Consider the following 206,444-nt stretch of genomic DNA (forward strand, 5'->3'; position numbering starts at 1 on the left):
CGTCTGGAGCCTCAGTTCAAGGTCATTCATCACGATCCCTGCGAGGTTCTCCAGGGTCCTGGTGTCGTCCTCACTGAAGTGCCTCGGCTCGGTGTCCAGCACGCACAGGGTTCCGAGGTTGTACCCGTCTGGCGTGCGCAACGGAACACCGGCATAAAACTGCATCCCGGCTTCGCCGGCAACCAACGGGTTGGCCAACGTGCGGGGATCGGTGGCGGCGTCCTCCACAATCCAGGCATCCTCCTGAAGGATCGCGGAGGCACACAGCCCCGGGTCCCTGCCGATCTGTTCAACATCCGTGCCGTACCGGGCCTTAAACCAGATTCGGTCGTGGTCCACAATGCTCACGATGGCTACCGGGACAGCAAACATCCGCGCCGCGACCGCCACGACACGGTCAAACGTCCCGTCAGGGAGGGTATCGAGGATCCGGTACCGGTGCACGGCCCGCATTCTGGCTTCTTCGGCGTCGACCGTTTCCTGGGACCCGTCGCGGTGCCTGGCGGCACCCGTTGCGATCTCCTGCCGCAAGGACAGGGACACGTCCTTGGCGTCAGGGCGTACAGCCGGATCCCGGGCGAGCATGAAGGTGAGCAGGTTTGCCCATTTGGGCGCGACCTCCTCCGGAATGTGCGGATCGCGTAGAAGCCTTGCCAGAGCCGACTGGATGGGAGCGCCCGGATAGGCAACGCGTCCCGTCAGGGCCTCCAGGAGCACCAGCCCCAGCGAATAAACATCGCCGGGTGTCCCGGACGGCTCACCGGCCGCCTGTTCCGGGCTCAGGTAATGCGGCGTCCCTGACGAGCCGCCCTTGAAGGTGTCCAGGCCTGCGTCCAGCAGCGTCGCGACGCCGAAGTCGCTGAGCTTGGCGCGTGGCCTGCTGTCCCCGCTCCCGTCGTCAACGAGCAGGACGTTCGCCGGTTTGACGTCCCGGTGGACAATGCCGTGATGGTGGATGTAGGCAAGACCGTCCGCAAGGTCATGCCCGATGTGGGCGACGTGGGCCGCGGACAGCGACCCATGACTACCCCGTTCGCGCAGATCCGGACCGCGGACCAGTTCCATCACCAGGTAGCTGTGCGGGTCTTCGGGATCGCTCAGATCCGCTCCGGCGTCGAACAGCGTCACCAGCGCAGGATGGCTCATCCCCGCCAGGATACGCACCTCGGCCTCCTGCCTGCGGATCTGCTCGACGTCGGCACGGTTCCGGCGGAACAGCTTAAGCGCCACATCCCTCTGAAGCAGCTCGTCAACGGCACGGTAGACAGTCGATTGCGCACCCGAGCCGATCAGCTCAGCTATCCTGTAGCGCCCGCTTAAGAGATCCCCGCGCCGCATCATACCCACACCCGTGATCCTTAAAATTATCCAGGGCCTGCGCCGCGGGCCCGCACCGACAGGCGATACCGGGCTTGGCGCAAACCAAGACATGCGGCCGTCCGGTTCCTGGCAGGAGTCGGGGTAACAACAGGCCCGCCCTACATCTTAAGCGAGATCCGGCGTTTTGGAGGCGGCTATCCTGAAACCCCCCGGAAACCTGGGCGGCTTAGTCTGGTTAAACTCCGGCGAGGCGATGGAAGGGAACCCAGTGCATCTCATGCCCCGAGAGCAGGAAAAGCTCATGATTGTGGTGGCGGCCGACCTTGCCCGTCGCCGCCAGGCACGCGGCCTGAAGCTGAACTTTCCCGAGGCAGTGGCAATCATCAGCTACGAACTCATCGAGGGTGCGCGTGACGGCCGGACGGTAGCTGACCTGATGAGCTACGGCACCACCGTCCTCACGCGGGAAGACGTGATGGAAGGCGTCCCGGAGATGGTCCACGACGTCCAGATCGAGGCCACCTTCCCGGACGGCACCAAACTGGTCACTGTCCATGATCCGATCCGATAGGGCAGGCCAATGATCCCAGGTGAGTACATCCTCAGGTCCGGGCCCGTGACCGTGAACGCCGGGCGCCAGGCGATCGACGTCGTCGTCACCAACACCGGCGACCGCCCCGTGCAGGTTGGTTCGCACTTCCACTTCGCCGAGGCGAACAGCGCGCTCACATTCGACCGCGGGGCCGCCCATGGCCGCAGGCTGGACATCCCCGCAGGCACGGCCGCGAGGTTCGAACCGGGTGACAGCAAGACTGTCCGGCTGATTGAACTGACCGGCCGCCGGGAAGTCTACGGCCTGAGCAACGCCGTGAACGGCCCCCTCGATGCCGGCAAGGGAGCAGCCACATGAGCTTCGACCTCCCCCGCCGGCAGTATGCCGACCTCTACGGCCCCACGACGGGCGATGCCATCCGGCTGGCTGACACCGAGCTCTTCCTCGAGATCGAGAAGGACCTCACCGTCTACGGCGAGGAAGTCGTCTTCGGCGGCGGCAAAGTGATCCGCGACGGCATGGGCCAGAACGGCCAGGCCACGAGGGACGGCGGTCCTGATGGCGACGTCCCGGACACCGTCATCACCAACGCCGTCATTCTTGACTACACCGGCATCTACAAAGCCGACGTGGCGCTCAGGGACGGCCATATCTTCAAGATCGGGAAGGCCGGCAACCCGCAGATCAGCGACGGCGTGGACATCGTCATCGGCGCCAGCACCGAAATCATCGCGGGCGAGCGGAAGATTCTTACCGCAGGCGGAGTGGACAGCCACATCCACTTCATTTCCCCGGACCAGGTCTCCACCGCCCTCACCAGTGGCGTGACCACCATGGTGGGAGGCGGCACCGGCCCCGCCGAAGGCACCAAGGCCACGACAGTCACCCCCGGGAAATGGCATATCCAGCGCATGCTGCAGGCCGCCGAGGGGCTGCCCATCAACATCGGCCTGCTGGGCAAGGGCCACGCCTCCGCCGTCGAGCCGCTTGCGGAGCAGATCCGCGCCGGCGCCATCGGGCTCAAGGTCCACGAGGACTGGGGTTCCACCACCTCCTCCATCGACACCTCCCTGAAGGTGGCCGACGAGTACGACGTCCAAGTGGCCATCCACACCGATACGCTCAATGAGTGCGGTTTTGTGGAGGACACCATCCGCGCCATCAACGGCCGGGTCATCCACACCTTCCACACCGAGGGTGCCGGCGGCGGGCACGCGCCGGACATCATCAGGATCGCCGGGCTGCCCAACGTCCTGCCGGCGTCGACCAACCCCACCCTGCCTTACACGCGGAACACCATCGAAGAGCACCTGGACATGCTGATGGTCTGCCACCACCTCAACCCGGACATCCCGGAGGACGTGGCGTTCGCCGATTCCCGCATCCGGGCCGAGACCATCGCCGCCGAGGACGTCCTGCAGGACCTGGGCATCTTCTCCATCACCTCCTCCGACTCCCAGGCCATGGGCCGTGTGGGCGAGGTGATCACCCGCACCTGGCAGGTGGCGGACAAGATGAAGAAGCAGCGCGGCGTCCTGGAAGATCCCGACGGCGGCACTCACGGTTCTGCGGACGGTCTGGGTCCGCAGAGCGATAACTTCCGCCTCAAGCGCTACGTGGCGAAGTACACCATCAACCCCGCCATCGCGCAGGGCATGGCGGACTCCATCGGGTCCATCGAGGAAGGAAAATTCGCCGATCTGGTCCTCTGGGATCCTGCGTTCTTCGGCGTCAAACCTGAGCTGGTACTCAAGGGCGGGCAGATCGCGTATGCGCTGATGGGTGACGCCAACGCCTCCATCCCCACCCCGCAGCCGCGGACCATGCGGCCCATGTTCGCCACATTCGGCAAGGCGGTGCAGCAGTCCTCCATCACCTTCCTGTCCCAGGCGGCAATCGACGCGGGTGTCCCCCAGGAACTTGGCCTCGAGAAGGTCATCCGGCCCGTCTCCGGCATCCGGACACTGACCAAGGCGGACCTGAAATACAACAACACCACCCCGGACATCCAGGTGGACCCGGAAACGTACCAGGTGAGCGTGGACGGCGAGGAAGTCACCTGCGAGCCCTCCGACATCCTGCCCATGGCCCAGCGCTACTTCCTCTTCTGACCCGACCACCCGGAGCCTGACGTGATCATCGAAAAAGTCCTCGGCAACCTGCACGAGCTGCCCGCAACAGAACTCGCCGTCTACACCGGGCTGCATCGCGAGAAGGTGGTGCTTCCCAGCGCCCAGCTGGTCAAGCGCATCCAGCGGGTCATCACCGACCACGGCAAAGTGATCGGAATCCGGCTTCCCTCCGGCTCCGGCGACCTGCGCGACGGCGACATCCTGCACGTCGAGGAGACCAATATGATTGTCGTTTCCGTGCTCCCCACCGACGTCCTGGTGGTGGCACCGCGGTCCGTCTACGAGATGGGCGTCGTGGCACACTCGCTCGGCAACCGGCACCTGCAGGCCCAGTTCTTCGACTCGTCCTCGGAGTATGGGGCCGACGTCATGGTGTGCGCCTACGACCACACCGTCGAGGACTATCTTCGCCATGTTGGAGTGCCCTATACCCGCCAGGAACGCGTCATGCCTGTGCCTTTCCGCCATGCCGAACACAGCCACTAGTTCCGTCGATGACTTATCAGCTTGCGCTGCAGCAGCTTTGTGACTCAGCGCTACCTACCGGGGCTTTTGCTCACTCCTTTGGATTCGAGACGTACGTCGACGCCGGGGTCATTTTTGATGAGGGGTCTTTTGGCGTGTGGCTCGGGGCGTTCATCGGGCAGCAGCTTTCCTACTCTGATGGGCTGGCGATCCGGTTCCTTTACGAGGGGTGGGATGTTGGGGAGCTGGATGAGCACTTGTCTGCTTCTTTGTTGCCTCGGGAGGTGCGGGAGGCGAGTGTGAAGATGGGCGGGCGGCTGCTGGAGATCGGGACTGAGGTTTTTCCGTCAGGGCAGCTGGGACTGTACCGGGACCTGGTGACCAGTGGCCGTGCCGCCGGGCACCAGCCGCTGGCGTTCGCCGTCGTCGCCCGTTCCCTGGGCGTGCCGCTCAACGAAGCGCTGGCCGCCTACCTTTTCGCCTCCGTCACGTCACTGACACAGAACGCGGTCCGCGCCATCCCGCTCGGCCAGAACGCCGGGCAGCGGCTGCTGCGGACAGCGGCCGACGGCGTTGCTGCCGCCGTCGAGCGCATCGGCCACCTGACGCCGGACGACTTCGGGGCCGTCAGCCCCGGACTGGAAATTTCGCTGATGAGGCACGAGCGCCAGCGTGCCCGGATGTTCATGAGCTAACAGGAGGACTAAATGACTGAACCCATCAAGATCGGCATCGGCGGGCCGGTAGGCGCCGGCAAAACCCAGCTCGTGGAGCGGCTCACCCGCCACATGAGCCGCGACATTTCCATGGCCGCCATCACCAACGACATCTACACTATCGAAGACGCCAAAATCCTCGCCGCCAACGGCATCCTCCCCGAAGACCGGATCATCGGCGTAGAAACCGGCGGCTGCCCGCACACCGCCATCCGCGAAGACACCTCCATGAACACCGCCGCCATCGAGGAACTCAAAGCCCGGCACCCGGACCTTCAGGTGATCTTCGTCGAATCCGGCGGCGACAACCTCTCCGCCACCTTCAGCCCCGAACTCGTGGACTTCTCCATCTACATCATCGACGTGGCCCAAGGCGAAAAGATCCCCCGTAAAGCCGGCCAGGGCATGATCAAGTCCGATCTCTTCATCATCAACAAAACCGACCTCGCACCCCACGTCGGCGCAGACCTCTCAGTCATGGAACGGGACTCCCGCGAATTCCGAGGCACCAAACCGTTCTGCTTCACCAACCTCAAAACCGACGAAGGCCTCGACGCCGTCATCGACTGGATGCGGCGCGACGTCCTGATGCTCGATCTGGCCTCATGAGCACGACGGCGGGAGCGCCACCGGCGGCTTCACCGGATGCAAGGGGCCGTGCCCGCTTCGCGGTGCCCACCACGCCGCGGCCCCTTACATCCGGCTCCGCCGCCTCAGCGGGTACGTCACCTATGGGGCGGCTTGAGCTGGGCGTCGAGGTGCGCGGGGGGAGGTCGGTTGCCTCACATCAGTTCCATGAGGGGGCCCTTCGGGTACTGCGGCCTCACTATCTTGATGACTCCGGGCAGGTTTGTTATGTGCTCGTTAATCCTGGCGGGGCTTATCTGGGCGCGGATCTTTTTGTTTTGGATATCGAGGTGCAAGCGGGCGCTGGTTTGTTGTTGACTACGCAGTCTGCGACGAAGATTTACCGGACTCCGGGGTCATTTGCTGAGCAGCGGATGACCCTGCGGCTTGGGGCGGGGGCGCGGCTGGAGCTGGTCCCGGACCAATTGATTGCCTATCGGGAGGCCAGTTACCGGCAGAACACTTACATCACGGTGCGGCCGTCGTCGAGCCTGGTCATGGCTGAGGTGGTCACTCCTGGCTGGTCGCCTGACGGCGCGTCGTTCCGGTACGAGGAGCTTCGGCTCCGGAATGAGATCGTGGTGGAAACCGACCAAGACGGGGGTCGGCTGCTGGCCCTCGATAACCTGCTGATCCGGCCGCCGGCCGGCGATGTCACCGGCTTGGGCTACATGGAGGGGTTCAGCCATTTGGGCTCGCTGGTAGTGGTGGACGCACGCGTGAACCAGGCGCTGGCGGACGAACTTCACGCCCTCACGGCGGACCGCAACGCACACACCGGCATTTCACTGACCCGCTCCCTGGCCGGAACCACGGGACTGGTGCTCCGCTCGCTCTCCCACAGCACGGAAGAACTGAACCGGCTGCTCGGCGCGTGCACGGCCCTGCTCCGAAACCGCTGGCAGGGGCAGCAACCCCTGAACCTCAGAAAGTACTGAGCGGTCACCGTGGCGCGAGATTAACGTCCTCGCCCCGGAGGTTGGCATGGAAGCCGTCGCCCTGCACGGTGACGCCCTGGAGTACGAGGCCCTCGGGCAGGCCCTTGATGTCGTGCTCGATGGTCACGAACCTGCGAACTATCGCAGCAGTGGCGTCGGAGAGGAAGTCCGGCCCACCAAAGTCGATCGAGCGTGGCTCGACAACCAGCCTGCCGGACTTCACCTCGACAGTGCCGGTCGCGATGACGCGGACTTCGCGCCCCAGGACCTGGACGGTGCGAACCACCGTGGCCTGGCCGTCGTCGGCGGCGCGGACTACGGTCCCGTTACCAAGCTCGCCGGCGATGACGTCGAACGGCACGGTCGCGTCCACGACGAGCCGGGCAGCCACCAGCCCCTCCGGCCCCGTGACCACGTCCTGCCCGACGGCCCGGACGTCGCGGAGCGTCGAGCCCGCGGCCACCACAGTCCCGGCGTCCAGCGCCAGGTCTGCGAGCCACACTTCGTCCCCGCCCAGGCCGCCGGGAGGCACTGCCCCCGGCGGCCTCCCGGCACTCGCCGACGGAGAAGGCGCAGCAGCCCCTGGCTCTCCCCCACCGGCCGGATCGCTCACTGCCCACCAGAGGATCGAAAGCGCTACCCCCAGGACGAGGACCATCCCCAAAGCACCGATCAGCCAGTCCCTCGCACGCATCCACATCATGAGGACAGTCTGGTGGCTCGACGAGCAGGGCGCGAAACCGGATCGTCACGCTGCCAAGCCACGTCCTGCGCAGAAGGGGCTTTGATTACCTCACGCGACACTCTCCAGCAGGCTGGCCCGGACATCGGCTCCTCCCAGGTAGCTGCCCTTGAAGAAGAGCAGCGGCTCAGCGCCGTCGCGTGCCCCAAGGGCCCGGACAGCACCGACCACGATGGTGTGGTCGCCGCCGTCGTATTCATCCTTGAGCTCGCAATCCACCCAGGCGAGGGCCCTGTCCAGCACCGGGTTGCCCAGCGGCGACGCGGAGTGGGTTACGCCGGCGAACTTGTCGGTGCCTGAACGGGCGAACCGGGCAGCCAGATGCTGGTGCTCGGCGGGCAGGATATTGACCGTGAAGCGGCCCGCCTGGCGCAACCGGGGCCACGTCCTCGAACTGCGTGCGGGACTGAATGTCACCAGGGCCGGGTCGAGGGACAGTGACGAGAAGGACTGGCAGGTGAAGCCGGCGGGACCGTTGTCAGTGGCGGCTGTGATCACAGTCAGCCCGGAGGCGAAGTGGCCCAGGACGTGTCGCAAACGCTGGGGGGGCGAGATCAAAATGTTCCGTCATGTTCGTTCCTTTCGAAGCCGGTCATCCAAACCAACCACCCAGGTGCGCCCGGTTCAACCGGTCATGAAACGCACTGACGCCGCAGGACATGCGAGGTCATGGCCCGAAGCGCGGGGTAACGAAAACGGCCGCTGCCGCAAAGTGCCGCGGCAGTGTACGGGGTCAGCCGTTCTTGAGGAGGGCTACGTCGGAGACCATCTCGATGTGCTCCAGCATTGCTGCCGAGGCAGCCGCGGAGTCCTGTGCCCTGATGGCGTCGGCGATCTTGCGGTGGGACGCGAGGGACTGCTCCGGACGCCCGGGCTGGCCCAGTGACTCCAGGCGCGTTTCCAGGACCATCCCGGCGATGAACGTCATCAGCTGGGCCAACACGGCAGAATGAGCGGCAGCGGTCACGGCCTGGTGGAACAATTCGTCACCGTGCGCGCCTTTGGCTCCCGACGCCACCTCGTCAGCCATCGCCTCAAGCGCTGCGTCAATGGCTTTCATGTCCCCGGCGCTGCGCCTGGCGGCCGCGAGCTCGGCAAGCTTCACCTCCAGGGTGCTCCGCGCCTCCACGATTTCGGGCAGGCGGCTGCGGTGCTCGCGGAGGCCCTTAATCACGGACGGGACATTGGGACGGTACACCAGCACGGCTCCGGTACCGTGCTGGACATCAATCACGCCGAGCACCTCCAGCGCCACCAGGGCCTGGGCCAGCGTGGCACGCGAAACGCCAAGCCGTTCGGCAAGCTCACGCTCAGCCGGCAGCGTATCCCCCGGAGCCAGCTGGGCAGCCTCGATGTAGTCCATGATCTGTTCGACGAGCTGCTCGTAGAGCCGGGGCCGCGCAACACGGGAGATCTGTTGCGTCGCTGTCTGCTTTGGCATGCGCATCCTTTCGGGGCTCTGTTCCTTAACTGTACCGGACTATTGACAAAGACACCCAGTGTCTAGGAGGCTAGGCCAGTGATCCACTTCACAGCCCATTTCGATCCGGAGGCACAAAGATGTCCGCTCCCGTCCTGTCCATCATCATCCTGGCGGCGATGTTCCTGCTGGCCACGGTGCTGCCCCTCAACATGGGGGCCCTGGCCTTCGTAGGAGCGTTCCTGCTGGGGTCGGTGGTTCTCGGCATGTCCACCAACGACATCCTTTCCAACTTCCCCGGCGGCCTGTTCCTGACCATCGTCGGCGTCACCTACCTCTTCGCCATCGCACAGAACAACGGCACCATTGATCTGCTGGTCCGCGGTGCTGTCCGGCTCGTGGGCAATAAGGTGGCGCTCATCCCCTGGGTCATGTTCGCCATCACCGCGCTCATCACGGCGGTCGGGGCACTGTCCCCCGCCGCCGTCGCCATCATCGCCCCCATCGCCCTGAGCTTTGCGGCCAAACACAAAATCAATCCGCTCATGATGGGCATGATGGTCATCCACGGGGCCCAGGCCGGCGGCTTCTCCCCCATCGCCGTCTATGGCGTGACCGTCAACGGCATCATCGCCAAGACCGATCTGGAAGCCAGCCCCATGGCCATCTTCCTGGCCAGCTTCCTTTTCAACCTGGCCATCGCGGTTGTTCTCTCCCTCGTCCTCGGCGGCAACAGGTTCCGCTCCACGAAGGCAGGACGGGTTGTGGAACGCGCGGCTGAAACCCGTATGTCCGCGAGCGTAGGCGCACGCGCAGCCGGCGTCACCCTGCAGGGTTCCGGTTCCGACATTTCCTCCGCCGGCGTTGCGGCAAAGGGCACCTCGGGCGGCGCGGGCACATCGGCTGCGCACGAAGCAGGCGCTTCTGCCACTCAAGCACGCGCCAACATCCCCCAGCTCGTGACGATCCTGGGCCTGATCGCGCTCGCCGTCATCTCGCTCGGCTTCAAGGTGGACGTGGGTTTCGTCTCCATCACGATCGCCATCATTCTTGCCCTGGTCTCCCCCGCTGCCCAAAAGGGCGCGGTGAACAAGATCAGCTGGTCCACCGTCCTGCTCATCTGCGGCATGCTCACCTTCGTGGGCGTCCTCGAAGAAGCCGGCACCATCAAGTTTGTCTCCGACGGTGTAGCCCACCTGGGCATGCCGCTGCTGGCAGCCCTGCTGATCTGCTACATCGGCGGCATCGTGTCGGCCTTCGCCTCCTCCACCGCCATCCTCGCAGCCCTCATTCCGCTGGCTGTTCCGTTCCTTGCCACGGGCGAGATCGGCGCGGTGGGCGTCATCGCCGCCCTCGCCGTAGCCTCCACGATCGTTGACGTGTCTCCCTTCTCCACCAACGGCGCCCTGGTCCTGGCGAATGCACCCGAGGACGTGGACAAGGAGAAGTTCTACAAGCAGATCCTGGCCTACAGCGGCATCGTGGTTGCTGCCGGACCCGCGATCGCCTGGCTGGTCATGGTGGTCCCGGGCTGGATGTAGCCCACCCCATCCAGCCCGCGCCCTACACTCCGAAACAGAGGACTACCACCATGAGCACCGAACCGACTATCCATACCGAAGGCCCGCTGTCGGGCTACCTTGTGGTGGACCTGAGCCGGGCCCTGGCCGGTCCGCATGCCGGAATGATGCTGGCTGATCTCGGCGCCCGGGTGATCAAGGTCGAAAACCCCGGCACCGGCGACGACACCCGCGGCTGGGGGCCGCCGTTCGTCGGCCCCGAGGACGACCCGCAGGCAACGTACTTCCTGTCCTGCAACCGCAACAAGGAATCCATCGCCCTGGACCTGAAGAGCGACGACGGCCGGAGAGTATTGCGCGAACTGCTGGAACGTGCCGACGTCGTGATCGAGAACTTCCGTCCCGGAGTCCTGGACCGGCTCGGCTTCTCTACCGCGGAAATGCATGCGCTCAACCCGGCACTGGTCATCCTGTCAATCACCGGATTCGGGCATGACGGGCCCGAATCCCGGCGCAGCGGCTACGACCAGATCCTGCAGGGCGAGGCGGGCCTCATGTCCCTGACCGGGTCCGGGCCGGACGACCCGCAGCGGGTGGGCGTCCCCATCGCCGACCTGCTGTCCGGGATGTACGGCGCGTTCGGAACATTGGCGGCCCTGCTTCAGCGCGAACGGACCGGGAAAGGCCAGATCGTCCGCACCTCGCTGCTCGCAGCCCTCATCGGGGTGCATGCCTTCCAGGGCACCAGGGCCACAGTCGCCGGCGAAGTCCCCCAGGCGCAGGGCAACCACCACCCCTCCATCGCCCCCTACGGGCTGTTCCGCTGCCGGCAGGGCAGCGTACAGATCAGTGTCGGCAGCGAGAAGCTCTGGCGCACCTTCGCGTCCGCCTTTGGAATTGACGCCGGGCAGCCCGAATTCGCCACGAACGCGGACCGGGTCCGCAACCGGCAGAAAGTCATCGACGTGGTGGAGCAGGCCTTCTCCGAATTCGAGGCCGAACCGCTGCTGGCCAGACTCAACGAGGCCGGCATCCCGGCAGGCAAAGTCCGCACCCTGGACGAGGTCTACGAGTGGGACCAGGTCCACTCCCAGGGGCTCATGATCGACGTCGACCACAAAATCCTCGGCACCGTAAGCCTGCCCGGACCGCCGCTGCGGTTCTTCAGCAACGCCGACACCACGGAAACCACACTCAAGACGCACACCGCACCGCCCCTGCTGGACCAGGACGGGGAGCACATCCGGCAGTGGCTTGGCCTGTCGCCGGCGGGAACCGTGCGAACAGCGACGGACGCCGTCACTCCCGCACCGGGGCAGGGAAGGGGCTGACCATGCTGACCGGGCAGAAGGTGCGGCATCTGGACGCCGCCGGACTCATCACCGCGGTGCTGGACCCGGGCACGTACCGGAGCTGGGATGCTCCCGTGACGGACCCCGATCCATGCCCCGAATACCGCGAGGAACTGGCGGCCGCCCGTGCAAAAACAGGCATCGACGAGTCGGTCCTGACCGGCGAAGGGCATATCCGCGGCCGGCGCGTGGCCGTCATCGTCAGCGAATTCCGCTTCCTTGCCGGCTCCATCGGGCTGGCGGCGGCTGAACGCATCGTCACCGCCGTCGAACGGGCAACCCGGGAAGGCCTGCCGCTCCTGGCCGGGCCGGCGTCGGGCGGCACCCGCATGCAGGAAGGAACCATCGCCTTCCTGTCTATGGTGAAAATCAGCGCGGCTGTCCGCGCCCACCGCCAGGCAGGGCTGCCCTACCTGGTCTACCTCCGTCACCCCACAACGGGCGGAGTCATGGCCTCCTGGGGGTCCCTGGGGCACATCACGGTCGCCGAACCCGGTGCCCTGCTCGGCTTCCTCGGCCCCCGCGTCTACGAGGCGATCAACGGCACACCGTTCCCGGAGAACGTCCAGGTCGCCGAAAACCTCTTCGACAAGGGCCTGATCGATGCCGTGGTCCCGCCCGGTCAGCTGTCCGACGTCGTCGACCGCGCCTTGAGCATCCTGGTCACCGGCCCGCACCGGGACCTGGCGCCGCCGAGGACCCTTTCGGTCAGGCCGTCCGACGCCAGCGCCTGGGAATCGATAGGCATCTCCCGTAATCCGCGGCGACCGGACCTGCGGCAGCTGCTCGCCTACGGCGCAAGGGACGTTCTGCCGCTCAACGGCACCGGGCAGGGCGAAAAAGACCCAGGCCTTCAGCTCGCCCTGGCGCGCTTCGGCCAGGAGTCCTGCGTCGTCATCGGCCACACCAGGCCCCGGCCTTCGGAACAGACAGCAATGGGACCTGCTTCCCTCCGTGAGGCCCGCCGCGGCATGCGCCTGGCCGAGGAACTGGGGCTTCCGCTGCTGACCGTCATCGACACCAGCGGCGCGGCTCTCTCCAAGGAGGCGGAAGAAGGAGGGCTCGCGGGTGAAATCGCCCGTTCCCTGCACGATCTCATCGGGCTGAACTCCCCCACGCTCTCTGTCCTGCTGGGCCAGGGCGCCGGCGGCGGGGCGCTGGCGCTCCTTCCCGCGGACCGCACCATCGCCGCCCACCACGCGTGGCTCTCACCGCTGCCCCCCGAAGGTGCAAGCGCCATCGTCCACCGGAACATTGACCACGCGCCGGCAATGTCCGAAACCCAGGGGGTCAACGTCGCATCCCTTTACGCCAACGGCCTTGTTGAGCACATCGTGGACGAACGCCCCGACGCGTCACAGGAGCCCAAAGCGTTCTGCCTGCGCATGGGACAGGCCATCGAATACGAACTCGCCACGCTGTCCAGTGCCGGGATCAACAGACTGCTGCCGCAACGGCTGGCCAAGTACAGGAGGCTGGGGGATCAGTACTCGCCCTTGATGACGAAGTAGGAGCCGCGGATGACGCCTGCCAGCTTTGACTTCTGGCGGGCGAACTTGAAGCGTGCTGCCAGTTCCTCCGGGATCTCCATTCCTTCGGACAGTTTGAATCCGACCGCCCGCTTCCCGCCGTCCTCGATGCTGTACATGACGTTGATCGCCAGGCCCGATTCGTAGAACACGTAATCCATGCGCAGACCGTCCACTTCGAAGGCGGTTGCCTCCAGCGGGCGGGAGCCGATGACGATGTCGCGCTCGTTCTTGAGGATGCGGGTTACGCGGTCCACCACCTCCGGAACCTCGGTGGCAGGGCGAACGGTAAAGGCGTGGCCGTACTTGGTGTGGTAATAGCGGCCCTCGTTGGCGCGTAGCCCAGCGAGGGCCTCGGCGACCGGCGACGATTCCAGCCCGACGGTAGAAACGTTTTTGAAGTCAACAACGTACGGCATGTGCGTGCTCCTGGTGAGATGTAGTGGACCAACGATAACGTGAGGGCACGCTGGCTAGAGGTAATCACCGGCCCGCTCACGGGCGATTTCAAGCAGCGTTGTGTGGAAGGCGACCTCTGCCGGGGCGTAGACCTTGTCCTGGCGCTGGGCCAGCAACACCCTTCGCAGCGGGGCGGCATCGCCGAGGCTCAACACCCTCACGTCAGGATGCTGAAGGGCCACGGCAGTTTTGGGCACCATGGCCACTCCCATTCCGACGCTGACCATGGCCTGCGCCTCTTGGTAGTCATTGGCCAGGAAGCCGATGGTCGGTTCGAAACCAGCGTCGTGGGCGGAGCGCTGCAGGACCTCCACCACCGGGTGCGCCTCCGCACGGACTATCCACGATTCCTTCCGCAGATCCTCCATCCTCACTTCATCACGGCCGGCGAGCGGGTGGCCCTTGGCCACCAGGATCACGGTGCTTTCCTGAAAGACTTCGGTGACCCGGATTGAGTCGTCGTGGAATCGGTTCCAGGGATAATCCCACAGCAGGCACAGGCCGGTGACTCCGGACTCGAGGTCCGAGACAAGTTCGTCAAAGCGTGCGCTGCGCAGCGAGAGGCCGATCGCCGGGTATCGCTTCTTGAACGCGCGGATCACGACAGGCAGGAACGACCCGGCAAGCGTAGGAAATGTACCCACGGTCAGAGATCCGCGCCTGAGACCGGCAATCTGGTCCAGGTCGGATTGGGCTGCGCGCATCTGGCCAATGATCTTGCGGGCGTGTCCCGCAAGCACCTGACCGGCCTCTGTTGGTACAACGCCGCGGGAGCGGCGGTTCAGCAGCGGCTGCCCCACCTCTTGCTCGAGCTTCCGCAACTGCTGGGAAACCGCCGACGGGGTGTACATCATCAGCTCCGCCGCCGCCGTGATCGATCCCTGCTCGACGACCTCAACCAACAGCGCCAACCGCCGGATGTCGAATAAATTTTGATCGTCATCCTTAAGCATCGCTTCACCCTTCTGTCTTTTTCATTCATTCTATGCAGCCTCGCGGCGCAACGGGGCCGATCCGGGCACTGAACGCCCCAAGATGCCCGCCAAGGACGGCAATTAAGGCTCTGACGGCGCTGAATTAAGCATCCCTACATCCCCCCACAGTAATTGAACATTGTCTTCATTTGTGATCCCGCTCATTCTTTTACCAGGCCCTGAAGAATCTGCATGGCCCTGGGAGATGTAGGGAACACGATGAAGATAGAAGCTGAATGGATGCGCGGAGGCACCAGCAAGTGCTGGGTCTTCGAAACGGAGCACCTGGATCAGGTCCGCACCAGCCTTGATGAGTTGCTCCCCCGGCTGTTCGGGAGCCCTGACTCCCGGCAGATTGATGGTGTCGGCGGTGCAACGTCGACAACCAGCAAGGCCATGATCCTTCGCCGGCCGGCCGAGGAGGGCGTCGACGTCGAGTTCACCTTCGCCCAGGTCGGCATCGAAGAGGCCGAAGTGGACTGGGGCAGCAACTGCGGGAACTGCTCTGCGGTTGTAGGGCTTTACGCGATCGAAAAAGGTTGGGTCGTCCCGCATGGAGACGTCACGAGGATCGTTACCCGCAACACGAACACCGGCCAGATCATCATCCAGCGGGTCTCCACCCCCGCCGGCGCCCTGCCCATCGTTCCTGATGCCCGGATGCCCGGGGTTGCGTTTCCCGGCTACCGGGTCGGCCTGGGCTTCCAGGATCCGGCCGGCAGGACCACCGGCAAGCTGCTGCCCACCGGCGCCGCAACCGACACGATACTTGCCGGCGGAACCCGCTGGACCGTGTCGATGGTCGACGCCGGAGCGCCGGTAGTCATCGTCCGCGCTGAGGAGTTGGGCCTGGACCCTTCCCGATATGACAGCTGGGCCTCCGGAGTGGAACTGCAGCTGGAAACCCTCGATCACATCCGCCGGCAGGCGGCCGTCCGGATGGGGCTGGCGCCCACCATCGCCTCAGCTGCCCGTGCCATCCCGAAGCTCGCGATAGTCGCCTCCCCCACACAGCTGGACCCGGACAGCGACGTCAACGTCATGATGCTTTCGATGGGCAAGCCCCACCCCGCGCTGGCCATCACCGGCAGCATCGCACTGACACTGGCCGCCCGGACGCCGGGCACGGTTCTCAACAGCATCACAGGCCCCAACCCGCGACCCACGCTCAGACTGCGCACACCGGCCGGGGTGATCGAGACCTGGGTTGAGCACCGCGACGGGTCACAGCTGGTCGGCGTCGACCGAACAGCCCGAACCATCGCCACCAGCATCATCCATATTCCGGAAGCTCTCGGCACAGCCGTCGAAGCCTCCCTGGCATCAGCCACTCAATGAGGAGCCAAGACCATGACTAAGACCATTTACCAGTCCGATCCGAAGGCCGGTAGCGAAACCGGCGAAGCCCCTGCCAGGCGTCCGGACCGTCGCCGCCGTATCCTGCTGATAACGGTAGCCGCGATCGCGATCCTGGGTCTGGCCGCCCTCGTGTTCGGGGGTGCCATCTTCAACCCGGCGGCCACCTCGGAATCGGAGCCGGCCATGACCGTTACACAGATCATCCCGCTGGTCATACTTGTCGTGATGTTCGTCGTCGCCACGAAATGGCCGCTGAACATCGGCGTGATGGGCCTGGTGGCGTCGTTCGGCGTCGGGTACTTCATGCTTGGAATGACCGACAAGGAGATCCTCAAGGAATTCCCCGCGAGCATCGTCCTGACGATCATTGGGGTCACCTACTTCTTCAGCATGGCGCAGCGGAACGGGACCATCGACATCATCGTCCAAACCTGCGTGCGCCTCGTCAGGGGTAAAACACTGCTGCTCCCCTGGGTCTTCTTCCTCATTGCCGCAGCGCTGACGTCCCTGGGCACCTTCTCCCCCGCCGCCGTCGCGCTCCTCGCACCCGCAGCCCTCGGTTTCGCCTACGAATCGCGCATCCATCCCGTACTCATGGGTGCGTTCATCATCAACGGAGCACACGCAGGAGGGTTCTCCCCCCTCTCCGTGGCCGGCGTCCTGGTTCACGACATCGCGCTCGAAAACGGCTTCCCCATCTCCCAGGGCGGACTGTTCGCAGCGAGCTTCGCCCTCAATCTCATCCTGTCGGCACTGACAGTGCTGTTGTTTGCGCTCCTGGGCAAGCTGAAGGACGGCCACGGCGGCCACCATACCGGCCTTGACGAGCCCCGCACGAGCCGCCCGCACGGCCAGCAAATCCTCACCCTCCTGCTGATCGCTGCAATGCTCGTGTGCACGCTGGGCTTCCACATGCCGATCGGCTTCGTTGCCCTCTCCGCCGGGCTCCTTCTGGCGCTGGTCAACATCAAGGAACACCGGACGTTCATCGGCGGTGTCTCCTGGTCCACCGTGCTTCTGGTGGCCGGCATGATCACGTACGTCTCCCTGCTCCAGCATGTCGGCGTCATCGACACCCTCGCCGAGCAGGCCCTTGCCCTGGGTGCGCCGCTGTTGATCGCGCTGGTCCTCTGCTACGTGATTGGTGTCGGCTCCGCATTCGCGTCGTCCACGGCTTTGCTGACCGCGTTCATCCCGCTTGCCGGTCCCCTGTTGGCTTCCAGTTCGCTCAGCGCCTCAGGAACCGTCGCGGCACTCGCCATTGCCGCAACGGTGGTGGACGTCTCCCCCTTCTCCACCGACGGCGCACTGGTTGTCGCCAACGCACGTGAAGACGACCGCCAGCGCGTCTACAAGCAACTGATGATGTACGCCGGCGGAGTGGTACTGGCAGCTCCCGCGCTGGCCTGGGCCCTGCTGGTACCCACCGGCATTATGTAGGGTTTGGCGTCCGACGGCGGCCCGGCAGACGGGCGCGCAACCTGACGTCGCTCCGCACCAAGGCAGGGCCCGCCGGAATGAACGGCGGCCCTGCCTTTGGCGTCTTCAGTTCTTCGCCGCCGCATTTTTAAAGCTGCCGGGAGCGGCTCTTGGCGCGCCGTCAGGGTCGGGCGAGCGGGCACCCGACGCCGCCCGACGACGTAATCCCCGTACCGCCGTCGGGCGCCCGGTTCCGTTGCCGCAGGCAAATATCAGCCAGGCTCTGGACTCCTGGGCGGGGCCCAATCAGACTGACTACAACAGCTGGCCCGGCAGGCCGGAGTTGCCCGTATTTCGACGGGTCGGGAATGGACAGCTGCATTTATTGGGGCTTTACCGAAATGCCTGTTCCAGACCGTTGAAAGGACCTGGTCATGCCGGACTTCTCAGCATTCTTTCCGCTGATTGCGATCATTCTGGGCGTACTTTTTGCCGTTGCTTTTATCTGGCTCGCAACAAAACTGATGTGGAAGGTCGCTGAACCCAACGAGGCCCTCATCATCTCCGGGCTGACCCGTGGAACCCTTGAAACCCGGGCCGGGATGGATTTCAAAATCGTCACGGGTAAGGGCGCACTGGTCTTTCCCGGCCTCCAGACGGTGCGGACCCTGTCGCTTACATTGAACGAAACCGAGCTCAAAGTTTCCTGTGTCACCTCGCAGGGCATCCAGGTGATCGTGGAGGGTGTGGTCATTTACAAGATCGGCGATGCCCCGCCTTTTATAGCCAATGCGGCCCGGCGTTTCCTGGGCCAGCAGCCCAAAATGGAAAGCCAGGTGTACAACGTCTTTGAGGGCCACCTGCGCTCCATCATCGGCAGCATGACTGTGGAGGAGATCATCCGCGAGCGGGACAAGCTCGGTTCGCAGGTCCGCAGTGCCAGCGGCGTGGAGATGGAAAAGCTGGGACTCGTGGTGGATTCGCTGCAGATCAAGGATCTGCAGGACCCTACGGGATACATCCAGAACATCGCAAAGCCGCACATCGCCAAGGTGAAGATGGAGGCCCGCATCGCCGAGGCCACCCGCAACCGTGAAGCGGCCGAGAAGGAAGCGGAGGCTGCAGCGCTGATCGCAGACGCGCAGAGCGTCTCAGCAATCAGGCAGTCGGTGGCGCAGGCCAACGCCGAGCGTGCCAAGGCCAACGCCGCCCAGGCCGGCCCCCTGGCCGACGCCACTGCGCGGCAGCAGGTGGTGGTCCAGGAAACCGAGGTCGCCAAGCTCGAGGCGGACAGGGAAGAACAGAAACTGCAGACCACCGTCCGGAAACCGGCAGACGCGAAAGCCTACGCCAAACGAACCGACGCCGAAGGCCAGAAAGCGGCGGACATCAGCGCCGCCGAGGCCCTGGCACGCCGCACCGAGCTTGAGGCCCAGGCCAACGCCCGCCGGACCGAACTGCAGGCCCAGGCAAATGCCACCGCCGCGGCTGCCGCCGCCGGAGCCACCAAGGTCACCGGCGAGGCCGAAGCTGCGGCCACCAAGGCCAAGGGTGATGCTGCGGCCTCTGCGATCAAGGCCAAAGCGCTGGCCGAGGCGGACGGCATCAAGGCCCGGGCCGAAGCCTTGGGGACCAACCAGGATGCAGTGATTTCCCAGCAGCTCGCCGAAAACATGCCCGCGATCATTGCCGCAGCGGCGGAGCCGTTCTCGCACGTGGGACAGATGACCGTCCTGAACGGCGGCGAAGGCGTCAACAAGATGCTCGGCGGAATCCTCGCTCAAGCCGGCGACTACCTCCCCGCTCTCGCGTCCGCGCTCAAGAAAGGCCCGCAGGCCAAGCCGCCGGCCAAGGCGCCCGGAGAATAGGGAACCGGATGCACAGGGAAGTTGACCGGAGCCTGACAGGAAAGATCGGGCGCGTGACCGGGCACATCGGGCCCGGCACCATCGGCGAAGTCATGTTGCCCTACCTTGGCGGCACCATGGCCTTTCACGCCCACCCGTTCGACAGGACAAGCAACTTCGCAGTGGGTGATGAGGTGCTGGTGATCTACTTCGAGCCGCCACAAACGGTGTTCGTGGACGAACTGCCGGATGTCTTGAGGCATCCCGAATGAGCAGGGCGCCGACCCTGGCCCGGGTAAACTGCCGCGGCTAGCCGGCAGGCGCCACGACGTCCTCCAGCACCGACCTGTCGAAAAAACGGACCTCGCCCGTCGCCTCAAAGAACACCGGAACCACGGATGTGCTCGGGTCCTTGGAGGTCTCGTAGATTTCAGCAGCGCTTCCATGCTTCCTGGCAATTGTTCCAACAAGCTCTGTACCGCGAACCCGGACGGTTCGAAATTTGTAGCTCATGTTGACCCCTTCGTCGACTACCGCAAACCCTACTCCTGAAAAGAATCTTCGAATCCTGCGGAGCATTCAACACTTCGGCATGGCATCGGAAAGTGGCAACATGGGGGGATGACACCCGTTCACGGCCTTTCCGGCTTCTTCCGGCGTCCCCGGCCCATCAAACCCGAGGCCGGCCAGGAATCGGTGTGGGACTAGCCGCGGCCGCCACGGGTCGAGCCGCGGGCCGAACGGATCATCGTGCGGGCTGGCGGGCAGGTGATTGCGGACACCACCGAGTCAGTGCGCGTCCTGGAGACAAGTCATCCGCCTGTTTACTACCTGCCGTTGGACTCATTCCCTTCCGGGGTACTTGTCCCTGTCGGGCGCACCACTTTCTGCGAGTTCAAGGGGCAGCGCACTACTTCGACGTCGTCGCCGGCGGAGTGGTCGTTCCCCGGGCCGGCTGGACCTACCCGGAACCCACCCCGGGTTTCGAGGCGCTTGGAACCCGGGTTGCCCTCTACCCGGGTCTCATGGACTCCTGCGAAGTCAACGGCGAGCAGGTGACCTCCCAGGACGGTGACTTCTACGGCGGCTGGATCACCAGGCAGATCGTTGGTCCGTTCAAGGGTGGCCCGGGCACTGCCGGGTGGTAGCACGGCCCACGTACGAAAAACTGACGGCCGCCCCGTCGTAGGGGCGGCCGCCGGATTCCGCGCGCTGCAGGTGTCAGTGCTCCGCTTCTGCGGCAGCCTTCTTGGCGTTTTTCTCGGCGTCCTTCGCGGCACGCAGGGCTTCGGTCTCGTGCTGCTCCTCGGCTTTTTCCTGGTGGATGACCTCTGCCAGGAGCTTCTCCATTTCCTTGGCCACCCCGGCGGCTGAGGCCGGGTTCTGGCCGGTCACCAGCCGTTCGTCCACCACCACCTTTTCCTCGAAGACACCGGCGGAGACGTGGGTGGCACCCTGCTCCTCAAGCCGGTCTGCCAGGAAGAACGGGATAACCTTGTCCTTCCCTGCAGCGACCTCCTCGTCGTTGGTGAAGGCAGCCACCTTCCGGCCCTCGACGAGGCGGAAGCCGTTGGCCAACTCAACGTTCAGCAGCCCGGCCGGCCCGTGGCAGACCGCGCCCACTACGCCGCCGGCGTTGTAAACGCTGGCCACGAGATTCTGCAGGCCTTCGCTGTCCGGGAAGTCCCACATGGTGCCGTGACCGCCTACGAGGAAGACGGCGTCGTACTGTTCGGGATCCACGACGTCCACGCGGGCAGTGTTGTAGAGGCCCGCACGCGTGGTCTCGTCCTCCGTGAAAGCGACCTGGATGGGATCTCCTGAGTCCACCTTGTCGCGCGGGGGCTGGCCGCCCTTGATGGACGCGAAGTCGACGAAATGCCCGGAATCCTTGAAGACCTTCCAGGGATGTGCAGCCTCGGCCACGTTGTAGCCGGTCTTCTCTCCGGTATCGCCGATCTCGGAAACGCTGGTCAGTACCATGAGGATTTTCTTCATGAAGTGTTCCTTTCGTCCAACTTCCACCCTACGCCCAGCACGTTTCAGGCCTTCCTCCCCGCCTTGGATGGTGGCAGTCGACCGGGCGGTTATGCATTCGCACTCATCGCCCTGCACCGCTGAACGCCCGCTCCGATCGCGCTCGCGGATATGCTGGTCGTCGCGGGGCATGCCGATGCGTACGTAATCCGATGAAAGCATCGGTGCAGCACTACATCGACTACCGCCGCAAAGGTTTCGCCGTCAGCGCACTGAGGTCCCCGCGGACACTTTCCGGTTCGGCTTCAGCGGGTCTTCGTATGGTCCCGTCCCCCGTCGAAGGACCCGGCCGGGTTCTTGTCCAAGGCTCCGAAGACAGGATCCAGGTCCTTTGGCTCCGGCCAGCGCTCTGCCACACCTTCGAACGTCAGGTGGTCGTCCTCGTTGTAGTCGAACCAGCCGGGCCGGATGATCGTGTGGGCCCGCCTCTGGCAACCCTGGCGTACTGCTTCCGCGACGACGTCGCGGCCGACGTTTCCGGCTGTGCCGGGAGGACCTGCCAGTACAGGGAACAGCAGGCACTCCCGCAGTTTCTTCCAAGGTGGTGGGCTTGGTAAAGCAGGCCAGCGGGAAGCTGCCTCCGATCCGCCACGTCAGAAGGACATCCGTGAACACCACCCCAGCCGTGCCTCCCACCTGGTTCCGTCCCAAGGCGGAGCTGGGCCTGTCCCTGGGCGTCGGCGTGCTGGTGGCGGTCTCAGCCAACGCCGGCTCACTCGCCGGGACCGTCGCGCTTCCCCTGGTGATCACCGGCGGATCGATCATGCCGGCAGCCGCGCTGCTCGTGGCCTTGGTCCTCATCGTTCCCGGCGAACGCGCGGTCCGGCGCAACTCCCGAAACAGGCCCTGACAGTACCTGTTCACGGGAACCTTTCTGCTGTTACCTAAGCAGTGGAACCTGGAACCTTTTCATAAACCACCGAACGGAGAGAATTCAGATGCGGGCAACCTTTATGTACGGCGCCGGTGATGTGCGGGTGGAGAACGTGCCCGACCCGATCCTGCAGGACCCCCCCGACGCACTGGTCCGGATTGTCAGGTCCTGCGTCTGCGGGTCTGACCTGCATCCCTACCACAGCATGCCTAAGTCCCATCAGGGCTCCCCGATGGGCCACGAGTTCATCGGCGTCGTCGAGGACACCGGCAAAGACGTCTCAACCCTGAAAAAGGGCGACTTTGTCATTGCCCCTTTCGCCTGGTCCGACGGCACCTGCGTCTTCTGCCGTGAAGGCCTGCAGACCTCCTGCCGGCACGGCGGGTTCTGGGCCTCAGGCGGGATCGGCGGCGCCCAGGCAGAAGCTGTCCGCGTCCCGTTCGCCGACGGCACCCTGGTCAAGGCCCCCGTGGGCGAGGACAGCGAACTGCTGCCCTCCCTGCTGACCCTGTCCGACGTCTACGGCACCGGCTACCACGCCGCCCTCAAGGCAGGCGTCAACAACCGCACCAGCGTCACGGTCATCGGCGACGGGGCCGTAGGGCTGATGGCCGTGCTCTCGGCCAGACTGCTCGGTGCCGGGCAGATCATCCTGATGGGACGGCACAAAGCACGCACCGACCTCGGCATCGAATACGGCGCAACCGACGTCGTGGCCGAACGCGGCGAGGCCGGCATCGAGAAGGTCCGGGAACTCACCGGCGGCGACGGCACCCACACCGTCCTCGAATGCGTCGGACACCGCCCCGCCTACGACCAGGCGCTCGGCGTGATCCGCCCCGGCGGGGTCATCAGCCGCGTCGGCGTGCCCCAGTACGAGGACGCCCCCATCGGCTTCGGCTCGATGTTCGGCCCCAACATCACCCTCACCGGCGGCCCCGCACCCGTCCGCGCCTACATTGAGACGCTGTTGCCCGGTGTCCTGGACGGCACAGTCAACCCGGGCAGGGTCTTCGACCGCACCATCAGCCTCGACGACGTTCACGAAGGCTACCGCGCCATGGACTCCCGCGAATCCCTCAAAGTCCTCGTCCGCCCGTAAGCGAACCACCCCCACGAAAGGAAACCGTTCATGGCTACATGGCTCATCACAGGATGCTCCACCGGACTCGGCCGGGCACTCGCCCAGGCAGTGCTCGCCCACGGGCACAACGCCGTCGTCACTGCCCGGAACCCGGCGACTCTGGAAGACATCGCCGCCGCCTACCCCGGCACGGCTCTGGCCCTGCCCCTCGACGTCACCGACCGGGCCCGGATCGGCACGGTGGTGCAGCAGGCACAGACGCGCTTCGGCGGCGTCGACGTGCTCGTCAACAACGCCGGGTACGGTTACCGCGCGGCAGTGGAAGAAGCGGACGACGGCGACATCCGGCAATTGTTCGACACTAACGTTTTCGGCGCTGTGGACATGATCAAAGCAGTCCTGCCGGGCATGCGTGCCAAAAGGTCCGGTGCCATCCTGAACATCTCCTCCATCGGAGCGCGCATCACACCGGCGGGATCAGGCTATTACTCGGCAACCAAAGCCGCCCTGGAAGGGCTCTCCGGTTCCCTTCACAAGGAGTTGAAGCCGCTGGGAATCAGCGTCACCGTTGTCGAGCCCGGTGCGTTCCGCACCGACTTCGCCGGGCGCTCACTCACCCAGTCGGCGACGCCCATTGGAGACTACGCGGACACGGCAGGCAAGCGGCGGAAAGAAAACGACACGATGCACGGCACCCAGCCCGGCGACCCTGCAAAAGCAGCCGAAGCCATCCTGGCGGTCGTCGAAAGTGCGGAGCCGCCGTCGTTATTGGTTCTCGGACAGGACGCGTTCAACGCGTTTGGTGCTGTTGCCGAGGCAGAACGCGCCGAGCTGGACCGTTGGCGGGACCTCAGCCTCAGCACTGGAATCGAGGACTAGGCCAATGGAATATACACGCCTCGGCCAGTCCGGCCTGAAAGTCAGCCGCATCGCCTTGGGCTGCATGAGTTTCGGTGACACGTCACAAGGCTTCAACGAGTGGGCCCTCGGCGATGACGATGCCGGGCCGGTCTTCCGCCAGGCCGTCGACCTGGGAACAGATCGATGCGTCGCTGTCCCGCCTCGGCACAGACTATGTTGACCTGTACCAGATCCACCGTTTCGATCCCGAGGTGCCGATCGAGGAAACGATGGAAGCCCTGCACGACGTGGTCAAGGCCGGGAAAGCCCGCTACATCGGCGCCTCATCCATGTGGGCGTGGCAGTTCGCAAAAATGCAGCACGCCGCCGATCTGCACGGCTGGACCAGATTCGTCTCCATGCAGAACCAGTACAGCCTCATGCAAAGGGAGGAGGAACGGGAAATGTTCCCGTTCCTGGCCGACCAGGGCCTGGGCAGCATCCCGTGGAGCCCCCTCGCCAAGGGGCGGCTCACCAGGCCGTGGGGCGAGCACACCAAACGCGCCGACACCGACCCCGTGCAGCGCCGCTTCTTCAGCGACGATGACCAGCCCATCGCCGACGCCGTCCAGCAGGTCGCCACGGAACTCGGGGTGCCGATGGCCCAGGTTGCGCTGGCCTGGGTTCTGCGCAACGCCACCGTGGCCGCCCCCATCGTAGGCGCCACCAAGACCCACCACCTCACCGACGCCGCCGCGGCCCTGGAGATCAAACTCACCGACGAGCAGGCACAACAGCTCGAAAAGCCTTACACCCTGCGGATGCCGACCGGCTACTGACTGCCAACTGTTCACCGAAGGCAAGAGTCAAGGGAAGCCCCATGAACCTCGAACCCGTTCCGCCGGCGACGAAGAACCCGGCGGCCCAGTTCGCCGGGGATGTCCGGCTCGACCCGATCGCACCGCCCCCTGAGAGCCACCCCGGCCAGGTGGATTCACTGAGGAACCAAGGAAGGCAGTAGTCATCGGCCTGGAACTCGCCAAGACTGGTGCGCGAACGGCTCAGCCACCGCTTCGATGAAAACCCCTGCCTGAACTACCAAGCAGGGTGACTAATGCACGTCCGAGTGGTAGACCTGAACTGTTCCGCTGAGGAACCCGGCGGGCTCGTTAGTCACAGCGAGGTGCACGATGACGTCAATGAATCCTGCTAATCAACTTGACGAGCTGGGCAAGCGGACGCTGCGCAAAGTCCGTAACCGCCTGATGCCCCTGATCGTCCTGCTCTACTTCATCGCTTATCTGGACCGGAACAATGTCGGCTTCGCAAAGCTGACCATGAGCGAGGACATCGGCCTGAGTGCGTCGGCCTACGGCCTCGGCGCCGGCATCTTTTTCCTCGGCTACGCCCTGCTGGAAATCCCCAGCAACGGCGGCATGTACAAGTTTGGCGCCCGTAAATGGATCGCCCGCATCCTCATCTCGTGGGGCATCTTTGCCACGGCCATGGCGCTGGTGAATGGCGAGACAACGTTCTACATCGTCCGGTTCCTGCTGGGCGCCGCGGAGGCGGGCTTCTTCCCGGCAATCCTGTTCTACCTGACGCTGTGGTTCCCTGCCGCACAGCGCGTGACCGTGCTGGGCATCTTTATTCTCGCCCAGCCCATCTCCAATGCCCTCGGAGCCCCGGTCTCGGGCCTGCTGCTGCAGATGGACGGCATCATGGGCCTGCAAGGCTGGCAGTGGCTTTACATCATTGAAGGCATCCCGGCCATCCTCCTCGGAATACTTACCCCGTTCCTGATGACCGACCGCCCCAGCCACGCGCACTTTCTGGCGGACGATGAGCGTGAATGGCTGACAAAGACGATGGACGAGGAACTGGCCCACAAGCAGAAGGGCCAGCCCCACCACTTCCTCGCAGGGCTCAAAGACCCGCGGACCATCGCCTACTCGGCCCTGTACTTCGGGCTGGTCTGCGGCATATACGGCCTCGGCCTGTGGATGCCGACGATCGTCGCTGCCCTGGGCAAGTTCACCACCACCCAGGTCGGCTTCATCGTGGCCATTCCGTACACGATTGCGGCTGTCTTTGTGTACTTCTGGGGCCGTCGCTCGGACCGCACAGGCAACCGCGTTTTGCATGCAAGTCTCAGCATGGTGATGGCCGCCGTCGGCCTCCTGGCGGCGGGCTTCCTGGTACAGGTCAACGCGGTCCTTGCCCTGACGGCCTTGACGCTGGCGGCCATGGGCATCTATTCCGCCATCGCACCGTTCCTGGCGATGCCCTCCACGGCCCTGGTCGGGGCCGCGGCAGCGGCCGGGCTGGCCATGGTGAACTCGCTTGGTAACCTTGGCGGCTTCGTGGCTCCCTACGCCGTCGGGCTGTTCAACGACGCCACAGGAGACAACCGTTCGGGCCTTGTGTTCCTCTCAGCCTGCCTGGGCATCACGGCCATCGCCACCTACCTCTACGCGCGCAAGCGCCCGGAGGGCCACGTGAAGCCCGGTACGCGGGCCACGGTCGGTGAGGAAGCTGTGGCTGCCGACGAGTTCGACATCAAGAACTGACAACTGCTAACGAGAGGCAGACTGACATGGGTCCTCGAGGTGCGTTCCCGGCCGAACGAACAGCGGTCCTGACCGGTGCCGCGTCTCCACGTGGCATCGGACGGGCAACCGCGGAAATGCTCGCCAGCCAAGGCTGGGCGGTGGCTGTTTTGGACATCGACGGCGATGCCGCACGGAAAGCCGCGGAGGAGATATCCAGCATTTACGGCGTCAAAGCGATCGGGGTCGGGGCGGACGTCTCCGCCCAGGCAACCGTCAATGCCGCCATAGACGACGTCGAATCCGCACTGCCGCCCATCGTGGGACTGGCCAACCTTGCGGGCATCAGCTCACCCACGGAGTTCATGGACGAGACCCTTGAGGCCTGGGAGCGGGTGTTCAAGATCAACATGACCGGCACGTTCCTGGTGACCCAGCGCGTGCTCCGGGGCATGATCGAGCGGAAACTCGGCAGGATCGTGAGTGTCTCGTCCATCTCCGCCCAGCGCGGGGGCGGCACGTACTCCAAAGTGGCTTACAGCGCCTCGAAGGCCGCCATCATCGGATTCACCAGGGCACTGGCCCGTGAAATGGGCCAGCATGGCGTCACCGTCAACTGTGTGGCTCCCGGTCCCGTGGACACGGACATCATGGGTGGGACGCTGACCGTGGAGCGCAAGGCGGCCATGGCTGCGGACATCCTGGTGGGCCGGGTGGGCACCGTGCGGGATATCGCGGCGCTGATCGTGTTCCTGCTGGGCGAGGACGCCGGGTTCATCACTGCCGCCACCTATGACATCAACGGGGGGCTGCAGATTTCCTGACCCCTGCGGGCCACCCCACTGCCCGGCGCTGGGTCCCCAACTTCGGGGGGCCCAGCGCCGCAGCTTCACGGGTCCAATTCCAGCCCGTGCCATCCCTGACCGTTGCCCACCACCTAAAGGATGCGTCCGGGGGGCCCGGGAGGTTGGGTTGTCCACTCGGTTTCGGTGGCCCGCATCCACGGATATGGCAGGAGATCCTCGATGCCCACCCTTCCCACTGTCCCCGCAGCATCCACCAGGACCGTTGAGCCTGCGCCGTAGGCGCGGAGCAGTTCCCGGCATACGCCGCAAGGGTTCGTGACCTGCGGTTGGCCGCTTTCGTCCATGCTCACGGCAACCATGGACCGGATGGCCGGCTCCTGTGCCATCCGGGCATTCGCCAGGGCACTGGACTCGGCGCACACGTTGATGCGTTTTGAGCCGATGTGAAGTCCGAGGTAGACAGCCCCTGACTCACCGCGCATGGCGGCGGCTACCCGGTGGTTGTCCGTGTGATGGGCCGCCAGCAACAGCTGCCTCGCTGCTTCGTACAGCTCCACGTCGGTGTCGCTGAGTTCAAAGGAAATCACGTCTCTGCCTACCGTCCGATGAAGATGCCGTTCTTCTGCTTGGCGAGCAAGTAGAAGACAATGCTGAGCAGCGAGAGGACGGCGACGTACACCGGGAAGATCCAGGAGGCATTCAGTGACTGCAGCCAGACCAGAAGGTAGGAAGCGGTGCCTCCGAACAGGGCCACGCCTATGCCGTATCCCAGGGCCGTTCCGGCGCCCCGGCAGGACTTCGGCATGAGCGAGCTGGTGACGACGTTGTAGAGCGTCATGTTCAGGACCAGGACCACTGAGCCGCCGAGCAGGACTGCCGCGAAGCCGCCGATGCCGGGGCGGACATACATCAGCATCAGGAAGACCGAAGGAATGGAAAGCGCACGGGTGATCAGGAACCATTTCGAGATGGACCTGCCGTCCGCGAACCTGCCGATGAGCAGGCTGCCGACGACGAGCACGACACCGAGGGCGGTGGTCAGTGCGAAGACGGCCGTGGCGTCCTCCTTGAAGCTGGAGCGGGCCGCGGTGGGCAGTCCGGTGTTCCACGCGTAGTTGTAGGCCTGGGCTGCTCCGACGACGAAGGTGATTGCCAGGACGCTGAGCCAGTGCTTGCGCACCCCGCCCCAGACTGCCTTTGTGGAGTTGTCCGCGAGCTCTTCGGGCTTCATGGTCTCCGGCAGCGTGCGGCGAAGGTAGACGACGACAAATCCGAAGGCTGCTCCGACGATGAAAGGTATCCGCCACCCCCAGTCAGCCATCACTGTGCCGCCGAGCATCAGCGACGACAGGTAGCTGACCAGCGAGGCGAGGAGGATGCCGGCGTTGACGAAGAAGGAGATGACGCCGGCAACGAAGCCTTCGCGTCCTTCGGGGACCAGTTCGACGGCGTGGGCGGTGGAAAGGGGCGCTTCAATGCCGGTGGACATGCCCTGGATGATCCGGCAGACGAGCAGGATGACGCCTGCGGCGGCACCGATCTGGTCATAGGTGGGGCACAGGGCAATGACCAGGGTGGTGACTGCCATCATCATGATGGACCAGAGCATCACCTTCCGGCGTCCGAGCTTGTCGGCCAGGGTGCCGAGCAGAATGCCGCCCAGGGGACGGAACGCGAAGCCGACGGCAAAGACGGCGAGTGCGCTCAGTGTTGCTGCGACGGGGTCCTGTGACGGGAAGAACTTCGGTCCGATGAACGCCGACAGGAGGCCAAAGACCATCCAGTCGTACCACTCCAACGTGTTTCCGAGCCCGAGGGCCAGCAGCCCGCGGCGGACTTCGGGAGAGAGCCGCGGCTTCCGGTCACTCGCGGCGCCAGTCTTGACGACAGTGTCAGTCATGATTCTTTCCTTCCCCTGCACCTTCGGGGTGCAGGAGGGTACGGATCACCGGCGGACACCCTGATGGGGGCCGGCGATCGAAACTATCGTTTGGCTTGGTCCGGTAGAACGGACCGGCTCACCACATGGGAGGTGAGTTAGCACAGATAGCTACGCATGCCTCTTCGTAGCGCTGGAATGCAGACCGGGGCCATGGACCTCCCGCCAGAAGGTATGCATGCCTGTTGCCCGCATTGCGTCGCTCACTCCAGTGATGCGACTCACATAACTATATTGAAGATCTTTACAGAGTCAATGCTTTCCGGAAACGGGATCTGCAGCCCGCCGGCAATGTTCCGGATTGAAAAGTTTTCACCCAGACCATTGATTCTCTAAAAGTTTTCACTATAGTGATGTAAGTCAGGTCATCGACAGAAAGTTGAACCATGGTCACCGAGAGCCTTGCAGGGAGTTCCCCTAACGGCACCAGCGTGCTTCTTGCCACCGTCGGCAACAAGGTCCGGAACATGCGCAAGGAAAAAGGCATGACCCTGGCTAAGCTATCGGAAATCACCGGCCTCAGCCCGGCGATTGTCAGCCAGATTGAACGCGGACTGGCCAACCCGTCCTTCACCACGCTCGCTCAGCTGGCCCATGGCCTGGACATCCCGGTGGGGAAATTTTTCATCGGCCAGGAAGAAACCAGATCGCCCGTGGTCCGCAAGGCCGACCGGCGCAATCTTAAGGGCGTCACCAAGAAGTCAGTGGGCGAGGCAGTGTACGAGCTGCTGACCCCGGACCTGAATGGTGCGCTGGAGGCGCAGTGGATCGTGAGCCCGCCAGGCCATGACACGAGCGCCACGCCCTTCCGGCACAGCGGCGAGGAGTTCGGCATCATCCTCTCCGGCCGGAAGGACATCTTCCTGGACGGCGTGTGCTATTCGCTCGAGGAAGGCGATTCGATCACGTTCTCCTCGGACACTCCCCACTGGTACAAAAACAGCTACGAAGAGGTCTGCGTAGCAATTTGGGTCAACGCCCCGCACGCGTGGTGACTATGCGGCTTTAGCCGCCATCAGCGTTTCCCGGTCCGCAGACACTGTCCACCGCAGAGCCTTCCGCGGACCCATCTGACGAATCCCGCACAAGGGCCCCCGGTCCTCGCTGCCCTGCGCCCTGCGCCGGGAAAATTCGTCCTGCGCCGCTGCGCTCTTCAGCCCAGCGACCGCTCTGCTCCCTCCGCCGTACCCTCGGCGTCCCAGCCGGAAAGTTAAGGATCCCCATGAACTCGCTCGAACTCAGCACCACCACAGCGGACCTCACCGCACCAGTTATCTCCCGTTCCAACGTCCTCGTGGTGGGCGGCGGCCCCGCAGGTGTTGCCGCCGCCGTCACCGCCGCCCGCTCCGGTGCACAGGTCACCTTGCTGGAACGGTATTCCTCTCTCGGCGGCCTGGCATCCGGCGGCATGGTCCTGGTCTTGGACGACATGATCAACGGCCAGGAAATCACCGTGACCGGCATCGTCTCCGAATACGTCGAGCGCCTGCAAAAACTTGGCCTCGCCGTCGTCCCGCCGGCCGATGACCGCAAGACCTCCGAGGAACTCTGGAACAAATGGGGCCGCTACGGCACCTTCGACTTCCACTCACACACCAACCCGAAGCCCATTTGCTACGCAGCGGCGTTCGATCCGGACGGCTGGAAGCGGGTCTCCAACGACCTGGTCCGCGAGGCCGGCGTTGACCTGCGCCTGCATTCCTGGTTCTCCCGCCCCATCGTGGACAACGGTGTGATCAAGGGCGTCATCTGCGAAACCAAGCTGGGGCCACAGGCCTTCCTGGCCGACATCGTCATCGACACCACCGGCGACATCGACGTCGCCTCCCGGGCCGGCGCCAGCTACGCCAAGGACAACTACCTCACCACCCTCGTCTTCCGCCTGGGCAACGTGAACACGGCCGCGGCTGAGGCCTTTGAACAGGCCAACCCCAAGGAAGCCCGTGCCATCAACCGCAAGATCAAGCGCCTCCTCGGCGGCGCCTGGGAACTGTGGTGGCTCAAGACCCCCATCGACGGCGTTGTCTGGTGCAACGCCCCGCACATGACCGGCTTCGACGGCACGGACCCGGCAGACATGACGGCCGCCGAGTTCGCCGCCCGCGACCGGATCTCCGAGGCAGTGGACTACGTCCGGGCCAACCTGCCCGGCTTCGAAAATTGCTACATGCTGGACGTCGCGTCCCAGATGGGCGTCCGCCAGACCCGCCTCCTGGAGGGCGAATACGTCATGACCAAGGACGACGTCACCCAGCGCCGGCACTTCGCCGACACCGTGGCCCGCGGCCGGGACTACTACTACCCGTACCGCTCGCTGCTGCCCAAGGAAGTGGACCAGCTGCTGGTTGCCGGCCGCCACTACTCGGCCACCCCCGAGGCGCAGAAGATGTCCCGCGAGATCCCGCCCTGCATGGCCATGGGCCAGGCCGTGGGCGTCGCAGCCGCACTCGCCGTCGAGAACGGCCTGCTGGTCCGCGACGTGTCCGCAGTGGATATCCAGCAGGGCATGCGCAGGCACGGCGCGGACCCCGGCGACGTCCCGTCAGCGAACGCCACCCTTGACCAGGATGCGGTGGTGGGGGCATGAGCACCATCATCGAAAAATTTGAAGGAACGACGGCGGCACCGGCCACCGCGGAGGAACGCACCACAGTGCCGCTCCCGCTGGACGGCATCAAGATCGTGGACTTCACCCAGGTCTTCATGGGCCCGTCCTGCACGCAGCTGCTGGGGGACTACGGCGCGGACATTGTCAAGGTGGAACGACCCGGCGCCGGGGACATTTCCCGCAACTCGTTCCCGGACAAGGACGGCCAGGACAACCCCATCTTCCTGTCCATCAACCGCAATAAACGCAGCATTTCAGTGGACACCCGGACAGAGGAAGGCCGGAACGTCCTGCACGTCCTCCTGGCCGACGCGGACGTGGTGGTCAGCAATTTCCGCTCCGGCGTGATGGAACGCATGGGCTTCGGCTACGAGGAACTCAAGAAGAACAATCCCGGCATCATCTGGGCTTCCGGCACGGGCTTCGGCCCGGTGGGCCCTTACTCCCACAAGGGCGGCCAGGACGCGATCGCCCAGGCCTACTCGGGTGTCATGTGGCGTCGCGAATCCGAAGATGCGAAACCCGGAATCTACCCCACCACCCTGTGCGACTACATCACGGGCATGCACCTCATGCAGGGCATCCTCCTTGCTCTGCGCACCCGGGAAACCGCCGGCGTCGGCCAGAAGGTGGAGGTGACCATGTACGACTCCATGCTGCACCTGCAGATGCAGGAGGCGTGCATGCAGCTCAACCGCGGCTACGAGGTCAACTGGGGCGCCATGCCGCTGAGCGGCGTGTTCGAAACCACCGACGGCGCGGTATGCATGGTGGGCGGTTTCACCCCCGACCCGCTCAAGCGGATCTCGGAGGCGCTTGGCCTGGACGAGGACCTCACTCTCCGGCCCGAATTCGCGGACCTCAAGCAGCAGTTCAAGCACAAGCCCGCGCTGCAGGCCATCTTCTGCGAGCGCATCGCCACCAACACCACCGAATACTGGACCTCCAGGCTGGAGGACCAGGGCCTGCTGAACGCCCCGGTCCATACCCTTGAGCAGGCCCTCGCCGACGCGCAGACCGAGGCCAACGGCATGGTCGTGGAAGCTGAACACCCCGGCGTGGGAACCGTGCGGATGCTCAACGCCCCCATCCGGCTCTCCGCCACCCCGCCCACCATCCGGCGCGTGGCGCCGCGGCTCGGCGAACACAACGTGGAAGTCCTCAGGGAAAACGGCTTCGACGACGAAACCATCGAACGCCTGCAGCAGCTGGGGGTGCTCAGGTGACCACGGTTTCAGAAGCGGAGAAGGCAGGCACAGCTGCGCAGGCAGTGGATGAAGTCACCCTGACCATCGAAAAGCACGTTGCCACTGTGGTGATTGACCGCCAGCACGTCCTGAACGCCGTTGACGGCACCGCGCAGGCCCGGCTGAACGAAATCTGGGCCCAGCTGGAACAGGACTCCAGTATCCGCGCCGTAGTGATCACGGGCGCCGGCACCCGCGCGTTCTGCGTGGGCGCGGACATGTCCGCCTCCGCCGTGGACAAAACCGGCCTGGAATACTGGGCCGGCCTGGACCCCAACGGCTTCGGCGGCCTCAGCCTGCGCACCAGCCTGGACATCCCGGTCATCGCCCGGGTCAACGGCTACGCGTTGGGCGGCGGCATGGAAATTGTGCTCGGCGCGGACATCGTCGTCGCATCGGAGGACGCCAGGTTCGGGCTGACGGAGCCCCGGGTGGGGCGTCTGGCGCTCGACGGCGGTATCCACCAGCTGGTGCGCCGCATCCCCCACACCCAGGCGATGGGCATGCTCCTCACCGGCCGCAAAGCAGATGCCACGGAGATGCAGTCCATGGGCCTGGTCAACGAAGTAGTTCCGGCAGACGAGCTCGACACCGCGGTGCAGCGCTGGGTGGAGCAGATCCTCGCCTGCGCCCCCACCTCGGTCCGGGCCGTGAAGCAGATGGTCACACAGACCGGCCATCTCACCGCCAAAGAGGCCCGCGGGCTTCGCCTGCCGGCCCTTATGGCCGCCCTGGACAGCGAAGACTCCGCCGAAGGGGTCCGCGCCTTCCAGGAAAAACGGCCGCCGGCCTGGCCCGGCCGCTGATGCCCACCAACATGCAGCAGGAAGAGAAGGAGAAACAGATGCAGGCAGCAAGTGCACCTGAGACGTCGGCCCGGGAATCCCTGGCGCCGGGGGTATGGGGCGTCGTCGCCACCCCGTTCCAGGGCAGCACCCTGGAAGTGGATCTGGACAGCCTGTCCGGGCTTGTGGAACACTACGAGGCCATCGGCACCACCGGGCTGACTGTCCTGGGAGTGTTTGGTGAAGCTGCCGCTCTGTCCGCAGAGGAACGCCGTCAGGTCCTGGAGATTGCGGTCGAATGCACTGACCTTCCACTCGTGGTGGGCATTACCGCCCTTGCCACCCGGCCCGCCATCGAGGAAACCAGGGCAGCTCAGGAAGCGGCCGGCGGGCGCCTGGCGGCCGTGATGGTGCAGGTCAATTCGGCCCGGCCGGAAGTGGTGGCCGCGCACCTGGATGCCATCCACCGGGCCACCGGAGCGAAGGTGGTCCTGCAGGATTATCCGCTGGCCAGCGGTGTCAGCATCAGCACCAAGGCCCTCATCTCAGTAGTGAACCTGTGCACCTTCGTCATCGCGGTGAAGGCCGAAGCACCACCCACCAGCGTCGCCATCGCGGAGCTGACGGCCGCCGTCGGGGTTTCCGTTTTCGGTGGCCTGGGCGGGCAGGGACTGCTGGATGAGCTGATGTCCGGCGCAGCGGGCGCCATGACGGGATTCTCTTACCCGGAAGCGCTGATCGCTTGCGTCCGCGCCTGGCGGCGCGACGGGTATGAGGCCGCACGCGACCAATTGCTGCCGTACCTGCCGCTGGTCAATTTTGAACAGCAGGCAGGAATCGCATTGGCCGTCCGCAAAGAATGCCTGCTGCAGCGCGGGCTCATCAAGGATCCCGGGGTCCGTCCACCCGGGGCGGCCTTCCCGGAGAAGCTGCGGCCAGGCATGCTGGCGCACCTGCGCGAAGCGGCCGAGGCGCTGGAAGCGCAGTCCACAACCATGTTTGCAGGGGGTTTCTGATGGACCTGGGAATCGCCGGCAAGACAGCGTTTGTCGCGGCCTCCACGGGTGGCCTGGGACTGGCAGTGGCACGCGCCCTCGCCGCCGAAGGTGCCCGCGTTGCCATCGTCGGCCGGCGGCGTGACAGGGGCAAGGAGATCGTCGCGGAACTCCATGCCGCCTACGGAACCACCGGTTTTGACGCGGTGGCCATCGAAGCGGACCTGACGACGGCCGAAGGAATCGCCTCCGCTGTCGAACAGACCGTGGCGGACCTGGGGCCCATTGACATCCTGGTCCTCAACGGCCCCGGCCCGAAGCCCGGCGCCGCTGCCACACTCAGTCCCGGGGACATCGCCGCTGCCTTCGAACTGCTGGTCAAGCCGCACCACGCGCTCATCTCCCACGTGCTTCCAGGCATGCGGGAACGGCGCTGGGGCCGGATCCTCGCCATTGGCTCCAGCGGGGTGGTGGCTCCCCTGCCCAACCTCGCGGTGTCCAACACCGGCCGGGCGGCCCTGGCAGGCTACCTCAAGACGCTCGCTGCCGAAGTGGCGCTGGACGCGGTGACTGTCAACATGCTCCTGCCCGGCAGGATCGGCACGGACCGGGTGGCCGAACTGGACCAGGCCGCCGCCAAGCGCCGGGGCACCACGCCGGAGGACATCCAGCTGGAATCCCGAAAGACCATTCCCGCCCGCCGCTACGGCGAGCCGGAGGAATTCGGCGCCGCCGCCGCATTCCTGTGCAGCGCCCCGGCGTCGTACATCACCGGTGTGGCACTCCGGTGCGACGGCGGCCTCATCCGCAGCCTCTAGACCTACATTTTCCCTCCCCCAAAGGAAACCCCATGACTTCCACAACGCCAGACCTGTCCACCCGGACGGACCGCGGACTTCTTACCGCCCGGCACCTCATCAACGGCGAATGGCTGGGCGATGCGGACACCGAACGGATGAACCCGGCCCGCCCGGACGAGCTTGCAGCCCTCTCCCCCAGCGGTACCGCGGCCGATGTCGACGCCGCCGTCACTGCGGCTGCCACGGCCCAGCCCGTCTGGGCAGCCATGCCAGCGCCGTCCCGCGGGGCTATCCTCATCACCGCCGGCAACCTGCTGATCGAACGCCAGAGCGCCATCGCCGAGGACCTGGTCCGGGAAGAAGGCAAAACGCTGGCAGAGGCCAAAGGCGAGGTCAAGCGTGCCTCGGACGTGCTCCGCTTCTTCGGCTCCCTGGGCTGGGCGGCCACCGGCGAGGTGCTGCCCAGCGGCCTCCCGGACACAACCATCACCACCCGCCGCGAGCCCCTCGGAGTGGTGGGGCTCATCACCCCGTGGAACTTCCCCATCGCCATCCCGGCATGGAAGGCCGCGCCCGCCCTGATCAGCGGCAACGCCGTGGTCATCAAGCCGGCTGAGCTGACCCCACTCTCCGCCACCCACCTTGCCCGCGCCCTGCAGGATGCCGGGCTGCCCGCAGGCGTCTTCAACGTGGTGCACGGCAAAGGACGCGTGGTGGGCGACGCCCTGGCCCGCGATTCCCGCATCGCCGGCCTGTCCTTCACGGGTTCCACCAAGGTGGGGCTTGGCCTGCAGGAGATCCTGAACGCCCGCCGCGCCCGGGTCCAGCTGGAAATGGGCGGGAAGAACGGCGTCCTGGTCGTGGACGACGCCGATGCCCGCAAGGCCGCAAAAGTGGTGGCCGCGGGGGCCTTCGGACTCACCGGCCAGGCCTGCACCGCCACGTCCCGCGTCTACGTCACACCGGGCATCCGCGACGCCTTCCTGGCGGCCCTCACCGAGGAAGCCGCCACCTACGCGCCCGGTGACGGCCAGGACCCGCCGATGGGGGCTGTGGTGAGCAGCGACCAGTTTTCACAGAACACCGCAGCGGTGCGTTCCGCCGTCGAACGCGGTGCCACGCTGCTCTCCGGCTCCGGGATCCTGGATGAAACCCACGACGGCGATCCCGGCCGGCCGCTGTACTTCCCGGCCGCCGTGCTCACCGGGCTGCCGTTCGACGACGCGGCAGTCACCGAGGAGATCTTCGGACCGGTGGTCGCCGTTCTTGAAGTGTCGGACTACGAGGCCGGACTCGCCGCAATCAACGACTCGCGCTACGGCCTCACCGCCGGCATCTGCACCGACTCCCTGGCCCGCGCCACGGACTTCGCGGCCCGCGCGCAGGCCGGCGTCATCAAGGTCAACCGTCCGACGGCCGGCCTGGACCTGAACGTGCCGTTCGGCGGCGTGAAGGACTCCTCCACCAACACGTTCCGCGAGCAGGGCAAGTCCGCCCTGGACTTCTTCACGTGGGGCAAAACCGTCTACACGGGCGTGTAGGCGCCATGACCTACGTGATCGCGCAGCCGTGCGTGGATGTGAAGGACAAGGCGTGCATAGAGGAATGCCCCGTGGACTGCATCTACGAAGGAAAGCGCATGCTTTACATCCACCCTTACGAGTGTGTCGACTGCGGAGCATGCGACCCTGTTTGCCCGGTGGAAGCAATCTACTACTCGGAGGACCTGCCGGAAGAATGGGCGGGTTATGGGGGCGCCAACGCCGGGTTCTTCGACGTTCTCGGATCTCCGCAGGCAGCGGCAGCGGTGGGCCGCACCGAACATGACCATCCTTTGATCGCCGCCGAGGAGCCGCAATGCCGCTGATGGTGGAAACCATAGGCTGGATCGGATCCGCACTGATCCTGGTGTCTCTGGCCCAGTCCCGGCCCCGACGCCTGCACCTGCTCAACCTCGGTGCCTGCATCGTCCTCATTGCCTACAACGCACTTATCGGCGCTGTTCCGGGCATAGGACTGAACGCGGGCCTGATACTCGTCAATCTGTGGCGGCTGCGGACCCTCCCCCCGGCCGGACTTTCTTCCTCACATCCGGCCCCGGAGGTCAGCAACGAGGACCCGCACCAAAGTGAGGTTCATCAGGCCCGGTGACGGATAGACTCGGCCATGTCGGGCGGTGCGGCCGACTTCATCATCGACACGGCCGGAGGGCCCGAATGACAATGGTTTTCAGTCACAGCGGGCGGGCCCTTCGGTTGGGTGGCGTAGGACGGGGCCGTACGTTGTCCGGGTCGATGTGATTCCCAGTGGACCCGCGGACCGCCCGGGGACCCTTCTGAGGGTGTTGGTCGCTGATGATGACCCGGGGTCCTTGCTGGTCGCACGGGCCGCCGTGGAGCAGTCCGGACACGAATGCATCACCGCTGCAGACGGCGATACCGCCTGGGAGCTGTACCGCACCCACCGGCCGCACGTCGTGGTGACAGACCTGAAAATGCCAGGCCTGGACGGACTAAGCCTCTGCCGCGCCATCCGCGCCGCCGACAAGGACGCCTACACCTACCTCGTCCTGGTCACCTCGCACGGATCCCGCGACGACGTCCTGGCCGGCATGGACGCCGGCGCCGATGACTACGTCACCAAGCCCCTGGACCCGTTCCACCTGCGGACCCGGCTCCTCGCCGCCCACCGCGTCACAACTCTCCACGCAGACCTGGCCGATGCCCTGGCTGAGTCCCGGACCAGCAACGAACGGCTCGCGGATTTCACCGGCAGGGTCAGCCACGACCTGCGGACCCCGTTGACCTCAATCCTCGGATATGTGGAACTTGCCTCCATGGAGCCGGATCCTGACCCGGCTGAACTCGCGGAATACCTGCACATCGTCGGTTCAAGTGCGCGCAGGATGCTGTCCATGGTCGAGGAACTGCTCTCATTCGCATCCCTCGGCGGCTCTCTGGAGTTGAAACAACTGTCTCTTGCGGACCTCGTCGGGGCGGTCACCGTCGACCTCAGTCTGGGCTTACGCGAGGCGGGGGCGGCCCTGACATGTGAGGACTTGATCTTTGAAGCAGATGAGGCGCAGATGCGAATGGCCCTGCAGAACCTGGTCCATAACGCCCTCGCTTACAGCCGGCCCGGAGTTCGGCCGGTGATCCGCGTTGAAGGTCAGCGCTCGGGGACCGGAGCCGTGGTGAGGGTTGTGGACAACGGCAAGGGAATCAGTGCCGGGGACCGCACCCGCGTGGTGGAACCGTTGGTGCGCCTGTACCGTGACGGGGATCCGGCCGGTTCGGGGCTGGGCCTTGCCACTTGCGCCCGGATCGCGGCCGCACACGGGGGCCGGCTCGAGATCTCCGGGAATCCCGATGAGGGCACCACCGTAAGCCTGCACCTTGCCGGGCCCGGCTAAACCGGACGGGAACGCAGCGGCCATCGGGCCGGGGACCGGGAACGCTCCGCGCCGAGGGGCCGAAGGAGCACGGCATTCAGGGTTCAGTCGGGAACCGAATAGTTTCAACGAAGGTCCGGAGTGCCCATGCTGTCAGCCGGGGAGTTCCCTGGCCGGACGGTTGCCGCCCTGACGCGGTTTTTCCCGGCGTTTTTCGCCGCATACATTGCGGCGTCGGCTTCCTGGAGCAATGCGTCGCTGCTGACGCGGTGTCCGGAGGAATAGGCCGAAAGCCCTGCACTGATGGTCAGCAGACCGGCCGTGGTGCCCGAGTGGTGGATACCCAGTGATGAAACCGCCGCCAGGCATCGATTCAGGGCGGTCAGTGCCGCAGGGAGGCTCTGACGGGGGAAGACCAACAGGAATTCCTCGCCCCCGTACCGATACACCCCATCGCTGTCCCGGGCCTGTCCAGTCAGGGACCGGGCGACAGCCTTAAGCGCGGAGTCCCCGGCCAGGTGGCCGTATGTGTCGTTGTAGGTTTTGAAGTCATCCACGTCGCAGAGGGCGATGCAGTAGTCCTCTATGTAGCGTGCGCTGCGCCTATGCAAGGCATCCAGGTCCTCGGAAAGTTTCAAACGGTTGTGGAGCCCCGTCAGGGGGTCGGTACGGGCCTGTCCGGAGAGCGCTGCCCGGGAGTCGGCCAGGTCTGCGTGGAGGGTTGTGACGCGGTGGGCGGCGAGGAGCCGGGTCCGCAGGTGGAACGGATCCAGGGGCTTGGTGACGTAGTCATCGGCGCCGGCGTCCATGCCGGCCAGGACGTCGTCGCGGGATCCGTGCGAGGTGACCAGGACGAGGTAGGTGTAGGCGTCCTTGTCGGCGGCGCGGATGGCGCGGCAGAGGCTTAGTCCGTCCAGGCCTGGCATTTTCAGGTCTGTCACCACGACGTGCGGCCGGTGGGTGCGGTACAGCTCCCAGGCGGTATCGCCGTCGGCAGCGGTGATGCATTCGTGTCCGGACTGCTCCACGGCGGCCCGTGCGACCAGCAAGGACCCCGGGTCATCATCAGCGACCAACACCCTCATAGGGCACCGTCTACCGCGGCCCTCAGAGCTGTGTCCACCAGCTCGAGTTCGTCTTCAAGCCGGGCGAGGAGCTCCGTGGCGTCGGATTCGACGTTCCGCGCCGCCCCGCGTTCCAGCTCGCCGCACATCGCTGCAGCCCTGATGGCGCCGATGTTCGCCGCCGCACCTTTGAGCTTGTGGGCGGCCTGTTCCAGGGCGTCACCGTCCCCGTCAGATAGCGCGCGCCGCAGGCTGATGAGGCTCACCTGAACGCCTACGCGGAAGACCTCAGCGGCGTCGGGCAACAATCCCTGGCCGTCGGAGGGCCCCAGGCCACGAAGCACTTCCAGCCGTTCCGGGTCCAAGGCGGGACCGCTGGCCGGGGATGAGACGCTGGGAACCCATTCGGCGAGAAGCTCTCCAAGCCGTTCCATGTCCACAGGCTTGGTGAGGAACGCGTCCATTCCTGCTGCCATGCATTTGTCGCGGTCTTCCTCCAGAGCTCCGGCGGTCATGGCGATGATCGGCAGGTGCCGGAAGCCTCCGTCCCGGCGGCGGATCGCGCGGGTGGCCTCGAAGCCGTCCATGACGGGCATATGGCAGTCCATCAGCACGGCGGCGTAGTTGAGCTCCGCGGTGGCGGTGACTGCCTGGGCGCCGTCGCTGACGACGTCGACGGCGTATCCGAGTCTCGCGGCCATGCTCCGGGCGACGAGCTGGTTGACCTCGTTGTCCTCGACGACGAGGATGCGTCCGCGCGTGGCCGGTACCGGTTGTGCCGGTGCCGGTGGCCCCGGCCGGAGCGACGGTGCCCTTTCAGGGGCCATGATGCGCATGAGCCGGTCATAGAAGTCGGAGCTTCGGACGGGTTTTGTCAGCCATTGCCCGATCCCCGCGGCCCGTAGCTCGGCGCTGGTGACCTGCATGCTTGAGGTGAGCATGACGAGCCGGACAGATCCCAGCTCCTGGTCCGTACTGATTTCGTGGGCGAGTTCCAGCCCGTTCGTGCCGGGCATGCACATGTCCAGGACGGCGATATCGTAGGGGCGCCCGGCAGCCGTTTCCTCCCGCAGCCGGGTAGCGGCCCTTTCCGCGCTGTCTACGGATTCCGGAATCATTCCCCAGCTGGCCAGCTGGGACTCCAGGACCAGCCGGTTCGTCGCGTTGTCGTCCACGACCAGGACGCGCAGTCCTGTCAGCGGGGCCGGGGCGTCCAGGGCGGAATCGTCGTCGGGGGCCGCGGCCGGCAACGGGACCGTGAACCAGAAGGTGCTCCCCTGTCCGGGTGCGCTGACCAGTCCAATCTGCCCCCGCATTGCCTCCGTGAGCCGCCGGCAGATGGCCAGCCCCAGGCCGGTGCCGCCGTACCGGCGGGTAGTGGAGGCGTCAGCCTGGGAAAAGGATTCAAAGAGCCGGCTGTGGTCGGCAGCATCAATGCCAATGCCGGTATCACGTACTTCGAAGCGCACAATACGTGTATCGGCCTCCCCGGAGATGCTCACCCGGATGGCTATTTCTCCGACGGAAGTGAATTTCACGGCATTGTTGGCCAGGTTGAGCAAGATCTGGCGGAGCCTGCCCGCGTCGCCGAGCAGCCGGACGGGGACATCAGGGCTGCAGTATGCGATGAGTTCCAGTCCCTTGGACTGCGCCGGTTCAGCCAGGAGGCCAGCGACTTCCTCCACGAGCCGACGGGGGTCGAACTCGATGAGCTCAAGATCTACTTTCCCGGCCTCCAGTTTGGAAAAATCCAGAATGTCATTGATCAGGTTCAGAAGGGCCTCAGCCGCCCCCTTGACACCCTCGGCGTAATGGCGCTGGGTTTGATCGAGCTCGGTCTCAAGCATCAGAGCCGTCAGACCCACGACACCGTTCATCGGCGTCCGTATCTCGTGGCTCATGGTCGCGAGGAACTCAGATTTCAGGCGGCTGGACTCCACCGCCGATTCCCGGGCCTCCCGAAGCTCCGTTTCGGTGGTGCGCCGTTCGGTGATGTCCTGGGCAATCGTCGCGACGCCATGGATGCCGTTGTCCCCGCGGATCGGGGACATGGTCACGGACACCGGCACCGTAGCCCCATCACCCCGCATACGCTCGGACTCATAAGTGTTTGTCTCCCCGCCCCGGCCTGCGGCGGTCAGAAAGGCGTTCTCCTGTTCGAGGAGATACCCGGGAATAAGGAAAGAGGAGGCGTGCCTGCCGATCGCGTCGTCGGCCCGGTATCCGTATATCCGCTCCGCGCCGGGGTTCCAGCTGGTGATAACGCCATCCGGGGTTTTACCCACGATCGCGTCGGCCGTGGAGTTGACGATCGCGGCCAGCCCCTCCAGCTGGGCGGTACGGTCGGCGACTTTCGATTCCAGGTCCCTGGTCAGGGTGATGTTCTGAAGGATGATGACAATCTGGCGTGCGATGACAAGAGCCAGGACCACCAGACCGGTGACGAGCAGGAAAGGGTCCGACTCGGTTCGCAAGCGTCCCGGGGACACAAGCGCTGCCCCCAGGACCGGGACGTACGGCAGCAGTTCCAGACCCAGCGTGTAAGCCCGGCGGTCCCGCCACCGGCGCCCGGCACTGGAAGCAAAAGGCGCGATCGCCATGAGCAGGAAAGCAGTGACCCAACCGGCCGCCAGGGGCGTTCCGGTCAGGCCGATGACCCCGTCAAAGCTCAGTTTCACGTACGTGCTGTCCGTGAACGCAAGGACCAGGAGGCCACCGCCGAGGCACAGCCACCGGAACCGGTCCTCCGGCGCGCTGCGCATCGTGAGGACCAGCACCAGGGACACCAGCACAACATCAACAATCGGATACGCCACGCCGGTGAGGTGACCAAGAAAATCCCGGTCCGCGACCTTGTACACCGGACCGAGAACGGTGGCCCAACTGACATACAGGACCGCGGCGGCAATGACGGAGGCATCCAGCAGGGTGCGCAGCAATGCCACTCCCGAGGACCGGAACCGTGGGAACAAGAAAAGGGCAACCGCGGCGGGGACCGCGTAGCCGACAAAACCGGCATCCGCCAGGGAAGGGAACGGATAAACGTGGTCCAGGGTCAGCCCGAAGAACGTCCACAGCCCCTGCGCCGCTGTCCAGATCAGGACCGCGGCGGCCATGACCCTCCATGCCCGGGCGTCCGGCCCTTGACCCCGTGCCGCCAGCGTGCAGCTCAGAAGCGCTGTGAGTGCGGCCAACAGGATGGAAAAATCGCCGATCACCTGCGACGAGGCGGTCCCGGGATCTGCCCCCAAAACGCTGCAAAGCCAGGCCACAGCAGCCCCTGAAGCGGCAACTAACCACAACACCCCAGGACGCCGCCCCCGGGTCCGGCGAATCGTGGACGACCTTATTAAACCCACGCGGAGTCCTTCCATTGCTGCTGCACTGAACTGAGACCCAGAGCACCGCTCATGCCATCCTACGGCGCCGGGGATGGCGTTTCATCGGGCATGATTCAGCGGCTGAAAGTCGTGACCGTTGTTGTCGCGGTTTTGTCGATGTCGGGATGGCATGGGAATCCCCACCCGGGCGGCGCCGTGTGCTCGCCGCTGCTGTGAAGCGGCGAGCACAGGCCCCGTCAATATTGGGGTTTGGACTACATTCCGGGGATGTGCTGGGCCTCGTGGACCTCGATTTCGCAGCCGGGCATGTTCAGGTGCGGGTGCTGCTTGGCCAGTTCGAGGGCCGCCTCGGCAGTCTCGGCCTCGATGAGGCTGTATCCGGCTACTTCGCGCTGGCTCGGTGCGGTGGCTCCGCCGGGAGATACGCGAACCCCGTTGGCCAACGGGGTGCCGAAGTCGATCAGCCCGTCACCGACCTTGGCGGCCCACGCGTTCCACTCCCCCATGGACGCTTCCATGTCTTCCGGTGCCGGCGGCGCGGCCTCGGCGGGCGTCATCGGGGCGTGGTAGATAAACAGAAACCTGGACATTTTCGTTCCTTCCTTCGTGATGGTTGTTTTGTTTGTTGCGGGGCGAACCGGTCAGGCCGTGACGGTCCGGCCGGTGAACGCGATGAGTCGTTCGAGGCTGCCTGCGGTCTCCGCGACGGGCTGCGCCGGGGCGAAGCTGCCGCCCGAGCGGACCTGGTCGGAGATCGTCGTCAGCGCCAGTCCCTCCACGTAGTCGGTGACGACGTCGGACACGGCCAGGTCCTGGCCGCTTGCCTTCGCGAAGTCCCACGCATGCACGAGCAGCTCGAGGTTCAGGATGCCGGCCACCATGGTGGCGGGGAGTTCGGCAAATCCCATGTCGATGGTGCCGTCCACGCCACGGCGGGCGAACGCCTCCAGCGCTGGCTGCGCGAGTTCGGCGATGCGGACCTCGGGTGCGGCGTCGGTGCGGTCTGTGACGTCGGCACCCAGGGCTGTGCCGATGTTCTTCAAGGAGCCAGCCAGGTGCTCCAGGAGTTCGTGGGCGGTGAAGTCCTCGCACGGCGTCGGCTTGTCACGGTCTGCCGGCGTCAGCTTCCGCAGCACGCCCAGGAGCACGGCGAGTGAAGCTTCCGCGGAGATGAGGTGGTCAATCGGATCAGGGGCAAATGCCCACTCGTCCGGGCCGGCGCCGGCAGCCGTCGATGCTTCGGTAACCAGCCGTCCCAGGTAGTGGTTCCAGCCTTCCGCGTGCGCCGTGGCCTGCTCGGGCGTGAGTCCCTCGTGCAGCAGCCGCACTGACGTGCCGCCTGCCTCAGGCTCCAGCGTGATGGTCACCGTGGACGCGCCAGGAGGCAGGTCCGTGCCGGATTCCCAGCCCCAGGTGAACACGATGCGCTTGCCCGGCTCGATCTCCTGGAACGTACCGGCGGCGTGGTGTCCCGGGAGGATTGTCCAGCGGTACTCGCCGCCGACGCGCAGATCCACCCGGGCGGCAACCGTCTTCCAGCGGCGCAAGCGTTCGGGCTGGGTGATCAGGGCGAATGCCTCGTCTGCATCGACGGGCAAGTGGATGGTTTTGTCGAAGCTCATGTGAGCGATCCTTTGTTTGAATGAGGTGTCTAACGGGGTGGTGCCGGGCTCTCTGGTCCGTGGCGGTTTTCGGCCAACGCCGCGGCGTCTGCGGCGAGCAGGTCCAGTTCGTCAGTCCAGAACTGCTCCACCAGCGCACGCAGCCGGCCCATCCCCTGAGGGTCAAGCCTGTAGTACCGGTTACGTCCCTCCTTGCGGGCGGCAACCAGGCCAGCCTGCTCAAGCAACAGCAGGTGCTGGGAGACCGCGGAACGGCTGACCGTGAAATGGGCGGCCAACTCCCCCACTGCCTGTTCCTGGCGTGCCAGAAGATGCAACAGCCGACGCCGGTTCGGCTCCGCTGCGATCTCCAAGGCATCCAACACACCTAATACGTTAGTGGACACTAACGCATTAGGCAAGAAGGGCCTCCGGTACTTCGGTTGCCATGTGGCCTCGAACACATCTTGTACCCATCCTTCGCCGGTGCCGCGGCGAAGTACCCTTGGTCCCTTCCCGGGACGCCAACATCACATGCGCGCGTATGAGGAGATCTTCCCGATGAATAAGACACTTCGCTTTATGGCAGTCCCCACTCTTGCCTTAGCCGCCCTTGCCCTGTCCGCATCACCCTCCCTTGCCCAGGACGGCTCGGACCACTACCAGTCCACCCTCGGCCAGATCAACGGCAGCGCAGGCAAAGGCACCATCACCCTCGATGTCACCGGCAACCAGGCCCACGTCGTCCTGAACGTTTCGGGCATGCCGGCGAAATTCATGGACGCGCCCTACCCGCACGTGCAGCACATCCATGGCGGAGCACAGGGTGTCTGCCCCTCGCCGGCTGCCGATAAGGACGGCGACGCGGTCATCTCCACCACCGAAGGCGCCCCCTCATACGGCGCAATTGTGACGACGCTCTCCACCACCGGCGACACCAGCCCCGCAGCAGGACTCGACCTGAAGGTCGCCGGCCAGGGTGCCGCATACACCGTCGACCGCACTTTCGAACTGAACGCCGAAACCAAGGCAGCCCTTGCCGCGGGCACCGCCGTCGTCGTCGTCCACGGGCTTGACCCAGCCACCCTGAGTGCTGCGGGCCAGGCCGCCAAGAGCGATCTTGCCCCCACCCTTCCGCTGGCCGCCACCTCCCCGGCCCTCTGCGGAACGCTGAGCGCCGGCATGGCAATGCCCGTTGGCGGCGCTGACACCGGCCTCCCGCAGGAAACGGGCGCCGACACCACAGGCCTCGCCCTTGGCGGCGGCCTCGCCCTGATCGCCCTCGCCGGCGGCGCCTACGCAGTACGCCGCAGCACCACCGCCGCGGCCTAAGCACGCCCAGGAATCAAGCCAATGACAGCCAGGAATCCCGGCCGCCGCAGAGGCCTCCCCGCCTCTTCGGCAGCCGGGGTCCTGCTCCTGCTGGCCTTGGCGGGCTGTGCCGCCGGAACCAGCGCACAGCCCGACGCCGGACCTGCACCGGCCGCCGCCGCCTCACCGTCGGTGCGGTCCAGTCCGCCCGTTACCTCTTCCGCTTTGCCCGCCGCCCCGGCGGCTCCCGGCCCGCAGCTGATGCCCGTCATGGGGGCTTCCAAACCGGTCACGCTGAGCATTTCCGCGATCGATGTCCGGACGGATCTCCTGCATCTGGGGCTGCGCGGAAACGGTTCGCTGGATGTGCCGCAGGACAGCGGGAGCGGCGCACCTGCGGGCTGGTACACCGGCTCCCCCACCCCCGGGGAGCGTGGCCCTTCGGTGATCCTGGGGCACGTCAACGCCTTGGGCGGCAGCAAGGGCGTCTTCGCAGACCTCCGCAAGCTGACCCCAGGGACCGAAATCAACGTCTCCCGAACCGACGGCAGCATCGCCGTGTTCACCGTTGACCGCGGCACCGTCTACAGCAAGGACGAGTTCCCCACGTTCGAGGTGTACGGCAACACCCCCGGAGCTGAGCTCCGGCTGATCACGTGTGACGGTTACGATCCGGCCACCGGGCTCTTCGACGACAACTACGTCATCTACGCGAAACTCAAAGCCTGACAATGGCCGCCTGCACTTCTGCAGGCGGCCGGACAACAGGCAAGGACGGACTGGAAATGAAAAACCCCAAACAGGCGATGGCTGCTGTGGCAGTTGCGTCCCTGCTGCTGTCCGGCTGCGGTGCTGCGGCCGGTACTGCGGGCAGCCTGTCCACCCCGGTCTCCGGCCCATCCACGCCGTCAACGGCATCGCCTGCGGCCGGCACCGCCGACGGTCACAGCGGAGGTCATCACGGCGGCGGGACCCCATCGGCGAAGGCCAGCGCTGACGGGCCCAGCGAAGCCGCCCTGATGGTGTGCGGAGACCAGCCGATGGACAGGCTGACGTCCATCCTGGATCTGGCCTCGGACCCGCACACGATCAGCAGTTGGGCCAACAACACCTTTACCTGCACCTACCATCTGCCGGAAGGCGCACTGAAAATCTCCGTGCAGGAGGCCACAGACCAGGCCTCCGCCCTGAAGTACTTCAATGCGATGCAGGCCTTGGCGGAGGGTGCGAAAACCATCGAAGGGCTCGCCAGCCTCGGCTTTCCGGCCTACGAAACCGACGACGGTTCAGCCGTGTTCCAAAAGGACAGCATGATCCTGCACGTGGATGCCTCTGGACTCCCCCCGACCCTCGGCCCGGAAAGCATCACCCGGAACGCACTGGCTTACCAGCTGTCCACGACCATCCTGGCCTGCTGGGTGGAACACCCCTGACACGTTCCTCCGGCACCAGCCACCCGGAGGTACGCATGGCCTCAGTTGGACGGGAAGTTGTACGATGCTCCGGAGGCGTGGCTTGCCTCGGGCCAGCGGGAGGTGACCACCTTGCCGCGGGTGTAGAAGGACACGCCCTCGGGGCCGTAGATGTGTTTGTCGCCGAACAGGGACGCCTTCCAGCCGCCGAAGGAGTAGTAGGCAACCGGCACCGGCAGCGGAACGTTGATGCCGATCATCCCGACGTCCACGGACCGTTGGAACTTTCTGGCAGCGGCGCCGGATGAGGTGAAGATCGCCGTGCCGTTGCCGTAGGGGTTGGCGTTGATGAGGGCGATTCCGGCGTCGAGGTCCTCGACGCGGACCACCACGAGGACCGGTCCGAAGATCTCCTCGGTGTAGGCGCTCATTTCGGTCTTGACGTGGTCGATGACGGTGGGACCCACCCAGAAGCCTTCCTCATGGCCGGGAACCACGAGGTCGCGGCCGTCCACCACCATCGCAGCTCCTGCGGCTTCCGCCTCGGCGATGGTCTTGACGATGAAGTTCCTGGAGTCCGCGCTGATGACCGGACCCATGTCCGCGTCCGGTTCGGTGCCGTTCTTGACCTTGACGGCGACGGCACGCTCCTCAACCTTTTTCACCAGCAGGTCGGCGGCGTCCCCGACCGCCACCGCAACGGAGATGGCCATGCAACGCTGGCCGGCGGAGCCGAACGCGGCCGCGGCGAGGTGGTCTGCTGCATTGTCGAGGTCGGCGTCGGGCAGAACGATCGCGTGGTTCTTCGCCCCGCCCAGGGCCTGGACGCGCTTGCCATGCGCGGTGGCAACCTCATTGATGTGCTTGGCCACCGGCGTGGAACCAACGAAGGAGATGCCGTCCACGTCCGGGTGGGTCAGGAGGCCGGAGACCACTTCACGGTCGCCGTGCAGGACCTGGAACACGCCGTCGGGCAGTCCCGCCTGCTTGAAGAGATCGGCCAGCAGCATGGCCGCGGACGGGACCCGGTGGGACGGCTTGAGAATGAACGCGTTGCCGGTGGCGATCGCCATCGGCGCCATCCACAGCGGCACCATCACGGGGAAGTTGAACGGGGTGATCCCGGCGACCACGCCGACCGGCTCGCGGAAGGAGAAGACGTCGATCCCGGTGGAGACCTGGTCCGAGTATTCACCCTTGAGCAGCTGCGGTATGCCGCACGCGAACTCGATGACCTCCAGGCCGCGGCCGATCTCGCCCTTCGCATCGGAGAGGACCTTGCCGTGCTCGGCGGTGATCAGGGCCGCGAGATCGTCCACGTGGGCGGCGACGAGTTCGCGGAACTTGAACAGCACTGCGGTGCGCTTGGCCAGCGAAATGTCGCCCCATGTTACGGCGGCGGCCTTGGCTGCCGCGACGGTCGCGTCAAGGTCCGCCTGGTTGGCCAGACGCAGCTCTGCGGTGACGGCACCGGTGGCGGGGTTGTAGACGGACTTGGTCTCGGTTCCGGAACCTGCTGCCTCGGATCCGCTGATGAAGTGGTTGATGAAAGTCATGGTTATTGCTCCTGAAGTAAGTGATGTTCAACGGCGCGCACCGGTTCGACGTCCCGTGGGAGTCCTGCGGCGAGGGATTCATGAATAGCGAGCCGGACGGCCAGGTTCTGTTCGGTCAGTTCCCGGTGGACGACTTCGTGCCCGGAGCTGCGTGCCCAGGTGCTGAACCGTTCGATTTCGACTTTGAAGGGATCTTCGTTGATATCGAAGACTTCGGTGCTGCCGTCCCTGAGCGCTACGGTCACCCTTGCCGCGTCTCCCGGCTTCGGGTCGAACGCCTGGTCAAGGGTGATCTGACCCTTGGTGCCGATGACCTGGAAAGTGTTGGTACCGGGTCCTTCGAAGCCGCAGTCAAAGGTTCCAATGACGCCGTCGTAATCCAGGATTGCAGCGACGGTGGTCTCAACGGGGTCCGCCGGGCTTGTTCCCTTGGCGTACACGCTGACCGGCGCCCGTCCCATCACCATGTTCATGATGTCGATGGCGTAGCAGCCGACGTCATTGACGGCACCGCCCTCAAGACCCGCCTGGAGGCGGACCTCTCCCGGGACGCGGTCCATCACAAAGTGGAACCGCGCGTGCATCGAGACAATGTCGCCGATCCTGCCCGCGTCGATGAACTCACGGACCTTCTGGTGCTGCGGATGGAAGCGGTACATGAACGCTTCCATCAGGTTCACCTCATTCCGGTCACAGGCCTCGACGACGCGGGAATAGTCTTCGAGGCTTCCCACCAGTGGCTTCTCGCACAGGATGTCCTTGCCTGCCTCGGCCGCCGCAATGATCCATTCGGTGTGCAGCCCGTTGGGGAAGGGAAGGTAGACGGCCTCGATGGCCGGATCAGCCAGCAGCTCTTCATGGGATGAGTAGGTTGCCTGGATGCCGAAGCGCGCGGCGACCTCCGCAGCGCGGCCGTTCGGGCTGCTGATCGCCGCGGCGGTCGCATTGCGGGCCTTTTGCATCGCCGGCAGGAACCGGTCCTGCGCGATGCGGGCGGTGGTGAGAACGCCCCAGCGCACCGCGCTCATGGAGTGAGCCCGGCTTCCAGATCCCGGAGGAACGCCACCGACTGCCGGACATCCCGCACAGGTCCTTCACCTGCGGGGGCTGCTTCCAGGATGGTGTCCTGTTCCATCGTGAACCATCCGCCATAGCCTGCCTCAAGCAGGTGCAGGACGATGTCGGCGATTCCCACGTCCCCTTGGCCGAGCGGGACATACATTCCGGTCTTGACGCCGTCGGTGTAGGAGATCTCACCTTTCTGGACCCTCTCGGCCACGGCCCTGCGTACGTCTTTCAGATGGGTGTGGCCGATCCGGGAGGCGTAGTCCCGGGCGAGCTGGCCGGGGTCCGTGCCGCCGATGAGAAGGTGGCCGGTGTCCAGGCAAAGGTTGGCAGCTGTGTCGTTCAGGACGCGGTTCACGTCCGATGTCGTCTCGATCATGGTGCCCACATGGGGGTGCACCACCGCCTGGATGCCCTGATCGGCGGCTGCCTTGACGATAGAGTCCAGGTTCCGGCCGAACAGGTGCCAGCCATCGGCGTCGAGCTCGTGGCGCTGGTCATACCCGGCAACACCGGTCTCCGCGGCAAGGACCATGATGCTCGCCCCTGCTGCCTGGTAGGCATCCAGTTCTGCCGCAACCGCTTTGAGCGGGTCCTTGGCGGCATCGTGCAGGATCATCGGGAAGAAACCGCCGATGGCCTGCAGGTGGTGCCGTTGCAGCACCTCAGCGCGTGCGGTTGCTTCTTCGGGCAGGAAGCCTGCCGGGCCGAATTCGGTGGCGGTGATGCCCAGGGAGGTCATCTCGGACAGGACGCGGTCTGCCTCCAGTTGGTGTCCCCACCCGGGGACTTCACACACGCCCCAGGAAATGGGGGCGGCGGCGAGGCGGCTGGTGATGGTGCTCAATCTGATCCTCCAAGTACGTTCTGATCCCAGTCAATGACCGAGCCCGTGACCACTCCGCTCCTGTTGGAGAGGAGAAAAACTGCAAACTCGGCGATCTCGTCCACTTGGCCGAGCTTGCCCATCGGCACCGAGGCGTTGGCTTTGTCCAGCCAGTCGTCTCCTGCGCCGTGAAACCTCTTTTGCGTGTCGGCTTCGCCGTCGGTGGCGGTCCAGCCGATGTCAACGCCGTTGATCCTGATCTTGTCCCAGCGGTGCGCGTGGGCCGCGTTCCGGGTGGCGCCGGCCAGCCCGGCCTTCGCCGCGACGTAGGGGGCGAGGTAGGGCTGGCCGCCGAGTTCGGCGATGGAGATGATGTTCAGGATGCTGCCGGGGACTCCGCGTTCACGAAGGTGTTTGATCGTTTCGGCCATGATGAAGAACGGCGACTTCAGGTTCACGGCGATGTGGGCGTCGAAAAGTTCCGGGGTTGTGTCCAGCATGGTTCCGCGGGTGGTGAGGCCGGCGGCGTTCACAGCGCAGTCGAGCTGCCCGAATATGGAAACGGTTTCCAGGACGGAGTTCCTGGCCTGCTCAACGTCGGCGAGGTCGGTCTTGATGAAGCGGGCTTTGACGCCGGACTTCTCCAGCTCGGCGGCGAGCCTCTCGCCGGCGTCGGCGTTGCGGCCGGTCACGGCCACTCCGGCCGCGCCTTCGGCGGCTGCCCGGCGGGCAATGCCGGCGCCCAGGCCCTGGGTACCGCCGCTGACCAGGACTACCTTGTCAGCCAGGAGCGGGCTGTTCACTCCCTACTCCTTTCCGATGATGACAACACGGCCGGACCTGGCGGATTCGTCCGCCGCGTTGGCCAGGACGAGGGCCATGACGCCGTCGTCGAAGCCGGGGCTGCACGTGGTCCCGCCACGGATGGCCTTGACAAAGCTGTCCAGCTCGTTGCGGTAAGCCTGCCCGTAGCGTTCCAGGAAGAACGGCAGGTAGGGGTCGGACTCTTCGGTACCCGCGGCGCTGTATTTCCGCACGGTGGTGGGGGTCATATTGCCGGCCGTCAGCAACCCCTCGCTGCCGAAGGCCTCCAGCCGCTGGTCGTGGCCGTAGGCGCTGTGGCGGGAGTTGATGATGGTGATCTGCTCACCGCCCCGTCCGCGCAGATTGATGACCACCGAGTCGAAGTCACCGGCCTCTTCGATGTAGTCGCAGAACAGGTTCGATCCGGTGGCCGATACTTCGATGATGTCCGGGACGAAGAACCGGGCCATGTCCAGATCGTGGATGCTCTGGTCCCGGAAGATCCCGCCGGAGGTCTCGATGTAGGCCTTGGGTGCGGGAGCCGGGTCGCGGCTGATGATGGTCAGCTGCTCAAGGCGCCCAATTTCCCCGGCCTCAACCCGTGCCCGGAGCGAGGAGAAGTTCGGGTCGAAGCGGCGGTTGAAGCCAAGCATCAGGGGGCTGGTAGTCCCGCGGATCTGGTCCCGGCATTCGCGGACCCGATCGATGTCGAGGTCGATGGGCTTTTCGCACAGGGCTGCGACGCCGGCCGCCGCGGCCCGGGAGATGAGATCGACGTGGGTAGGCGTCGGTGAACCGATGATGATGGCGTCCAGGTCAGCGTTGGCGAACACCTCATCAGCGGTTTCGACGGCCTGCGCGCCGGTGATGGCGGCGAGTTCCTGCGCGCCCTTGATGAACGGGTCAGCGATCCAGGCCAGCTCCAGGTCAGGATGGTCTGCGATGTTCCGGGCGTGGACCTGGCCGATGCGGCCGGATCCGAAGAGTGCAACCTTAAGGGGCCGTTCACTGGACATGGGTAGGGGTCCTTTCCTGTTTCCTGCCGGCGGATGATCCGTCTGCAGCTGGTTGATCGGGATTGAGTGAGATTGGGCTGTTCGTCACGGGGCGGCCACCGCAGCCGGGGAGCGCCCGGCCAGGACGTCGACGGCGCCCTGGGCGGCGTCACGGACGGTGTGGGCCATGCCCTGGCGCGTGAACCCCATCAGGTGGGGTGTCAGGACCACGTTCCCGTGGTCAAAGACGGCGTGGTGTGCTGGGGGCTCGGGATCGTAGACGTCCAAACCAAGACCGCCGAGCTGCCCTGAAAGCAGAGCCTCGTGGGCGGCGTCCAGGTCCACCAGGCCGCCCCTGCTGCAGTTGACCAGGACGGCCCCGGCAGGCATCAGGGCGAGGCGTTCGGCATTAAGGAGGTTGTGGTTTTCCGGTGTCAACGGCACGTGCAGGGTCACGAAATCGCTGCGGCCCAGCAATTCCTCGACGGATTCGCAGCGGATGCCGGCAGGAACGTCAGCGAACGGGTCGAAGGCCAGGACGTTGAGGTCAAAGGCCGCGGCGATCCGGGCGACGCGGCGCCCGATGCGTCCGTAGCCGATGATGCCCAGGGTAAATCCCTCCAGATCGCCGACCGCCACACCGGACCGTTCCTCCCAACGCCCTTCCCGGACCAACGCCGTCAGCGTCGGCAGCTTCTTCACCAGTGCCAGGAGGTGGGAGAACACGCCTTCCGCAACGGACGCCGTGTTGCTTCCGGGCGTGATGACAACAGGGATGCCGCGGCGGCTGGCCTCCGCGACGTCCACGAGGTCAGTGCCGACGCCGGTCCGGGCGATGACCTTCAGGGCGGGCATGCGGTCCAGGAGTTCACGGTCCACCCGGTAGGCAGCCCGGACGATCGCGGCGTCGGCGCGGGCGAGATCCTGGTCCGTGGGGTTATGGATGAGTTGCTGGTGCGGAGCCAGTACGGGTTCGACCAGTCCGGCCTCGACGCTGCCGAGAGCTACGACTATTTGGGGTGTGCTTATGGAAGCCATCGTCATCCTTGAAGATGTGAGGGTGCACTCCCGGAGAGGCTGGGAGCCTGCGGGGTGACGGTATGGGTGTGAAGTGGGGTTAGAGGCCGAGGAGGCTGGACTTGCGGATGACCAGTTCGGGGACGATGGGCCGGTGGACGAAACCGCCGCCGAAGTCGTAGTCCTGGATTCGTTGCAGGAGCGTCTTGGCCGAGGCGACGCCGATTCCGGAGCTGTCCGGGTCAACGGTGGTCAGGCCCAGGCGTGGCATGGCCCCCAGCGCGATATTGTCGTATCCGGTGATGGCTACTTCGACCCCGCGTTCATCGGCAGCCGTCATGGCACCGAAGGCCGCGAGATCGTTGATGCAGGCCAGGGCCGTGGGCCGCTGGTGTTTGGACCGTGAGGAACTCAGCGCCCTTTGGGCCGCGACGTAGCCGGACTCCTGGAAGAAGTCAGCGTCGACGACGCGGATGTGACGGGCCAGCCCGTGTTCCTCCATGGCGGCGGAGTAGCCGTCCACGCGGGCACGGCCCACTGAGCCCCCGAGGCCGCCAAGGTGCACGATTTTCTCGTGTCCTTGCGCGATGAGATGCTCAACAACCATGCTCATGCCGAGGGAATCGTCGCTCCGGACCACATCTGCGGTGTCGATGTAGTCCGGTCCGCCGCCGGCGAAGACCACGGCTCCGCCGGACACAGCCCGGTTGAACGGTGCCTTGTCCGGCACGGTTCCCACCACAAGCAGGCCCGCCACGCGGAGGTCCCTGAAGGCTTGGAGGATGGACTGGTCCACTCCCCTGCCGGGTGCGGTGACCGCGCTGAAGAGGACGGTGTGTCCGGCCTCTTCAAGCACGGTCCGGGCGGCGTCGGCCACGTCGAAGGCCCACGGGTTGTGCATGTCGCTGACGAGGACGCCGATGGTTCCGTTGTCCCGGGTTGCCAGGGACCGGGCCGCGAGGTTCAGCTCAAAGCCCATCTCCTCGACAACCTTGAGCACCCGCTGCCGGCGTTCGTCGCTGACGCGTGGTGAGTCGCGCAGGACTAGGGAGACCAAGGACTTGGATACGCCGGCGCGTTCGGCCACGTCCTTGATCGTGGGCCGACGGGCGGATGCAGTGGTCATCGCTACACCCGCGCTGCCGTGGTGCCCTGGATTTCCTCGATCTTCTGCCATTGACCGGACAGCGAGGATGCTTCGGCGGCACTGACGATCGCAGCCGCGGAGGCGGCATCGTGGATGTTCGAGTTCTCCTGGGCCCCGCCGGCGACGGCGACCAGGAACTTCTTCGCCTCGATCACCTTGAGGTCGTCAAAACCCATGCTGTTGCCGGGTCCGGGCTGGAAGTAGGCGTAGTCGCCATGGCGGGGGCTGGCGTTCACCGTGGTGTAGCCCTGCTCCTCGTTGTTGCGTCCCAGGCAGACCTTGAGTTCGTTCATGCGCTCGAAGTCCCATTTGAGCGAGCCTTCGGTGCCGTAGACCTCAATCTGGTACCCGCATTCGGGGCCGACGGCGACGCGGGAGGATTCGATGGTGCCGACGGCTCCTGCTCCGACTGCGGACGGCCCGAAACGGACCAGCGCTGCGGCGTAGTCTTCATTCTCGACCTCCCCCATCTCACCGTTCTCAATGACTGCGAAGTGCGTGCCGGATCCCATGGCCAGCTTGGGCCGCTGCGTGTAGACAGTGCTGGTCAGCGCGGTCACCTCGGCGATGGGTCCAACTACATATTGGCACAGGTCCGTCGCGTGGCTGAACAGGTCGGCAAGGACGCCGGTGCCGGCGAGTTTCCGGTCGAAGCGCCAGGAAAGGGCACCGTTGGGTTCGGAGGCGTAGCCGGAGAAGAAGACGGCCCGGACGTTGGTGATCCGGCCGAGGCGGCCCTCGGCAATCAGTTTCCGTGCGTGCTCCACAGCCGGGGCGTGGCGGTAGTTGTAGCCGATGGACGTGACCACGCCGGCATCAATCGCGGCTTCCTGCACGGCGGCGGTTTCCTGGTACCCGCGTCCCACAGGCTTTTCGATCCAGAAGTGCTTGCCCGCCCTGGCTGCGGCGATGCCGATTTCCGCGTGCAGAAAATTCGGCGCACAGATGGAAACCACGTCCACGTCCGGGTGGTTCAGGACATCGTGGTAGTCGGTGGAGCCTTCGGCGAAGCCAAGGACATCACGGGCATAGTCCACGCGGCCGGGGGCAGTGTCCGCTGCGATGACGAGCCTGGTTTTCAGGCCGAGCTCAGGGTATGCGTACGGGACGGTCTGGTAGGCCCGGGAGTGGAGCTTTCCCATCCACCCGACGCTGATGAGGCCGACTCCGATGGTGCGGGGTTCTGCGTTCACGTTCTTGCCTTTCCTATGGTTTTAAGTCAGTTGCGGGCGGTGTCGAAGGCGTCGCGGAACGCCGCCGCCATGATGGTGGAGTCTGAGCCGATGGCCACGAACCGGAAGCCCTGGCGGACATATTTAGCAGCACCCATTCCGTCCACGGCCAGGATTCCTGCCGCCTTGTTGTGGAGCTGCGCCGCGGAAACGACGCGCTGCAGGGCCTCCTGGAAGACGTTGCTGTCCAGCTGCAGCGGAACCCCCAGGGCGTAGGAGAGATCCAGTGGTCCCACGAAGAGAACGTCGACGCCTTCCTGGGCGGCGATGTCTTCAACAGACTCCAGTGCTTCGAGGGTTTCGATCTGGATGACTCCCAGGGTTTCCTGATCGGGTTCGGTCAGCGTGCGGCGGTCCATACCCCAGCGGCAGGAGCGGTTGTACGTGGCCACACCGCGGTCTCCGAGGGGCGGATACATCATGTGCCGGACCGATTCCGCGGCCTGGTCCACGGTGTTCAGCCGGGGAACCATGATCCCGGCAGCTCCCTGGTCAAGGACACGTCCGATCCGGATACGGTCTCCGGATTCGACCCGCACGACCGTTGGGATGCCATAGCTTCCCGCGGCAACAACCCCATCGCGGACCGCGTCCTCGCCCCCGGACCCGTGTTCAAGATCGATCAGGATCCAGTCGGCTCCAGCCGCGGCGCAGACCTCGGCGGCGGCTGCCGAAGCCATGCCCACGAAGGTGCCGACCGTGACTTCACCCGAGGCAAGGCGACGGCGCAGCTGCCCTGCATTCAGTGGTCCCTGGCTCATCCGAACCACCGCTGGCTGCCGCGTGCCTTCTCGTAGTCGGCCCGGAGAGTGCGGACCCATTCCTGACCGGACACTTCGGCCGGGGCAACATCCCACCAGACATCGCCGCCGGGCAGGTCAACGTGGGGAACCGTGGGGACCACGATGACTACCGGTCCCTGGGTGTCCCGGGTCGACGACAGCGCCTCCCGGACCTCGGCTGCGGTGGTGGCGCGGATGGCCAGAGCGCCCAGTCCTTCGGCGATCTGGCGCAGGTCGACTTTCAGGTAGTCGCCGTCGAGCCGGGCCTTGGGAGCGTCAGCAACCGCGATGCTCCCTCCGGTGGTGCGGTAACGGAATTCGTTGCCGAATTCCTTGCCGGTGCGGTTCATCTGCAGGCGGTGGATGACCTGGTAGCCGTGGTTTTCGGAGACGATGATGGTGACGTTGAGCCCCTCCTGCGCTGCGGTGAGGATCTCGGTGGGTGCCATCAGGAACGTGCCGTCGCCAATGAACGTGACCACACGGTTGTCGTTGTTGCCTTCGGCCAGGCGGACGCCCATGCCTGCGGCGATCTCGTAGCCCATGCAGGAGAATCCGAATTCCAGATGGCAGTGCCGGTTCCCTGTGGCGTCCCAGACCTTCTGCAGGTCCCCCGGTGCCCCGCCGGCAGCGGCGATGACTGTGTCACCGGAGCGTGCGTGTTCCTGCATGATTCCAATCAGCTGCGGCTGCGTCAGCAGGGCTTCGGTGACGGGCGCGTCCGGGTGGTCGTCCGGGTTGTAGGCGGTGTCGGCGTCGAGCCACTTGGACCGGATGGGGACCCACTTGGCCTTCTCGGTCTGGACTGTGTCCTGCCATGCTTCGCTGGTGCTGTGGCCTTCCAGTGCCTGGGCGAGGGCTTCCAGCCCCAGCCGGGCGTCGGCGAGGATTCCGGTGGCGCCCTGCTTGCGGGTATCGGCGTCCACAATGTTCAGGGATGCGAAACGGACGTCCGGGTTCTCGAAGATGGACTGTGAGCCGGTGGCGAAGTCGGTGAGGCGGGTGCCGACGTTCAGGACCAGGTCAGCCTGCTTGACGAGGGTGTTGGAGGCGAAGTTGCCTTCCAGGCCCACGCCACCCACCTGCCACCATTCATCCTTGGTCACGGCGCCCTTGCCGCCGAAGGTCTCCACCACGGGGATTCCGGCCTGCCCGGCCAGCGCTTCGAGTGCTGCGTGGGCGTCCGAGTAGTGGATGCCGCCGCCGGCGATGATCACCGGACGCTCAGCCGAGCGGATGAGCCGGGCGACGTCGTCGATCTCTTCCGGGTCCGGCAGCGGACGCCGGATCTTCCAGTCGCGTGGTTCGAAGAACTCCGCCGGGAAGTCGTAGGCATGGGACTGCACGTCCTGGGGCAGGGAAATGACCACGGCACCGGTATCGGTGGGGCTGGTCAGCACCCGCATGGCCTGCGGCAGTGCCGTCAGGAGCTGCTCCGGGCGGGTGATCCTGTCGAAGAAGCGGGAGACGGGACGGAACGCGTCGTTGACGGTGGCATCAGCCTCGATGGGGTGCTCGAGCTGCTGCAGGACCGGGCCCTGGTGCCGTGTGGCGTAGGTGTCCCCGGGCAGGAGGAGCAGCGGCAGCCGGTTGACGGTCGCCAGTCCGGCGGCGGTGACGAGGTTGAGAGCACCCGGCCCAATGGATGCTGTCACGGCGAGGACGGCCTGGCGCCGGGTGGCTTTGGCAAACGCCGTCGAAATGTGGGCCATGTACTGCTCGTGGCGGCCCTGGATGAACGGCATGTCCTCGGCCAGTTCGTCGAAGGCCTGGCCCAGGCCGGCGACGTTGCCGTGACCGAAGATTCCCAGGGCGGCGGGAACCAGGCGGCGGCGGACGCCGTCTGCAACGGAGTGCTGGACCGAAAGGTATTTGATGACGGCTTGGGCTGTGGTGAGCCTGATGGTCTGTGAGTTAGTGGTCATTGCCTTATTCCAAGTAGGTGGTGGATTACCAGGGGCGTCCGTGCAGGATGACCGTTTTTTCTTCGGTCATTTCATTCACTGCGGAGCGGACGCCTTCCTTGCCGATGCCGCTGCCCTTGAGTCCTCCGTAGGGCATGAGGTCGGCCCGCCACAGGGGCGTCCAGTTGATGTGGATGTTCCCGGCGTCGATCTGGCGCATGGCCCGGATGCTGCCGGCGACATCGCTGGTGAAGATCCCGGCGCCGAGCCCGTACTCGTTGTCGTTGGCCATGGCGATGGCTGATTCGATGTCCGTTGCAGAGGAAACGGCGACGGCGGGTCCGAACAGTTCGTTGCGGCTCAGCGGGGAGCGGGGGTCGACGCCGGCAATCACGGCCGGGGTGACGACGGCGCCGTCGCGGTCTCCACCGGTGAGCACCTTGGCACCGGAGTGCCTCGCTTCGCCGATCGAGGAATGGACGCGGATTGCTTCCTCTTCGGAGATCAATGACCCGAGCCTGGTGTCGGCTTCCTTCGGGTTGCCCACTGCGATGGCCTCCACCTTGGGCACGAGGGCGTCCAGGAAGTCGGCTTCGACGCGGCGGTCCACGATGACCCGCTGCACCGAGATGCAGACCTGGCCGGCGTTGATGAAGCCGCCTGCTGCCACGGCGCTGGAAGCGAGTTCGAGGTCTGCGTCCGGAAGGATGATCACGGGGCAGGACGCGCCGAGCTCCAGGGACAGTTTCTTGACCCCGGCGATCGAGCTGATCCTCGTGCCTGTGGCAGTGGACCCGGTGAAGGAGACTTTCCGCACCCGGGGATCGGTAACGAGCACATCCCCCAGGGTGCTACCGGGGCCGGTGAGGACGGACAGTGCCTCCGGCGGCAGGCCGGCGTCGACAAAGCATTCCGCCAGCTTCAATGCCGTCAGTGGCGTGGCCCGGGCGGGTTTGAGCACGACGGCGTTGCCGGCTGCCAGCGCCGGTGCGATTTTGTGCAGGACCAGCAGGGCGGGGTAGTTGAACGGTGTGATGGCGACAACGATGCCTACGGGCTGCCGGAGGGTGAAGCCGATCTTGTCCAGCCCGGTGCCTGCGTTGGCATCCAGCGGGAGAGTGGATCCGTAGAGCTGGCTTCCCTCGTAGGCGGCAAGACGGATGATGTTTCCTGACCTGCTGGCTTCGCCCCGGGCTTCCGTGATCGGCTTCCCGGTTTCGGCACTGATCGCCTGGGCAATGTCCTCGGCGCGCTCGTCGGCCAGGGCAGCCGCGCGCAGGAGGATGTCCACCCTGACGTGTGCCGGCGTGGACCGCTGCAGGTGGGCGCCGATCTCGGCCCGGTCCAGGGCGGTCTGGGCGTCCTGGACTGTGGCAACGGGAACTGTGTCAATGATCCGGCCGTCAAAGGGTGACCGGACGTCCTCGGTCCTGCCGTCGGCGGCACCCCGCCAGGATCCGGCGATTAGCATCTGCATGGTTGCTCCATCTGGGTTGTAGACGTTTTGCGCTCAGTGGCGCTTGGCGGTGCTTTCGTGGGCTGCATCGGCGACTTCAGCGACCTCGGCCTGGACTTCCTTGAGGGCCTCGTTGTGGCCGCCGAGCTGTTCGAGTTCGTGGGCGAGTTCGGCGAGTTCGGCGCCGCCGGCCATCTGGGCCGTGAGCTCATCCAGGGTGATGTCCTTCTTGTCGTAGTAGCCGATTGACTTGCCGCGCTTGAGCAGCAGGAACCGGTCCCCCACGGGGAAGGCGTGGTGCGGGTTGTGGGTGATGAAGATGACGCCCAGTCCGCGGTCACGGGCCTGCAGGATGTAACGGAGCACCACACCTGACTGCTTCACGCCCAGGGCCGCCGTCGGTTCGTCCAGGATCAGGACCTTCGCGCCGAAGTACACGGCACGGGCGATCGCCACACACTGGCGCTCACCGCCGGAGAGCTGGCCGATCGGCTGCTCCACGTCACGGAGGTCGATGCCCATCTCGGCGAGTTCGTGCTTGGTGATGTCCTTCATCTTCTGGACATCCATGCTCTTGAACGGGCCGAAGCCGGACGTCAGTTCGGAGCCGAGGAAGAAGTTCCGCCAGATCGGCATCAGCGGCACCACCGCGAGGTCCTGATAGACGGTGGCAATCCCGGCGTCGAGGGCGTCCCGGGGTGAGCTGAACTTCCGCTCCTCGCCCATGATGTTCAGCACCCCGGCGTCGTGCTGGTGCAGCCCGGCAATGATCTTGATCAGCGTGGACTTACCCGCACCGTTATCACCCAGGACGCAGGTGACGCGGCCGTTGTCCACGGCCATGGTGACATCGGACAGGGCAACGATGTTGCCGTAGTGCTTGCCCACTCCCTCGAGGGAGAGCAGGTGCACGGGGGTGTGCGTGAGCGGGTCCCGCTCATTCTGGAGCAGCTGCGCTTGGTCGATCCTGCTGGCGTCAGTTTGATTGGCATTCATGGTGTTAAGGCCCTTACTTGAGTTCCGCGCGGCGCTTGACGATGAGGTTGACGATGGTGGCCAGCAGCAGCATCAGGCCCAGGAAGAACTTGAACCAGTCCGGGTTCCATTGGGCGTAGACGATGCCCTTGTTGGCCATGCCAAAGATGAACGCGCCGATCGCGCCGCCGATCGCGGAACCGTAGCCGCCGGTGAGGAGGCAGCCGCCGATCACTGCGGCGATGATGTAGAGGAATTCATTGCCCACGCCTTCGCCGGACTGCACCGAGTCGAAGGCGAAGAGGTTGTGCATGCCCAGGATCCAGCCACAGAAGCCCACTCCCATGAACAGGCCGATCTTGGTGGCCTTGACCGGGACACCGACGGCGCGGGCGGCGTTTTCGTCCCCGCCGACGGCGAAGATCCAGTTCCCCACCCGGGTCCGCATCAGTACCCAGGTTGCCACTGCGACGAGCGCGATCCAGATGAAGACGGTGTTCTTCACGTCCACACCACCGATGTTCACAGAGGAGGAGAAGACAGCCTGCGCCGACTTGTAGCCATCCATGGAGGAGATGGATGGCGAGGAGACCCCGCCGCCGATCAGCCGGGTCAGGCCCAGGTTCAGGCCGGTCAGCATCAGGAAGGTCGCCAGCGTGACGATGAAGCTGGGCAGCTTGGTCTTCATCAGGATCCAGCCATTGATGAAACCGATGGACAGCGACATGACCAGCGCCAGTGCCACACCCACCCAGACATTCACGCTGAAATACCAGCTGAACATCGACGCCGTCAGCGCCGAGCTGATCACGGCAACACCGGTGGAAAGGTCAAACTCACCGCCGATCATCAGCAGTGACACCCCAACGGCCATGATTCCAATGGTGGAGCTGCCATACAGGACGGTGGCAAAGGCGTTCGGCTGGATAAAGGTAGTAGATACGAGTGAGAAGAAAACGAACAGGACAACGGCACCCACCAGGGCGCCAACTTCCGGCCGCCCCAGCAGATTTTGAAGAGGGCTCCGGCGCCCAATCCGCTCATCCTCGGCCACCGGTTTCGGCTTTGCTAACGTCTGTGTCATGGAAAACTCCTAGTTGGTCTGGCTGCGGGAGAACCGGGACCGGTCTTCCCGCAGCCAGGTAAGCCTGTGGCCTAGCGGATGCCGGCCTGCGCGAATTTGGAGACGTCCGTTGCGTTGGACTTGTCAACGATGGCCGGGCCGGTGTAGACCTGCTGCCCCCCACCGACAGTGAAACCGCCGACTTTTTGGGCCCAGATGGCGTCAACAGTGCCGTAACCCTGAAGGTAAGGCTGCTGGTCCACCGTGAAGTCCACGCTGCCATCCACGACCGCCTTGGCCAGATCGGCGTTCAAATCAAAGGACGCAACCTTGACCTTGCTGCCCGTCTCCTTGACGGCTTTGACAATGGTCAACGTAAACGGAGCGCCAAGACCGACGATCGCGTCCGCATCCGGAGTCGACTGCAGCTTGGCCGTGACAGTCGAAGACACAGACGTCATGTCAGCACCGTTGACGTACACGATTTCGGAGCCTGGTACGTTCTCCTTGATCCCGGCGCAGCGGTTCTCAAGCCCCACGTGGCCCTGCTCCTGGATGACACAGATCGGGTGCTTGACACCCTCGGAAGCCAGCCGCTTGCCCACGGCAACGCCGGCGAGCTTATCGCTCTGCCCGAAGTGAGCCATGACCCCCAGTGCTTTGTACTGGTCCTCGCCGGCGTTGAAGCTCACCACGGGAATCCCGGCCGCAAGAGCCTTCTGGACGACATCCTTCAACGCATCCGGTTTCGCCAGCGTCACTGCGATGCCGTCCACTTTCTGGTCGATCGCCTGCTGAACGAGCTGCGCCTGACGGCCCGCATCCCCGTCTCCGCTGTAGAGCAGGTCTACGTTGTCCTTCTTTGCGGCAGTTTCAGCGCCCTTGCGCACGATGTCCCAGAAGGTGTCCCCGGCTGCGGCATGAGTGATCATCGCGATCTTGATCCGGGCGGTGTCAGCCACCTGCCCGGCTTCCCCTGATGTTCCTGTTTCGGTCTTTCCGCCGCTTGAACATGCCGCCAACGCCAGAAGCGGAACGACGGCGAGGGCCATAACGCCCCGGTGCCAAGTGAATTTTGCCACGTGAAATCTCCTTTGATTCGCGCAATTTCGACCGTCGTGAACGCTTCGGGCCCACGGCATTGCGTGGGGCGTATTGCGGAGGCCGTTAATCTTGAGCGGATGTGATCCATCTCGCTTTGTGGAACGGTCCAACTCTAAAACAAAGGGTTTTCTGAAGTCAATAGACCGTTCCAATTATCTGTGGTTTCATATTTTTACGCTTTACTTCATCGGGCAGCGGCCCTCAGTCGCTTCAAAGGAGAACCATGACCACCACCAGTGCCCCCGAACTCGTAGCGTCGTGTTGGACGAGTGCCGGCAATGCGGAGCCGCTGCAGAATCCCGAGACCAGTCCTGTACCCATCGCGGACCGCCTCGAAGCCATCGCATCAACCGGGTGGTCCGGACTCGGGCTCGCTCACGACGATCTGGCCGCCGCCCGTGCCACTCTGGGTTTTCAGGCCTTGCGTGGCCTGATCGACGAGGCGGGTCTCCGCTACGTTGAAGTTGAACTCCTCACCGATTGGTGGGATGAGAGTCTCGCCCCGGCCTGGCGGCCGAAGTTCGATCTACTCCTCGAGGCCGCCGAGACGCTTGGTGCACGTTTCATCAAAGTGGGAACGTCGATCGGAACGCCCCTGGATGACCTCGACTTCCTCGTGGAGCCCCTCCGGCGCCTCACGGCTGATGCCGCGCGGCGGGGCACGCGCATTGCTCTGGAACCCATGCCCTTTTCGATGGTCGGAAGCGTGCCGGCGGCGGCCGACCTCATGCGAAAGGTTGATATGGCCAACTGCGGGCTGGTGGTGGATTACTGGCACGTCTTCCGCGCCGGAACCACCTTGGACGAGCTGGCCGACAGCCTTCAGCCGGAACAGATTTTCGGGGTTGAACTCAATGACGCGGATGAGGAAATCAGGGGCTCCCTTTTTGAGGACACCCGGGACAACCGCCGCCTGTGCGGACAGGGTGACCAGGATGTCACCGGGTTCATCGTTGCCCTGAAATCCCTTGGTTTCAGTGGCCCTTGGGGCGTGGAAATCCTATCCAAGGAACATCGCGCGCTTCCGGTGCAGGACGCCTTGCGGGCGGCGTATGCCACAACATTGGCCTGCTTTCCCACGCAATAGAAAACCGGGGCGATCACTCCCCTCCATTCCGAAAGGGTGACGAACGTGGACCTCAGACGCATCACCGATTGGACCGTATTGGCCGGAGTCAGCATAGAGATCCGGCAGCAGGGCAGCACCGTCTGTAACGGCTACGTAGATGCCGTGACGGAAGACGGCACGATCCTCTGGCTGCGACCTCCCGCGCAGAACCGAAGGCTTTTCGAGAAGGCCGCGTTCTATGAGGCGTGGGCAACCGATGACCGCGCGGGCTTCCACTATGAGATCACGAAAGGCCTTAACCGCCCTTGTGAGCAGACCCCCGAGGCCGAGGATTCGTCGTCGACAAGCTGTGCCACAACGTAGCCCCTCCGCTCGGCCGAGAGTCTCGAGGGCCCCACGAGCCAGACCCTGAGCCCGCCACCTGGCTGCGGCGTGCTGACCTCCGCGAGAGGCTCCCGATGCGTCATCTGCTAGCCCGCTGACACATCGATCAGCACCTTGCCGACGATGCCCTCTTCCACCGCCGCGTGGGCCGCAGCCGTGTCAACCAGGTCAAAGCGATGCAGCGGCAGGCCTGCGGCCTCTCCCACAGGAAGGGCGCCGTCGGCGATGGCCGCATTGATGTCCTCGGCGGCGGCGTGCACCGCCGCCATGCCAACGGTGTAGAGCAGCACGAACTGGTAGCGGACATTGAGGCTGAAATGCCTGCGCACGTCCAGGCTCACGAGATCGCCGCCGTTGTTGGCGTAGACGGCGATGGAGCCACGGTTGCGGATCACTGCCAGGTCGAGTTCAGCGTTCTGCGCGGGTGCCACCTCCACGATCTGGTCGACGCCGTCGGGAGCGATCCGGCGGATCTCCGCGGCCGCGTCGGTTTCCCGGTAATTGATGACGTGATCTGCGCCGGCGGCCGTGGCCAGCGCGGCCTTCGCAGGTCCGCTCACGGTTGTGATCACCACGGCGCCGGCCCACTTGGCGAGCTGGATCGCCGCATGACCGACGGCGCCGGCCCCTCCTGCGACGAGAACCACTTTGCCGTCCAAGGCTCCCGGGTGCAGCCGCCGCGGGCCGTCCTCGGCGATGGTGAGGGCCCGATGGGCGGTGACGGCGGGAACGCCCAGGCTTGCGCCGACGTCGAACCCGGCGTTCTCCGGCAGCGGAAAGACCCTCTCGGCCGGCAGTACGGCGAACTCCTGGGCTGTCCCGCCGTCGGCGCGCTGGTAGGCGGCCAGGGCCAGCCAAACCCTGTCACCGACGTGGAAACCCTCGACGCCGGGTCCGAGGGCGTCCACCACTCCGGCGCCGTCCTGGTTCGGCACGACCTCCGCGAAAGGCAAGGACTCGCCCGGTTTAGCGCCGCGGCGCGACTTCCAGTCTGTGGGGTTGACCGCTGAGACCATGATCCGCACGCGCACCTCCCCGGGCCCCGGATCGCGGATGCCACGGTCGATGAGCTCGAGAACAGATGGATCGCCGCTGGCACGGTACACGATAGCTTTCATACTCAGACCTAACGCCGGCCCCGACCGAAAATTCCCGCCGGGCGCCTGCCGGACAGATGCTAAGACGGTCCCCTGGCCGTAAATCCCACATCGCCCCGGCGCATATCCAAGGGATTTGACGCAGTGAGGCTGTTGGCAATGTGGTCCATGCGAATTCGGCCCCGCAGGTGCCATCGCCGGCAGGCTACAAGTTCAAGCCGCAGGATCGTTTCTCGCCGAAGGCCATATCCAAGGATCTGATCCGTTTTGTTTCTCGTGCTCCTCGGCACTCCGCGTCCGCGCTGAGCGCGACCCGTCTCGTTTCCACTTGCCGCCCGGCTCCGGTTCGTTTTCCCTTCTGGTTAACGGGTGCTCAGAAGTGCGTGCTGCTGTCTTGGGGCGGTGGACGGTCCCCATCGGCAAGGTGTCCAACACCGCGCCGCCGGTCAATTCTACGCGGGTCGCGCCCGGATCTACAGGAGATTTGTGTGCCCACTCGGGCGAGATTCATCAGGCGCACCGACAGTGATTGGATTGCTGGTGCCTCCGCGCAGAGCTCCACGCACAGTCTGTGGACTGAAACGGTGGACAGACGATACGGCAGCTGGGCGGTAGCGCTCTGCCCGCCAGCCGTCCGCGTTCCGGTTCCTCGGCCATACAATAACCGCCTCTCGAGTGTTGTGGAACCCTGGGAAAGACCCGCGGTGTCTCCCGCAGGCCTTCCCCATCGACGATTGAGTCTCACATCCCGGCGTCTTCCGAACCGCCGGTCGTGAGGTGGCGGACCTCTAAGAGAGTTCCGTCCGCGAGCTTTCCTTGGTGACCAGCACTGCCACGGTTCCGGCCAGCATGACGGCCGCCCAGAACACGGCGACCAGAACGATGCTGCCACCGCCCAGGATCAGGAGCCCGGTGGCGATCATCGGGGTGAACCCGGCGCCGAGGGTTGAGGCGCCCTGGTACGCGAGTGACGCGCCGGTGTAGCGGACGTTGGTTGGGAACTGTTCGGCGACGAACGCCCCGATCGGTCCGTACAGGAGACCCTGGATGATGCCTTGGCCTACGATCAGCGCCACAGCGAATCCCCAGAGCGTTCCGTTGTTGAGCAGTACAAGCAGTGGATAGGCGAGCACGACGCCCAGCACGCCGCCGATGATCAGCATGCGCCGGCGGCCCACGCGGTCGCTCATCCGGGCCGCCCATAAGGTGACGATCAGGGTGAGGACGGCTCCAACGGCCTTCCAGTTCAGGACTCCGGTGCGGTCCGCTCCGGCCTCTACGGCGATCGAGACGCCCCAGACGGTCAGCAGTCCCTGGCAGCAGTAGAAGCTCATTGTCGCTATGAGGGCCAGAAAGACGGCCCGGCGGTGGTGGCGGAACACCTCCAGGAGGGGGATCTTCCTCTTTTCGCTCGCCTGCTCCAACTGCCGGAAGAGCGGGGTCTCCGTTACCTTCAGCCGGATGACAAGACCTATGACGATGAGTGCCGCGCTGAGCAGGAACGGGATCCGCCAACCCCAGACGAGGAAATTGTCGCCTGTGGCGGCGGAAACCGCCGAAACCACGAGCGTGGCCAGGAGCGCGCCGGCCGGTCCGCCCGCGTTGGCGAACGAGGTCGCGAAGCCGCGCTGCTTCTTGGGTGCATGTTCAAGTGCCATGAGCGCGGCACCGCCCCACTCCCCGCCGACGGCAATGCCCTGGATCACGCGCAGGACCACCAGGATCACCGGCGCGGCGACGCCGATCTGCGCCGTGGTGGGCAGCATGCCGATGAGCATGGTTGCCACGCCCATCATCATCATGGACAGCACCAGCATCTTCTTGCGGCCGATCCGGTCCCCGAAGTGCCCGAAGACGATGCCGCCCAGCGGCCGGGCGACATAGCCGACGGCCAGTGTCGCGAACGAGGCGAAAATCGCCACCGCCGGATCCTGGTTAGCGAAGAACACCTTGTTGAAGACGATGGAGGCGGCTGTCGCGTAGAGAATAAAGTCGTAGTACTCGATGGCACTGCCCACGAAGCTGGAAGCGAGGATCCGCTTCATTTCGACGGTCTTCAGCGATTCCTGCAGATGGGGTACCGGTGATTCGGTTTCTGCTGTGGGGCCCGTGGGTAGTGAGTCCAGGTGAGTGTTTCGGGTCATGATTCCTCCTTGAATCAGTAGACGACTGGGGTTTGAATACGTCTAGGCGTGGACGCGGTCCACGGCGGGGCGCAGCTCGATGACATCGAGATCGTCCGGCACGTGGAAGATGCCGTCGTAATGCAGTTCTGCTTCCCGCCACACCGCATCGGGGGCGGTTCCAGGCACCAGGTGATGCAGCGCCAGCTGCCGCGCCCCGGCTTCCCTGGCTACCCGTGCAGCATCAATGACGCTGGTGTGCGACTTGTAGTGGTGGTCGCGGGCAGCCCGGGATCCTTCGTCGGTCTTGTGGGCGTACATGGCCTCGATGAAACCGAAGTCGATGGCCTCGTGCAGGAGCAGGTCGGTGCCGCGCGCCAGCCGGACCATGTTGGGCGTGTATGCGGTGTCCCCGGAGAAAGTGACCGAGCCCTCCGCGGTGTCAAAACGCAGTCCGAACGCCGGTGCCACCGGCGGGTGTTTGACCAGAATCGCAGAAACGGTGACAACGTCGTCGCGGAAGATCACGAACGGCTCCATCTCCGGCGTCGGATTCTCGTTCGCGTCGTAGCCGAGGCCTTCCGGCAGCTCAATGTCGGAGGCCTTGAAGAGCTCGAACGGGCTGGGGCGCAGGCTGTCGATGATCCTGTCGTTCAGGTCCGTTGCGTGGGCCTTCATCAGCAGTTCGAACATCTTCGCGGTGCCCGGCGTCGGGCATTCGGGGGCGAGCGGCTGTGGCGGCTCGACGGCGCGGGGCGAGACGGGCGGCAGTTTTCCCCGGTCCCCGGGGCCGATAATCCGCACGGGGTCACCCCGGCGGTCACCCAGCTCGTACAGGCCAAAGATGGCCAGGCTCGCCAAATCCACGGTGTGGTCAGAGTGGAGGTGGGTGAGGAAGATGCCGCGGAGGTTTCGCATTTCAAGGCCCGACTCATTGAGGCGCCGCCCGACACCGTGGCCGCAGTCGACGAGGTAAAAGTTTTCGCCTACGACGACGGCCGTCGAAATTCCTGTGCGGGGCGATCCCGGTTTCCACCAGCGCGGGCCGCCTGCGGTGCCGAGGGTGATGATACGGGGACGGAGGTCGGGTGGGGATGCGGGGGTCATCGTGCTCCTTCGCGCGTTCGGTCCGTGGGGACCTGTTGGCTGACTTGTTCAAGTGTGGCCCAGCCCACATAATCTGAATAGTCAATTGATCCGATGACGATCATCAAGGAAACTTATGTCAGAAATCACCCTCCGCCAGCTGCAGTATTACGTCTCCGTGATTGACCACGGTTCTGTCACGGCCGCCGCAATCTCCTGCCACATCTCCCAGGCCGCCGCGTCCATGGCGGTGGGCCAATTGGAGAAGGCAGTGGGCGCTGACCTGCTGATCCGCACACGCTCCAAGAAGGTCGTCCCCACGCCGGCGGGCATAACGTTTGCTGCCCACGCCCGCGCCATCCTCGAACGTGTCGCGGAGGCTTCCGATGCCATTGCCGAGAGCATGGTCGAGATGCGTGGGCCGTTACAGATCGGATGCGCTCACACACTGTCACCGCGCCTGATGCCGGGGCTGGTGGATCATTTCGTGTCCAATCACCCGCTGGTGGACGTCGGCTTCCGTGAGGGAGCGCCGTCGGCCCTTCAGGAGGATGTGCGGAACGGAAGACTCGACGTTGCGCTGGTGTACGAGCAGCAGGCCGACGACGACCTCGAGCGCGCACGCATCGCCACGGTACGCCTGCACGTGGTGCTGTCCGCACACCACGAACTGGCCGGGAGAACGTCGATACATCTCGCGGAGATCGCCCATGAGCCGGCGATTTTACTGGATGTACCACCGACGGTAGAGCGGTTGACCGCGATGATGCAGGCGGCCGGGGTGGAGCCCCGCATGCGCTGGACGAGCAGCAACATGGAAACAATCCGCGCAATGGTGGCGCGCGGGCTCGGCTACTCCTTCATGAACAGTCCGCCCTCGACCGGCACCACGTACGAGGGCGGGAAAGTGGTTTTCATCCCCGTGGCGGACCGGACTGCGGAGAATGCGATCGTGGCCCTGCGCCCCGCAGGCCAGCCCGCGCCCCGGCGGGTTCGGGCGGCCATCGACTTCCTCCGCGAGACCGGGCAGGCTATCACGAACCAATACTCCAACGAGGACCACCGTCCTTGACCACGAAAACACGCCACAGCCTTCGTCCCCGACAACGCTACATGGGTCGCCGCCGAACGCGACAAAGACACCCTCGACATCTCCCGGCTCCTGGGGGCCACTTGCTTTGTCTGCCTCATTGACGCGACCCGGCACTGTTAACACACCCATCGAGCGGGTGGTTAGGCTGGGTGGATGGCGACAGTTATTCTCGTGCGGCACGGCCGCACCACAGCCAATGCCACTGGACTGCTGGCCGGCCGGGCCGCCGGCATTAGCCTTGACCAGATCGGGCGCGACCAGGCGGCTCTGACCGGAGACCGGCTCGCGGCCGTGCCCGTAGTCGGAGTGGTGTCGAGCCCTCTTGAGCGGTGTCAGCAAACCGCCCGGCTCATCCTCGATCGCCAGGCTGGCACGCTGAACGCCCAGGTCGATCCCGATCTCACCGAGTGCGATTACGGCCAGTGGCAAGGCCGCACACTCAGTGATCTCGCGACCGAGGATTTGTGGCCGGTTGTGCAGTCGCAACCCTCCGCCGTCGTCTTTCCGGGCGGTGAATCCATGGCCGCGATGCAGGCCCGGTCGGTGGCAGCGGTTCGACGCCACGACGCAGCATTCGAAGCCGAGTACGGGCCAGGGGCCGTGTGGGTGGCGGTAAGCCACGGCGACATCATCAAGTCAATCCTCGCCGACGCGCTCGGTATGCACCTTGACCTGTTCCAGCGTATTAACGTGGACCCCGCCTCCGTATCGATCGTGCGCTACGGCGCTAGTCGGCCCAGCGTCTACGCCACCAATACCAACGCGGGTGATCTGACGTGGCTGTCGAACGGCACCCACGCTGGCGATGCGCCGGTGGGCGGCGGTGCAGGGCAAAAGGCGCCATGAGCCTCATGTGCCTAAAATACTGACATGCCTACACGAGTTCACGAGTTTGCCTGGCCCGATCGGGTCGTCGTTGGCACCATTGGCCTTCCGGGGGCGCGCACGTTCTACCTGCAGGTGCGCGCAGGGACGCAGCTTGTGAGTATTGCCCTGGAGAAACAGCAGTCGGCTCTGCTTGCGGAGAAGATCGACGAAATTCTCGACCAGCTCATCACCGTCGAGGGCAACCCCCACAGCATTCCCACGAGTACTCCTATTGAACTTGTCGACAATGACCCGCTCGAGGCCGTTCAGGAGCAGTTCCGCGCCGGCGCCATGAGCTTAGGTTGGGACCCAACCACAGCCCAGGTCGTCATAGAGGCTTACCCCATCACCGATGTCGATGCTGATGACGACGACGAACCGCTTGATGAGGACGGTGCCAACGCGACCGAAATGCTGCTGGTGCGAATGCCGGTCGGCACCGCCCGCGCATTCTCCAGGCGCACCCTTGAGATCGTGGGCGCCGGGCGCCCGACGTGCTCGCTCTGCGGTTTCCCCATCGACGCAGACGGGCACATCTGCACCCTTCCCGAGGTCTGATGCCGGCGACGGACCTAGTGACCGCCGAGCTGACGCTCACCGGCCGGATCACGACGGCTTCTAACGCTACATTTCTGGGCAGCATCGGCGACGTGGCGGTCGTCTATAAGCCGATAGCAGGCGAAAGTCCGCTGTGGGATTTTCCCCGCGGCACTCTGGCTCTCCGGGAGGTGGCCGCCTACCAGGTCTCGCAGGTCTTCGGCTGGAACGTCGTGCCGCACACCTGGCTGCGCGATGGTCCTTTCGGCGAAGGGATGGTGCAGCTGTGGCAGGAGCAAGACCCCGCCCAAAGCGCCGTGAACCTGGTCGCGACGGACCATGTGCCGGAGGTCGGTTGGAAACACGTCCTCGAGGGTCAGGATGAGAGCGGACAAATGGTCGCCCTCATTCACGAAGACACGCCAGCGCTCAGACGCATGGCCGTGTTCGACGTCGTCGTCAACAACGCCGACCGCAAAGGCGACCACATTCTTGCCATGACGGACGGACACCGGCACGGCGTGGACCATGGGCTCACCTTTCACCGTGACCACAAGCTGCGTTCGGTGCTGTGGGGGTGGCTGGGAGACGCTCTGACCGTCGAGGAACTTGAGGGCATCGATCGTGTCAGCGAAGGACTGAACGGTGGGCTGGGCCGAGACCTGGCGGAGTTGCTCAGCGCCGAAGAAATCGGATCGCTCGCCGTGCGCTGCGACCGGTTGCGCTTGAGTGAGCGGTTTCCGGCTCCGAGCGGTGAGATGTCAGCGGTGCCCTGGCCGCTGTTCTAAGGGAATTGCGACTACGGGCTTCGCAGGCTGTGTCACAGATTGCCGCCAGTGCCAGGCCAGCCCCTGCAAACAAGCTTTCCAAGCACCGACCGGAGGGCACGCCCATAGGTCCAACTCCTGCGTCACAGTGCCCGGGCACCGAATTTGTTCACGGCAACTTTTTACCCAGTTATGCTTCCAAACCTAGCCCTTGCCCGATAGATGTGACCGAGGATATCCACGGCTGCCAGCCGATCGACTGCACATGCACCGCGGTTGCGGCGACGTGAAGGAAGCGATCGACGAGGGAGGCGTCCCTGACGGCAGGCCCGCCTGCCGTCGTCATGGGTCTTGTCCCGCCGGTCCCGTGGGAAGGACGTGAGGGGGTGGCGAGGGCCCCTCGACGCGGACGGGCAGCTCCTCGTCCCCCCGAAGAATGGCGCGGAGCAGCCGCCGCTCCTCCCACCCGGGCGACATGAGCGCGCTTCCGCGCCGCAGTACCAGACCCCCGTTCGGGGTGGCGTACCGCTTCTGCAGATCTTCCAGCTCCTCGGCCCGCAGCAGCGCGACCGTGCTACCCGCAGCCGAGTCGACCACGCGGACCAGCGAGGAGGGTCCCGTCAGGTCGGTCGCAACGACGCGCCGCTCGCTCTCGGCGAGGATTGTCTTCTGCGCTGCGCGTGTCACCACCAGGGGACGGGACGGCCCGTCCAGCAGCCCAGTCAACACGTCTGCCGCAGCGTTGGGGCGGCCGGTTCTCCGCGCCGCCGCCTGCATCCGCTGCAGGCGGCCCGGCTCCCGCAGCACCTCGTCGATCTTCCAGCCGATCGTAGCTGGAGTGTTGCAGCGGACCGCCGCCCCCTGCTCCATCAGGTAATCGCCGTTGCGGACCTCCTGCCCCGGGATGGGGTTCACAAGCACCATGGGCAGCCCTGCAGCCATGCACTCCGATGCCGCCAGCCCGCCCGGCTTGCCCACAAACAGGTCGGCGCGGTGCAGCAGCTGCGGCATCTCCGCCGTGAAGCCAAGCACGCGGTAGCGGTCGCCAGCGGGCGCCACCAGCTGCTCGATACGCTTCCGCAGCGCATTGTTGCGTCCGCACACGACCGTGGCCGTGAAGGACGAGCGCATGTGCATCGTCTGCCGCACGACCGAGACGGCATAGTCGCCGCCAGACGCGCCCGCCGAGATCAGCAGCATCGGGGGCTCGTTTGCATCGCGCGCAGGCGCTGCATTCGGCTGGGTGGCGATGGGGATGCCCGTGGCCGCCACTCGGTCAGGGGGCAAACCCAGCGCCATCAGCTCCACCTTCGCTTCCTCCCTGGCCAGGAAAAACGTGTGGAACGCGCCCGTAAGCCATAGACCCTGAAAGTCGTAGTCCGTCATGACGACGGCGGTCCTCGCGTCAATCACGCCGCGAAGGAGCAGCGACGCCAGCAGTTGGGCTGGCAGGAAGTGCGTGCACACGATCGCGGTCGGCCGGAATCGCTTGATCGCATCGATGACCGGAAGAGCGTTCACCCGTGTCCAGGGGTCTACTGGGACCCTGCGCCGGAACGGACGGTCGTTGATGTCGTAGCCCCACTCGACCAGCCACGGCAAGTCCTCGACCAGGACGAAGTAACCCTTGTCAAGCAGTGTGCGGTAGAGCACGCTGCTCACCTGCAGCACGTCCAGCACCTGCACCTCGTCAATGTCGGCGCGCGCGGCACACGCATGCTGCACCGCCGCCGCGGCGCTGTTGTGCCCCGCTCCTACCCCTGCTGACAGGATAAGTACGCGCTCCCTCCCAGCGGCGTCGGGGCCTCGTGCCGACGTTCTGCGCATGAAAGAGAGTCTAGCTGGCCGTATCACCACCGCCTGACCCCAACTTGTACTCGATCAGCACAAGCTTTGTACACACGTTAAAGCAAAGGGTTCCCGTGGCTCACTCGTCGCGGCTGATCTCCAGGTAGCTGAGGCCGCTCAGATCCAACCAATATCGGGTTGGTGTTTCCACCAGCCTCAGCAGCACACCCTGGCAGCTTCGGCACCGCACCACAATGCCGGGCGCGTCAGCGAACACCATGGTCTCGCCAAAAGCCCTGACCGCACCGCAATGCCTGCAGCGCCCCAGCGCCGCGATGATGTCAATTCGGAACACTTCCGACAGCGCGCCGGCCGTTGCGTTACCGTCCAGATACGGAATCGGATCATGGGGCGATGCTGCAATATCTTGATCATCCGAGTCAGGGACAACGAAATCGTCCGCGCCGTTCACTGCATACCTCCCGTCCCGCCAAACCGTTCGGTCTTTATGGACTCCACCGGATAGCCGGCCATCACCAGCCAGTCCGCAACGGTCTCCACGAAAACCGTTTGACCGCAAATGAACACATCCGGATTCTCCTCAGCCGGGAAGATCTTGCGCAGAAGTGAGTCCGATGTAAGGCGCTCCGGCTTGACCGGCCAGCCCTCCGGCGTCGAGCGCGTATAAACATAGTCGACCATCAGCTTGTCCGATTCCCGGTCCAACCGAGACAGCTCCTCGCTGTAAAGCGAAGTCTCCGGTGACTTGAGGGAATAGAGCAATCTGAAATGGGACTCGTTGGTGGAAGCCTGATGGGCGCGGATCATCGACATCAGCGGCACCACACCTGACCCTCCCCCGATCAGCTGTACCCTATTCGCATTACCGGGCCGCCAGACAAACCAACCGCCCACGGGCCCGCGGATTTCCAGCCTGTCCCCGACTGCCAGGTCCCGGACCAGATAAGGTGACACTTCGCCGTCGGGAAGCTCGTCAACGGTGATTTCCAGAAGCTCATCCACACTCGCGGATGCCAGTGAGTAAGAGCGGATCGCAGTGTACCCGTCCTCGGCGGTGAGGCGGATGTCGATGTGCTGGCCAGCCAAGTGTCCAATCAAGCCATCCACGCGCAGCCTGATGGTCCGGGCTGTGGCATTTTCCGGGACTCCGCCTACCACTTCGGCGACCTGCCATTGTGTGCTCACGGAACGTGCCTCATGAGTACCGCTCCTCGCGCCACGGGTTGCCGTGAAGATGGTAGCCATTCGATTCCCAGAAACCGGGAAGGTCTTCCGCTGTCAGTTCCAGGCCGTGAACCCATTTGGCGCTTTTCCAGAAATACAACTGCGGCACCAAAAGCCGTGCCGGGCCGCCATGGGCCCGTTCAAGAGGTTCCCCATCGAACTGCCAGACCACCCAGGCCTTGCCACCCAGGAGGTCCCACAGCGGAACGTTGGTCGTGTAGCCGCCGAAGGAATGGGCTGTGGCGAAGTCGCATGTGGTTTCCACGTCTTCGAAGAGCGTGTCCAATGAAACCCCACGCCACCCAGTTCCCAGTTTTGACCAGCTGGTCACGCAATGAATGTCCGTGGTGATTTCTTCCTGCGGCAAGGCCATGAATTCTTTCCAGGACCACGAGAGCCGCCGGCCGGTCTCCACGACGATGAAAAACTCCCATTCGCCGACGGGAATAAGCGGAGCAGGCCCAGCCGTAAGCACAGGAAAATCCTGCGTTTCATGCTGCCCGGGAGGCAGTGCGGGATTCTCGGACCGGCGTCCACGGAAACCGGAAGAAACAATACCCATCATGCACCTCCGCGGTGGAGCCTCACCGCTGTCAGCAACCCTTGATGCCCCAACGATAGGACAACGTTTGGACGTGGTCTAGCCATCACAGGTCTCATCGAGAACGCCACGCAAAACCAGAACGTGGTGAAAGGAACAAGCTGTAGGCGGGCAGTGGGAAATGGTTCTACGCTCCACCGTGAAGATGGATGCTGCCACCGCCCAGAGTTGGAGAAAATCCTCATTGGTTACCCCATACGAGGTCGAATTGCCCGTAATCGGTCTGGATAACGCAGTCCAGCAGCACGAGTTCCGCAGCCCGAGCGTAGATTCCGTCAACCACCGCTCAGCGAAAGCCACCGGTTTCATTTCGGCACCCAACCGCTGAGCTTCTTTGAAGTTAAAGGCCAGCCATCTTCCCGGCGCCAAGTACTATTTCTGCGTGAGGGCCAGACTCGAACGGCGTCGGCCTGGGCCTCCCGGGGCGGCTGCGGGTATTGCTGTGCGAGTTCGCTCCTGTATTCGGGCAACCTGTGGCGCTCCCACCGATTTTCCCGCAGGCGCCGCACCGACAGACCCTACAGAGAAGAGCACATCATCACTACCACCACCGTCCTCGTCGCCGGAGCCACCGGTGACCTCGGCCGCCGCGTCGTTCGCGAACTTCTCCACCGCGACACGCTCGTCCGGGTCCTGACACGCCCCGGCAGCGGGACGGCCGATGGCATCTACGGTAGGGACGATCGCATGGAAGTCCACGAGGTTGCCTACACAGACCGGGCCGGTCTCGCCTCAGCACTGTCCGGCGTTGACACCGTCATTTCGTCGGTCAGCGGTGCGCGGCCGGTCATCGTCGAGGCGCAGAGGGCGCTTCTCGCGGCCGCCGTCGAAGCAGGGGTGGCACGGTTCATCCCGTCGGACTACTCTGCGGATTACCGGCGGATCACCCCCGGCAGCAACCGCAACTTCGAGCTCCGTCGCGAGCTCGCCGCCGAACTCGACGCTGCCCCCATTCGCGTGACTTCCGTGCTGAACGGGGCGTTCGCTGACATGCTCACCGGGCAGGCGCCCATGATTTTGTTTAAGCGTCACCGGGTCCTGTTCTGGTCCTCACCGGACCAGATTCTCGACTTCACGACCAAGGACGACGTCGCACGCATCGTCGCGCTAGTAGCCCTCGATGAGGACGCACCCCGCGTCGTCGAGATAGCCGGCGATCGCGTTACTGCGCGCAGTATCGCCGGGACCATGACCGAACTCACGGGGACACCTTTCTCCCTGCAATGGGCCGGCACTACCGGCACTTTAGCGACCATGGGCAGGATTGGCCGGCACCTGTCGAAGGACAAAGACCAGGCATTCCCCGCATGGCAGGGCATGCAGTACTTCGTCAGCATGTTCAGCGGCGAGGCCGAGCTCCATCACGTCAACAACGACCGCTACGGCCCACACGAGTGGACCTCCGTCCGCGATGTCCTCGAAGTGCACCTGAAGGAGACAACGGACGATCACTGATCCAGTGCCCTTAGGGTAGGCAGTCAAAGGATCGGCGAAGTTCACACGAGGCATGCTTGACTTTGTCCACTACCTGGAGCTCATTGGGCTTATCAAGCCGCTGAAGCGCGAAGTTAGGCTGGGAGGAGTCTGGCGAGGTACCGCGGCGTACACCGAGCAGGCAGACTGAGCGCCGATCAGACTCAGATGCTTGCCTCGTTTCACCCTCCCGCCCAGTGACCGAAGTTGCCCCCTCCTCTGGTGCGTTCATCATCGTCCTTGCCGCAGCGTCGACAGCGTTTGTAGACACTGCCGTCTTCGGCGTGTTCGACATGCCATTCGTGCCGAATATTTAACTTGCACATCAGGATCTGCAGCATGACTCGTCCCTGATCCTCGACCGTATCCTCTTCGTACTTTCTATAGTGGCCCCCACGTGTGCCCAGAGGAACAGGCAGTTATCGACGGCCCTCCGGGGGGATCAACCGCGTCACGGGCCACTCAAGTCTTCGGGTCGTCGGCGCCCAGAATGTCGTGGCAGAAGACGATGACGTCCACGGTCGGGGTATCCACGAACAGGACCGCGCCATCACAAAAGTGGACGACCGTGCAGCGGGTAATGGCCTCCACCCAGGAATGGATCCCGGTGTACCGCTCGACGAACAATCCATCTCTGAGCAGGCCACGCTTTTCGAGGAGATCGAAGACAAGATTCCAGGCAAGATCCATGAGCTCATGGATGACCGCCTCAACCGCGTTGGAGCTGTCATACCTTCATGGTGCTCCCAGGCGCTGACGGTCGTGCGGAGCTCCTGTTCGTCCTATTGCAGGGCGAGCAGCTCGGGCTCGGCGCCGTCCACATTCGTCCGCCTGAACTCGATGCGCTGATTCAGCCAAGACCGCAATCCGGCGAGCCGCCCTGCCGAAACGACCGCCGCGCTCCCCCCACTGTGGGAACGCGGTTTTGATTGTGCTGGGACTACCACCAGCTCATTCAGAATCCAGGATTTCCCTGCATGATCCGCGCTCTTGCAGGCGAGGGCTTTCTTCCTCGTCACAGCCTGCCGCTGGACCATGGTTAGCTCCATGAAATCGGGCATAGCCCTTATCCGCTGCCACCGACGTAAACCACGCCGCTACGCGGATGATTACTATGAGTCACCGCACAGCGTTGTCACCGGGCAGAGCCAAGGGCTATTCTAGTCCCGAGGTCCATAGGACTCCTTTGGAATATCACTCTGGTTCGGCGACTGTCTCGGCGTCGAAGCGGCGCAGGCACATCTGCTGGGAGATTCGCCCTGGCCGCCCTTTCCGGCCCGTCCCGGGACGTGGCCCGGAAAACCTTCGCCGTCAACTGCGCTGGAGGAGGCGGCTTTGCTCCCTCACCTGAGGACCAATCATGTCATTCCGGCCATTCTTCAGGCGGCCATATACCGTCGCCTTCGCCCTCGCGGCGCTCCTGCTCGGGTTCTCCGGCACAGCACCGGCCCAGGCAGGCGTCACCAAGAACAAGAACACCACCACGTGGACCGTCCTGGTCGGCCAGCAGTCCTCGGACATGGCCATCCAGGGGATGCGGTTTGCGCCCGGGGAGATCTGGATCGACCAGGGCGACACGGTCAACTTCGTGGCGAACAGCGCCGAGATCCACACGGTCAGCTACGGAACACCACCCCTTCCGCCGACCGACGTTAATAATCTGCTCTTCGATGCCGTGACTCCCGTGGGGGGCCCCGTGTTCGACCCGACCGCGCCGTGGACGAATTCCGGAATCCTGAGCACCACGGCATCGCCCGAGTTCCCGACGAGGACGTCGTACCTGCTGAAGTTCGCCGCACGCGGTGACTTCACGTTCTATTGCCTCATCCACGGGGCTATGATGTCGGTCACCCTCCACGTACGGGCTCCGGGCGCGCCATACCCGCACACCCAAGCGTGGTACGACGCTCAGGCAGCGGCTGAGAACGCGGCAATCATCGCCGACGGGTACGCGCTGTGGGCCAGCACGGCGGCAAAGGCCAGGCCGACCCACGTCTACGCCGGCGCGATGGACGATAAGGCCATGGTCATGCGGTTCATCCCAACCGCGGACACCGTCCCACTGGGCACAACCGTAACTTGGGACATGTCCGCCAACCCCGGGGTCGTGCCGCATACGGTGACGTTCACGGCCCTCGTGCAGAACGGGAAGCCTGTCGATTCCGGCGTCCTGCTCCCGGCGTTCGCGGGCGGCCCCTCGACGTTCTCGGTGACGCTTGACCAGCTCGGAACGTGGGACTACGTCTGCCTATTCCACGACGATCTGGGCATGGCCGGAAGCGTGACTGTCGTTCCAACATCCTGATCTCACTCCCCCGGCGCATCCAGGCGGAAGAACCGACGCGCGGGCCGCTGTCAGCAGGCAGTAATCCAGCGGCCCCACCGTGGAGGTGAGGCAGCACGTACCCCTCATCGAATTTCGGCGCCCGGTACCTCTGGATAGGTGCCCTCGACATCAGGTGTCGAGACCTCTTGGTCCGAAGGCCTGGTTCCCATCGGTGCTCCGCGCAGGGAACATTCCGTGATGGCGTGGGGTGGTGGGAATGTGGCGATAGGTCAGGATCCGAGTTCCCCCGTGGTCGTGTCCGTCGTCCGGGGCGGCATGGAGGAGGAGCCCTGCGTTGCCTGCGGTGAATGTGACGGGGTTGCGGTATTGACGTCGCCTGGGCCGCTGAAGGCTGATGGGCGTGTCCTTGAGGATCCGGTGCCGAGTGGTACCCCTCCGTTGGCGGGGAAAGAATCGGCTTCGCCGGCTGCGTTCAGGACAGCGCCGCCGGCCTCGAGGACGATGAGCGTTGCGGCGAATCGATCGGGCTGAAGCGTTCGATGATGGCGCCGGCACCGCGTCCTGTTGCGATGCCGACGGCGGTCATAGTGGCTGATCCCATGAGCGTGCCGGGCCAGGCCAGACGGCCGGCGAGTTCAGTGGAAATTGCCGTTAGGGACCCCTTGCGCGGGCGCCCAACTTGTGGTCCTCTGGGTGCATGGACGAGCAGCCACGCTGGCTGGGTGGCCTTCTGCAGGCCGATCCGGTCCGAGCACGGCAGGCGAGGCCGCCGGAAATCAACGCTGAAGTCTGCGAGCAGATCCGCAGTCTCGACCTGAGCGAAACGTTTTGACATGGCGGGCCGAACCTGGCACGGCCTTGGCCCGCGCACAGTGGCACGACGCCGCTCTCACACTACCCTCAGCCTGCGCGGCGGTCCCGGGGGTTCCGTTTCCCTATCAATTGCCTCCTTTTCGAGATTGAGGGCACGCCCTTCACTGAGGGCCCCAGGGGCTGCGGGAACCGGCTCAGGGCATACGCAGGAATTCCGTCGCCTGCTGTGCGCTCTTCGAGCGCACAGCCAGAGTCGGCGCTGGGAATTCCCGGCCGGGGCGAAAGAGTTCCGGCCGCTTCTTGCTGGCGCACCGCCCGGATTCTTCGCGGGCATCCAGTGATTATTCACCCCGACGGCGGCCCGCTTCCCCATCTTCGATGCCGAGTATGCCGACATCAGACGGACAGCCCAGTTCGAGGCCGCAAGGCCTTTGGCACGGACATCACCGTTGATCACACCCAGCACCCCCACCCAAGGAGAAACCAATGATCGCCAGGCGTCTTCGCCGAGCCGCCCTGCTCACAATGCTGCCGGCCGCCCTCATGCTGAACATGTCCGGAGCGTCCGCCGCGACTCTCGGCCCCCTGGTTGTTGCAAGCGGGACCAGCCCGTTTTCGTCCTGCACATTAGGCTCCGCCCCCGGCGCCGTGAACTACCTGAACGCCGAGGTCGAGCCATGGGTCGCCGTTAATCCGGCCAACTCCCAGAACATCATCGGCGCGTGGCAGCAGGACCGCTGGTCCGACGGCGGCGCAAGCGGTCTCGTGGCCGGTTACTCGACGAACGGAGGCGCAACCTGGAGTACGGTGGCCCAGCCGTTCTCCGCCTGCGCCGCAGGCGGACCTGCCCGCTACGACCGCGCTTCTGACCCGTGGGTCTCGATAGGACCGGACGGCACGGCATACTCGGTGTCCATCTCGTTCCAGGGCATCGGCTACGACAATGCCGTTCTCGCCTCGACGTCCAAGGACGGCGGCGCCACATGGACTGCCCCGAAGACCTTGATAGAGGACCTCGGGTCTCCACAGTTTTTCAACGACAAAGAGAGCGTCACTGCCGACCCCCTTGTCCCCGGCACGGCCTACGCGGTGTGGGACCGGCTCGTTTCACCAAACGACAACCCACGGGCGACGGCCCACGCGGCGGCCTACACCGGACCGACTCTCTTCTCCAAGACGACGGACTCGGGCGCCACATGGAGCACTCCGACTGTCATCGTGCACACCGGCAACAAGCAGCAGACAATCGGCAACCAGATTGTTGTCGGTCCGGACGGCACGCTGTACAACTTTTTCGACCTGATCCTGGGCACGGGCAAGAACGGAATCGACAAACTGCACGGTCTCAACGTGGCCTACACCAAATCCACGGACGGAGGCGCCAGTTGGACGGCCCCGCAGGTCATCGCGAAGCTCAACACAGTGGGCGTAACCGACCCCAACACCGGTGCGCCCGTTAGGACCGGGGACATCATCCCAGAGCCGGCTGTCGACCCGGCCACGGGTCAGCTCTACGTCGTGTGGCAAGACTCCCGGTTCAACGGCGGGAACTACGATGAGGTCGCGATCTCGACGTCCACTGACGGCGGCGCGACCTGGAGCGCGCCGGCGCGGGCCAACACGCCGAAGGGTGTCCCTGCCTTCACCCCGAGCATTCGCGTCGCCAACGGCAAGGTCGGCGTCGCTTACTACGACTTCCGGAACCTCACGGTGGGGAACACAAGCACGCTTCCCACAGACTACTGGTTCATTTCCTCCCCAACGGGCACCCTAACGCTCGGGGACGAGACGCACGTGCACGGCCCGTTCGACATGATGACAGCGCCCACGGCCCGCGGGTTCTTCGTGGGCGACTACGCCGGTCTGGCCCCCGTCGGCTCGTCGTTCGCGTCGCTGTCCATAAGGGCCAATGACGCGAACACGTCCAACCGCACCGATGCCATATTCACGGTCATCACGCCCTAGAGGAGCCACACGTACAAGGCAGGCACCGGCCACGGCTACGGAGCAGAACCCCGCAGAGCACATCCTGGACGGTTCTTCCACCGCCCGCCAGCCGCGCCACCAACCTGCCTGGTAAACACATCTGATATTTAGTTCTCTTTTGTCAAGAGTGTGAGGAAGTGGTCCGCGGGCCGGGTTGCCTGGGACCGCTTCCTTTTGGCCCCGGGGAAGAGTCGTTGGTGTGTGGCAAGCGAGTCGTTGCGACTGCGCGGTCAGACCTTTAGGCGCGTTGAATACCGCAGGACGAAGTGCTCGGCTGGAGGTTACCGCTGGTCTAGCAATGACGGACATGGCCCCCGTTTCGGGTTGCCCATAGGTGTATCGCGGTTCTACTCCAGGCGGCCGGCGGGGTTAGGGTGTACCGTCACAGAATTCCGGACCCTTGTCCCTGGCCAGGGGCACACATCCGGCCAGCCTATGAACCGCTGCCGCGAAGCGGACGCCCGTGCCATACGCTGACCGGGAAGCCGTCGGTGCGGTTGGAACTGCCCTCATCGTCGGCTTCTTCGAAGAGACCCTGTTCCGCGGAATGCTCATGGACCTGCCGACGGGGCTGTCCGGCCAAACTGGCCTGTATCGCTTTCATCCTTAACTGGTGTCTACGTCTCCGCTGATCGAGCGGGAGACTGTGTGCTAGCTATGCAGGACAGCGTCCGGGGGACGCGGTGCGATCACCGGGTCTGCATGACGATGAACCAGCGCCCATGTGTCGCCCTCGGGGCGGTAAACGCTCGTTACACGCAAGGCAAACTCCGACATTTCGTCTCCTCCTCCAAGCTTGGCCTGCCAATGTTCAATGTCGAGGAAGACGGCAAGGTCGGCCGTGACGTGTCTGGTGAGGCCATCAACAGCAGTTACGCGTCCCTCCCGGAACCTGCCCGCGGCTGAATCCAAGGCCTGAGAAACCATCTTCCATCCCACAACCGGAGGACCCCACGGGTTCGCAAGTGATACATCATCTCCGTGGGAGAAAACGGACTTGGCGGGATGCGGGTTTCCTTTAGCAAACTCATTCATCGTCTGACGAAACCTGCCGGTGACCTCGTCAAGATGCATTGTTCTCACCTTCTGACTGATGGCGGCGTTCCGAGGACCGAATCCCGCGCCACAGTATCCCGCCCATCACCAACTCAGGTTGACACTAAATCATCACATGCAAATAGGCCAACGGGTAGGGGTCCGCATGGGACGGCAGCGGCGCCTGTCAAAGGTCTCCATGTTTCGTCGGCTAGTTCCTCACGAAGCGAGTTCGCGGTAAACGCCATGGGGCTCGGCCGCGTGCGTCGTCGCAGCTCCAAGTTGTTTGGCCTTGCCTGCGGCACCGCGCCTGAGCAGTCAATCCTGGCGACCGTCAGGCGCCCGGGCCGCGCTGCCCCGGCTGCGCAGAGCGCCGGCATTGGAACTGCGGCCACACAGACCAAGGTGGACGGATCGATGATCACCGCGGCGCGGCGTCCTCGCGGTCAGGCGAAGTTCGCCGCCCCACCGATCGTGCATAGTCTTACCTGCTCCCGGAGGATTGTGTTTCAGTTTGGTGATGTTCTCGTAGACGAGCGAAAAGGGAGCTTCAGATCCGTGCCCGCACGCCAATATCGCCTTCGCCACCACGTGGTTATGTGTTGGCGATCTCCGGCCCTGCGCCGGCCCTGCTGCGAGGAGGCCGGGTCCAGTTCCACCGTCGGGTCAAGCATGTCCGGCGGAAGCCTTTGCCTCTGGTCTTCCGCCAGTCCGGCGGGCTTTTGGCTTGCGGTCAGCTCAAGGTCACATGCCGTGGCGACACATTCCGTTCTATGGAGGCCTCCTGCAGGGTTTCCGGAGGACGGGGGTCAGCGGCCTACCGGCGGCTGCGGGTCCTCTTGCGCAGTTTCCGGTAGGCCGCCTCGGTTTTCGCGGCCGTTTCGGCTTCCGGTCCGGTCAGAGCCGTGCAGACGTGGCGGTCCCTGCAGGCACGGCCGGTGCCGCGGACGGTTCGTTGTGCGTTAGAAAACTGCCTTGACTACCGCCTCGGTCAGCTGGTGGATGATGTCCGTCCGCTCCGCGATGTCGTTCCAGTCCGTGCCCCGCGTATAGACCACGAAGGTGCAGGCCTCGGCGCCCTTGACGAGGATGCTGGCGTCGTGAAGTTCGCTGTCCAGCAGTCCGTACTTGTGAAAAACGGTGACATCGGCAGGCGTGGCAGCGGGTATGAGCGACTCGAAGTTGGTGTGCCTCATGAAGGAGAGGAGCTCCTCAGTGTCGCCCTGATTGAGCAGCTTTCCCGAATAGAGGTCTGCCAGGATGGTGGCCATTTCCGGCGGCCTCAGCTCGTTGATCTCGGGATCAAAGCCAAGACCAATCGACGCTGCGTAGTCCCGCAACTGCGCGTATCCGACTGCGTCCAGGATCATCGCCCACGCGTCGTTATCGCTGTTCTGGATCATCTCCCTGAGCTGGTACTCGGAGGTGTAGTCACCCATGGGTTCGTCCAGGGTGGCCCCTCCGGTTTCGACCAGGTGGTAGTAGGCGGCGGCAGCCAGGACCTTGGCCGTGCTGGCTGCCTCGAAGGGCTCTTCGGCACCGTATCGATGCACCAAGCCGTCGCGCAGGTCGATCAAGGCCACACCGATCTGAAAACCGTCGTTGGCGTTAATGATGCCTGTGATGTCGGCGTCCAGGGCCGGGGTGATGATGTGGGCCGGCATGGCGGGTTTTGGTGTTGGCGGCGCTGGCTGGGTGGGCGGCGCTGTGGGCTCGCCTGAGACCGGCAGCGCATCGGGGACGGTCGGTATCGCGCTTATTGACGGGGGAATACTCGATGGGTCCCCGCGATGCAAAGACAATTGGTCCGCAGATGACCGGGCTGCAGCCGAAAACGCGGTGGCGGCGAATCCAATGCCTAGGACTGAAAGACAGGCAGCTAGTAGAACTAGGCGGAATCTGGAGGGCCCGCCAGTAAGGCGCCCGCCTTTCCTACGCCCGTGCCCTTCGCAGCAATCAGGCCCGTTCTCTTTCATCGTGGACTGAATCTAGCCCCTTCACCCCTGTGCAGGCTATAGGCGAGCCTCCACCGTCGCCAGCGTGGCCGCCGTCGGAAGCAGAATCATTGCGAGCGGTGCCGACGCTGCCGACAGGGGTGCCCACTTTTTGGGGGCTGCAGGCAGGAAGATTGAGGATTCAAGACATGGAGGAGTCTGTTCGTTGATGAGGCACCGGTCGTGGCACTCGCGCCGGAGCACGGCTTCCGCCTGGCTGCGGATCGTGCTGGGCTTGTTGTGTGCCGCTGCGCTCATCTGCGGGGGCGACGGAATTGCCGGATCCACAGCTTCCGTCCAGGGACCGCAAGAACCGGTTACGGGTGGCCCGACAAAGGTTCCGCCGCTGCCACGGCCGCTATCGGATGTGTTGAGTCTTCCGGTCCAGGCGCCGGGCGGCTATCCGATGTCGATGAACGCCCTTGTCGGATCGCGTCAGGTTAAGGCGTCCTGGACGTACGTGGACGGGCTGCCGGGGTTGAACGGGCAGGTGGATTCCTGGCTGCTGGGTATCTTGGATGCGGCCGCCCCTGCGGGCGGGCGCTACCGTCCCGCGATGGCACTGAACGCGGTCCAGCGTTCGGGTTCGGCCATCACTTTATCGGCCGAACCGGTACAGGCCAACGGAACCGTGATTGCGGTCCGCGAAAGAGTCAAAGATACCGGGCCGAACGGAACCGGCGCCGTGAGTTCGGCCACTGTCTTCGCCGACACGGTTTCCGGGGAGGTAAACGATGCTGCCGAACTTGTGCGCCCTGAGGCCGTGGCCGGAATCCAGGCGCGGATCACAGGTGTCCCGGCGGCCGTCGCCGGACCTTCTCCACCGGCGCCGGCCTTGTCCGACATGCTCCTTGACCCTGCGGGCGAGCTCCATGTCACCGCTGAACGCCCACCTACGCCCGGCCGTTCCGGCGAGGAGGTGAGAACGACCATCGATGCCCACGACACCAAAGCCATGCTGACCGATTTCGGCCGCAAGGTACTGGGCCAGTTAAGGGCCGACCCGGTGCCGCCGCAGGCCACGGCACTGGCGCGCAGGCATGTCAACTGCGACCTCGTCCCGTGCGCTGCCCTGACGTACGACGACGGGCCCGACGTCAAGACAACACCGCGACTGCTGAGCATCCTGAAAGGGAAGAACGCACAAGCAACGTTCTTCGTGACCGGGTCAAACGCTGCTGCCAGCCCGGCGACCGCCCACCAAGTCGCCGATGCCGGTCACGCCGTGGGCAACCACACCTTCAGCCATCCATACCTGACCAAGCTCTCCCCGGCGGCAGTCAGGAACGAAATGGACCGGACCGATGCCGCCATCCGCGCCGCCACAGGCTGGTCCCCGTCATTCATGCGCCCGCCCTAGGGGGCAACAGACGCCGCCGTGCAGGCGGCCGTGGGCAAGCCACTGATCCTCTGGGCCGTCGACTCACTCGACTGGCAAAGCAAGAACCCGGCCATGTTCGTGCCCAAAGTGCTCAAGGAAACCACCCCCGGCGCCGTGGTTCTGATGCACGACGTCCACCCCACAACCATCGCCGGACAGCAAGAACTGATCACCAGACTGCAAACACAGGGCTACCGGCTTGTGACAGTGCCGCAGCTTTTCGAAAGAACACCACTGGTCCCGGGACACGTCTACCGGTCCCGGCCTGAACGCAAATAGACGCAGGTTGGCCGCTTTGCTCCTGGAGCCCGTGTCGCGGCACTCCTCCTACCTTTCTCCGACACGCAGTGAATCAATAGATCGGCCGAGGCAAAGCGGCGTCGGCAAAGGCCAGCAGGGATACTGTTACGTTCAAATCCCGCCTTTTGTCGGGTTAACGACACCTCCACCTGGACGGAAGGTCCGTGGCCTATACACCTAGTCCGCAACCCGGCAGGATCGGCCCACGATGGACGGCCACAGTGCCTGTTATCAAAGACCGTAGAGGCGTAGCGTCTATCCAACAGGGTACGGCGGCGATCGAGGGTTCGACCTAGAGCCCGTACCGTCGCCCCGGTCTTAAGCCGTTTAAGGAGGCGGTGGTGGCTGGATGGAATGCTGACACGGCGGCGGGGCCCGTAGGCTTCGGTACGGTGACTTTGGTGGAGGGTTCATCCTTCTGTATTTCGTCGGCCAATGGAGACATCCACCCGGAACATCCGCACGGTGTCTTCCATGAGGACACCCGCATCCTGTCGCGCTGGACCCTGGCAATCAATGGGCAACCGCTGGAGGCGCTGACAGCCTCGACGAAAGAACCCTATCGGGCCTTGTTTATCGGCCGTGTTCCCCGCGCCGATGGGTACGCCGATAGCCCCCTGATCGTGGAGCGCCTGCGGGAAGTGGGTGCAGGGATCATGGAGGAGATCACCATCCGAAACTACTCATTGGACGAAACCGACTGTGTGGTCACCCTCCACGTAGAATCGGACTTCGCAGACCTCTTTGAAGTAAAAGAGGCACGTGTTCAGCGGCGTTGGGAGGAAATCCGCGAAACGGAGGGCGACTCGCTAACCATTGAGGCAGCGTGGCAGGACGTCCGCAAGGGCGTGGTCATTAATGCGAGTGGCGCAGACGTCACCCCGGAGGCTCTGACCTACCGGGTTGTCGTTCCGGCGCGCGGACACTGGAGCACCCAGCTGAACGTAGTGCCCACCGTCAAGGGCGCTGTCCGGGATGCACCGTTCGTTCGTCCGGCGCTAGGTGAGATATCTCCCAGCGACCGTCGCCGCCAAGAGTGGGTCGCGAAGATTCCCAAGCTGCATATGGGTAACCGCTCCATCGAGCGGACCCTGCGCCGCAGCTACGACGACTTGGGCGCCCTCCGGATCGAGGACCCCGCCCATCCGGAGCGCATCGTGGTGGCCGCCGGCGCACCGTGGTTCATGACGGTATTTGGCCGGGACTCGCTTTGGGCCTCGGAAATGGCACTACCGGTGGACCCATCGCTGGCACTCGGGACCTTGCAGACACTGGCTGACCGGCAAGGCCGCGTAGTGGATCCCATGAGTGAGGAAGAGCCTGGCAAGATCCTGCACGAGGTCAGGCTCGGCGTCGCCAGCGGGCTCTCCCTGGGCGGCAAGTCCGTCTACTACGGGAGCGTTGACGCGACGCCGCAATTCGTGATGACCCTCGCGTCCGTGAGCCGTTGGGGTTTTGCCAAGGACACCATCTCCGCGCTGCTGCCCCACGCCGACCGCGCACTGGATTGGATCCGGACATACGGTGACAAGGATGGTGACGGGTTTGTCGAGTATGAGCGGCTCAACGAGCAAGGCCTCATCAACCAAGGCTGGAAAGACTCCTGGGACGGCGTCAACTTCGCCGACGGGCGCCTGGCGGAGCCGCCCATCGCGCTCTGCGAAGTCCAGGCCCTGACCTACTCAGCGTTCTTGTCCCGGGCATGGATGGCGTACGACGCCGGTGAGCCGGCTTTGGCTGCCCGGCTCACCGACGAAGCGGCGCGGTTAAAGAGAAAGTTCAACGAAGAGTTCTGGATGCCTGACCGCGGCTACTTCGCCGTCGCCCTCGACGGCAAGAAACGGCAAGTCGACGCGTGCGCGTCCAACATGGGTCAATGTCTGTGGCACGGCATCATCGATGAAGATAAGGCCTCCCTGGTCGCCAAACGGCTCCTGTCCCCTGAAATGTTCAGCGGCTGGGGAGTGCGGACACTGGCAAGCGACATGGGCGCCTACAACCCCGCCAGTTACCACAACGGCTCCGTCTGGCCGCATGACAACGCGATCATCGCTGCCGGCCTGATGCGTTATGGCTACGTTGCCGAAGCACAACGAATCTCTACCGCCCTTTTCGAGGCCGCCGACTACACCGACGGCCGGCTGCCGGAACTGTTCTGCGGCTTCGGCCGCGACCAAGTCACCGAACCCGTGCCGTATCCGACGGCATGCTCCCCGCAGGCGTGGGCAGCAACCACACCGCTCATGCTGGTCACGAGCCTGATGCGGTACGACGCCCATATTTCCCGCGGCGGATTCTGGATGGATCCGGTGCTCCCGGAGTCATACGGCGACCTGCACATCACCAACGCGCCCATGGCGGCAGGCCGGATCACCATCGACATCACGGGTTCGGAACCTTCCGTGCAGGGATTGCCCGAAGGAATAGTCTTTCACCGCGAACACCGGCCATGGCTGACAGAAATGTTGGAGCAAGCCGGGCTGGGAAAGGAGGGCTAGCAAGCCCATCTTGAATGGACCGCCGGGGGTCTGTCTGAATAACGGTGTGTGGGGTCCGCCACCGGATGCACGCTTACCTTTCGTAGCGGGCTCCGATCGATGTCGGCATTCCACACCTTGCGCGCATCATCAAACAATGGATCCCCGGGCCGTATCACCGCGCTTTCCGGTGATGGACGCCGGACCGAATCAGTGCTCGCTGCGCCTGTCATGACTGACCTGACTTCCGCTATGCCGCGGGACGGGTGTCGTGTCTCACTACCCCGGTGAACTTACAAAATTGCGCTCCACGAACTGCCCCGCGATAACCGGTCTGCCGCCGTCACTATGTTCGCTGTCCGGGCTCAGGGTCGCGATGCCAGATCTTGCTGCGGGAATTGCGGTTTGACTGTCCCCGCTCGAAAGTTCGAGGCTGGCTGCCAGCCCCGAACCGATCGGCGCAGACCGCTACGAGCGAGACGAGAACGAACAGGCCAACCACCACATATCCGAGTCCGGTCAGATCGAAGCTTACGGGCGTCAGTGATGTTAGTTCCGCTGTCCCTATGCTCAGGGCCACGGAAGCGGAAAACCCCGTCAGCACGATGTTGTACTTCAGCCTTCGGCCCGGGCTGGAGAATGCCCTACCGTAGGCCACGTTCATGAACCACCCATCCAGGGTATCCAGCAGACACATGCCCGCGGCGAAGAGCGTGGGCAGGCTGAGGACGGCATACCAGGGAAGCGGCGTTGCCGCCGTGCCCACCGCCACGACCAGCAAAGTGACCTCCGTGGCGGTATCGAGCCCCAGGCCGAAAAGCAGCCCCACCACATACATCTGCCAGGGCCGGGTGATGCTCTGCAGTACCGGCCTCAGGACACGGGCCATCAGACCAGTGGGAGAAACCGCCGCAGGATCCACACCGTGGCCGCCGCGGACACCGCGGAAGTCCGTCACGACGCGCAGCAGGATGAGCACGTTGAGGGCCGCCAGGACATAAAGGAAAAGTCCTGAGATCACGGCGCCCGCGAATCCCAACATTTCGCGCAATGGCGATGCACGCTCCCCCACCACGCCGCCCAGGTACTGCGCTCCGGCGGCCAACAGCGCACACAAGCCGAAGACAACACTGGAATGGCCAAGCGAGAACCAGAAGCCGACCGATTGCGGCCGAAGGCCTTCGCCGAAGAGTTTACGGGTGGTGCAATCAATTGCCGCAATATGGTCGACGTCGAAAGCATGCCTCATGCCCAGCAGATACGCGCCAACCCCGATCCCCATACCGAAGACCTGCGTGGAGCTTATCTGCAGGTTCTGCGGGACAACGCCGAACAAGAGAACACCCCAGCCCACCGCATGCAATCCGATGACAGTCCCGGCCATGCCGGCGATGGAAGGCACTCGTTTGCGGTCCGCGGTGCCGCCGCGCTTGGACTGCTCGATCGAAACCGGGATGCCCATGACTCCCGTCAGCCCATCGGAGGTGTCAGCCCGTACCGGGCTATGATGTCCGGCAGCCAGGGCGGCTCGCCGAACTGAAGTCCGTATTCGGCGGCCATTTTGCCGATGACTTCGGGATCCGGCGGACCCGCTTCAAAGTGATCGGCCAATCCCCAGAAGAAATGCTCGAACCCGGCCGGGCTGATGATCTCGATCATTCGCGCGGGGACTTTTCCGGCATTCCACATCGTGTGGAGCTCCCCCCGCGGTTTCGTGATGTAGCCCCCTGCCCCGAGCACCGCCTCACGATCGCCGGACCGGAACCCTATCTCGCCTTCAATGACGATCGAGTACTCGTCCTCCCGCGTATGGGTATGCGGGGGGACCAGAGCCCCAACAGGGAACGGGTGCTCCACAATCGAAATCTGTTCATTGGTGTGCTCGCCGAAGAACTTAAAGACAACCCCGATCGTCCCGAGACTGCCCTCCCGCCCCTGGCCCGGCTGAACAACCGTCAGCCGCGGAGCTTTTCCAAGGTTCATGACAGACCACCCTTCACATTTCGGTATACAGTAGTGTGTATCGAAATAGTGCGCCCGGAAAGGATCCGTGTCAATACATTGAGTGAACATAATCGTTCATCCAAAAACCGGCGCTACGAGATGAGCAAACGGACCGAACAGATCAGCGGCACGCACCAGCGCATTATCGATGCGGCCGTGACCCTGCACGGCTCCGTCGGGCCGGCCCGCACCACCATCGCTGGCATCGCCGAGAAGGCCGGGGTCACCAGGCTGACGGTCTACCGACACTTCTCCGACGACGAGGCATTATTCTCTGCCTGCTCCTCGCACTGGCTCTCGCAACAGCAACTCCCCGACCCCGAGGAATGGTCCCGGCACACCGAACCCCACGAACGCCTGACCGTCGGCCTGTCCGACCTGTACCGGTTCTACCGTGACGGCGACGCCATGCTCGTGCGAATCTACCGGGACTGGGATTCGCTACCGCAAAAACACCGCTCAGACCTTGAATCCAGAAACACCCACTTCCGTGACGTCCTTCTCGAAGCGTTTCCCGAACGGAACAGGAACCCCCGGCTATCTGCCACCCTCAGCCACGGAATTTCGTTCTGGACATGGCGATCACTTTGCCATGACAACGGGCTCTCCAACGATGACGCCGTCGAAGTCATGTGCACCCTGATCACAACGGCAGTCGGCGTTAAGGAACGGCCCGACGCACCCACACTCGAGAACACAGGCGCTCGTAGACCGTGACCCCTGATGGTCCCGGGGCGTCGCCGGCAAGGGGTGACCGTTCACAAGATTCTGAAACCTGCGTACCGTGAACTTTATGGACGCTGTCATCCGGACTGTCGACCCATATAAGGACTTCAGCCGGGTCAAGGCTCTTTGCGGCCTCGACTTGGAAGCCCGTGCGGGCGAGATCCACGGTTTGCGTGGCCCCAACGGTGCGGGAAAGGCCAAAGCCCTTCGCATCCTGCTGGGCCTGGCACGGTCGTCGTCGGGCAGCGCGACGGCCGTCGGTCTGCAGCCGCGGGCGGACGCCGTCGAACGCCGCCGGCGCACCGCGAGTGTCCCCGGGGACGTGGCCATCCGGCCCAACCTCGCTGGCGGCGAGGCGATCGACCTCTTCTCACGCCTTCGCGGCGGCACCGCAGACCGCGGCGCCTACAGGCACCGCAAGACCCGCCTGTGCGAGTTGTCCGACTTGGACCCCTCCAAGAGGAACCGGGCGTACTCGAAGGGCAACCGGCAGAAGGTCGCGCTTATTGCGGCCCTCGCAACCGACGCTGAGCTGTACCTGCTCGACGAGCCCACGACCGGGCTCGACCCCCTCAGTGAGGCCGTCTTCAGGCACGAGATCCGCCGGCTCGTGCAGGAGAACGGCGCCACCGTGCTTCTCTCGAGCCAGATCCTGTCCGAGGTCGAGCAACTCGCGGTCAGAGTGCGCATCATCCGCGCCTGGCGCATCGTCGACGGCGGCACTCTCGACGCCCTGCGCCACCTCGCCCGCACCGAGGTCTTCTTCGCGGCCGACAGCGTCGACACCGGTGCCCTTGCGGACCTTTTCCAGGTGCACGACCTGACTGTCGCCGACGGCCGGGTCAAGTTCGGCGCGGACTCCAACCGCGTCCACGAAGTTCTCCCTCTATTGGGCACCCTCGGAGTCAAGGGCCTCCTCATCTCGCCGCCGTCGCTCGAGGAGCTCTTCCTCAGCCACTACGGCATGACGGCCGCTCCGCCCGTCGGCGAAGCCGGCAACGCCGCACGGCGCGACGGCGCCACTCGCCGCCGCCGTCATCGCGACGCAGAGCAGACGGGGACCTGAGATGAGCACGTTCCTGACCCTGTACCGGCAGCGGCTCCGCCGCGACCGGTGGCAGCTCGCCATCTGGGTCATCACGATCGGCCTGCTCGCGCTCCTGTCGGTCACGACGATCCTCAAGACCTATGGCGACGAGGCCTCCCGCGCCGAGGTCCTGCGGCTCGCGACTGCGACCCCCGCGATCCTCATGCTCCGAGGCCTCGTCCGCGGCGCCAGCGAAGGCGCATTCACATTCTTCGCGCTCTTCGCGTTTATTTCGCTTCTGGCCGGGTTCATGAGCACGTTCCTCGCCGTGCGGCACTCCCGAGCCGAGGAGGAATCCGGCCGCGCCGAGCTCGTCTCGGCGACCCCTGCGGGGCGCTGGACGCCGCTGGCCGCGACGGTCTTCCACGGGCTCGTCGCGAACGTCTTCATAGCCGTGGCGCTCTTCCTCGGGCTCACCTCGGGCGGGCTAGAACCGAGCGGGTCGCTCGTGGCCGGCGCGGCCGCGGGCTCCGTCGGGATCGCGTTCCTGGGCATCGGGCTGCTTTCGGCCGAGTTCATGAGCACCTCGCGCGGGGCCAACGGGATCGCCTCGGCGCTCGCTGCACTCGCCTACCTCCTGCGGGGCTTCGGCGACGCGACGGGCCAGGTCAGCCAGGACGGCCTCACGATCACAGCCGCGTGGCCGAGCTGGCTCTCGCCCATCGGCTGGGGCCAGCAGACCTTCGCCTACACGGGCAACCGGCTCTGGCCGATCACGCTGCCGCTCGCACTCGGAGCGGCGTGCATCGCCGCCGTCCTCGTCCTCATGTCACGGCGGGACGTCGGCGCAAGCGTCGTAGCGGGCCGGGCAAGCCGCGCCGACGCGCGGGCGAGTCTCCGCGGGCCCTTCTCGCTCGCGCTCAGGCTCCAGCAGGGTGCGATCATCGGCTGGTGCCTGGGCGGCCTCATGACCGGTCTCCTCGCAGGGGCTCTCGGGTCAGCGGTCCAGCACGCACTTAACGGCGCCCCATCAATTACGAGCGCCCTGCGCGCCATGATTCAGGCCCGGGGCACGTCCATGACCCAGCTCGTGATCTCGGTCCTGTTCGAATTCGCCGGGGTGCTCGCCGCGGCTTGCTGCCTCCAGGCAATCATCCGGCTGCGGCAAGAGGAAACGGCCGGCACGGCCGCGCTCGTCGTGGCGCAGCCGTTGAGCCGCGTCCACTTGCTCGCAAGCTTCCTGGCCCTGGGCGCAGTCTCGGTGGTGCTCGTCATGGCGTTCGCCGCCGTGGGCGCATGGGCGTCCCTCGCCGCATCAGGGGACACCTCGAGCGCCGTCACCGACGTGTGGCAGACCGCCGCCGACCAGATCCCCGCAGCCCTCATCTACCTCGCGCTGCCGGCGGCCGCGTTCGTCCTCTGGCCAGGTTCGACCATGCCGCTTGGCTGGGGGACGCTAATCCTGGGCGTGATGATCGGCCTCTACGGCGGCATGATCGGCTTGGACAAGAGCGTCCGCGACCTTTCGCCGTTCACCCATACACCAGTCCCCTCGCCCTCCGGCAGCGACTGGACCGGCGGTTTCTGGATGCTCGGCATCGCTGGGGCTCTCACGGCCGTTGCCCTCATCGCCATGCGGCGGCGGGAAATAGGGGACGCATAATGGACCGTAGAACCGACGTCCCGGGAACCTCCACGGTCTCTGCGGCAGTGAAGTGATGCATCGTGGCACACGAAGCCGGCGCGGACCCAACGTAGACCATTCACGGTCTCTGGAGGGACGGGAAAGCAATACGGCCAAAGTATCCTGATCTTTTCACGGGATACCCCCGGGGGCATCCCTGGGAAGTCCTCCGCCCCCACAACAAGATCTCGTATCCGGTGAAGGATTCCTCACCGGGACACCATAAGGTCATTGAACGCGCTCACAGAAGGCTGGCCATATTGCGCCCTTGTAGCCCTCAAACGGTCGCGACGTAATCTAATGCCAGGAGCGAGTTCTGTTCGACCAAATTGTCGAGACCGATTTCGGACAATTCGACCTCACTTGGACCGGGAGGGCTTCGACGGAGATTTCGATCGCTTCTTCGCCGGTCAGACCAACAGATTGGTCGGCGCCTCCGACCCCAACGTCCTGTATGTGAACTTAGCCCGCCGTGCAGGCGGATCACCCATGCGCATCGGTGTACTGGAAGCCAAGCCCAGGGCCGACGCCGATGCCCCATGGGTGGACGTCGTCGCGGTGTCAGCGCAAAGGGACGAGGTCGAGGAAGGGAAGGTGAGTTCTCCGATCACTCTGTCGACTACTGTCTCCTGCAGATGTGGCCGCACCCCCGCAGCCAGACGCGGTGCTGCGCACCGGGAGCGAGGACGCCAAATACTGGCATCGCTGGGTAGGCCACCGTCGATAATCGCGCAGCCTTACCCAACGCCGAATGACTCGCGTACCGCTGCTTCCTTAGCTTCCGACGATCAGCCCCTGGAACATGCAGGAGGTCCGCTGAAGAATCCCCTTGCGGGCTGCACCAAGCGCCAAATAGCGCCGTGAAGAAGCCGCCATTTACCGCCGAAAGTCACACGAAATTTTTTCGTGTCATTTTCAGAAAGCAACTGCACAAACTGTCAGAAGCCCTCTGAACCGTCCCGGGAATCATGCCGCCTTTTTGGTGGCGGCGTCGTCTGATAATGAGCCGATTAGTAGATCGTAGTAGGTCTGTTCAGGAAGGGGTGACGCCTGCGGGGTTGGGGCCGGAAGAAAGCCAGCTGCACGAGGCAGCGCGACCAGCTGCAATGGCTTTCCGGTGTGCGGTGACGCCGTTGAAAGATTGGGGAAACGTCTACCTAACCCCCCTCTAGCCTCCCCTATTTGGCTCCGCTGCGGCGCAGGGTGTGGCGTGCCGACTTACAGTGTTTGCTTCGGGAGGTTATGGAATAGCCCCGTGTCACCGACTCAGCGAGGACACCCTTATGCGTCTTCTACGCCTTTTCATCGCTTTGCTACTCGTGGCGGCCGTCACTGTCGCCCTCCCCCTCCCGGCACAGGCAGCCGATGTCGGCGTGCCAGGACCGTCATACGCAGGCGACGGCGTGAAAACCCCGACTGCGGACAAGGCCCAAAGCAAGCTCTGGTTCCAGGATGGGAGCTGGTGGGGGCTGTTGTGGAGCGCGTCCGCAAACGCGACGAAGATCCACCGACTCGACACCGCCACACAGGCGTGGCAGGAGACGCAAACGGTTGTTGACGCACGGGCGAGTGCGCGCGGTGACGCGCTCTGGGACGCAAAGGACGGCAAGCTCTACGTCGTGTCGGGCACGACTGTGCTCTCGGAGTGGAACTCGCCACCATCCCAGACGGCGGTGACCTCCGGGTCCGCAGCGCTTCACCGCTTCAGCTACAACGCGTCGACGACGACATACTCAGAAGACGCCGGATTCCCCGTCACCCTCCACAGCGGGAGCACGGAATCGATTACGGTGGCCAAAGACTCCCTCGGCACGCTATGGGTCACCTACACCGTCGTCTCGGCCGACAACAGCAACCGTGTCTACGTCAACCACTCGACGATGAGCGATACGGCGTGGGCGACTCCGTTCGTCCTGCCGACAACCAACGCCCAGGTGCACCACGACGATATCTCCGCAGTCACGTCGTTCCAGGGCGACAAGATCGGAATCATGTGGAGCAATCAGCGGCCGGAGCATAAGAAGTTTTACCTTGCCGTCCACCAGGACGGTCAGCCCGAGAACTCGTGGCAGACCGAGGTCGCTTACGGGGGAGGAATCAACTGCACCGGGGGATGCGCGAACGACCATCTAAACCTCAGGCAATTGACAAGCGACGGCAGCGGCCGCCTCTTTGCAGCGATAAAGACGGCCGCTCAGCAAGTCGGTCAAACGTTTGTGGCGCTCCTGGTGAGGGATAGTAAGGCCCACTGGACCAGCGCGCAGTTCGGCGCTGTGGAGGATCTCCACACCCGGCCCATGGTCATGATCGACGAGGAGCACCGTCAGGTCTGGATGTTCGCGGTCGCGCCTGAGGAGGGCGGCACCGTCTTTTACAAGAAGGCGCCGCTTGACAACATTGCCTTCCCGCCCGGCGCCGGTACGCCAATCATCAGCAGCAGTACCGACACGGACATCAACGACCCCACATCAACGAAACAAAACGTGAACAGTCAGACCGGTTTGGTGGTGTTGGCGGCCTCGAGGAGCAACGCCCGGTACTGGCACGCCCACATAGATCTTACGGACCAGTCCACACCGCCGGGTGGTGGGGATACGACGGCGCCGACGGTGACCGCTGTGTCGCCCGACGACCAGGCGGCCGGGCTGGCGGTGAACACGAATGCGACCGCGACCTTCTCCGAGGCGATGGACGCGGCCACCATTAACGACACCACCGTGACATTGAAGAACGCTGCCGGGGCTGCTGTGGCGGCCGGGGTGACCTACGACGCCACCAGCCGGGTGGTCACCCTGAACCCGAACACGGATCTGGCTGCCTCCACGGCCTACAACGCGTCCATTGGTACCGGACTGAAGGACGCCAACGGGAATGCGCTGGCCACGGCCAAGACGTGGAGCTTCACCACCGCCGCCGCCACTGCAGGCGGAACGACCGAGACGATCACCGTTGAGGCGCTCGAGGACAGCTATGTCTCCAGTGGTGCCACCACGACCGACTACGGCTCGGCCACGGTGCTGGGGGTCGATTTCGGCATCCCCACCGAGATCAGCTATCTGAAGTTCGACCTTGGGTCTTACACAGGTAAGACGATCATGGAGGCCAAGCTGCAGCTCGGGGTAACCAACGGCTCGACGGGCAGCCAGCGAGTCAAGCTGGTCTCGGACGACAACTGGACCGAGAGCGCTATTCGCTACAACTCTCGCCCGCCACTCGGAACCCTGGTAGGGACGTTGACCGGTGCAACCATCGCCGCTACCTACAGCGTCACCCTCGACCGGGAGGCATTGAAAGCGGAATTGGGCCAGAAGCTGTCGCTGGCGGTGGACTCCTCCAGCGGCGACGGGCTGGACTTCGCCTCCAGCGAGAACACCACCACCGCCAACAGGCCCAAACTCATCCTCACCCTTAGCGCGGAGGCCTCGGGCGGTGGTGGGGATACGACGGCGCCGACGGTGACCGCTGTGTCGCCCGACGACCAGGCGGCCGGGCTGGCGGTGAACACGAATGTGACCGCGACCTTCTCCGAGGCGATGGACGCGGCCACCATTAACGACACCACCGTGACATTGAAGAACGCTGCCGGGGCTGCTGTGGCGGCCGGGGTGACCTACGACGCCACCAGCCGGGTGGTCACCCTGAACCCGAACACGGATCTGGCTGCCTCCACGGCCTACAACGCGTCCATTGGTACCGGAGTGAAGGACGCCAACGGGAATGCGCTGGCCACGGCCAAGACGTGGAGCTTCACCACCGCCGCCGCCACTGCAGGCGGAACGACCGAGACGATCACCGTTGAGGCGCTCGAGGACAGCTATGTCTCCAGTGGTGCCACCACGACCGACTACGGCTCGGCCACGGTGCTGGGGGTCGATTTCGGCATCCCCACCGAGATCAGCTATCTGAAGTTCGACCTTGGGTCTTACACAGGTAAGACGATCATGGAGGCCAAGCTGCAGCTCGGGGTAACCAACGGCTCGACGGGCAGCCAGCGAGTCAAGCTGGTCTCGGACGACAACTGGACCGAGAGCGCTATTCGCTACAACTCTCGCCCGCCACTCGGAACCCTGGTAGGGACGTTGACCGGTGCAACCATCGCCGCTACCTACAGCGTCACCCTCGACCGGGAGGCATTGAAAGCGGAATTGGGCCAGAAGCTGTCGCTGGCGGTGGACTCCTCCAGCAGCGACGGGCTGGACTTCGCCTCCAGCGAGAACACCACCACCGCCAACAGGCCCAAACTCATCCTCACCCTGACCTCCCCCTAGGGCGTGACGGCTGATTGGAAAACTTGAGTGCGTGGCTCGTTTCCAGATTTTGACCGATGATCAGTGGGCCCGCGTTGAGCCGTTGCTGCCTAGCTCCGACGGCCAGCGCGGCCGCCCGTTCCGGAACCACCGACAGGTCGTCGAGGGCATCGCTTACCGGTACCGGTCCGGGATCGTGTGGCGGAACCTGCCGGACGGCGGCGGCGTAGCTGGTGCTGTCCCGTGAACCAGTCAGTGCCGCGCACCGAGACGCGGCGTGGATCCCGTTGCTGTGACTGCCCGTACCAGAGGACCCCAGGGGCATCCGAAAGGTCTTTCGGGCCTGTGACCCACTCGCCTGGTTCTTCAAACCGGACGTCACTTCCCTGCTGAAGGGCCTGGCCTACGGGCAGCGGGCAGGGACGTTCGACTTCATCCCGCGCGTCTTCGGGGACGGACCCGCAGCGAGGTGTCCTGGCGGATCTCGGAGCACTACCCATTGTGGTGCGAGTTCAAACTGGTCTGACGCGGAAAACCCCGCCCACGGCAGTTGGTGCCGGGGGCGGGGTTTGAACGGGGCCTAGTCTTTGCGGCCCGGCAAAACGAGGAGGGCGTCTCCGACCGGGCGTTCACCGGTTGCGTCGGACGGGGAGTTGACGACCTGGCCGTCCTGGACCATGGTGGTTGATCCGCCGCCGTCGAGGTTGATCGCATTGACCATGCCCAGCGAGCGGGCCACATCGGCGGATTCCTTGATGCTCAGCCCGAGGGACGTCATCTGCCGCCCGTCGGCGGTGACCAGGAGGGTGCGACCCTGGGCGTCAACGCCTGCAATGGTGCGCGGGTTGCGCTTGTGCACCCACCCGTAGAAGAAGGAGTTGCTGTCTCCTGTGCGGACCATGCCGTCGCGCTTGGCGGTCACGTTGAGCTCGCCGTTTTGGACGAGTGTCGGTCCGCCGTTGACCACGTCGGTGGTGGCGCCGGTCTTCAGGGGCTTCCCGCCTTCGTTGAGAAGATCCGTATTCACCGTCAGCTTAGAGCCGGGCTTGGCCAGGGCCGCCAGCGTGTCAACGTCGGTGCCGATGGCCTGCAGGGTGTGGCCGCCGGCCGGGACAGCGGTGCCCCGGGCACTGTTAACGGCCGTAACCGTGCCGTGGGCGTCGAGGACGGCTTCAAGTCCGGGACCGGACGGTGTCGTGGCGCCGAACTCCGGGGTGAAGGCGACGATCTCGTTCGCGTCGGTGCAGGTGAAGTCGTGCAGCGGCAGGTTCGTCGGAGTGTCGTCCGTGCCGCCGCAGTTGCGGATGAGGCCCGGCACGCGGTTCAAACCGTCCAGGGGAAGCTCGGCCGTGTTGCCGGGGGCAGTGACTGTGCCGTGCCAGTGCAGCCGCTGGACGGAGGTCTCGTTCTTGGCGCCGATGACAAGGGAGGGCCGGTCCCCGACGGGTTCGCTGAGGACTTTGCCGTCCTGCACCGCAGCGCCTGCGGGATCGCCCGGAGCTCCGGCCGCAGGGTCCATGACGAAGTAGCCGCCGTTGGTCGCAGCCAGGGCGCCGGAGGCAGCCGCAAGCTGGCTGGTCTTTTCCCGGTCTTCAAGGTTGGGGCCGAAGGAGGACGTCAGGTCGCCGCGGAATTCTTTGGGGTCGATGGTGAGGACCTCCAGCTTCCAGGGCCCGTGGTCGTTCTCGCTGGAGCCTTCGTCGCCGTCCCAGCCGGTGTAGATCACGGAGGACTTATAACCGGCCGCCTTGATCTGGGCGACAGTGGCGGCGCCGTCGGGTTTGGACGTGAAGTTCCCGGCACGCACGCGATAGCCGAGGTCCCCTCCGGCGTCGGCCAGCTGCGGTGACTGGACATGCTCGACGCGTGCAGCAACGCCTGCGGCGTTCAGCTTATCGGCGACTTCCTGCGCCTTTGCCTGGGTGGACAGCGCTGACGCGGGGGCGTCCGGATCCGGGGAGATGGACGGAACGGCAACCTCGGCGGTCCAGAAGAAGTCCTGGTTGGGGGTTCCACGAGTGATGGAGGTGCGCGTGAGGCCGGGGGCCAGGGTGGTGACGGTGCGGGACTCCGGCAGACCGGGAGCGCCCAGGTCGAGGTTGGCGGACGGGTCCGGGGTGACGGCAGCAGCCTGGTGTGCAGTGTCGGGCGCCGCTGTGGAAGCGCCGGCGGGGGCAAGGAATGCTATCGGCAGCGCCACGGCCATTGCGGTGATGGAAGCTCTGCGGAAGCGATGATTGGGTGTGATCATAGCCGCGACCCTACGGTGCCGGCGGACGCGAATTCCAACGCACACGCCGCAGTTCACGGTGCCTTCACCACCTGTTCACCGCAGATCCCACAATCGCTTCGGTGTTGTCGGCGTAGGGCGATAAGAGATTTCGAACGAAGTCTTTTCGCCTAAAGGCTATGTGTCCGGACCCGGCACTGACACTATGGAAATTGTTGATGACTGGATTTTCGTCCTATATGATAAGGGGGTCATTGTGGTCCGATGCAAAGTGGACACGGACGGCTTCCGAAGGGTGCGGGGTGCCTGAGGATCGGCGAGGCTTGCGGTCGCAAGGCGGAGTGCTGCCGGGAACTTTGGGCACGTGGCTGCTGGTAGCGATCGGCCTCGAAACAGGTGTAGCAGTGTCGATCAGTGTCCCTCATCTTTTTGGGCACGAACCGTGGGTGTTTCTTGAAGGGTCCTTGTGGATTCTGTATGTTTTCGCTTTGTTTCTGGTGCCGGTGGTCCTCTTTGCAGCATGTGTCCTTGTACGTCAGCAGCTGCGGGAGCGGGCGGCCGCGGGACGGGCAGCCCGCTTGATGGATACTTTACTGGCCACGAGCCGGGAGTGGCTGTGGATGACCGGGAACGACGGGCGGTTCACGTTCTCCAGTCCAGCTTGCCTGGAGTTGACTGGATATGTACCCGCCGAATTGCTGGGCCGGCATATCAGCATGGTGATCGAACCCTCAGTTCTGGCCGCCGCAATGCAAAACAAGGCAGGCATGGAAGGGGCAGACGGGGCGTGGTCCGGGCTGGTAACGGTATGCCGGCGGAAGGACGGGACGTCCGTTGTCGTGGAGGTCTCCGGCCGACCCCTGCAGGTCAGCGCCGGACATGAGAGCGGTTTCGAAGGCACTACCCGGGTCCTGGGCGCCGGGGTTGCCGCCCATACGACCGCCCACGAGGTCAGGCAGCGGGTAGAAGCGATGCTCGCCGACCGGACATTGCTGACAGCGTTCCAACCCATCAGGGCCTTGGATACCGGGGCAGTGATCGGGGCCGAAGCGCTCACCCGCTTTCTGAGTTCCTCAGGAATCTCCCCGGAAGCGTGGTTCACCGAGGCGGACTCAGTCGGGCTTGGCGTGGACCTTGAGCTCCTGGCACTCAGAACGGCACTGACAGCCGCCACGAGTCTGCCGTCGTCCATCTACGTTGCGGTTAACGTTTCGCCCACTGTCTGCGTTGATCCCAGGCTCGGAGAAGTCCTGGAGGGCTCCGGGATCCCGGCACGGCGAGTGGTGCTGGAGGTGACGGAACGGCACCCGGTGTCGGACTATGGCCCACTTGCCGCGGCACTGTCCGGTCTGCGGCGCCGAGGTGTCAGGATCGCTGTTGATGACGCCGGGGCCGGATTCGCGTCAATGCGCCACATCCTGCAGCTCAAGCCCGACCTGATCAAACTGGACCGGGACATCGTCGCAGGCATCGATTCAGACCAGGGACAGCGCGCCCTGGGAGCGGCGATGGTCGGGTTCGCTGAGCAGATCGGTGCCGTTCTCATTGCAGAAGGAATCGAAACCGACGCGGAGCTGGAGGCCGTGACGGATCTGGGCATGCACGCAGGGCAGGGATACCTCCTTGGCCGGCCAGCGGTGATACCGGAAGACTGGACGCATTGGCCGGAAGCACCGGCACTGCCGAAACCGTCAACGCAGACAGGCGAAGCCCCAACCGGTTGAGCAGGTTTGTCAGGGTATCCTTGGCGAACCGAGTAGTGATCAATCCTTGGGGCAAAATTTCCTCTATCCAAGCATCATTAGCGAACAGCTCGGACGCCCCCTCGAACGTGCGGGCGATTTCAAAAAACGCACCATCAGCAACAGCTGCGTCCGGGCGCCGCCGACAAGATCATCAGCGGTGGATTGCGCAGGGGAAACGCTAATCCGGCCGCCTCGGTCACCCCGGTAATTGGCTCCTGTTCTTAGTACTGCCCTGTGCGGATGTTTTGTGCGATGTACGGAAAATAGGGACTGTTGGTGTCCATGGGCGGGGGAGATTTCCGGCCTGAGAACCAGTCACTGACGATCTGGGCTTGCTCTTCGAGATTGAAATCACCGTACGGCTGCCCGGCCGCCCCATACGTATAGGGGTTGCCGCCCCCGGCTTCGCAGATCTTGCTCGCCAAGGCGTCAGCGAGGAGGGCAAGGTCCATCGGTGTGTGGGCGATCTGCCAGGCATGGGTCAGTTCATGGATGAAGACCTCCCCGTAGGACCGTGAGCCGCTGGCTACCTCGTACTGACGCGGGTCATCGAAGCTGTCCGGCCCCATGTTGATGGTGATTTTTCCGTCGAAACGAGGGAAGGTGAAGGCGCGGTTCCCGGCGCCGATCGTGTCCGTGAGCACCAAGCGGTCCCTTGGTGGCAGTTTTCCGGCAAATACTTGGTTGTTGGCCCAGTCATATTCGTCTCCCGTCAGTTCCCGGGTCCGGCTGCCCGCCGAGGCGATTCCTTCCGCTGCGAGGGCGAGCAGCGTGTTCGAGGGGCCGGCCAGCCAAAGTACCCCTTCAACCACACGTGCCCCAGGCACCAGCGAGCCGGTGCTGATCAGGGAGCCGACCTCCACACCAACGAAAACGATCAGGCCTATCGCGGACCCCAGTGGGGTGGACCCGACCACCCAGCGTGTCAGGAAACTGATTGCGCTCTCTAACGCAGAACCAATGTCGCTGGAGTAGTCCGTTCTGAATTGGAAATCCCCGGTAGCGAAACCGCGGTAATGAGCCTTGAGGATGGGCTGCAATGGGTAATGGTCTTCCCAGTCGTGATCCCGTGAACCTGCGGTGATCGTCCCGCCCACGTGGCCTTGATGGGCGAAGGCAATTACCCGGCCGCCGCGGTCCCCCAACATCGCGCTGATGCCGAAGTCGTAGCCGTCGGCGCCGCTGTCATGGGCGTGACCTCTCCAGACGGAGGTCCCATCGTCGAATATGGTTACTTTCCCCCAGCCACCGAGTGCCGCAAGTCCACCGCTACTAATCTGGCCGCTGAAGGTTTTCTGATGTGCCTCATCCAGCAACACCCAGTTGTCGTTGATCCCGGACCACTCGGCGCCGTTGAACCACCAGGACGTGTAGACGCGCCCGTCATTACCGACGACGAAGAGGTCCAGATTGTTCCCCGTACGCGCCACCGCCGAGACAACCGCGCCGGGCGGAAAGAACCCGCCCAACGGACGCCAGTCAGACCAGCCGTCGGCGGAGTTCCACCACATAGTCCAGACACGGCCGTCGTCGTGGACGGTGAAAAGATCCATCTGATCGGGATTGCGGCTGACCGAACTAACAATTCCAGAAACCATGACCATTCCAATCCTTAAGAAAGATGAGTCAATCTAAGGCCGGCGTATTCAAAGACCCGGCGAGACGGAACTAAGAGCAGATTCCACTTGGCGAACGGCAACATGAAGAGGAGCCGGGCTCATAGCCGATGCCTACTGTCCATGCGCAGGGAACGACTGTCACGTTATTAGGTAAGCCGAAGTTGCGGGTGCAATCCTCCCAGCCAATTTTCCGGACATTGCCGCCGAAATTCTTGCAGGAACGAAACTGAACCACACGATTTCAGGCTGGCACGGAAAATTGCCGCGGCGCGAAATGCGGTTTTTTATAAACTCACAAGAGCCCTCTATCTGGCAGGAGGATTAGCCTCGCCATTGGATACGTTGCTCCCAGTCAGCAAGCCTGTCAAGGCACGGCGCTGAATCAATAAGGCGCCGGAGAGTTGCCATTGAAGGAGGCGTTAGAAATTGCGGCGGACGTGGAGCGTGTCCTCCGAAATCAAGGCCTCGAGAGCCGTGGGTACGTCGACAACGCCATCGTCTGGGAGACTGCACTCAGATAAGTCCCAGGGACAAAGGCGAGGGGTCCCTTGGCCGAAGAGACGCTTCAGCCAACGCCGCGTGGATGGTGGGAAAGGCCCATGCGGTGGGCTTCTTTGTAGCTAAGGCAGCGGCCGCCACTGCAACATACCACCGCGGGTTTTCTGGAGCAGCCCGGTTTCTGGTCCTACCTGATTATCGCGGTGGGGACTAATTTCGCTCTCCAGCTGACTTTGCCTCTGCTTATTGCCCACCGAGAGTGAAACGAGAAGCGCTGGACGCCGAAAGGGCATCGTTGAATGTGGTATTCGATGCAAGCCGTTGCCCCCTGGCCTTCAGCCTCGAGTATACCGGGAGGGAGAATGAACCTCGGATCTTTTCAGTTCAGCACGGTGGTCACCGGTTCTGTTATGGGAAGCCCTTTGACCCCCTCCGGCCCGTGCTTTATCTGCCTGCTCGACGCGCGACCAGGTAGGGTTCACACACCCATGTAGTGGTGGTTAGGTTGCCCCGAAATGTAGAAGGCCGACGACATTGAATGCAGTAACGATATCTCGTTACTGCACTCAATCCGGCCCGCCAGATTATGCCCTCCAAAGTGACGCTCACTCCGAGTTATCGCGCCATGCCATGGCTGCGCGATTCCCCGACCTCTGGAGAGTCGTGGCAATCGACGAGCCCGGCGCAACCCGGACGCGCATAATTGCCGAAGCTCCGATTGAATAGCGGTTGGCCGGGGCTTCGGTTCATTATGGGTGCCTGGATCTTGGAATTTCCTGTGAAGACGCGATGGACGATACCGGGATCGGCGTGGGGACCGCCCCTCCTCAGTTCGATGGGCGTCTATGGTCCGGCAGTTGCCAGAGCCGCGAAAGGTCGTCGGGGAACGAGAATCTCAGGGAACTGATGAGCCGTTTGAGAGTGGCGAATTCCTGCGACTGGAGGTAGTGCCGCCCATCTTCAGCTGATGAGAACGTGCGAGCATAGCTGGATCTGGATGCTGTAGCGGAATGGCCCCGGGTGTCGAGTCTGAGGACATCACCGAATCTGAGGATCAACAGTGGTGACTCCGGTACACGTTCAGAATCCCCGCAGGCGTTCCCGCCTGACGTCCGCTGCACGAGTCCGAAGGATCCCCTGGTTTCTTTTTCGGTTGTTAGCCCATACGAGAATCCGGACGCGAGGTTAGGATCCAACAGTTCTGCGCCTGTGGTGACGTTGGTTTGCTGCAATATCAGTTCGGGTTCCCAGGAGAGGGGGCACGCTGGTGGGTCCGGCGATGGACCCACGTAGAGCATGGCAACGGGCAAGGAGTTTTCGTCAAACACAGTAGCGTTCAGTCCGGGATACCCAGCCGAGGGCTCTAGGCGGTGCACGCTCCAAACGACCGGCAGCTCGATGCTTGCTTCAATCGTGCTGGAGGCATCGGCCCAGGGGGTGACCAAGGAAGCGGTTCGCCATTCGATGGATGAGGCGGACGGGAAGCCCACTCCGGTTGCGGCGCTGCCCGCGGGGCGACCACCGCCGACGTTGTCCTCCTGTTGCTTCGACGGCGCCGTACGTGCGACAGCGACGCCCCATCCTCCTGCGGCCAACAGCGTGAACGCCAGGACGGCGTGCATGAATTTCCTCCCAAGGCCTCCTCGGCAGGACCGGTTCGTCGACAAACCGGGCCCAAGCGTTTCGAAACCATCGGAGGCCACCTTGGTACCGGCGTCGATGGTAAACAACGGCGATTGGAGGCGCGGCACCGCATCAGAAATCTGTTGCTCAAGCGGTTTCATCGGTACTGCCTGCCAGGATGTAGCCGAGCCGCTGGGCCCGGCGGTCCGCGTGCCTGTAGGCCTTGTCCAGGAGCGCTCCTGCGCGCCTCATGGAGCAACCCAGGTAATCAGCGAGTTCGCCCATGCTGAGTTGGTCCCAGTAGACGAGCCTCAGCACTTCCCGTTCCACAGGGCGGAGGGACGCGATGATCCCGGCGATGGATTCCTGCTGTGCCACCTCGTTGTCCCTCTCCCGGATGGCTGCGGCCGCCGGGCGTGATGACGCGGCCAGAAGTACTCCAAAGGGGACGTCGATTCCTGCCTGTGATTGGCTCAGTGCCCAGCGGAGCGCGTCCGTGGCAAGTACTTGCGCGTAGTCGGCATCACCAGTCCTGCGGGCCAGGAACAAACTGATTCTGTCGAAGACTGCTGGAAAGTCACCTGTTTGGCTGGGCATGGCCCCGCTCCCTATTCCGGTTGGATGATGCGCACTGATGACAGCATCCGTTTGTACGTCTGGTACTCGTCCGTTCCCATGAACGCCCTGGCTTCGTCGAGCGAGGCGAACGTGGGAGTTGCGGAGGTCGTCAAGGTCGATAACCATCCGGCAGCCAGACCGTTGAACTGGAAATGGTCTGAAACAGTCAGCATGGTGCCACTCGGAAAGGACTCGATATGGTGGTACTCCGTGCATCCATCCACTGCGGTCCCGGGCGGCAGCGCAGTGATCCCGAACGATGCCTTCAGGCCGGTGCCTGTGACAACGCGGTAGACGAACCTCGGCGATGTTGTCCCCGGTGTCTGGGCATTGACGGGTACATCGACCGGGATGCTATCCAACTCCACATAGTGCTCGGCCGGGGCAACACAGGCCTGGGGGTCGCGCTGTGGCAACACCCTCCCGTAGTAGATCTGCGCAAGGACCTCCTGGGTTGAGGTATCCCTGACGATCTTGATGGACAGGGAGTCGTAGCTTTCGTTGGCTACGTCGCTGCTGGTCGTAAATCCCGGGGCCACCTCGATCTGAACCTGCGGGCCGGTGGCTCCGCCGACTTCCTTGGTGGACAACCGCAGCACCCGCCATCCGTCCGATCCCGACGCCGTGCCGCTACCGCTCGGTGATGGGCTGACCGCCGGCGGTGCTGGCTGCAGCGGGGCCAAGACCAGGGTCAGCATGGCCACGGCAAGCACCAGCGCAGATAACACAGCCACAGCGACCGCAACAGTCCAAGGCCTTCGGGTAAGCCTGTTCCACGGGCTCCGGTCATGGTCAACAAAGTCCTGACCGCCGACCTGCAGGGCCGCGGCGCCCTCCAGCGCTCTACCCAACTCGGCCCGGGCATCCAGCCTCGGTGCGTTTGAGGGTCGCACGGGATTGGCTCCTTTCAGGAGTTCCTCAATCCTGTCCATGGGAGTGTCCACCTGCCTTCTCCGTATAACCGGCAGTGAGCCTTGCGGGCATGGCAACGGCGAAGGCATGCTTGGCCCGATGAAGACGGACCGCAACACTGTTTTCCGTGCATCCCAGGGAAGCCGCGATCTCTGCGGTGGATAGTTTGTCCCAGAAATGCAACATCAGAATCTCCCTGTCCCTGGGCCGCAGCTTGCCGAGAGTCTCTGCGACAGCAGCCTCCACATCATCTCCGCCAGGTTCGGCGGCGGCGCGAACACCTTCTGCGAGTTTGAGAATCAGCTCGCGCCTGCGCCGCCTGCCGCGGTACTCATTTCCGATGACGTTCCGCGCCACGGCGAACAGCCAGCCCACCTCGGTGGTGGGCTCATTTCCGCTTTTCTGCCACGCAATGCGGAAAACGTCCGCCGCGAGCTCACGAGCTACTTCCATGTCGCCGACACGACGGAGGATGTAGTGCAGAACGCGTTCGTGCTGGGCAGCATGAAGGGCGATAAACTCGGCTTCCCGCTGCAACAACATCACGCTGCCCCCGCTCGTTTGAGGCCCTGGGCTTCTCTCTATCCCTCATGTTTCCGCGAACCGCGGAATTCTTACAGACAATGCGCGGAAATTGTACTTTCGCGCCCTAAGCCCACCATAGTTTCCGCACCCTAGTGGGGCTCAGTTCCACTGAACACGTCAGGCCTGCACTAAGTCGCTGCAGTCATAGGGCGATCTGGAAGCCGGACACGAACGCGCCGAACTCGGCAAGACCCTAACCGTCATGGCCGCCCTCTGCCTACCTTGGCAGCCACAGATCATATCCCCCGCGGCAGAGACTTCGACCCGGCCCGGCGCGACTTCGCAACAACCTTTACCCGCCTCATCGCCGAACGGGACTTTGAGTTCGCGATCAAAATGCTCGCCGAATACGCCCCGCACTGGTCAGCGGCCCTCGCCGCTATCACGAACCACACCCCATACCGACTCGGCCAGGCCGCACCACCATGGACCCGACGAATCAAGCCCCTTGAGGAGGCATGGTTGCCAGCCTGGTCCTACCGCACCATCCGAGAACCCATGAAGAAACTCACCAGGTCCAAAACACCCAATGAACTCACCGACTTGAACGTTTTCTCCGCGAACGCAGCCTGGCCACCGCATGACCGGCGGAGAACCCGCCGCCAAACACATCAGGGCCCTCCACCACGAACTCGGCAAACGTCAGGTCCTTGCCCGGAGCTGTGAATTCGACGCAGCACCGGGCAAGGACCGGATTACACCGTGGAAGGTATACCGCTGTAGTCCAGGCAGAAGTTTGTACGCACACTCCGCGTAAAACACGTCTGACCTGCTAGACAGCGCAGTATGCCGGACCGATAGCCAATTACGTTCCCGCGGGCTGCGCCCAGAGAGCTCGGGGCATATAAGCGCGGAAAGACACGAACGACCCCTACCCGAAAGGGTGCAGGGGTCGCTCGCGCGTGACTTTGTGCGGTTAGCGGGACCGCGCCGAAAGGACCTGTTTGGTCATGGCACCGGCGCTGCCAAGGTAACCTGCTGGGTCGCAGAGGTCTGCGATGCGCTCTGCGCCGAGGTGCTCGACAAGTCCAGGGTGTTTGAGGAGTTCGGATTCCAAGGTTGTGCGGGTTTCGATGGCGGTTTTGCAGGCGTCATAGATGACGTGGTGTGCTTCCTGGCGTCCGAGGACGGGGGCGACGGCCATCATGACGGCTTCGGCGACGATCAGGCCTCCGGTGATGGCGGTGTTTTCGCGCATCCGGTCCACGTCGACCTCGAGGCCGGAGAGCATGAACTCCGCTTGGGACAGGGAGCTGGAGAGCAGCAGGAAGGACTCGGGGATGGTGGCCCATTCCAGGTGCCAGGGGCCGGTGGCGCGTTCGAAGTCCTGCACCATGGCATCGAACATGGTGGAGGATTTGTCCCTGAGCATTTTGGCTGCGGCCAGCATGAGCTCACAGGAGATCGGGTTGCGCTTTTGCGGCATGGTGGAACTGGCGCCGCGTCCGGTGACGAAAGGCTCTGCCGTTTCGCCATATTCGGTGGAGCACATCAGCATGACGTCCAGCGCGATCTTGCCCAGGGAGCCGCCGATATTGGCCAGCAGGGAGACCAGCTCGGCCAGGCCGTCGCGGGCGACGTGCCAGGTAATGTCAGGATCAGTTAGACCGAGTTCTGTTGCCAGGGCGGCCCGTGTTTCGAGGCCCTCGGGTCCTTCGCCGAGAGAGGCGAGGGTGCCTGCGGCGCCGCCGAACTGGACCATGAGGTCGCGCTCGGCCGCCTGGGCCAGGCGGTCGGCCTGCCGGTCAAGGGAGGACAGCCAGACGGCGCAGCGGTAGCCAAAGGTCACCGGCAGGGCGTGCTGCAGGTGCGTACGGCCGGCGGCGAGGGTGTTCATGTGTGTTTCCGCCAGTCGGGCCAGGGCGGCGCGGACTCCGTTGAGTTGCTCCGTGAGAATGGCGACGCCGTCTTTGCACTGGAGCATCGTGGCGGTGTCCATGATGTCCTGGGTAGTTGCACCCCAGTGGATGAAGCCGCCGTCCTCGCCACACTGTTCGGAGAGCTGCTGCACGATCGGCAGGATCGGGTAGCCGACAATTTCGGTTTCGCGGCGGAGCCGCTCCTGATCGAGCCCCGCGAAGTTCGCGGTCTCGGTGATCCGGGCAGCAGCGTCTGCCGGGATAAGTCCGATCTGGGCTTCAGCCCGTGCGAGGGCGGTTTCGGTGTCGATGATGCGGCTGACGTAGGCGTCGTCACTGAAGACATCACGCATCCGTGCAGTGCCGAACATGTCTCGGAAGAGCAGGGAGTCGTAAACGGTGGAGCTCATGGGTTGTCCTTTACTTCGTGGAGGCGGTAGCGACGGTTTCGTGGGCGCCGGCGGCGGCTAAAGCCGGAGTCTCATCGCCGGGGCCGGGTGCGGCGGGGGAAGCTGCGTCCCTGGCTTCCTGGCGCTCCATTTCGGCGAAGAACGCGGCAGGATCGGCCAGGGCCCGGCGGACCTTGGGAACGTCCATCTCCTTGGTCATTTTCGAAACGACGATGGTGGCCACGACGTTGCCGAAGGTGTTGCAGAAGGCGGTGGCGATGGACATGAACCGGTAGACGCCGAACAGGATCGCGACGCCCTCCAACGGAAGGTATCCTGTGGCCGCGACGGTGGAGGCGAAGACCACGTAAGTGCCGCCGGAGACAGTTGCTGCGCCCTTGGAGGTCAGCAGCATGATCGCCATCAGGCCCAGTTGCTCGCCCAGTCCCATGTGTACACCGAAGGCGTTGGCCAGGAAGATGGTGCAGATGGACATGTAGAGCGAGGTGCCGTCCAGGTTGAATGCATAGCCGGTGGGGACCACGAGTCCCACGCTCTGCTTGGAGCAGCCCATGGCCGTGAGTTTCTTCAGCAGCCCGGGCAGGGCCGACTCGGAGGAAGCCGTACCAAGCACCAGGAACATCTCCACTTTCACGAATCGCAGGATCCGGAAGACGTTGAAACCCGCGATCAGGCAGACCAGGCCGAGGACCACCGTGATGAACAGAGCAACAACGGCCCAATATTCGACCACCAGCTGGGCCAGCGCCAGCAGCATGGCGCTGCCGTTGGTGCCCACGGAGTAGGCAATGGCACCGAAGGCACCGATGGGGGCAAGCTTCATGATCACATTGATGAAGCCAAAAAACGCCTCGGAGACGGTATCCAGGCCACCTTGGATCCTTGCCAGAACTGCCGGCTTGAGCGTGAGCAGACCTGCTCCAAAGATCACGGCAAGGATGACTACCTGCAGAAGCTGGCCGGAGGTGAAGGCGCCAAAGAAGTTCTCCGGGAAGACGCCTTTCAGGAAGCCGGCGAAGGTGTGGTCACCATCGGTGGCCGGCGGCTTCCCGCTGTTCGCAGTGAGCGCTCCGGCGCCTGCGCCGACGTTCAGCAGGTTGGCGGCCAGCAGCCCAACTCCCAGGGCCACCGTGGAGATAACCTCGAAGTAGATGAGGGCGGAAAACCCTATCCGGCTGGCCTGTTTGAGGTTTCCGGCCGAGAGGATACCCAGCACCACTGTGAGGAAGACCAAGGGGGCAATGCCCGTCTTGATCAGGGCCAGAAACAGGTCCCCCACGATCTTGAGCTGGGCGGAGAATCCAGGGAAAGCGAAGCCCACCACGATTCCCAGGACCATGGCAATCATGACCTGTGCACCCAGGCCCCGGTACCAGGCCTTCTTCGGCCGGGGACCGGCCGCTTCCAGGAGCTGTTCTTGCGACTTCATTGACGCCTCACTTGTCTAGACACATTATCTGTCTAGACAAATGTGAGGCACGTCCTGGGGTTCTGTCAAGACCAGTCGGAAAACCAACGACTCAACCAGGCGGAAGTGGACTGCGTCAGGTGCGCTCGAGAACCGATTCGTAAGCGAAGCGTGACCCCGGATGCGTGCTGACGGCAACGGCCAAAACCCGGCCGTCTGAGCCGATGTATCGGCGGGTTAACTGCAGTGCGATGGAGCCCGGCAGTTCCCCCAGGACCCGGGCAGCCTCAACATTCAGGGCGGCGGCTTTGATGCGCTGCAACACGCGGCTGACCTGCCGGCCCGTGTGCTCTGCAACCAGGTCGGCCACCAGCCGGTCGCTGTCCTTTATGTCGTTCTGAATGAGGGCGGCATCCTCCGGGGAGAGGTACACCTTCGCCCACGACAGCGGCTGGTTCCCTTGAGCCGGGTCCTGGCGCGTTGAAGTGATGCATGTCTGGACGGTGCCTTCAGGAACGCCGAGATCCTCCGCGAGGCCGTCATCGACCACCACCTGGTCGATGGACAGGATGCTTCGGACCGCCGACCGCCCGTATTGGGCGAGTTCTTCGATGGAGGAGAGCTTGGTGTGGAATTCCTGAGCAGGCTGCAGACGGACCACCCGCGTGCCCTGGCCTTTGCGGCGTGCGATCAGACCGGTCTCTTCAAGCTGACGAAGGGCACCCCGCAGCGTCTCTCGGGAGACGCCGTATTCGGAGGCCAGCTCAGGCTCAGACGGAAGGAAGGCGCCCAGTTCCCACTGGCCGTCACTTATCCGCGAAGAAAGGTCCTCCGCGATCGCTAAATACCTGGCAGCCACCGCCGGCCGTCCTCCCTATAGGATCAATACTCTTCCAGACAAGTCTAGACAGGTTCAGGAGCGGCGGGCACGTCATGGTCATCCAGCGAACACGCACGGCCTCACGCCCGCGGAACCGTCACCGTCCACTCCCCGGCCGCGACACCCTGCGAGCCGGGCTACCGTCGATGACTCTCTGCAGACCAGGGACGTTGGCATGATCAGAGCGTCCAGCACCTCGAGCGTTGCCTAGTATTCGTGTCAGGCAGGGACCCCTTTTCGGGAGCACTATTAGTCCGGTCGCCCTCTTTCGCAGGGTTCGGGTTCATGCCCTAGGATCGTGCTTGTTGCCCCGGACCCCGGCATCGCTGCCTTGTCGGTGCCTGCCTCGGAGGCCAATGATGCCCAGCCCACCGGTACTCGCCCCATCCCGACCCGCCCACGGGGAGCCGGCCAACTCCCGCACGGGCATCCCGGAGACCAACTCCATAACTCCAGGACTCCCCGGGCAGGACAGCCGGCCGGCCATGACCGATGACGCCATTCGCGCCGTGGAGGCAGCAGCAGCCTGGAACACGGCCACTGGCTTTGAACGGGAGCATTCCGCACCCGCGCTGCAATCCGCCGTCGCCCATGCCTTCTTCCACGGCTCCCCTATCCGTGAAGTCGCAGCCGCAGCCCACATGACGCCGCTGGAAGCCCTGGACGCCACCGACGCCCTCGCCTATGCCGAACAGCCAATGGATGGCAACCGGGCGTTGCGTCAGTGAGTTCGTCGTCAAGGACATCGTCCACAAACCCGCCACCGGAGCGGTCCCCACCCGCGGCCGCAAGCCGGAGCACTGACCCTTGACCATCACCCAGCCCTGGTGTTCACACCTGCACCCTGTCGCTTCGACCTCAGACACTGCCGCCCCCTCACGCAAGCCCCGGAAAGCATCAGGGTAGCCTCAGGGGAACGGCCAGCCTTCAGTCCGTTCCCTATAGACAGCGCAGCTATCCTCGCTCCAGGACTCCCATTCACCATGACCGGACCTGTGTTTGGTCTGGACCCCCTGTCTGAATCGGGGATCCTGGCCTATGGTGGGGGCGTCTGAAACCTTTGACGGGAGCCTTCGTGATTACCCTGCAGATTGAACACCAGGTCCGTGACTTCACCATGTGGAAGAAGGCCTTCGACAGTGACCCGTTGGACCGTTCCGCATCGGGGGTGCGGTCATTCCGGATCTCCCGTCCACTCGATCAGGAAGACTACGTAATGCTGGAGATGGACTTCGATACCCAAGAGGCCGCGGTGGACTTCCTGGGCCGGTTGCAGAACGACACGTGGAAGACCGGTGTGACCGCACCTTCCCTCGTCGGAGAGCCGTCAACCAGAATCATCGAGACCGTCTCAATCCAGAACGTGACCGCACCCTAAGCCGGCCAAGTCCCCCACTCCGGGGTCCCTGCCAAGAGAAAGCGGTTCTTGCCCATCCTGGCGCCGCCCAGTACCTCGACGCAATGATTGGAAGCGCCCCGCTGACGGTTGATCAGTTCGTCGAACCCGACTACCCCAAGGCCACACCAGCATACCGGTCACCGCGCTCATGCGGACCTTCGTCCTCTCACACACCGCCAGCCTTTATAGATACGACCAGCCTGTGAAGTTCGACCGTCGGGAGCCCGAGGTCATTGCAACCTCCTGTCCCGCCTGCCCTGCGATCGGCCCGTTCAGCCCATTGCCCACGGGTGTAACCCCGGGAGACCAGTTAGGGAACACCCCAACCTGAGGTCAGGCTTCCTCAAATACCGTCAGACTATGGTCAAGAAAGGGTTACTACACTCCCCTGGCGAAGAGTAGTAGACCCAACTAACAGGCGGTCGCCCCGCGGCCGGCCGTTTTAGGCCGGCCGACCGCAAGGTCCAGGCACATCGGATGCCATCGGTTGCCTGGGACCGGCTGAGGGACCGGCTTCTTGCTCGACTCTCTTGGACTCACCGCCATGCTCTCCGCTCCCCCGGCCTGCAAGCTCCCGGCTGGTCCTTTCTATGGAATTCCCTCGGTCCGGTGAACCCGTTGCAGCACCGAGCAAGAATCGGATTACACCGTGGAATGTCGACCGGTGTAGTCGATACTGGGACGCGCATTGAAATATAGTCGTGCGCTTGTCCACACTTCACCGGAAGTTTGTACACACGCTGAGCATAATACGCTTCTGACCTGCGACAACACTGGATCGGTAGGTGGTCTGCATTCCCACACACCTCCGGTGCCTACCGCTTGCTCGCACGTCGTACCCGCTGGTGCCACTGCCCCCGACGTCGTCCCTGCCGCCGAGTCCACGCTCGGCTGAAGCAGTTTGGACTGCCCACTGCTCATGTCTGAAGGGCCGGAGCGGAGCATGGATGGAAGTCATCAGAAAAGGGATCAGCGGGGGGCCGAGGAGACCCATGTTGGAAACTGGCTCGGCCGACCATCTGACGAGACGGAAGCCGTAAACCTTCCTTCCCGTCATGTCGCAGAGCGCAGATGGACCCATGAACTGGATATCACCCGGAGTTCCGAGCCCCAGGAAGATTAAATGAGCGGTGCAACGACCACCCGTGTACAGGGTGTGGACAGTGTCCACAGCCCTTTGGCCGGACAATCGATCACATTCCCCATTGCTCCGGACCAGATGAAGGCGCAGGGCGCAGCGAAAAATGCTCAGGGATCTCCCCCACGTCATGTCGTCCACACAACCCGCAGCCATGAATTAGGGATGGCCAACCACGGCCACCGAAACAGTAAGAAAAGAGGACGGTTACCCCAGATCCCAGCAGCCGGATAGCCCCAGCCAGGTCCCTGAACCTGCCACCGACACAACTTCACAGGCCACCGCGGCGCCAGGCAACAGACCGCGGCCACGGTCAGAGGAACCCGCGGAGGGTCAATGTATAGACATTAAAAGCAAAACCCCCTCTGACGAGGGGGAATGCGTGCCCAAGGTGGGACTCGAACCGCATTCCAGCCCTTGGAAACACTGGGAACTCCAGAAAACATAAGCAATCCGTGCCAGTCCGGCCGATATACGGCCCAGTCCGAAGCCAAAAGTGTTGACACTGTCAACATCCCCAAATTCGCCTCTTCAGCTTTCCAACCACCGACCGCACCCCGCAACGAAGGGGTGCGGTCCTTCTTTGCGCCGACATGGATTGGAGTGCTGGAAGTGTCACCCGCGTTTGTAAGCACACCTCTCCCGAGGGCATGACGCGTTGACTTAGGGAATGTGGCGCACCCGTGGTCTCCAGGGTCTTCACGGCGATTCACTCAGCCACCATCCGAGCGGGCCACCAGACGCGCTGACTGGCCATCCCACTGAAATGGTGAGCAGCATCGCAAGCCGAGATGCTGCAAACGCGGTTAACGGCTGAGGGCCCCGCAGCGCCTGGCCGCGGGACCCTCAGTAATCCATAACAGGGAACCTGCCCCTGTCTTCCTCTACGGTTTAGTCCTATGGCCGCAGCGCACCAAACACCGATCGAACGGGTCCTCCAGCAGAGGATCAGCCCGGAGCGGCTCGCACCCTACATCCGAGAAACACCAACCCTGCATGAAGCCATCCGGCTCTACAGGTGGAACATCGATCTCTCAGGCGCCGTCTACGAAGCCCTCCACGTTTTCGAAGTCGTCCTACGCAACGCCATCGACGAGCAGCTCTGTAGTTGGAACGCCACCCAGCCCGATCCTGAGAGCGGACGCCTGCATTCTTCCGACTGGCTCCTCGATCCAAGCGCACTGCTGCTCCGCATCGCCGGCCGCGACATCCCCGATGCCCGACGTCGCGCAGTGAAATCGACTACACGCAGGCCACAGGGCCATCGTGAACCCCTACACGAAGATATCCTTGCCGCAATGTCCCTCGGAACCTGGCGATTCATCCTGCCCGGGCGCCATGACGCCGGCAAACAACGCCTCTGGGACGAAGCGCTCCTCACGGCATTTCCCCATCTACGCCGGACTCCCCGAGAGCTCGAACGCGCAGTCGAAGGCGTCTACCACCTCCGGAACCGGATAGCTCACCTGGGACCCATCATCAACAGCAACGTCCCAGCCCAACTCGTCAACATGCGAACCGTCATCGGCTCCATCGACCCGCAGCTACTCTCGTGGTTCACAAGCACAGAGCGCATCAGTGCCTCACTCACCACACGACCCTCCCCCGAGTCACGCGGACAGAAAACACCATCAAGTTGCAAACGCCGCTAACTGCTTACCTTAGCGATGCTCCCCTGGCGAAATGAAAGATATGTCCCAACGCTTCGACGTGCTCAGCCCATGGGGTAGCCGGCATGCTGGATGCAGCACACCATCACGGGCCTCTGGTTGGGGTGTCGCCCTACTCGGGGATGTCCCACAGCCACTCTGCGAGGCCGTCGCCCGGATGTTCAAAGACGAACCTATCTGCGTTGTGCACCACTAAGGCATTCGCCATGTGGGCCATTTCGGGCGTGCCTGTCAGGTCCGTATCGTCATGCCGGTCGGAAATGATCATCTGCAAAAGGTTCTGGCGGTCCAAAGCGATCTGAACGACTTTTGCTCCGGGAGCAAGAGGATGAATTTCTTCCCGATCGTCTACCGACACCACAGCGTTGTCTGCCGTTAAAAGAGCGGGTTCGGGAAATCGTACTAACGTCCAAGCCCTTTCATACAGCGCCTTCGCCACTTGCGGAAGCATCCCGATGAACCAAACAAGTTGGACATAGGTCGGTTGGTAGGCGCCGCGAGGGTGAGGTTCATTGCTCTGTTCCCAAAGTTGCAACACTTGGTCGTCTGATAGTTCCTGGTTTTTCACCACAGCTCGCATTGCGTCGATCCCGCCTTGCTCGATTTCAACCCGCCATTCCTCCAGGCTATGGTCAAGCACGAACCGGAATGCGGGGGTTCGCAAATACTGAGCGGCGATCCAGTCAACTAACTTCTCTCGCTCATTGTCCGCCAGTGGCCACGTCCCATGCACCACATTATGGAAAACTGGCGCTGCATTGGATTCAATGCGGCCTAGAAGCAGTTCCCAATCATCATGGAATGCATCCTCGCCGTCACGGATATTGTAGAAGTCCGCCTCAACAGTGGCCCGCTTCACAGCTACCTGAAGGCCCGCGCGTTCAGCTCGAGACATTTGCCGAACTCTGCGCTGATCGTCAGCAAATCCTCGCAGGTAGAACTGGGGTACTACGTGGTGATCGCGGCTGAGTGGCATAGACATAAGGTATATCGTGCACAGCTCGATCGCCCGTGTTCGTACTCCAAGAGGCGCACTACCTGAATTACCGCCTCCCCAGAAAGTTGCTGATCGGCAAGAATGAGTGCAACCTCGGCACGGCGTTGGGGAAACGCGGCGCCGAATCTGCATACTTTGTAATGTGAACTTGTTGAATCTGGACACCGTCTATACGCACACCCAGAAGATGTTCGCATCCGGCATCACAACCATCATCGGTTCAGGCCTTTCGTGCGCATATGGCCTGCCAGGCATGGGCTCTCTCGCCGATAGCCTTCGGAGTTCAGTGCCCTCCCGCATACGGGCTTTGGGTCTAAAGAACGACTCCTGGTCCGTAGTTGAACAGAGGCTTGCCGAAGGGGATGGTCTCGAAAAAGCTTTGGACAGCCTTCATATTGATGACCCTCTCATTCCACTAATCGTCTCTCTGACTGCGGAAATTATCCTCGCAGCCGAGCACACCGCCGTGTCAAAGATGCTCGCGTCTAACGAACCATGCGCGATCCGGCAACTGATGTCGTACATAACAAAGACCAACGTGGCAGCGAACGTCGTCACCACCAACTACGATCGCCTGGTCGAGCTCGCGTGTGCCTTGGCCGACATAACAGTCGACACGGGGTTCAGCGGTAACTTCCTCGGACACTACGACGAGGCAGCCAGCAAAGAGCAGCTCGCTCTCGTGCGACGTACCGGCCGCCGCCAACCCACAATTGCTTGGAAGACCCACATCCGGCTTGCAAAGCCGCACGGCAGCCTCGATTGGTACGACTACCTCGGTCAGCCTGTTCGCTCAGAAATTGATTTGGATAGTCGGCGCCTCATGATCACACCGGGATTGAGCAAATATAGATCAGGCTATGAGCGGCCCTTCGACTCTCAGAAGAACCGTGCGATCAAGGCAATTGACGGCGCATCATCACTCTTGTTTGTTGGCTACGGGTTCAATGACGACCATCTGCAAACACATCTAGATCCACGCTTTGGAAAAGGTGTGCGAACCACAATCTTGACGCAGGAGTTGACGGACTCAGCCCTAATGTATGTGGAACGGTATCCTGCGATCCTAGCGATGGACATGTGGCCTGATGATCCAACTTCAACGCGAGCACGGATGCTGGGCGAAACGATGAAAATTGAGGGACTTGCGCTATGGAACTTGGCCGACCTAATACCGGAGGTAATATCCCCTTGAACAATAAATCTGTAGTGCTGGAAAATGCCGCGGGCCTGCAATTCGATCCAGCTTCGCCTCTGGGAATGGCCTTTCGCATCGACACTTCCAGCGTTTGGGCGGAGGCGACAGACTCGGAGAGTATCACGCGGGTTAGCATTGGAACTTTGATTGCGTTAGAGGGGCAACTCCCCTCGGAATACCTTGTGGGTCTGCTTGACAGAGTCACACGAGACGCTGAACAAGCTGACATGCTCGATGACCTTGAGAATCAGGATCTCTTCCCACTTCCTCGGGTGGAAAGAGATCTCTTCCGCGTCGTCCTGCTAGGGACCTACAGGACCGTGGATGGACAGCGTAAGAATACGTTCAAGCGAGGAGCGGATTCATATCCACGAATTGACGCGCGTTGCTGGGCAATCGTTGGGAATAATCTTCAAACTCTCATGAGTTTATTGTCGAGCGAAGTCGACGAAGAGAAGCGACTCTATCTCGGCTCGTTTGTCTCCGACTCTAGCGCGAAAGCCGTTGCCGACGGTGACCGATTGTTTCAGAGGCACGCCGCTCTGGTGGGCAGTACCGGGTCGGGAAAGAGCTGGGCCGTTGCACTCATATTGGAGCGGGCCGCTGCGCTGCTACACCCGAATTTGATTGTGCTTGACATGCACGGTGAGTACGCACCGTTAACGAAGGCGCCCAAATCAGCACCTGCACTGGCACGAGGTTGGAGGATCGCTGGTCCGAGCGATACTTCAGAGGACGACGACGTCCTGTTCCTCCCCTACTGGATGCTGAATCAGGAAGAGCTCCTGGCACTTCTGCTCGATCGAAGCGAAGATAGCGCTCCGAACCAAGCCGCTCGGTTCACCGAACATGTGCGTTCCCTTAAGCGGAAGACGTTGGAGCGGGAGGGCAAGACTGACGCCTTAGACAATTTCACGGTTGACAGTCCGATCCCGTTCTCATTAGAAATCCTTGTCGGCTTACTGGAAAACGACGACACCGAAATGGTTCCCGGTGCGACAGCCAAACCCATTGGCGGACCTTTCAAGGGTAAGCTAACAAGATTTATTTCACGGCTAAAGACGAAGATGAAAGATCGACGCTACGCGTTCATGTTCCAGGCGCCAGATGCAACTTCCCAATACGAATGGCTGCATGGCTTGGCCAAGAATATGCTGGGCACTGCACCTGGGATCAAGATCGTTGATTTCAGCGAAGTCCCATCAGATGCATTGCCGGTTGTAGTCGGCGTATTCGCCCGAGTTCTTTACGACATTCAATTCTGGTCCACACCCGATCAACGCACACCTTTCACTTTTGTTTGCGATGAGGCACACCTGTACTTGCCTTCAGACAACGTAACGGCGCGTGACCAACGAGCGCTTGATTCATTCGAGAGGATCGCCAAAGAGGGACGCAAGTACGGAGTCTCTCTTCTTGTCGTTAGCCAACGTCCCTCCGATGTGAGCAAGACTGTTCTGTCTCAATGCAACAACTTCATTGTGCTGAGACTCACGAATGACCAAGACCGAAGAGTGATTGAAAGGGTGATGCCGGACAATCTTGCCGGTCTGACCGCTTCGCTCCCGCTCTTGGATGTAGGTGAGGCGATCGTCATCGGTGATTCCATCGTGTTGCCGACGAGAATCCGGCTTGACTCGCCCACGATCAAACCAGACAGTGCTACGCGGAAGTTCTGGAGTGAATGGAACACAAAGGCAGCAGTCCCTGAATCCTTGGCAGCTGCAGTGGAGGCGATGCGGCGCCAATCACGAAGTTGACCTCGGGCCTACCCCCAGCGCCACAGGCCTTGGGGAAGCAGTCATGCGAACACAATCGGTCTCGAGAAATTCGACACTCAGCTCGCTGGAACCCTCACGCCCGACGATTCGGCCGAGCATTGGGCGGCCGGGCAAATTTGGTGCTACGAAATAGCTGCGGGGCGGGCCTTCCTCCGTACGTCGCAAGAGGTTCCAAGCGACCTGACCACCCAGCGCTGAAGCAGCGGCCGAAGCGCCCTTCCCTCCCTGTCTGGTGGTCCGAGGGACATGAGCGAAGAAGAGGCTGCGCTGCTGCTGCGGATGAGCGTGGCGGCTCTTGATAAGAAGAATCCGGCGTTTGCTAGGTCGCTGTCGGTGCCTCGGCTTAGGCTGAGCCGAAAGGAGGTGACCCTATGCCGGCTCATGACCCCAAGACAGCACCAGCCGGTCCCTATGAGGACTTGTGGAAGGCGATCGGTCTTCCCGGCGTCATGCGCGTCGCCAGCTACCTCACCGAAAGCCTGGCTCCTGTCTACCGACTCATCGTCGATGTAATGCTCGAAAACCAGCCGCAATATCTCAGCGGCATCCCGCATGACCAGCTCGAAATCTTTATCCGTGAGCGCCTCGTCCAGCATCTCATTGGCGATGACCAGACCCTCGCCGCTGTGCTCAGCCCGAACGCCCTCAACCTCGACAACCGTCTGGCGCAGCTCGCCGGCTGGGGTGTCATCCACACGTGGGAGGACAAGGTTCGGTCCGACGAGGACTTCACCCGGCACCGTGGCCGTTACCAGCTCTCCGAAGAAGCCGCCCATCTCCACCGAGCGGTCCGTTCTCTCGGCACCGAGAGTAGTTCTGCGATCGCGGCGACGCTGGCGCCACCGGTCATCGCGGCCCAGCTCACCCAGATGCGCGCGACCATCGAGACGGACCCCGCCGCCGCAGCGGCCGCGTGGGGCGTGATCACCCCGACAATGCGGAACATGTCAGACGCCGCTACTGGCTGGCAGGCGCGCCTCGCGGCCGCTCTGTCTGGAAGCCCGGACGCGGACAAGATCGCTGCGCTAAATGACACTCTGTCCAGCTATGTGTCCATGTGGGGCGCCGGCATCGACATTTACTCCGCCGACATCAGCCGCGACGCCCGCGCGATCCTCTCGGTCCCCGACATCGCGCTCCGGCACGTTGCGCTCCACATGGCAGGATCAGACGCCACCGAGGACGTGCTCGTACAGTTCGCTACCGAGATCACCGCCGTCGTGGGCCGCGTTCTGTCCTGGTTCGACGGCCCGACCAGCCAGGCCGGGTTGCTACGCCGACAGATGCGCGACACGATCGTGCCGATGGTGCGCGGCAAACGCGCCCTCGCTGCTGTCGGCGGGCACGTGTCACGGCGCAACGAGCTGCTCAACCTTGCCGAACGCCTCGACCGCTCCAGCGATGATGACGAGGCATGGCAAGTGTGGACCACCTACACTGGCCTGTTCTCCGCGCGTCACCTAGGCCCGTCCGCACCTCATCCGGGTCACGGCTCGGACGCGCTCTCCTTCTGGGAGGCCGACCCAGCGCCGGTCGAGGCCCGGCTACGTCGCCTGGGACCCCGGTCCGGCCGCAGCGGTCCGTCGCGGATGTATGACCGGACCGCTGGCAAGGAGGCCGCCCGGCAGGCGGCCATCAAAGCCGCCCGCGAAGAAACCCGCACCTGGGAGAGGCTGCTCGCCCTGTCCGGAAACCGGTTGTCGCAGTGGAACGACCTCAGCGGCAAGGTGGCCGAGCACCTGACCGAGTTCGTGATGGTTCTCGATTCCACCATCGCCGACATGCGCCGCAACGACGCTCATGAGCCTGCACCCGGGACGGTGGTCCTCGCCCGTACCGGTGACGGGCTGTGGGACCTTTCGGCGACAGTCCCGCCGGTGGGTACCCCCGATGCGGTGATCTCGCTGCCCGAGGGTCGGCTGGTCTACCGGGATTTGACAGTCAGCATCACCCGGGCGGTCGATGCACCCTCCCTCACCGGCGGCATCATCCCTGCCAGTATGGGAAGCGGCGACACCGCCGGCGGCTCACATGGCGGCGAGCTCGTGGTCAGCGTGAACGGGACGAGGCGATGAACAGCGCAACCTATCGGGCACCTTCTGTCCCCGAATATGCTCCCGCCAGGCAGGCGGCTCCGTCGAGCGATGAGGTTAAGGCACGGCAGACCTTCCTGCGCCTGCTGTGCCGGCCGCTGGTGACCGCCCACATCGACACACATCTGTACCGCGACGTCCTACGCTACGCGAAGGAGATCGACAGCTACTGCAAGCGACTGGACTACCGGCGCACTCACTTGGGCGGCGCGATCCGGCTCGTCCGCAACCCGGTTCTCGGGGCGGTGACCGCCCCTCCTCGGCCACTGGATCTGCCGCCGAAGAGAGTGCTTACCCTCACGGCCCTGCTCGCGGCCGCGTGTGAGGAGGTAGAAGGAGGCGTCACGCTCGTGAAGCTCTCCGAGCTCGTCGCCGAGATTTCTTCCAGCGGCGAGCGCCGGCTGACCCCGTACGACCCCGACCTGCTCGCCGAACGGCGCGCGCTGGTGAAGGCGGCCACTCTCCTGGAGTTCTGGGGCGTGCTGCGCAAACGGACCACGTTGGTGACCGACGTGCAGGAGTGGGCCGATGCCCGCACCGGCATCGGTGCCGGTTACGACGTGGACCGCGACGCGCTCCTGCTCTTCGTCACCCCGGACACCATCGCGCTCGCCGCGCATCACCAAGCCCAGTTCGCGCAGCTACGCGGACCCCACCTAGTCGACGGGGCCGGGCCCGCCGCATCATCTCCGACGCCTGGTCCGTCGGCCGACGACGATTCGCCAGACGCGATCTGGGAATCGCAGCGGCAGGCGAGTCGCGTTGTCCGCCACCTCCGCACCCTGGTCGAGACCCCTGCCCTCCTCTACGCCGACCTTCCCTCGGACGAGGCCGAGCTCGCCCGAGGGCAGCGTGGCCTGCGCGCCGCCGACTTGATCGGTCTCATCGGCGGATCTGTCGAAGCGCGCGCCGAGGGACTGGTGTGGATCAGCCGCGAGGACGAGTGCCCCGCGACCGTCCTGTGGCCAACGGCGAGGACCGAGTCTTGGGCGGCCCTGATGGTCGCCGACAAGGCCGGCCGCGACGGGCGCCGCGACGACGAGGGGTTCGTTCACCTCGCCAGCGGCGAGGTCCGTGAGGTCCTGGAGGACCTCACCGAGTGGAAGGGGCACCTGTTCCGAGTCGACCTCCGCAACGACCCCGCCGAGCTCCGCTCTGCAGTAGAGGACACCCTGCGGTGGCTCGGACTGCTCCGCACGGAGGCCGACGGATCCTGGCACCTGTCCCCTGTCACGGGCCGCTACCGCGACCCCGAACTCATCGAACCCGCGCCCGAACCTGACCAGGCCGCCCTGTTCTCCGGCCCCATCATCGACTACACGGGCGACAAGGCAGGTTTGTCCGATCGGGCCACCCCGACTGTTGCCGAACCCTTCGGACGGCACACATGACTACCGACAGCGCCAACAACACCTTCGACGGGCTGTCCTCGGGGCACAAGGAACCCATGATGGTCACGCCGCCGGATGGCACCCCTGTAATGCTTGACCTGGACCTTGGCGACGATTCCCTGCGCGCGTGGCGGCACGCGGCCATTACCGGGGGCCTTCCTGAGCCAGGCCGAGAACGGTGGCAGCAGCTACGCGCTGGCGTGGTCAACTTGTGGGAGTTCGATGCAGCCGAATACTGGGCCGCAGACGGCCGCGCCCAGTTCGTCGGCGGGAACGAGCAGGGCAAGTCGACGATGATGACAATGACGACCCTGACCATGCTTACCGGCGACCTCTCCCCGAGGTACGTCGACACGTTCGGGGAGTCGCACCGCACTTTCCGTTACTATCTTGAGCCGACCGACGACCCGAAGGACCGACGGCCGACCCGGGACCAACTGAATCGCGGCTGGACCTGGATCGAGTACGGCCGCCGCGGCGAGAACGGGCCCGAGTACTTCACCACGCTGCTATTCGTGCAGGCGCGGCGTACGTCCCCAAATGTCACGAAGCACTGGATCACACACCGCGGACCCGAAAGGGTCCGGGCCGGCCTGACGCTGGTGCGAGAGCAGGCAACAGTCCCGGCCCCCGACCTGCCTGCCCTTCCCGGATTGACCCGACACCTGAACGGCCAGGAGTACATCAAGACGGTCGCCTCCGTCCTGTTTGGATTCCCCGACCCGCATCGCCTTCGAACGGTAGTGGAGCTGCTGAAGACGCTGCGTACTCCAAAGCTCGGGAACCGGCTGAACCCTTCTTGGGTCGTCGACCGAATCAGGGAGGCGCTTCCCCCGCTAGAGACCGCCGAGATCAACGAACTCGCCGACGGGTGGGACCAGCTCGGCCAGCTCGCCAAAGACCGTGACGACGCCCGCGAGGCACAGGAGGCGGTCACCGCCTACCTGCGTTCGACGTGGAACCCTTGGGTCGACGCAGTCCTGCGTCGTGCCGCCGACGACCTGGTCTCCGCGGTCACCGTCCTCGACGATGTCACGCGCGAACGCGGCCGCGCGGAACAGATGGAAAAGAAAGCCAGAGAGGAATGTGAGGCCGCCGAAGCCGCCGAACAACAGAACGACGCCGACCGCACGGCCACGACCAGCCGCCGCGACACTCTCCTCGCATCCCGGGCTTACCGCGCCGCCGCTGAAGCCGGCCGACAGGTCACCGACCTGGCCGAGCAGGCAAGGCGTGCCCGAGATGACGAGCAAAACTGCGCCAATGCCGGCACCGCCGCCCGAGCAACGGCCCGACAGGCCGATGACGATCTCGAAGGCGCACAGGGCGACCTCAAGCACACCGAGCAAGACCTCGCCGCGCAGGTCGAACTGGCCGGGGCCGCGGGCAGCGATGCCGGCCTCCCGGACGCGGCCGCCTGGGCGGCGGCGCACGACAGCCAGCGGCTGCTGACCGCCATCGGACATCGGTCCGAACACGTCCGGCACGCCCGCAGCCTCGCTGGCAGGGCGAAGGAGGCGACCGACCGGCATGAGCGCGCGCTCGAGCTGCTCGCAGATGCCGAGAAGCGTGAGCGCCATCGCCGGATTGCGCATGAGTCTGCTGAGGGCAGCTACGAGATCGCCGCCCAAGCGCTCTCCGACGAGCTCGAAGCCTGGGCCGCAACCGTGGGCCAGCACGAGCAGCCGACCGCACCGGCGGTACGGGTCCGTGAACGGTGGCTGACCGTGGTGCTCTCGGCGTGCCAGCAGCCCATGCCAGCGCAGACACTCGCGCGCCTGATCCGCGACGAGTGGCTGACCCCCGCGGTCGAGCCGGTTACGGCCGCCGCAGTCACCTCCCGCAACGCCGCCGCCGCAGCCACCGACCGCGCAGACGCACTGGGCGCTGAGGCGGCGCGGGTCGAGGCCGAACCGGTCACGGTTCCGGCTAACCCACACCTATGGCTGCGACGCACCCGTCCCGCCTCGGGACCGGCCGGCGCACCGCTGTGGGAGCTGCTCGACCCGCTCCCCCAGCTAGGCGACGCACAGCTCGCAGGCCTCGAGGCAGCACTCGCCGGCGCTGGCCTCCTCGACGTCTGGGTGACTCCCGACGGAGTGTGGGTCGCTGACCGCGACGGGCACGACCAAGTCCTCACCCTCGCCACGCTGTCCGATCACACCGACGGGAACCGGCTTCGGGCGGTCCTCGCAGTCGCCGACAAGGTCCACGAGGGGCAGCCGCTCGCCACGCTCGCCGAGACCGCACGACGGGTGCTCGACGGGGTCATCTGGCACGACGACACCATTGCGGCCGTCGACTCCAGCGACGCAGCTAGTGACGGAGCCCGGGGGGCGGCCATCCACGTGGCCAGCGATGGCTCCTGGATGACGCCGACCACGACCGGACGCGCAGTCCCGTCTGCCGACGGAGCCAGCCTGCTCGGTGCGTCCGCCCGGGAAGCAGCTCTCGCTCGCCGGGTCGCCGCGCTACGCGAACAGGCACGGCACGAGCGCGAGACCGCCGCCGAGCACACCCGGAACTTCGAACGGCACCGGGCATTGGCTGAGCGGATGCACTCGCTCGCGCAGGCGGCACCCGACGACATCGCGCTCGTCGACGCCGCAAGGGCGCTTGCTTCCGCAGGCACCGAGCTCGATGCGGCGCAGCGCGACCGGCACGGCCGGGACCAGACGGCCGAGACCGCCGAGGCCGCGAAGGACCAGGCGCAGGCCAACCTGGTCGGGTACGCCTCCGACCAAAACCTGGTCGTGACCCGGCTCGCCGAGACCGATACCGCACTCCACGAAGCGCGCCTCGAGGCCGACCGGCTCGGTGCCCGCGTCTCGGAGCTGGCACGCGAGCACCGCAACGTCGACGGGAAGCAGGCGCTCGCCTACCGGCTCGGTGCCGCCGCCGACGAAGCCGAACGCCTCGCGCTTAACGCCACGTCACGACGGGAGAACCTCGAGGTCGCGTTACAGGCGGCAGCGGACACGCTGGGGTCGACAGACCAAGAACTGCTTGCCAAAGCCGAACGGCTCGGTGCCCGAATCAAGGGGCACGAGGAAGAACAGAAAAAGCTCAATGTCCGGATTCGGAACCTAAGTGGAGAGGTCGTCAAGGCCGTTGGCGCCCTCGAAGCCGTCGAGGGCAAGCGACGCGAAGTGGAGGACTCCCGCACCGAGAAGCTCGCCGCTTGGTGGGTCCCGATCAACGCCGGTTTCGCCACCGCCCGAGGCATCGACACAGGCGACGCGACCCGGACGCTGACCGCAGCACTGAGCCAAGCCCGCGCTCTGCGCGCTGACCGACGTCCGCCACGCGGCTGGCCCGACACCGCCGCCGGCATCACGGAACGCGACCAGATTCTCAACCGACTCCGCGACCGGCTCTCCGGACAGGACCTCGTGGCCCTGAACAACACCCTGAACCGGACGGGTGGCCGCACAGCTATCATCGAGCACGACGAGGATACCGGCCTACCGCAGGTCCGGGTCATGGTCGACTCCTCCGGCACGACGCTCGAGCCGGCCGCAGCGGTCCGGGCCCTGGAAGCAAAGGCAGCCGAGCTCGGCGAGCTCCACGACGAGCAGATGCACGAGGTGATGCAGGAGCTGCTGTCCTCGACATTCGTCGACCACCTTCGCGTGAAGGTGAAGGAGACCGAAAAGCTGATCAACGACGTCAACGTCGTACTCTCCAAGCACCCGACCGGCACCACCCGCACCGTCGTCCGACTACAGCGCAAGGCGGTCCCCGAGCACATCGGCGGCTACCACGTCCTCCAGCGCCTCATAACCGATGGCATCGACTCCCCCGCGGTTCAAGAGCAGGTTCAGACCTTCCTCACCGGACAGATCCGCGCCGCACAGGACGAAGGGCACGCGACCGGGCAGGACTGGAAAGATCTACTAGTCGACAAGCTCGACTACCGCAACTGGTTCGCGGTCGTCACAGAGTGGCGGGTCCTGGCGAGTGCCAAGGAGGGCGCGTCACAGAAGTGGACTGAGCTCACCACCGCCCGGCACGGGCAGGACTCCGGCGGCGGAAAGGTGATGACGATGGTGCAGCCGCTGCTGGCCACGCTCGCGACCCTGTACCAGACCTCGCAGACCTCTCCACGGCCGCTCTGGCTGGACGAGGCGTTCGACGGTCTCGACCCAGGCAACATCTCCAGCCTGCTTGGCATGCTGGTCGAGTTCGGCTTCGACTTCATCCTCGCAGGACCGAAGACCCTGGTCGCGTCCCGGCATGTGCCCTGCGCTGCCGTCTGGATGGTCAACCGGGCACCGGCGCCCCTGCCCGGTGTAGACCTGGGCCTGTGGCTGTTCGCCGGCGGCACCCAGGAGCGCATCCCAATGCCCGCCCACACTTGGCCAACCACCGACTCTCCAGCTGGCTCGAACAGCTGGCGCGAGTCCCACGGCAACGACGATCGCCGGGAAGGCATAGTCGACCCGCACCGGGGTATCGGGCTATGGGACTGAGCGCCGGAACTGTGCCGGATGCTTTGCTGCGTTGGGCGCGACGTCCTGGGTCCGCGGCGCTCTTGGCCGAGGTGCGCGAGAAGGTGGAGGGCGGCAAAACCGGAGACCGGACACAAGTCACAATCGGCGAGGAGCACCGTGACGATATAGGCCGGATTCTCGGTGTCGCGTGGGAGCTCTCAGGCAAGCCAGTCACGCTACGAGTCCTTCGCGACGGTCTCTCCAAGGCCGGCGCCGACCTGGACACGTTGCTGACCGCGGTCGGTGGACCGCTGCGGGATAAGCCGGCCGAGCGCCGGCGGGCCGCCGAGGCGAAGCAGCAGCTGCGCTCCGAGTCCACCGATCTGCTCTCCGATGTCGGCGTCCCTCGGCCTGTGGCGGAGCTGGCCATCGCTCGCCGTTGGCTTGGCCCGGAGCCCCAGGCGGTCGCCAGCGTGGTCGCCGCGGCCTGGTCCGCACTGCCGACCCAGCCAGGGAGCACGGGGGGCCAGCTGGGCACCGTCGGGCTGGCTGAGTTCGCTGGACAGGAGCTACTCAACCCACATGCGCTCGACCGGGACCAACCTGCAGGGCGCGCCGTCGCCCGTCTACTCGCAGCAACCTTCGCGTACCTCGATCACGGATCGGCGTGTGGCGATGCCCCCCAAGCAGTGGCAATCGAGGCGGTTGATGACCCCTTGGAGGCCGCCGTCGATTCAGCCGGAGCAGTTCTCCGGGCTCAGTCGTGGCGTGGCACTTGGGCGCGCGCCGGGATCTCGTGCGACCAGGTGTCGTCAACGGTCCTGGTGCTCAATATGCCGCTTGAGAGCGCAAACCCTGCTCTCAAGAAGGTCACAGCAGTGACCGGCGAGCCGGTCTGGCTGACCGCAAGAATGACCCTCTCGGCATGCCATATCCCGGTGAATTGGACCACGATTAGTCCCGAACGCGGAGGCCGCCAGCGCAACGGTGTGGAGGCCAGCCAGATGATAGTGCGAGTGTGCGAGAACCCGTCTGTGATCGAGGCGGCAGCCAATCGGCTGGGAGCCGCCTGCCCACCCCTCGTATGCCTGTACGGACGCCCATCATCTGCTGCGTGGTCGGTGTTGTCCGCCATCGTGGCCGGGGGCGCCCGGATCCTTCTCAGTACCGACAGGGACGTGGCCGGCGAGCAAATCGCTGCGGAGGTGTCAGCATTAATTGGGCGGCGGTTTGGACCAGCACGCGTATCTCCTTGGCTCCCCTCCGAGAACGGAGTTTTCGAGGAGGAGCGATTGACGGCGCTGCTAGCTGACCTGACGAACGATGCGTCTGCTGGCTGGTAGGAATTGGCTGGATGACGCCTCCTCAATCGAGTAGACGAGGCGATTCCTGTCAATTTTCAGGACAACCAGCGGGTTCAGGTTCAACGAACCTCAGCAGGGTGTTATGTCGCGAATGCACGGCGCTGTCCCGGAGAAATGGTTCTCTTGGACCCCGCGGCCGTCGTCGACCCGGTCTGCATGCAGATCCGGTCGGATTCCTTGCCCACCGGCGATCTTCACCGAACATCCACCAAAAAATCCCCACATTGGTCGATAGGAGGCCCCTGTCGACGAGGCCCACTGTGACCGGCCGCCCCCTGCACCCCCTCTAATCCGGTCCTCGCAATGGTCTCGCATACGCTCGTCACGTGTATCGTCACGTAACTCTCAAACTGGCACCTATCTACGTTGATCACCGCATCACACGCAATGTGCAACATCGACACCAGCCCTGTAAGTTGTCTCCATGACCACCGACCCGGACAACCGTGACGCCGAGATCTTCACCGGAATCAAAGACCTGCCGGCGATCACTCCAGCAGGAACACGTACCGAGCTCCTTCATGCCGCACGGCGCGGTTTCGTGCGTATTCGCAAGGACTTCGTCCAACAGGAATCAGTCCCCCGTGGAGACACGGTACTGGCAAAGCTCGTAAACGGACACAAGGAACGCGCACTCGACGCCCTGCTGACCATTCATGCACTTCAGCCAATCTTGGCCGACCCCCTGCCCTTGGCCGTCTGGGCCCGCCTCCTGAACTGCACTCCACGCTCTGCCGGGGCAGCGTTGAAGGTCCTGGAATCCATGGACCTCCTGGAACTCTCAGGCACCCGAGTCACACCGGAAATTTTCCTCAAACGCGAGAATGGTGACGGCAAGCCGTGGTCAGATGTCGCTGAAACCGACAGGGAAGGGCGGGGCTTCTTTACTATCCCTTTCGATTTCTGGACCACCGGCGCCATCGACTCACTGGGAATGCCGGGCAAGGCCATGTTCCTCATCCTGCTGAAGGAAACCCAGGACCCCAACGCCAAGCGGCGGACCTTCATCATGGCCAACGAGCGCGCCCAGGAGTGGTACGGCATCAGTGAACGCACAGCAGAACGCGGGTACCAGCAGCTCAGGAAAGGAGACCTCCTTCTGGAGAAGCCGCAGCTGGTGCCATCGGCCCGCCACCCCCTCGGACGGAGCGAACAGTGGCACCGGGCACTCAGCTACCCCTACAGCAGTGACCACCGCGAGGCACTGCGGCTCCTCGCACAAAAAGCCGCCCAGGGCATCAACGCCTCCTCAACCACCAAGGACCCGCAGTGACCGACGATGAACACCCGCAGCCCTGGACCGTAGAGTCGTGGGTGGACAATTATGGCCGCAGCCCATTTGAAAAGTGGTACCTGAAGCTGCACGAGTATGACCAGGCCATTGTGGACGCGACCATCGAGCATGTGCTGGAACCCCTTGGTATGGACATCTGTGAAACCGAGTGGGGGAAAGCCCTCGGTGAAGGACTCTATGAACTCCGCATACGAGCCTCCCTGAACGCAATCCTCAACCGGGGTGCAAGCCAAGATGACCTCATTTCCGTGCCCGGAGGTGACAAAACAATCCTCCTCAGGATCTTCTGCACCTTCCACGGGCAACGGATCGTCCTGCTGTTCCAGGGCTACGATAAGGGCAAGGATCCCTCGGACAAACGGCAACAGAGCGAGATAAAGAAGGCACGAAAGCACCTGAAGGCCTGGAAGAAGGAGAAGTGAGCCTCCTTTGACACCAGTATGTGGTAACGCACATACTGATATCTGAAGTCAATGCAAGGAGACACCATGCCGAGCCGCAGTTACAGTGATATCGCAAAGAAGGCCCGCACGAAATGGAGCCCCCAGGCTCATGAAATTGCCGCCGTACTCGGCGAACAGCTGGATGCAGAAGTCAGCGACCAAATCGCCCTTGGCCATGACCTCACAGCTGCTCGAAGTTCCGCGCACCTCACACAGCCGCAACTTGCCGTCCTTTCAGGCATACAGCAGGCCGACATAAGCCGAATAGAGCGCGGCCTGGGCAATCCCACCCGTGATACGCTCCTGAAGCTGGCCGGGGCTTTGAACGCCCGCCTGACGTTTGTCCCAAAGCACCAGGACGAGGCCCCGCAAAGCTAAAGCCGATCTGCCACGCTGGACTACCGCGTAGCGCCTTGGCCGGGCGCGGCTAGCCCCCACCACGCCGTCGTCGAACAGCCGCTTCGAGCAACGACCGTCCGGGGTCGTGGCTGCCGATGATGTGGATGCCCTCGAAACGGTGCTTCAGCGCGGGATTCACATCGCATCTTCCCCCGGCCATGAATGTTAGTCAAGCTGAACACCAGATGGTGAGTGGAGCGTTGATCGTAGTCTTGACGTAGGTTTCAACCGAGGCGAGCAGGTCAGCTTGCTGTTGGCTCAGCAGCGAGGCGCTCAGCCCAGGTTGGACGATAACGATTTCCATCCTACGGCGGAGGACTTGGGCCTGAGCCTGAAGCAGAAGCAATCCGGCGGCATCGCCGACTTCGAATGGGCTTGTGCCCGTCCGCTGGTGCTTTAGTTGGGCGCGCCGGGCGAGTTGCTTGAAGAACGGTCCGAGGTCGCTGCGCCGCCAGGCTACAGACTTCTCGGCCTGCCCGCAGACCTCGTAGAGATCGGCTACACGTGCACCAGGCGTAGGACCGCCTGAATATTTACAGTGCACCAGACGCACGAGGAGCCCCTCGTCGTCCAGCCTCATAGCGACAACGTCAGCAATCTCGCCCGGGCCATCGTCGTCGACGACGACATCCCAGCTTTCGGCTTCCTCGAGCAAGTCCCGAATTACGCGGTGTTGTATCGAGTTGTCGAGCTTTTTCTCAGTTTGCGATTCCACTTTGATGTCTGATCCTGCCCAGTCGACAACGACGAGGTTTCTGCGGTCGTAGGGGGCGCGGTCCCACTTCGGCCGGTAGAGAAGCCCGCCTTCAATCATGCGGTCATCGTTTAGCAGAAAGACCAAGCCGTTCTGGTTAAGCCAAGTGCTGAGCGGCAGCTCCGAGCGCGGTCGGATCACTTGGATCTCTTCGGTTTCGGTGCACGAGTACGATATGACACCTTCGGGGCTGACGGTGGCTACATAGGCAACATTCCAGGCACGGTTCGAAACGGTGAACTTGAAAGGACCTGTGGAGCTCGACGTGTCTGGAATTAAATCGCAGTACACGGCCTCCATTGATTTGTCGCTGTGCTTGAGCCGCATGCTTTCCGCGCTTTGAGTGTGCAACGCCCATGGCCACTCAACTCCGAGCAGCACGCCATCCGGACGGCCTTTCAATGCTGCAGGAAGTATGAAATTCCCGATGACGTGCTCGATAGTAACCGTTTCGTCCAAGAGTTTCGTGCCAATGGCATCGCACCAGTCACTCCACTGTTTCAGACTTGTCGCAGTCGAGTGGGACCAGATTCGGCCCTTCTGCGAGGCGCTGATGTTGACGCGTTCGCCTTCGCGGAAGCCCGAGCCCGAGATGTTGGTTTGTGTCTTCGTCCCGGCCTCAGCCGCGGTGAAGCTCTCAGTAACATCAGAGCCAACGTGCATCGAGAATCTCCGGAACTGGCTACGCGCATCCAATACACCTACGTTCGTTGGCACGAGGCGTTGAACATCGCCCATGACCCGATAGACCTGCGCACCGTTGAAGCGCACCGCTCCGGCGCCGAGCACGGCTTCAGCGAGTTCTTCAAAAAAGCCGTCGTTAGCTGAGTTGTTGATGTAAAGAAGCTTTCGCGCACTATCGAAGTAGAGCACATATAGCTCGAAGCTAACTTCGTCGAGTGTTTTGAGGTCGCCCCAGCGAACCGGAGTTCGTCGTTCGACTACACACCAGGCAACGCCGGCTTGGGTGTTGAGGCCGATTGGTTTCGTGAGAAGCGAGGATTCACCAAAGTACTTTTGAATTGCATCCGTGTCCCACTCGGATGACGGCGCCCGGTACACAACAGTGCTCATCTTCGGCAGCAAGCTTCGGAGCGCGACCTCTGCAGGCAGACTACCGAAACCAGCTTCGAAATCGCTGATCTCCTGCTGTTCGTCCACGGCGGCTTCGGAGATGTCCCGGAGGATGACGTTCCAATCAGCATCCTCGGCGTAGAGGCTCCTGAGCCGCGGATCAGGCTCAAGTTCCGTTCGGGCGACCAACATCGCAGCATCGCCGAACCTCTCACCCGATGATGTGCGGGCGAATCGACCGATGAACTGGAGCGTCACGCCAAGGCTCTTGTGCGCGTCGTGGACCGCTGCCACCTTCAGCGCGGGCAGGTCGAAACCCTCGCCGAGCATGTCCACGCAAACTACTACCCGCGAGGTACGGGCCGTCAGCGCCTCAACGGCCCCTTTCCGGGTCTTCGCATTCAGTTGGCTGTAGATGGCCACCGGTTTGAGATCCTGAGCCTCATTCTGATAGACGGCCAAGATTGCTTCGGCGCGGGCAATACTCTTTACCCTTGCCATAAGTACATGGTCTTTGCCCGCTTCAAGGTCGACGCGCAAGCGCGCTATGGCCTCCTTGGCAAGGGCTGCATCAGGGTCCTCGAAGTCAACTACGGACTTGAAGTCAATCTTCGAGAAGTAGCCCTGAGCTTGAGCTTCGCGGAGTGGGAAAGAGTAGATGACACGACCTTGCATGTGCCTGCCATCTTCACGAAACGGCGTAGCGGTGAACTGGACCACGTGCTTTTTCTCGAAAGCTGCACGGATGTCAGTCCAAGTTGAGGCCGCCACGTGGTGAGCTTCATCGACAAACAAGTGACTGAACTGGGAAAGGAATGCCGCCCTTACCTCGGGGCTGGACGCGTGGAGCGCAGCCGGCGTGCCGACGACGACGTTGCAACTCTGCGCAAATGCAACTGCCGTTTTTTCTGCTGAGAACCCATGGCTGACCCGGCCAACGATAGGGCGGAGCGCAGTTGCGGAAACGATGCCGATCTCCTGTAAGACCCCGAGGCGGTCGAACTTGCCCGCGATCTGTTCACGCAGCGCATCGGACGGGACGATTACCAGCAGCCGCCTGGGCCGTGCCGCGACCAGCAAACCGAGCATCGTTTCGGTCTTTCCAGTGCCCGTAGGCATGACGACGGTCGCAGGTTCGGAGCGCTTGGTCGTCCAGTACCCAAGTACCGCGTGGATCGCCCCCAACTGGGGTGAGCGGAGCCCGATCTCGTTCTCAGCAGGCTCTTCGAGCTTTAGCGCGCCGCGGTAAGTTTCTAGCACTTCATCTGTCGTTCGACATCGCAACGAGGCGTGATTTTTCCACGCCGCGCCTCGGATGCGGTCGCCGATCTTTGTGCCCACCGGAAGCTTGAGCCAGAGGCCGTCCGTGGAGATCGGGCGATCTGCGACCGACGCGAGCCACGTCCCGTATCCATTGGATACCTGCATGGCGCCGTCCTTGCCTGACACAGTCGCGAACTCGGCGGCCGGGACCATGAGCTGGCGGGCAACGTTACCGTCGACCACAAGTGGTTTCGACCAGAAGTCTCGACTTCGCCACATCTTGGCGTCCGCATGTTCAAACTCCCCCATGGAGCAAGACTACGGGCGGGGACGGCGTCATCCTTGAAGGTGCCCAACAAAGCCAGCTCTGAGTCGTCTAGGCAAGGGGCTGCTTCCCGACGGCTTCTTACCGAAACTTGGAAAAGTCAAGCTTTGTCAACAGTAAAAAGACAAAAAGCCTCTGACCTGCGGAAACACTGTGCCCGAGGTGGGACTCGAACTGCATTCCAGCCCCTGCAGAGACTGGACTCCCGCGGAAACACGCGGAATCCGGCCCGATTCGACCGATATAGGGCACAGTCCGAGACCCAAAGTGTGGACATTGTCCACACTTCAATTCGCCCCTCCCAGGCTTTGATACCAACGGCTGCGTCCCCGCTGCGAAGGGATGCGGCTCTTCTTTGTCCTGACAGATGGGGCTCAGCTCGAAGAACGTTAGGGCACCAAAATTTGAGAGAGATCCAAAGGAGGCCGGACGCTCCTCCGGCCTCCTGGCAGCTTCACAGGTCTTCATGGCAATGCCTCCTCCTTCGGTCAGATCATGACCACCCGGCGCGGACGCACATGTCGGTGAAGGAATCGCTCTACCGGAAGGTAAGGAATCGTCGGCTAGCGCTTAACAAGATGCGGGGCACTCAGGCCGCCACTGGTCTCAAGTGAGACATCGTCGGCGGCCGGAAGCCTGCGTTGTGGTCCCGCAGGTGACGGAAGGCAAGTTCGAGGCATTAAACCTCCCTTAACACGCCGCGTGAAGACGGGCTGGTTTCATCGGGAGCATTTAGGGCTTGTTTAGAGACAGTTCTGTCTCGAAAGCGGTGAGGTCCGTTTCTGAGGCACTGTTGTCGAAGTCGATGTGGGTTGCACCCCTCCAGTGGCACGAGTGTGCTTGGGCTCCGGCCCAGAAGGTCTCCCAGTTCGAAAGCTTCCATTCATCGCGCGGGTAGCCGCGGGAGATGAGGCGTTGACGGAGGGCCTCTCCGGCGAGCCTGACGTGGACGACCACAAGTTCGGCTTCAGGCCACTGGTGACGCACCCGGATCTTGGTCAGATAATCGTTGTCGGAAAAGTACTTTCCGAAGGGGGCGTCCAGCACCACTGAGTTGCCGGTCAACAGGTTGTCCCTTGTGAGGTCCAGAATCGCGGCATACTCCAGGGGCATGATCGTGCTCTGGTAGAAATCGTTGTTGTCGCGTTCATTGGGATCTGAGCCGTTGAGCTTTAGCAGCAGCTCTGTGAAGCCCGTCGCAGCGGTGTCCTTATCGATGTAGGCGGCCCCGAACCGTCGGGCAATCTGCCGGCTGACGCTTGACTTTCCGGAACCGGCGGGGCCGATCACGAAAAAGACTTTGGGAGTGGTGGTGGTCAACTGTCTGTTCTTCCTTGAACGTGAATGCTGCTGTGGCGGGCGCCCGGTCGGCACCCGCCACAGCGGTGCGCGTGGTGTTACTTTATGCCGCCGTTGTGGCTGCCCGGCGGTCTTTGACGAAGAGTCCGTAGGACAGCGCCCCGACGATCAACAGCATTCCACCGATCAGGAACACCATCGTGTAATTGCCGCCCGTCTCGGTCAGGATGTATCCGGTCACTATGGGCGCGACGGCGGCACCGAGGAATCCGCCGAAGTTCTGGATCGCTCCGAGTGAGGCCACCTGGTTCGGTTCGGCAATGTCCGAGGCCAGCGTCCACAGGACGCCGATGGGAACCTGGGCAGCGAAGTAGCCCACGGAGAGAAGGACTATCGCCAGTGCGGTGTTCTCCACATATGCCACGGGCAGGACGGCCGCTGCTGCGAGGAGCGCACCGCCTACTATCGGGATTTTCCGGGCGGTGATGGTGGGGACACCACGTTTGATCAGCTTGCCCGAGAGAATACCGCCGGTCAGCACACCGATGATGCCGCAGAGGAACGGCAGGCCGGCAAGCCAGCCGATCTGGCTCAGGCTGAAGCCGCGGGCTGTCTGGAGGTAGCTGGGCAGCCAGGTGAGGTACACCCATACCGTGTAGAAGATTCCGAAGGCGCCCAGAACCATGAACCAGGTGTTTTTGTGTTTGAAGAGCTCGCCCCATCCGGCCTGCTTTTCCTTGGGCTTCTGCGTTTCCTCGAATTCAGCACCTTTGATAAGGAACTGTTCCTTGAGGGTGGGGTCACGGTAGATCCGCAGCCAGACCAGGGCGATGACTATTCCCAGGGCTCCGATGACCAGGAACATCCCGCGCCAGCTCATGGTCAGCATGAGGAACGTCAGCAGCGGAGGGGCAATTGCGTTAGCGATCTGGGAGCCGGTGTTAACAATTGATACGGGGAGGGCGCGCTCGGTCTTGTCGAACCATTTGTCGGCGACCTTGAGCCCGGAGGTGAAGAACGGGGATTCCGAAATGCCCAGGGCGACGCGGGCTGCATAGAGGAAGCCGAAGGAGTTGGCCAGCGACGACAGCATCGACACGATGGACCACAGACCTGCAGCCCAAGCGAACATTCGCTTGGGCCCGAACCTGTCCACGAGGTATCCGGCGGGAAGGTTGGCGATGGCGTAGGGCCAGGAGAAGGCTGAGAGCAGCAGGCCCATCTGCAGGGCGTTGAGGCCGAATTCCTTGGCGATGGTGGTGTTGGCGATGCTGAGGTTGTTGCGGTCCAGATAGTTGATGATCCCGCCGATGACGAGAAGCGCGATCAGGTACCACCGGATTTTTACACTCTTTTTTGACGCAGCCATCTCGGGCGCATTCGTCTCTGCTGAGGTTTGGCTCATGCAGCTCACTCCTTTGTGTTCTGGGCCGGCAGTTGCTGCCGGTTCTGGTCTGGGAATGCCCTGGCGTTAGCGGCGGGCGTCGTTGATTGCGTCGAGGAATGTCCGGGCTGCCTGTGCCACCAGCGCGTAGTCTCCGTTGGCCTGTGCGGCTTTGGTGACGAAGCTGCCGACGCCGACAGCGGTGACACCGGCAGCGAACCAGGCGCTGACGTTTTCCGGGGTCACTCCGCCGGAAGGCATGATCGGCGCCTGTGGAAGGGGCGCCATGATCGTCTTGACGTATGAGGGCCCGCCAAGTTCGGCGGGGAACAACTTCACAATGTCAGCCCCCGCTTCAAGGGTGTCCACTACTTCGGTAGGAGTAAGGGCACCGCTGACCGTGACGGCCTGGTAGCGGTTCCCCGCTGCGATCATGGTCCGGTTCAGTTGGGGGCTGACCAGCAGCCGCGCCCCCGCAGAGATGGCAGCGAAGGCCGCCTCGGCGTCCAGGACAGTGCCCGCTCCGATCACGATTCCCTGCCCGCCGTACTTGTCCGTGAGCCTCTCGATGACGCCGAGCGCGCCCGGGACAGTCAGAGGGACCTCCACGGCACGGATTCCGCCTTCTATAGCAGCCTCCGCCACACGATATGCCTCATCGGCAGAATCAAGCCGGGCGATCAAGAGGGCGCCGGACCGGACGATAGTTTCCATCACTTCAAACTTTGTTAACATGATTTAAGATCCTATCCCAAATATTCACATCTGGGAACATTGAGTGAAAATTTGTTAAGGTTGATTCATCCAAAGGAGCCTTACATGAATCCGACAGCGAGACCGCTTATCCCCGAGCAGCGCCATCAGGAGATCCTCCGACTGCTGCGGCGCGAGGGGGTGCTCAGCATCCGCAGTCTTACTGACTATATGAACGTTTCCCATATGACTGTCCGGCGCGACATAACCGCGCTGGAGGATTCGGGGCAGGTCATCTCAGTTCAGGGCGGGGTCCGCCTGGCAGAATGGACCGGCCAGGTCCCTCCCCCGGAGCGGGAATCCAGGGCGCAGCTCGAACTGCCCCGCAAGCAGGCCATCGCCGAACTCGCAGCGGGATTCATCGAGGACGGCATGGTGGTCTTCCTGGACGCCGGAACCACGTGCCAGTCCGTTGTCCCCTACCTCAGCGCGCGCAGGAACCTTACCGTCGTCACCAACGACTTCTACGTGGTGACGAGCCTGTTCGCCCACCCCCACATTGAGGTCATCCACACCGGCGGCGCAGTGGACGCATCCAGCGCCTCCAGCTCAGGCCGTATCGCCGCGGAAGCCGTCAGGGGCATCAATGTCGATCTCTTCTTCCTCAGCACCGGGACGTGGAACATGTCCCGCGGGGTCACCACGCCGTCGATGGACAAGGTGGAAGTCAAACTCGCGGCCCTGGACGCTTCAACATCGTGCTTCCTGCTGGCAGACAGCACAAAGTTCGGAACCGTTTCGAGGTTCCGTGTCACCCCGCTCGAAACGCTCGATGCTGTCATCACCGACGAACAGCTCCCCCAGGAAATGCAGGAGAACATCCGCGATCTGGGCGTCACCGTCCATGTCGCCGAGCTTCGAAAGCCCGGCCTTTCATAACGCCCGGGTGGACCAGTCGGTCGGTGGATTCAACGGTAACTTCAAAGCGTGCGGCTCCTGGAAGGGCGCAGCCCAAAGGGGCAGGCGAGCGGGGCTGTTCGTATCTTGTCCGATGGATCGTCCCACAGACGATTGATTCCGACTACGTTCGGATGGTCCGGTAGATTCCTGTGTGATCCAGGTCGCCGTCACCTGCGGCGACCATGTTTTCGAAGGAGTTTTGAAGGCATGCCGCCAGTGGGAGCCTCAGCCCTGAGTGAGCGGCGACTTCGGCGATGAACCGGAGGTCCTTCAGTTGGTTTTTGGCTGAGCCGCCATCTTTAAAGTCCTGGTCGATCCAGCGTCGTCCCTTCTGCGCCAGCACCTCGGAGTTTGCCAGGCCGCCGGCGAGTACTGCCTGGACTTTCTCCAGGTCCAGTCCCGCTGCGGCCGCGAGTGCCATTGCCTCGGCCAGAGCGGTGACGGTTGCGGCGACGACGATCTGGTTGCAGGCTTTGACGGTTGACCCTGCACCGGTTTCGCCGAAGTGGATCACGGTGGAGCTGTAGAGCTCGAAGACCGGTTTCACGCGTTCCACCGCTTCCCTGGGGCCGCCGACCATAGTGCTCAGCCGGCCTTCCTCGGCACCTATGGTCCCGCCGCTCAGGGGGGCGTCGACGACGGCGACTCCCCAGTTGCGTTGGCAGTCCTCAGCGAACTGTGCGACAGCCACAGGCGACACGGTCCCGTGGATCACGAGGACGGGGTGATCGATTCCGGCGGTTTTCCATCCGTGGAGGAGCCCGTCGTCGCCGTGCAGCAGCGCCTCGAGCTGGGGCAGGTCGGGCAAGACGGTGAGGACGATGTCCCGTGCGGCGCCGGCCGGGGAGGCGGCGAAGGTGCCGCCGTCAATGGAACGGGCCTTTTCCGGGGTGCGGTTCCATAGCGTGAGGGGAACGCCGTGTTTAAGGACGTTTCGTGCGATGGGGGCGCCCATCGGTCCGGTGCCCAGGAGGGCCACGGACCGAGGGGTGCCGGGCAGTTCTGGCTGCCCAGGCGTCGATGTCGTCATCGGGCTTAGAAAGGAATAAGTCCGGCGAGGGCGGGCAGGAACGTGCTGAACCACGGGACGGCGGCGAGGACGAGCAGTCCCAGGAACACCGCGATGAGGTATGGCCAGAAGTGTTTGAGGCTTCTTTCCACGCTCTCGTGTGCGGTGGCGCAGGCAACATAGAAACCGACCCCTGCAGGTGGCGCGAACGAGCCGATGCCCATGGAGATGATCAGGACCATGGCGTACTGCACGGGGTTGACCCCGAAGTCGACGGCGATCGGCAGGAGCAGCGGTGCGAAGATCAGGACAGCGGGGAGCCCTTCAAGCAACTGCCCCATGATGATCAGCAGCACAACGGTGAAGAGCATGAAGAGCAGCGGCGAGTCGCCCAGTCCTGACATGAGGTCGTGGATCTGCTGGGAGACACCGGCAAGGGCGAGGGTCTGGGCCAGCGGGGAGGCTGCGGCGATGATGAACAGCACCATGCCCGCCGTCGTCGTCGTTTCCCGCAGAGTGTCACCGAGCAGGCGCTTGCTTCCGCGCCGGTAGGCGGCGGCGAGGATGAAGGCGTACGCGACGGCTACTGAGGAAACTTCGGTGGGGGTGGCGAAGCCGCTGAGGATTCCCACGACCATGCCTACCGGGAGCAGCAGGGTGGGGATGGCGAAGAAGGTGGCTGTTCCGCGTGCCTTCCAGGTGGCTTTGGGGCTGGCGATGCCGCCCTGTTTGCGGGCGCGGAGGAAGACGAGTGCCATGACCACGAGGGCCAGGAAGGCGGCCGGCACGAACCCGGCGAGGAACAGGGTGGTCGTGGAAATGGTCGTGATGGATCCGAGGATCAGGAGCACGATGCTCGGAGGGATGGTTTCGCCCATGATGGCTGAGGCGGAGAGGACGGCGACGACTTCTCCGCGGGGATATTTACGTTCTTCGAGCATGCCGCGCATGGTGGTGCCGACGGCTGCGACGTCAGCGACTTTGGAGCCGGAGATGCCGGAGAAGATGTACATCGTGACCACCACGACCTGCAGGAGCCCTCCGCGGAGGTGTCCGATGAGGGCATCGACGAGTCGGGCGAGTGGCAGGGTGAGGCCGGCGGAGTTCATGACGGTTCCGGCGAGGATGAAGAACGGGATGGCCAGGAGCACGAAGCCCTTGGCTCCGGAGGCCATGCCGATCGGGATGGCGCTGACGTCTGAGATTCCGCCGAGGAACAGGTAGATCCCGGAGGCGAGGGCGAGAACGAAGGCGATGGGCAGGCCGAGGAACAGCAGTATGAAGAGTACTGCCAGGACGACGGCGAGCAGAACGTTTGGGGAGGCGTAGTAGAAGAGCGGCTGGGCGGCCATGACGAGGACCAACATGGCTGCGGTCATGCCGGCCGCGACGAGTACGGGGCGGCGTTCCTGGCGCCACAGTTTGAGCAGCGCGAACCAGGCGATCAGGACCATGCCGATGGAGAAGGGCAGTGAGACCCAGAAGACGGGCAACTGCAGGATGGGCGTCTTTTCCTCGATTTGCTGGACGAGTGTAGGGACAAAGAGCGCGAATGTGCCAGCGCTCATCGCAAAGACGAGGCAGTCGACGAGGGCTGCCAGGTAGGGCTTCCAGGTTGCGGGAAGCCGCATGATGAGGGCCTGGACGGACATGTGTGCGCCCTTGGGGTAGGCGATCGCACCGCCGATGAACGCGATGGTCAGCAGCGCGATTTCGGAGGCTTCCTGGGTCCAGAGGACTGAATCGCCGGTGACGACCCGGACCATGATGTTAAGCAGGATCACGGCAAGTTCGGCGATGATGGCCGCGCCGACAACCCATTCGAGGGCCTTGTCGAACCAGACCGCGCCGCTCCATCGCGGTGGGACGTGGCCGTGGTGCAGGATTTCTTCCGCGTCTGAGGGAATGACCTCCTCAAGTTCCTCCGGCGATATGGTGTGTTTCATGTGGCTTCCAGACTGTCGACGTTGAGAGTGGGACGTGGTGCTGCGGGCCCGGGGAACCGGGGCTCCCCGGGCCTGAGAGTGCTACTTGCTGGCGGTGAAGGCGATCGCCTTGTCAAAGAACTCTTTGCCGATCAGGGTGGAGAAGGTCGGGTAGAGGCTCTTTGAGGTGGCTTTGAATTCTTCAAGGCCGGAGGCGCTGACCTCGTTGGCCTGCATGCCCTTGGCTTTCAGCTCGTCCAGCTGTTTCTTGGACTGCTCGGCGTCGTAACCGGTTTTGAAGGTCGCGGTCTCTTCCGAGGCTTCCGTGAGGGCCTTCTTCTGGTCCTCGGTGAGGGTGTCCCACTTTTTGGAGGACAGGGCCAGGACCCAGGCGTCGTTGATGTGGTTGGTCAGCGAGACGTACTTCTGGACCTCGGAAAACTTGTTGGTCCATGGTACTTCGATGGGGTTTTCCTGCCCATTGATCGTTCCGGTCTGCAGTCCGGTGAAGACTTCGGAGAAGGCCATCGTGGTCGGGCTCGCGCCGAGCTTGCTGAAGTAGTCGGTCCACAGCGGGTTCCCCGGGACACGGATTTTCAGGCCCTTAAGGTCTGAGGGCTGCGTGATCGGGCGGACGGAGTTGGTGATCTCGCGGCCGGTCCTGGTCAGGAAACTCAGCGCCACCGTGTCCTTGGCGGCGAGTTTGTCCTTGAGCGCCTTGCCAGGCTCTCCGGTGAGGAAGGCTGCCTCCTGGGTGGTGTCCTTGAAGAGGTAAGGGATGCTGATGGCGTTCATTTCCGGCACGACTGACGCGTAGACCGAGGTTGAGAGGATCAGTGCGTCAAGGGATCCGCCCTGCAGGCGTGTGACTGCGGCGTTCTGGTCTCCGCTGAAGCTCGTACCGTTGGGGACAACGGTGACGGTCACGGATCCATTGGACGTCTTTTTGACCTGGTCAGCGAAATGCTGGGCCGAGACACCGACCGAGGACGTGAGCGGGTCCGGGATCGAGAGCTGGATCTTCGCCGGTGGAGCTCCCGCCGCGCCGGGGGCGGCGGAGGAGGCGCATCCGGCGAGGACTGAAGCTGCGAGCGTGCAGGCCAGCACTCCGGTGAGGGCGCGGGTGGTGGATTTCATGTGATGCCTTTCTTCGTTGGAAGGAGTCTGTTTCCGGAGGAGTGAACGACGTCAGCCGACGTTCGTTGCCGCTCCCGGTTTCGTGCGGGGTTTCAGGCGGTGAGAGCGGATTCCGTGACGAGGGCTTCGGTCTCCCGGCGCAGTTCCAGTGCCTGGGCGAGGGAGTCATCGATAATGACGTCATCCCAGCCGACAATGGCGCCCTTGGCGATGTCATTGCGAAGTTCCACGTGGTGGGCGAGAGCAACCGGCAACGCGCCGGTGCTGACGGAGTGCCTGGCCGAAACGAGCTTGCCCCAGACGGTGAACCCGCCTTCGCCGTCGAGGAACTCGCCTGCCTTGAGGTCCTTCTTCGCCGTCGCCACAACATCGCCGAAGAACCCGACGGGTGACCCGGTGGAAATGCCGCGGAGGGCGGCGTTGGCAATGGAAACGTTGAGTTCGAGGCCGACGTAGTGGTACGGGCGGTAGAGGGCTGCATACTGGCCGGTCGGGTCCGGGTGCCAGGGGTATTCGTTGAAGCAGCCGGAGACGTAGTCGTTCGTTGCCTTGACGACGACGAAAACACCTTCCTGGGTGTTGTGAGGAATCCAGGTCCCATCGCGGTTGACGCTGGACATAACGTCCACGCTGCCTTCGTGGGCCAGTGCCCCGCCGACGTCGGCGGGACGGCAGATCGTGGCGATTTCCTCGACATCCCCTGGGGTGAAGCTCAACCCCGTGTCAGAAGGCACCAGGGCAGCACCGTTTGCGACTGCAGCCATCTCAATGGCGGCCTTGGTGCCGTCGCGGAAGGAGGTGTGCATGTTCGGGTTCAACTGCCCGGAGTCGGTGAGCTCCTTGGAGAACTCCCAGTTTTCCCAGACGTTGTCAGGGTTCATCTCGTGGTAGTGCTCAAGGTACTTCGCGCCCTTGCCGGCGCAGACAACGTCGAATCCGCTGGTCCGGGCCCAGTCCACGAGTTCCATGATCAGGGCCGGCTGATCGCCGTAAGCCATCGAGTAGACGACGCCCGCGGCTTCGGCGCGACGGGCCAGCGCGGGCCCCGCCAGTGCGTCTGCTTCGACCGTGACCATGATGATGTGCTTCCTGGTTTCGATGGCGCGGAGGGCGTGCTTGACGCCGACGATCGGGTTGCCCGTCGCCTCGACAATGACATCGATATCGACATCAAAAAGCTCATCGGCATTTGCAACGATCGTCGTGGAGCGGTCCCTCAGGGCGGTGGCGATGTCCGGCGCGATCTGGCTCTTGGGCCAGCCAACCAGTTCAAAGGCCCCTTCGGCCCGCTTGACGTTGATGTCGGCGATGGCGACCACGTGGATGCCGGGGATGTTGTTCGCCTGCGCCAGATACATCGTGCCGTAACGGCCGGCTCCGATGAGACCGACCCGCACGGGGCGGCCCTGCTGCTCACGGTCGCTGAGAAGTTTGTGGAGGTTCATGGGGATCTCTCTGATTGACGTTTAGCGTCGGAAGGACCCTCCACCGGGATGGCGGAGCAACTTCTTCGTCGCTGACTGGAATTCAAGGACCGGAGTGGAACCGGTTCCACTTTTGTACCAGTCGGTGTTAGGCTGTGTCAACAGTCACACGACACAAAGGTTTCCTGGCACCGGAGCCGCCGCGGGGATGAGATGCTCGCGGTGGATCCGTTTGCCGGCAGAGGACCTCAACGAGGAGGAGCAGTGAAGAAAGCGCCAACTATCCGCGATGTCGCGGCGGCGGCGGGCGTTTCGGTCTCCGTGGTCTCCCGCGTATTGAATCCGGAATCAGGCCCCGTAGCGCCGGCCAAACGGGAATCGGTGCTAAAAGTCATCGACGAGCTGGGATACCGCCCCCGCGCCGCTGCCCGCGAACTGAGCGTCGGCCACACGCCCACTGTCGGGCTGGTCGTGGCAGACCTGACCAACCCCTTCTTCGCACAGCTTGCTGACCGGGTCGTCTGGGAAGCCCGCAGCCACGGCGTGCAGGTCGTGGTCATGACTACCCAGGAAGACCCGCACCTGGAAGCGGACTCCCTGGACACGCTCCTTGACCGCTCCGTCGGAGGAGTAATCGCCACGCCCACCGGAGCAAACATAGAAAAGTGGGCTCGCCTCCAGTCTCTTGGCGTGAACGTCGTCTTCGTGGACCGCACCATCCCGGAACTCTCAAGTGTCGACGTCGTCAGCATCGAAAATGTGGACTCAGCCCGACGCGCCACCGAGTACCTGCTTGGACTCGGGCACACGCGGATCGGCCTCATCTCAGGTCCTGCCAGCACCTCTACGGGCAGATCAAGGATCCAGGGCTACCAGTCCGCGCACAACAACTTCAAAGTCCAAGTGGACCCGCAACTGGTAAGGGACATCCCGTTCCGGGGAGACGGCGGCGGTGACGCCGTCGGCTCCCTCCTCGCCCTGCCTGAGCGGCCAACAGGCCTCATAGTAGCCAACACCGCGCAGGTCCAAAGCTCTGTCCGCCGCCTCGTCCAAACGGGTACAAGCATTCCCGGCGACCTCTCGGTCATTGTCTTTGACGACAATCCCTGGACGGAACTGACAAGCCCGCCCCTGAGTGTGATCCGGCAACCCATCGGCATGCTTGCCGTGCACTCCCTGGAACTGGTGCTGGGACGCATGCAGGGCAGACTCCCCGACACCCCCCGAAGGATCGAAGTCAACGCAGACTTCGTCCCACGCAGTAGCTGCTCACCACTGTTGCTCTCCCCTACCCGATAAGGAAAACCATCATGACCGTCATCGTCACCGCCGTGTTCACGCCCAAGGACGGCGCGTTCAACCAAGTTGCCGCCGCCCTCTCCCCCGCCATCGCCGAAGTGCACGAGGAGCCCGGATGCGAGCTCTACGCCATCCACGAGGCACCCAACGGGCAGATCATCATGATCGAAAAGTGGGAAACAGCCGAACTGCTCGACGCCCACGGCGCAGGAGAGCCCGTCAAACGCCTCAACACCTCACTCGAAGGCCTTCTGCAGGGGCCCGTTGAGGTCACCCGGCTCGTACCCATCCCCGCCGGAACAGCCCAGCAGGGAACACTCTGATGAAACCCGTACTTGTCGTCATGGGCGTGTGCGGGGCAGGAAAATCCTCCATAGGCGCAGCGCTGGCCCAACAACTAGGTGCCACCTTTGTCGACTCCGACACCCTGCACCCCCACGCCAACGTCACGAAGATGGCCGCCGGCACCCCGCTCACAGACGAGGACCGGTGGCCCTGGCTCGAACTCGTCGGCTCCCAACTCGCCTCAGACCATCCCGATGGAATCGTTGTGGCTTGCTCGGCTCTGAAACGCGCCTACCGGGACGCGATCAGAGCCCAAGCACCCTCGGCGGTGTTCGTTCAGCTCGACGTCGCGCTGCCCCTCCTGCAAAGCCGCGTGGCGCAGCGGCCCGGGCACTTCATGCCCCCGTCGCTCCTGAGCTCGCAACTGGAGACATTGGAGCCCCTTCAGGCAGACGAAACGGGACTGACCGTTTCAACCGGCGAAGGAATCGAGGCAACTGCGAACGAAATCATCTCCCTACTCAAGGGCCACCTGCTCGTTCGCAGCTAGTCCATGCGGAATACGCCAAGTGACAAAACTTCCAGACTCGCTGGAAGTGTGGGCGGCCTTCCCGTGCCCCATCGACGACCGTGTCGTCACCCGCCTGTAGCCCCCTGGGCGGATTGCGGGAACAACGGCATCGCCGCGGCTCGTCGCGGGGATGTTGACTGTCGTCCCAGTGGCAAGTTCCCCGTGCAGTCAAAAGCGCGGAGCGGATATCGCGTGCTGTGGAGGACGGTTCGCACACCCTTAGTCTCGGCGGCTTTGCTCGCACGTCGTAGCGGCAGATGCCCCTGCCGTCGACGTGCGCCTGGCCGCGCCCATGCGAGGGTGCCACGCTTGTGCGATGGCCTTGCCCATCGACCCGGTCCCGATGACAACTATGACGTCGCCCATGGTGAGCTAGCTCCTATGTGTGGTTGGCGGCCGAGATGGCGGCGAGGTCCTGCCTGAACTTTTCGGGTTCGTTCGTGACGGGGAGGTGGACGGTATCTTCGGCGCCGTCGAGGGATCCGCTGGGGTCCGGTGTCAGTGAGTCGAAGTCTGTGGTGAGGTCTTCCTGTTCGGGTCCGTGGTCGGCGATGAGTTCGAGGGTTTTGTGGTTGGCGGCGTCGGTGTGCAGGCTGTCGATGAGGACGCGGGCGATCTGGTCGCGGGCGATGACGCCGTCGGCCGGTGTTCCTGCTTGCCGCTTGTCGCCCTGAAGCACGGTGATCTTGCGCTGGTCGGGTTGGTTGTAGTCGAACCAGCCGGGCCGGACGATCGTGTAGGGGTTGCCGCTGGCCCGGATGAGCCGCTCGCTGCGCAGCTTCCATTGGGCGTAGGCGACGCCGGGCCGGGTGGTGCCGATGGCGGTCATCAGGGCAATGCGTACCCGACGGCCGCCCAGTGCGCGGAGGACGTTCGCCACCCCGGTGTAGTCGTTGTCCCGTACGTCGCGCTCATTGGTGGTTGATCCGTGGGTGAACACGACAGCATCGAATCCCTCGACAGCAGCGTCGAGGGTTTCGGGCCTGGTCAGGTCACCGATGACGATGTCAACGCCGTCGGGAAGGTCGCGGGCCGCGCGTGCCCTGTCCCGCACGAGCGCCCGTACCGCGTAGCCCTGTTTCAGCGCCTCGGCCACGGCGTGCCGGCCGATGCTTCCGGTGGCACCGATGATCAGGACAGTGGTGGGGCGGTCGGTCATTTTATCTCCTTGACGGGGATTTCTTCTGTGGTGTGCTGGGTGGCAGCCCAACTGGCCAGGACTTTCAGCGCGTCCTCTGAGGGTGTCGCGGGATCTGCTGTGTACACGTTGATGCGCAGTCCCGGATCCGCGGCCAGCTCCAGGGCCTCGAAGCTCAGGTCCAGGTCACCCACGATCGGGTGGTGCAGCCTTTTGCGGCCGGTGCGGTGGTACTTCACGTCATGACGGGCCCACCTGGTGCGGAACTCCTCGCTGCGGGTGGAAAGTTCACCGATCAGGTCTGTGAGGTCCTTGTCATAAGGGTTTTTCCCGGCCGCGGAGCGCAGGACGGCCACCATGTCGTCCGCCGCGCGTTCCCAATCGGCGAAGAACTGCCGCGCTTTCGGGTTCAGGAACGTGAAGCGTGCGCTGTTCGGCGGGGTGGTTTGTTCTGCCATCAGGTCCAGGTACAAGGCCCGGCCCAACTCGTTGGCGGCCAGGACGTCGCCGCGGTCGTTGCGGACCCACGCGGGCGCCGTCGTGATCGCATCGATGACGCGCTGCACGCTGGGCCGCACCGTCAGCGGGCTGCGCTTGCGGCGCACCCGCGGGGAAGCCGTGGCGGCACGGGCGAGGTCAAAGAGATGGGCTGTTTCGGCGTCGTCGAGCTTGAGGGCGCGCCCGAGGGCTTCCAGGACACTGTCTGAGGCGCCGGAAAGGTTTCCGCGCTCGAGGCGTATGTAGTAATCGATGCTCATCCCGGCGAGCATCGCGACCTCCTCCCGGCGCAGCCCGGCAACACGCCGGTTACCGCCGTAGGCGGGCAGCCCGGCCTCCTCGGGCGTGATCTTTGCGCGGCGGGAGGTCAGGAATCTCCGCACGTCATCACTGTGTGTCATGGCACCCACGCTACGCCGCCGCCCCCGGAACGAGGGAGGCACTGGCGTTACCCGGAAGAGCAGTGACTCCCGGCCCGCAAGGAATCACGATTGCATTGAAAGCATGAAACCTGCACCCGCAACAGCTGCCCACCCGGCGGCGATCCTGGCGATCATCCTTGCCAGCTACTTCATGATCCTGCTGGACAACTCGGTAATCTTCACCGCCCTGCCCAGCCTGCAGGCCGATCTGCAGCTGAGCAAGGGCGAGCTCTCGTGGGTCCAGGACGCCTACGTCCTGGTCTTCGGCGGGCTGCTGCTCCTCGGAGCACGCGCCGGGGACCTGCTGGGCCGGCGGCGGGTGTTCGTGTTCGGGCTGGTGGTGTTCTCGCTCGCGTCGCTGCTGATCGGTCTGGCTCCCTCCGCGGGGTGGGCCATCGCCGGCCGCGCCGTCCAGGGCATCGGCGCGGCTGTGGTGGCACCGGCATCCCTGTCCCTGCTCACGGCGAGCTTCCCCGAAGGGCGTGAGCGCACCCGCGCCGTGGCGCTGTACGGTGCCACGGCAGGGATCGGCGCCAGCCTGGGCCTGGTGATCGGCGGCGCACTGGCGCACTGGATCTCCTGGCGGGCCGGGTTTTTCGTCAATGTCCCCATCGGCGCAGCCATGATCATCCTCGCCCCGAAGTTCCTCCCCGAAACCGGCCGGGCCAACGGCCGGTTCGACGTCGCCGGAGCACTCACCGCCACCCTCGGCGCCGGCGCCCTGGTGTTTGGCATCATCAACACCGCCGAGGCCGGCTGGGATTCGCCGCTGACCATCACTACCGTTAGTGCCGGCGTCGCGCTCCTCATCGCTTTCGTGATAATCGAGCGAAAGGCCGCCCAGCCGATCATGCCGCTGCGGCTCTTCGCGAGCCGCCGCCGCACCGGCGCTTACGTCGCCCGCTTCCTGTACCTGGGTGCGATGATCGGATTCTTCTTCTTCACCACCCAGTTCCTGCAGGAAGTCCTCGGCTTCGACCCGCTCCAGGCAGGCATCGGGTTCCTGCCCATGACGGCTGTCAACTTTGCCGTCGCCCTGGCCAACCCACGGCTCGCACGGCGGATGCCTGGCTCCGTTCTGCTCCTGGCCGGGATCCTGCTCACGCTGGCCGGGATGTTCTGGCTCAGCCTCGCCGGAACGAATTCCTCTTACCTGACCGGCGTGGCCCTGCCCATGGTCCTCATCGGTGCCGGCCAGGGCCTGGCGTTCGCGCCGCTGACGTCGTTCGGGATCGTCGGTGCACCCGCCGCTGACGCCGGCGCCGCCTCCGGCGTGCTGAATACCTTCCACCAGATCGGCACCTGCCTGGGACTCGCCGTCGCGGTGGCCGCCGCCGCGACAGCACCCACAGCCGGAACCGCCGCAGCTGACCTGGCCGGCCAGGTCGGCGCCGCCCTCACCACGGGCAGTGTCCTGCTGCTCCTCGCCCTGGTCATTGCAGCGGCCCTCATCCTGCCTGCAGACCTGGCTGCCCGCCGCGTACCGGCGCCCCGGCTGCCCGCGCCGGTACCGGAAGCCGAGCCTGCCCGCTGACCCACCTGCCCCCACGTGATGGGGGTACTGACATGCACTCCCTGGCGGGCCGCGACCGGTGTTGACTGGAAACCGGCCCACAACTTAGTAAGGACTTCCACCATGCGAGCAACACTGATGTACGGCGCCGGAGACGTGCGCGTCGAAAACGTCCCCAACCCCACCATCCAGGAGCCCACCGATGCGATCGTGCGTATCGTCGCCGGCTGTATTTGCGGGAGCGACCTGTGGCCCTACGCCTCCAGGCCTGAGTCCGCTGAAGGCTCCCGCATGGGCCACGAGTTCGTCGGCATCGTCGAGGAACTCGGCTCTGAGGTGACCGGCCTGAGCGTTGGTGACTTTGTCATTGCACCATTCGTAGCCTCCGACGGCACCTGCGACTTCTGCAAGGAAGGCCTGCAGACATCCTGCCGCCACGGCGCCCACTGGGGCGGGCACGACGACGGCGGGCAGGGTGAATTCGCCCGCGTCCCGCAGGCGGCGGGAACCCTTGTCGTGGTTCCGGCCGGCTTCGATGAGGACCTCATCCCGTCACTGCTGAGCCTTTCCGATGTCATGTCGACCGGCTACCACGCGGCCAAGAAGGCAGGCATCCAGCCCGGCGAGACGGTCACCGTCATCGGTGACGGCGCCGTCGGGCTCTCCGCCGTTCTCTCCGCAAGGCTGCTGGGGGCTTCGCGCATCATCCTCATGGGCCGCCACGAGGCCCGCACCGAGCTCGGCCGCGAATTCGGCGCCACCGACGTCGTCGCCGAACGCGGCGAGGAAGGCATCGCCAAGGTCAAGGAACTCACGAACGGTGACGGAACGCACGTCGTGCTCGAAGCCGTGGGCCTCAAACCGGCGATCGAGATGGCCATCGGCGTCGTCCGCGACGGCGGTGTCATCAGCCGCGTCGGTGCCCCGCAGTTCTCCGAAGTTCCGCTCGGATTCCCCGAGTTCATGCGCAACATCACCCTCACCGGCGGGGTCGCACCAGCCAGGGCCTATATCGAGGAACTGCTGCCCCTCGTGCTCGACGGCACCATCGAACCGGGCAAGGTCTTCGACCGCACCAACCCCGCCCGCATCGCGGAGAACTTCGACATCTTCGATTTCGAACTCACCGACAAGGAACTGGCATCCATCGACTCCCTCGACACCGGCGTGCGGAACGGCCCCGACCCCGACGTCTTCCGTGACCAGTGGCTCGACCGGTCCATCCCCGAAGCCTGAATCCCCCACGACAGAAAGCAAGACCCACCATGGAATACCGCCCACTCGGCCGCACCGGCGTGCAGGTCAGCCCACTCTGCCTCGGCGCGATGATGTTCGGCCCCTGGGGCAATGACGACCGCGCCGATTCCACCCGCATCATCCACCGCGCCCTCGACGCCGGCATCAACTTCATCGACACCGCCGATGTCTACTCCGGCGGGGCCTCGGAGGAGATCGTCGCCGAGGCGCTGGCCGGACGCCGCGACGATGTCTTCCTGGCCACGAAGTTTTTCATGCCCATGAGCGAGGACGCCAACCACCGCGGCGGATCCCGCCGCTGGATCATCCGCGAGGTCGAAAACTCGCTGCGCCGCCTGAACACGGACCACATCGACCTCTACCAGGTCCACCGGCCCAGCCCCGACACGGACGTCGAAGAAACCCTCGGCGCACTCACCGACCTCGTCCGCCAGGGCAAGGTCCGCTACATCGGCTCCTCGTCCTACTCCGGATCCCAGATCGTCGAAGCCCAATGGGCATCGCGGGAACGGCACCTGGAGCGGTTCGTCACCGAGCAGCCGCCCTACTCCATCCTCGTGCGCGGCATCGAAGAGGACATCCTCCCAACAACACAGCGGCACGGCATGGGAACCCTCACCTACAGCCCGCTCAGCGGCGGCTGGCTGTCCGGGCGCTGGCGGAAAGACTCCGCGTCCGCACCCACCTCCAGCGCCCGCCCGAGCGCCCGGTTCGACATGAGCAGCCCGGCCAACCAGCGCAAGCTCGACATCGTCGAAGACCTTGCCCACGTGGCCGAACAGGCCGGACTCAGCCTCATCGAACTGGCGATCGCGTTCGTGATCAACCACCCCGGCGTCACCTCAGCAATCGTCGGACCACGCACCATGGAACAGCTGGAGTCCTACCTGCCGGCGGCCGATATCACGCTGTCAACCGACGTGCTGGACCGCATCGACAAGATCGTCGCACCCGGCGTAACCGTCAACCCTGACGACAACAGCTACGGCGCGCACGAACTCACAGCACAGGCACGGCGAAGGACGCAACCGTGACACCGCTGTCGAGTACGTTCCCACCAAGCGCTAACCCAACTCCTGCAAGCCGGTCCCGACCCGGCTACTGCTACGCAATCGCGCCAGGAAGAAACAACGCTCCGCCCGGCCGTGTTCGAGCGGAAGCGGGAAGTACCGCTTGGACTCCGCTCGCCGGCAGAATCCATGACACTGTCGCCCAGCAAAATGCAGACCAGGCCCGATACCGCAGAACAGCGCCTGACAGGCGTCGAAAACATCGAGTGGCAGATGTCCGAACCACCGACCACGTACAAGTCCAAACCAAAAGAAGGACTATCATGACTGACCAGCCCAAACAGATCGGAAGTGGCCGGAAGATGTTCGGCACCTTCGCTCCGAAGCTTGCCGAGCTCACCGACGACATGCTCTTCGAGGATGTCTGGAACCGCCCCGAACTGAGCGCACGCGATCGCAGCCTCATCACGGTGGCCGTGCTCACCGCCGGCGGGAACACCGAGCAACTGGGCTCACACCTCGGCCGCGCAATCGAAAACGGCGTGACCAGGGAAGAGCTCATCGAAGCTATCACCCATGTAACGCTGTACGCCGGCTGGCCCAAGCGAATGTCCGCGATGGGCGTCGCCAAGCAACTCTTCACGGATAGCAAGTAAGGACGACCATGAACATTGAACCCACCATGCCGACCACAAAGAACCCACCGGAGCAGTTCGCCGGTGATGTATGGCTGGATCCAATCGCACTCCCCCACGAGCCCCACCAGACCATGGTTGTAGCCACCGTCCGCTTCGCTCCCGGCGCGCGGACAGCCTGGCACTCCCATCAGCACGGCCAGTATTTACGCGTCACCCAAGGCGTAGGCCGTTTCGGTACCCGAGACGGGAAAATCATAGAAGTCCACCCGGGCCAGACAATCTACACCCCACCCGGCGAAGAGCACTGGCACGCCGCCGCCCCCGGCTGCTTCATGGAACACATCGCCATGCTCCAAAACGGCGAAGACCCATCCCAGACCACAACTTGGGCCGAGCACATCACAGACGACGACTACAACGGCCGCTAACCGTCCGAAACCGCCCGGTCTGTGACCTCAACCCGCCTGTCAGTCTGGGGCCCACCCCAACCTGATGTCTGGCTTTCATTCGAATGCCGTCAGAGTAGGGTCCAAAAGGCGTTTCTACACTCCCTTGCAAGAGTCGTAGATCCGAACTGACAGACGGTCGCCCGTGTTGGCAGACTGACCGCAAGGCCCGGCACATCGGGTGCTATCGGGGCCGGCTGAGGGGCTGGCTCTTTGCTCGACTCTCCTGGACTCACCGCTGTGCTCCCCTCTCCCGGCCTGCAAGTTACCCGCCCACGCCTCAATAAAGTCGTGCGCTCGTCCACACTTCACTGGAATATTGCATAAATACCTAGCCTGAAACGCCTCTGAGCTGCAACAACACCGGGTGGGTAGGTGGTCCTCAGTCCCGCACACTTTCAGTCCCTGCGGCTCGCTCGCGGGGGGCTGCCGCGGGGTGGATTGCCCGTTCGTCCTGTCTGACGCACGGAGGCGGAGCATGGATGGAAGTCATCAGAAACGGTATGAGCGGCCGAAAAACCCACGATGGCAACTGGCACAGCGTCCATCTAACCGGCCGGAGGCGATTCAGTGTCCGCACGTCATGTCGCACAGAACGTTTGGACGCATGAACTGGATACCACCCGGAGTTCCAGTGAGGGACCGCCATACAGCTGCAACGACACGCCGGTGTACAAAGTGTGGACAATGTCCACACCCCTATGGCCGGACAACCGATCACATTCCCGCGCCTCCTGACCAGATGAAGGTACAGGGCGCGGCGAAAATACTTGGCGAGATCCCGCCCAAGTCATGTCGTCCGCACAACCCCTAGCCATGAATAGGTGATGGCCAAGACCGGCCACCAGAACAAGCCAGAACGGAAGCCGAATACTCCAAGATCCCTGCAGGCGGAGGGCCCACCAGCCAGTACCCTGACCCCGCCACCCACACAACTGCACAGGCAATCGCGGCGCCAGGCACCGATCGCGGCCACAGTCAGAGGGACCCGCGGAGGGTCAATGTCAACACATTAAAAGCAAAACCCCCTCTGACGAGGGGGAATGCGTGCCCGAGGTGGGACTCGAACTGCATCCCAGGCCTTGCGAAACATTGGTAACCCGCGAAAACATGCGGAATCCTGCCCGATCCGACCCATGTACGACCAGTCCGAGACCCAAAGTGTGGACATTGTCCACACACCAATTGCGCCGACTCAAAGCAAAAACCCCACGCTGAGCCCGTGATTCTCAAAAACGAAGGATGTCAAGAACGGCTTGAATCGAAAACCCGGACCCGATCGCCCGTCGAACTCCGCACAGCGTCCTGCCCCGGCAAATTGGGACTGTGAATCGCAGCGGTAAATGGCGATATTTTCGCAGCGATAAAAGGCACGTTGGGTGCCGTTCAGTTGCTGCAGCACGGCGCCCCGCACTGTCAGAAGGTCGGGCGGTCTGCTCCGTCGACTGTCTTGTCATGCCATGGATCCGAGACGCAAACCGCGAAACACCCTGCGCCTCGTATGGCCCTCAATATCTGGCGATTCACGCTGCCTCCAGCGGTGTCTGACCTGCATCTCCTTGGCATCCAAGCCGGATGCTGCCCAAGGGCCCGGTCATTCTGCCCAGGCCCTTGGGCATGCATGGCTGCCTGACGTCAACGCTTTTGGGAGGGATGGTTAGCCCGGTCTCTTAGTTGAGTGGAAGTCCGAAGTGGTAGGTGTAGCCCGTCGTGTTCATGGACTTGAATGGTCCCTCGCATTTTCCCGATACCGCCGAGCAAACCGAGATACCTGGACCGATCAGGATCAACTCTTCAGGCCCGGCCCAGCCGTAGCGCTGCTGGAAACCGCGCCCGATCTTGACTGCTGCTCCGGTCCTCGTCTCGACGATCAGGTCATTGGCCGGGGCGTACCAAAACCGGCCACCAGGGCTGAGGCCGCTGCCGAAAGTCGTCCGGCCTCCATAGGAAGAGTGGACCGATGACAAGACGGTTCCGTCAGCGTTCTCGAAATCGATGCGATCCTCCCTCTCCACCGCCCAAATGTCGCCACTGACACGGCAACGGGCCGGCCGCTCAGTTGAGGAGCTTCGCCGGCGGCCCACCGCCAAACCCACACATCCCCGGTGGCCCCTCCACCGGGCGAGGTTGCGTAGTAGACAGCGGCATCATCGATTGATCCGAAAACTACACTTTTTTCGGCGGGTAGAGACTCTATCGCTGCTTGGGCGAGCAACTCCCCGGTGCTTGGCCGCGCGACGACGATTTCCGCGTTGTATTCGTACCTTTGGACCCAAGAGACAAGGTCATGGCTGGGGTTACCGACTATGTCCCGAATGTCCCGAAACTCACCCCATTGACGGACCGCGCGGGTTTCTTTGGGTTCCAGCCAGCCGAGCTCCCTGCTGCTGTGTTCCCAGTCTGCCCAAACAAGCCGCGACGTCTCGGCATCCACATAGACCACACCAGTGGAAGTCGTTGTGAATGACGCCACGCGAGCCGGTGACCATCTGTTTACCCCGACATATAGGTTTCCCGCATCGGTGTAGAACAGGGCATCAGGGCCCCAGCCTTCGCGTGCGGCAACAGATAATTCAGATTCCGAAGTCGAAGGCACCGCAAAGGCCGAACCGGGAAGCGGTCGCTCCCCATCCGGCTCCTCATAGGTGCAGCCGCCGACCCAAAACGCCACTCCCAGGCTGACAATGAGCGCCGCTACCCGCTGGCGCCCTGATTTACGACACACCCCGCTGCTCACTTCCACACCTTCTGCTCATCTTCGAGGGGTGTCATGGAGCTCATCGATCCACCAAGCCGCTACAGGGTACTGTGAGGCCCCGCAGCCGGTTGGCCCCGCGGGAGGCCCCGAGGTGGGATGCCGTCGCCTCAAGTCTCCTCCAGCACGGAACCCGTGACAATGAAGAGTTGTACGGCGCCAAAATTTGGGGCAGCTTTTCACCGCCCGCGTCTAACTCGCCCGAGAGATCTTGGCGGTAGCCTCCGTCTCGTAACCTAAGTCTGTGAGACTTCCGATGCCCCCTCCCCCGGCGCGCCCTCCGGCCTCAGTAGCCGTAACGGCGACGTTCTTCGGCCAGGTAACGCGGACAGCGCGTTCACCCTGAACCTGTCGATCGGCGCGGTCGACGTAGTAGGCTCGGGCCACCAAGCCTGGGGGGTGCGGAAATGACAGAGAAGCCTGGTTCGCCGCGGGTACGCGATGTTCTCGGAGTCGTCCTGGTGGTTCAGGTGGTGTTCGCTGTAGTGGCGGCCGCCATCGTGATCCTTGATCCGGAGGGCATTCTGGATGAACCAAGGGACCGGTTGCTGGCCAGCCTGCTCGTTCTGGCCCCCATAGCCATGGCCTTCGTCCTGGCCGTGCGCTTCCGGAAGCGCCTCCGGGCAGAGGGCCGCAGCGCGCGCGCCACTGCCCAGCTGATGGACACCGTCCTGGCCACCAGCCAGGAATGGGTGTGGGCGGTCGATGACCAGGGCCGCTTTACGTTTTCGAGCCCGGCCAGTGAGACCCTCCTGGGATGGAGGCCTGATGAGCTGCTCGGCCAGCGGTGCGACTTGGTCATAGACGGACACGACCTGATGCGCGCCAAAGACGATGTTGCCGCGGCCTCCGACGGGTCGGACTGGGCTGGTGTCGTCGTGCGGTGCCGGCACCGGGACGGCCGTTCTGTCTGGATGAACGTCTCGGGCACCGTCCGCCCAGCCACGAAGGACCGGCCCGCCGGCTTTGAAGGGACAAGCCGGATGCTCCCGCCGCTGACAGCCCGTGAGGCGATCGACTCCCTCAACCGGGAGCAACTCCAGCTGATGCTCGACCAGGACATGCTCCTGACTGCCTTCCAGCCCATCCTCAGCCTCGCCACACGAAAACTCCTCGGCGTCGAAGCCCTGACCCGCTTCGTGGACGAAGGCTCCGCCGGCACCGAATTCTGGTTCAAAGAGGCTGCCATCATCGGCCTCATGGGCGAACTCGAATTCGCCGCCCTTGAGAAGGCCCTGGAGACTGCGCAGGATCTCCCGCCGGACATCTATGTGGCGTTGAACCTTTCCCCGGAAACGTGCTTGGACCCGCGCCTTGCCGGGCTTCTTGAGCGTTCCGGTCTGCCGCCGAAAAGGATCGTCCTTGAACTGACGGAACGCCTTGAAGTCTCCGAGTACGGTCCCCTGCTTTCGGCGCTGGCGCCGTTGCGGGCCCAGGGACTGCGGATCGCGGTCGACGACGCCGGGTCCGGGTTCGCGTCCATGCGCCACGTACTCCATGTCCGGCCGGACATCATCAAGCTGGACCGCAGCCTGATCGCCGGGATCGACGATGACGAAGGCCAGCACGCCCTCGGCGCCGCCATGGTGGAGTTCGCCCGCCAGATCGGCGCGACACTGACCGCCGAAGGCATCGAAACCCCTGAGGAGCTCGCCGCCGTGGCCGGGCTCGGCATGACGGCCGGGCAGGGATACCTCATCGGCCGTCCCTCGATCGAACCTAAAGACTGGGCCGTCTGGTCTGAAAGCCTGCGCCTCGGGCCCGACAAGCAGTAGCGTCCCGGATCAGCCTCCGGTGGGCATGGGTAGCCTCCCCTGGTCTCTCAGCCTGGCGCATCCGATTGCTCCTAGACAGGCGTCATGGATACCAGCACGCAGGACGACACCCGCCTCCGGGAAGCAGTGACAGCGTGCCTGAACGACCACGACCCGCTCGGCATCCTTGACCTGGGGGCGCCGGCTGACGAGTACGACTCCGAGATGTGGAGGACGTGGTGCGGCTCCTTGCAGCAGGCACCCCGGTCACCCCCGACGTCGTTGCCGCGGTGTGGCACAAATGGTTCGGCGACAGCCCTGAGGTGCCTGGGCAGCAAACGGCTGAGCTGTGCGCTCTGGCCGTTGACCTCCAGGCCCTTTCTGCCCTCGCTGACCGGTAGGGTCAGCTAACCCGGCCGGACGCTACCCGCTGTTCAATCCGTTCCTCAAGGGACTTCACTGAAGGCTTGTAGTCCCGCCGGCTTTGCAGCCTCAGGTCTGTCAGTTCCGTCAGACCGGTGAGCGGAGACAAGTCACCGTCCATGACGCGCGTGGTTCCATAGGCATAAAGCTCTTTCAGGTTGCCGAGGTTTGCCAGCGGGCCGAAGGAGGCAATGTCACCACAATCACCGATGTCCAGGTATGTCAGTCCGGTCAGGTGCCTGACCGCGTCGAGGCTGGAAATGCCGCGGCACATTTCCAACTCCAGGGTACGCAGGGTCTTGGGTGCAGAGGCGGAGCCGAGGTCAATTAGATCTTCGAGCAGCGGCGCGCCAAAGATGCCGAGCTCCACCAGTGATGCGAACGCATCAACCCCGTTCAGGGACTCCAGCCGGGGGCGGTCTTTCATCCTGATCGTTGTCAGGCTGCGGTTGTAAGCCAGTGGCAGGAGATCCCGAGGGGTGTACGAGCCCGTGTAGAGGTAGTCCAATGACGTGCACGACGGGATTGTGTGTTCAATCTGGGTCCAGTTTTCGCAGGAGAGGTGTCGGAGTCGCGGAAGCCTGGTGAGGTCAAGCGCTGTCTTCTCGGAGGTGGCGAGGCTGAGCTGTTCGAGTGTGCCGGCCAGCCGGTAGATCGGTTCGAGGTCAGTGATGGTCCGGAGCAGGATTGTCAGCCGTCGCACCGGCCAGTCGCGCAGGAAGTCCAGGCTCCGTTCCCGGAAACCGCGGGCATAGTTGAGGATCAGCCCGTCGGCTTCGCCGCGCGCAAGCACGTCCGCTGCCTGCGGCGTCCAGTCCCCCACAACATCCAGGGTCTTGCCATGTTCGTCGTCGTGAATTACGAATGAGTCCGTCTGAGACTTTGAGAACACTTAGCCATCCAACCCCTCCACTAGGCATCTCTCGGAGATCGCTCGCTCATGCCGATCGACCAATGTGGATCTTGAACGGATCTTGGTCAGGGATTCATATGTCGATGGTCGATCCGGCGTTGAGCGCGACGAAGAGCAGGCGTCCTGGAAGTCGGACCGCCGCCAGGGCTCCCCAACCGCTTGACGCTCGGCTTCTTGATTCGGGCGAAGATCAAGCACCTCCGCCACCGACGGGTCGTAATCGATAACGTGTCCGATCCCGACGACACGGTAAGAGCTCGGGTCGTCTGGATGATCGCCACCGCAAAGTGCGCACCATTCACTGTCCGGGCGAGTCACATACAGCACGGGCCGGATCCGATCGAAGACGTGGGTGCACACATACGACTTCGTCTCGTAAGGGAGTTGTGGCTGCGATGTCGGAATCGTCACCGGTATCCATTCCATTCGTCGAGGGTGTGCGCGCCCTTCTGACGGTTGCACGTTGTCCTCGTTCTGGGAAGCCTTGTCGGCGCCGCCCGGGCACCTCAGTGCTTCGTTTTGTCGTCGTCGAAGGTGGCCCGCGGACTGTGTTCAGCCGATCTGCGACCCGCTGTCTAAGGCGTTCATTTCCACTGGTCAGCTGCTCCGGCTGCCCTGCCGCCGCCCCTTGGCGGTGTCTGAGCCGGCCTTCTTCCTGACATCCATCTGGTAGAGGCTGTACGGAATAGCGAGGAGTACGACTGCGATAGTCGCCGAGACCGAGACCAGATCCTTCGGCGAGAAGGGGTCATGACCCTGGAGCAGGTTGAAGACGACCGCGGCGACGAAGGCAAATACGGCTGCACCGGCTACGGCGAGCAGCACCAGCGGACGGCGCAGCCGCGCGCGTACCCAGCGGAAGAAGCTTTGTGCTGCATGACCCCCGCTGTTATTCCTGATCATGCCGTCATGTTATGGGACTACTGGGGCCCAGGGGAAGGACCTGTCGGCCTGCCGGCTTTCCTCTGCTTATCCAAGCGGGGTCGGAGTATTGAAGCGTATGCACGACCTTCCTGGCACCGGTCGCGAGTTGACCCCCCGATGCAAAGCATGCTTACTATGGGGCCCAGGCCGTTACGATCGGCTGCCGAACAACCAAAGGAGAAACACCATGGGACTAGGCGACAAGATTGGGAACGCTGCCGAGAAGGCCGGCGGCAAGGGCAAGGAAGCCGCGGGCAACGCCACAGGCGATGACAGCCTGCGGGCTGAAGGCCAGACCGACCAGGCCAAAGGCGACGTAAAGCAGGCCGGCGAAAAGGTCAAGGACGCCCTCAAGGACTAACGCGTTTTACGAAAAGGGTGCGCTCAGCGAACGGGGCGCACCCTTTCCGCGTCTTGGTGCGGAGTTGCTCCCGTGATTACCGGCCCTCCGTCCTAGGCTTTCGCCATGCACCCCTTAGCGGCGATCGGCCTGGTGCTACTCGCTGCTCTTGCCTGGACGGTCACCGTACTGACCTTGCTGATTGTCCTGGCCAAAGCCCGGCGCAGGCCTCCGGCTACAGTCGGGCCGGCACTCCACGCGAATTCCCAAACGAGCGACGACGAGGCAGCGTAGAGCCCTGGCCGCAGCTCTGCTACAGGGCTGCATATTTAGGAACGCTGGCAGCTACCTGGGCAGAGTGAAGAAGCTCTGGGAATCGGCTGGATGCACCGGAGCCTCGACGCGGACGATCTCCAGTTCGGCTATGTCCACGAGCCGCCGGCGCCCGGTGAGCACGTCCATGATCCAAAACAGCTCGTGATTAGGAGCGATCTCCGTCACCTCACCGCGGTAAACAAGGGTTCCCTTGTAGTAGGCCTTTACGCAGTCACCGGAGATGAGGTCGCCGTTGGAGCGAATGATTGTGCTGCGGGATTCGATCAGGTCGGTGTTGTCCATGCTCCCAGCCTTGCAGCCGAAGGTTACTAAAAGGTAACCGAGGAGAGACGCATGGTGCTCCTGAAGGGCAGCGGCGAACGCACGGTGGCTGGAACGCCGCTGACCACACTGACGGTTCAGTCTCGGACGTTTTCCTTAAGGTAACCGGCTACCCACTGCTCCATTCGGGTGGTGCTCCAAAATGGTGTGGCGACGAGGAGCACTTCACGGTCTTCGCGGATGACGCGGGCGATGCCGTCCTCCAGCTTGAGGGCCTTGATCATGCGGTCCACCACCCGGTTGTGCTCGTTGGCGATGTCCTCCCGCAATGACATCTCAAGCTCCCGCCCGCGGAGCTCGTCATCGCCCAGGTCTTCAACTTCAACGATCGGCTCGTCCTCAGCCATATCGTCGTCGGCCGGGTTCTCGCCCCGGTTCAGTTCCTCGATGAGGCTGCGGGCGTAGTCGGCCATGGTGTCATCCGGGGACTCGCGGAAACCGGTGAGGCTGCCGTGGGCGTGTACCATCGGCAGTCCTGGCAGGAAGTTGTGGTTCTCGCCCGTGCCGCTGACCAGGACGGGATGGTTGTTGAGGTGGTATCGCTTGATACGGTGGCGGGCAATGATCCATTGCGCCGACGGCGCCCGCTCCTGCACCACCGCCCCAAGGTAGGACACGAGCCCGTCCAACAGGAACAGCGATTCCAGGGAAAGGGTCTTCTGCTCCTCGTAGAGGTTCCGCTCCCACGAAGGCCACCCGTCCCGCGGAACGGAACCGGGAGCCGTGGCACCGGGGGCGTCCCCGCGGCTGAGATGGGACAGGATCCAGCGCCAGAGGGGGACCAGACTCTCGACCGTGCCGTCCAGCAGAGAGTCCGAGTCCTGTCCGTCGGCCGCAAGCGACTGCCGCAACCGCTCCAGTGCCGGCTCGCGCTCATTCAGATATTCCTGGAATGCGGTCTCGGCCTGCGCCGTGGTCATGTTGATGTAATTGACGTACTTCGTCATGGCATCCCCCTGTTTTCGGGCACACCCTACCGGAGCGCCGGTCCCTCACCCAGTGATGCGGAAGAAGCTCTTCGGGTCATCGGCGCCCAGCAGGTCGTGGGGGAAGGCGATGGCGTCCACGGGCCGGGTGTCCACGAAAAGGACCGCCACCGCCCGTGAGTGGACCACGGTGTAGCGGGTGAGGTCTTCCACCCAGGAATGGATCCCGGTGAACGCTGCGACGTCGAACCGTCAGTGAGCGGGTCATAGACAGGATTCCAGGCCAGGTCCGTGAGTTCATCGATGGCCGCCTCAACCCTCGGGGCCGTCATAGTTCCACCTCAGGGTCAGGGTTGGAAGGAGACGGCGTAGGTGGACGAGCAAATTCAATCCCGGAGGCTGTGGCAAGCAGTTCACGAAGCTGGTCGACCGGGTCAGGGACCTCGGGTCCGTGTGAGAAAAGCATCCTGGCGGGTTGCAGGTCGGAGAGTCTTCGCAGTGAGACTTCTGCTCTCGACGCATCCGCGGTGAACTGTGACGGCGCCCGGGCCATGGTTCCGGTGGCAGTCCCGATTGCGTCACCTACGAAGAGAATGCGTTCCTCTTCATGCAGCAGGCTGATGTGGCCTTTCGTGTGTCCTGGCGTTTGCAACACACGCAGGCCACGAACATGATCGCCCTCCGAAAGCGGGCGAAGCGGTGCCCTCGAAAGTATGTCGCCAATATCTGGTGCACCGGCCCAGAAGGTGGCTCGCTGGGCTTTCGAGGCCACCTCGTCTAAGCCGCCGACGTGGTCTGCATGTGAATGGGTCAGAACGACGTCAGTGACGTCCGACCATTTCGCACCAACCCGCCCCAACGCCTGTTCTATTTCGGGAGCACTGCCTTCAGGCCCTGCATCGACCAGTACCAGGCCGGTTGGGCCTCTGACAAGGAAGCAGCGCACGTCAAGGTCCAGTTCAAATGGCCCAATAATTCCCGCCGGCAGCTGAAGGTGTTGAATGACCGGCTCCACGACGAGGTGAGGATCAGCAACGGGTTCTTCGAGGTCGTTCTCGGTCATGAGGCATGCTCTCACCATACGGCGGCTTCTGGAAGACCCGTCAGATCGATAGCCCGATGACCGAAACCCAGGACGGCCACGCCTGCCGAGGTCCAGGGCTTGCGCGGCGGCGTCCTAGTGGTCGATGGCCTTCCGGTCGATGGACTTGAGCGCGGCGAGCCGTGCCTCCCTTTCGGTTTGCTCTCCGAGGTCCTCCAGGGAGGCGAACTAGGCTTCCAGTGATGAGGCTGCGAGTTCCTGCCGGCCGCGGACGGTGGCCTCCTTGCGGCGGATGTTCTCCTCGTACCGGCCGATGGCGCTGGCAGGGTCGCCGGCGTCCAGGTACTTGAGGGCGTCGTGGACCTATCAGTACCCCCACCCGGAGGTGGAATCGCTCGGACAGATCCATTCCAAAACCAGCTCCACATATCTCCATGCCGGAAGTGTTGACCCGTCGCAGCGCGGTCCCGACCTGAGCGCTTAGATTGCCTTGCCGGGGTTAAGAATGCCGAGAGGGTCAAATACTGCTTTGATGGCCTGCTGCAGCTCCAGGGATTCGCTGCCCAATTCATCGCGCAGCCAGTCCCTCTTGAGGAGTCCAACCCCATGCTCTCCGGTAAGTGTTCCCCCGAGGCTCCTTGCTAAATGAAACATCTGACCCAGTGCGGCTTTAGCCGGTCCTTCCGTGGAGGGCTGGCCCTCGTCCAGGACGATCATCGGGTGTAGGTTGCCATCAGCCGCGTGGGCAATCGTAAAGATCCGCACTCCGGTGCGCTGCGAAATTTCCCCGATCCCAGAGACCATTTCAGCGAGGCGTCCACGCGGAACACCGACGTCACCTATGCAGACATTGCCCAGCAGTTCCAAGGAGGGAATGGCCTCACGACGCACCCTCAACAGTTCAGAAGTCGTTTGCGGATCCGTCGCTTTTTCATAGGACGACGCGAGGGGTTCAATGGCTTGGATCAGCACCTCCTGTTCCAGGAAGGCCCCGTACCCGTCAGTCTGGGCGAGGAGGAAGGCACCGCCGCGGCTTCGGTATTCGGTCCCGAGCGCGGCATCGACTGCCGAAAGTGTCGCACCGTCCATCAGCTCCAGGACGGAAGGGGTTACGCGTGCAGCAATGATGGCAGATGCGGCCTGGGCGGCGGTGACGATATCGGGGAAGAAGGCAGCGACGGTTGCCGTCGCAGCGGGGAGCGGCCGAAGCCGCAAAGTGGCCTCAACGACTACCCCGAGAGTACCTTCGGATCCAATCATCAGTGCGTTGAGGTCATACCCTGTGACGCCCTTGATCGTTTCCCGGCCTGTCACTAGGAGCCGCCCGTCCGGCAGGACGACCTTCAGCGCTAGGACGGACTCACGCGTGACGCCGTATTTGGCGCACCGCATGCCGCCGGCGTTGGTGGCGATGTTTCCGCCGATCGAGCAGATGGCGGTGCTGGCGGGATCCGGGGCGTAAAAGAGCCCATGCTCACCGGCCGCGGTGTTGACCTCTGCGTTGAGGATGCCGGGCTCAACGACGATGATCTGCTCCAGCGGATCGAGACGCAGGATGCGGTTCATACCGGACACGTCAAGGACGATCTCGCCTGCCTGGGCGGCCGACCCTGCGGCCAGGCCGGTGCCGGCACCCCTGGCGACGATCGGAACCCTCCCCGCCGTCGCGCGGACCATGGTCTCCACGACGTCGTCGATGCTGGTCGCATACACAACACCGTCCGGGAGAGTTTCGGGTGTGAAGCCCGACCGGTCGGTGTTGACGCTCCTGCGGGCAGCTTCCGCCGTCGAACCGTGCCGGGCAGCGGCGAGCAGCGTCGCCCCGGCCTCTGAAATAGTCTCACTCACGTTGGTCCTCACAAGCTCTACTCTCTATCGGTTTCTTTTGTTTTCTCATTCCGGCGCGGCCCGGCCATGTATCCGAAGGCTGGGCTGCCGCGCCGGACGATGTTGGGACGGTGTCGGTTCCTTAGGGAACCATCCAGCCCAGCACCGGGGTGGACTGCAGGAAAATAAGGATGGTCAGGAATGCCAGCAGTGCCAGGCTCCAGCCGATGAGCTTCCGGAACAGGACGCTCTCCGCCCCGTCCAGCCCAACCGCAGCCGCGGCCACGGCCAGGTTCTGCAGGGACAGCATCTTTCCGAGGACTCCCGCCGAGGAGTTGGACGCCGCCATCAGCGTCGGCGAAAGGCCCGTTTGCTGGGCGGCGGTCACCTGCAGCTGGCCGAACAGCGAGTTGGACGAAGTGTCCGAGCCGGTGAGCGCAACGCCGATCCAGCCCAGCAGCGGGGACAGGAAAGCGAAGAACCCTCCGGCGGACGCCAGGGCAATGCCCAACGAGTTCGTCTGCCCCGAGACGTTCATGACAAAGGCCAGAGCCAGCACCGAGGTGACGGAGACGATGGTCCAACGCAACTGGAACAGCGTGTCGCGGTAAATCCGGAGACCCCGCAGGGGTGCCAGCTTGTATAGCGCCATCGTGATGATGCCCGAGATCAGCAGCAGCGTGCCGGTGGCCTTGAGGTGGTCGAGCTTGAACTTGTGAGCTGCGACCGGTTTCCCGTCGGGATCCACTGCATCCAGGCCTGGCCATTCGAACGTGACTGACCCTACGGACGTGAGCCAGGTCTTTACGGCCGGCAACTGGGCGATCGAGAACACGGCCATGATGATCAGATAGGGGGCAATCGCCATCCACACCTCGCCGTTGGAGGGCCTTACCGTGGCGTCACTGCGCTCCCCGGATGTGCCAGCCAGCGCGGGCGCACCGTTGCGGCTCACGCCGCCCAGGCCGGAGGACGTTCCGTAACCGGTACTGGACTTCGCACCGACGCTGGTCAGTTCGGCGTCGGCGGTCTCGCTGTCCGCGAGGTCGTGCATTCCGACGATCTGGGCCGGCTGCCAGAACTTCAGCATGACCAGAACCACCGCCACGGTGGCAATGGCGGCGACGACGTCCGTGAGCTCAACAACCAGGAAGTTCGAGGCAATGAACTGCGCCAAGCCGAAGACGATACCCGATACCAGGGCCACCGGCCAGGTTTGCCGGACGCCGCGCTTGCCATCGACGATGAAGACAAGGATTAGGGGGACGATGACGGCGACGAAGGGCGTCTGGCGGCCGGCCATGGAGCTGAGGTCGTGAAGGGGGATGCCGGTGACACCGTTCAGGGCAATGATCGGCGCGGCCATCGCTCCGAAAGCCACGGGGGCGGTATTGGCCAGCAGCGCCACGATAGCTGACTTCAGTGGTCTCATGCCGGCAGCCATGAGCATCGCGCCCGAAATTGCCACCGGCGCGCCGAAGCCCGCCAGGGCCTCCAACAGCGCACCGAAACAGAACGCGATCAGGATCGCCAGAATGCGCAGGTCATTGGAGATGGAGCGGATGGTCCGGCCCAATACCTCGAACCAGGGCGTGTCCACCGTGAGCTTGTAAATCCACAGCGCGTTGATGAGGATCCACAGGATGGGAAAAATGGCATAGAAGGCACCCTGGCCGGCGGCGCTCAGCACCTGGCCAAACGGCATGCGCCAGCCCACAACGGCGAGCACGATGGACAGCAGCAGGCTCGCGATCGCCGCCTTGGGCGCCTTGACCCGGAAGACTCCGAGCAGGACAAATAGCAGCAACAGCGGCAGTGCGGCGACCATGGCGGAAACGGCGAGCGAACCCGCTATCGGATCGATGACCTGCTGAAACGGCTCAAACCTTGGACTCACAAAAACTCCTTCGTTTTCCTTGAGCAAACCTGGGATCGGCGGTGGCCCGTACGTCCGGAATCCACTAAAAGCGATTGATTCCGCATCGTGAAATAAATATTTTGTTCTGCGGACAGACACTATGTGCGATTCACGTCACAGTCAACAGCCGATTTCCGACCCGGCCTAGGTCTTTCCGCGACCGCTCGCCGCATTGACAGGTGACGCAACACCGATTAGTTTAATTATTGATAATTTTTTTCCACAATACGAAAACTATGGAGGGTGTCGGTATGCGGAACCACGTGCAGACAAGCGGGCTCAGGGTGGCCGAAGAGCTCTATGCCTTCGTCCGGGACGAGGCGCTGCCCGGGACTGGGATCGAACTGGAGGCATTCTGGGCTGGCGCCGCCGCACTCGTTGCGGAATTCTCGCCCAGGGTGCGGGAGCTGCTTGGCATCCGTGACAGGATGCAACAGCAGATCGACGAGTATCATCGTTCACGCGGCGCCGGGCCTGTGGATCCTGATGCCTACGAGGACTTCCTCCGCTCGATCGGCTACCTGATCCAGGAGCCCGGGGACTTCACCATAACCACCGAGCGCGTTGACCCCGAGATTGCGACGATCTCAGGTCCGCAGCTGGTTGTTCCGCTGTTGAATGCACGGTTCGCTGCCAACGCGGCCAACGCCCGCTGGGGCTCGCTGTACGATGCGCTGTATGGCACCGACGCCATCGATGAATCGGAGGGACGGGAGCGCACGGGCGGCTACAACCCGGTCCGCGGTACCGCCGTCGTGACACTCGGACGGCAGTTCCTGGATGAGCACTCAAACCTGGCGGCCGGATCCCACGCCGACGTCACCCACTACCGGATCGCAGACGGCGCCCTCGTCGCCGAGACCCCGGACGGTCCAACGCCACTGGCCGAGCCTGGACAGCTTGCGGGTTACCGGGGGACTGCGGACGCGCCGGACGCGGTGCTGCTCGTGCACCGCGGACTGCATGTGGAGATCCAGATCGACCGCAGTCATCCCATCGGCTCTAACGACCCCGCAGGGATAAAGGACATCGTGCTGGAGTCCGCGACCACGACGATCATGGACCTCGAGGACTCCGTGGCCGCGGTCGACGCCGAAGACAAGGTCGCGGGATACCGCAACTGGCTGCAGCTGATGCAGGGCACGCTGACTGCCGAAGTCTCCAAGGGCGGACGAACCCACACACGGCGGCTCAACACCGACCGCGTCTACACGGCCCCGGACGGTTCCGAGCTGACTGTGCGGGGCCGGTCGCTGCTGCTCATCCGTCAGGTGGGCCACCTGATGACCAGCGATGCCGTCCTGGACCCTGCGGGGGCTTCGGTGCCTGAGGAAATCCTTGACGCCCTGTTCACAGGCCTTGGCTCGGTGCATGACCTGCGCGGGCCGCACGCCGGCCACAACTCGAAGGCCGGGTCCGCGTACATCGTGAAGCCAAAGATGCACGGACCCGGTGAGGTGGCCGTGGCCTGCGCCCTGCTTGCCGGCACCGAGTCTGTGCTGGGTCTGGAACCGCTCACGCTGAAAATCGGGATCATGGACGAGGAGCGCCGCACTTCGGCCAACCTGAAGGCATGCATCTGGGAGGCGCGGGAGCGCGTGGCGTTCATCAACACGGGCTTCCTGGACCGTACCGGCGACGAGATCCACACCTCGATGCTGGCGGGCCCGATGGTCCGCAAAGCCGACATGCGTGACTCCAGCTGGATCAAGGCCTACGAGGACGCCAACGTCGATATCGGACTGGAGTGCGGCTTCAGCGGGCGGGCCCAGATCGGAAAGGGCATGTGGGCGGCCCCGGACAACATGGCAGACATGCTCAAGCAGAAGGTCGCGCACCCCCTCGCAGGCGCCGACTGCGCATGGGTCCCCTCGCCGACCGCCGCCACCCTCCACGCCATTCACTATCACGAGGTCGACGTCGACGCCCGGCAGGCCGACCTCGCCGGGAAGCGCCGCTCCACCCTGCGGCAGCTGCTCACCATTCCCGTCGGCGACCCCGCTGACTGGGCCGCCGATGCCCGGCGCAACGAGTTGGACAACAACATCCAGAGCACGCTTGGATACATCGTCCGCTGGGTGAATGACGGCGTCGGGTGCTCCAAGGTGCCGGACATTCACGGCACAGCACTCATGGAGGACCGCGCAACCTGCCGGATCAGCTCACAGCACGTCTCCAACTGGCTGCTGCACGGCATCGTGACCCGGGAACAGGTGGAAGCGTCACTGCGGCGAATGGCGGCGGTCGTCGACGAGCAGAACGCCTCTGACCCTGACTACAGCCCCATGTCCCCCGCATTCGATTCCGAGGCGTTCCTCGCAGCCCGCGAACTCGTTCTCGACGGAGCGGCGCAACCATCCGGATACACGGAGCCGGTCCTTCACCGGCGCCGTACCACTCACAAGAACACCGAGAATCTGGCGAGGAACGCATCATGAGCATGAATTTGGCATCTGCCCAGTCCATCATTGCCGATGCCCTCGCGGCCGGTCAGCAGCACGGCTTCAAGCCGCTGACCGTCGTCGTGCTCGACGCAGGCGGCCACGTCATCGCCGTAGCGCGCCAGGACGGCGCTTCGAATAACCGCTTTGAGATCGCGCAGGGCAAGGCGTACGGGGCGTTGGCCCTCGGGATGGGCTCGCGTGCCATCATGAAGCGCGCCGAAGAGCAGGCCTACTTCATTGCAGCAGCGACCGCCACACTGGGTGGGCGACTCATCCCGGTGCCCGGCGGTGTGCTGGTTCGCGACAAAGACGGCTCGATCCAGGGCGCGGTCGGCATCAGCGGCGACAGCTCCGACAACGACGAGACCGCGGCCTCGTCAGCGATTGAGGCCGCTGGCCTGACCGCACAGGTGGACTAAAGACTCCTGCCAACCGACCGGAACACACACATCCCTGCACGAGGTGGCAGTTGAGGCCCATGCCCTAAGTGGCCGATATGGGCCTCAACCGCTGTACTAACCGCGACCTATAAACGGCATCCCCGCCGCCGTGACCACCACGGATCCGACGCTCGCAGTTGCCGGCATCCCGGCCATCAGCAGTACCGCGCGGGCCGCGTCCTCGACAGGGAAGGTCGGCTCGACCTTGCGGCTCCCGTCCCCCTGGATTGCCCCGGAACCAACGCCGATTTGTTCCATGAGCTCCGTGGCAGCGTTGCCAATATCGATCTGCCCGCAGGTGATGCCGAAACCCCGCCCGTCCAGCTCGATGCTCTTGGTCAGTCCGGTCATGGCGTGTTTGGTGACTGTGTAGGCCACGGTCCGGGGCCGGGGCGAATGTGCGGCGATGGACCCGTTGTTGATGATCCTGCCGCCCTGCGGCGATTGCGCCTTCATGGTGCGGACGGCGGCCGCGGCGCAGAGCATCGAGCCGGTCAGGTTGACGGCAATCGTCCCTTCCCAGTCGGTCAGGCTGATCTCGTCGACCGAGGCGGCCGGGCCGAACACACCGGCGTTGTTGAACAGCAGATCGACCCTGCCCCAGCGCCGGGTCGCCGAGGCAAAAAGCCGCTCGACGTCGTCCGGGTCCGTAACGTCACAGGGAACCGTGATGGCATTCGCGTGGCCTGCGGCGGTTTCCAGCAGCTGCGCCTCCCGCCGGCCAGCGAGGACCAGGCGGTAGCCCCCGTCCAACATGAGCCGCGCCACGGCCCGGCCGATGCCGGATCCTGCACCTGTCACGACTGCAACTGGCTCAACCAGCTTCCGGGTATTCACCAGGCGGCTCCTTTTTTGGTATTAGCACAGGCATTTGAGCCCTCGATCAGCACCCCCGGGCTGGCAGGAACAAACACGGAACCCCAGGTGTGCGGGTTGGAGCCGTCGGTTCGCGCTGATCGCAGGTGCGGTTTCAGGACGACGGCGGGAGCCGTCACCGGCGGTTAAGTTCGTCCGAAATGGCCCTGGCTGCATCCCGCAGCATGGGGACGGCTCGCTCACCGAAGGACTGGTCCACACGGGACACCGGCCCCGACACGGAGATTGCACTGGGGGTCGGGGCGTTCGGTACCGCCATGGCAAAGCAACGAACGCCGAGCTCCTGTTCCTCCTCATCAATGGAATAGCCTCGTTCCCGGATCCTGCCCAGATCCGCCAGCAGGGACTCGATGTCCCCAATGCTCTTGGCCGTGGGCGTGGGCATTCCGGTGCGGGCCACGATGCCTCGGACCACCTCGTCGTCAAGCTGGGCCAAGATCGCCTTGCCCACGCCTGTGTCGTGCGTATGGGCCCGGCGGCCCACCTCGGTGAACATCCGCATCGAATGCAGGGACGGCACTTGGGCGACATAGATGACCATGTCCGAATCGAGCACGGCCATGTTCGAGGTTTCACCCAGCCTGTCCACCAGGATCTTCAGCTGCGGCCGGGCGACGGCGCCCAGCTGCTTGTTGGCGCCCTCGCCGAGCCGGATGAGCCTGGGCCCCAATGCGTACCGGCGGTTGGGCAGCTGGCGGATGTATCCCAGGGTTACCAGCGTGCGGAGCAAACGGTGGATAGTGGGCAGCGGCAGATCAGTGGAGGAGGAGAGTTCGCTGAGCGTCACCTCTCCGCCGGCGTCCGTGATCAGTTCCAGGAGTTCGAAGACTCGCTCTACCGACTGAACGCCGCCCGGGGCTTTTTCCGCCATGTACAGTCTCCTGTTGACTCGAATTTCGACAACTCTTATCCGCATCGTGAAAAGAACTGCCCTAGGCCTCCAAGATACATGACAGCTGGATGCAGTCGAGGCGCCGGTTTGGGCTGTCGATCCACGTTTACGTGTGCGCGTCACACTTCGCGGCCGCGCTCCGCAACATGCGGCGGGCTGATTACGAGAGCCCGGACGGCGCACATGACCTGCCGCAGCTGGCAATTCGCCGTTCTCGAGGTTGACGGGACCCACGAACAGCTCTAGCATTTTCATAGAGCAATAACTGTTTTCCACCTAGCGGAATATCTCGATGAAACATGACCATTCGCCGGACCCGCGAAGTCACCCCAAGCTAGCCAAAGGAACCACAATGACGTACACCGTGAATTGCTCCATCCTGCTAACCGAGCTGCCGCTGCTCGAGCGCCCCGCCGCCGCCAAGGCAGCGGGCTTTGACGCTGTTGAGTTCTGGTGGCCTTTCGAAGCCTCCGTACCCTCCGATGCCCAGGTCACTGCGTTCGAGCACGCCATCCAGGACGCCGGCATCCAGCTCACCGGACTGAACTTCAACGCGGGCAACATGCCCGGCGGTGACCGCGGCCTGGTTTCCTGGCCCGCGCGGTCCACCGAATTCCTGGACAACATCGACGTCGTCGCCGGCATAGGTGAGCGCCTGGGCTGCAGGGCCTTCAATGCCCTCTACGGCAACCGAGTAGACGACGAACCGGCCGCGAAGCAGGACGCCATCGGCGCCGAAAACCTCGCGACGGCGGCAGCCGGCGTCGCACTCATCGGCGGCACCGTCCTCCTCGAACCGGTCAGCGGCGCATCCAGGTACCCGCTCCTCACAGCGGAGGACGCACTCAAGGTGATCGCCCGGGTCAAGGAAGAATCCGGCGTCGATAACATCAAGCTCCTCGCGGACTTCTACCACCTGTCCGTCAACGGCGACGACGTCGAATCCGTCATCGAAAACCACGCCAAGGACTTCGGCCACATCCAGATCGCCGACAACCCCGGCCGCGGTGCCCCCGGAACCGGCAGGCTCCCGCTGGGCGAATGGATCGCCCGCAGCCGCGAACTCGGCTACACAGGCTACATCGGCCTCGAGTACAAGGAACCGCAGGAAACAGCCTTCAGCTGGGCCATCGACCAGCACGCTTCCCGCTGACCGCCAGCCCACACAGACTTCAGAAAGAGGACCATCATGAGCAACGTCGCAGTCATCGGACTCGGAATCATGGGCCTGCCCATGGCCATCAACCTCGTCAAAGCCGGCCACGCCGTCACCGGCTTCAACCGCAGCCCGGACAAGATCGACAAGCTCGTCTCCGAAGGCGGCAAGGGCGCCACAAGCATCGCTGACGCCGTGAAGGATGCCGACGTCATCATCACCATGGTGCCGGACTCCCCCGACGTCGAGGGCATAGTCCGAGCCGCGGACGGCGTCTTCGCCAACGCGAAGAAGGGCACCTTATGGATCGATGCGTCCAGCATCCGCCCGGATGTGGCCAAGCGCCTGGCCGAGGACGCCACGGCAGCCGGCATCCGCCCGCTCGACGCCCCGGTCTCCGGCGGGGAACAGGGCGCCATCGACGCCGCACTCTCCATCATGGTCGGCGGCCAAGCGGCAGACTTCGAGGCAGCACAGGACGTCCTGAACGCCGTCGGAAAAACCATCGTTCACGTCGGCCCCTCGGGCTCCGGCCAGACCGTCAAGGCAGCCAACCAACTGATCGTCGCCGTCAACATCGAGGTCCTCGCAGAGGCCATCGCCTTCCTCGAGGCCTACGGCGTGGACACCGACGCCGCCCTCAAAGTCCTCGGCGGCGGCCTGGCCGGCTCCAAGGTCCTGGACCAGAAAGGCCAGAAGATGCTGGACCGCAACTACGACCCCGGCTTCCGCCTCGCCCTGCACCACAAGGACCTCGGCATCGTCACCTCCGCCGCCCGCGAAGCCAACGTCGCCGTCCCCCTCGGCGCCCTCGCCGCCCAGCTCGTCGCCGCCACCGTCAACCAGGGCGACGGCGGCCTCGACCACTCCGGCCTCTTCAAGCAGGTCCTCCAGCTCAGCGGCCGCAAGTAAGGGGCCAAAGCACCCCGGCCACGAGCCGGACAACAAAGCGCTACGGGAGCACCGCCGTCGTACGTTACGACGCCGGCTCCTCCACCCCACCCAAGAACAGACTTGATGAGGAGCACACCATGAGCAAGATGCGTACCGTTGATGCAGCGGTTGCCATCCTGGCAAAGGAGGGTGCCACTGAGGCGTTCGGCCTGCCAGGCGCGGCAATCAACCCCTTTTACTCCGCCATGCGTACCCACGCCGGCATCCGCCACACCCTGGCCCGCCACGTCGAAGGCGCCAGCCACATGGCCGACGGGTACTCCCGGGCCAAGGACGGCAACATCGGCATCTGCATCGGCACCTCCGGGCCAGCCGGCACCGACATGATCACCGGGCTCTACGCGGCCTGGGCCGATTCCATCCCTTTGCTCTGCATCACCGGCCAGGCCCCCGTGGCCAAGCTGCACAAGGAAGACTTCCAGGCAGTGGACATCGAGTCCATCGCCAAGCCCGTCACCAAGATGGCCATGACCGTCCTTGAACCCGGCCAGGTCCCCGGCGCGTTCCAGAAGGCGTTCCACCTGATGCGCTCCGGCCGGCCCGGGCCCGTACTGCTGGACCTGCCCGTTGACGTGCAGATGGCCGAGATCGAATTCGACATCGACACCTACGAGCCCCTGCCCGTCGAGAAGCCCAGGGCCAGCCGCAAGCAGCTGGACAAGGCACTGGACATGCTGACCGCGGGTGTGCGCCCCCTGATTGTGGCCGGCGGCGGCATCATCAACTCCGGCGCCTCCGAACAACTGGTGGAACTGGCCGAAATCCTCAACGTTCCCGTCATCCCCACCCTGATGGGCTGGGGCACCATAGCGGACGACCACCCGCTCATGGCCGGGATGGTGGGTCTGCAAACCTCCCACCGGTACGGCAACGAATCCTATCTGCGCAGCGACTTCGTGATCGGCATCGGCAACCGCTGGGCCAACCGCCACACCGGCGGCCTGGACACCTACACGGCCGGCCGCAAATTTGTGCACATCGACATCGAGCCCACCCAGATCGGCCGGGTCTTCGCGCCGGACCTGGGCATAGCGTCCGACGCCGGTGCGGCGCTGGCAGGGCTGGTCGAACTCGCCCGCGGGCGCAAGGCGGCCGGGTCCCTGCCGGACTACTCAGCGTGGGTCGCCGAGTGTGCCGAACGCAAGGCCACCCTGCATCGCAAGACCCAGTTCGAGAACATCCCCATCAAACCGCAGCGTGTCTACCAGGAGATGAACCGTTCATTTGGGCGCGACACCATCTACGTGTCCACCATCGGCCTGTCCCAGATCGCCGGCGCGCAGATGCTGCACGTCTTCGGTCCGCGGAAGTGGATCAACGCCGGCCAGGCCGGACCCCTGGGCTGGACCGGGCCTGCAGCCCTCGGCGTGGTCCGCGGCAAGCCCAAGGAGACCGTGGTGGCACTCTCCGGCGACTACGACTTCCAATTCATGATCGAGGAACTGGCTGTGGGCGCGCAGTTCAACCTTCCGTACATCCACGTAGTGGTGAACAACTCGTACCTGGGCCTGATCCGCCAGTCCCAGCGCGGCTTCAGCATGGAGCAGAACGTGTCCCTCGCATTCGAGAACATCAACAGTACTGAACTCTCTACGACCGCAGCGGGGTACGGCGTGGACCACCTCAAGGTGGCCGAGGGACTCGGCTGCAAGGCCATCCGCGTGGAGGACCCCAACGACCTAGGCGCCGCGTTCGACAAAGCCAAGGCACTCATGGGCGAGTTCCAGGTGCCCGTGGTGGTCGAAGTGATCCTGGAGAAGGTCACCAACATCTCCATGGGCCTGGAAATCAACGCCATCAATGAGTTCGAGGAACTGGCCGAGACAGCCTCCGATGCCCCCACCGCTATCCTGGCGCTCCAGGGCTGATCATGCGGATCGTCATCGCCCCGGACAAGTTCAAGGGATCGCTCTCCGCCCCGGAGGTTTGCGGGCACCTGGAAAAGGGGCTGCAGCGCGGAGCAGGCTGGAACCTTGCAGTGGTTCGGATTCCAGTAGCCGACGGCGGTGAAGGCACCCTGCACGCCGCCGTCGGCTCCGGCTTCACCCGCCGCAGCGCCGTTGTGGCCGGACCAACAGGCGAACGGGTGACAGCAGAGTTCGCCGTCCGCGGCAATGAGGCGGTCATCGAAATGGCAGCGGCCTCCGGCCTGGCCCTGCTCCCCGCTATCGCTTTGATTGACGGGCGGCCACGTTCGACGGCGGCACTGACCGCCACCAGCCTGGGCACCGGACAGCTGATCCGCGCCGCCCTGGACGCAGGCTGCAACCGCGTGATCCTGGGCGTGGGCGGCAGTGCCAGCACCGACGGCGGCGCCGGCGTCCTGCAGGGCCTCGGCGCCCGGTTCCTCGATGCCGGGGGCCACGAACTTCCGGCCGGCGGCGCCGCTTTGGCCCGCCTGGACCGGATCGACTTCAGCGGGTTTGAACCCCGACTGAAGGACACACGCTTTGTGCTGGCGTCCGACGTCGACAATCCGCTGCTGGGCTCCCAGGGCGCCGCCGCGATCTTCGGTCCGCAGAAGGGCGCCGGCCCGGAGGATGTGGAGGTGCTCGACGCTGCCCTCTCCAGGTTTGTCGAAGTCCTTGCCAGGGAAATCGGTCCTGAAGGTCCCAACAACCGGGCGATCAAAGCAGCGGAAGCGCCCGGGGCCGGATCAGCGGGAGGCGTTGGCTACGCAGCCATCGCCGTCCTGGCCGCTGCGCGCCGCCCCGGCATCGAAGTCGTCCTCGAGTTCACCGAACTGGAACAGCGCGTGGCGGGCGCGGATCTGGTGATCACCGGCGAGGGCAGCCTGGACGACCAAAGCCTGCTGGGGAAGACCCCCGTAGGCGTGGCCCGTGCTGCCGCGCGGGCCGGCATTCCGGTGATCGCCGTCTGCGGCCGGACAACGCTCAGCGCCGATCAATTTCGAGCGGCCGGCTTCAACCTCATCTACGCCCTGCAAGAAATCGAACCAGACATAGCAACCTGCATGACCGATGCCGGACGTCTCCTCGAACAGATAGGCACGGCCATCGGGCTTCAGCTGGCAAACCCGTCAGCGAGCTTCCGCCAGGCCCTCACCAATCCCCCGTTGCAGACGACGAGACGCCGACGGTTCGGTGGCACAGCGACCCATGAGTTCGAAAAAGCCTTCATCGCGGGTCGACCCGCGGCCTCTACGCCGCACGCGTCGTGGGCTATAATGCGCGCGGGCCGTCGCGGGACAGACGGCGTCGTCTAAGTGAGGTAGCCAGATTTGGCTTGACTCAAAGCACTGGGGTCCTGGGCGGTCCGCCATGATGGGCGGACCGCTCCTTGGACGACGTTACTCTGCGATGGTCAGGTTATAGGTTGCGGTGATGGTTGAGGGAGCGTTGTCTTGCTGGGTAAGGGTCCCGCTGAACTGGAGGACGTGGTACCCGGGAGACAGGTTTTCAACAGGGCGTAGTATCCGGAGTCCGCGCACGGGTCAAGGAAAGCTGCCGGGACACCGAAGACGTTGTCGTCGGGAAGCGAGAGCCTGAAGACGTCAGAACGTTCGAACTGAATCGGGCTCGGCGACAGCACCTGTCCGTCGAGGATCACCGAGAGGTTACTTGTCCCGTCCTGGACGAATGCCGAGAAGGAGCGAACGGTCTTCACGGGAACGTTGTCAGTGGCATATTCGCAGTCGACATAGTTCGCGAGGGGGAAAAACACGCTGGTGTTCGCTGGGATGGTGCAGCTACGGGTGACGCTGCCGCCGGTGCCGAACAGGCCGCCGAGAAACCAGGTCTTCCCGCTCTGCTGATTCGCGCACAGTGCGCCGGTAGTGTCCAGGAGCGGATTCATGGAAGTGGGTTGTGTCAGGGCCCAGGTCCACCACCGCGCAGCGAGGGTGCTGTAATTCTGTGTGTTGCTGGTGTTTGTCACCGCAGTGGCAGCCAACGGTACGGTGAACACCAGGGCGAAAGCGGTGAAGAACGCGAACAGGATCTTTCTCATGGGTCTCTCCCTACATGGCCTGCGGCGGAAGCGCAGCTGTGATGCGAGGCGACGGTGAGACCCGACCGCGCCAGGTGCCGGGTCTTTCCGGCGCATGAATCATTGCGCCGGTATCCCCGCCTGTCACGAGTGCGCGTTGACTCATAGAAAACCTCCGCGTAGCCGGATTCGTTGCCTCTCTTGAAAACTTCCGCGTAGCGGCGTGGTTCGCGGCGGTGGCAACGGATCTGGACTATGCCCGTTTTCATGGAGCTAACGATGGTGGCGGCTGCCTTTCAAGAAAAATGCACAGCGTGCCGCGTTACTCGTCGCGAGTGCTGTTATCCTCTGCCCTCTTCTTGAGAGTGTCGAGGTAGTCGGGACGGATGGTGCTCCTACTTTGGGGACGTTTGCCGTCGTTAATGTCCCTGACGTACTTCGCCAGGCGCGAAGGGTTGTTGCCTGACCAGCCGTTAACTATCGACCAGCCCTCGATGGCCTCCGCATCTATCGGGATACCGGCACGATGCAGAGCCAACAGGACGCCGACCACCTGGTCCTTTTCAAAGCCAGCGGAAATGGTGTTGTTATGGTTGATGGTGCGCGTGAGGCCCTTCATAGCCTCTTCGGCGACGGGGTTCATGTCAGCAGTGAGGTGGCCCTCCCATGCAGAGGCATCCCCCAAGATAACAGGATTTGAGGCAGAGACCCAGGGACGAAGGTTGTCAACATTCCAGCTGATCACGCACAGTGCACGAATGCCGCGGGAGTAACGCACTAGCTCCCCTATGTCCTGCATGTCTGGCCAGGCCATGAGTACTGGCCCAGGTCCGGCCGGACGCCCACCCCCGCGGCCCGTGATATGAACTACGTTGCTCTGCCGCCTCACCAGATCCTGCAGCATTGGCTCGTTGCTGAGGTTCGACTTAAGATGCGTCCACACGGAAATCGTGTCGCCGAACTCAGTATGGTCAATGCACCAGTTGATTGCATCGGCAACACCTTCACGATCCTTGCTAGCAAACAGCCGTCGGATAGTTCGCGCCTTGTTTGAGCATCGTGCCCCTTCACTTGGTCAACACCATGGTAAGAGCTACCGCGCCAATTGCGGGGACAATAAACATCGTGATTGACGACATGGTCTGTGTGGGTGACTCGTGCACCCCTATATTCGATAAGAGAACAGACCGGCCGGCCTCAATCTGCTGACCCGGGGTCCGCGGGATTGTAGGCATGCTCTGTTTGCCTGACCCATCGTCGGGCACTGCCCCGGCTCCTATTGACTCGGTGTCATCGTTCGCCGAGGAAGACGTGATAAGCCATGAGCGTGGACATGAGGGTTTGCTAATAGCGAACTTTCCGCCCGCTTATACTACTAAAACTCAATACCATCAACATTTGTCAACACCAGAAGCCCAAAATGCTTCTGACCTGCGGTAACACTGTGCCCGAGGTGGGACTCGAACTGCATTCCAGGCCTTGCAACCACTGGGCTTCCCCGGAAACACGCGGAATCCGACCCGATCCGCCCCCTATACGACCCAGTCCGACGGCAAAAGTGTGGACAATGTCCACACTCCAAATTCGCCGTTCTGCACGCTCCAAAGAAGAGCCGCGTTTCCCAACCAGGGAACGCGGCTCTTCTTTGCGCTGGCGAGAGCGGGGACTACGGACGGGCCCGCCCCGTCCTAGGTTATGGGTGCCGCCGTCGGCACTCGACCGAGAGGCCCACCCAACTCTGAGGAACTTCACTCTGGTGACACCTCCTTCACCCATCTCATGGGCTAATCGTCAGTCATGCACATGACCAGACCAAAAAGAATGGACGTGGCCATCCGGCTCGCACCACAACCCGACGCTGCTGTCGCGGCGGCGCGGGCCATCCCTATGCGATCCAAGCATCACTAACTCGGCCCTTGAATTCCGTGGCTATCGTTTTACGAGGTGCGCGGCAATTATCCCCGCACTGTCCTCCAACGAGACGTCGCCGGCGGCCACTCCCACGACGAGATCGAACGCCGCGTCGGTGCCGAAGTCATGCTGGTAGCCGTTGATCCAGAGCATCAGGACCATGAGCGTCCACGCTGTTCGTTTGTTGCCGTCGATCAGCGGATGGAACCGCGCCACCGACTCCATTAAGGCCGCTGCCTTGGTCGCTAACTGCGGATAGGCTTCCACACCGATGACCGTTGTTGCCGGACGGGCCAAGGCCGAAGCCAGGAGACCGATGTCGCGGATATGGAACCCGTACCGGTCAACTACCTGCAAAGCGTCCTCAATCTCGAGGTACTTGGTCACGCATCCTCAAGGCGCGTCAAGAGCTCAGCGTCGTGGCTCATCACGAAATCCAGACCCTCGCCGATCTCGCGACTGCGCCGGTGACGCTGCAGCACCAGCTCTGCACCCTGGAGCAGCAACGCCGATTTCGAGGTGTGCTCCTCGGCCGCGAGCTGGTCCAAACGACGATCCAGATTTTCGGGGAGACGCAAATTCATAGCCATGTGCCCATGGTACCAAAGCAGTACCGTGCCTCGCTGACGCACATGGCGGAGGACGCCCAGGCCGTGTCCTAAGTCCGCGACGAAAGGTCCACTATCGGTGTTCTGCACCGCGTCGGGAGAGTCGGAAAGGGTTGTGCGCTCCTTGTCCATGATGTCAGTTTTCTAGTTCCACGTAGATCGACGGCGGCAAGCCTGTTCCGCACGGGTGGCCGACGCATTCGCGGCAGCGACGTGTTCGGCAGCCTCGCTTGCCATCGACTCGATCCTCCAGCACGGCAAAGCACGGTGGCCATTTGTCGAGCATCAGACTGCTGCCATCCGGGACGCAGCCAACAAACCAAAATTCGCATGCCCGTGGAGCGTTGCCCGACGGGTTCGCAGTGTCCAGAATTAGCAGATAGCCGCATGGATGCGCCCCCGCGCGGCAACCGCCCATCAGGACTCAAGGGGTTGGGCGTCATTCCGTGAAGACGCTCACGGGCGTGGCGTTAACGTCACCGGACGTCCGGCTTTTTGTGAATTTTCATCGGACGGCTGGAACGATGGTGGTGAGGCCTGCTACGCAAATCCAATTCGCTGCCAGCGCCAGAGATGGAAGTCCCATCCGCTGTGGATAAACGGATGGGACTTCCTTACCTGGCCATCGGCGGGCCAACACTGCACCCCTTGTGATTGCTCATGACCTTGCATGATGAAAATGGAACTTAGCGGAAGTGGGTGCTGTGGCGGGGACCGGTAATTCCTCAGCCACCCAACGTTGCGACCAGATCAAGGGGCAGGAGGGCATACCCAAGCCCCCGATGAAGCCCAGTCCGACAAGCGACGCCACAATGAGGTGCAGCGTGACTGGGCTTCCAGGCACCAGATCGGTCATTCCGGCAAGGACCAACCGATGAACCATCGAATTGGCGAAGCTCCGGTCACATAGCGGGTGACCGAAGCTTCGATTCATTATGCATCACTGAACCTAGGAATTCACGGGTAAGCCCTCCAGACGTACTCGCTGGCAACCAGCCTCCCCTGCGCAAGCACAATCATGCAGCCAAGCTCCCGAAGCAAGTAAGATCCATCGGGTGCTGCCTCCCCGCGATGTGCCATGATTCCTCCAATGGCGTTCTTCCTCGAATACGTAGCGCCCCAACAACATCATTGGTCGATCCGCGGTCGAGGGCACCACCACCGATGAAGCGCTGCGTAGAGCCGCCCTGGCTCTTCTCGGAATGGATTGCGAAGCAGCGGTTCTGCGGTACGCCACCGAACTGAGGGGAACGCGGGGCGAAGGCGCGGTTATCGCTTACTACACACGGGCTCGCGGCTGGGAAACCCCCAACACGTCACGTTAGTTTAGACATCGGGCTGCCGCAGCGGCCGACGGGCACGAACCGGACCCATTAGCCGGCGAGGAACGGGCAGGCCGGTCGGTTCAATCGACGGAGGGAGCTGGCCTGAAACGGTTTTTCCCTTCATTTTGGCCCCATACATTGCGGTGTCAGCTGCCTGCAGCGCTGCTTCGCTGTTGAAATGGGTTTCCTGCGGTGTAGGCCAGAAACTCGGGCAGAAGCCTGGTGCCAGAGTGCCGGCACCCCTCGCCTTGAGACCCCCGCCAGGCCCTGCTCCAGGGCGGTCAGTGCCGCTGGGAAGGCTCTGGCGGGGGCAGACGAGAGAAATTCATCATTTATATACTCCGTCGGTGTGCCGTGCATGTCCAGTAGGAGACCGGGCCGACAACGAAGTCGTTACAGCTATTTTGATCGCTGCGGTCCCCTGGTCCCAGAGTCCATGATCCGGGGCCTCAAGAGCGTTCACGGCGGGGTAGAGGGGCTGTCTGCTTGAGACCCGCTCGAGAATGCGGTCGGCCACTACGGACGACGAAAGGTTTCTTTCAAAGAGCGTCGATCTGCCGGTCGAGGTCCTGTCTTGCCGTCGAGACGCGGGCGTACCCAATTTCCATGGATCCGCTGTACCGATACTTATCCTGCACGCTCCGCGCGGGACGTCGAAAAGAAGATAACTGTGGAACGAAGAATCGGGGTGTGTCGCTATTTTTCGAAGGGGCGTGCTTAATCGTTCCACTTCCTAGGAACTGAGATGCCTTCGGCGTCGGGCTCAGGGTTGAGAGAGCCCCACCTGCAGTTAACTTCGCCGCCGGAAGACGTCCACCACGAATAGGGCGCGCCTCGCAACATGACGTGAATCTCCACGCACAGTACATAGTTGCCTGGATACATCGGCTGATGTACTTTCGCTTTATGGAAACCCTCACGCAGGCTCCGGTGCTGGCAAGGTTCGGCTTTGCGGTCTCCGACCCCACTCGGGCACGGATTCTGCTGGCCCTGACGGATGGGGCCGCGTACCCGTCGGACCTAGCCGATTCCCTGGGGGTCTCGCGGCAGAGCATGTCCAACCACCTGACATGTCTGCGGGGCTGCGGCCTCGTAGTGGCTGTCCCGGATGGCCGGCGGACCCGGTATGAGCTGGCCGATGCCCGGTTGGGACATGCCATCACGGACCTGCTCGGCGTAGTGCTGGCCGTTGACCCGGCCTGCTGCGCCCCGGACGGGACGTGCCTGGCATGACCACGACGATTCAACTCGCGCCTACGGCCGTCCGCCGTGCAACCCTTAGCCGGCGGATCCGGCTGTTCGCGGCCGCGGCGATTACCTACAACCTCGCGGAGGCCGTCGTCGCGCTCTGGGCTGGCAACGCGGCGGACTCCTCCGCCCTAATCGGCTTCGGACTTGATTCAGTGATCGAGGTCGCCTCCGCCCTCGCCCTGTCCTGGCAGTTCTCCGCCAAAGACCCTGAACGGCGCGAGCACCTGACCCTGCGGATCATCGCGATCTCCTTCTTCGCCCTGGCACTGTTCGTCTCCGTGGACTCCGTCAGGTCGCTAACCGGAGGCGGCGAGGCACGGCATTCCACTCCCGGCATCGTAATCGCCGCCCTGAGCCTGGCCATCATGCCCGTCCTGTCCTGGCTTCAACGCCGGGCCGGACGGGAGCTCGGATCCAAGACCGCGGTGGCAGATTCCAATCAAACGCTGCTGTGCACGTACCTCTCCGCCGTACTTCTGGTCGGGCTGGTTCTGAACAGCACGCTGGGATGGTGGTGGGCGGACGCCGCCGCGGCACTGGTCATCGCCGGGATCGCCGTCCGTGAAGGCCTCAGCGCATGGAAAGGCGACGTCTGCTGCGCAATGCCGCATATGGGGGCAGGGCACGACGGGGAAGCTGACGATTGCTGCTTCAGACCCGAACCCGGCACCGTCACAAACGACGACGGCAGACCAGCCGATTCTGGCTTACAAGCAGCAACAGATGCCGAGCAAAGTGCGGTTTCCGCCTGCTGCGAGGGCTGCGGATCCGGTCCTGAATCGAAAGCTGTCAGTCTTTCCCTACCTCCAAAACATGGCTAAGCCACAAAACCTAACCGACGCCGCGAAAATCGGCCGGTGGAACCGGACAGGATAATGACCGTATGAGGATAGAACTGCTCCACATCGAGGACTGCCCCAACACGGCAAAAGCACTGGAGCAGGTGGAAGCCGCCCTGGCCGCCCTGGGGCGCGAAGACGTCTCAGTCCATATGCGGCACATTAAATCCCCAGCAGATACGGTCGGGACCGGATTCGCCGGGTCGCCTACCATCACAGCCAACGGATCCGATATCTTCCCCGACGGAGCACCGAGCAGTGATCTCGCATGCCGGATCTACCCCACACCCGCCGGTCATACGGGTGTGCCGACGGTCGATCAAGTGATTAAAGCTCTCACAAATCATGGCCTCTGACACTTACCGCCAGTGTTCCTGTTGCGGGAGGACAATGCAGCGCAAGCTCCACGCCGTCGGTGCCGAACCCGCCGATATTTGCCGAATGTGCGGCCTGTGGATCGCACTTCGGCTTCGGTCGCGATCCTGAGCAACGGCACTGTAAATCGATCTGCTGCCGGTGCACACGGCTTCTGACATTCCGTGCAGACGACTTCTGAAACTGACACCATAAGCGGAACCCTGAGCGGGACGGCTTAGCCGGCGGGTCCAGCGTGACCGGGATGGTCAGCCAGGCTGGAGGTCATCTTGGAGCTATTGTCGGAAGCCTGCAATTGATAGCAGAAGAGACCTGGGTGGGTCCGTGGTGAACGATAGTGTGAGTTCTACCGCAGGGAAGGACGATCCAGCGGAAAACCTCACCGAACACGACGACCTGGTGCTGGGAAGGAAGGCTTCGAGATAAATAAAGTTTCTCTGCGTTGCCGGATTCCTGGCCTGCGTCGGGACCGCAATTTTCGTGTTCATGACAAATGTTCCGTGGGATACCCGAATGCCGTATGACGGCAGTTACAACCGGAGCGGAAGCGGGATTCCGATGCAGATCGCAATGCTTCCCATTTTGCCGGTTATTCTTAGCTTGTGGCGGTCAGCTACAAAGCCTGATTCCTATCAAATGGATAAAGCGTCGCGTGTCGTGTCCTATATTCGGGACGGCCATCGTCTTCGGGGACGTCATCGGCCAGTGGATAATGGGGCAATCGATCCTGGCAGTAGGTTGATAGTTCCTTGGGTAGTTCGGTCGGAGCCCACCGGTGCCAAAGTATGGGTAGACCACCTGCCGAAGTCGCAGCCGGTCCACTGTCCCAGTGCCGTGTAACCGGGACGTTCAAATTGCGGCGCTCTCCCGACTAAGACTTGGGATGGCGGCGCGTATTCTTGCTATCCCGCAAGTTATCCCAAAAGTCCCGCTGCAATCCCCCTGTCACGGGGAAAGCCTTCTATTCCGGTTCGACAGTTTCGTGGCTGCGTTCGAAAAGAAAAGGCGCTTCTACAGCCGGAGCGCAGCGAGGTCCAAGCATTTAACCTGAGACGCTGACTGGTAGCCGGGATTCTAAGGGCTCGCCCCCTGGTTGCACTGGTGCTGCCCTGTAGCTTCTGGTGGACGGCGAGCATCGCTGGTTTTCCCAGCAGCAGGATCCGGGGCCAGCCGCGGGTCACGCTCAGAAGCTTCCCCTGATGTGGAACCACTGTGTGGCCCTATCCTCACCGGCGGGTCGCGGCAGCAGCGTGTCTGACTTGCCGCACCTGAAGGTAAGCGAGGCCGTGGATCCGTCCCGCGAAAGCCAAGCAGCCCGCCGGGGCCACTAGCAGACGGTTATGGGCGTGCTCGTGCTCGACCAGGTTGTGGATGCTGTCCGGTACTGGGCATCGATGGTGTAGCCCCAGCCTTTGGTGGCGTTGCTGCTCGAATCCGTCCCCACAGGAGTGAGAGTTGTAGTGGACTGGGCCACTCCGGCGGCGTCGCGGAGGGTCAGAACATAGTGGGTGGCTTTCGGGACCGTTCCGTGCCCGGTCACCGTGACAGTCAGGCGGTACTTGCCGGTGGGTCCGTTCGGGGTGCACTGCGGGACGACGGCGTTGCCGGTAGGGGCGGCCAGCGTGTGGGTCCCGACGGCCATGGTTCCGGCGTTGACGGTGCGTATAAAAACGGCGTTGGCGGCTGGGGCACCGGCGATCAGGCATGCAGCAATGGCGCCGGCGAGCATGCCCTGCCCGCGGCGGCCGATACCCCTGACGTTCCGCAACCTGTGAACCTTTCCCGGCCACCGTATTGGTTGGGCGCTTCGCGCGCACCCCCAGGGGGCCTTCGACCACTTTTCAGCATGGGTCTCAAGAACCGCTCAAGAGACCGTCAGATTGTCGGCAAATCTTCGATGACCCTCGTGGCACGGGTCACAAAAATCCGGTTCGTTCTCCCGCATCCATCTGACCTGCGGAAACGCTCCTATCACTGCTTGATGCGATCTTGAGTAAAGGTTGACTGCCGTTGGTGTAAATCCTTGATGCTGCAAGTGCATAGTGGATCCCGGACGGGCCGACAGGGCCTGTAAGACATCCACGGCCAGCCCACTGGGGGTAGGCCCGCCATGCAAAGGACACCGCCATGGGCATTACTTTGAAGACCACCGCCAGCAAGATCATCGCTTCCGTCGCACTGGTCGGCACTGCCGCCGCCGTGGCCGGCCTGGGCACCTACGGCGCCTTCACCTCCACCACCTCTGCCAGTCAGGACGTCACCGCGGGCACCGTCAACATTGCTCTGGCCGCCTCCGGTGTGGATAACACCCTGAACGTTCCGGTCGCCGGCGTACTGCCCGGGGACAAGGTCGAGAAGCTCGTCAAGCTCACCAACGGCGGAAACTCGGCCCTGAACAACATCACCCTGGACACCTCCGCCGGTGCCACCGGTTCGCTGCTGACCTCCGATCCGGTCAACGGCCTGCAGCTGACCATCGAGAACTGCGCCACCGCCTGGACCGGCACCGCCGCACCGTATACCTGCACAGGTGGTGCGACCACGGTGCTGGCCAGCTCCCCCATCCTGACAGTCACCCCGAAGACTTTGGCTAACCTTTCCTCGCTGACCGCGGGCCAGTTCGACAACCTGATGGTCACCACCGCACTGCCGGCCTCCGCCCCGAACACGCTCCAAGGCCTGACCAGCACCATCGGGTTCACCTTCACCGCCACGCAGCGGACCGCCACCACCAAGTAATTACAGCTGCCAGCAATCACCGGAACGAGGAGCCCATGAGCGCCGTCACGACAGGCACCCCTACCCCTCACCGGGGAGAGGCACAGGCGAACGCTGCGGATCCTCGTTCCGGCGCCCGGCCAGTGGCCCGGATCTTCCGCCGGACCGTGTCGTACCTGACCACCGCATTCCTGGTCCTGGCCGTCGCCTCGTTCCTGATGCTTGCCATCGGCCCGCGGTTGCTCGGCTACCAGACCTCCACCATGCTGACCGGGTCGATGGCCCCGCTGATCAACCCCGGCGACATCGTCCTCACCCGACCCGTCCCGCTCGAAGACATCAAGGTCGGCGACATCATCACCTACAGCATCCCCGTTGAAGACCGGCGGATCGAAACCCACCGGATCATCGAGATCACCGTCGACCCGGACGGGACCACCACGATCCAGACCAAGGGCGACGCCAACAACGGCGTGGACCCATGGACCGCGACCGTCAACGGTGCCTCGATCGACCGCCACGTCCTGACCGTGCCCTACGTCGGCACCGCCATTCGGGCGCTGCGCGAACCCATCATCCTCAACACCCTCATGTACGGCGCCCCCGCGGTGCTCGTCCTCATGCTGTTGGGAAGCATCTGGGCCAAGAAGCCCGAGCCGGAAGCCCCGTCGTCACTGTCAAAGACAGCCCGTGCCTGACCGGGCCCGGAGCCTGCTTCATTTTGAGCGGATCCGAGAGCTCTCAGTCCAGCTGGACGACAGCCCTGCCGCCACCCTGAAGTTCCTCGAGGCCTACCTGGCGCTCCTCCCCGACCGGCTCGAACGTATCCTCCGCGGCATTATCGACTGCGACCAGGCAGCCTCCCGTGAAGCGGTCTTGAGCCTGAGGGTCGCCTCCGCCATGTCCGGCGCAGTCAGCGCCGAACTGTGCTGCCTGGAACTTGAACCACTGATCCGCGGTAACCAGTTCTCCCTTGCCGTGGCCAGCGCCCGGCGACTCAGCAGCGAAGTGAGCGCACTCTACGAAACCGCACCGGCAATCCTGCTCGAAGCCCACCGCGAACTGACTGCCTGACGCCACGGACGAAACACTGCCCGGCCGGATCCCTGACTCCACTGGTCCGGCCAAAAACGAAGCCGGACCACTGCCACCAGCATCTGGACAGGACGCGCCGACACCTCGATCCTGCCGGGCTTCACCTCCCGAAGTTCACTCAGTCGCGCCTCGGTGACGGCTCCACTCCACGGCTGTCTTGACCGCGTCACCAGCCACCTCTGCCGCAGGTTCCTAAATCCTGTTACATGACTGCTTAGCGAGTTCCTGGCAGTCGCCAGGGGGCCGGTTCCCTGGAGACAGACTGGTCTTTCCGGGGGTATTGTCTCTCTTACGGAGACTGCTGTGATCCGTTGAGGCCCAACGCCTTTCGGTCTTATGCAGGGCCCCATGTCAGCAGAACGAATCTTTCACCGCATACTCTCGGAGCTTGACCCATGGCTACCAGCGCGTCGTCCGCGGAAATTCCTCCGCTGGCCATTGAGTCACTACGGCGGCAGGCGCAGGAAATAATCGATGAGGTTCTCCGTGGGGATGCACCCGGCGAGGAGCTGGCCAGGGCCAGGCTCCGCCGCTGCGTGGAGAGGAATCCCGGCCGGCCCGAGCGCGCGCTTCTGGAACAGCTGATGTCCCGGCCGCCCGGGAGCGGTAAGGCTTGAGGAAACAATAATCCTGGCGTCGTACCGGGAGCCCGCTCGGGTAGAAGAGTGCCGCTTTCATCCGCATTTTGACGGTCAAGAATTAAGCATGGGTGGGAAATGGTTGGGGCTCCATCGCGGTCCGGTTGTTCCTGTACGAATGGTCGGATCTCAGGTGGTACGGGGAAACTTTCCGATTAGCACATTCCCGGCCTCCTCAAGAAGTGGCCGGCCGCTTGTGCGGGCGCCCTGATGAAGCGCCGTCAATGCTTCCACCCGGCTGCATCGATCCTGGACGATGATGAGAGCGACCGCACCGTCCACCACAGCACGGGACCTTAGTGAAGCACGCCATTGCTCGGACTCGAGATCGCGGGAGTGGCTGCCCAGGGCGACCTGAACGGTCCGGGACATGGAACCGGCAAGTTCCTCTACAGCGTCAATAACGGATTGCTCAAAGGTGTTTTGAAAGGCGGAGTAACAACTGAGAGCAGCCCTGACCGAGTCGCCGGCGTGAATCGGGGTGGCCAACACCGACCGGATTCCCTCTCGGCGGGCAGTTCCGGCCAGCCTGAACCAGCCGCCATTGGAGTCTAGAGCGGGAATGAACACGTGGCTTAGCCCGCCGAGGGCCAACAGGCAGGGGCCTTCTCCCGCTTCGTGCTGCACCCGATCCAGCCGCCGCGCCCGGTCACTGCTGCTGGCCAAGACCTCGGGGTCTTTGCCCCGTAGCACGCTGATGGCGCAGGCCAGGGGCGTCTCCCCGCCCAGCAGGGACGCAGCCATCAGCGTCAGCCTGAGGAGGAAGTCCGGCAAGCCTTTGGTCTTCAGAAGGAGATCCTGGACATGGTCAGACTGTGGTTCTTTGCTGGCATCCGCCATCGGGCCTCGATCCCGCAAAGGCCTCAAGGCCTTGCGCCCCGCCGCAGACGGAACGCCGTGGGCACCTATGCACGCTGCTGTACGCTGGCGGCCCGTCGGGCTATCTTTCTCAGCGTACTCTGCATACCCCCGGCTACAGCCTTTTGGGACGCGTATACTCACCCGAGTCATCCTCTGCCCATCAAAAACCCTGCGGATGCACGGCGAACAGCACCCAAACGGCGGACCGGCATCGAACTTCCTTAGGAGCGTGCAATTTGTGCCTCTCCCCCGGTTCAGGGTGAAAGGTCGATAGAACGGAACTAATAATGAGCCGGCACACATGCCGGTCGCTCCTCCGGGGCTGGGTCTGTTCGGCTGTGCGCCTTCAGAGTGTGTACATGGCACCGTACAACACTGCCTGGGGCTGGCCGCAGCGGCTGTGCAGGGACCACGGCATCTGGTTGGTGTTCTCGAAGAAGCGTGGCCTGAACCGCAGACCCGGGCCGCCGGTCCACGACGACCTGGCCGAGCGGGATTTCACCGCCGCGGCGAGGAACGAGCTGTGGCTGACGGGCATCACAGAGCACCCGACTGCCGAGGGCAAGCTTTACCTTTGCGCGGTGAAGGACGTCGATTCCAGAAGGATCGTCGGCTACTCGATGGACTCGCGGATGAAGTCCTCGCTTGCTGTCGCTGCGATGGAGAACGCGGTGCGGTCACGCTGCCCGGAAGGGACAGTGATGGACTCGGACCCCGGATCCCGGTTCCGGTCACGCCGGGTTCGTCGAATCACTGCGGCACTGCGGGCTCACTGGATCGATGGGAAGGGTCGGTGCCTGTGCGGACGACGCCGCGATGGAATCGTTCTTCTCGCTGCTGCAGAAGAACGTTCTGGACCGTAAGCGGTGGTTCACCAGGAAGGCAACTCCGGCTGGCCATCTCAACCCGGATCGAAACGACCTACCACCTGGAATATGAAGCTTACCAACGGCCCATTCCGGCGTGCTCCTCAAGTGTCACAAACCGTACGTGCTCTTCAGGTGCTCATGCGGACCATGATGTAAGGACCACGGACGTTGACCACTTCTCAGCTGGCAGACTATGTAAATGGCCAAGGGAACTCTTCGCATATTTCTGGGTGCGGCGCCAGGGGTGGGTGTGACTTTTGCAATGCTGCAGGAGGCCCACCGGATTGCGGCCGGCGGCAAGGATGTTGCCGTGGGCATCGTTTTGGACCATGGCCGGGGGCAGACACGGGAGTTGATGACCGGCCTCGAGATTGTGGCTCCGCATTCGGAAGTTCAGGACAGTCTTGTCGGTCCAGAGATGGACGTTGACGCCGTGTTGGCCCGGCACCCCGAGGTTGCGGTCGTTGATGAGTTTGCCCACTCCAATGCTCCCGGGTGCAGGAATCGGTACCGGTGGGAGGACATCGAGGAGCTGCTCAGCGCGGGCATTGATGTGCTCTCCACTATCAGCATCCAGAACCTGGCATCGTTGGAAGACGTCGTGTCCGCCATCACCCAGGGGCTTCAAAAGGAAACGGTGCCCGACGCTATCGTCCGCAGAGCAGACCAGATCGAGCTCGTGGACATTCCTCCGGAACTATTGCGTCAGCGAATCGCCGACGGGAACATTTACCCAAGAACCAAGGTCGACGCTGCCTTGGCCAATGAATTCCGGCTTGGTAACCTCATTGCCTTGCGGGAGGTCGCCCTGATCTGGCTCGCGGACCGGGTCGACGAGGGGCTCGCGAAATACCGGGCCAGCCATGGCATCACGGAGAACTGGCCGGCCCGCGAACGCGTCGTCGTCGGCATCACGGGAAATCCCGGCGATGAGGCGATCATCCGGCGGGCGTCGAGAATCCTCTCCAGGGTCAACGGCGGTGACCTTCTGGCTGTTCATGTCCGCCCTTATGCCGGTCGGCGCAAAGAATCGCTCCCCGCCCTGGAAGGCCACCGGCAGCTCGTGACAGGCCTCGGCGGCAGCTTCCACACCGTCTCCGGCGAGGACGAAGCCGCCGCTTTGTTGGATTTTGCCCGCAGCGTCAACGCAACGCAGCTCGTCATTGGGATATCCCGGAGCCGGCTTCCCAGCCGACTGCTGGGCAGGGACGTCGCCTCCAAAGTCGTTCGGGACTCCGGCGACATTGACGTACACATGGTCTCCCATCCTTCAGCCACCAGCGGACTGCCCAGGCCTACCCCATGGGGGCTGGGCAGGGCCAGGACAACCGCCGGTTTTGTGCTTGCGGTAACTATTCCGGCCCTGGCCACATCACTTCTGTCATTGACCCCGGAACTGAACCTGGCAACCCACGTCCTGGTACACCTCACCGGGGTGATGGCGGTGGCATTCATCGGCGGTCTATGGCCCGCTGTATTGGCGGCAGTACTGGACTCGTTGCTGCTCAATTACTACGAAACCGACCCTGTCGGGACCTTCACCATCAGCGACCCGCAAAATCTCTTCGCGTTGCTCGTGTTCCTGGGCGCTGCCATCGCAGTGTCACTCTTGGTAGGCCTTTCCGCGAAGCGAACGCAGGAGGCCGTCCGGGCCCGGGCGGAGGCGGCAACCTTGGCGGACCTCGCCAGGGACGCCCTCATCGAGGATGACACGATGGCCGCGTTTCTGGACAAAGTCCGTGAGACGTTCCAGGTGCCCTCGGCCGGGCTCTTTACCAGGACGGAGACAGGCCGCGAGTGGGATCTGCGGGCGCATGCTGGAGCGATCCCGCCTTCGCCGCCGGGCGGGGAAGATCCCGGTGAAGGCGCTTATGAACTGGCGGATCCGCAGACAGCCCTGGTGGTTTCAGGCAAAACCCTCACTGCCGGGGACCGGCGAGTGCTGGCCGCGCACGCGGCCCACCTGCTCCTGCTCCGGCAACGCCATGCTCTTCAGCTCCGGCTGAAAGACAGCACGCGGCTGGCTGAGGGCAACAGTATCCGGACTTCCATCCTCCGCGCGGTCAGCCATGACCTTCGGACTCCACTGGCGGGGATTAAGCTCGCGGTCACTTCCCTGCTGCGTCAAAAGAGACGGCTTCCGGAGGAGATCCAGAATGAAATGCTGCATACCATCGACTCCTACACCGACCGCCTTGATTCGCTGATCGGCAATCTTTTGGACATGTCGCGCATATCCAGCGGCTCCGCTGCCCCGCTGACATCCCCGGTGACCTGGCGCGACGCCATCGAAGACGCCCTGCGGGGACTCCCCGAAGGAAACATACGCGTCGAACTGGCGCCCAACATGCCAGCTATCGACGCAGACCTCGGCATGCTGGAACGGGTCATCGCCAACGTTGTCGAGAACGCCCAGAAATACGCGGCCGGTTCCGATATCGTCATTGTCGGCCCGTCCAGCGGATCCGGTGCCCCTACAATCAACGGCCGCCCCTGCGGGGAACTCCGGATCGTAGACCACGGCCAGGGTGTGCCGGCAGAGGACGTGGTCGCCATGTTCGAGCCGTTCCAGCGGCTGGACGACGCGCCGGAAGGCCTCGGCATAGGTCTGGGACTGGCCGTGGCTAAAGGATTCACCGAGGCGATGGGCGGACAGTTGACGGCGGAACCGACCCCGGGGGGAGGGCTGACGATGGTGATCCGGCTGCCCCTTTCGGCCGGCCCCCTGCTTACCCCCACTGAACCGCGTGAGGCCGGGACCGGCAAGCCGTGAGGACCATACTTGTGGTGGATGATGAGGCCCAGCTCCTTCGCGCTTTGCAGGTGAACCTCCAGATTGAGGGGTACCAGGTCCTCACCGCACTGGACGGGGAAACGGCGCTCCGGCACGCCGAAAACAACAACCCGGACCTGATCGTTCTGGACCTGGGATTGCCGGACATCAACGGCGTGGACGTCATCACCAAGATCCGCCGTACCAGCAGCACACCGATCATTGTCCTTTCGGCCCGGCACGGGTCCGTGGACAAAGTCCGGGCCCTCGACGCCGGAGCGGACGACTATGTCACCAAACCCTTTGGGCTGGACGAGCTCCTCGCACGGCTGCGGGTGGCCGAACGCCGCCTCGGCACATCCGACGCGCCGGACCTGACCGTGGACGTCGGGGACTTCGCCGTGGACCTCGCAAACCGCAAGGTGACCCGCGACGGAGCAACAGTACGGCTCACCCCGCGGGAGTGGGCCATTCTGGAACTGCTGGTCCGTAATCCCGGACGGCTCATCACCCAGCAACAAATGCTGGCCAAGGTCTGGGGCCCCGGTTACGAGGGCGAGACCCACTACCTGCGTGTCTATATGGGACAACTGCGGCGCAAACTCGAAGCCCAGCCGGCCAGGCCCGGTCACCTGCTCACCGAAGCAGGAATGGGCTACCGCTTCGAACCATAACGCCGCTGCAGGCGGGACCCGAAAACCAACGCCCCGCCGCTCGGAGCTACGGTAAAACGAGCCGTGTAAATGATTCGTCAATAAAAGCGCTTTCCGCGATCCAGCGCATTCCTCCGGTGTTAGCTTCGGCATTAACAGCGGTGCAGTGCGCGCCGTGCGGAAAGGAATCGATGACCACGTTAAGCAGGCCCCCGGCTGATCCGTCGGCCCTCAAACCGGCCGGCAAGGAGGCGCTGAGGAACTGGTTGCTGTTCGGGCTGCAGGACAGCAGGGGCACGCATCTTGGCCCTGGCGGCATTACTACCGCCCATGAGAAGAAGCATCCCTGGTGGCAGGTCATGTGCTTGACCGGTGTGGACTACTTCTCCACCCTGGGCTACCAGCCGGCCATCGCTGCCCTGGCCGCAGGCGTAATTTCACCGCTGGCAACAATGGTTCTCGTCGCCGTTACCCTGCTCGGCGCACTGCCGGTCTACCGCCGCGTCGCAGGGGAAAGCCATCGCGGCGAAGGCTCGATTGCCATGCTTGAACGGCTCCTGCCCCGCTGGAGTGGCAAGCTCTTCGTCCTGGTCCTGCTCGGATTCGCCGCAACGGACTTCATGATCACCATGACGCTGTCTGCCGCTGACGCAAGCGCGCACCTGATCCAGAACCCCGTTGCCCCCGGTTGGCTTCAGGGCCAGAACATCATGGTCACCCTCCTCCTGCTGGCGCTCCTGTCCGCGGTGTTCCTGCGTGGCTTCAAGGAAGCAATCGGGGTGGCCGTGACCCTCGTCGTCCTCTATCTGGGCCTCAACGCCGTGGTTGTCGCCGCGACCCTCTTTGAGGTGTTCAGCCACCCGGTTGCGATGGGCGATTGGTGGAAGGTGCTCTGGAGCTCCCACGGCGATCCGTTCATGGTCGTGGGAATCGCGCTTCTCGTTTTTCCCAAGCTCGCCCTGGGCCTGTCAGGCTTCGAAACAGGGGTTGCCGTGATGCCCCAGGTCCGCGGAGACGAGGACGACACGGAGGAAAACCCTGCCGGCCGGATCCGCGGCACCCGCCGCATGCTCACCAGCGCGGCGGTCATCATGAGCTGCTTCCTGATCACCACCAGCTTCATCACCGTTGTCCTGATCCCCGAGCAGGAATTCCTGCCCGGCGGGCAGGCCAATGGCCGTGCACTTGCCTACCTGGCACACGAATACCTCGGCGTCGGATTCGGCAGCATTTACGACCTCAGCACCATCGCCATCCTGTGGTTCGCCGGTGCCTCCGCCATGGCAGGGCTGCTGAACCTCGTCCCGCGCTACCTGCCCCGCTACGGGATGGCGCCGGAATGGGCCAAAGCCGTCCGTCCTCTCGTGCTGGTGTTCACGCTGGTCGGTTTCCTGATCACATACCTTTTCAGGGCCGACGTCGACGCCCAGGGCGGCGCGTACGCCACCGGCGTCCTGGTCCTGATGACCTCCGCGGCGATCGCGGTGACTCTCTCCGCCCGCCGGCGCAACCAACCCAAACGCGCCGTCGCTTTCGGTGTGATCTCCGTCGTCTTCACATACACCACCATCGCCAACATCTTCGAACGCCCCGAAGGCATCAGGATCGCCGGGATCTTCATTCTGGGCATCATCGTGATCTCCCTGCTCTCCCGCGTCCGCCGTTCTTTCGAACTGCACGCCACCCACGTCCACATGGACAGGCAGGCACTGGAATTCATGTCCGGCACCCTCGACGGACCCATCGCGATCATCGCCCACGAACCGCTCCGGCTCAGCGCCGATGCCTACCGGGACAAGCTCACCTCCGCCACCGAAGTCAGCCATTTACCCCTCGATCAAGAGGCGATCTTCCTTGAAGTGGTCGTCGATGATTCCTCCGACTTCGAAACAGAACTCCACGTGCACGGAGTGATGCGGCACGGATACCGGGTCCTCGAAGTCCACGGCCCCGTCGTCCCGAACACCATCGCCTCTGTCCTGCTCCACATCCGTGATGCCACCGGCCTGATGCCCCACATCTACTTCCGCTGGACCGAAGGGAACCCGGTAACCAACCTCCTGCGGTTCCTGTTCCTGGGCGAAGGCGAAATCGCCCCCGTCACCAGGGAAGTCCTCCGGGAAGCAGTGCCCGATGTCACCCAACGCCCCTGGGTCCATGTCGGCTGAGGAAAGGCGCAGGCCTATGCCCGAGCTCAGGGAGTACCAACCTGCCGGACTCAGGTTCGCCGCAGCCGCCGGGAACGTCGAAGGCTACGGCGGCCGCGGCGTGGACGGCATTGCCTACCGGCCACCGGGTGACTACCTTTACAAAGACAACTCCGGCGGCGCCTGGTGGATCGTTTTCCACCAGTTTCAGACCGTTGACCCCCGAACCTCCCGCCGCCGGGGAGACGTCCTGGCATGCAGCGAATCGCACGGGGAACTGGTTCACGTGCGGGTGCTCGCCGCCAACGTCAGCCGCGCAGAGGCCGACGCGGCCTTCCGCGAGAACACGCCGTCCAGCTATGAGGAAGCGGTAAGAGTTGCCGCCCGGATCCCCACAGGGCTGCCTTGAAAGTTGGAGAACACGTAGTTGCGAAGGGGGCCCGCAACATTCTGGAACCAGACAGCGAAGAGACTCCCTGGAGGATCCTATGGTTTCTCAGCGCGCGGCGGCGGGGACAGCCGCAAGCAGTTCCTGATAGTGCGCTTCATGTTCCGCCAGTTCCGCGGCCGTGACGCGGGACGCAGAGTGCAGGATCAGGGGTTCTTCCATGTGCAGCCCGCAGAGGTGGCCCGTGGCTTCCAGAGGGCGCAGGAGTTCAGCCATGGTCAAGCGGTTATGCCCGCCGGGCGTAAAGGAGGATTCGGGGCCGGTGGTTGAAATGACCAGCCGCAGCCTCTTGCCGTGCAGAGCGTCCCCGCCGGAGCCTTAGGCGAGGCCGTTAGGTTAGGACCTTGGTCCATCCACTCCTTCAGCACCCCGGGCACGGAGTACCAATGCCAAGGGAATTGCCACACTATGGCGTCATGGTCACGCAAAAGTTCCTGCTCCCGGATGGCGTCCACGCGGCGGTCCGGATAGGCAGCGGAGAGATCATAGACGGTGACGTTTACCACATTCCTGATCGCTGCGCTAAGCCGGGGCGTGATCTGAAGCCAATCACAGGCAGGAATCGACGTCCCATTTGGAGTACTTCTGGCCGCGTCATCACGCCCGGCGGCCGCAGCCATCCGGGAGAGGGACAACGAGGTGGCACAGCAGGAATCCATCGCCGGGATCATCGCGTCCCTGCGCCCTGTGGAACGCGAAGTGCTGACGCTCGTCTACTGGGACCAACTCAGCACAGTGCCCAGCGGAGCGCGTCCGTGGCACGTACTTGTGCGTAGTCGGCATCACCAGTCCTGCGGGCCAGGAACAAACTGGTTCTGTCGAAGTCTGCTGGAAAGTCACCTGTTTTGGCTGGGCACGGCCCCGCTCGCCCATCAACGAATCTTGACGTCCACGCCGTTCTCTTGGCCGAGGCCCGTAGTCTGGGTTCGGCTTCACCAGCGGGACCGGTTAGCTGTCGGCGTCGGCCCACACTCTAGCAGTGGATCAGGACACGTCATCGATCCAGTCACTAAGCGCAGCTTCGGCGTCGACTCACCCCCATCGTCGGACCGCAGCACCTTCATTGGGACCACGCCAGCCGGAGGAACAGTCGATGTCGAGCAGGACGATCGGCTGTCATTGACAGGGGCACCCTACCGGGGAGAGCCGAACCGGAACGGACGCCCCAGCTTGTGAGCAGACGTTTCCGAAAGTGCTTGACGGTGGCCATTCCGGACGAGCACCATGCACACACGGAGCGCCTCCCTCTGGCGCTTCGATCGATGTCTACGGAAGGTGCTCCCATGTCCCGCTTACGTTTCCTGGCGCCCGTCGCTGTCGCCGCAATGGTGTTCATTAGCGCCGGCGCGGCCACCGCTGCACCACCGGAGCACGTCGGCCCGGAGGAGGGGTCCGGAACGTTCACGGATAGCTGCGGCTCGTTCATCGTGTCCGGCTCCGGTTCCGGAAGCACCCGCTACACAGTCTTCAAAGATGCGGCGGGCAACATCACCGGCTTCAAGCAGTTCGTCTCCGCCCCTGCGGACACCTGGACGAACCAGACTACGGGCAAGACGATTGTCATCAGGGCCCACTTTGTCCAGACCTGGGACGCGGAGACCCGCAACCTCACAATCGTCGGGTTCCGCTACTTCGTCAACGAAGCCGGCGCCGGAGCGACCGTCCAGGAGGTCGGACGTATCGTCTACGCGGACCGGACCGAGCAGGAGATCCTCAGCATGGCCGGCCGGCATGACATCTCGAACTGGGATCTGATTGGCCCGGTGCTGTGCAGCGCGCTTGAGTGATTGGGCGACCGGCGACAGCCGCAGCCCATGAAAAAGGGCCCACCCGCGCCCGCTCCGCTGGTGGTCATCCCGGAGCGAAGGGAAGGGCGGGCGATAGCCCTGATGTCTTCGGCCAGCTACGGCCGGGACAGCCTCACCGCCTGCCCGTTCAGGCCGACGGGTCACCTGCTACAAAACAGGAGCCTGTCCCATATCGCGCGGTCCTGTAGGCACAGGACCGCGCTGGTGAAGTGAATGGGCGCGCGCAGATGTCCACACTTCACCGGAAGTTTGTACACACGCTGAGCACGAGACGCGTCTGACCTGCGACAACACTGGATCGGTAGGTGGTCTGCAGTCCCACACACCTTCAGTCGCTGCCGCTTGCTCGTATGTCGCACCCTCGGGTGCCCCTGCCCTCGACGCAACCCTGGCCAGCGTCCATGCGCGGCTGCCTCTGTCAATGGCCATTACGTTCTGCCCACGGGCGGCCAATTAATGTGCCCGCTGGTAGCCAGTAAAACTGCCCGGTGATGGCCAACAGATCTGCCCACTGATTGGTTCGGCGGGGTTGGCCATTCTTGGGGTTGGTCAGTTCAGTCGGGTGACTCCTTTTCCGGCGAGGGCCTGGGTGAGGCGGACGGAATCGCCGCTGGTCTGGCAGACGTGGGCGTGGTGGAGGAGCCGGTCAACGGTCGCGGTGGCGAGGGTTTTGGGCATGAGTTCGTCGAAGCCTGCGGGGTGGAGGTTGGAGCTGATCGCGACGGACCGTTTTTCGTAGGCTGCGTCCACGACCCGGTAGAGGCCTTCGGCGGCGTCGGTGGCCACCGGCAACAGGCCGATGTCGTCGATGACCACGAGCTCGGCTCGGAGGATCCGGGTCACGGCGCGGGTGACGCTGTCATCGGTGCGGTGCGCGCGGATCAGGACGCCGAGGTCTTCGAGCCGGAACCAGGCCACGCGCATTCCGGCTTCGACGGCCTGTTGGCCTAGGGCTTCGAGGAAGAAGGTTTTCCCGGTTCCGGAGGGCCCGCAGACGACCAGGTTTTCCCGTCGGTTGATCCATTCTAGGGTCCGGAGTGCCTGTTGGGTCGGGGCCGGGATGGAGGACGCGTTCGGGTCCCAGGCATCGAAGGTTTTCCCGGTCGGGAAGCCTGCTGCTTTGCGGCGGGAGGCGAGCATGGACCTGGCCCGGCCGGCGGCTTCCTCGGTGAAGAGGGCTTTGATGACCTCGACCGGTTCCCAGCGCTGGGCGCGGGCGGTCGCGATCAACTCCGGTGCCAGCGCCCGTGCGTGGGGCATTTTCAGGGACCGCATCAACGCTTCGAGGTCTGCCGGTAGCGGCGGAGCTGCGGTGTTGGTCGTGGTGACGGGACTCATCGGGCCTCCTCCGCTGTGGTGTTCAGGGTGGCGGTGGGGTTGAGGGCGGGGTTGCCGATCGCGGCCCACGGGCTGGTTCCTTGGGTGAGGGAGGTCGCTTCGTTGGCGGCGTGGGTGGTGGTGCGGCGGATGTTGGCGTTCAGGATGGAGGCGAGGTCCGGGTGCGCGAAGCGGCCGTGCAGGGCGGCGTCGCCGAGGGCCCGGTCGACGTGGTCGGTGCCGGCGATTTTGGCCAGGGTGACGGCTTCGGCCATTTTCACGTTCATCCGTGCGGTTCCGGCTGCGGCGGCTTCGATTAGCCAGGTCCGTGCGCCGTCGCCGATGGCCAGGAACGCTGCCTCGTCGGCGCTGCGGGCCCTGACCTCGTAGTCGCCGGGGATCTTTGCCCGGGTTCCGGGGAAGTGGTCATCGTTGATGGCGGGGCTGCCGGGGCGGGCCCGGTCGTGGCGGGCGACTTCGACGGGGCCGGCGGTGCCGTGGTGGACGATGATGACCTGTTCGTCGGGTCCGGTGCCGTGGGTGCGGACGAACACGCGGGCTCCGAGGAGGTGTGCCGGGACGGAGTACTGGCCGTTTTCGAAGGTGACCATGGGGGTGTTCTCCGGGACGGTGCGGGCCAGGCCGAACGCGACCGTGTGGGCGGTGTCCGGGATCCGGTGCAGCCGTGGGGCTTCCTCGGCAAGCATCGCCGCGGGTTTGCGTCGCGTCACCCGGTGCTCCCGGTCATTCACCTCATCCATGAACGCTTGGCAGGCCGCCTCGAGTTCGGCGAAGGTGCCGTAGTCGCCGCGGAGGTTGGTGTCCTTGGGGACGAGGTCGGCTTTGGCGAGTTTCACGGACGCTTCCACCCCGCCCTTGGTGGCAGGATCCGCGGGCTGGCAGGTCAGCACCGTGACCCCGTAGTGCCGGGCGAAGTCCAGGGTCTGCTGGTTCCGGACCGGGACCCCGGCAACATGGGCCGTTGTCACGGTCTTCTCGTTGTCCGTCAGGACGTAGGTCGGTGCCCCGCCGAGGATCCGGAAGGACCGGTCCAGGGCCGCGAAGACGCTCGGTGCGGTCCGGTCACGGAGCGGGATCACGATCCGGAACCGGGAGAACGCCAGCCAGGCGACGAACAAGATGGTCTTCACCCCGCCGATCCGGGGGCCGTCGCCGAAGTCGTACTGCAGCCACATCCCCGGTTCAGTGATCCAGGGCCGGTGGACGCGGGTATGGCCGAGCCGCCACGCTGCTTTGACCTGGGCGATCGCGCGGCGGGTGGAGCGTTCCGAACCCGTGTAGCCCAGGGTGAGGAGCTTTTCGTGGGCCTTGTCGGCGCGGATCCGGCCCTTGGAGGTCTCAATCCACTCCTCGATCTTGGGCAGGAACGCGTCGGTGACCCTGCCGCGGGCCGCGGGTTCCCCGATGGGCCGGCCGGCGTCGCGGGCTTGGACGTGTTTGGCAACGGTGTGGTGCGAGCAGCCCGTGAGCTCCGCGGTGGCGCGCAACGACCCGGTCAGATCGTAGGCAGCAAGAATTTCCATGATTTCTCCGTCAGACTTCATACAGGGCCTCTTCCTGGTTCGCTTTTGGTGCGCTTAGACACCGTCATCAAACCCCAGGGAGAGGCCCCCACCGCTTAAGGCGCGGTCGGTTCAGTAAGGAAGTGGGCAGATCTCATGGCCGCCGGCGGGCAGTTCTGCTGGCCGCCAGCGGGCATTTTCGTGGCCGCCTATGGGCAGTTTTTCATGGCCGCTAACATGCCTCTTGCGTTTGCCCGCTGGTCATGTCTGCAGCGCCGGCGCGGAGCATAAAGGAAGTCATCGGAAATGGGATGAGCGGCCGAGAAAGCCCCACGACCACCCGTGTACAGGGTGTGGACAATGTCCACTCCCTTTTGGTCGGACAACCGATCACATTTCCGCGCCGCCCGTTTAGGTAAAGGAGCGGGAAGCAGCGAAAAGTCTTCAAGAGATCTCAGGCAGGTCATGTCGTCCGCACAACCCCTGGCAATGAATGAGTGGTGGCCAACACCGGCCACCAGAAGAAGCCAGAAAAGAGAACCAACAAGCCCCGATCCCAGCAGGCGGAGGGCCCACCAGCCAGGACCCTGAACCCGCCACCCACACAACTTCACAGGCCACCGCGGCACCAGGCACAGACCGCGGCCACAGTCGGAGGGACCCGCGGAGGGTCAATGTCAATACATTAAAAGCAAAACCCCCTCTGACGAGGGGGAATGCGTGCCCAAGGTGGGACTCGAACTGCCTTCCAGCCCTTGAAAACACTGGACGCCCGTGGAAACATGCGCAATCCGAAGCAGTTCGAGGGAAGTACGACACAATCTGAAGCTGAAAGTGTGGACAATGTCCACAGCCGTGTTTCGACCCTTGGCGGACACGGTTGGCCGACAACGGCAAGCCCGATTACTCACATCGTCGACGACGTAACTTCTTCCAATTCTGCAGCATCAGCAGGTCCAAGCACTGTTGGCACCTTCGTCTGCACGGCCCACACACATCATCGTTGAACCGAATCTTCGGTGAGATGCTCTTCCGAGACGATTGCGCGCAGGAACTATCTCGATCCCTGAGGCAGGTCAGCCCGCAGCGTCCTCCTCGTACCAGCCGATCCAAGCGGACGAGGTCAATGCCCTTGTGGGTTCCGTCATCTCCGCCTCCCACAACGCCAGGTCCTGGATGCGGGACAGCTGGAACGCCAGTCCCAGGTAGCGAACCAGGCAATTCATGGTCTTCCTTTCAGTCCGAGTCACAAGCCGTTCCGTCTCCGCCCCATCCACATGGCGCGGAGTCGACGGCGGCAGGAGGGTCGATAGGGGCGACACGGCCTCGCGTATCTTGTCCCCGGAATCTTGGCGATTGACGCAGGTGCCAGCACTGCGGCTGCGTCGACTTCAAGCGGCCCTGTTGTTAGCCGGACTGATGCTGAACTTCAATCCCTGATGGCAAACGACGCCAGAAAGAGCAGGCCCATGTTTGCACCGAATCGAAGCCTAAGCCGCCGTGATCCGCACCGGCAGGGACTCGAACCCTCGGAGAACGTTGTGCAGGATCGGCACGGGCGCGCCGTCCGGTTCGATTGCTGCTACCCGTTGGAGCAGCTGCTGGAGCACTATTTCCATTTCGAGTCGGGCGATCGGCTGCCCCACGCACTGGTGAAGGCCCATGCCGAAGGCGACGTGGCCGGAGGCATTGCGGTCGAGGTCGAACTCGTCGGCATTGTCCCCCCATTTGCGTGGGTCCCGGTTCGCGGCGCCCAGGAAGACCAGCACTTTCGCTCCGGCCGGGAGATGCACGCCTCCCAGGACGGTGTCCACAGCGACGGTTCGGTGGAACTTTTGGAACGGAGATTCCAGACGCAAAGCTTCATCGACGGCGAATTTCGCCATTTTGGGGTTTTCCCGCAGCCGGGCCCACGCCTCAGGGTAACGGGCCAGCACCGACAGTGTATTGCCTATGCCGAAGATGGTGGTGTCCACGCCGGCGGACAGCAGTGCCCGGACCAGCAGCGTGGCCTGCTGCTCGGTGATCAGGCCGTCCTCCACGCGCTTCCAGATCTGGGCACCAAAGCCGATGTCGTCGAGGTTTTCGCGCTGGCAGTTCCGCATTACCGCGGCAGCGTGCTCATCGCCCTGGGCGAAAGCCTGCTTGAAGATGTAATTTTCCGGACCGAAAGCGTTGAACACCATGTTGCCGTACGGCAGTAGATGTTCACGTCCGACGTCGGGAATTCCCACAGCGTCCGGGAAGACACGCAGGGGGTACTTCTCGGCGAGGTCGGTGATGGCGTCAAAGCGCTCGCTGCGGGCCAATTGCTCCGTCAGCTCAACGGCCGGTGGCGTAAACGGTTCCCTGAGGGCACGGACTGTGGAGGGGTTGATGACACCGGTCAGGGCGCGGCGCATCACCGTGTGGATGGGCGGATCTGATTCGAGGATGCTGGGCGGGCGCCAACCCGTGTCTTTCCGGATGTCCCGCGGACCCAGGCCACCGGAAGATATGTAGGTTTCGAAGTCTGTGAGGACCTCGTATACCTCCTGGTAGCCGGCCACAGCATAGCTGCCGGTGCTCTCCAGATAGGAGACGGCGCCGGCATCGCGAAGCCGCCCCAGGAACGGGTACGGATCAAGGAGATTTGCGGTCTCGAAGGGGTCCTCGCCCAATACATTGGCTTCATGGGTGGTTACGGTCATTGGAATCACTCCTGGTGACGAA

At 63.8% G+C, this 206,444-nt stretch carries 181 protein-coding genes and 3 pseudogenes (1 of these 184 only partly in view); 98 read left to right on the forward strand and 86 right to left on the reverse strand.

Translation table 11 applies throughout. The features are described 5' to 3' along the window. Positions 1 to 1,341, reverse strand: partial view of a protein kinase domain-containing protein gene (locus ACS5PJ_RS15225; RefSeq protein ID WP_439435880.1) — the 5' portion only. It extends 18 nt beyond the left edge of the window; the window shows 1,341 of its 1,359 coding nt (coding positions 1-1,341); the start codon lies at positions 1,339 to 1,341; the stop codon falls past the left edge of the window. Positions 1,342 to 1,588: 247 nt separating this feature from the next. On the opposite strand from ACS5PJ_RS15225, the gene ACS5PJ_RS15230 reads away from it, so the two are divergent. The 7 genes from ACS5PJ_RS15230 (at position 1,589) to ACS5PJ_RS15260 (ending at position 6,751) form a co-directional block, all read left to right on the forward strand. Further along, entirely contained in the window at positions 1,589 to 1,891 is a 303-nt protein-coding gene (locus ACS5PJ_RS15230; RefSeq protein WP_367766271.1) for an urease subunit gamma, read from the forward strand. A gap of 9 nt (positions 1,892 to 1,900) precedes the next feature. After that, complete coding sequence (locus tag ACS5PJ_RS15235) at positions 1,901 to 2,230, forward strand: urease subunit beta (protein WP_439435708.1); 330 nt, start codon at positions 1,901 to 1,903, stop codon at positions 2,228 to 2,230. Next, the gene (gene ureC, locus ACS5PJ_RS15240; RefSeq protein WP_439435709.1) at positions 2,227 to 3,984 is read left to right on the forward strand and encodes an urease subunit alpha; all 1,758 of its coding nucleotides are present in this window, start codon (positions 2,227 to 2,229) and stop codon (positions 3,982 to 3,984) included. The genes ACS5PJ_RS15235 and ureC overlap by 4 nt, the downstream gene beginning before the upstream one ends. 21 nt (positions 3,985 to 4,005) lie before the next feature. Continuing rightward, positions 4,006 to 4,491 (forward strand): urease accessory protein UreE, encoded by a 486-nt coding sequence (gene ureE, locus ACS5PJ_RS15245; RefSeq protein ID WP_439435710.1) that lies wholly within the window; start codon positions 4,006 to 4,008, stop codon positions 4,489 to 4,491. An 8-nt stretch (positions 4,492 to 4,499) separates the two neighbouring features. Beyond that, entirely contained in the window at positions 4,500 to 5,165 is a 666-nt protein-coding gene (locus ACS5PJ_RS15250; protein WP_439435711.1) for an urease accessory protein UreF, read from the forward strand. 12 nt (positions 5,166 to 5,177) lie between these two features. After that, positions 5,178 to 5,795, forward strand: a complete 618-nt coding sequence (gene ureG, locus ACS5PJ_RS15255; protein ID WP_439435712.1) for an urease accessory protein UreG — start codon at positions 5,178 to 5,180, stop codon at positions 5,793 to 5,795. Positions 5,796 to 5,917: 122 nt separating this feature from the next. Continuing rightward, positions 5,918 to 6,751, forward strand: coding sequence for an urease accessory protein UreD (locus ACS5PJ_RS15260; protein WP_439435713.1), 834 nt, complete (start codon positions 5,918 to 5,920; stop codon positions 6,749 to 6,751). 4 nt (positions 6,752 to 6,755) lie between these two features. Here ACS5PJ_RS15260 and ACS5PJ_RS15265 read toward each other — a convergent pair whose 3' ends face one another. The 3 genes from ACS5PJ_RS15265 to ACS5PJ_RS15275 all read right to left on the reverse strand — a co-directional run bounded on the left by ACS5PJ_RS15265 (position 6,756) and on the right by ACS5PJ_RS15275 (position 8,934). Then, positions 6,756 to 7,454 carry an LmeA family phospholipid-binding protein gene (locus ACS5PJ_RS15265; RefSeq protein WP_439435714.1) on the reverse strand — a complete coding sequence of 233 codons (699 nt, stop codon included), beginning with the start codon at positions 7,452 to 7,454 and terminating at the stop codon, positions 6,756 to 6,758. Positions 7,455 to 7,544: 90 nt separating this feature from the next. After that, positions 7,545 to 8,051, reverse strand: a complete 507-nt coding sequence (locus ACS5PJ_RS15270; protein WP_439435715.1) for a flavin reductase family protein — start codon at positions 8,049 to 8,051, stop codon at positions 7,545 to 7,547. A gap of 175 nt (positions 8,052 to 8,226) precedes the next feature. After that, the gene (locus ACS5PJ_RS15275) at positions 8,227 to 8,934 is read right to left on the reverse strand and encodes a FadR/GntR family transcriptional regulator (protein WP_439435716.1); all 708 of its coding nucleotides are present in this window, start codon (positions 8,932 to 8,934) and stop codon (positions 8,227 to 8,229) included. Positions 8,935 to 9,053: 119 nt separating this feature from the next. On the opposite strand from ACS5PJ_RS15275, the gene ACS5PJ_RS15280 reads away from it, so the two are divergent. From ACS5PJ_RS15280 to ACS5PJ_RS15290, 3 genes are read left to right on the forward strand one after another with little or no spacing between them, the layout of a single operon-like run. Beyond that, on the forward strand, positions 9,054 to 10,454 hold the full coding sequence (locus tag ACS5PJ_RS15280) for an SLC13 family permease (protein ID WP_439435717.1): 1,401 nt from the start codon (positions 9,054 to 9,056) through the stop codon (positions 10,452 to 10,454). Positions 10,455 to 10,504: 50 nt separating this feature from the next. After that, positions 10,505 to 11,764 (forward strand): CaiB/BaiF CoA transferase family protein, encoded by a 1,260-nt coding sequence (locus ACS5PJ_RS15285; protein ID WP_439435718.1) that lies wholly within the window; start codon positions 10,505 to 10,507, stop codon positions 11,762 to 11,764. 2 nt (positions 11,765 to 11,766) lie between these two features. After that, positions 11,767 to 13,296, forward strand: a complete 1,530-nt coding sequence (locus ACS5PJ_RS15290) for a carboxyl transferase domain-containing protein (protein WP_439435719.1) — start codon at positions 11,767 to 11,769, stop codon at positions 13,294 to 13,296. Here ACS5PJ_RS15290 and ACS5PJ_RS15295 read toward each other — a convergent pair. After that, on the reverse strand, positions 13,269 to 13,733 hold the full coding sequence (locus tag ACS5PJ_RS15295) for a DUF8821 family protein (RefSeq protein ID WP_439435720.1): 465 nt from the start codon (positions 13,731 to 13,733) through the stop codon (positions 13,269 to 13,271). The two genes, ACS5PJ_RS15290 and ACS5PJ_RS15295, sit on opposite strands and share 28 nt — an antisense overlap. Before the next feature lie 54 nt (positions 13,734 to 13,787). Continuing rightward, on the reverse strand, positions 13,788 to 14,726 hold the full coding sequence (locus ACS5PJ_RS15300; protein WP_439435721.1) for a LysR family transcriptional regulator: 939 nt from the start codon (positions 14,724 to 14,726) through the stop codon (positions 13,788 to 13,790). 240 nt (positions 14,727 to 14,966) lie between these two features. On the opposite strand from ACS5PJ_RS15300, the gene ACS5PJ_RS15305 reads away from it, so the two are divergent. From ACS5PJ_RS15305 to ACS5PJ_RS15320, 4 genes are all read left to right on the forward strand, one after another. Next, entirely contained in the window at positions 14,967 to 16,085 is a 1,119-nt protein-coding gene (locus tag ACS5PJ_RS15305) for a PrpF domain-containing protein (protein ID WP_439435722.1), read from the forward strand. A 12-nt stretch (positions 16,086 to 16,097) separates the two neighbouring features. Then, complete coding sequence (locus ACS5PJ_RS15310; RefSeq protein ID WP_439435723.1) at positions 16,098 to 17,546, forward strand: SLC13 family permease; 1,449 nt, start codon at positions 16,098 to 16,100, stop codon at positions 17,544 to 17,546. Positions 17,547 to 17,959: 413 nt separating this feature from the next. Beyond that, positions 17,960 to 19,393: a flotillin family protein gene (locus tag ACS5PJ_RS15315; RefSeq protein WP_439435724.1), complete on the forward strand. Its 1,434-nt coding sequence runs from the start codon at positions 17,960 to 17,962 to the stop codon at positions 19,391 to 19,393. 8 nt (positions 19,394 to 19,401) lie between these two features. Continuing rightward, a complete protein-coding gene (locus ACS5PJ_RS15320) occupies positions 19,402 to 19,644 on the forward strand; it encodes an NfeD C-terminal domain-containing protein (protein WP_439435725.1) in 243 nt (80 codons plus the stop codon). 37 nt (positions 19,645 to 19,681) lie between these two features. Here ACS5PJ_RS15320 and ACS5PJ_RS15325 read toward each other — a convergent pair whose 3' ends face one another. Beyond that, on the reverse strand, positions 19,682 to 19,885 hold the full coding sequence (locus tag ACS5PJ_RS15325; RefSeq protein WP_354148680.1) for a hypothetical protein: 204 nt from the start codon (positions 19,883 to 19,885) through the stop codon (positions 19,682 to 19,684). A 108-nt stretch (positions 19,886 to 19,993) separates the two neighbouring features. Here ACS5PJ_RS15325 and ACS5PJ_RS15330 point away from each other — a divergent pair. Continuing rightward, positions 19,994 to 20,520 (forward strand): annotated as a pseudogene (locus ACS5PJ_RS15330) (DUF427 domain-containing protein). 73 nt (positions 20,521 to 20,593) lie between these two features. Here ACS5PJ_RS15330 and ACS5PJ_RS15335 read toward each other — a convergent pair. Then, complete coding sequence (locus tag ACS5PJ_RS15335; RefSeq protein ID WP_439435726.1) at positions 20,594 to 21,370, reverse strand: type 1 glutamine amidotransferase domain-containing protein; 777 nt, start codon at positions 21,368 to 21,370, stop codon at positions 20,594 to 20,596. A 646-nt stretch (positions 21,371 to 22,016) separates the two neighbouring features. Here ACS5PJ_RS15335 and ACS5PJ_RS15340 point away from each other — a divergent pair. From ACS5PJ_RS15340 to ACS5PJ_RS15370, 7 genes are all read left to right on the forward strand, one after another. Next, entirely contained in the window at positions 22,017 to 22,259 is a 243-nt protein-coding gene (locus ACS5PJ_RS15340) for a hypothetical protein (RefSeq protein ID WP_439435727.1), read from the forward strand. Between the two features lie 88 nt (positions 22,260 to 22,347). Beyond that, positions 22,348 to 23,385 (forward strand): zinc-binding dehydrogenase, encoded by a 1,038-nt coding sequence (locus ACS5PJ_RS15345; protein ID WP_439435728.1) that lies wholly within the window; start codon positions 22,348 to 22,350, stop codon positions 23,383 to 23,385. Between the two features lie 30 nt (positions 23,386 to 23,415). Then, positions 23,416 to 24,246, forward strand: a complete 831-nt coding sequence (locus ACS5PJ_RS15350) for an oxidoreductase (protein ID WP_439435729.1) — start codon at positions 23,416 to 23,418, stop codon at positions 24,244 to 24,246. A 74-nt stretch (positions 24,247 to 24,320) separates the two neighbouring features. Then, positions 24,321 to 25,046 (forward strand): aldo/keto reductase, encoded by a 726-nt coding sequence (locus ACS5PJ_RS15355; RefSeq protein WP_439435730.1) that lies wholly within the window; start codon positions 24,321 to 24,323, stop codon positions 25,044 to 25,046. A 41-nt stretch (positions 25,047 to 25,087) separates the two neighbouring features. Beyond that, on the forward strand, positions 25,088 to 25,228 hold the full coding sequence (locus ACS5PJ_RS15360) for a hypothetical protein (RefSeq protein ID WP_439435731.1): 141 nt from the start codon (positions 25,088 to 25,090) through the stop codon (positions 25,226 to 25,228). A gap of 169 nt (positions 25,229 to 25,397) precedes the next feature. Next, positions 25,398 to 26,777, forward strand: a complete 1,380-nt coding sequence (locus tag ACS5PJ_RS15365) for an MFS transporter (RefSeq protein WP_439435732.1) — start codon at positions 25,398 to 25,400, stop codon at positions 26,775 to 26,777. Positions 26,778 to 26,803: 26 nt separating this feature from the next. Continuing rightward, complete coding sequence (locus ACS5PJ_RS15370) at positions 26,804 to 27,580, forward strand: SDR family NAD(P)-dependent oxidoreductase (protein ID WP_439435733.1); 777 nt, start codon at positions 26,804 to 26,806, stop codon at positions 27,578 to 27,580. Positions 27,581 to 27,693: 113 nt separating this feature from the next. Here the strand turns inward: ACS5PJ_RS15370 and ACS5PJ_RS15375 are convergent, their stop codons facing one another. Together ACS5PJ_RS15375 and ACS5PJ_RS15380 are read right to left on the reverse strand one after the other, a co-directional pair. Then, positions 27,694 to 28,149: a cytidine/deoxycytidylate deaminase family protein gene (locus ACS5PJ_RS15375; protein ID WP_439435734.1), complete on the reverse strand. Its 456-nt coding sequence runs from the start codon at positions 28,147 to 28,149 to the stop codon at positions 27,694 to 27,696. An 8-nt stretch (positions 28,150 to 28,157) separates the two neighbouring features. Then, positions 28,158 to 29,462, reverse strand: a complete 1,305-nt coding sequence (locus ACS5PJ_RS15380) for an MFS transporter (RefSeq protein ID WP_439435735.1) — start codon at positions 29,460 to 29,462, stop codon at positions 28,158 to 28,160. Positions 29,463 to 29,887: 425 nt separating this feature from the next. Here ACS5PJ_RS15380 and ACS5PJ_RS15385 point away from each other — a divergent pair, with 425 nt between their 5' ends. The 10 genes from ACS5PJ_RS15385 (at position 29,888) to ACS5PJ_RS15430 (ending at position 39,348) form a co-directional block, all read left to right on the forward strand. Beyond that, positions 29,888 to 30,496, forward strand: coding sequence for a helix-turn-helix domain-containing protein (locus tag ACS5PJ_RS15385; RefSeq protein WP_354147779.1), 609 nt, complete (start codon positions 29,888 to 29,890; stop codon positions 30,494 to 30,496). Between the two features lie 227 nt (positions 30,497 to 30,723). After that, positions 30,724 to 32,088, forward strand: a complete 1,365-nt coding sequence (locus ACS5PJ_RS15390; protein WP_439435736.1) for an FAD-dependent oxidoreductase — start codon at positions 30,724 to 30,726, stop codon at positions 32,086 to 32,088. Then, positions 32,085 to 33,335, forward strand: coding sequence for a CaiB/BaiF CoA transferase family protein (locus ACS5PJ_RS15395; protein WP_439435737.1), 1,251 nt, complete (start codon positions 32,085 to 32,087; stop codon positions 33,333 to 33,335). The genes ACS5PJ_RS15390 and ACS5PJ_RS15395 overlap by 4 nt, the downstream gene beginning before the upstream one ends. Then, entirely contained in the window at positions 33,332 to 34,162 is an 831-nt protein-coding gene (locus tag ACS5PJ_RS15400) for an enoyl-CoA hydratase-related protein (RefSeq protein ID WP_439435738.1), read from the forward strand. Before ACS5PJ_RS15395 ends, ACS5PJ_RS15400 begins: the two co-directional genes overlap by 4 nt. Before the next feature lie 38 nt (positions 34,163 to 34,200). Further along, positions 34,201 to 35,157, forward strand: coding sequence for a dihydrodipicolinate synthase family protein (locus ACS5PJ_RS15405; RefSeq protein WP_439435739.1), 957 nt, complete (start codon positions 34,201 to 34,203; stop codon positions 35,155 to 35,157). Then, a complete protein-coding gene (locus tag ACS5PJ_RS15410; RefSeq protein ID WP_439435740.1) occupies positions 35,157 to 35,954 on the forward strand; it encodes an SDR family oxidoreductase in 798 nt (265 codons plus the stop codon). Before ACS5PJ_RS15405 ends, ACS5PJ_RS15410 begins: the two co-directional genes overlap by 1 nt. Before the next feature lie 32 nt (positions 35,955 to 35,986). Continuing rightward, complete coding sequence (locus ACS5PJ_RS15415; protein WP_439435741.1) at positions 35,987 to 37,477, forward strand: aldehyde dehydrogenase family protein; 1,491 nt, start codon at positions 35,987 to 35,989, stop codon at positions 37,475 to 37,477. A gap of 5 nt (positions 37,478 to 37,482) precedes the next feature. After that, positions 37,483 to 37,803: a ferredoxin gene (fdxA, locus tag ACS5PJ_RS15420; protein WP_439435742.1), complete on the forward strand. Its 321-nt coding sequence runs from the start codon at positions 37,483 to 37,485 to the stop codon at positions 37,801 to 37,803. After that, positions 37,803 to 38,087 (forward strand): hypothetical protein, encoded by a 285-nt coding sequence (locus tag ACS5PJ_RS15425; protein ID WP_439435743.1) that lies wholly within the window; start codon positions 37,803 to 37,805, stop codon positions 38,085 to 38,087. Before fdxA ends, ACS5PJ_RS15425 begins: the two co-directional genes overlap by 1 nt. 190 nt (positions 38,088 to 38,277) lie before the next feature. Beyond that, entirely contained in the window at positions 38,278 to 39,348 is a 1,071-nt protein-coding gene (locus ACS5PJ_RS15430) for a hybrid sensor histidine kinase/response regulator (RefSeq protein ID WP_439435744.1), read from the forward strand. A gap of 104 nt (positions 39,349 to 39,452) precedes the next feature. Here the strand turns inward: ACS5PJ_RS15430 and ACS5PJ_RS15435 are convergent, their stop codons facing one another. The 5 genes from ACS5PJ_RS15435 to ACS5PJ_RS15455 all read right to left on the reverse strand — a co-directional run bounded on the left by ACS5PJ_RS15435 (position 39,453) and on the right by ACS5PJ_RS15455 (position 45,719). After that, the gene (locus ACS5PJ_RS15435) at positions 39,453 to 40,412 is read right to left on the reverse strand and encodes a GGDEF domain-containing response regulator (protein WP_439435745.1); all 960 of its coding nucleotides are present in this window, start codon (positions 40,410 to 40,412) and stop codon (positions 39,453 to 39,455) included. After that, complete coding sequence (locus ACS5PJ_RS15440) at positions 40,409 to 43,507, reverse strand: hybrid sensor histidine kinase/response regulator (RefSeq protein ID WP_439435746.1); 3,099 nt, start codon at positions 43,505 to 43,507, stop codon at positions 40,409 to 40,411. The genes ACS5PJ_RS15435 and ACS5PJ_RS15440 overlap by 4 nt, the downstream gene beginning before the upstream one ends. A gap of 479 nt (positions 43,508 to 43,986) precedes the next feature. After that, a complete protein-coding gene (locus ACS5PJ_RS15445) occupies positions 43,987 to 44,322 on the reverse strand; it encodes a hypothetical protein (RefSeq protein ID WP_439435747.1) in 336 nt (111 codons plus the stop codon). A gap of 51 nt (positions 44,323 to 44,373) precedes the next feature. Next, positions 44,374 to 45,354, reverse strand: coding sequence for a TIGR03086 family metal-binding protein (locus ACS5PJ_RS15450; protein WP_439435748.1), 981 nt, complete (start codon positions 45,352 to 45,354; stop codon positions 44,374 to 44,376). A 29-nt stretch (positions 45,355 to 45,383) separates the two neighbouring features. After that, on the reverse strand, positions 45,384 to 45,719 hold the full coding sequence (locus tag ACS5PJ_RS15455; protein WP_439435749.1) for an ArsR/SmtB family transcription factor: 336 nt from the start codon (positions 45,717 to 45,719) through the stop codon (positions 45,384 to 45,386). A 175-nt stretch (positions 45,720 to 45,894) separates the two neighbouring features. On the opposite strand from ACS5PJ_RS15455, the gene ACS5PJ_RS15460 reads away from it, so the two are divergent. Genes ACS5PJ_RS15460 through ACS5PJ_RS15470 form a run of 3 tightly spaced genes read left to right on the forward strand, consistent with a single transcriptional unit; the run spans position 45,895 to position 48,077 of the window. Further along, the gene (locus ACS5PJ_RS15460; protein WP_439435750.1) at positions 45,895 to 46,665 is read left to right on the forward strand and encodes a hypothetical protein; all 771 of its coding nucleotides are present in this window, start codon (positions 45,895 to 45,897) and stop codon (positions 46,663 to 46,665) included. 21 nt (positions 46,666 to 46,686) lie between these two features. Further along, positions 46,687 to 47,373 carry a sortase domain-containing protein gene (locus ACS5PJ_RS15465; RefSeq protein WP_439435751.1) on the forward strand — a complete coding sequence of 229 codons (687 nt, stop codon included), beginning with the start codon at positions 46,687 to 46,689 and terminating at the stop codon, positions 47,371 to 47,373. 56 nt (positions 47,374 to 47,429) lie between these two features. Then, positions 47,430 to 48,077: a hypothetical protein gene (locus ACS5PJ_RS15470; protein WP_439435752.1), complete on the forward strand. Its 648-nt coding sequence runs from the start codon at positions 47,430 to 47,432 to the stop codon at positions 48,075 to 48,077. A 41-nt stretch (positions 48,078 to 48,118) separates the two neighbouring features. Here the strand turns inward: ACS5PJ_RS15470 and ACS5PJ_RS15475 are convergent, their stop codons facing one another. The 14 genes from ACS5PJ_RS15475 to ACS5PJ_RS15540 form a co-directional block, all read right to left on the reverse strand. Further along, positions 48,119 to 49,612 carry a CoA-acylating methylmalonate-semialdehyde dehydrogenase gene (locus ACS5PJ_RS15475; protein WP_439435753.1) on the reverse strand — a complete coding sequence of 498 codons (1,494 nt, stop codon included), beginning with the start codon at positions 49,610 to 49,612 and terminating at the stop codon, positions 48,119 to 48,121. 2 nt (positions 49,613 to 49,614) lie between these two features. Further along, on the reverse strand, positions 49,615 to 50,640 hold the full coding sequence (locus ACS5PJ_RS15480; protein ID WP_439435754.1) for a Gfo/Idh/MocA family protein: 1,026 nt from the start codon (positions 50,638 to 50,640) through the stop codon (positions 49,615 to 49,617). After that, positions 50,637 to 51,524 carry a sugar phosphate isomerase/epimerase family protein gene (locus tag ACS5PJ_RS15485; protein WP_439435755.1) on the reverse strand — a complete coding sequence of 296 codons (888 nt, stop codon included), beginning with the start codon at positions 51,522 to 51,524 and terminating at the stop codon, positions 50,637 to 50,639. The genes ACS5PJ_RS15480 and ACS5PJ_RS15485 overlap by 4 nt, the downstream gene beginning before the upstream one ends. Next, entirely contained in the window at positions 51,521 to 52,306 is a 786-nt protein-coding gene (locus ACS5PJ_RS15490) for an SDR family oxidoreductase (protein ID WP_439435756.1), read from the reverse strand. The genes ACS5PJ_RS15485 and ACS5PJ_RS15490 overlap by 4 nt, the downstream gene beginning before the upstream one ends. 3 nt (positions 52,307 to 52,309) lie before the next feature. Next, the gene (iolG, locus tag ACS5PJ_RS15495; RefSeq protein ID WP_439435757.1) at positions 52,310 to 53,323 is read right to left on the reverse strand and encodes an inositol 2-dehydrogenase; all 1,014 of its coding nucleotides are present in this window, start codon (positions 53,321 to 53,323) and stop codon (positions 52,310 to 52,312) included. Between the two features lie 84 nt (positions 53,324 to 53,407). Next, complete coding sequence (locus ACS5PJ_RS15500; protein ID WP_439435758.1) at positions 53,408 to 54,340, reverse strand: NAD(P)-dependent oxidoreductase; 933 nt, start codon at positions 54,338 to 54,340, stop codon at positions 53,408 to 53,410. A gap of 79 nt (positions 54,341 to 54,419) precedes the next feature. Continuing rightward, the gene (locus ACS5PJ_RS15505; RefSeq protein WP_439435759.1) at positions 54,420 to 55,445 is read right to left on the reverse strand and encodes a LacI family DNA-binding transcriptional regulator; all 1,026 of its coding nucleotides are present in this window, start codon (positions 55,443 to 55,445) and stop codon (positions 54,420 to 54,422) included. A 2-nt stretch (positions 55,446 to 55,447) separates the two neighbouring features. Then, a complete protein-coding gene (locus ACS5PJ_RS15510) occupies positions 55,448 to 56,659 on the reverse strand; it encodes a Gfo/Idh/MocA family protein (RefSeq protein ID WP_439435760.1) in 1,212 nt (403 codons plus the stop codon). Positions 56,660 to 56,685: 26 nt separating this feature from the next. Beyond that, on the reverse strand, positions 56,686 to 57,459 hold the full coding sequence (locus tag ACS5PJ_RS15515) for an HpcH/HpaI aldolase family protein (protein ID WP_439435761.1): 774 nt from the start codon (positions 57,457 to 57,459) through the stop codon (positions 56,686 to 56,688). Next, complete coding sequence (iolD, locus tag ACS5PJ_RS15520; RefSeq protein WP_439435762.1) at positions 57,456 to 59,405, reverse strand: 3D-(3,5/4)-trihydroxycyclohexane-1,2-dione acylhydrolase (decyclizing); 1,950 nt, start codon at positions 59,403 to 59,405, stop codon at positions 57,456 to 57,458. The genes ACS5PJ_RS15515 and iolD overlap by 4 nt, the downstream gene beginning before the upstream one ends. Before the next feature lie 25 nt (positions 59,406 to 59,430). Beyond that, positions 59,431 to 60,861, reverse strand: coding sequence for an aldehyde dehydrogenase family protein (locus ACS5PJ_RS15525; protein WP_439435763.1), 1,431 nt, complete (start codon positions 60,859 to 60,861; stop codon positions 59,431 to 59,433). A gap of 33 nt (positions 60,862 to 60,894) precedes the next feature. Then, positions 60,895 to 61,836 (reverse strand): ATP-binding cassette domain-containing protein, encoded by a 942-nt coding sequence (locus tag ACS5PJ_RS15530; RefSeq protein ID WP_439435764.1) that lies wholly within the window; start codon positions 61,834 to 61,836, stop codon positions 60,895 to 60,897. 13 nt (positions 61,837 to 61,849) lie between these two features. Next, the gene (locus ACS5PJ_RS15535; protein WP_439435765.1) at positions 61,850 to 62,899 is read right to left on the reverse strand and encodes an ABC transporter permease; all 1,050 of its coding nucleotides are present in this window, start codon (positions 62,897 to 62,899) and stop codon (positions 61,850 to 61,852) included. A 71-nt stretch (positions 62,900 to 62,970) separates the two neighbouring features. After that, a complete protein-coding gene (locus ACS5PJ_RS15540; RefSeq protein ID WP_439435766.1) occupies positions 62,971 to 63,960 on the reverse strand; it encodes a substrate-binding domain-containing protein in 990 nt (329 codons plus the stop codon). Positions 63,961 to 64,205: 245 nt separating this feature from the next. Here ACS5PJ_RS15540 and ACS5PJ_RS15545 point away from each other — a divergent pair, with 245 nt between their 5' ends. Beyond that, complete coding sequence (locus ACS5PJ_RS15545; protein WP_439435767.1) at positions 64,206 to 65,069, forward strand: sugar phosphate isomerase/epimerase family protein; 864 nt, start codon at positions 64,206 to 64,208, stop codon at positions 65,067 to 65,069. Positions 65,070 to 65,114: 45 nt separating this feature from the next. Further along, complete coding sequence (locus tag ACS5PJ_RS15550; protein WP_439435768.1) at positions 65,115 to 65,414, forward strand: hypothetical protein; 300 nt, start codon at positions 65,115 to 65,117, stop codon at positions 65,412 to 65,414. Between the two features lie 107 nt (positions 65,415 to 65,521). Here ACS5PJ_RS15550 and ACS5PJ_RS15555 read toward each other — a convergent pair whose 3' ends face one another. The 3 genes from ACS5PJ_RS15555 to ACS5PJ_RS15565 form a co-directional block, all read right to left on the reverse strand. Next, the gene (locus ACS5PJ_RS15555) at positions 65,522 to 66,553 is read right to left on the reverse strand and encodes an NADPH:quinone reductase (RefSeq protein WP_439435769.1); all 1,032 of its coding nucleotides are present in this window, start codon (positions 66,551 to 66,553) and stop codon (positions 65,522 to 65,524) included. Positions 66,554 to 67,320: 767 nt separating this feature from the next. Then, the gene (locus ACS5PJ_RS15560; RefSeq protein WP_439435770.1) at positions 67,321 to 68,676 is read right to left on the reverse strand and encodes an MFS transporter; all 1,356 of its coding nucleotides are present in this window, start codon (positions 68,674 to 68,676) and stop codon (positions 67,321 to 67,323) included. A gap of 42 nt (positions 68,677 to 68,718) precedes the next feature. After that, positions 68,719 to 69,762 carry an MBL fold metallo-hydrolase gene (locus ACS5PJ_RS15565; RefSeq protein WP_439435771.1) on the reverse strand — a complete coding sequence of 348 codons (1,044 nt, stop codon included), beginning with the start codon at positions 69,760 to 69,762 and terminating at the stop codon, positions 68,719 to 68,721. Positions 69,763 to 69,877: 115 nt separating this feature from the next. Between ACS5PJ_RS15565 and ACS5PJ_RS15570 the strand changes: the two genes are divergently transcribed. From ACS5PJ_RS15570 to ACS5PJ_RS15585, 4 genes are all read left to right on the forward strand, one after another. Then, positions 69,878 to 70,813, forward strand: a complete 936-nt coding sequence (locus ACS5PJ_RS15570) for a LysR family transcriptional regulator (RefSeq protein WP_439435772.1) — start codon at positions 69,878 to 69,880, stop codon at positions 70,811 to 70,813. A 174-nt stretch (positions 70,814 to 70,987) separates the two neighbouring features. Next, the gene (locus tag ACS5PJ_RS15575) at positions 70,988 to 71,680 is read left to right on the forward strand and encodes a histidine phosphatase family protein (protein ID WP_439435773.1); all 693 of its coding nucleotides are present in this window, start codon (positions 70,988 to 70,990) and stop codon (positions 71,678 to 71,680) included. Positions 71,681 to 71,704: 24 nt separating this feature from the next. Beyond that, positions 71,705 to 72,259, forward strand: coding sequence for a DUF3090 domain-containing protein (locus ACS5PJ_RS15580; protein ID WP_439435774.1), 555 nt, complete (start codon positions 71,705 to 71,707; stop codon positions 72,257 to 72,259). Further along, entirely contained in the window at positions 72,259 to 73,026 is a 768-nt protein-coding gene (locus ACS5PJ_RS15585) for an SCO1664 family protein (protein ID WP_439435775.1), read from the forward strand. The genes ACS5PJ_RS15580 and ACS5PJ_RS15585 overlap by 1 nt, the downstream gene beginning before the upstream one ends. Before the next feature lie 321 nt (positions 73,027 to 73,347). On the opposite strand, the gene ACS5PJ_RS15590 is transcribed toward ACS5PJ_RS15585, so the two are convergent. From ACS5PJ_RS15590 to ACS5PJ_RS15605, 4 genes are all read right to left on the reverse strand, one after another. Then, a complete protein-coding gene (locus ACS5PJ_RS15590) occupies positions 73,348 to 74,832 on the reverse strand; it encodes an MGDG synthase family glycosyltransferase (protein WP_439435776.1) in 1,485 nt (494 codons plus the stop codon). Positions 74,833 to 74,932: 100 nt separating this feature from the next. Beyond that, positions 74,933 to 75,265: a DUF6510 family protein gene (locus ACS5PJ_RS15595; RefSeq protein WP_439435777.1), complete on the reverse strand. Its 333-nt coding sequence runs from the start codon at positions 75,263 to 75,265 to the stop codon at positions 74,933 to 74,935. Continuing rightward, the gene (locus tag ACS5PJ_RS15600) at positions 75,262 to 75,999 is read right to left on the reverse strand and encodes a ferredoxin reductase (RefSeq protein WP_439435778.1); all 738 of its coding nucleotides are present in this window, start codon (positions 75,997 to 75,999) and stop codon (positions 75,262 to 75,264) included. Before ACS5PJ_RS15600 ends, ACS5PJ_RS15595 begins: the two co-directional genes overlap by 4 nt. A gap of 10 nt (positions 76,000 to 76,009) precedes the next feature. Then, positions 76,010 to 76,600, reverse strand: coding sequence for a molybdopterin-dependent oxidoreductase (locus tag ACS5PJ_RS15605; RefSeq protein ID WP_439435881.1), 591 nt, complete (start codon positions 76,598 to 76,600; stop codon positions 76,010 to 76,012). A gap of 573 nt (positions 76,601 to 77,173) precedes the next feature. On the opposite strand from ACS5PJ_RS15605, the gene ACS5PJ_RS15610 reads away from it, so the two are divergent. Next, positions 77,174 to 78,094, forward strand: coding sequence for an NmrA family NAD(P)-binding protein (locus ACS5PJ_RS15610; protein ID WP_439435882.1), 921 nt, complete (start codon positions 77,174 to 77,176; stop codon positions 78,092 to 78,094). A gap of 480 nt (positions 78,095 to 78,574) precedes the next feature. Here ACS5PJ_RS15610 and ACS5PJ_RS15615 read toward each other — a convergent pair whose 3' ends face one another. Further along, positions 78,575 to 78,802 carry a hypothetical protein gene (locus ACS5PJ_RS15615; RefSeq protein ID WP_439435779.1) on the reverse strand — a complete coding sequence of 76 codons (228 nt, stop codon included), beginning with the start codon at positions 78,800 to 78,802 and terminating at the stop codon, positions 78,575 to 78,577. Positions 78,803 to 79,472: 670 nt separating this feature from the next. Here ACS5PJ_RS15615 and ACS5PJ_RS15620 point away from each other — a divergent pair. Next, positions 79,473 to 80,417, forward strand: a complete 945-nt coding sequence (locus ACS5PJ_RS15620) for a cupredoxin domain-containing protein (RefSeq protein WP_439435780.1) — start codon at positions 79,473 to 79,475, stop codon at positions 80,415 to 80,417. 454 nt (positions 80,418 to 80,871) lie between these two features. On the opposite strand, the gene ACS5PJ_RS15625 is transcribed toward ACS5PJ_RS15620, so the two are convergent. Then, on the reverse strand, positions 80,872 to 81,000 hold the full coding sequence (locus ACS5PJ_RS15625; RefSeq protein WP_439435781.1) for a hypothetical protein: 129 nt from the start codon (positions 80,998 to 81,000) through the stop codon (positions 80,872 to 80,874). A gap of 96 nt (positions 81,001 to 81,096) precedes the next feature. Between ACS5PJ_RS15625 and ACS5PJ_RS15630 the strand changes: the two genes are divergently transcribed. Continuing rightward, positions 81,097 to 81,231 (forward strand): hypothetical protein, encoded by a 135-nt coding sequence (locus ACS5PJ_RS15630; protein WP_439435782.1) that lies wholly within the window; start codon positions 81,097 to 81,099, stop codon positions 81,229 to 81,231. Between the two features lie 467 nt (positions 81,232 to 81,698). Then, positions 81,699 to 83,177, forward strand: a complete 1,479-nt coding sequence (locus ACS5PJ_RS15635; RefSeq protein ID WP_439435783.1) for a sialidase family protein — start codon at positions 81,699 to 81,701, stop codon at positions 83,175 to 83,177. A gap of 672 nt (positions 83,178 to 83,849) precedes the next feature. Here ACS5PJ_RS15635 and ACS5PJ_RS15640 read toward each other — a convergent pair. Next, the gene (locus ACS5PJ_RS15640) at positions 83,850 to 84,272 is read right to left on the reverse strand and encodes a YybH family protein (RefSeq protein ID WP_439435784.1); all 423 of its coding nucleotides are present in this window, start codon (positions 84,270 to 84,272) and stop codon (positions 83,850 to 83,852) included. Between the two features lie 923 nt (positions 84,273 to 85,195). Then, positions 85,196 to 85,897 carry a serine hydrolase gene (locus ACS5PJ_RS15645; protein WP_439435785.1) on the reverse strand — a complete coding sequence of 234 codons (702 nt, stop codon included), beginning with the start codon at positions 85,895 to 85,897 and terminating at the stop codon, positions 85,196 to 85,198. Between the two features lie 742 nt (positions 85,898 to 86,639). Here ACS5PJ_RS15645 and ACS5PJ_RS15650 point away from each other — a divergent pair. The 3 genes from ACS5PJ_RS15650 to ACS5PJ_RS15660 all read left to right on the forward strand — a co-directional run bounded on the left by ACS5PJ_RS15650 (position 86,640) and on the right by ACS5PJ_RS15660 (position 90,406). Continuing rightward, positions 86,640 to 87,587, forward strand: a complete 948-nt coding sequence (locus tag ACS5PJ_RS15650; RefSeq protein ID WP_439435786.1) for a polysaccharide deacetylase family protein — start codon at positions 86,640 to 86,642, stop codon at positions 87,585 to 87,587. A 30-nt stretch (positions 87,588 to 87,617) separates the two neighbouring features. Beyond that, positions 87,618 to 87,887, forward strand: coding sequence for a polysaccharide deacetylase family protein (locus tag ACS5PJ_RS15655; RefSeq protein ID WP_439435787.1), 270 nt, complete (start codon positions 87,618 to 87,620; stop codon positions 87,885 to 87,887). Positions 87,888 to 88,249: 362 nt separating this feature from the next. Further along, on the forward strand, positions 88,250 to 90,406 hold the full coding sequence (locus tag ACS5PJ_RS15660) for an amylo-alpha-1,6-glucosidase (protein ID WP_439435788.1): 2,157 nt from the start codon (positions 88,250 to 88,252) through the stop codon (positions 90,404 to 90,406). A gap of 325 nt (positions 90,407 to 90,731) precedes the next feature. Here ACS5PJ_RS15660 and ACS5PJ_RS15665 read toward each other — a convergent pair whose 3' ends face one another. Beyond that, the gene (locus ACS5PJ_RS15665; RefSeq protein WP_439435789.1) at positions 90,732 to 91,847 is read right to left on the reverse strand and encodes a HoxN/HupN/NixA family nickel/cobalt transporter; all 1,116 of its coding nucleotides are present in this window, start codon (positions 91,845 to 91,847) and stop codon (positions 90,732 to 90,734) included. An 8-nt stretch (positions 91,848 to 91,855) separates the two neighbouring features. Then, complete coding sequence (locus ACS5PJ_RS15670) at positions 91,856 to 92,368, reverse strand: cupin domain-containing protein (RefSeq protein WP_439435790.1); 513 nt, start codon at positions 92,366 to 92,368, stop codon at positions 91,856 to 91,858. A gap of 120 nt (positions 92,369 to 92,488) precedes the next feature. Between ACS5PJ_RS15670 and ACS5PJ_RS15675 the strand changes: the two genes are divergently transcribed. From ACS5PJ_RS15675 to ACS5PJ_RS15695, 5 genes are all read left to right on the forward strand, one after another. Continuing rightward, the gene (locus tag ACS5PJ_RS15675) at positions 92,489 to 93,106 is read left to right on the forward strand and encodes a TetR/AcrR family transcriptional regulator (protein WP_439435791.1); all 618 of its coding nucleotides are present in this window, start codon (positions 92,489 to 92,491) and stop codon (positions 93,104 to 93,106) included. Between the two features lie 76 nt (positions 93,107 to 93,182). Further along, entirely contained in the window at positions 93,183 to 94,181 is a 999-nt protein-coding gene (locus tag ACS5PJ_RS15680; protein WP_439435792.1) for an ABC transporter ATP-binding protein, read from the forward strand. A gap of 1 nt (position 94,182) precedes the next feature. Continuing rightward, positions 94,183 to 95,805, forward strand: coding sequence for an ABC transporter permease (locus ACS5PJ_RS15685; RefSeq protein ID WP_439435793.1), 1,623 nt, complete (start codon positions 94,183 to 94,185; stop codon positions 95,803 to 95,805). A 1,304-nt stretch (positions 95,806 to 97,109) separates the two neighbouring features. After that, entirely contained in the window at positions 97,110 to 100,094 is a 2,985-nt protein-coding gene (locus ACS5PJ_RS15690) for an Ig-like domain-containing protein (RefSeq protein WP_439435794.1), read from the forward strand. Positions 100,095 to 100,125: 31 nt separating this feature from the next. Beyond that, positions 100,126 to 100,320, forward strand: coding sequence for a transposase (locus tag ACS5PJ_RS15695; protein ID WP_439435795.1), 195 nt, complete (start codon positions 100,126 to 100,128; stop codon positions 100,318 to 100,320). A 333-nt stretch (positions 100,321 to 100,653) separates the two neighbouring features. Here ACS5PJ_RS15695 and ACS5PJ_RS15700 read toward each other — a convergent pair whose 3' ends face one another. Further along, a complete protein-coding gene (locus ACS5PJ_RS15700; protein WP_439435796.1) occupies positions 100,654 to 102,324 on the reverse strand; it encodes a phosphodiester glycosidase family protein in 1,671 nt (556 codons plus the stop codon). A gap of 560 nt (positions 102,325 to 102,884) precedes the next feature. On the opposite strand from ACS5PJ_RS15700, the gene ACS5PJ_RS15705 reads away from it, so the two are divergent. Then, positions 102,885 to 104,027: a sensor domain-containing phosphodiesterase gene (locus tag ACS5PJ_RS15705; RefSeq protein ID WP_439435797.1), complete on the forward strand. Its 1,143-nt coding sequence runs from the start codon at positions 102,885 to 102,887 to the stop codon at positions 104,025 to 104,027. Between the two features lie 242 nt (positions 104,028 to 104,269). On the opposite strand, the gene ACS5PJ_RS15710 is transcribed toward ACS5PJ_RS15705, so the two are convergent. From ACS5PJ_RS15710 to ACS5PJ_RS15745, 8 genes are all read right to left on the reverse strand, one after another. After that, positions 104,270 to 105,601 carry a PLL family lectin gene (locus tag ACS5PJ_RS15710; protein WP_439435798.1) on the reverse strand — a complete coding sequence of 444 codons (1,332 nt, stop codon included), beginning with the start codon at positions 105,599 to 105,601 and terminating at the stop codon, positions 104,270 to 104,272. A gap of 1,391 nt (positions 105,602 to 106,992) precedes the next feature. Further along, positions 106,993 to 107,949 carry a hypothetical protein gene (locus ACS5PJ_RS15715; RefSeq protein WP_439435799.1) on the reverse strand — a complete coding sequence of 319 codons (957 nt, stop codon included), beginning with the start codon at positions 107,947 to 107,949 and terminating at the stop codon, positions 106,993 to 106,995. After that, positions 107,936 to 108,385 carry a sigma factor-like helix-turn-helix DNA-binding protein gene (locus ACS5PJ_RS15720; RefSeq protein ID WP_439435800.1) on the reverse strand — a complete coding sequence of 150 codons (450 nt, stop codon included), beginning with the start codon at positions 108,383 to 108,385 and terminating at the stop codon, positions 107,936 to 107,938. The genes ACS5PJ_RS15715 and ACS5PJ_RS15720 overlap by 14 nt, the downstream gene beginning before the upstream one ends. A gap of 11 nt (positions 108,386 to 108,396) precedes the next feature. Next, the gene (locus ACS5PJ_RS15725) at positions 108,397 to 109,299 is read right to left on the reverse strand and encodes a hypothetical protein (RefSeq protein WP_439435801.1); all 903 of its coding nucleotides are present in this window, start codon (positions 109,297 to 109,299) and stop codon (positions 108,397 to 108,399) included. Between the two features lie 25 nt (positions 109,300 to 109,324). Next, on the reverse strand, positions 109,325 to 109,861 hold the full coding sequence (locus tag ACS5PJ_RS15730; RefSeq protein WP_439435802.1) for an RNA polymerase sigma factor: 537 nt from the start codon (positions 109,859 to 109,861) through the stop codon (positions 109,325 to 109,327). 958 nt (positions 109,862 to 110,819) lie between these two features. Beyond that, positions 110,820 to 112,172: a class-II fumarase/aspartase family protein gene (locus ACS5PJ_RS15735; protein WP_439435803.1), complete on the reverse strand. Its 1,353-nt coding sequence runs from the start codon at positions 112,170 to 112,172 to the stop codon at positions 110,820 to 110,822. A 10-nt stretch (positions 112,173 to 112,182) separates the two neighbouring features. Beyond that, positions 112,183 to 113,601, reverse strand: coding sequence for a cation:dicarboxylate symporter family transporter (locus ACS5PJ_RS15740; protein ID WP_439435804.1), 1,419 nt, complete (start codon positions 113,599 to 113,601; stop codon positions 112,183 to 112,185). 115 nt (positions 113,602 to 113,716) lie between these two features. Further along, on the reverse strand, positions 113,717 to 114,439 hold the full coding sequence (locus ACS5PJ_RS15745; protein WP_439435805.1) for a GntR family transcriptional regulator: 723 nt from the start codon (positions 114,437 to 114,439) through the stop codon (positions 113,717 to 113,719). A gap of 377 nt (positions 114,440 to 114,816) precedes the next feature. Between ACS5PJ_RS15745 and ACS5PJ_RS15750 the strand changes: the two genes are divergently transcribed. The 3 genes from ACS5PJ_RS15750 (at position 114,817) to ACS5PJ_RS15760 (ending at position 118,649) form a co-directional block, all read left to right on the forward strand. Continuing rightward, the gene (locus ACS5PJ_RS15750) at positions 114,817 to 115,188 is read left to right on the forward strand and encodes a hypothetical protein (RefSeq protein ID WP_439435806.1); all 372 of its coding nucleotides are present in this window, start codon (positions 114,817 to 114,819) and stop codon (positions 115,186 to 115,188) included. Positions 115,189 to 115,535: 347 nt separating this feature from the next. Next, positions 115,536 to 115,838, forward strand: coding sequence for a hypothetical protein (locus ACS5PJ_RS15755; RefSeq protein WP_439435807.1), 303 nt, complete (start codon positions 115,536 to 115,538; stop codon positions 115,836 to 115,838). Positions 115,839 to 117,896: 2,058 nt separating this feature from the next. Then, on the forward strand, positions 117,897 to 118,649 hold the full coding sequence (locus ACS5PJ_RS15760; RefSeq protein ID WP_439435808.1) for a hypothetical protein: 753 nt from the start codon (positions 117,897 to 117,899) through the stop codon (positions 118,647 to 118,649). A 130-nt stretch (positions 118,650 to 118,779) separates the two neighbouring features. Here ACS5PJ_RS15760 and ACS5PJ_RS15765 read toward each other — a convergent pair whose 3' ends face one another. Then, positions 118,780 to 119,796, reverse strand: coding sequence for a DUF4238 domain-containing protein (locus ACS5PJ_RS15765; protein ID WP_439435809.1), 1,017 nt, complete (start codon positions 119,794 to 119,796; stop codon positions 118,780 to 118,782). Between the two features lie 19 nt (positions 119,797 to 119,815). Between ACS5PJ_RS15765 and ACS5PJ_RS15770 the strand changes: the two genes are divergently transcribed. The 9 genes from ACS5PJ_RS15770 to ACS5PJ_RS15810 all read left to right on the forward strand — a co-directional run bounded on the left by ACS5PJ_RS15770 (position 119,816) and on the right by ACS5PJ_RS15810 (position 134,039). Beyond that, a complete protein-coding gene (locus ACS5PJ_RS15770; protein ID WP_439435810.1) occupies positions 119,816 to 120,859 on the forward strand; it encodes an SIR2 family protein in 1,044 nt (347 codons plus the stop codon). Beyond that, positions 120,856 to 122,622 carry an ATP-binding protein gene (locus tag ACS5PJ_RS15775; RefSeq protein ID WP_439435811.1) on the forward strand — a complete coding sequence of 589 codons (1,767 nt, stop codon included), beginning with the start codon at positions 120,856 to 120,858 and terminating at the stop codon, positions 122,620 to 122,622. Before ACS5PJ_RS15770 ends, ACS5PJ_RS15775 begins: the two co-directional genes overlap by 4 nt. Positions 122,623 to 123,014: 392 nt before the next feature. Continuing rightward, positions 123,015 to 124,718: a DUF2397 domain-containing protein gene (locus ACS5PJ_RS15780; RefSeq protein ID WP_439435812.1), complete on the forward strand. Its 1,704-nt coding sequence runs from the start codon at positions 123,015 to 123,017 to the stop codon at positions 124,716 to 124,718. Then, positions 124,715 to 126,127: a DUF2398 family protein gene (locus ACS5PJ_RS15785; RefSeq protein WP_439435813.1), complete on the forward strand. Its 1,413-nt coding sequence runs from the start codon at positions 124,715 to 124,717 to the stop codon at positions 126,125 to 126,127. The genes ACS5PJ_RS15780 and ACS5PJ_RS15785 overlap by 4 nt, the downstream gene beginning before the upstream one ends. Next, the gene (locus ACS5PJ_RS15790; protein WP_439435814.1) at positions 126,124 to 130,599 is read left to right on the forward strand and encodes an SbcC/MukB-like Walker B domain-containing protein; all 4,476 of its coding nucleotides are present in this window, start codon (positions 126,124 to 126,126) and stop codon (positions 130,597 to 130,599) included. The genes ACS5PJ_RS15785 and ACS5PJ_RS15790 overlap by 4 nt, the downstream gene beginning before the upstream one ends. Positions 130,600 to 130,670: 71 nt before the next feature. Beyond that, positions 130,671 to 131,903, forward strand: a complete 1,233-nt coding sequence (locus ACS5PJ_RS15795; RefSeq protein ID WP_439435883.1) for a TIGR02679 domain-containing protein — start codon at positions 130,671 to 130,673, stop codon at positions 131,901 to 131,903. 445 nt (positions 131,904 to 132,348) lie between these two features. Further along, positions 132,349 to 133,197, forward strand: coding sequence for a hypothetical protein (locus ACS5PJ_RS15800; protein ID WP_439435815.1), 849 nt, complete (start codon positions 132,349 to 132,351; stop codon positions 133,195 to 133,197). Beyond that, on the forward strand, positions 133,194 to 133,640 hold the full coding sequence (locus tag ACS5PJ_RS15805) for a hypothetical protein (RefSeq protein WP_439435816.1): 447 nt from the start codon (positions 133,194 to 133,196) through the stop codon (positions 133,638 to 133,640). Before ACS5PJ_RS15800 ends, ACS5PJ_RS15805 begins: the two co-directional genes overlap by 4 nt. A gap of 66 nt (positions 133,641 to 133,706) precedes the next feature. Then, entirely contained in the window at positions 133,707 to 134,039 is a 333-nt protein-coding gene (locus ACS5PJ_RS15810; protein WP_439435817.1) for a helix-turn-helix domain-containing protein, read from the forward strand. Between the two features lie 190 nt (positions 134,040 to 134,229). Here the strand turns inward: ACS5PJ_RS15810 and ACS5PJ_RS15815 are convergent, their stop codons facing one another. The 4 genes from ACS5PJ_RS15815 to ACS5PJ_RS15830 all read right to left on the reverse strand — a co-directional run bounded on the left by ACS5PJ_RS15815 (position 134,230) and on the right by ACS5PJ_RS15830 (position 140,894). Then, complete coding sequence (locus ACS5PJ_RS15815; protein ID WP_439435818.1) at positions 134,230 to 137,460, reverse strand: DEAD/DEAH box helicase; 3,231 nt, start codon at positions 137,458 to 137,460, stop codon at positions 134,230 to 134,232. A 748-nt stretch (positions 137,461 to 138,208) separates the two neighbouring features. Then, positions 138,209 to 138,796, reverse strand: a complete 588-nt coding sequence (locus ACS5PJ_RS15820) for a P-loop nucleotide/nucleoside kinase family protein (RefSeq protein ID WP_439435819.1) — start codon at positions 138,794 to 138,796, stop codon at positions 138,209 to 138,211. A gap of 82 nt (positions 138,797 to 138,878) precedes the next feature. Beyond that, a complete protein-coding gene (locus tag ACS5PJ_RS15825) occupies positions 138,879 to 140,180 on the reverse strand; it encodes an MFS transporter (protein WP_439435820.1) in 1,302 nt (433 codons plus the stop codon). Between the two features lie 66 nt (positions 140,181 to 140,246). Then, positions 140,247 to 140,894 carry a bifunctional 4-hydroxy-2-oxoglutarate aldolase/2-dehydro-3-deoxy-phosphogluconate aldolase gene (locus ACS5PJ_RS15830; RefSeq protein ID WP_439435821.1) on the reverse strand — a complete coding sequence of 216 codons (648 nt, stop codon included), beginning with the start codon at positions 140,892 to 140,894 and terminating at the stop codon, positions 140,247 to 140,249. An 84-nt stretch (positions 140,895 to 140,978) separates the two neighbouring features. On the opposite strand from ACS5PJ_RS15830, the gene ACS5PJ_RS15835 reads away from it, so the two are divergent. Beyond that, positions 140,979 to 141,791: a DeoR/GlpR family DNA-binding transcription regulator gene (locus tag ACS5PJ_RS15835; RefSeq protein ID WP_439435822.1), complete on the forward strand. Its 813-nt coding sequence runs from the start codon at positions 140,979 to 140,981 to the stop codon at positions 141,789 to 141,791. A 142-nt stretch (positions 141,792 to 141,933) separates the two neighbouring features. Here the strand turns inward: ACS5PJ_RS15835 and ACS5PJ_RS15840 are convergent, their stop codons facing one another. The 4 genes from ACS5PJ_RS15840 to ACS5PJ_RS15855 form a co-directional block, all read right to left on the reverse strand. Next, complete coding sequence (locus tag ACS5PJ_RS15840; RefSeq protein ID WP_439435823.1) at positions 141,934 to 142,842, reverse strand: NAD(P)-dependent oxidoreductase; 909 nt, start codon at positions 142,840 to 142,842, stop codon at positions 141,934 to 141,936. 5 nt (positions 142,843 to 142,847) lie between these two features. Beyond that, positions 142,848 to 144,767, reverse strand: a complete 1,920-nt coding sequence (locus ACS5PJ_RS15845) for a TRAP transporter large permease (RefSeq protein WP_439435824.1) — start codon at positions 144,765 to 144,767, stop codon at positions 142,848 to 142,850. A gap of 81 nt (positions 144,768 to 144,848) precedes the next feature. Then, positions 144,849 to 145,883, reverse strand: a complete 1,035-nt coding sequence (locus ACS5PJ_RS15850) for a DctP family TRAP transporter solute-binding subunit (protein WP_439435825.1) — start codon at positions 145,881 to 145,883, stop codon at positions 144,849 to 144,851. Positions 145,884 to 145,975: 92 nt separating this feature from the next. Next, complete coding sequence (locus ACS5PJ_RS15855) at positions 145,976 to 147,328, reverse strand: NAD(P)H-dependent oxidoreductase (RefSeq protein ID WP_439435826.1); 1,353 nt, start codon at positions 147,326 to 147,328, stop codon at positions 145,976 to 145,978. A 243-nt stretch (positions 147,329 to 147,571) separates the two neighbouring features. Between ACS5PJ_RS15855 and ACS5PJ_RS15860 the strand changes: the two genes are divergently transcribed. The 3 genes from ACS5PJ_RS15860 to ACS5PJ_RS15870 are packed head-to-tail and all read left to right on the forward strand — an operon-like array spanning position 147,572 to position 149,441. After that, on the forward strand, positions 147,572 to 148,606 hold the full coding sequence (locus ACS5PJ_RS15860) for a LacI family DNA-binding transcriptional regulator (protein WP_439435827.1): 1,035 nt from the start codon (positions 147,572 to 147,574) through the stop codon (positions 148,604 to 148,606). A gap of 11 nt (positions 148,607 to 148,617) precedes the next feature. After that, entirely contained in the window at positions 148,618 to 148,929 is a 312-nt protein-coding gene (locus ACS5PJ_RS15865) for a putative quinol monooxygenase (RefSeq protein WP_439435828.1), read from the forward strand. Then, on the forward strand, positions 148,929 to 149,441 hold the full coding sequence (locus tag ACS5PJ_RS15870) for a gluconokinase (protein ID WP_439435829.1): 513 nt from the start codon (positions 148,929 to 148,931) through the stop codon (positions 149,439 to 149,441). Before ACS5PJ_RS15865 ends, ACS5PJ_RS15870 begins: the two co-directional genes overlap by 1 nt. A 400-nt stretch (positions 149,442 to 149,841) precedes the next feature. On the opposite strand, the gene ACS5PJ_RS15875 is transcribed toward ACS5PJ_RS15870, so the two are convergent. Both ACS5PJ_RS15875 and ACS5PJ_RS15880 read right to left on the reverse strand, forming a co-directional pair. After that, complete coding sequence (locus tag ACS5PJ_RS15875; RefSeq protein ID WP_439435830.1) at positions 149,842 to 150,621, reverse strand: SDR family oxidoreductase; 780 nt, start codon at positions 150,619 to 150,621, stop codon at positions 149,842 to 149,844. Then, on the reverse strand, positions 150,618 to 151,499 hold the full coding sequence (locus tag ACS5PJ_RS15880; RefSeq protein WP_439435831.1) for a helix-turn-helix transcriptional regulator: 882 nt from the start codon (positions 151,497 to 151,499) through the stop codon (positions 150,618 to 150,620). Before ACS5PJ_RS15880 ends, ACS5PJ_RS15875 begins: the two co-directional genes overlap by 4 nt. 103 nt (positions 151,500 to 151,602) lie before the next feature. Here ACS5PJ_RS15880 and ACS5PJ_RS15885 point away from each other — a divergent pair, with 103 nt between their 5' ends. The 5 genes from ACS5PJ_RS15885 to ACS5PJ_RS15905 all read left to right on the forward strand — a co-directional run bounded on the left by ACS5PJ_RS15885 (position 151,603) and on the right by ACS5PJ_RS15905 (position 156,366). Further along, positions 151,603 to 153,054 carry an MFS transporter gene (locus tag ACS5PJ_RS15885; RefSeq protein WP_439435832.1) on the forward strand — a complete coding sequence of 484 codons (1,452 nt, stop codon included), beginning with the start codon at positions 151,603 to 151,605 and terminating at the stop codon, positions 153,052 to 153,054. 102 nt (positions 153,055 to 153,156) lie between these two features. Continuing rightward, positions 153,157 to 154,269, forward strand: coding sequence for a zinc-binding dehydrogenase (locus ACS5PJ_RS15890; RefSeq protein WP_439435833.1), 1,113 nt, complete (start codon positions 153,157 to 153,159; stop codon positions 154,267 to 154,269). A 29-nt stretch (positions 154,270 to 154,298) separates the two neighbouring features. Next, the gene (locus ACS5PJ_RS15895; RefSeq protein ID WP_439435834.1) at positions 154,299 to 155,324 is read left to right on the forward strand and encodes an aldo/keto reductase; all 1,026 of its coding nucleotides are present in this window, start codon (positions 154,299 to 154,301) and stop codon (positions 155,322 to 155,324) included. Positions 155,325 to 155,623: 299 nt separating this feature from the next. Further along, positions 155,624 to 155,956, forward strand: coding sequence for a carboxymuconolactone decarboxylase family protein (locus tag ACS5PJ_RS15900; RefSeq protein WP_439435835.1), 333 nt, complete (start codon positions 155,624 to 155,626; stop codon positions 155,954 to 155,956). Between the two features lie 8 nt (positions 155,957 to 155,964). Then, entirely contained in the window at positions 155,965 to 156,366 is a 402-nt protein-coding gene (locus ACS5PJ_RS15905) for a (R)-mandelonitrile lyase (RefSeq protein WP_439435836.1), read from the forward strand. Between the two features lie 1,688 nt (positions 156,367 to 158,054). Here ACS5PJ_RS15905 and ACS5PJ_RS15910 read toward each other — a convergent pair. Continuing rightward, positions 158,055 to 158,399 (reverse strand): hypothetical protein, encoded by a 345-nt coding sequence (locus ACS5PJ_RS15910; RefSeq protein WP_439435837.1) that lies wholly within the window; start codon positions 158,397 to 158,399, stop codon positions 158,055 to 158,057. A 1,147-nt stretch (positions 158,400 to 159,546) separates the two neighbouring features. On the opposite strand from ACS5PJ_RS15910, the gene ACS5PJ_RS15915 reads away from it, so the two are divergent. Further along, positions 159,547 to 160,914, forward strand: coding sequence for a sensor domain-containing phosphodiesterase (locus ACS5PJ_RS15915; RefSeq protein ID WP_439435838.1), 1,368 nt, complete (start codon positions 159,547 to 159,549; stop codon positions 160,912 to 160,914). 218 nt (positions 160,915 to 161,132) lie between these two features. Next, a complete protein-coding gene (locus tag ACS5PJ_RS15920) occupies positions 161,133 to 161,294 on the forward strand; it encodes a hypothetical protein (protein WP_439435839.1) in 162 nt (53 codons plus the stop codon). A gap of 2 nt (positions 161,295 to 161,296) precedes the next feature. Here the strand turns inward: ACS5PJ_RS15920 and ACS5PJ_RS15925 are convergent, their stop codons facing one another. Both ACS5PJ_RS15925 and ACS5PJ_RS15930 read right to left on the reverse strand, forming a co-directional pair. Continuing rightward, positions 161,297 to 162,208, reverse strand: coding sequence for a leucine-rich repeat domain-containing protein (locus ACS5PJ_RS15925; protein ID WP_439435840.1), 912 nt, complete (start codon positions 162,206 to 162,208; stop codon positions 161,297 to 161,299). Positions 162,209 to 162,826: 618 nt separating this feature from the next. Then, positions 162,827 to 163,132 carry a hypothetical protein gene (locus ACS5PJ_RS15930; RefSeq protein WP_439435841.1) on the reverse strand — a complete coding sequence of 102 codons (306 nt, stop codon included), beginning with the start codon at positions 163,130 to 163,132 and terminating at the stop codon, positions 162,827 to 162,829. A 208-nt stretch (positions 163,133 to 163,340) separates the two neighbouring features. Between ACS5PJ_RS15930 and ACS5PJ_RS15935 the strand changes: the two genes are divergently transcribed. After that, positions 163,341 to 163,514, forward strand: coding sequence for a CsbD family protein (locus tag ACS5PJ_RS15935; RefSeq protein ID WP_439435842.1), 174 nt, complete (start codon positions 163,341 to 163,343; stop codon positions 163,512 to 163,514). Positions 163,515 to 163,619: 105 nt separating this feature from the next. Next, positions 163,620 to 163,787 (forward strand): hypothetical protein, encoded by a 168-nt coding sequence (locus ACS5PJ_RS15940; protein WP_439435843.1) that lies wholly within the window; start codon positions 163,620 to 163,622, stop codon positions 163,785 to 163,787. Positions 163,788 to 163,838: 51 nt separating this feature from the next. On the opposite strand, the gene ACS5PJ_RS15945 is transcribed toward ACS5PJ_RS15940, so the two are convergent. The 7 genes and pseudogenes from ACS5PJ_RS15945 to ACS5PJ_RS15975 form a co-directional block, all read right to left on the reverse strand. Further along, on the reverse strand, positions 163,839 to 164,111 hold the full coding sequence (locus ACS5PJ_RS15945; protein ID WP_439435844.1) for a hypothetical protein: 273 nt from the start codon (positions 164,109 to 164,111) through the stop codon (positions 163,839 to 163,841). 116 nt (positions 164,112 to 164,227) lie between these two features. Continuing rightward, the gene (locus ACS5PJ_RS15950) at positions 164,228 to 165,097 is read right to left on the reverse strand and encodes a hypothetical protein (RefSeq protein WP_439435845.1); all 870 of its coding nucleotides are present in this window, start codon (positions 165,095 to 165,097) and stop codon (positions 164,228 to 164,230) included. A 45-nt stretch (positions 165,098 to 165,142) separates the two neighbouring features. Beyond that, positions 165,143 to 165,289 carry a hypothetical protein gene (locus ACS5PJ_RS15955; RefSeq protein WP_439435846.1) on the reverse strand — a complete coding sequence of 49 codons (147 nt, stop codon included), beginning with the start codon at positions 165,287 to 165,289 and terminating at the stop codon, positions 165,143 to 165,145. Between the two features lie 115 nt (positions 165,290 to 165,404). Then, entirely contained in the window at positions 165,405 to 166,139 is a 735-nt protein-coding gene (locus tag ACS5PJ_RS15960) for an MBL fold metallo-hydrolase (protein ID WP_439435847.1), read from the reverse strand. Positions 166,140 to 166,253: 114 nt separating this feature from the next. After that, positions 166,254 to 166,481, reverse strand: a pseudogene (locus ACS5PJ_RS15965) (PspA/IM30 family protein); the annotation flags it as partial. 117 nt (positions 166,482 to 166,598) lie between these two features. Further along, positions 166,599 to 167,966, reverse strand: a complete 1,368-nt coding sequence (locus ACS5PJ_RS15970) for an FAD-binding oxidoreductase (RefSeq protein ID WP_439435848.1) — start codon at positions 167,964 to 167,966, stop codon at positions 166,599 to 166,601. Positions 167,967 to 168,087: 121 nt separating this feature from the next. Beyond that, on the reverse strand, positions 168,088 to 169,773 hold the full coding sequence (locus ACS5PJ_RS15975; protein WP_439435884.1) for an L-lactate permease: 1,686 nt from the start codon (positions 169,771 to 169,773) through the stop codon (positions 168,088 to 168,090). 341 nt (positions 169,774 to 170,114) lie between these two features. Between ACS5PJ_RS15975 and ACS5PJ_RS15980 the strand changes: the two genes are divergently transcribed. Next, positions 170,115 to 172,301 (forward strand): malate synthase G, encoded by a 2,187-nt coding sequence (locus tag ACS5PJ_RS15980; RefSeq protein ID WP_439435849.1) that lies wholly within the window; start codon positions 170,115 to 170,117, stop codon positions 172,299 to 172,301. Further along, a complete protein-coding gene (locus ACS5PJ_RS15985; protein WP_439435850.1) occupies positions 172,298 to 172,726 on the forward strand; it encodes a GlcG/HbpS family heme-binding protein in 429 nt (142 codons plus the stop codon). The genes ACS5PJ_RS15980 and ACS5PJ_RS15985 overlap by 4 nt, the downstream gene beginning before the upstream one ends. 96 nt (positions 172,727 to 172,822) lie before the next feature. Here the strand turns inward: ACS5PJ_RS15985 and ACS5PJ_RS15990 are convergent, their stop codons facing one another. Next, the gene (locus ACS5PJ_RS15990) at positions 172,823 to 173,584 is read right to left on the reverse strand and encodes an SDR family oxidoreductase (RefSeq protein WP_439435851.1); all 762 of its coding nucleotides are present in this window, start codon (positions 173,582 to 173,584) and stop codon (positions 172,823 to 172,825) included. 154 nt (positions 173,585 to 173,738) lie between these two features. Beyond that, positions 173,739 to 174,494: an IclR family transcriptional regulator gene (locus tag ACS5PJ_RS15995; RefSeq protein ID WP_439435852.1), complete on the reverse strand. Its 756-nt coding sequence runs from the start codon at positions 174,492 to 174,494 to the stop codon at positions 173,739 to 173,741. Positions 174,495 to 174,867: 373 nt separating this feature from the next. Between ACS5PJ_RS15995 and ACS5PJ_RS16000 the strand changes: the two genes are divergently transcribed. The 4 genes from ACS5PJ_RS16000 to ACS5PJ_RS16015 all read left to right on the forward strand — a co-directional run bounded on the left by ACS5PJ_RS16000 (position 174,868) and on the right by ACS5PJ_RS16015 (position 179,851). Then, entirely contained in the window at positions 174,868 to 175,668 is an 801-nt protein-coding gene (locus tag ACS5PJ_RS16000) for a hydroxypyruvate isomerase family protein (RefSeq protein WP_439435853.1), read from the forward strand. 36 nt (positions 175,669 to 175,704) lie between these two features. After that, positions 175,705 to 176,583, forward strand: coding sequence for a 2-hydroxy-3-oxopropionate reductase (locus ACS5PJ_RS16005; RefSeq protein WP_439435854.1), 879 nt, complete (start codon positions 175,705 to 175,707; stop codon positions 176,581 to 176,583). Between the two features lie 119 nt (positions 176,584 to 176,702). Beyond that, positions 176,703 to 178,493, forward strand: coding sequence for a glyoxylate carboligase (gene gcl, locus ACS5PJ_RS16010; RefSeq protein ID WP_439435855.1), 1,791 nt, complete (start codon positions 176,703 to 176,705; stop codon positions 178,491 to 178,493). Between the two features lie 2 nt (positions 178,494 to 178,495). Continuing rightward, positions 178,496 to 179,851, forward strand: a complete 1,356-nt coding sequence (locus tag ACS5PJ_RS16015; RefSeq protein WP_439435856.1) for a glycerate kinase — start codon at positions 178,496 to 178,498, stop codon at positions 179,849 to 179,851. 98 nt (positions 179,852 to 179,949) lie between these two features. Here ACS5PJ_RS16015 and ACS5PJ_RS16020 read toward each other — a convergent pair whose 3' ends face one another. The 4 genes from ACS5PJ_RS16020 to ACS5PJ_RS16035 all read right to left on the reverse strand — a co-directional run bounded on the left by ACS5PJ_RS16020 (position 179,950) and on the right by ACS5PJ_RS16035 (position 183,224). Continuing rightward, the gene (locus ACS5PJ_RS16020; RefSeq protein ID WP_439435857.1) at positions 179,950 to 180,594 is read right to left on the reverse strand and encodes a hypothetical protein; all 645 of its coding nucleotides are present in this window, start codon (positions 180,592 to 180,594) and stop codon (positions 179,950 to 179,952) included. A 301-nt stretch (positions 180,595 to 180,895) separates the two neighbouring features. Continuing rightward, on the reverse strand, positions 180,896 to 181,258 hold the full coding sequence (locus ACS5PJ_RS16025; protein ID WP_439435858.1) for a DUF1889 family protein: 363 nt from the start codon (positions 181,256 to 181,258) through the stop codon (positions 180,896 to 180,898). Between the two features lie 1,244 nt (positions 181,259 to 182,502). After that, positions 182,503 to 182,871 carry a type II toxin-antitoxin system death-on-curing family toxin gene (locus ACS5PJ_RS16030; RefSeq protein WP_439435859.1) on the reverse strand — a complete coding sequence of 123 codons (369 nt, stop codon included), beginning with the start codon at positions 182,869 to 182,871 and terminating at the stop codon, positions 182,503 to 182,505. Next, positions 182,868 to 183,224: a ribbon-helix-helix protein, CopG family gene (locus tag ACS5PJ_RS16035; protein WP_439435860.1), complete on the reverse strand. Its 357-nt coding sequence runs from the start codon at positions 183,222 to 183,224 to the stop codon at positions 182,868 to 182,870. The genes ACS5PJ_RS16030 and ACS5PJ_RS16035 overlap by 4 nt, the downstream gene beginning before the upstream one ends. Positions 183,225 to 185,323: 2,099 nt before the next feature. Here ACS5PJ_RS16035 and ACS5PJ_RS16040 point away from each other — a divergent pair. From ACS5PJ_RS16040 to ACS5PJ_RS16050, 3 genes are all read left to right on the forward strand, one after another. After that, complete coding sequence (locus ACS5PJ_RS16040) at positions 185,324 to 185,650, forward strand: ArsR/SmtB family transcription factor (RefSeq protein ID WP_439435861.1); 327 nt, start codon at positions 185,324 to 185,326, stop codon at positions 185,648 to 185,650. Next, positions 185,647 to 186,489, forward strand: coding sequence for a cation efflux transmembrane domain-containing protein (locus tag ACS5PJ_RS16045; protein WP_439435862.1), 843 nt, complete (start codon positions 185,647 to 185,649; stop codon positions 186,487 to 186,489). Before ACS5PJ_RS16040 ends, ACS5PJ_RS16045 begins: the two co-directional genes overlap by 4 nt. 62 nt (positions 186,490 to 186,551) lie before the next feature. Then, positions 186,552 to 186,863 carry a thioredoxin family protein gene (locus tag ACS5PJ_RS16050; RefSeq protein ID WP_439435863.1) on the forward strand — a complete coding sequence of 104 codons (312 nt, stop codon included), beginning with the start codon at positions 186,552 to 186,554 and terminating at the stop codon, positions 186,861 to 186,863. Between the two features lie 1,346 nt (positions 186,864 to 188,209). On the opposite strand, the gene ACS5PJ_RS16055 is transcribed toward ACS5PJ_RS16050, so the two are convergent. Further along, a complete protein-coding gene (locus ACS5PJ_RS16055) occupies positions 188,210 to 188,650 on the reverse strand; it encodes a hypothetical protein (RefSeq protein WP_439435864.1) in 441 nt (146 codons plus the stop codon). 359 nt (positions 188,651 to 189,009) lie between these two features. Here ACS5PJ_RS16055 and ACS5PJ_RS16060 point away from each other — a divergent pair, with 359 nt between their 5' ends. The 4 genes from ACS5PJ_RS16060 to ACS5PJ_RS16075 all read left to right on the forward strand — a co-directional run bounded on the left by ACS5PJ_RS16060 (position 189,010) and on the right by ACS5PJ_RS16075 (position 191,312). Further along, positions 189,010 to 189,621: a TasA family protein gene (locus ACS5PJ_RS16060; protein ID WP_439435865.1), complete on the forward strand. Its 612-nt coding sequence runs from the start codon at positions 189,010 to 189,012 to the stop codon at positions 189,619 to 189,621. A 35-nt stretch (positions 189,622 to 189,656) separates the two neighbouring features. After that, positions 189,657 to 190,298 (forward strand): signal peptidase I, encoded by a 642-nt coding sequence (locus ACS5PJ_RS16065; RefSeq protein ID WP_439435866.1) that lies wholly within the window; start codon positions 189,657 to 189,659, stop codon positions 190,296 to 190,298. Next, complete coding sequence (locus tag ACS5PJ_RS16070; RefSeq protein WP_439435867.1) at positions 190,291 to 190,674, forward strand: hypothetical protein; 384 nt, start codon at positions 190,291 to 190,293, stop codon at positions 190,672 to 190,674. Before ACS5PJ_RS16065 ends, ACS5PJ_RS16070 begins: the two co-directional genes overlap by 8 nt. A gap of 416 nt (positions 190,675 to 191,090) precedes the next feature. After that, the gene (locus ACS5PJ_RS16075) at positions 191,091 to 191,312 is read left to right on the forward strand and encodes a hypothetical protein (RefSeq protein WP_439435868.1); all 222 of its coding nucleotides are present in this window, start codon (positions 191,091 to 191,093) and stop codon (positions 191,310 to 191,312) included. Between the two features lie 150 nt (positions 191,313 to 191,462). Here the strand turns inward: ACS5PJ_RS16075 and ACS5PJ_RS16080 are convergent, their stop codons facing one another. Further along, complete coding sequence (locus ACS5PJ_RS16080) at positions 191,463 to 192,077, reverse strand: GAF domain-containing protein (RefSeq protein ID WP_439435869.1); 615 nt, start codon at positions 192,075 to 192,077, stop codon at positions 191,463 to 191,465. Between the two features lie 509 nt (positions 192,078 to 192,586). On the opposite strand from ACS5PJ_RS16080, the pseudogene ACS5PJ_RS16085 reads away from it, so the two are divergent. The 5 genes and pseudogenes from ACS5PJ_RS16085 to ACS5PJ_RS16105 form a co-directional block, all read left to right on the forward strand. Beyond that, positions 192,587 to 193,122, forward strand: a pseudogene (locus ACS5PJ_RS16085) (DDE-type integrase/transposase/recombinase); the annotation flags it as partial. Positions 193,123 to 193,262: 140 nt separating this feature from the next. Then, on the forward strand, positions 193,263 to 195,836 hold the full coding sequence (locus tag ACS5PJ_RS16090) for a DUF4118 domain-containing protein (protein WP_439435870.1): 2,574 nt from the start codon (positions 193,263 to 193,265) through the stop codon (positions 195,834 to 195,836). Further along, complete coding sequence (locus ACS5PJ_RS16095) at positions 195,833 to 196,510, forward strand: response regulator (protein ID WP_439435871.1); 678 nt, start codon at positions 195,833 to 195,835, stop codon at positions 196,508 to 196,510. Before ACS5PJ_RS16090 ends, ACS5PJ_RS16095 begins: the two co-directional genes overlap by 4 nt. A gap of 170 nt (positions 196,511 to 196,680) precedes the next feature. After that, a complete protein-coding gene (locus tag ACS5PJ_RS16100; RefSeq protein ID WP_439435872.1) occupies positions 196,681 to 198,657 on the forward strand; it encodes an APC family permease in 1,977 nt (658 codons plus the stop codon). Between the two features lie 16 nt (positions 198,658 to 198,673). Next, positions 198,674 to 199,045 (forward strand): hypothetical protein, encoded by a 372-nt coding sequence (locus ACS5PJ_RS16105; protein ID WP_439435873.1) that lies wholly within the window; start codon positions 198,674 to 198,676, stop codon positions 199,043 to 199,045. Positions 199,046 to 199,132: 87 nt separating this feature from the next. Here ACS5PJ_RS16105 and ACS5PJ_RS16110 read toward each other — a convergent pair whose 3' ends face one another. Continuing rightward, positions 199,133 to 199,384 (reverse strand): NAD(P)H-dependent oxidoreductase, encoded by a 252-nt coding sequence (locus ACS5PJ_RS16110; RefSeq protein WP_439435885.1) that lies wholly within the window; start codon positions 199,382 to 199,384, stop codon positions 199,133 to 199,135. Next, positions 199,303 to 199,755: an NAD(P)H-dependent oxidoreductase gene (locus ACS5PJ_RS16115; RefSeq protein ID WP_439435874.1), complete on the reverse strand. Its 453-nt coding sequence runs from the start codon at positions 199,753 to 199,755 to the stop codon at positions 199,303 to 199,305. The genes ACS5PJ_RS16110 and ACS5PJ_RS16115 overlap by 82 nt, the downstream gene beginning before the upstream one ends. Before the next feature lie 612 nt (positions 199,756 to 200,367). Here ACS5PJ_RS16115 and ACS5PJ_RS16120 point away from each other — a divergent pair. Next, positions 200,368 to 200,871, forward strand: coding sequence for a hypothetical protein (locus ACS5PJ_RS16120; protein WP_439435875.1), 504 nt, complete (start codon positions 200,368 to 200,370; stop codon positions 200,869 to 200,871). Between the two features lie 570 nt (positions 200,872 to 201,441). Here ACS5PJ_RS16120 and istB read toward each other — a convergent pair. From istB to ACS5PJ_RS16140, 4 genes are all read right to left on the reverse strand, one after another. Beyond that, entirely contained in the window at positions 201,442 to 202,230 is a 789-nt protein-coding gene (istB, locus tag ACS5PJ_RS16125; protein WP_439435876.1) for an IS21-like element helper ATPase IstB, read from the reverse strand. Beyond that, on the reverse strand, positions 202,227 to 203,774 hold the full coding sequence (gene istA, locus ACS5PJ_RS16130; protein ID WP_439435877.1) for an IS21 family transposase: 1,548 nt from the start codon (positions 203,772 to 203,774) through the stop codon (positions 202,227 to 202,229). The genes istB and istA overlap by 4 nt, the downstream gene beginning before the upstream one ends. A 1,034-nt stretch (positions 203,775 to 204,808) precedes the next feature. Next, positions 204,809 to 204,958 (reverse strand): hypothetical protein, encoded by a 150-nt coding sequence (locus ACS5PJ_RS16135; protein ID WP_439435878.1) that lies wholly within the window; start codon positions 204,956 to 204,958, stop codon positions 204,809 to 204,811. 264 nt (positions 204,959 to 205,222) lie between these two features. Then, positions 205,223 to 206,422, reverse strand: a complete 1,200-nt coding sequence (locus ACS5PJ_RS16140; protein WP_321216006.1) for a cytochrome P450 — start codon at positions 206,420 to 206,422, stop codon at positions 205,223 to 205,225. Positions 206,423 to 206,444: the final 22 nt, after the last annotated feature.

Origin of the sequence: Pseudarthrobacter cremeus (assembly GCF_051857465.1) — a bacterium.
Lineage (GTDB): Bacteria > Actinomycetota > Actinomycetes > Actinomycetales > Micrococcaceae > Arthrobacter.

Coding starts and splice junctions, on each gene's coding strand:
- ACS5PJ_RS15235 (WP_439435708.1), top strand. CDS start 1,901: ATGATCCCAGGTGAGTACATCCTCAGGTCCGGGCCCGTGACCGTGAAC.
- ureC (WP_439435709.1), top strand. CDS start 2,227: ATGAGCTTCGACCTCCCCCGCCGGCAGTATGCCGACCTCTACGGCCCC.
- ACS5PJ_RS15250 (WP_439435711.1), top strand. CDS start 4,500: ATGACTTATCAGCTTGCGCTGCAGCAGCTTTGTGACTCAGCGCTACCT.
- ureG (WP_439435712.1), top strand. CDS start 5,178: ATGACTGAACCCATCAAGATCGGCATCGGCGGGCCGGTAGGCGCCGGC.
- ACS5PJ_RS15260 (WP_439435713.1), top strand. CDS start 5,918: ATGGGGCGGCTTGAGCTGGGCGTCGAGGTGCGCGGGGGGAGGTCGGTT.
- ACS5PJ_RS15265 (WP_439435714.1), bottom strand. CDS start 7,454: ATGATGTGGATGCGTGCGAGGGACTGGCTGATCGGTGCTTTGGGGATG.
- ACS5PJ_RS15275 (WP_439435716.1), bottom strand. CDS start 8,934: ATGCCAAAGCAGACAGCGACGCAACAGATCTCCCGTGTTGCGCGGCCC.
- ACS5PJ_RS15280 (WP_439435717.1), top strand. CDS start 9,054: ATGTCCGCTCCCGTCCTGTCCATCATCATCCTGGCGGCGATGTTCCTG.
- ACS5PJ_RS15285 (WP_439435718.1), top strand. CDS start 10,505: ATGAGCACCGAACCGACTATCCATACCGAAGGCCCGCTGTCGGGCTAC.
- ACS5PJ_RS15290 (WP_439435719.1), top strand. CDS start 11,767: ATGCTGACCGGGCAGAAGGTGCGGCATCTGGACGCCGCCGGACTCATC.
- ACS5PJ_RS15295 (WP_439435720.1), bottom strand. CDS start 13,733: ATGCCGTACGTTGTTGACTTCAAAAACGTTTCTACCGTCGGGCTGGAA.
- ACS5PJ_RS15300 (WP_439435721.1), bottom strand. CDS start 14,726: ATGCTTAAGGATGACGATCAAAATTTATTCGACATCCGGCGGTTGGCG.
- ACS5PJ_RS15305 (WP_439435722.1), top strand. CDS start 14,967: ATGAAGATAGAAGCTGAATGGATGCGCGGAGGCACCAGCAAGTGCTGG.
- ACS5PJ_RS15310 (WP_439435723.1), top strand. CDS start 16,098: ATGACTAAGACCATTTACCAGTCCGATCCGAAGGCCGGTAGCGAAACC.
- ACS5PJ_RS15315 (WP_439435724.1), top strand. CDS start 17,960: ATGCCGGACTTCTCAGCATTCTTTCCGCTGATTGCGATCATTCTGGGC.
- ACS5PJ_RS15320 (WP_439435725.1), top strand. CDS start 19,402: ATGCACAGGGAAGTTGACCGGAGCCTGACAGGAAAGATCGGGCGCGTG.
- ACS5PJ_RS15325 (WP_354148680.1), bottom strand. CDS start 19,885: ATGAGCTACAAATTTCGAACCGTCCGGGTTCGCGGTACAGAGCTTGTT.
- ACS5PJ_RS15335 (WP_439435726.1), bottom strand. CDS start 21,370: ATGAAGAAAATCCTCATGGTACTGACCAGCGTTTCCGAGATCGGCGAT.
- ACS5PJ_RS15345 (WP_439435728.1), top strand. CDS start 22,348: ATGCGGGCAACCTTTATGTACGGCGCCGGTGATGTGCGGGTGGAGAAC.
- ACS5PJ_RS15350 (WP_439435729.1), top strand. CDS start 23,416: ATGGCTACATGGCTCATCACAGGATGCTCCACCGGACTCGGCCGGGCA.
- ACS5PJ_RS15360 (WP_439435731.1), top strand. CDS start 25,088: ATGAACCTCGAACCCGTTCCGCCGGCGACGAAGAACCCGGCGGCCCAG.
- ACS5PJ_RS15365 (WP_439435732.1), top strand. CDS start 25,398: ATGACGTCAATGAATCCTGCTAATCAACTTGACGAGCTGGGCAAGCGG.
- ACS5PJ_RS15370 (WP_439435733.1), top strand. CDS start 26,804: ATGGGTCCTCGAGGTGCGTTCCCGGCCGAACGAACAGCGGTCCTGACC.
- ACS5PJ_RS15380 (WP_439435735.1), bottom strand. CDS start 29,462: ATGACTGACACTGTCGTCAAGACTGGCGCCGCGAGTGACCGGAAGCCG.
- ACS5PJ_RS15385 (WP_354147779.1), top strand. CDS start 29,888: ATGGTCACCGAGAGCCTTGCAGGGAGTTCCCCTAACGGCACCAGCGTG.
- ACS5PJ_RS15390 (WP_439435736.1), top strand. CDS start 30,724: ATGAACTCGCTCGAACTCAGCACCACCACAGCGGACCTCACCGCACCA.
- ACS5PJ_RS15395 (WP_439435737.1), top strand. CDS start 32,085: ATGAGCACCATCATCGAAAAATTTGAAGGAACGACGGCGGCACCGGCC.
- ACS5PJ_RS15405 (WP_439435739.1), top strand. CDS start 34,201: ATGCAGGCAGCAAGTGCACCTGAGACGTCGGCCCGGGAATCCCTGGCG.
- ACS5PJ_RS15410 (WP_439435740.1), top strand. CDS start 35,157: ATGGACCTGGGAATCGCCGGCAAGACAGCGTTTGTCGCGGCCTCCACG.
- ACS5PJ_RS15415 (WP_439435741.1), top strand. CDS start 35,987: ATGACTTCCACAACGCCAGACCTGTCCACCCGGACGGACCGCGGACTT.
- fdxA (WP_439435742.1), top strand. CDS start 37,483: ATGACCTACGTGATCGCGCAGCCGTGCGTGGATGTGAAGGACAAGGCG.
- ACS5PJ_RS15425 (WP_439435743.1), top strand. CDS start 37,803: ATGGTGGAAACCATAGGCTGGATCGGATCCGCACTGATCCTGGTGTCT.
- ACS5PJ_RS15435 (WP_439435745.1), bottom strand. CDS start 40,412: ATGAGGGTGTTGGTCGCTGATGATGACCCGGGGTCCTTGCTGGTCGCA.
- ACS5PJ_RS15440 (WP_439435746.1), bottom strand. CDS start 43,507: ATGGCCGCCGCGGTCCTGATCTGGACAGCGGCGCAGGGGCTGTGGACG.
- ACS5PJ_RS15445 (WP_439435747.1), bottom strand. CDS start 44,322: ATGTCCAGGTTTCTGTTTATCTACCACGCCCCGATGACGCCCGCCGAG.
- ACS5PJ_RS15450 (WP_439435748.1), bottom strand. CDS start 45,354: ATGAGCTTCGACAAAACCATCCACTTGCCCGTCGATGCAGACGAGGCA.
- ACS5PJ_RS15460 (WP_439435750.1), top strand. CDS start 45,895: ATGAATAAGACACTTCGCTTTATGGCAGTCCCCACTCTTGCCTTAGCC.
- ACS5PJ_RS15465 (WP_439435751.1), top strand. CDS start 46,687: ATGACAGCCAGGAATCCCGGCCGCCGCAGAGGCCTCCCCGCCTCTTCG.
- ACS5PJ_RS15470 (WP_439435752.1), top strand. CDS start 47,430: ATGAAAAACCCCAAACAGGCGATGGCTGCTGTGGCAGTTGCGTCCCTG.
- ACS5PJ_RS15475 (WP_439435753.1), bottom strand. CDS start 49,612: ATGACTTTCATCAACCACTTCATCAGCGGATCCGAGGCAGCAGGTTCC.
- ACS5PJ_RS15480 (WP_439435754.1), bottom strand. CDS start 50,640: ATGAGCGCGGTGCGCTGGGGCGTTCTCACCACCGCCCGCATCGCGCAG.
- iolG (WP_439435757.1), bottom strand. CDS start 53,323: ATGTCCAGTGAACGGCCCCTTAAGGTTGCACTCTTCGGATCCGGCCGC.
- ACS5PJ_RS15500 (WP_439435758.1), bottom strand. CDS start 54,340: ATGGCTTCCATAAGCACACCCCAAATAGTCGTAGCTCTCGGCAGCGTC.
- ACS5PJ_RS15505 (WP_439435759.1), bottom strand. CDS start 55,445: ATGACCACTGCATCCGCCCGTCGGCCCACGATCAAGGACGTGGCCGAA.
- ACS5PJ_RS15515 (WP_439435761.1), bottom strand. CDS start 57,459: ATGAGCCAGGGACCACTGAATGCAGGGCAGCTGCGCCGTCGCCTTGCC.
- iolD (WP_439435762.1), bottom strand. CDS start 59,405: ATGACCACTAACTCACAGACCATCAGGCTCACCACAGCCCAAGCCGTC.
- ACS5PJ_RS15525 (WP_439435763.1), bottom strand. CDS start 60,861: ATGCAGATGCTAATCGCCGGATCCTGGCGGGGTGCCGCCGACGGCAGG.
- ACS5PJ_RS15530 (WP_439435764.1), bottom strand. CDS start 61,836: ATGAATGCCAATCAAACTGACGCCAGCAGGATCGACCAAGCGCAGCTG.
- ACS5PJ_RS15535 (WP_439435765.1), bottom strand. CDS start 62,899: ATGACACAGACGTTAGCAAAGCCGAAACCGGTGGCCGAGGATGAGCGG.
- ACS5PJ_RS15545 (WP_439435767.1), top strand. CDS start 64,206: ATGACCACCACCAGTGCCCCCGAACTCGTAGCGTCGTGTTGGACGAGT.
- ACS5PJ_RS15555 (WP_439435769.1), bottom strand. CDS start 66,553: ATGAAAGCTATCGTGTACCGTGCCAGCGGCGATCCATCTGTTCTCGAG.
- ACS5PJ_RS15560 (WP_439435770.1), bottom strand. CDS start 68,676: ATGACCCGAAACACTCACCTGGACTCACTACCCACGGGCCCCACAGCA.
- ACS5PJ_RS15565 (WP_439435771.1), bottom strand. CDS start 69,762: ATGACCCCCGCATCCCCACCCGACCTCCGTCCCCGTATCATCACCCTC.
- ACS5PJ_RS15570 (WP_439435772.1), top strand. CDS start 69,878: ATGTCAGAAATCACCCTCCGCCAGCTGCAGTATTACGTCTCCGTGATT.
- ACS5PJ_RS15575 (WP_439435773.1), top strand. CDS start 70,988: ATGGCGACAGTTATTCTCGTGCGGCACGGCCGCACCACAGCCAATGCC.
- ACS5PJ_RS15580 (WP_439435774.1), top strand. CDS start 71,705: ATGCCTACACGAGTTCACGAGTTTGCCTGGCCCGATCGGGTCGTCGTT.
- ACS5PJ_RS15585 (WP_439435775.1), top strand. CDS start 72,259: ATGCCGGCGACGGACCTAGTGACCGCCGAGCTGACGCTCACCGGCCGG.
- ACS5PJ_RS15590 (WP_439435776.1), bottom strand. CDS start 74,832: ATGCGCAGAACGTCGGCACGAGGCCCCGACGCCGCTGGGAGGGAGCGC.
- ACS5PJ_RS15605 (WP_439435881.1), bottom strand. CDS start 76,600: ATGGGTATTGTTTCTTCCGGTTTCCGTGGACGCCGGTCCGAGAATCCC.
- ACS5PJ_RS15615 (WP_439435779.1), bottom strand. CDS start 78,802: ATGGATCTTGCCTGGAATCTTGTCTTCGATCTCCTCGAAAAGCGTGGC.
- ACS5PJ_RS15620 (WP_439435780.1), top strand. CDS start 79,473: ATGTCATTCCGGCCATTCTTCAGGCGGCCATATACCGTCGCCTTCGCC.
- ACS5PJ_RS15625 (WP_439435781.1), bottom strand. CDS start 81,000: ATGGGATCAGCCACTATGACCGCCGTCGGCATCGCAACAGGACGCGGT.
- ACS5PJ_RS15630 (WP_439435782.1), top strand. CDS start 81,097: ATGGACGAGCAGCCACGCTGGCTGGGTGGCCTTCTGCAGGCCGATCCG.
- ACS5PJ_RS15635 (WP_439435783.1), top strand. CDS start 81,699: ATGATCGCCAGGCGTCTTCGCCGAGCCGCCCTGCTCACAATGCTGCCG.
- ACS5PJ_RS15640 (WP_439435784.1), bottom strand. CDS start 84,272: ATGCATCTTGACGAGGTCACCGGCAGGTTTCGTCAGACGATGAATGAG.
- ACS5PJ_RS15645 (WP_439435785.1), bottom strand. CDS start 85,897: ATGCCGGCCCACATCATCACCCCGGCCCTGGACGCCGACATCACAGGC.
- ACS5PJ_RS15650 (WP_439435786.1), top strand. CDS start 86,640: ATGAACGCCCTTGTCGGATCGCGTCAGGTTAAGGCGTCCTGGACGTAC.
- ACS5PJ_RS15665 (WP_439435789.1), bottom strand. CDS start 91,847: ATGGGCATCCCGGTTTCGATCGAGCAGTCCAAGCGCGGCGGCACCGCG.
- ACS5PJ_RS15670 (WP_439435790.1), bottom strand. CDS start 92,368: ATGAACCTTGGAAAAGCTCCGCGGCTGACGGTTGTTCAGCCGGGCCAG.
- ACS5PJ_RS15675 (WP_439435791.1), top strand. CDS start 92,489: ATGAGCAAACGGACCGAACAGATCAGCGGCACGCACCAGCGCATTATC.
- ACS5PJ_RS15680 (WP_439435792.1), top strand. CDS start 93,183: ATGGACGCTGTCATCCGGACTGTCGACCCATATAAGGACTTCAGCCGG.
- ACS5PJ_RS15685 (WP_439435793.1), top strand. CDS start 94,183: ATGAGCACGTTCCTGACCCTGTACCGGCAGCGGCTCCGCCGCGACCGG.
- ACS5PJ_RS15690 (WP_439435794.1), top strand. CDS start 97,110: ATGCGTCTTCTACGCCTTTTCATCGCTTTGCTACTCGTGGCGGCCGTC.
- ACS5PJ_RS15700 (WP_439435796.1), bottom strand. CDS start 102,324: ATGATCACACCCAATCATCGCTTCCGCAGAGCTTCCATCACCGCAATG.
- ACS5PJ_RS15705 (WP_439435797.1), top strand. CDS start 102,885: ATGGATACTTTACTGGCCACGAGCCGGGAGTGGCTGTGGATGACCGGG.
- ACS5PJ_RS15710 (WP_439435798.1), bottom strand. CDS start 105,601: ATGGATCTTTTCACCGTCCACGACGACGGCCGTGTCTGGACTATGTGG.
- ACS5PJ_RS15715 (WP_439435799.1), bottom strand. CDS start 107,949: ATGAAACCGCTTGAGCAACAGATTTCTGATGCGGTGCCGCGCCTCCAA.
- ACS5PJ_RS15720 (WP_439435800.1), bottom strand. CDS start 108,385: ATGCCCAGCCAAACAGGTGACTTTCCAGCAGTCTTCGACAGAATCAGT.
- ACS5PJ_RS15730 (WP_439435802.1), bottom strand. CDS start 109,861: ATGTTGTTGCAGCGGGAAGCCGAGTTTATCGCCCTTCATGCTGCCCAG.
- ACS5PJ_RS15735 (WP_439435803.1), bottom strand. CDS start 112,172: ATGAGCTCCACCGTTTACGACTCCCTGCTCTTCCGAGACATGTTCGGC.
- ACS5PJ_RS15740 (WP_439435804.1), bottom strand. CDS start 113,601: ATGAAGTCGCAAGAACAGCTCCTGGAAGCGGCCGGTCCCCGGCCGAAG.
- ACS5PJ_RS15750 (WP_439435806.1), top strand. CDS start 114,817: ATGATGCCCAGCCCACCGGTACTCGCCCCATCCCGACCCGCCCACGGG.
- ACS5PJ_RS15760 (WP_439435808.1), top strand. CDS start 117,897: ATGGCCGCAGCGCACCAAACACCGATCGAACGGGTCCTCCAGCAGAGG.
- ACS5PJ_RS15765 (WP_439435809.1), bottom strand. CDS start 119,796: ATGCAGATTCGGCGCCGCGTTTCCCCAACGCCGTGCCGAGGTTGCACT.
- ACS5PJ_RS15780 (WP_439435812.1), top strand. CDS start 123,015: ATGCCGGCTCATGACCCCAAGACAGCACCAGCCGGTCCCTATGAGGAC.
- ACS5PJ_RS15785 (WP_439435813.1), top strand. CDS start 124,715: ATGAACAGCGCAACCTATCGGGCACCTTCTGTCCCCGAATATGCTCCC.
- ACS5PJ_RS15790 (WP_439435814.1), top strand. CDS start 126,124: ATGACTACCGACAGCGCCAACAACACCTTCGACGGGCTGTCCTCGGGG.
- ACS5PJ_RS15800 (WP_439435815.1), top strand. CDS start 132,349: ATGACCACCGACCCGGACAACCGTGACGCCGAGATCTTCACCGGAATC.
- ACS5PJ_RS15810 (WP_439435817.1), top strand. CDS start 133,707: ATGCCGAGCCGCAGTTACAGTGATATCGCAAAGAAGGCCCGCACGAAA.
- ACS5PJ_RS15815 (WP_439435818.1), bottom strand. CDS start 137,460: ATGGGGGAGTTTGAACATGCGGACGCCAAGATGTGGCGAAGTCGAGAC.
- ACS5PJ_RS15825 (WP_439435820.1), bottom strand. CDS start 140,180: ATGAGCCAAACCTCAGCAGAGACGAATGCGCCCGAGATGGCTGCGTCA.
- ACS5PJ_RS15830 (WP_439435821.1), bottom strand. CDS start 140,894: ATGTTAACAAAGTTTGAAGTGATGGAAACTATCGTCCGGTCCGGCGCC.
- ACS5PJ_RS15835 (WP_439435822.1), top strand. CDS start 140,979: ATGAATCCGACAGCGAGACCGCTTATCCCCGAGCAGCGCCATCAGGAG.
- ACS5PJ_RS15840 (WP_439435823.1), bottom strand. CDS start 142,842: ATGACGACATCGACGCCTGGGCAGCCAGAACTGCCCGGCACCCCTCGG.
- ACS5PJ_RS15845 (WP_439435824.1), bottom strand. CDS start 144,767: ATGAAACACACCATATCGCCGGAGGAACTTGAGGAGGTCATTCCCTCA.
- ACS5PJ_RS15850 (WP_439435825.1), bottom strand. CDS start 145,883: ATGAAATCCACCACCCGCGCCCTCACCGGAGTGCTGGCCTGCACGCTC.
- ACS5PJ_RS15855 (WP_439435826.1), bottom strand. CDS start 147,328: ATGAACCTCCACAAACTTCTCAGCGACCGTGAGCAGCAGGGCCGCCCC.
- ACS5PJ_RS15865 (WP_439435828.1), top strand. CDS start 148,618: ATGACCGTCATCGTCACCGCCGTGTTCACGCCCAAGGACGGCGCGTTC.
- ACS5PJ_RS15870 (WP_439435829.1), top strand. CDS start 148,929: ATGAAACCCGTACTTGTCGTCATGGGCGTGTGCGGGGCAGGAAAATCC.
- ACS5PJ_RS15875 (WP_439435830.1), bottom strand. CDS start 150,621: ATGACCGACCGCCCCACCACTGTCCTGATCATCGGTGCCACCGGAAGC.
- ACS5PJ_RS15880 (WP_439435831.1), bottom strand. CDS start 151,499: ATGACACACAGTGATGACGTGCGGAGATTCCTGACCTCCCGCCGCGCA.
- ACS5PJ_RS15885 (WP_439435832.1), top strand. CDS start 151,603: ATGAAACCTGCACCCGCAACAGCTGCCCACCCGGCGGCGATCCTGGCG.
- ACS5PJ_RS15890 (WP_439435833.1), top strand. CDS start 153,157: ATGCGAGCAACACTGATGTACGGCGCCGGAGACGTGCGCGTCGAAAAC.
- ACS5PJ_RS15895 (WP_439435834.1), top strand. CDS start 154,299: ATGGAATACCGCCCACTCGGCCGCACCGGCGTGCAGGTCAGCCCACTC.
- ACS5PJ_RS15900 (WP_439435835.1), top strand. CDS start 155,624: ATGACTGACCAGCCCAAACAGATCGGAAGTGGCCGGAAGATGTTCGGC.
- ACS5PJ_RS15905 (WP_439435836.1), top strand. CDS start 155,965: ATGAACATTGAACCCACCATGCCGACCACAAAGAACCCACCGGAGCAG.
- ACS5PJ_RS15915 (WP_439435838.1), top strand. CDS start 159,547: ATGACAGAGAAGCCTGGTTCGCCGCGGGTACGCGATGTTCTCGGAGTC.
- ACS5PJ_RS15930 (WP_439435841.1), bottom strand. CDS start 163,132: ATGATCAGGAATAACAGCGGGGGTCATGCAGCACAAAGCTTCTTCCGC.
- ACS5PJ_RS15935 (WP_439435842.1), top strand. CDS start 163,341: ATGGGACTAGGCGACAAGATTGGGAACGCTGCCGAGAAGGCCGGCGGC.
- ACS5PJ_RS15940 (WP_439435843.1), top strand. CDS start 163,620: ATGCACCCCTTAGCGGCGATCGGCCTGGTGCTACTCGCTGCTCTTGCC.
- ACS5PJ_RS15945 (WP_439435844.1), bottom strand. CDS start 164,111: ATGGACAACACCGACCTGATCGAATCCCGCAGCACAATCATTCGCTCC.
- ACS5PJ_RS15950 (WP_439435845.1), bottom strand. CDS start 165,097: ATGACGAAGTACGTCAATTACATCAACATGACCACGGCGCAGGCCGAG.
- ACS5PJ_RS15960 (WP_439435847.1), bottom strand. CDS start 166,139: ATGACCGAGAACGACCTCGAAGAACCCGTTGCTGATCCTCACCTCGTC.
- ACS5PJ_RS15975 (WP_439435884.1), bottom strand. CDS start 169,773: ATGGTCGCCGCACTGCCGCTGTTGCTGCTATTTGTCCTGCTCGGAGTC.
- ACS5PJ_RS15980 (WP_439435849.1), top strand. CDS start 170,115: ATGCGGAACCACGTGCAGACAAGCGGGCTCAGGGTGGCCGAAGAGCTC.
- ACS5PJ_RS15985 (WP_439435850.1), top strand. CDS start 172,298: ATGAGCATGAATTTGGCATCTGCCCAGTCCATCATTGCCGATGCCCTC.
- ACS5PJ_RS15995 (WP_439435852.1), bottom strand. CDS start 174,494: ATGGCGGAAAAAGCCCCGGGCGGCGTTCAGTCGGTAGAGCGAGTCTTC.
- ACS5PJ_RS16000 (WP_439435853.1), top strand. CDS start 174,868: ATGACGTACACCGTGAATTGCTCCATCCTGCTAACCGAGCTGCCGCTG.
- ACS5PJ_RS16005 (WP_439435854.1), top strand. CDS start 175,705: ATGAGCAACGTCGCAGTCATCGGACTCGGAATCATGGGCCTGCCCATG.
- gcl (WP_439435855.1), top strand. CDS start 176,703: ATGAGCAAGATGCGTACCGTTGATGCAGCGGTTGCCATCCTGGCAAAG.
- ACS5PJ_RS16015 (WP_439435856.1), top strand. CDS start 178,496: ATGCGGATCGTCATCGCCCCGGACAAGTTCAAGGGATCGCTCTCCGCC.
- ACS5PJ_RS16020 (WP_439435857.1), bottom strand. CDS start 180,594: ATGAGAAAGATCCTGTTCGCGTTCTTCACCGCTTTCGCCCTGGTGTTC.
- ACS5PJ_RS16035 (WP_439435860.1), bottom strand. CDS start 183,224: ATGGACAAGGAGCGCACAACCCTTTCCGACTCTCCCGACGCGGTGCAG.
- ACS5PJ_RS16040 (WP_439435861.1), top strand. CDS start 185,324: ATGGAAACCCTCACGCAGGCTCCGGTGCTGGCAAGGTTCGGCTTTGCG.
- ACS5PJ_RS16045 (WP_439435862.1), top strand. CDS start 185,647: ATGACCACGACGATTCAACTCGCGCCTACGGCCGTCCGCCGTGCAACC.
- ACS5PJ_RS16050 (WP_439435863.1), top strand. CDS start 186,552: ATGAGGATAGAACTGCTCCACATCGAGGACTGCCCCAACACGGCAAAA.
- ACS5PJ_RS16060 (WP_439435865.1), top strand. CDS start 189,010: ATGGGCATTACTTTGAAGACCACCGCCAGCAAGATCATCGCTTCCGTC.
- ACS5PJ_RS16065 (WP_439435866.1), top strand. CDS start 189,657: ATGAGCGCCGTCACGACAGGCACCCCTACCCCTCACCGGGGAGAGGCA.
- ACS5PJ_RS16075 (WP_439435868.1), top strand. CDS start 191,091: ATGGCTACCAGCGCGTCGTCCGCGGAAATTCCTCCGCTGGCCATTGAG.
- ACS5PJ_RS16080 (WP_439435869.1), bottom strand. CDS start 192,077: ATGGCTGCGTCCCTGCTGGGCGGGGAGACGCCCCTGGCCTGCGCCATC.
- ACS5PJ_RS16090 (WP_439435870.1), top strand. CDS start 193,263: ATGGCCAAGGGAACTCTTCGCATATTTCTGGGTGCGGCGCCAGGGGTG.
- ACS5PJ_RS16100 (WP_439435872.1), top strand. CDS start 196,681: ATGACCACGTTAAGCAGGCCCCCGGCTGATCCGTCGGCCCTCAAACCG.
- ACS5PJ_RS16105 (WP_439435873.1), top strand. CDS start 198,674: ATGCCCGAGCTCAGGGAGTACCAACCTGCCGGACTCAGGTTCGCCGCA.
- ACS5PJ_RS16115 (WP_439435874.1), bottom strand. CDS start 199,755: ATGATCCCGGCGATGGATTCCTGCTGTGCCACCTCGTTGTCCCTCTCC.
- ACS5PJ_RS16120 (WP_439435875.1), top strand. CDS start 200,368: ATGTCCCGCTTACGTTTCCTGGCGCCCGTCGCTGTCGCCGCAATGGTG.
- istB (WP_439435876.1), bottom strand. CDS start 202,230: ATGAGTCCCGTCACCACGACCAACACCGCAGCTCCGCCGCTACCGGCA.
- istA (WP_439435877.1), bottom strand. CDS start 203,774: ATGAAGTCTGACGGAGAAATCATGGAAATTCTTGCTGCCTACGATCTG.
- ACS5PJ_RS16135 (WP_439435878.1), bottom strand. CDS start 204,958: ATGAATTGCCTGGTTCGCTACCTGGGACTGGCGTTCCAGCTGTCCCGC.
- ACS5PJ_RS16140 (WP_321216006.1), bottom strand. CDS start 206,422: ATGACCGTAACCACCCATGAAGCCAATGTATTGGGCGAGGACCCCTTC.